We start from the raw sequence: 229,650 nt of genomic DNA, 5'->3' as shown, positions 1-229,650 counted from the left end.
GCTGCGCATTGACGGCCAGCTTGAGAATATGGATGATGAGATTGTGACTGGTCAGGATTGTGATGACTATGCCAGACTGCTGGATCCAAAGGGGTTTGATGGCATCAGCGGGATTGGTGAGAGTGATGGTGCCGTGCAGATTGATGGCAGCCGGATCAGAATCAATCTGTACCGGACGGATGGATCGATGTCACTGGCACTGCGCCTTCTGGCTGACCGTATTCCACAGCTGAAGGAGCTTGGACTGCCGCCGGCAGTAGACAGCTTTGCGTCCATGAAGAAGGGGCTGATTCTTGTGACTGGGGAAACCGGATCCGGCAAGTCTACAACGCTGGCCGCCATCCTGAATCAGATCAACCACACAAGGAAAGAACATATCATCACCCTGGAAGATCCGATCGAATATGTCTATGCACCGGATCAGTGCCTGATCTCACAGCGTGAGATTGGCAGGGATACGCAGTCATGGACAGATGGACTGAAATCGATTCTGCGTGAAGATCCTGATATTATCCTGATTGGTGAGATGCGGGATGCGGCCGCAATGGAAATTGCACTGACGGCAGCAGAAACAGGACATCTTGTCTTTTCTACCGTGCATACCAATGGTGCTGTGGATACGGTTGACCGTGTTGTTTCTGCTTTTCCGGCTGAGCGCCAGGAGGAAATACGCGTCCAGCTGGCTTCTGTCCTGAAAGCAGTACTGTCCCAGCAGCTGCTTGTCAGAAAGTCTGGACATGGCAGAGTGGCTGCCTGTGAGCTGATGATGGTAAATGCGGCAATCCGCAATCAGATCAGAGATGGAAATACCCCGCAGATGCAGTCTTCACTGCTGGCTTCACGCAGTATTGGCTCACTGTCCATGGACAACTGTCTGCTGGACCTTGTCAGAAAGGGCATGATCAGTGCTGAGACAGCTGTGGAGAATGCTGTGAATCAGGAATATGTACGCAAGAGTGCAGGCATGAGCATGTCCTTTGTGAAACAGACACAGATGGGAGGATTGCGATGATATCGTACAAATATACAGCCCAGTCAAGAGATGGCGCCAGGGTATCCGGCGTACTGGAAGCAGTGGATGAATACGCTGCTGTTGCCAGCATCAAGCAGGAATATCCGATTGTTCTTTCGATCTCAGAAGTAAAGCAGGGTGGACTGAGCGGCATCCTGAACAAGGAAATCAATACCAAGATTGACCACAAGGCACTGAGTGTCATGTGCTCCCAGTTTTCGATTATTCTGACCTCCGGGGTGGCTATTGACAGGGCAATCATGATGGTAGCGGAACAGACCAGGGACAAGAAGCTGAAGAAGATGCTGACAAGCTCAGCAAAGGATGTAGCCCAGGGATCAACCATGGCCGATGCCTTTGAGAAGAACTGTCCCCAGATGCCGGTATTGTTTATTGAAACAATACGGGCAGGTGAACTCTCCGGTACCATTGACCATGCCTTTGCGACCCTGCAGGATTACTATGAGAAAAGCTACAAGGTCACGCAGAAAATCAAACAGGCAATGTCCTATCCGATCTTTGTCATGGTCGTGGCCGTGATCGTCATTGCCATTGTCATGATCTTTGTCATGCCGACATTTATCTCCACCTTCCATGATCTGGGTGGTGAACTGCCAACCATGACCGTGGTCCTGATTCATATTTCCAACTTCTTCGCCAGATGGTGGCCCATCATCCTGGCGGTGATCCTGACAGCCATCGTTGGCTTCAAAATCGCAGTTTCAACCGAAAAAGGAAGGCTGTGGTGGGCAAAGCATAAGCTGAAATCTCCCATCGTGGGCAATATCAACACCCTTCAGGGCGCAACCCAGTTTGCAACGACGATGGCAGCCCTGACCCAGGCCGGTATGACCGTATCAGATTCTCTGCGCATTACAGCCAAGGTCATGGACAACTATGCCCTGCAGAGAGATGTAGCCCCCATGGCAGAACAGGTTGAAACCGGCCACACCCTTGGCGAAGTCATAAAAGAAAGCAAATACTTCCCACAGGTACTGGATGAAATGACCGCCGTTGGTGAAGATACCGGCGAACTGGGCAAGACACTGACAACCATTGGCGATTACTACACCAATGAGTACAACTATGCCGTCCAGAAAGCCATCAGTAAGATTGAACCGACCATGTTAATCATCATGGCCTTCATCGCCGGATTCATTGTCATCTCCCTCTATCTGCCAATGTTTACCATGTACAATTACATGTAAGACATTGTCTGATAATATTACAAAATACTCAAATTATCCATTATCTGTGATTGAACGTCACAAGTATAAATGCTAGCATTACAGTGAAGAATCTCTACTGCTACAGGAGGGATTCCACGAACAAAAACAAGGAGAGGATTATCATGAACAATTCAAGAAAGAAAAAGGGTTTCACACTCGCTGAGCTGCTGATTGTCGTAGCTATTATCGCCGTATTAGTTGCTATTTCTATTCCGATTTTCTCAGCACAGCTGGAGAAGAGCAGAGATGCTGTTACTCTGTCTAACATTAGAGCGGCTTATGCTGAAGCACAGTCAGCATATCTTACAGGATCTAACGATGGTGCTAATGTAGTATATACTCCTAAGAAAGCAGCTGAAGGAGGTAAACCTGCTTCTGATGCAACTGTAGTTGTTAAGGGTGTTGAATCCAAGGGTACAAAGACTGGACTCGATGGCTCCAATAATCTTCCAATTCCGAAAGATTCACAGGAAGCTCTTGCAAATGCAATGGGTGGTACTGCAGGCAAGTTTGATTTAACATTCACGTATAGTGATGATGGTTTATCCAAGGTTGAGGCCGCTACTTCAAAATCAAATTAAAAAGGTACTAAAATTTTCATTAAAAAGCTCATCTTCCTTAACCGGAGGATGAGCTTTTTCTATGTCTTCCTTCATTTTTATGAAAATGTTAGCTTCTATCAGAACATCCAGCCGGCTCTGATTTTGCTCGACTTTTGCCATAATGTGTTCCACGATTTAAAAATCCGCGCACACACTTTTATGAAAAGGTGTGATTTCAAAGGCCTATTAACGCGAAAAGGTGTGATGAACCAGTTTCCCTTGTCCACAGTATCCAAGGGGTGAAGGTCGGCATTGGGCGTATTAGTAGCCATCAGCATTCCGATTTTCACATCTCAGCTTGAGAAGGCAAGAGAGGCGACAGATATGGCTAATATCAGAGCAGCATATGCTGAGTGTTCAACAGCAGTGCTAACAGAAGATAGTACTGGTAAAGCAACATATGATTCTACAAAGAAGTCTGCATCTGAAGAGATTACTCTTACTCAGAAGAAAGCAGGATGGACAGGAACAAACGCAGAAACAAAGATCGCCGGGCAGGATATAGCAACTGTTCTTAGTCCAACAGGGACAAAGACAAGTGCTACTGTAACTGTTGATAGCGCCGGCAAGTTAACAGTAACTGAAAAGTAAGTTTTATACTAAGGCTCATCTTCCTTAACAGGAGGATGGGCTTTTTCTTTTTGCTATTTATTCCTGTACCCTGATCATTTGGCGTAAATGTACATTCAGCAAATAACCTTTTCACGGAAATGCACATTATTCCACTGAGTCACTTTGCACCCGAAAAAATGTGCCGGATTTGAACAGAATATTATGGCAAAAAGAGACAAACGAATGGCAAAAAGCAGTAGGGAAAGATTGTTGCCGGTCCTTAATCCAACAGTTATACTCAAATTATCTGAAGGTGATCATTGCATATGAAGATTAATCAAATAAGAAATTGGTCCGAAGTTGCTGAAGATAATATTGACCGGATCAAACTTACATCTGACCAGATTCACTTTATAACAAGTATGTTTTCAGAGAAAAGATATATAAGAATTGATGATGGAAACAATTGTCTGGATAATATTGAATCAGCATTGGATTGTTGGGCTGGATGCACTTATGTTGGAGAAAGAAAAGAGGCAGCATTGTCATCTGCTTTCCAAAACTTCTTTGATGTATTGTATGCATTCCTTATCATTGATAAGGATTATGCGCCGTTTCCAATAAAGGAATTTACGACCGGAGCTCTGTATAAAGGAACGCTATATCGGTACCTTGGACATGGAGAAGGATCATCTGATAAGGAAAGCGTTGTAAATCCAGAGTGTGATGGAGTATGGGTTTCCTGGAGTAAAAATAAGGATAATAGTTATTTTAACGGCAAGCTTTACGGACCGATGACACAGGTGGTTTGCAATACCGGAGACAAATATGGAATTGATCTTTCTGCGCTAAATATTTCACGTGGCGAAGAAGCAGAAGTGGTTTTCCCAACATTAAAAGAATGCATTATCAGTGTTCAGTATTTATGAAACTAATAAAAGAGCAGCAGATAGGCGGTGAAACCTATCTGCTGCTCCGATTCAATTAATCCTGATTGAAAAATTCGTCTGCCAGCTTTTTGATTTTCTTCAAATAACGATATGTGGTATTGATGTTGTAACCATGCTTTGCGGCGATCTTGGCTGCATCCAGGCCACAAATATTATCTTCGTAGATCGTGCGGAGCTTCTTCTGGTGATGAGCAAGGTACTCTTTAAACTCATCTTCCATCACATGTGCCATTGCCGTTCCGGATGTTGTATCGTCCGTTGAGGGTTCCCAGTTTGTATCTGTCATCATATCTTCGAGATATACGTCGTCTGCAGTGACGTTATTAAGATTGCCATAGCAAGTGCAGCGACCTTCCTCGTACGCTTTCCAGCAGCTGGTCTCTCTGCAGATAATTGGATATCCATTTTTTCCGGCAACCAGGCATTTTGATTTGCGCTCTTCACGTTTCTGTTCAGCTTTTTCATCCGCGATGAGTGCGTTGTATTCAATGTCTCTGACCGGCACAAGATAAGCCATTCTCGTCTTGCAACCTACCTTCCAAGGTCTGATAAGAGCAGGATCGAAGCCATAAGACTTATACATATTTGGCTCAATGCCATCAAGCTCCATTGGATACATTGTGTATCCATCTGCACAGATGAAACATGTGGTTCCATCAGCTTCTTCGATGATGGTTACAGTTGTTCTAATTGTCTGATGATCGTCCTCATAAAAATTAATTTGTCTCTGTTTTGCCATGATTGACGCCTCCACTTCGATGGACCGAAATGGAGATGCCAAGACAGAAAGAACGGCAGGGCGCACTAATCCTGTCCGACTTGGAACAATGCTCCATTTCGGGTAGTTAGTGGTCTTGCCGTTCACTGGCTTTTGACCTATGTCATATTCAGTTGTCACCTTTGCTATCGGCTATGAACACCCGTTTATGTACACTCGGGGAGTCGCAGTTCAGATGAGACGGTTTAAAGTCGATGTCCGGGACAATGAGACGAGATTTTTGTTTGCTAACAATAAGTTTGCAAACGCATATCTTTAGATTGCGACCAGTATTGTTAGCTGGTATTATTGATCTAAGTATTGATAGCCCTTACATTGGGCTGCTTGCCTGCCCCTCATCTCATGATTTCAGTATAAGAAATGCTGAACTTTCATGATTCGTGACAGGACAAGTTAGTACAAGGTTGTACAAGTTTAAGTGGGAGGGACACTGGGTGTCGGACTTAAAAACAGAATTTGCGGAGTTTGTAAGCAAATTGGCTCCTTACTATCAAAAAACGAAAGAGAAACCTGAGAGCTTCGCTAAGAGGCTTCTTTCATCCGTGTATTTAGAAGAGGATGATAATGATTCGAATGAGCTCCTCCCTCGGACTTATAAGAGTTACTACTATGGAGATAGCAACATAACAAAGCCTGCAAAAATCATTCTGAAGTCACCTGATTTCGCAAATTTTGAAAACTTCATTGAGACAGATAATGAAGATACTCAAGAATATCTTTGCCAGGTATTTGAAAAGGAATGCCCAGGAATAAATAAAGATAATTATCCTGTTAAGATCTCTAACTATTACAAAGCATTAGTTGAGCGAGCAGGAAAGGGACGCAGAGCAAAAAACCCTACTGCTGAATCCGTTACAAAAGAAGCGGATCTCAAAGAAAAATATGGTGCAACACTTGTTGCTGAAGAGAATGGTCATTGCCCGGTTAAAGGCTGTCCTAATAGTTTGTTCATTCATTCAGATGGCAATTCAATTGAAAATTATGAGGTTCTTGTTATAGATCCATCACTTTCAAAAAATAAGCAGCATAACTTGATTGCCTTGTGCCCGACCTGTTCACGAAAATATCTACTTCAAAGGTCAGCAGATCAAATTCTGCAGATGAAAGAATTAAAAAAAGAGATTCTGCAAAATGCTAAATTGCAAGAATCTCTCGCTGATGAAAAAATTGAGGACGAGATTTGTGCGGTTTTAGATGCCATTCCGAATTTAACTCAAGCAAAAGATGTTGACTTAAATTACACGCCAGTGGCATTAAAAGAAAAGATTGATTCTCAAAATGTAATGCTCTTAAATCGTGCAAAGGCACATGTGGATTTATATTTCACGCCATTAAATGAAAAGTTTAAAGAGCTTGAGGCAACGCGAAAATTTCATTATGAACGATTCTGCACGCAGGTCCGTTTCATGTATTTTAAATTTCGAGATCAAGGGATGGATCAATTGACTATTTACAACTCAATGGTTACATGGCTTAAGCAAGTGACTAACGGAGACGAATATTGCTGCGCGATAGTTATTTCTTATTTTATAAAGGATTGCGAGGTTTTCGATGCTCCTACCAAGTAAATTATTTTCATATCAGGAAAGCACATTATCCAAGCTACCGGTCATATTAAAGCAATTAAAGAAAAGGCCGATGGGAGTTAAAGAATTATATGGTGCTGTAAAAAAAGACATTCGAGACACAGATGAATTTTTGGAAATACTAGATTGCCTTTTCGTCTTGGATGCAATTGATTATGACGATGTGCGGAGGCAGCTGATTTATGTTATACAGAATTGAATGCGATAAATTTCAGATGAAGGTTGACGGCCATATGGTGCCACGAGGTCCAATTACATTTCACGATGGCTTAAATACTATAGTAGGTGGAAACCATGCTGATAATTCTATTGGTAAGTCTACATTGCTCCTTATTATAGATTTTTGTTTTGGCGGAAATGCATATGTGGATCCTAAAGTTAGCAATGCTAACGATCCAAAACATGTCGGAAATCATACAATCAAATTTACGATGAAGTTCGATGGCATTGAGGAGTATTACAGCCGTAACACTTTAAGACCAGACGAGATACTGGTTTGTGATTCAAATTATATGCCGATAAAGGATCCTATATCATTAGATGAATATACACAGCATCTTTACGAACAATACCATTTGGAAAATAGTGGAGATTCGTTTCGGGAGGTGGTTGGTCGTTATCAAAGAATTTATCTTCGTGGTAATACAAATGAAGTTAGACCACTTTCTTATGATTATGAGACAAGTGGAAGCGCAGCAGTTAAATCATTAGAGAAATTATTTCATGTTTACAAGTTCATAGAGGATTATGAGGCTGTTTACACCGAAAAGAAAAAGGAAAAAGACGCACATAAAGCTGCTTCAGATTACCATCTAACAGGAAATGTACCATCAGGAAAACGTGGTATTAAGGAAAATGAGGAAGAAATAGATAAACTGAAAACTGAATTGCAGAATCTTCAAAATAAAGAAGATGCAGACTTATCATCTCAGCAAAATGAACAGATCGACAAGGCGGCAGAAATAAAAGCCCGGCTGAAGACTATGCGCCGAAAAAGAACAATGCTTCGGACTCAGCAGGACGCTATTCGTGAAAATCTGAGTGGAGAAAATGTCCTTGATGAGAACGACATAGAAGATTTGATGGAATTCTTCCCGAACGTAAATCAGTGGAAAATCTTACAGGTTGATGAGTTTCATCAAAAGATGCAGAAGATACTGGCATCAGAGATGAAGGAAGATATACAAAACATCGAAGATATGATTTCAGCCTTGGAGAATGATATCAAGGTTGCGGAAGAAGAACTTCGGGCAACGGGTGTGCCGGTGAATATATCCCAGAAGTTTCTTCAACAGCATGCCGAGCTAACTAAGAAAATTGATGAGCTGGAAAGGGCTAATTCAGAACGTAAAAAATGGAACATTGTACGTGATGAAACAAAGGAAGCTTTGACAGCTCTTCAGGAAGCTAGAGAGGCGCAACTTAAGAAGATTGAAGAACAGCTGAACCAAGAACTGTATAGCGTTAATGAATATATATACAATGGCGAGAATTATGCTCCAACGATTTCATTTTCAAGCACGAGAACCGGTAAGCCTGACTACTATTACCATATTCCTGAGGATACTGGTACTGGAGCTAACTATCGTGGAATGATTATGCTTGATTTGGCCATGTTGCATATAACAGATTTGCCGTTTATTACACATGATTCTTTGATTTTTAAGAACGTAGAAGACCTTCCTATTGATGAAATTATGGAACTGTATGCAAAGAGTCCTAAGCAAATATTTATCGCTTTTGATAAGAAGGATGCTTACTCTCAGATTACAGGAGAAATCATTCAAAAGACTAAGGTCATTGAACTTCATCAAGACGGAGGGGAGTTGTTCGGATGGTCATGGGCAAAAAAGAAAAATAACCGTAACAATAATACTAATGAAGAATCATAATTAAAAAGGTGACATATGCGTATTAGTTATAATCCTTTGTGGAAAATACTAATTGATAAGGGCATGAATAAGAGACAGCTTCGTGAAAAAAGCGGAATTAGCACAGCCTCAATGGCGAAACTTGGTAAGGGTGAAAATATTACTACAGATGTCTTATTAAGGATATGCGAAGCCCTGGATTGCAATATAAATCAGATCATGGAGTCGGTGCCAGATTCAAATTCCATGAAAAATAAGGAGACTATGGATGACGGATGCAGAGCAGCGGGAAGCCGCTAGACAATTTGTAAATAAATGGAAAAATGGCGGAGATGAGATGAAGGACAGCCATAAATTCTGGTTGGAACTTCTTCACGATGTTCTTGGTGTAGATAAGGTTACTGACTACATTGATTTTGAAAAATCCGTTAAACTTCCAGAAGGGGATGGAAAAGTACATTCTCGCCGAATAGATGGATATATTCCATCTGTTAAGGTTCTGATCGAGCAGAAAGGTGACACGCATCCACTTGATGAAAAAGAATCACAGTCAGGTGGAGAAAGGCTTACGCCATATGAGCAAGGGAAAAGATATAACGATAACCTTCCGTATGAGGAAAAAGCCCGCTGGATTATTACATGCAATTTTAAAGAGCTCTGGATTTATGACATGAATGAAATTGTGCCTACTCCACAGAAGATTTCTGTCATTGATCTGCAGAATAAATATCCGTTGCTCGATTTTCTTGTGAAAAAGGATGTTAAGCAGCTTTCTCATGAGATGGAGGTATCCATCAAAGCGGGTGACATTGTAGGCAAAATCTATGATGCCTTTCTTAAGCAATATGGAATTCCAGAAACCACTCCAAAGGACGAAAGTGCTGAGGATAAAGCAAAGCGAGAACATAAACTCCGCAGTCTGAATGCATTATGTGTGCGTCTCGTATTCCTGTTTTATGCTGAGGATGCGGGTATCTTTGAACGGGAACAGTTTCATGATTATATGGAACAATTCTCTGTAAGGGATAGTAGACGGGCGCTGCTAGATTTGTTCCATGTACTAGATCAGAAGGAAGAAGATAGAGATGATTACCTGGAGGATGATCTAAAGGCATTCCCATATGTGAATGGTGGACTTTTTTCTGATGAATCAATTGAGGTGCCACAGTTTAACGATGAGATCAGAAATCTGATCTTAGTCCATGCATCTGAAGATTTTAACTGGCGAGATATTAGTCCGACTATCTTTGGAGCTGTTTTTGAAAGTACTTTAAATCCGGAAACCAGGCGCTCCGGGGGTATGCATTACACTTCAATAGAGAATATTCATAAGGTGATTGATCCACTATTTCTTGATGACCTTAAATCTGAATTTGAAGAAATTAAAAATATTTCTGTTCCGAGAAGCAAGAAGGCTAAGTTAAAGACTTTCCAGAAAAAGCTATCTTCACTGACATTCTTGGATCCAGCCTGTGGAAGTGGAAATTTCCTTACAGAATCTTATTTGAGCCTCCGCCGTTTAGAAAACCAGGTGATTAGAGAATTGGCGCATGGGCAGATGGCTATGGTTTCTGATGAATTTGATAATCCGATTCAGGTATCTATCCAGCAGTTCTATGGCATCGAAATAAATGATTTTGCGGCAACAGTTGCAAAGACAGCTTTATGGATTGCAGAAAGCCAGATGCTTGATGAAACAAAGAATATTCTTTATGGCTTCAATCAAGATTTCTTGCCGTTGAAAACATATGTGAATATTACAGAAGGGAATGCATTAAGACTTGATTGGAGACAGACCGTAGCAAATGGCAAAGTCTCATATATTATGGGAAATCCACCTTTTGTTGGTCAGGCAATGCGTTCAAAACAACAAGCAGCCGATCTTCAGAACGTGTTTGCACCTTCGAAGAGTTGGGGAAAGCTTGACTATGTTGCCGGGTGGTTTAAAAAGGCCGCAGATTTTATTGATGGATCTGATACAGAGGTTGCATTTGTATCTTCTAATTCTATCTGTCAGGGAGAATCTGTTAATCTGCTTTGGGAGCCATTGTTAACAGGCGGGATAAAAATCAACTTTGCATACCAAACGTTTAAGTGGACGAGTGAAGCCAAAGAACAAGCAGCCGTGATGTGTGTAATAATTGGTTTTTCTAGAAAAGATCGGAAAGAAAAACTCCTGTTTGTTGATAATGAATGCCGGAAAGTTAAGCATATCAACGGATACCTAAATGATGGGCCAGATGTTTTTATTAAAAATCGTAGTAAATCGATTAACAAAGGCTTAGCAAAGGTTGTACAGGGAAGCCCTCCAGCTGATAATGGTAGATTGATGCTTTCTACAGAAGAACGGCAGGAATTTATAGAAAAATATCCTATATTAGAAGACGTAATTCATCCATTCATTGGTAGCAGAGAGTTTTTGAACGATGTAACTTATTCGCGGTTCTGTTTCTGGTTTGTTGGAAAGAAAATATCAGATTATGCAAATATTCCAGAGTTGACTGCAAGATTGGACTATATTCGTGAATATCGTAAGGCTAGCCCAGTTGATAGAATTCAAAAGACAGCTGATACACCCAATGTCATTAAGATAAGCTCATGAAAGTGATATTGAGATTTTGACCTGCAGACGCCGGGACTTTGGACGCATAGATCCGGCATGAGATGGTACCGGCAGTGCGGAAATTGATGGACTCACTGAACCGGTTGTCATGGTACCGCCATAAAAGGGTGATCCCTTGTCGGTATTGGACAGGGGATCATTTGATTACTGTGTATTACTTCGTGAAGCTTGCTGCTGTGCAAGGGCGGCAGCTATATCGATATTTCTCATGCTGTCACCTTCGAGTGTTATTGTGTATGCCTTGGCAGTCAGACGGTTCATGATCGTATCTGCGATTGCGCCTCCTGCCTGTGAAAGCCGGTTATACATTTCTTCAGGCATTAGCTGTGAGCAGATCAGGAAAGAACGATGAATACTGGATCTGGGTTTCGATGAGATCAGTCGGTACAGGAAATCCGCATCTTCACTGGTTATCCTGGTAAGCATAAAGTCGTCAATGATCACCAGGTTCGTATTAACCAGCTTCCTGAGGAATTTCTCTCCTTTACCTTTGCTTTCCTGATTGTGGTAGGTGCTCATAAGGTCAGGCATGATGAAGTATCTGACTGTATACCCATGCTCACATGCTTCGTTGCCATAAGCACAGGCAAGGAACGTCTTTCCATAATGTAAAGCTTTACATTATGGAAATTATGCAAAGCAATTGATAATGTAAAGTAAATGCCGCAATCATCGGTGCTGATGCGGATAACTGCGGCAATTACTTTACATTATTTCTTTGTGAGATTTTGAAGCCATCGCATTAAATCGGCATCATCATTCCAATCATTTGTGTCTTCAGGTGTGATTTCCTCATATGCGTTTTCTAGAGCTTTTCTTTTGCTTTGCTGGGAAACTCTTGCATATATCTCAGTAGTTGTTACACTGGCGTGTCCAAGAAAATCACGAATATATATCAATGGAACACCAGCTTCAAGCATGTGAACTGCCTTGGAATGCCGGAGAATATGAGGATGTGTCTGAATGCTGAAGGCAACTCCGGATTTATCTTCTGCCATTGCTGCATACTTTTTCAGAATATATGCTACTCCTGCACGAGTAAGCTGATGACTCTGATTATTTGAGAAGAGGTATTCCTTTGTTGAATATTTCAGAGTATTCAGATTGTTTTCTTCGATATACTTCCGGAGAATTCCGGCTGTATTTCCCATGATAGGCACAAAGCGAGTCTTATTCCCTTTGCCTGTTATTCTGACAGTTTCCGGACTATTCAAGCGGATATCATCAACTTTCAAACTGCAGATCTCGCTAACCCTTGCACCAGTGTCATACATTACGGTCAATAAAACTTTATCTCTGCGACCTCTTGCAGTCTCTGTATCAGGCGCAGCGAGAATTGCCTTTACCTCTTCTACTGTTAGATACGGGATAACCCTTGACGTACTCTTCTTATTCTTGATGGCAAGGATTTTCTGATATTCTTCAAAATGATCAATATCTTCTACCTGCACATATCTGATAAAGGAATGAATTGCTGATAATCTGATGTTCCGTGATGATTTCTTGATTCCTCTGCTTGCTTCCAGCCAGTCAAGAAAATGCAGAATATTGTTCCTTGTCAGTTCGGACAGAGTTACTTTTTCTGGCGGAAGATTCATCTCATCTCGAAAGAAAATCAACAGCAGCTTGAAGGTATCCCTGTAGGAACTGATCGTATTAGTGCTTAGATTCCTTTCTCCCGTCAGATACTTTGTAAAGAAACTGGTGACGTAGTAATCAAAGTCTTTATTCTTCATTTTTGGTGCCTTCAAAGTATCTTTCACACTTTGCAACTATCTCCGGATACAGTTCTGCTGTCAGGCGCAGATAATATTCCGTGCACCGTGTATCTGAATGCCCCATGTAAGCACAAAGATATGGCATTAACGCATTGATATCCTGTCCTTCTTTGACCCAGTTGCGGAGACAATGAACACAGTAAGTGTGACGAAAATCATGAATTCTTGGACCTTTACTTCTGCCGCCATGGTGTATTCCTGCTTTCCATAGGCATCTTCGGAAATGGTGGTATACAGACGCATCGCTAAGACTTTTTCCTTTATTATTAGTGAAGATATATTCTTCCTCTGAAATGCCTGAACGATATTTTCTCTGATAATTCTGCAGATAATCTAAAGTTACCCGGTGAACAGGTATCATCCGATCTTTATTGTTCTTGGCCTGCCTGATAAAGAAGGTGCCGTCTTCAAAATTAATGTCTTTGAATTTTAAATGCATCAATTCGTTTACACGCATACCTGTGCTGTAGAGAACTCGGAAAATAACGGCATACCGCTGATTGCACTCATTTTCGATCCCTTCTTTATCCGCAGCTTGAAATATAGACGCAAGCTCTTGGTCAGTAAAAATGTGCGGGACATATTCTCTGGCGTAGCTTCCTGCAGGCAGAGGCGGACAAATATATGCTTCGTTTCCTGTTCTGGACATATAACTGGCTAATTCCCGAATGGCACCGACCCGATTATTGCGTGTTTGCTTTGTTTCATTTGGCCTTTTTGTGACATAAAGGTTTACAACTTCTTTCGTTAAAGCCGGATCCTTTATGCCAGCTCTGAAAAAGAATCCATCCATTTCATGATATCTGCGCTCTGCAGTCTCGTATTTGTAGCCGAGTTTTCGCTTTTCCTGAATCAAGTCTTCCATGAAAGGGCCGAAGACACTTTTGTATTCGAACTTCATGATTCAGACACCTCGTTCGGATTGATCATGCATGCTTTTAAACCGTTCATATCAATCTGTAAGTATATGCTGGTGGATTTCACACTCGTATGTCCGAGAATCTGACTGATCTGCGGCAGCGGAACCTGCTTTTCAAGCAGAACTCTGCCAAGAGTATGCCGCAAAGTATGCATTCCGCAGAAGCCTTCCCGCGGAATTGGAACACCAGATAGGGCCAGATATTTCCTGAAAATCGTGTTCAGCCCGGAGGATTCTGACAAACGCTTATACGGGGCGTTGGCAGTAATAAAAACTGCATTATCTGTTGTGACTGGTCTGCTATGCCGAATATAATCAATAAGAGCCCAGCCAATGTCAGTCAACAGCGGAAGATGAATGGTATTGCTTGTCTTTTGTTGTTTTATGATGATCTCTTTGGCTTCCCAATTGATATTCTCTAATTCCAGATTCCGGATATCTACCGATCGCAGCCCGTATTTGCAGGCAAGCATCAGAATTGCATAGTCTCTTTTTCCAACAGGACTATCTCGGTCAACAGAGCCGAGTATTTTTTTGACATCTTCCAGCTTCCAGCTGATAGGCAGATTTGCTCTATGAGGTGCGGCGACTTTCCTTACGAACCTGCTTTTATCCTCAGATGAATATCCGTTGCTGAAACAGTAACGAAAGAAAAAACTCATTTCTCCACAACGCGCTGTCACAGACTTTGGTGCTTCATCAATAAATAATGCAAGGATCTTCTCAACAATTTCCTGAGTGATTAAATTGCAGTCATGAATGCTGTGCGCGCAAAAGTATTCAATAATGAGTCGAATTGTTAGTTCCCGGTGCCTTATGGTAGATTTTCGAATGCCATGGTCTATCTGTTCCTGTAGGAATCCTTGATAAATTGGTTTCCAATAGTCATCGGTGATTTCGGAATGATATCTTGAAAACCTCGTAACAAATACCTGGCTGGAGCTGTATACACTTAGCATTTTTTGCGCACGCAGATGGCAAAGCTTTGAACTGTTATAGGACGAACTTACTTCAAGCGATTGAAGAAAGATTCCATAGTGCTCAGCTAAAAATTCCAAGCTGATCTGATCACTGAAATAAATGAAGTTATGTTTGCTGCAATACTTCTTAAATTGATTGTAATGATGAGTATAGATGTTGATAGTTCCGTTGCTGAAATTACGCTGCCGCATGATCTCAAGTATTTGAAATATGCACTGTTCAATTGTCAATCTGTTCTCCATTTTGAGAACTCCTTTCTATGGGTACTCCCATAGAAGAAGTATGCCCGGTAAAGAAGGAAACGAAAATAATGTAAAGTAATTGCCGCAGTTATCCGCATCAGCACCGATGATTGCGGCATTTACTTTACATTATCAATTGCTTTGCATAATTTCCGCCTCCTGTTGCCGATTGAATCATGATGTTCAGCTCACTGTCTATGAATTCACACGTTTTCAGCTGATCGATCAGAGGAATATTCAAATGTCTCTGAGGCAGATAGAGAAGGTTGTTAAAATCTGCAGATGGGAAAAACAGTTTAGCTGCTTTCTTATAACGGTCTGCTGTGCGATTGCCGTTCCCAATCAGCTGACAACTGATGAGCTGGTCAACTACCTGCAGTGCCGATTGATCAGCCAGTTCACCGCTTTCTGCCATTGCGTCAAAGAGATCAGCCATTTCTTTCATGCCAAGCTGCCTTATTTCTTTACTGACGGTTTTCGGCGTGATTTCATTTCTTCTTGTTCTTCTTGGCATAATACTCTGCTCCTCTGACAAATGACTTTTCCTGGGTGCCATCTGATTCAACTTCACCTGTATCAGGCTGTATTACAGCCATATCTTGTCCGGCATAAAGAATCGCTTTAATATTCTTGTAGACTGGTCTTTTGTAATGGTCCAGTGCTATCTGACAGGCATGTTCTACTCTTGGCCGAGGATATGTGTCTGTCAGTTTTAGTATTGAAAGTACGGTATTGTAATAACGCTGCTCTGCACCGCCGTTTCTGAAGAAGCGGTCAACGACTTCATAAGTGTATGGACCGATCTCCTTTGCCCATTTCAGGAATCTGTTACTGTTCCACTTGCCGAAGCTTGCACTGTTTGGCGGGCGGTGTTCGTCCCAGATGTCATACTTGCCAATACCAGCCTTAATCTTGTGCGTGCAGATAAAATCACCTTTCATAGTCCAGCATTCAATACGGTCACTGAAGATCCTGAGCCAAACTTCTTCACCAATGTGCTGATACGGAACAGAGTAAAAATTCTTGTTGTATTGGAAACAGATATTTGGATATATCTTTGCTTTTTTCCTGGTGAAATATTCGTATTGAATTGATGGTAATGGAGAGAGCCGATCCTTTTCGTAGTCGGTGTACAGGCTGAGTCTGCTGCCTTCCTTCTTCTGAAACGGCTTTGCATTGAATTCATCCAGTTCCTTACGAACATACTTGTTGTATTCCTCAATTGAGAAGCACTGGATGTTGCGCAGCCGACCAAGGATGGCGGATTCAAACTTGCCAACGACATTCTCTACATGCGCTTTATATCGTGGCGCCCGCACCTTGGCAGCTTCAAGAATGATGCCGTAATAGTTGGCAAACGCTTCATAATCAGCCTGATAGATAACATCACCGTTCTTTGGATGCCTGATAACACCAGTCTTGAGGTTGTCACAGATGATGACATGCGGACTGCCATGAAAGTATTCCAGCATATGCACATTTGCTTTAATCCAGTTTGGCAGCTTCATATCCGGGAAGACTTCAGCGTATGCATAGCCGCTGAATGGCAGAATTGCAGCGAACAGCCACGCTTTCTGAATTTCTCCCGTGTACGGATCTTTCCAGTATGCTGGATCTCCGGTCCAGTCAACTTCGATTTCTCTTCCAGGCTCATGCCTGATTACCTCAGAATAAGATTTCTTGGTCAAATGTTCTTCAAGATGAAGCTGGAACTGGGTTTTCTGCAAATGGGGCAGATTGGCTCTTTCACATGACTCTGCATATTCATCAAACAAGAGTTTCTTAGTGACACCAGGCTTGAGAAGCTCCTTACAAAGCTGGTCATAGTCTGGCTCAACATAGAGAACCTGCTTTGGTCCATCCGATTGAGGAATGTCACTTCTTCTGAAGATCTTATCAAGCTGACTCGAATCAAACTGATCAAGATCTTCCGGTATCCATTTGTTCTTTTCCATCACCTCCTTGATGATGGATACCTTGTTTTTTGATGTGTGGGTCATTCCCGCAATATCCCGCTGTGAGAATGATCCCGAAGATAGATACCGTGCGATGTCAATGTACTTTGACTTTTCCATGCTTAAAGCACCTCCTTTGACGTACGAAAAAGCTGCACGTTGCTTTCCGTACAGCTTCATCTTAGTCAGAAAAGAGACGCTTCGAAGTTTACGCTTCTTCGCCACAAAAAAAAGGCGGTACCGATAGATCCGGAAGACCGGGTCCAAAATTTCCGGTTCACTGGGTCCAACGTACCGCCGTTTGCATTTGACCCGTTAAGTTAAGAAGCTGGATGAAGAATAATAATGTTATTCTTCAGGACTCAGCTTCTTTTTTGATCAGCTCTTAGAGGACAATCCAGAGGTTCTCAAAAAGAAGGCATGACGAAAACATCTTTTGAGCAATCTGTCACTTTATCATTGAATCCAAAGGCTGACCTCGTATAATGAAGTTGCTTAGGCAGCTCTATAGAGTGACAGTCTTGCTGGTTGTGACTTTATATTGCGCTTGAACTTTCTTCCTGGTCGTACGGGACTCAGGAAGTTTTTTATTCTGTCTATGAATGCTTTTGTCGTAATAAGCTTCTTCAGGAATAATCGCGCATTCGTAACGGCAGGTTTAAAAGCAATCTGATACGTCCATTTTCTGCCATCCTTTTCTACCGGCACAGCATTGATCAGAAGCTGGGTGTAGTTGTACATGATGAGAGCGGCATAGATTTCCTGTCTTGCGTTTTTCTGCTTGACTGAATTGAAGTAAACCATGTTTGTATCGTATTTCAAGTGGCGGAATGCACCTTCAATCTCCCAGCGCATATGGTAAAGTTCCTTAAGCTCAGTGATGGAAAATTCATCTTTGGGCAGATTCGTAACCAGGCACTCATAAGTACCATCCGTGATTTTGAAACGGATGACACGGAAAGTCATATTGTAGAACGGATGATCAAAATCCAGATAACTGAAATTTACGTTTGATGGCAGGAATACGTATTTCTGCTTGTTTTGCTTGATCTCTTTCGTCTGGCTTCTTGTCAATATACGAGTGATATCTCGATCGAATTCTTCATCTGGCAGATCAATGGCAGATAAGATCCCGCTGCTGAATATATCCTTTATACGAATGGCGAAGTGAATGCTGTTTTCAAGCATATAGGCAAGCAGCTCATAGCTTTCGTAGCCGCGGTCAGCAGTAATAATCGTTTTGGCTGGCAGATCATGGGCTTTAAGCATATCAAGCAGAGCGCCTTTCTCATGAGACTTCTGTTTCGTATCTATCATAGCGTCTGTATATACGCGATTCAGAACGTCATACAGAGCATTGAGATGAAGCTGATTATAGCCCTGGCTGTTCTCATCATTCTTCAGAAATGTCTCTGGATCATCAGGGTTATAAGGGATACGTACATCTGATCCATCACAAGCGAATACACGATAGCCTTTGAAGAATCTGGTTCCAGGAATGTTTTCAGTCATTAAGTGCATTACTCTTTCAAGAGCTTCGGGATCGAGCTTTGAACGCTGCTGGCAGAAAGCTGAAGCAGACGGCGGGACTTTGGAAACAAAGAAATCAGAGAGTTCCTGGTTTAATGCCTTGGCCTGTTTCTGGATAAGGAAGCGAATCAGAATACCAGCGGGCAGTGCACGTATCCGAGTGAAGTCAACACCTGGCTGCGTACAATAGCAGCTTATATTTTGCTCGACCATATCAATGGCCTTGGCTAAAATGTCATCTACGCACTTAACAGAATCAATGGAAATCATAGTGAATTTTTCCTCCTACAATTTCCTTCGGATTGTGTAAAAAAGGCTGATTTTTGGCTGTCAAGTGTTTTTTAGAAAATCATCCAAAAAAATACGGCCCCTTTTGGCCATCAAAAAAAACGCCTTGTATTCTTACAAAATACAAAGCGTTTCAATCATCAAGCCCTAACTTAATGACATTGCTGATACACCTTGGCTTTTTACGCAAAATCGGCATCCAACAACAGACTATATTTTGATTCCAAGGCATTCTTCTGGTGAAAGAAGATATATCCCAATGGGGTTTATGTCTCCAAATATTATTTCAAGTGATGCGGTTGTTCTTGTGGATCATGCAACACTTTATGAATTTGGTATTTTATCATCAAATGTTCATAATGCATGGATGAGAACTGTTTGCGGTAGATTGAAGGCTGATTATAGATATGCTCCATCTGTTTACTATAATTTTCCGATGCCACCACAAACACAAGAGATGACTGAATTAATTTCAAAAACAGCTAAGGGAATTCTTGATGCTAGAAAACTTTATCCTGATAAAACACTGGCTGATATGTACGGAAAACAGATGTACTTGTATCCTGAATTAGTAAAGGCACATCAAAATAACGATCGTGCAGTTATGAATGCATACGGCTTTTCTGTTAAAGATACCTCAGAAGCAGACTGCGTTGCCGAGTTGATGAAGATGTATCAAAAGATGGTAGATACTGAGAAAGGAGGAAATACCAAATGATTAAGACTGTAGCGCATCCAACAGTTGCGGAGATATTTTCCATTAATGATTCAACGGTTTTTAGAATTCCAAAGTACCAAAGGGAATACACCTGGGGAACAGGAGAATGGGACGCTATCTTCAATGATGTTACAGATAATGATCTTGGTTATTTCCTTGGCTCATACATATGTGTGGATGATGGCTCAAAACCAAATGAACTCGAACTTATAGATGGTCAGCAACGGTTTACTACAATTATTCTTTTGCTAACTGCACTTTATGAAAAACTTTATCATCTTAAGGACCAGATGGACTTTGATGAGCTTACTGATCTTGTAAATCTGAAAAGTGAATTGGCCATTAAGAAGCAGATGTATTCTTCGGATGGTAAAAAGACAACAGAATATTTACAAAGGCTTATCCTGCAAAAACAGAATTCAAACGAGGAGGATTTCTCCTATCTGCTTTCCAATAAACAAATAATAAGCGCCCAGGTTGCTAAGCCTAACTATTTTGGATTGAGAAAAATTGCAAAAGCATACCGTCATTTTGGAAAGCTCATTGATGAAGAAGTAAATGAAATTAAGGAAGAAAAGCCTAGTGCGAGTGAAGTAGGTATCCTTTTCGGTATCGTTCGGAGATTTGAACATGCAGTCCTAGTGAAAATTGAAGTCGATACTAATCAGGATGCATACATGCTCTTTGAATCCTTAAATCATCGTGGTGTACCGCTTTCGGCACTTGATCTGATTAAAAACACATTGATTTCTCAGGCGGCCAATGAAGATGATGCAGACAATAGCTATGAAATTTGGAAACAGATTCTGAATAATGTAGGGCAGGATGATTATGCTGTTGAAGAAAGGTTTTTCCGCCAATATTACAATGCATTCAGAGAAGAATTGAACAAGCCATACGAGAGCTCTGATAAAAAATATTATTTAGGATACCTGGCTACTAGGACAACGCTTCTTGATATTTATGAGAAGATGATAAAAAGTGACTATAAAAGGCTGTTAAATGACCTATTGGATAAATCCAAGGTATACTCACTTATTACAAATAATGCTGATGAAACAAAGCTATATAGTCCAGCCCTTCAGGACCTTGAAAGGATTTCCGGAGCTCCATCATATATTTTGTTGCTGTATATAATTTCCAATCAGAAAGAGATGGGATTATCTGATGATAATATCAATGAGATTATTCACGTTTTAATTACTTTCTTTGTAAGACGTAATGTAACAGATGTGCCGAACACCCGTAAATTGACACAGCTTTTCATTGATACGATTGCAGACAGCAAGTCTTCTCAGGGCAAAGAAGTTGTGAACATAATACAGAATAAGCTGAAGTCTGTATCTGCGCCTGATGACTTGTTTGAAAGTAAGTTGCGTGGCTCCATTTATGATGAAAATCCGGAAGCAACAAGATTTCTGCTATGCAGCATTGAAGCGCAGCATCAAACAAAAGAAATATATTCTGACTTGTGGTCAAGAGATAATAGCAATAAGTATGTATGGACAATAGAACATATCTTCCCGGAAGGAGATAATATTCCGCAGGCATGGGTAGATATGATTGCCGATGGAGATAAAGAATTGGCAAAGCAGTATTTGCTCGACTATGTCCATACACTTGGAAATCTGACTATCACAGGATATAACCAGAATCTGTCTAATATGCCATTTGAGCAAAAAAGGGATAGGAAGTCAAAAGACAAAACAAAATATATTGGTTACAGAAATGGTTTATTCCTGAATCAGTCTGTTGTAAACGAAGACAAATGGACTGTTGATAAGATTAAAGATCGGACGGACATGTTAGTTAAGATTCTTCTTGATATGTACAAATGGTAAGTGAAATATATATATATATATATATATTGGCTTATGTGAAAACGGCAGCAGGCTCATCACCCACTGCTGTTTTCAGTCTTTCATATAGTATGAACACTCGTAGCCATCTGCGCGGAGTTGGATGTCTGGCATCCAATCTGGAGCACGGCCCATGGTGTCGCAGATCGGCTGCATCTTCATATCTTCTGGCACTTCGATGATCAGCTCATCGTGCACATGCCCGACAATATAAAAATCTTTCAAGTTCTTCATGCTGTTGCACAGGATATCGCGGGCAATCGCCTGCACCACATTTTCTACGATCTTCGGGCCATAGCTTTCAATCCTTGTCCATTTCTTCTGACCATTCAAACCCATGTAGGTGATGGACTCGCCACCGAATTTGTTTGCTTCAATCCTTGGCTTTACGTAGGAGAGCCGTCTTCCGGAAGGAAGATGGATGAACAGCATATTGTGGGACCAGAAGAATTCCACATTGCCGACATGAGTAGGAAGGTGATGGCGGATGGCGTCTTTGACTGCCTTATCGGTGTCCCACCAGTACTGCACGATGCCGCTGTTGGACTCGCGCCACGAGTTTACAATCGGCTGCAGTTCTTCTTCCTTAAGGCCCATCTCCAAGGCTCCCATTGCGGTCAGCGCACCGACTGAGCCTCCGTAGCCACAGGCTAATTCTGCGATCTTACCTTTCTGGCGGAGCTCGTCGTTGATTCCGTGCTTTACAACCGGAACGCCAAACATTCGGCTTGCAGTGGAGCAGTAGATATCTTCACCTCTGGCAAAGGCATCTGTTTTCCATGTCTCGCCAGCCAGGTAGGCAAGAACGCGGGCCTCGATGCTGCTGAAATCGGATACGACAAATTTGTATCCGGACTTTGGAACCAGTGCGGTTCGGATCAGCTGAGCCAGAACATCCGGAACATCATCATAAATAAGAGAGAGCCAGTCGTAGTCTCCAGATTTCACGATGTTTCTGGCAATGTCGAGATCCGGCATACTGTTTCGATAAAGGTTCTGTAACTGGATCAATCTCCCGGCCCAGCGGCCAGTGCGGTTGGCTCCATAGAATTGAAAGAGACCACGGCAGCGGCCATCCGGACACATGGAAGTGCGCATGGCTTCGTATTTCTTCACGCTGCTCTTGGCAAGCTGAAGCCGAAGCTTTAGCACTTCTTTGACGGTACCGGACGTGGTGCCAATCAGTGCCTTTACGTCCTTCTTTCCAAGAGAGTCGGTTTGTATGCTGTTAGCACACAGCCAGTCTTTTAACTGCTGGACGGAGTTAGGATTCTCAAGGCCAGTCAGTTCCTTCATCCGAGCGGTCAGAGATTCCTTGGTCAGTGCATCCATCTCAATTGCCTCTTTCACAAGTGTCTGATCGATCTGCACGCCACGGTCATTGATCTTCTGATCAATAAAATATTCATTCCACACAGAGTCCGGAACTGGATATTTCTTCAGACGCTCGTGGATCTGAAGCTGCACCTCAACATCCCGGATATTGTATTTTTTGAATTGCTCCCATTTGGCTGGATCATCCGTTGGAAGGTTTCTGGTCCGCATGCCATTCGTCTTGGTTGGCTTGCAGGGAGTAGAGAAGTAGCGGACCAGGTCTTTTCCTTCGGAGAGCTTCTGCTTTTCAAAGCCAAGGACTGATCCGACTCCGGCAAGAGAGAGAGGGAGGCCGTTGTATGCTGCCAGCACCATATCGCATCTCCAGCTGACCGGATCCAGATATCCATGAATCGAGTCCTTCGGATCTCCATAGGATTCAAACAAAACAGGATAGTGCTTTCTCAGATAGACGGATAAGCAGATGCGCTCAAAGGATGCGTTGAATGCATACTTGATCACGTCTTTGGATACCAGTGCTTCCAGCAGTTCATCCGGGATCTTCTCACCACATGCCACATCATAAGTTTTAACCGGATTCTCATCCACAGATACACCGAAGAGCAGAATCTGGAACGAGTTGTCTTCTGCATACCGGTACACACCAGTCTTGGCAAGATTGGCCTCACAGTATGTCTCGATGTCTATAGAGAGTGATTTCATAAATACCTCCATAAAGAAAGAAGGGCAGCAGGATCACCTGCCACCCTTACCGTTCATTTCATAAAGTTTCCGCTTCTGATGTATTTGATCAGTTTCTTGATCAGCCGCCATACGGAACGGATGAGAATGTACCAGCCGTAGCCAACTACCATCAGACAACATCCGCCGATACAGCCACAGATCAGAGCTTTCATCGCAGCATCAATGAAGTTCCAAAACATAGTGACCACCTCCCTTAATCGAGGAAGTCATCGTCACTGTCATCATCGTCAAGACCGGCGAATTCGGTCTCGGCATTGATGTGACCGCCCAGAGGTTCTCCATCTCTCAGCTTCTGCAGGGCATTCAGACCGCAGGCGATACCCTTGTTACCATTGGTATTGAAGGCGTAGAAGTTGATGGAAGCACGGCCATAGATGCCGGAGTAGAGCTCGGAAGTATCCATGATGATATTGTTGTTTGCATCCACGACACCCGGCTTGGTGGTGGAGTTTGCATTGATGAAGTAAGCATCCTTGTAGGCTTCATCGTCCGCTCTTTCCTTGTCGCCATCTCTCAACGGCTTTTTGATCACATCCAGGGACGGAGCAGACTTGCCGTTTCCACGCAGCTTGTTCTGACCTTCCTCATAGGCGGCCTTGATTGCCTTGTTGATCTTGGCAATTGTTACCTTGTCAGACTTCGGAATGATCAGACTGACGGAGAACTTCGGTGTTCCGCCATTGATAGCCTTCGGCTCATTGACATTGAGATAGCTGAAGCGAGTGTTTTTTCCAGTGATAACTTTTGTCGGTGTGTTCATGACTTATTCGTCCTCCTTAAAATCATTAACCTCGGTATGGAATTCCGGACGCTTGTCGCTGTCACGGACTAATACCGGTTTGCCCGGCGGCTTGTAGATAAGACCGCCTAATAGTTCGTTGAATCGTTTCTTTCCAAGCTCTGAGGTCATCGCTGTGATGCCTTTGAGCTTCTTGTCATATGGATCAAAGCCAGCTTCTTCCACGGTTTCCGCGACCTTCTCATCATTGGTGTACTTCCGTGTGGATCTGCCTTCGACCACTTTGAAGCCAGGGTAGTGCTTGCCAGCCAGTGCCTGACTTAATGCGTAATCCTTCACATCGCCAGCCCACGAGATCAGGCTGTCTGCCTGGCCCAGAATCTCCGCAACCTCATCGTCATCCAGAAGATCCGGCTGTTTGAATTCGTGCTCCGCAAGCTTCATGTTGAATTCTGCTCTGGCCCGGCACGTAGCCTTAACGGCACAGAACTGACAATGATCACCTGCCTGGAATTCTCCTTCACCCTTTATGGCAAGTTTCGCTGCAGGGGAGAGGACGTTGTCTGCCCAATCCAGAAGATCAGAGAGACTGGTTTCCCAGGTGTCAATGTGCTCCCGTCTTGGCTGGTAGATGGAAAGCTTGACCTTCTCGATGTCGTAGAGATCACCGAGTGCATCGTAAGCTCCCAAGGCATAGCAGCTCAGCTGGCTGTTGTGTTCTGCCGGTACCAGGATCCCGACTCCGTACTTGAAATCCACGATGTGCAGGATTCCATCTGCTACGATGACACAGTCACCTGTTCCAAATCCTTCTGGAACCCAGCGGGAGAAATCCAGCCGCTGCTCAACACCGATATAAGGATCAGAGCAGTGTTCTTTCACTTCTTCGATCTGTTCCATCACAAAGTCTCTGTATCCTTCGGCGCAGTTCTGCATTTCCTGATCGTAGAATTCCAGATCCTCGGTTGGATCCCGTGCCTGCCGATGCAGCGCCTTCAAGAGAAGGTACTCACATAAGCTGTGAGCATCGGTTCCCTGTCTAGCATACGGACTGGAAAGGTCACCGGCTTTTGCACAGAGTTTTGCGGATGGCGGACACCTGGTCCAGCGGGCAGAAGAGGAAGCGGAGAGATAAGCATGTACATCAGGCATGCAGAGCCTCCGTTTCCGCGACCACGGCTGCATACTCGGAAGGATCCAGCTTTGTTAAGTTGGTCGCTCCATGTGCATTGATGATTGCTTTGATCTGAGGACCGAAGCCTTTCTGCTTTACTTCCGTAAGCTTTGCCCGGACCTCTTCTAATGTGTATTCCTTCGGCTTTGGCTCAGCAGCTTCCTTCTTTGGTTCTTCCGCTTTTACGGGAGCTGACGTTATCGGCTCTTCCTTCTTCACCGGAGCCGCGGCCTTCTTTTCTTTGGCCTTCGGCTTATCTTCCGAATCGGATACTGCTTTGAGCTTCTTAGCCGCTTCAGCGAAGATCGTGGACATAGAATCCAGCGCCTCCGCTAAGATTTCATTTTTCTTATCCATGTTTGATTACCTCCATATTTGTCTGATGCTTGTCTGCCATAAAGGCTCGTTGTCATGGGATCTGCTCTTGGCTCATTCATATTGGCTTTCCTTTCTGTCACCTCTTAACCGACACAAGAGAGCTGTTTTTGTACGCTGGTAGGAAATTTTCCTGTCAGCGGCTTTTTTATGTCTGCTCATCTCCCGGCAACTGATATCCGACACAAAGGGGCTGATTTTGTATCCAGCCATCAAAAAAAATTTTCGGAGGCTCGATTCCTCTTTAGATAAGGAAAGCGTGCTCCAGAACATTTCTTAAAAATTATTCATAAGGAAGATACAAAACAGGCGGCTTCGTGTCGGTTACAAGGCAGAGGGCAGGAGAGATAAGCCTGCTCCAGGAAAGGAGATACGAATGTACGAAATCAAAAAGAAACAGGTCATGGTAAACCAGAGAGCCTTCAATGTTTATGAAAGAAGGGTAAAGGGAGATTGTTCTTCCATGGTTGTGACAGCCGGAACCACAGGATTCAAAGGCGGTGAGCGCCATAAGGGTGGCAGAGCCTTTGTCTGCATCCGTGACAGCCATAATTCCGATCTCTTTATTCGTCCGCTGAAGGATAAGCACGGAATGAATAAAGGAGTCGAGATTGCAGTCAGTGGCGATGATGGAATCATGAATCTGACTTCCGCACTGCTCTTTGCATCGAAGACACTCTGCGATGGCGCTGCGGAGGTGAACGAGTAATGAAAGTAGTTCTCTATGTATCAACGGTAACCGGAAACGAAAAGAACTGTCTCTATCCATACCGGGTGGAGACAGAGAATGCAGAGGATTTGAAGGACGCGGTCCGGTTCGATCATGTCTGTGCAGAGTATAAAGGCAATTACAGGAATAGTAAGAACTTCATCGCTTCGGAATGTGCAGTCATGGATTGTGACAATGATGAATCGGATAATCCAGAAGACTGGATCAGCCCGGAGATGCTGGCGGATGAACTGGAGGACGTAGCCTATGCAATTACGTTTTCCCGTCATCATATGAAGGAAAAGAATGGCAGAGCCGCAAGGCCGAAGTTCCATGTCTACTTTCCAATCCAGACAATTTATGATCCGGATGCCTATAAAGCATTAAAGGAGAAGATCCAGAACGAATATTCGTTCTTTGATCCCAATGCGCTGGATGCCGGACGCTTCATCTATGGAAGTGAAAGTCAGGATCCAATCTGGCATGAAGGCAGTATGACAATTGATCACTTCCTGTCTCTGCATAGTGCAGAACGGATAATCCATGAAGGGAGCCGGAATTCCACACTCAGCCGTTTCGCAGGAAGGGTGCTGATCCGCTATGGCGATACGGAAAAGGCCATGGAGGTGTTCCGGGAAGAAGCTGCCAAGTGTGATCCGCCTTTGGAAGAAGACGAGCTTCAGACGATCTGGCACAGCGCGAAGAAGTTTGCAGGCAAGGTGTCCAAGCAGCCTGGCTATATTCCGCCGGACAAATATAATCCGGAAAACTCTCTGAAGCCAGATGACTATTCCGATATTGGACAGGCCAAGGTATTAACTCGTGAATATGGCAATGAACTGATCTATACCAATGCTACTGACTTTCTCCGGTTTGATGGAAGAGTCTGGGTGGAGGATAAGCAGTTAGCCGTGGCGGCCACAGTCGAGTTTCTGGATTTGCAGCTGCATGATGCAATTGATCAAAGGTCGGCTGCCTTGGAGGCACTTGAGAAGGCGGGGGCCGATATCAATCTGATTAAGAAGGGCGGCAAGACAGCAGAAAAGGGAATTGATCAGGATGACAAGAACCAGGTGAAGCTCTTTATGCAGTTCGTGCAGGCCAATAACTACTATGCCTTTGTCATGAAGCGGAGAGACATGAAGTATATCAGTTCTGCGCTTTCTGTATCGAAAGCACTCCTGAATCGGGACATTAATGTGCTGGATCAGAATCCAAATCTTCTGAATACGCCAGAAGGAACCGTGGACTTGGAGAAAGGTGTCGCGGGCCTTAGGGAACACCGAGCAGAGGATCTCATCACCAAGATTACCGAGTGTTTTCCTGGAGATAAGGGTGTAGATATCTGGAACGACTCTCTGCAGCTTTTCTTCCAGAACGATCAGGAGCTGATTGATTACGTTCAGCTGGTAGTCGGTATGGCCGCAGTCGGAAAAGTCTACCAGGAAAGTCTCATCATTAGCGCCGGAAGTGGTGCAAATGGTAAATCGACCTTCTGGAACACGATAGCCAGAGTGCTTGGAACCTACAGTGGAAAGATCTCTGCAGAAGTACTGACAGTCGGTAATAAGCGGAATGCGAAGCCAGAGATGGCAGAACTGAAAGGCAAGCGTCTCATCATTGCTTCGGAAACAGAAGAAGGGATGCGGCTGAACACCTCTATGGTGAAACAGCTTTGTTCTACTGATCCGATTCAGGCCGAGAAGAAGTATGAAAAGCCGTTCGATTTCATACCGACTCATACGCTGGTCCTTTATACCAACCACCTGCCAAGAGTGGGTGCCAATGACGATGGCATCTGGAGAAGGCTGATCGTAATCCCGTTTAACGCTCATATTACCGGAAAGAGCGATATCAAGAACTACTCCGACTACCTGTATGAGCATGCAGGACCGGCCATCATGACCTGGATCATTGAGGGAGCGCAGAAGGCAATCGCAGACAACTTCAAATGGAAACTGCCAAAGGTCGTGCAGGATGCAATCGATGAGTACCGTCAATCCAATGACTGGCTGGGACAGTTCTTATCAGACTGCTGTGAAGTGGATCCAAGCTACATGGCACCATCCGGACAGTTCTATGACGAGTACAGAAATTACTGTCAGCATGTGGGTGAGTACACCAGAAACAGTGCCGACTTCTATTCAGCATTAGAGAAAGCTGGATTCAGAAAGAAGCGGACGAAGTCAGCCCGTTTCATTGTTGGAGTACAGTTGAAATCAGAATTTATGTAATACCACTTGTCATTAGTGACGCCTCTGACATCTCTTTAGTAAAAGTACCCTATAGGGGAAAATAGGACAAAAAAACCTATAAAGGGGTTTTACTGGAGAGGTGACAGTCCTGACACCAACACAATTATTGAGGGAAAAACAATGACCTATAAAAACTGGATGAAAAGAAAATATGCGGACCAGAATTCTCCAGAAGGGGACCTTGCCCGCGATGTATGGAATGATGAAATATTTCCGATAAACAGATGCTGCAAGTTCAAAGGATGGCATGATCTGATCAAATCATACCTGGATCGGAAGCAGGCCTGCACTGAGGCCATCGACCTGTTTGAAAAAACGTGGAAAGAGTACGAAGCATGCGAGAAGCAGAGATTGAGAAGAAATTAGTGGATGCCGTAAAGGATACTGGCGGTATCTGTCCGAAGTTTGTCTCACCAGGAACCAATGGAATGCCGGATCGTATTGTTCTGATGCCAGAAGGAAGAATGTGCTTTGTGGAAGTGAAAGCGACCGGCGAACATCCGAGAAGGATTCAGCTTCGGAGACATGCAAGACTCCGGGTGCTGGGATTCAAAGTGTATGTTCTGGATGATCCGGATCAGATCCCGGTAATCCTCGCAGCAGTGAGGGGAGAGAAATGATGGGGCGCATTCTGGTAACAAAAGACAATCAGAACCATCTTTTCTTTAACGAACAGGATCTCTTCCGGTTGGTGGAAGAGTATATGGGATCTGATTTCTCAGAACTGCTGGCAGATAAATTTCAGGAGACACAGGATGATCTGGATGCCTATGACGATGAAGTCAAAGAACTGAAGGTTGATCATAAAGAGATGGTGAAATCCATCGAGTCTGCCTTAAAGCAGATCAGTCATGAGCTGGAGAAAAAGAAGATTGACCTGTCAGAAATCGAAGAAGCTATGGATGAGATCAGTGATGCCATTCACGATGATCCTTGGAAATGGGAGTGCGGCGGGAATGATGCACTTTAAACCATATTTCTATCAGGAATATGCCATCCAGTTTATCAAGGACCATAAGGAAGCACTGTTGTTTCTGGATATGGGCCTTGGAAAGACGATCATTTCTCTCATGGCCATCAAGGATTTGATGTTTGATGAATTCTCTGTGCAGAAGGTTCTGGTGGTTGCACCACTCCGGGTAGCGAAGGTTACCTGGCCTAATGAAGTGAAAAAGTGGGAAGAGGTATCCGACCTTCGGATGTCGGTGATGGTTGGATCCAAGCAGAAAAGAATACAGGCATTTTGGAAAGATGCAGATATCTACGTCATTAACCGAGAGAATCTGAAAGGCTTAGTTGATTGGTTGGAAGAACGGAAAATGGACTGGCCGTTCGATATGGTGGTGATTGATGAACTGTCGTCTTTCAAGAACTATAAGAGCCAGCGCTTTAAGGCACTTCGGAAGATCCGTCCGTATGTAAAACGGATCGTAGGTCTGACCGGAACACCTGCCAGCAATGGTCTGATGGATCTCTGGGCCGAAGTCAATGCGATTGATCGCGGCGAGCGTCTTGGAAGATTCATCGGAAGATACCGGGAGGCCTACTTTAAGCCAGCTGGTTTCAATCCTTATACCGGAGTTGTCTATAACTACGAAATCCGACCAGGAGCCGAAGAGAAGATCTACGAGAAAATCAGTGACATTACGGTTTCCATGCGAGCCAAGGATTATCTCAAGATGCCGGATGCAGTGATCGTAAATCATGAAGTGGAAATGAGTCCGGCAGAACGGAAAGTCTATGACAAGATGAAGCACGATCTGGTTACGGATATAGATGGCGAAGAAGTGTCCGCCGCCAATGCAGCAGTGCTTTCTAACAAGCTCCTGCAGATGGCAGACGGAGCTTTGTATTCTGACGATGGTGCCGTCAAAGAAATCCACAGCAGAAAACTCGATATGCTGGTTGATCTTATGGAACAGGCCAATGGCCAGCCAGTCTTGATATCATACTGGTTCCGGCACGATCATGACCGGATTAGGAAGCATCTGAAAGATGAAGGATATGAAGTACGGGATCTCAAAACAGCAGAAGACTTCGCTGACTGGAATGCCGGAAAGATTCAAGCAGGTCTGATCTCACCAGCTTCTGCCGGACATGGACTCAATTTGCAGGATGGTGGTCATATCCTTGTGTGGTATTCGATGATCTGGTCCTTGGAACTTTATCTCCAGACCAATGGCCGACTGCACCGGCAGGGACAAAGGGAAGTGGTGACGATTCATCATATCGTCTGCAAGGATACTGTGGATGAGGATGTGATTGAAGCTCTGAAGAATAAGAATACAACGCAGCAGAGCTTAATTAATGCCGTGAAAGCACGGATCAAATGACAACAATATGACAATCAAAGCCAAAGCGGACATAGAAGAAACTCAGCGGAGGTGAAGATTATGAGTTCTATCATTTACAAATATCTGGATAAGCGTGCAGCGACCGTTTCAGCAATCAAGGATTTCACCAGCATGCAATTCATCATCAATAACACGGATGAAAAGATTCGGGAGGAACACAGGAAGATGACCTCCGTTGGTTCTCCTCGGTTTGATGGTATGCCGCACGTCCATAATCCCAATGCCAATGAAGAACGGATTCTGAAAGGCATAGATGAGATCAATGTTCTGAAAGAACGGTATCGGCAGGCTGTGGAATATATGGATTGGTTCATGCCGGCGTGGAATCAACTGTCAGAAGAAGAACGGGATGTTCTGAAAATATTCTATGGAAGTGAGATGGGAACGTATGGAGCGGTTTATGAGATCTGCGACCGGTACAGCATTGAGCGTTCCTCTGCCTACAATCGGAAAAACAGAGCGCTGACACATCTGCAGACATTGCTGTTTGGAAAAGACTGAGCTTTACTGATTTGGTTCCCTGATATAATGTTATGTTCGAAAGATGGAGCAAACGTCATGTCAGAGAACTTTTTTAGATGCAATTTCGGATATTCGGGTCGTGATGGGGATATCGGTTGTTGTAGTGATTCTTACGATTGTTTTGATTATTGAAAAAGTTGTCATAGGAGTTAGAAACAATAAAAGACACAACAGTGATTCGTGGAATAACAATCGATGGGATTAACAAAAACTTTGAATGTAAATTTTTCGGATTAAGATATACCTATGAATGGTTCAGATTTTTTATACAATGACTTTTATAGATCGGCCTTGATATTGATTTTAACCGTAATTTTGGTCATTCTGATCGTTATTATCATTCGTGAGATTCAGAAGATTCTTGCGTCGCCATTTAAGTATCCATATTATTACGTTCCGTTTGATGTGTCAGGAAAAAGAAATCCAGATATGTCAGATTATATTGATAAGTATCTGTGCAATACGGTGAACTGGAAAGCTATTTGCAGGCACGAAAAGGAAATTAATAAATGGAAGGCTGAGTGCAAAGAAGAGATTGAAGAATCAAAATTAAAGGATCGAAGGCGCAGGCAATATAAGGAAGCCTTAGATGATGACCATGCGTATCGTTTTGAAATGAAGCGACGCCAGACAAGATATCGTCAAAGAAATTATATGCGGTCATCTTATAATGTTTATACCAGTACCGATAGGAGAGCTTATAGCTTTGATCAACTAGCTGATCGAAGAAGGTTGCTTGCTGGAATAGGATTTGAAACAAGTCTTCGCAGATACAATGAAGCTGAGCAGAGAAAACTAATGACTCCGCAATTGCGTCAGTACATAATGCGACGAGATAATTACACTTGTCAGATTTGTGGAAAGTATATGCCAGATGGGGTTGGCCTTCAGATCGACCATATCATTCCAGTTTCAAAAGGCGGAAAAACAGTTCCTTCTAATCTTCGGGTTCTTTGCTCGAAGTGCAATGGAAGAAAAGGAAATAAACTGGATTAAGCCAATGAGTAATCCGCTAGACGCATTGCCTTGTTTACCCTGCTATATTGATATCGTAGAAAAGTGGCCGGAAGGGAAAGTGATTCTCTTTCGGTTTTCTTTTGCTTTGAAGGGAGTGAGAAGAAATGAAAGAACATAATCCACGTCGGATGGAAATTTGGTTTGCTTGTCTCGGCGAGCATCCGGCAACCAGTGTGCAGGAAGGTACAAGACCAGTGCTTGTTATCAGCAATGATATCTCCAACGAGCATGCCAATACCATCACGGTTCTGCCGATGACGTCAAAGATGAAGAAGCCTTGGCTTCCAAGTCATGTGTTTTTCAGCCAGAAGGAAATGGAAAAGGACAGTGGCTATCATGATTACTTTGCGCCATCGACGATTCTTGCTGAACAGATTACCACACTGGATAAGAAAGCTTTCCGTTCTCGTGTTGGCAGCGTTGCAGACAAAAGCAAGCGGTTGGAGATTGATAGCGCAGTATGGATGCAGTTAGGAGAAGTGCTCCCAGATGCCACATAAACCAATGTATCCATGCCGCCATCCCGGCTGCCCGAATCTTGTGCCAGTTGGCCAGAAGTATTGTGATCAGCATAAGGCATTGCATCCGGAAGAAGTAAGAACCGCATCGAAGCGCGGATACAATTCCAGATGGAGAAGGGCAAGCAGAATGTTTCTGGCGGCTCATCCTTTTTGTGAAGAATGTTTGAAACAGGGAAAGTATACCAAGGCAACGGTTGTGGATCATATTGTTCCTCATTGTGGTGATCCAAAGCTGTTCTGGGATGAGAATAACTGGCAGGCATTATGCAAGCCTTGCCATGATAAGAAGACAGGAAACTACGACAGTCATCCTGTTTACAAATACCGAAAGGAGTAATTATGCCGGATGAAAGTAGGATTGAGAAACAACTGAAAGAGATGAATGCAACGATAAACGGTTCTGGTGAAGTAATTGGAACAGAAGAACCGCAGAGCAGAATTGAAAAGCTGCTGGAAGAAATCAATGGGAACCTTGGAAAATCCTCTGGTGGAGGAGTGAAACCGGACTGGTCTGTTAATGATGAAAATGCAGATGGATATATTGCTTACAAACCTGCAATCAAATCAGGCACTGCTTATCTTTCAACTGTTGAAAATGCTGCATCTTCAGCAGGTGCTTCACGTTCTCATGCTGAAGGATCTGAGACTGTTACACGAGGTAAAAACTCACATGCAGAGGGAAGAAAAACATTGGCAGAAGGCGAAAATTCCCATGCTGAAGGGTGCCTATCCGTATCACATGGTGAATCATCTCATGCTGAAGGATATAGTACCATTGCTCAAGGACTATATCAGCACGTATCTGGAAGATATAACACTGAGGATACGGAAGACAAGTATGCTGAGATTGTTGGCAATGGGACATATGACATGTCTTCCCACACATCCAAAAGATCTAATGCTCGTACTCTTGACTGGTCTGGTAATGAATGGCTCGCAGGCAAACTGATCGTTGGAACTGATCCTGTTGATGACATGGATGTGGCTACAAAAAAGTATGTCGATGATCTGATTGCGGAACTGCAGAAGAAGATAGATGTATTGACACCTTCCGGTAGTTGATGGTGACCCGGGGCGGGTGTGAATCTCTACAAGGCTCAGCTCCGGGACCGGCGCCCCCTCTTGCGTGCAAAGCTGCGAAATCGCAGGGCCGGGGTCTATATAGCTATATAACAAAAGATACATATGTATTACGTGCCGTGAAAAGCCTATAAATTCGGGTGATTCATGGCTTTTTCATGTTCATTTCTTCTGGACTGCAAACAGAAACATTTCGTGGACAAATGATGGATAGGTTAGAGACTGGCTCAGGAATTTCGAGGACAGGTTATGAACGAAGAAGAAATGAATGATTTTATCAGCTCCTGCGCGAAACTGTTCTGCCTGGAATGTGGCAGGCCAGTCAGCTACAGCGGCAAGGGCAGACCACGCGTCTTCTGCTCAGACCGGTGCCGGTGGGCATATGACAAGCGAAGAAGACGCCAGAAATTGAAGGAGGAGAAGCTGAATGAAAACAGCAGAATTAAAAGTGATCCCAGTGAAGGATCTAAAACCAGCTGAATATAATCCGAGAAGGAAACTGAAGCCGGGCGATAAAGAATATGAGAAGATTAAGAATTCCATTCAGGAGTTTGGCTTTGCGGATCCTTTGGTGGTGAATGCGGACATGACAGTTATCGGCGGCCACCAGCGACTGACTGTTGCCAAGGAGCTCGGCTATACCGAAGTGCCATGTGCTGTCGTGGATGTGGATAAGACCAGAGAAAAGGCTTTGAACATTGCACTCAATAAGATCACGGGTGCATGGGATGAGAAGATGCTCGCTGAACTTCTGCAGGATATCCAGAATAGTGAATTGGATGTGATGGTGACCGGATTTGAGCCTCCGGAAATGGAGCAGCTCTTTAACAAGGTGGCCGATAAGGATATCGAAGAGGATGACTTCGATGTGGAAGCGGAATTGAAGAAGCCGACCGTTACAAAGCCAGGTGATCTCTGGTTCTTAGGACGACACAAGATCCTCTGTGGGGATTCCACGAAGGAAGAAACCTATCACACGCTCATGGGTGATGAGAAAGCAAATCTGGTTCTGACTGATCCGCCTTATAACGTGAACGTAGAAGAAACCGCTGGAAAGATCATGAATGACAACATGTCCGATGATGCCTTCTATCAGTTCCTTCTTTCTGCTTACAAATGTATGCACGAATTCTTAGCGGATGATGGATCCATCTATGTGTTCCATGCGGACACGCAGGGCCTTAACTTCCGTAAAGCATTTCAGGATGCTGGATTCTATCTTTCCGGCTGCTGCATCTGGAAGAAGAATTCTCTGGTCCTCGGTCGCTCGCCATATCAGTGGCAGCATGAGCCTTGTCTGTTTGGCTGGAAGAAGGACGGAAAGCACGAGTGGTATTCCGACCGCAAGCAGACAACGATCTGGGAGTATGACCGCCCGAAATCCTCGAAGGACCATCCGACCATGAAGCCGGTGCAGCTCATGGCTTATCCGATCCGTAATTCCAGTATGACCAATGGCATCGTTCTGGATCCATTCCTCGGTTCCGGTTCTACCATGATGGCTTGTGAGCAGACCGATCGGATCTGCAGAGGCATCGAGCTTGATCCGAAGTTTGTAGATGTCGAGGTGAAACGATTCCTGGAATTAAAAGAGAACAAGACAGATGGCGTCTATGTTCTTCGGAATGGTCAGAAGCTGACCTATGAAGAGGCCATCGCAGATATGGAGGGTGACGAACAATGATTCTGATTTGTGTATTGGCATCCGTGACAGTTGTGATCTCGCTTTTTAACTTGCTTCTGGTGTGCTGCTTCTCGGATGAAGACAAAGAATTAGAGGACCGCGAGCAGGAAGAATATCTCCGGAAATGGCGAGAAAAGCATCCGAAAAAATAATGCAAAAAACCTTTTATTTATGCGAAAACTTGCTTGCTATATGTGCCCTTCAGAGTGATCTATACAGTACCGAAAGAAAAGGAGGAACAACGCATGAAAGCAAGCTACACATTCAACATCGACAAGTCACAGAGAAAGGCACTGGCGCAGACCGCAGGTGAATTCTTCCAGATGAAGCCAGAGTACAAAATGCCGGGATGCCGGTTTGTACTGGAAGGAAAGGCTGAGATCCAGAGAGACGGAACCATGGACATGGACGAAAGCGTCAGCGAGGAGGAAGCCGAAGCGATGCTTTCCTACCTTGCAGACCATGGATTCACGAAAACGGATGATCCGGAAGAGAACAGCTTCACGGTTCTTACGGATGAAGAACCACAGGAAGAAGCGGAACCTGAGCCGGAGTCAGAAGACGAGGAGGAACCGATGGAGTTATCCCTTTCCCTGCCAGACGATCTGACGGATGAGGCTTACGATAGACTCCAGACGATCATTGAAACCAAGCAGGAGCTCTTAAAGCACGCATTTCAGTCGGATACCATCACCTTAAAAAGAGAAAACGGCCAGATCACCTTTGACGGATTCCCATCCATCGACAGCGATCATCATAAAGCCTTCGTGGACTTTGTAACGCTGGTCACCGAGTTTGCTAAGAATGCAACGCGGGTAAGCAAAGAGGAAAAGGAGATCACCAGCGAGAAGTATAGCTTCCGGAATTTCCTGCTCAGGCTTGGGATGAAGGGAGCGGAGTACAAGCTCACGAGAAAGATTCTTCTCGAAAACCTGACTGGATCTGCAGCATTCCCAACCGAAGAAAAGGCCAAGGCCCATGCGGCTAAATGGGCAGAGAAGCGGAAAGAAGCCAAAGAGGCAGAACAGGAGGCAAGCGATGATGCGGATGCCGAGTAAAGCACAGGTGGAACGGATTCGAGCTTCTTATCCGGCAGGCTGCCGGGTACGGCTGATCCAGATGGATGATGTTCAGGCGCCTCCTGTTGGAACCGAGGGTACGGTCATTGGAGTCGATGACATGGGATCGGTAATGATCCGATGGGATAACGGTTCAGGACTTAGCGCAGTGCTGGATGGCGGAGACGTGATCGAAAGATTGGAGGCTGACCATGACGGAAGAAATTAAACAGGAGATCTTAGCCATCCGGGATACGGGAAGAACGAACATGCTGGATGTTCCTACGGTTCAGAGAATCGCCTACGAATTGGAATACTTCGATCTTGTGATGTTCATTGAAGAACACCGAAAGGACTACATCCATTTCATCTTTACCGGAGAATGAAAAAAGCGCCGATCTGGCGCTGAAGGTAAGGCTACTGCCTTAGTAGCGGATTTCCGCCATAACCTCCCGGAGTTCATCAAAGCTGAGAGGTTCTGTGCGGCTTTCGCTGCTTTCCTTGTTCTCCCAGCTGAATGTCTGATTTGATGCATTCTTGTTGCTCTGCTGATTATCTTCCATGATGGCCTCCTGATTACCGGGAATTATCCTAACGCAAAAGAAAAGGAATCCAATCCTTGAAATTACCAGGTGCTCTCGTTCCACCTTTATCCATGCGGGAAAATCGAGTGCCACTTTTTTTGCTGAGGCCTTTAGTGTAACCGGAAGAAAAGATGCACTAAAACATCAAAAAAGTGCATAAATATGCGAAGAATTGACTTGCTATCATGCTCACACAGAGTGATGTATATACATGCCAAAAGGAAAGGCAAAGAGGCAAGGACCTCAGGAGAAAACGGACATGAAAACATTCAAGACAACAAAAGGCATCGAGATTCACGCAATCAGAAGAGAAGGCGAGAGCTGGACATGGAACGTCAAGGAGCTGATCCTTGGAAGAATCTATGAAGGCGGAAGCTTCGGAAAATGCATCCGGATCTACAACGATGAGAACGGAATCTTCCAGATGGAATTCTTAAAAGGCTGCGACATTGCTTACACCTTTCTACCAGAATGCACCGAGCTTCTGGACTTCATGAAGGAGGGCATTGTTGGATCAACACTTGGAATTATCGCGGATTACCTGATGAGAAATGGCTGGACAGAGATTACAAGAAAGTGAAGATGCAGACCATGGAAAAGAATACATACTTTGAAGAAATGAGAAAGACAGCGATTGCCTACAACGAGGCGGCTGCAAAGAGGAAAGAAGAACGGGATGCGATGATCAAAGCAGACGATTGGGATGGCGTCCGGGCCTTTGATGAGAGGGAGAAGAAGGAATTCCCATATCCTTTTACACCAGGTGAGAATGCTGCCTTGGTGCAATATGATCGCTCTCTCCAGAACGGTTCCGATGAATACGAAGTAGATGATCTTCCATGGGATGATCAGATGGCAGATTTTGTAAAGACACTGAGAGCTGCTAAGGTTCAGAAGATTGTAGTTACCGATCAGAGCACTGCATTAATGGATGGCATTTACGGGCTGACCAATCTTGGCTGCAAGATGACCGGCCTCTACACAATCACAAGAGAAAACGACCGTCGCTTTGGATCCAGAGAGCCGGAAAAGAAGGATGGAATCGCCTTTGAAATCAACTGATCAGAATGTGAGAAAAAGGCTTAAATAAAGCAAAAAACATGCGTTATTAACTTGCTATCATCTGCCTTCAGAGTGATATATGTACATGCCAAAGGAAAAGGAACGAAGCGAAGGCTTCAGGAGGACATGAACATGACAAAGGCAACAGAACTTAGAAACACATTCACATTTGAGGATTACAACACTGCATTAAGCAAAGCAGATTACGAGTGCTTCTTCACCAAGACCAAGGAAACGGTACGGTTTACCTTCAACGGCTGGGATGGCAAGAGCTACGATGGCGAGGCTAGAAACGCCAAGGTCATCCGCTGCAACAAGCCTGGCTACGAAGACATCCGCTTCATCAAGGTCGGAAAGCACCTCTGCAGCATCGATGAAGACTGGATGGTTATCGAGAAATCAACCGGCGAACAGCATCCGACAACCGACTGGTTTGCAGAAATCAAAAGAGCCTAAATAAAGCAAAAAATAGATGAGAATCAACTTGCTATCAAAGGCCGGTAGAGTGATATATGTACATGCCAAAGGAAAACATAGCAAAGGAGAACATACCATGTGGAACGAAGGAACATTACTCATTGAAGGAACGACAGTGAAATATTGGGTGAAGGCGCTGGATGAAAAGAGCGAGGCCTACGGAATCGAAGGAAGCCGGATCATCAAGATGACGCTGAAGATCAACGGCGAGTGGACACTGAACTACGACAGAGGCTGGGACATTGAGCCAGAGGATGAAGTAAGCCAGCTTGCTTACGCGGCCCTGCTGAAGAAATTCGGGTGAGGTAAAACGCTGGACACATTACCTGGATAAACCAGCTATTATAGTAATGTGAAAAATTGAGAGGGACAGAACATGCTGCCGATAGGCAGTGTCTCTCGTCACAGGAAACATCGCAGGGACCCGTTTAAAGGTCTTTTTATTTTGTAAAAAATCAGGAAAGGAGGTGCGATCTTATGGCAACAAGAGGAAGAAAACCAAAGCCGACAGCTTTAAAAGAGCTGGAAGGAAATCCGGGAAAGCGTGCGTTAAATGAAAGAGAGCCAAAGCCAGCTAAGAAAGCACCATCCTGTCCGAAGTGGCTGGAAAAAGAAGCGAAGAAAGAATGGCACAGGCTCGCTTCCAAGATGGAGCAGATGGGAATTCTTACCGAAGTTGATATGGCGGCCTTTGCCGGATATTGTCAGGCTTATGCCAGATGGAAGGAGAATGAGGAGTTTATCACCGAGCATGGTTCCTTAGTCCGGACACCATCCGGCTATTGGATGCAGGTGCCGCAGGTTTCTATCGCGCAGCAATATATGAAGCAGATGGAACGCTTTGCCGAGCAGTTCGGTTTAACGCCTGCTTCCCGTTCCCGGATCATTGCGGATGATGCAAGCAAAGGCACGAAGGATGAGATGGATGAGCTGCTGGGAGGTGACGAATGATGAAGCGACCAGCAGATTATCCAAAGCTTGAAAACTATAAGCCATGCAAATTCATGCTACCGACTTCTCACTACGATCAGAAGAAAGCAGACCGGGCCGTAAAGTTTATCGAGATGCTCCCACATACAAAAGGTGAATGGGAAGGAAAACCATTCTGGTTACTTCCATGGCAGGAGCAGATCGTTCGGGATATCTTTGGTATTGTAAAGGAAGATGGCTACCGGCAATTCCGGACAGCCTATATCGAGATTCCAAAGAAACAGGGAAAGTCAGAGCTCGCTGCGGCGATTGCACTTTACCTTCTGTATGCGGATAACGAGCCAAGTGCAGAAGTGTTCTCTGCTGCATCTGACCGTCAGCAGGCTTCCATCGTATTTGATGTTGCCAAGCGGATGGTGGAAATGACACCGGCCCTGAACCGCCGGTCCAAGATTATGACGGCCACAAAGCGAGTGGTGAATTATTCCAATGCCGGGTATTACCAGGTTGTCTCTGCCGATGTTGGTGGGAAGCATGGCTACTCCATTAGTGGACTCGTCTTTGATGAGCTCCATACCCAGCCGAATCGGAAGCTCTGGGACGTCCTGACAAAAGGGTCTGGTGATGCAAGACGTCAGCCTTTGCACCTGGCGATTACCACAGCCGGAACAGACCGGAACAGTATCTGCTTTGAACTGCATACCAGAGCCTTAGATCTGATTGCAGGAAAGGTAAAGGATCAAAGTTTCTATCCGGTAGTTTATAGCCTGCCGATTGATGCAGATTGGGAGGATGAAGAGAACTGGAAAAAGGTGAATCCTTCGCTTGGATATACGGTTCCAATGGAAAGAATGCGGGAAGCGTATCTCGAAGCCAAGGGCAATCCGGCAGAAGAATCCATCTTTAAAACTCTGCGGCTTTGTATCTGGTGTGGCAGCACGGTTCAGTGGATTCCCGATCACATTTACGATATGGGAAACCAGCCGATTGATATGAGGGCCTTGGAAGGACGTGAGTGCTATGGCGGTCTCGATCTTTCCAGTTCCGGCGATATCACAGCCTTTGTTCTGATGTTTCCACCAAGAACAGAGGATGAAAAATATATCATGCTGCCGTTCTTCTGGGTGCCGGAGGATACGATTCCTCTCCGGGTTCAGCGGTCCGGCATTCCGTATGATAACTGGGTGGCACAGGGATACATGAAAGCCACACCGGGAAACGTCATCGACTATCAGTACATTCAGAATACGATAGAAGAACTAAGCCATAAGTACCACATTCTGGAGATCGCATTCGATAGATGGGGTTCCAATATGCTGGTGGAACGTCTGACAGAACTTGGACTTACTGTGGTTCCATTCGGGCAGGGATATAAAGATATGTCTCCGCCAAGCCGGGAATTCTATGAGCAGTTAATGAAAGGCAATATGATCCATGGCAGCAATCCAATCATGAAATGGATGTGTGGGAATGTCGTGATCGAAAAGGATCCGGCTGGCAATATTAAGCCAACCAAAGCAAAATCGAAAGACAAGATTGATGGAGTGGTTGCAGCCATTATGGCACTGGACCGCTGCATCCGACACGAGCAGACCGAAAGCGTTTATGACAGCCGAGGCCTGCTTTTTATATGAGTGTGCTGTCAGCACACAGGAGAGATAAATGAAGGGACCATTTAATATCAAGCATAAAAGAGCATCACCGAAGAACAGTCTGGCCGGTGATTCCTATCAGTTTTATATGGGATTCTCCAGCTCCGGGAAAGTCGTGAACGAGCATTCTGCCATGCAGATCACAGCGGTTTATGCCTGTGTTCGTGTTCTCTCAGAAGCCATCGCCGGTCTGCCGCTTCATCTGTACCGGTATAAAGATACGGGTGGAAAAGAGAAAGCTGTGGATCATCCGCTGTACTTTCTCCTTCATGATGAGCCGAATCCGGAGATGACAAGTTTTATCTTCCGGGAGACAGCCATGACGCATTTGCTCCTGTGGGGAAACTTCTTCTGCCAGATTTTACGAAATGGAAGAGGGGAAGTGCTGGGCCTGTATCCTTTGATGCCTAACCGGATGGTTGTGGATCGGGATGAAAAAGGCAGACTTTATTACCAGTACACGCATCAGAGTGATGAAGCCGGAACGATGAAGAACGAAACGATCAATCTGACTCCGTACGATGTGCTGCATATACCAGGGCTGGGATTTGATGGCTTGATCGGCTACAGTCCGATTGCCATGGCTAAGAACGCACTGGGAACCAGCCTTGCCTGTGATGAGTATGCAAGCAAGTTCTTCTCCAATGGTGCAGCGCCTTCTGGTGTTTTGGAACATCCGGGAACGGTCAAGGATCCTGAGAAGCTAAGGGAGAGCTGGAATAATACCTTCGGTGGAAGCCGTAACGCTGGCAAGGTAGCTGTTCTGGAAGAAGGAATGAAGTATGAGCCGATTTCCATCAATCCGCAGGACAGTCAGTTCCTTGAGACCAGAAAGTTTCAGGTTGACGAGATAGCCCGTATTTTCAGAATCCCGCCGCATATGATTGGAGATCTGGAGCATGCGACCTTTTCCAACATTGAGGAACAGGGCCTGGAATTCGTTATGTATACCCTGCAGCCATGGATGATCCGGATTGAAACAGGACTGAATAAAGCATTGCTTTCACCAGAAGAAAAGAAGAAATATTTCTTTAAGATGAATGCGGATGGTTTGCTGAGAGGAAATTACGAAAGCCGGATGCAGGGATATGCAACTGGCATCAATAACGGATTCATGTCGGTGAACGATGTCCGGGAGCTTGAGAATATGGATCTTCTGTCTGATGAAGAAGGTGGCAACGTCCATATGGTAAACGGAACCATGCAGAAACTTTCTGAAGTAGGAGCCGCTTACCATCAGACTGCTACCGGAGATGAATCTGAGAAACAGATAAGTAATAAGAAAGCCAATCAGGCTGGAAAGGGGAAAAATTCTCGTGGATAAATTTTGGAGATGGGTGAAGAATAAAGCGCCTGATCCGGATAATCCGGATGCAGGTGAGAATACAGAGCGCACATTGTTCTTGGATGGAACGATTGCAAGTGAGAGCTGGTTTGACGATGATGTCACACCGGCTCTTTTTAAAGACGAGCTGAATAGTGGATCTGGCGACATTACCCTCTGGATCAATAGTCCGGGTGGTGACTGCTTTGCGGCAGCGAGCATTTACAACATGCTCCGGGACTACAAGGGAAAGGTTACGGTCAAGATTGATGGCCTCGCAGCTTCTGCTGCATCCGTCATTGCGATGGCTGGTGATGTCGTGGAGGCAAGTCCGGTGTCGATGATCATGATTCATAACCCGGCAACCATCGCATCCGGTGACCATAACGATATGCAGAAGGCTATCGAGATGCTGGATTCCGTGAAAGATTCCATCATCAATGCTTATGCCATTAAGACAGGTCTTTCCAGAAATAAGCTGGCAAGCCTTATGGAGAATGAGACCTGGATGGATGCAAGGATGGCTCTGAATCTGCACTTTGTAGATTCGATTATCGAGCGCGACCAGCTTTACGGCAACCAGCCGGAACCGGCGCAGAAAGGCCAACAGGCCGCCACAGAGGGCGGCACGGGCGCTGATCCCGCAAAGGACGAACGAATGCCAATGCTGTGGAGCGAGCGTCTGGCCGAACAGGCCGTTACCAACAAGGTAGTGAATCACTACCGGATGAAAGATAAAAAGCCAGAAGAGCCAACAGCTCCGAAGGGCTATAAGGTTGATGACTGCATGGCGCGTCTCGACCTCATTAAAAAACTCATGTAATTGAAGGAGGATAAGAAAATGACGATTCAGGAGTTGATTACAAAGAGAGCACAGGCGTGGGATGCAGCTAAGAAGTTTCTGGATTCCCACAGAAATGAAAACGGACTTCTGTCTGAAGAGGACAGCGAAGCCTATGACCGTATGGAGGCAGACATCACCGATTACACGAAGGAGATTGATCGTCTGAACCGCCAGAAGGCAATTGATGATGAACTGGCTAAGCCGGTGAGTGCACCGATTACGGCAAGACCTGGTATCGGGGATCCGGAGGAGCAGAAGACCGGAAGAGCATCCGATGCATACCGTAAGGCTGCACTGGCTGCTATGAGATCCGGATTCAGACAGGTATCCGATGTTCTGCAGGATGGCGTTGATACCGATGGCGGTTATCTCGTTCCGGCTGAATGGGACAGAAGACTGATTGATGTTCTGACAGAAGAGAATATCATGCGTTCCCTTGGAACCACGATCAAGACCTCTGGCGAACACAAGATCAATATCGCGGCAACAAAGCCTGCGGCTGCATGGATTGAAGAGGGAGGAGCGCTTCAGTTCTCTGATGCAACCTTCGGTCAGATCATTCTGGATGCTCACAAGCTTCATGTGGCAATCAAGATCACAGAGGAGCTGCTTTACGATAATGCCTTCGGTCTGGAGAACTACATCACTACCCAGTTCGGTAAGGCACTGGCCAATGCCGAAGAGGATGCGTTTCTCAATGGTGATGGCAAGGGTAAGCCGACCGGACTCTTTGATGCAACAAAGGGCGGCCAGATTGGAAAGACGCTGACTGGAACCAAGCTTACCAGTGATGATGTTCTTGATCTGATCTATGCATTGAAGAGACCGTATCGTAAGAAGGCAAGCTTCATCATGAATGATCAGACACTGGCAGAGCTGAGAAAGCTGAAGGATAACAACGGAGCCTACCTGTGGCAGCCATCCTATCAGGCTGGTGAGCCGGACAGACTTTGTGGATATACTGTCAGAACTTCTGCCTATGCACCGACTCTGGAAGCAGGCAAGCCGGTGATGGCCTTCGGTGATTTCTCCTACTACAACATCGGTGATCGTGGCACCCGTTCTTTCCAGCAGCTTCGTGAGCTCTTCGCAGGTAACGGCATGATTGGCTATGTTGCCAAGGAGAGAGTAGATGGCGTTCTGGTTCTGCCGGAAGCTGTCCAGATCCTGAAGGCTGGCGGCACTGCCAACGCAAAGTGAGGTGAGTCCTGATGCTGAAACTGGATGAGGTGAAACAGTATCTTCGGGTAGACACATCGGATGAAGATGATCTGATCAACAGTCTGATGAAAACGGCGGTTTCCCTCGTCCGGGATGTCAGCCGGAAGGATAAGATTGACGATACGAATTCCGTGGTGAAGACCGCTGAAATGTACGCAGTGGCTTACCTCTATGAACACAGGGAAGAAGCGGATCATACGGATCTGATGCTTACCCTGCGTTCTCTTTTGTTTGGAGTAAGGGAGGCAAAGTTCTGATGGATATTGCAGGATTGAATGTTCGGATTACATTTCAGCGGAACAGCACGGTCATTGATGATATCGGAAATCATAAATCCATCTGGGAGGATGTCTTTACCTGCTGGGCAACGGCATCGGATCAGACCGGAAACGAAGAGAATGATGCAGGTCAGACTTTGGAAGAGGACAAGATGGATTTCACGGTCCGCTATTCTTCTGAGACTGCAGCAGTCACCAGTAAAGGGTATCGAATCATTCTGAATGACCGCATTTATAACATCGACCATGTGGATGATATGGGATTCCATAAGCGAAGCCTGAAATTCCATGCAACGCTTGTGCGGAGGTGATTGGATGAGTGTTCGTATCAAACCGGATCAGCTTTCCAAGGTGGTCAGTGAAACGCTGGATGATTATAAAGAATCCTTATCTGAGAAGGTAAAGAAATCCGTGAAGGATGCGGCAATAGAAGCAGTAAAGGATCTGAAGGCAACGTCACCGAAGCTGACCGGCCGGTATGCCAAGAGCTGGAAACAGAAGAAGCTGAAAGAGACCTCTTCGGAAATGGATATCGTGGTCCATGCCGGAAGATATCAGCTGACGCATCTTCTGGAGAATGGTCATGCCAAACGAGGCGGCGGCAGAGTGCGGGCAATCCCGCATATCCGTCCAGTGGAGCAGAAAGTATCTGAGAAGCTGGAACGGGATATCAAGAAGGAGGCACAGGATGGATGAAGTGATTCAGATTTTGAAGAAGCTTGGCATTCCCTTTGCCTATGATCACTTTGCGGAAGGGGAAGGCCCTGATCCGCCGTTTATCTGTTATCTGACTCCGGAGAGCGATAACTTCGCGGCAGATGGAGAAACCTACTTTGATATAGATGTTGTGAATATCGAACTTTATACGGATGAAAAAGACCCGGCTCTTGAGAAGAAGCTGCAGAAGCTTCTGAAACAGGCCGGGATTTTCTATGAAAAGGATGAGACCTGGATTGAATCCGAAAACCTGTATGAAGTGATTTACGAATTTGAGGTGCCATCGGCACCAGATGATGAAGGAGGTGCTAAGGCACATGAGTAAGAAGAACAAGGTTAAATACAACCTTAAGAATGTTCATTATGCGATTGCAACCATCAATGATGATGGAACAGCTACCTATGCCGTTCCGGTTCCATGGCCGGGTGCAGTAAATCTGTCCTTGGAAGCACAGGGAGATCAGACGATCTTCTGGGCTGATGGAATCCAGTACTATGCCACGAATTCCAACTCCGGCTATAACGGAGACTTTGAATCTGCCATGGTTCCGGAGGATTTCAGACAGAATGTTCTGGGAGAAATTCTCGATTCCAATGGCGTGTTAATAGAAGACAGTGACGCGCAGCCAGTGCATTTCGCATTGCTGTTTGAGTTTGATGGAGACATCAATCAGATCCGCCACGTCATGTATAACTGCACGGCAAGTAGACCGAATGTAGAGTCCAAGACCAAGGAAGACAGCATTGAGGTTCAGACAGAAACACTGACCATCAACGCGACCAGTATCAAGAATGCAGCTCTTGATAAGAATATTATCAAGGCACGTTCCACATCCAATACCAGTGATGAAACGTATCAGAACTGGTACAAGGAGGTCTATGTCTCTACAGGAAAGGCTGCAGAGACCAGTGATTCCGGTAAGCAAACATCCGGAACTACACCGAGTGCAGCGAAAGGAGCAAAGTAAATCATGTATAAAGAGATTCAGCTGGATACCCAGGAAGGAAATAAGGTATTTCACTTTCTGGCTACTGGTACAACCGCCTATCGTTTCCGGCAGGTATTCCATCAGGATCTGATGGTGATGCTTAACAATATGGAAAAGGTAGATGACGGGAAAGCAGATACAAGCGTTGGCGATAAGTTGGCCTATATCATGAATATGCAGGCCGAAGGAAAGGATATGACAAAGCTGAGCTTTGATTCCTTTCTGGAATGGTGCGATCAGTTTGACGGTGCCGAGCTGTTCCTTCATATGCAGGATTTTGTGACGCTTTATCTTGGCTCCAGAGCAACAACCTCTGTACCAAAAAAAACAGTCGCCCGACCGACCGGGAAATAAACACTGCGGTTTATATTTTGCGGGCAAAACAAATCGGCCTTTCTCTGTCTGAACTGGATCAGATGGAGGAGGGTCAGATTTTGGATTTAATCATTGAGTCGGGCAATGACCTTTGTGATGAAGAATACAGCGAAGTAGCAACGCAGTCTGATTTTGATAGCTTCTGATTCAATTCTGCGAATCAAGGATATACTTTAATTGGGTGCCGGAAGTGAAAAATGATGCGATCACACACCTGTTGAAGAAGCAGGGCAAAAGGATACCCGGGAAAGCATCACCGGGCCGGTACCCTTTTACAACATATTAGATGATGAAGCATCGGCAGAGAAATCTGTCGGTGTTTTCTTTTGCACATTTTTAAGGAGGTGAGCAGATATGGCAGGCTCCAGAATCAAGGGCATAACGATTGAGCTGGATGGCGATACCACGAAGCTCACTGATGCCTTAAAGAAAGTTGATGCCCAGGTCCGGACAACACAGTCTCAGCTGAAGGATGTTAATAAACTTCTGAAGGAGGATCCCGGTAATAAGGATCTGCTGTCTCAGAAGTATAAGTATCTTGGCACTGAGATTGATGCAACCAAGAAGAAACTGGATACCTTAAAAGAAGCCCAGAAACAGATGGGTTCCGAGAAGGTTGGAACAGAACAGTACGAAGCTCTTCAAAGAGAAATCGAAGCGACAGAACAAAAGCTGAAAGGACTCACAAAAGAATATGAGAACTTCGGTTCTGTCTCTGCACAACAGATCGCAGCCGCAGGCGATAAGGTTCAGCAGGTAGGAGATAAGATCTCCAGTGCGGGAACAAAGATGACTGCCGGAGTGACGGTTCCGATTGTGGCTGGTGCGACTGCAGCCGTGAATGCTTATGGTGATGTGGATAAGCAGTTCAACCTGGTAAAACAGACCATGGGAACCACTGCCAACAGCGCTGCTGACTTCCAGAAACTCTGGGAACAGATGGGAACATCTGCCAAGAATTCCGTCTATGGTATGCAGGATGCCGCGGATGCACTTTTGAACTTCGCACGTCAGGGTTTTACTGCAAAGCAGGCAACGGATATGCTGACACCTGCCATGAGTTTGGCTGCTGGCACCGGAACGGATCTTTCTACGGTTACAGCCGGTCTTGGTAATGCATTGAAGATGTTCGGTGCCAATTCGGATGAAGCTGCCAACTACGCAGATGTTCTTGCCAAAGCACAGGCGCAGGCCAATACCGATACAACACAGCTTTTCGATGCTATGTCGGTTGCTGGTCCGATCTGTAAAACTGTCGGATGGAGCATGAAGGATCTTGCTGCCATCACGGATGTATTTGGTAATGCAGGTATTTCCGGTTCCGAGGGTGCAGATGCTCTGAAGACAGGCCTGGCAAGACTGGCTTCTCCAGCAAAGTCTGGCGCTGAAGCGATGGATGCATTAGGACTTTCCACAGGACAGACCTATGCCATCTTCAATGACAACGGAACATTGAAAGACATGCCGACCGTGCTCCAGAATCTGAATAGTGCTTTTTCTGGATTGTCTGATCAGGAGAAACTGGAAGCCGCAAGTAATATCTTCGGTAAGAACCAGATGGCCAAATGGCTGACATTAATTCAGACTTCTCCATCCGATATCAAGGGACTCCGTGATGCACTGGATGATGTATCCGGTTCTGCGGATGACATGGCAAATGCCTTGATGTCTGGTACGGGTGGTACGATTGAGCAGTTAAAATCCACCTTCGATGTTCTGACGGTTACGGTTGGTCAGTTGGTCGCTCCTGCATTTACGAAAGTGATGCAAGCAGTGATTGACTGCATGAATGCCATCATGAACATGAATCCGGCAGCACAGAAGCTGACTCTGATTCTTCTTGGAATTGCGGCGGCTATCGGCCCAATCTTGATTGTGATAGGCAAGATGGCAACGGGTGTCGGTGCTTTGATGAAACTGGCACCAGCATTTGCTAAGATTCCATCTGTTATCAGTACAGTCAAAGGAGCAGTCTCCGGACTATGGGGAGTGCTTTCTGCAAATCCTATTGTACTGGTCATCGCAGCCATCGCGGCTCTGGTGGCCGGTTTTGTTTATCTATGGAATACGAGTGAATCCTTCCGGAATTTCTGGATCGGACTCTGGGATGGGATCAAATCCATTGTTTCCGATGCAGTAGAAGCAGTGAAGGGATTCTTCAGTCAGATCGGTGATTTCTTCTCCTCGATGGGTGAAGCTATCTCAAATGTCTGGAATACGATCACAAATGTGGTTCAGACCGGAATCATGTTGCTGGGATCCATTCTGCAGGGAGCTGCACAGATCCTGATTCTTCCTTGGTCTTTTATCTGGGAGAACTTCGGTCCGATTCTGACGAAGGCATGGGAAGGCATCAAGAGCACAGTCAGCTCTGCATTGTCGGCGGTCGGCGGCTTTATTTCGAATGCCTGGACTTCCATCAGCAGTGTGATGAACAGTGTATGGTCTGCAATCAGCAGCTTCTTCAGTACGATCTGGAATACCATCAGCGGAGTATTCTCCTCCGTACTTGGCGTCATTCAGTCAGCTGTTTCTACAGCTTGGAATGCTGTCAGCAGTGTGACCAGCTCGGTATGGAACACCATCAGTTCTGTGATTTCCACAGTCTGGAATGCCATCAGTTCCAAGATCAGCAGTGTGCTTTCCAGTATCCAGAATGTGATGAGCACAGTTTGGAACGCGATTAAGAATATCGTGACCGGGGCTATCAATGCGGTAAAGGATACAATCTCAAATGGACTGAATGCGGCGAAGAACACTGCCGGGAATATTCTGGATGGAATCAAAGGCAAGTTCTCGTCTGTCATGGATGGGGCAAAGAGCATCGTCAAAGGTGCGCTGGACCGGATCAGCAGTTTCTTTTCCAACTGTAAGCTTCAGCTGCCACATATCAAGTTGCCGCACTTCAGTATCAGTGGAAAGCTGTCCATTGATCCGCCTTCGGTTCCGCATCTGTCGATTGACTGGTATAAGAAGGCCATGGACGATGCCTATCTTCTCAATAGTCCGACCATCTTCGGAGCTGCTAATGGCAGACTCCTTGGCGGAGGAGAAGCAGGGCAGGAAGCCGTTGTTGGAACCGATAAACTTGTCGATATTGTACAGACTGCACTTGCTGGAGTTGGTGGCGGCACGACAGTCATCCCGGTCTACATTGGCCAGGAACGGATTGATGAGATCGTTGTTCGGGCCAACCAGCGTGCAGCCTATCGCTCTGGAGGAAGGTGATGGATCGTGTTAAGTGACTATCCGATTTACTTTGATGATACAAAGCTCTTCACTCCAGAATCATGGCACGAGAGTTATGAAGTCGTTGAAAATACAAATCAGACAGAAGCAGGGACGGATCAGACCGTTGTCATTCGATATGACAAGCTGAGTGTCTCTGCTTCTTTCAATTGCTCAAGTAAATGGGCTGCGAAGTTTGCAGAATTCCGGGATCACGACAGCATCCAGGTAAAACTCTATGATCTGAAAACGCAGGACTATAAAACCCGGACGATGCGAATCCGGAATTTTAAGTCTGGTCCGGAGAAGAACTCGGAAAGGACGAAAAGGACCAATGGTCTGTATGTTGTGTCGTTTGATCTGAATGAATTCTGATTGATGGAAGGGAGGATGCCATGTATTCGGTAAGCGATGCGTATAAAGAAGCGATGAAAAAAGACGTGCAGAGCTATCGGATGCGCGGCTCTATCGGGAAGACAGAATTTGCCGATAAGAATATCCTCACTGGATCCTTTTCCATTACGAATCAGTGTTCCGATACGACACAGGTTCAGATAGGACAGGTCTATACGGCAGAACTCAAAGCAACCTTCCTTGGCTTGGAATCAGAACGATATGCTCTGAAGGATGCAGAGATTCGGCCTTCCTTTGGTATGAGGCTTGCAACTAGAGAATATGAGGATATTCCGCTGGGAATCTTTACAATCTCAGAAGCCAACTGGGGAGAAAGTGGAGTCGAGATTACGGCCTATGACAATATGTCCAAGCTCGATAAGTCATTCTCTGTTTCCAAGTTATCTGGCAAAGCATACCGGATTGCTTCTCTTGCCTGCCGGTCCTGCGGCTTGGAACTGGCAACCACACCGGAAGAATTCGAATCTTTCGCTAATGGTGATGTGACCTTCACACTATATCCGGATAACGAGATCGATACCTGGAGAGATCTGATTTCGTGGCTGGCGCAGTCGCTTGCCTGTAATGTATTTGCAGATCGGGAAGGAAAGATTGTATTCCGGAGTTATGGCACAACGGCAGTCGATCAGATTGATGCCAAGCATCGATTCACCGGCTGCAAGTTTGGCGATTATATCACCAGATATACCGGTCTTTCCTGTGTGGATATTGCAGATCAGATGACCAGATACTATGCCGCAGCGGTGGATGATGGCCTGACTTATAACCTTGGCATGAATCCGCTTCTCCAATCTGGTGACAGTGGTCATAGCTTGGAAATGATCCGGAGAAATATCCTGAATGCACTGAGCAGCGTTCAGTACGTCCCGTTCACAGCTTCGATGATTGGAAATCCCGCCTATGATCTGATGGACGTTTTCCATTTCACAGGTGGGTATGCAGATGATGACAAACTCTTCTGTATGACCAAGTATGTCTTTACCTACAACCAGAAATACGAAATGGAAGGCGTGGGAAAGAATCCAGCGCTGGAAACGGCAAACAGTAAGTCAGACAAAAATATCTCCGGCTTGATGGAGCAGGTGAATTCCATCACGGATTCCATCAATAACCTGCTTTATGACTACAACACCAGTGAAGTTCTGATTGGCCAGACAGAACGAATCGCCGGTTTGATAACCTACTACATCAAAGAAGAAGCAGATGTGGAAGGTCACTTTCTGATGCACTACCGGGCGGAGAAATCTACCCGGCTGATTATTCGCATTTATGATCTTGGTGTGGAAGAACTGTACTCGCCATTGATCTATGATTTGCCAGCAGGGGATGGAACGATAGGTATTCCTCATTCTTATTTGCATCGCGTGGTTGGAACACACACGGCAACGATCACTGCACAATGCACTGTCGGGACGATCCATGTTCCGACCAGAAGCATTTTCTATACGATCAATGCCGGGAACTTTGCAGAGGCTGTGGATGAAATCGGAATGGACATCCGGGATATCACGATGCGTCAGCTTCTGGAATCCAATGGACCGGATCAGATCTGGTGCGCCGGAATTGAAGATGGAAAGCTGCTTGTCAGCCGCAGAGAATACCAGGACGATGGCACTGCACCAATAAAGTGGGAAGGTGTCTATACACCGGGAGAAGCACTGGATGCAGCTATCGAGTTTGATGGCACCTGGGTGTTAAGGACTGGAGCCGAGAAGTTTACTATCGAAACTGATGATGAGCCATGGATCTTCTGGATTTCGGACACCTCCAAACATACTCTGTATGCCCAGCATGGCACCGATGAATTTACCCGCTTTGTGATGGAAGAAGGAGTAAATTCCGTCCATGCTTGCAAAGGCTATAGTTCTGAAATGTATCCGGAACAGGACCAGGGACTTGTGGTTGTTTATGTAAAGAATGATCAGACCGTCTGGTATCGGCAATATACGCTGAATACAGAAACAGGAAAGAAGGTCTGGTCCAATCCAATCAGAATCGCTAACAACGAGTCTTGGAGAGAAGCCAATGTGCATCGGCTGAACGATTACCGTCTGAGCTTTGAACTTTCCAATGAAAAGCACAATGTCTGGATGATCACAGGCCGGACCTATGTTGGTCAGTCTGTTTATCCGGAAAATGCGGGATTTAATGGTGACGCAGAACTTGGATTCAGTTTCTTCCGTAATGGAGATATCATTAACTTTGATGGCTATGCGGTTCAGTTTGATGATCCAACCGCACCAGAGAAAGAATTTCATATCCGCTATCCATATCCAGTACGGAATGTTGACAAGAATTTTTCGGACGAAGTAAAGGTTGTACTGAATGGAAAAGAACTGGCCCGTTCCAAGTATTCCTTGAAGCTGGATGGAACAGACCTTGTGATCACAACGAAAGACGAGATTGCTGCGACAAGAGCAGAGGAAGCGAAACTTGCAGTCACGATTCTTGGCTCTGACTGCCGTTTTTATCTTTCCAACGATAACAACGTCCATCGGATTCTTCTTTCGGACCAGGATTTCAACTGGACCGTGGAACGGCCGATCATCGTCATTAATATCGAAGTTGACGAGGAGGCGGCATTTATTGCTAACGCCTCAACAACAGAGAAAGTCAGACAGGTGAATAACTATCCGAAGACAGCAGAGGATTCTGGAACATTCCAGGCTTCCGCTGCCTTTTCTCTTGTGACCAAACAGGTAGGCAGAAAGAACATCGGTGTGGATGATGTCGGACAGTTTAATGCGATGGTCAATTGCACGATTACGACTTCCTATACCGGAGATGCACCAATTTAAGGAGAACTCATGAAAAGCAGATGTAAGATCAATTTCAAAAATGAATATACCGTCAGGGTGGAACAATTAGGACGGGTGAAAGAATATCACTTTGGCAATGTGGTCCTGAATAGCATCCTGAATCAGAACTTTGATTTTTCTGGTGTTCGTTTAGGTTCTGGAACAGGGACGCCAGCAAAGACGGATACCGATGTATTTACAAAGCTGTGGGATATCAGCTGCACAAAGACGGTAACCAAGGATGAAGAAAAGCAGGCTGCGATCCATACGCTGGTTGGTGAAATTCCGCCGGATACTGCTCATGTTGGAACCATCACAGAGCTTGGTATTCTGATTGGATCCACGATGGTAACGCATGCTCTGATTAAGGATGCTGAAGGCAACCCTATGACCATCGAAAAAGATGATTTGACCAGGGTGATCGTGACAGCACGAATCACCATGACATTGGGAGCTAATAGTCCTTGGCAGCCTGTGCCAATCAGGCATACGCAGATGTATATCAAACAGGCGAAAGATGATGAGGGTGAAGAGAAAAGGTATAAATGGGGCGGTCTTGGTACGCTGTTTTTAGAGCTTTGCACAAACAGTAATGCCGCCATTGGTGATGGAGAGATGCAGCAGCAATACTCTTACATTGGCACCAGCTATTATCCATATCTTGTCAGTGCTTCTTGTTATGGCTATGGCCATGCAGCAGCCAGCAATGAAGTGAAGGATGGAAAGAGAACGGCCAAGTTCGATTTCAGAGCACCGGCTACACTTCTCGATTACCCTGTGTATTTCAATACCATCATGATTGGAGGTATTTGCTATGCAGAACTTCCAAATGCTGAGCTGATTCCAAATTACGATGTAACGAACTATCCAGTTGGAACAGGGGATGGAAGTACAAAGGATTTCTTATGCCCATTCAGTTACTTTGTTAAGGATTCAGACTCCATTACCGTGGATGGAAAGACGCTGACAAGAGGCGTTGATTATACGGTTATCAATGACAATAACCATGAAATGCTGCAGGAGCTGACTCCATTCGCCAAAGCAAAAGCATCTGGTGGAAACCGGAACAGTAATCATTATGGCGTAGGCTTGTTTACCAGACCACTTTATCGATGGCCAGCAAATCAGGCAGAAGACTTTGGTAATACAAATGGAAATTATTATCATGCAAGGGACTCCGAGTTTGTTTCTCAGATCTATAAGAACAGCCCGGTAATCTTTGATCTTGGCGCAGAATACGAGCTGAATAAGTTTCATCTTCCGGCATCCTTTACCAATGCGACTTATACGCTGAGCGTTTCTTCCGATGGAGAAACTTATACTCAGGTGTTCAGTGAGGTGAAGGAGAATAAGAAAGACCTGTTAGTCGATTTTAAAGCGAAGGGCAGGTATTGGAAATTGGAGACAACTGTGAATACAAGCACTGTTGAATTTAGCGCCGATCCTAATGCCGTTCCTTTCCTTGGCAAAGTGCAGGATGGCTATATCCATTTCAAAGAAGCTCCGGCTAATGGAGCCGTGATTACGATGAGTGTAAAGATGGATCGGCCATTCAAGACTTCTGAAACTGTCATTGATTATTCCGGCAGTCTGGAAATCACCGTCTAGGAAGGAGGTCTTTATGGCTTTGAGTTTTGCAAAGACAATTGACTTGACAGCCTACGATAAGAATCCGGAACCGAAGATTGTCACGCAGCTTTCCATCATCCATGAAGCGCGGGATGGCGAGATTGTTCAGTATTATGTGCGACCAGACAACATGACGGAGGAGGACAAGAGCAGCCATGCTATCGGTGTATATGATAAGGATAAAGAGGCATGGTCCTATACCGATTATGATGAGCTGACTTGGAACGCTCCTGGTCAGAGAATTGCCGGGAACCGTCTCGAACGATTAGGTGTGAAGGCATTCCCGGATGTTGGAGCCATTGCCTTTTACAAACTTGCCTTTCGCGATATTTCCAGAATCCTAGCACCGGTCAATCCGGAAAGTGGAAAGATGGAAGCTCCGTCATTAAGCGTGGTAAAGAATAAGAATGGTTTGCTCACTTTTACGATTACACCGGCAGAGAATTCCAAGTATAGGTGTTATCGGATCATTATGCAGGATGGAGCATTCTCCACGGATCATATTACCTATGATCTGGTGACTACTGTGGATCCACCATTGGTCAATGGAAACTATGAATGCTTCTGCATTGGCTTTCCAGATGAAGGACAATACTGCTCCAGAGATAGCAACGTGGTCCATGTGCAGATCAGTGGCAAGACTGATGATTATGAATCTCCGTTCTATACCAAGGATGAAGTGACTGCCATGCAGCAGAGGATCGAGGACACCTATACTAAGGGTGAAGTGGATGGCATTCAGAATCGTGTGGAGGATACGTACACAAAGGAACAGATTGATCAGCAGATTGCAGAAGTCATGAGGAATTTCAATGATGGCGATGTAGGAGAGTATTGATGAAGAAATTATATACAGAAGCCAATATTCAAATGATCGCTGATGCCATCCGGGATAAGCTGGGGACGGATGCAAAGTACAAGGTTTCAGAAATGGCCTCTGCAATCCTCAGCATCCCAACAGATGGAACAGTTGGCGCTGGCGGGAAGAACTATGTTTTTATAACGGACGAGAATGAAACAGTGACAGCGACTATGCCGCATGATGTGAATACGGTCTGGCTGTTTTCCGATACGATCCTGTCTCCGGATATCACATTGGATGATATTGAATGTGATGCAGTAACAAGCGTACAGTTCGTCAATCGGCTGCTGCTCAAGCTGACACTGGACACCACAAAGATTCATGCCGGTGATACCTTTAAGATTCGAGTCAAGAAGAACGGCTATCTGCATCACAATGGTGGATCCATTCAGTGCAGGCTGCCGGTTTCCAATACGCTGGATTTATTTGATCAGACCAACCTTGGCAGGCAGATCATCACCAGCACGTATTCTGATCAGGGAACCTGTAATATCAGTCTTAAGAAATACTCGATTATTGGATTTGCAGATACGCTTTCAACTTTAAAGAAAAGCAGAGATGTATTTCAATCCTGCTCTGTGGATGGCAACTGCTGTTTTAAGGCGGGGAATATCACCTTGTATGTAAATGGCAGAGACAATGGTTATCAGATCATCAGCCTATATGAAATGCCGATGGATGATGTAGGATCCTTAATTCGAGTCACGTGGAATGGCTATATGCCTTATAGCCAGAGTGAAGCCAATCGAGGAATCTGGGATGTGTATTTCCTTGGAAATGGAGATTTCTATATTCGGATTACCAGCCTCGGTACGAATAGCAGTGGCACTTATCAGATAAATGGACAGAACTTCAGGAACCCAGGAGTGGGAGGATATGTTTCTGTCTATCGAAAGAATTATTACGGAACTGCTTTTGAGATCGTCTATGAGAAATACGATCCTTCCAGGCATGATGTCAGTGCAGATAGTCCGATTAAAAATCTTACACTCATTGAATTGACGAAGGATAAAAATGGATTGTCCTATTGCCTGAAGAACGATGTAGATGATTCTACCTACACCTATAGCAATGAACTGTTTCAGTGGCCATATGCTGGAAAAACGTACAGCTCATTATATGTGAGTACGAATTCATGGATTGGAGTAACGGGATCGTCAAATGAAGAGATCCGGATCAATCGGCAGGATGCGAAAGCTCATCTGTTTTCGCATGGCAACTACCACATTACGGATCTGGATATTGATTGTTATAAGTTCCGGTGGGAAGGATACTCCTATTACCGGGATGGTTCTGCGAATCAAATCTGGGAACTGTATCTGTTTGAAAACGGAGATGCAATGCTCCGCATGGAGAAAATGCAGGGCAATAAATCTGGAACGTTCTCATTCTTTGGAACTGTCTTTTCAATCAGTGAAGGAGAGTGTGTTTCGTTTTATCGGGTGGATGAATCCTCCGGTAAATTTACGGCAGTCAATGAAGTATATGACATCACAAAGCATGTCGCTTAAGGAGGTGGTTTCCAATGGTTGAGTTTATTGTCCGCTACTGGGTGGAGGAACTCTTCGCTGTGATCATTGCCATCATCGGATGGCTGATCAAACAGGTGAAGGCAAAGAAAAGTGAATATGAGATTCTTCGTGAAGGAATCGTGGCTCTGCTGCATGATCGATTGTATTCGGCCTGCAGCTTTTTTATTGCCCGCGGTTACTGCACATTGGAGGATCGGAATAATCTCGAATATCTGTACACGCCATATAAGCAGTTAGGCGGGAACGGTACAGGGACGAGATTGTATGAGAAATGTCTGGAACTGCCATATGAGGCAGAAGAGAAGAAGGGAGAATAACTATGGATTTTGGAATTGCAAGTGTAGCAGCGATCACGGTCATTGCCTATCTGGTAGGCACAGCCTGCAAGGCATCGAACTTCGTCAATGATGAGTGGATTCCGGTGATTTGCGGAACGGTCGGAGCAGTACTCGGTGTAGTCGGGTTGTATGTGATGCCGGACTTTCCAGTCAGTGATGTTGTGAATGCAATCGCAGTTGGTATTGTTAGTGGCTTTGCGGCAACAGGCGTTAATCAGGCTGTTAAGCAGCTTGGTAAAGCAAGCAAGGAGGATAACGAAAATGAGCATGAAGGGAATTGATGTCTCTAGGTGGCAGGGAACGATTAACTGGCCAGCAGTGAAAGCTGCTGGTATTAAGTTTGCCATCATCAAAGCAGGTGGATCTGATAAAGGATTCTATAAGGATCCTCAGTTTGAAGCCAACTATGCAGGAGCAAGGAATGCAGGCATCCATGTGGGTGCCTATTATTTTGTCGGCCCTGGCTGCAAATCCAGAGCAGATGGAGAAGCGGATGCCAGAAGGTTTCTCACCTTCCTGTCCGGAAAGCAGTTTGATATGCCAGTCTATATTGACTTCGAGGCGCCGAATGCAACGAATAAGAATGGCAACACTGAAGCCTGCATTGGCTTTTGTCGAGTGATGGAGCAGGCCGGATGCTTTGCCGGTGTTTATGCATCCGATCTGTCTGGATTCCATGACAGACTGAACAGAGATGCTCTGAAGCCGTTCACCTGGTGGGTTGCCCGCTATGGCAGCAAGTGCACCTGGGCCACAGCTAACCTTGGCATCTGGCAGTACTCCAGTTCTGGAGGAGTGAATGGTATCAACGGAAATGTGGATATGGATGAATGCTATATCGATTATCCGACCACGATACGGAATGGTGGTTTCAATGGCTATAAGGCTGGAACGAAACCAGCTGCACCTGCAGCAAAGCCAGCACCTGCTCCAGCACCAGTTTCTTCCGGCATTAAGGTTGGAGATAGAGTGAAGGTCATCAATCCGGTTACTTGGACTGGCCAGAGATTCAAACTCTGGTACAGCACCTATACCGTGATGGAGCTGAATGGCCAGCGTGCTGTCATTGGCGTGAATGGCACAGTCACTGCAGCAATCAGTGTTAAGAATCTGAGAAAGGCATAAGGAAAGCGGTCAGATGGGAGATTTAGTTCTCTTGTCTGGCCGCTATTTTTCTTTTCTGTATTCAACAGTCTCATCATCAATTTTTACTATGTGGGAGATTCCATCCTTATCGGTAATCCTTTTATAGCCCTCTGGAATTTCCACGACTTCTCCAATAGCAGGTGCTTCAAAGCCACTATGCTTAGAAAGTTTTTCTTTCTTATTCATGCTTTACCCTCTATACATAATATAAGATAATAACAGTAGCGATAGCAATTTTAATATCATTAAAATTGAGATGGCATTAATTAGGTGCCAATAGGAGGATATATGCTAAAGGATCCTAAGTTGTTTTCTGAAGTGGAGCACATGGATATCATACAGGATAGAATCAAGAACTTCGAAAAAGAGGAAGGCCCAATTAAGGGTAGAATGATGATCACTGATGCGATTATCCCACCTGAATTAGAATCACAGATCGATGTTAATAATCCAGATGTTCATGCTTTTGAAGGAACATTTGATTTTTATGACATGGCAATTGGAATTGCATTAAACACAAGAACACAGCAAATTGCTAGTGGAATTTGGATGACTCCACAAGTTGACGGCGCTGAAGAACCATCAAAGGATTGGATAGGTTTTTTTCTTGAAAAACTGATGAGTGCTTTTGACGAAGATGGTGGATACGGAATTCCAATTTATTCATTTGTGACAGATGAAAGCGATATGACGATTGGTCCTACAAAGCCATAAAACAAGGATAACAAAACATGCCTAAATATAACCGTTATGAAAATTTGAAATTTGATTCCATGAACTACGATCCAATGGATGTAGGAGCTATGTCCTCATTGCTGAGGCAAGGACCGGATGACGTGCGCAACAGAATCAAGGATGGAGAATGGACAATTGCTGATCTGGATAAGGCAATATCATATGTAGAAGATTGCGAGAGCTATCTTAAAAAGCATAATCCGGATTGGAAACCTCCATATGAAGGAAATATGAGAGAAATCTACAAGGATCTTTTATCACAATTGTAAAAACGAACTTGAAAGGGTGTCTTCCTGTTGGACAAGCAGGACGGCACCCATTTTTTAGTTGTTCTCTTTTGCAGGCATATGTAACCAATACTGGATTCTCTGCCATGGATCATATGGACAGGAATCGTCAATGCCATGGTTCAGCTGGCATTCTTTTCCATCAAGTGGGCAGATATCCTGATCATCGCAGATTTGATGGTTCACAAAATCATGGAAATCATCCGCTCCATTCAGATCGTAACCAATCTCTCCGGTAATCCCACTCAGGAAATGTGCCAGCTCCTCATCTGACATGTTTTTGATTCTTCCTTCATTTGTCATTGTGTTTTAACACTCCTTCTAATTCCTATACGGCAGTAAGTAATTAAATCGAAAAGCAGCTATAGTCAAACAACTCCTGGTTGGACGGAAAAACAAAATCAATTCCGGCTTTCACGAACAGAATTCAAGTTAAGAAAATTAACAACCTTTGTACAAAAACAGGGTCTTTGTGTCGGTTATCAGTCAGAAGGAGTGATGACCATGAATGAAGAAAAATCAGTAGAAATTAGATCCCTCAGACAAAACGGTATGAGCATGCGAAAGCTCGTGGAATATACAGGGGAAACGATAGCCACTATCAGAGCACAGTGTAAGGACATAAACCCTGTTCGTGAAAACAAGGATCTCCCTGATCAGATCGAGAAAAAAGAAGCGTGCGCTTATTGCGGCCGGATGATGGAACAGCCAAAGAAAGGCAGACCGAGACGCTTCTGCTCAGATGCCTGCAGACGCGCATATTGGAAAGCAAACCGTGATCTGATGAAACAGAATCCCGAAGCGGTCTATACAAAAGTCTGTGCATATTGCGGAAAGACCTTCACCTCATATGGAAATAAGAACCGCAAATACTGCTGTCATGAGCACTATGTCCTGGACTACTACGGGCATCAAAAAGCCCGTAAATACGCGGAAAATCGTTGATATAGTAGCCGTTTGGAGTGATAGATAGACTACCGAAAAGGGAAGGAGGAAAGCATGCAGATTACAACAAGAACCACAGACAGAAACGCACTGATTTCCTTCCTGCAGAAGGAAACAGGACAAAGGCCGAAGTACATGGGAGCGCCAACCTTCCAGTACATCGTAGGGCCATATACAGTGCTCAGAAATGCCAATATTGAAACCGATCCGGATGATGGAAACAGTCTTCTGGATAAGCTGAGGAAGAGCGGGTTTGCAGATGATGAAGAAGAATCCGGTATCAGCGTTCCGTTTGAAACAGAAACAGTCACGGCAAGAATGAATCTTCTCAATATGGTTCATGCCAGACAGGACATCATCAGTAAGGCAATCGGTAAGAACAGAGCCTTCCATATTAATGATTCATTTCTTAAGGAGATGCAGGATCGCAATCCTCAATCCTTACAAGAATTCAGAGAGTCGCTGCTTTACTGCAGCGCAGAAACAAGAATGAAAGGCATCCGTTTCTACGATGACAAAGTGGTGTTCACCGGGTGCCCGGAGGATGTGTCAAAGGACGAGCAGCAAGCAATGGAAGATCTTCTGTCAGCAATTGTTCGTACTTCCGAGAAACAGCGCTGGGCAAAACCATCTGCTAAGGAATCTGAGAACGAGAAATATTTCTTCCGGATCTGGATGATCTCGCTGGGCTTAAATGGCCGGAAGTATCAGAAGACCAGAAACATCCTTCTGGAAAGGCTGGATGGGGATGCGGCTTACCGGACCGAAGAGCAGAAACAGAAAGCTATCGAGAAACGAAAGAAAGCTAGAGCCAAGAAGGTAAAGGAGGACAAAGATCATGACGACTTTACGATCCTCTGATCAGGCTGATGTCATTGTCATTCCAAAGTTTCAGAAGCCGGAAGGCACAAAGATCAAGGCCGCTGTGTATTGCAGGGTTTCTACCAAGAGCGAAGGACAGGAGGATTCACTGGAAAACCAGATTGATCATTACAAGGATGTGGTTGGAAAGGATCCGCGCTATGAACTGACCAAGATCTATTACGACTTTGGAATCTCCGGCTTTAAGGAAAACCGGCCAGGATTCCAGAAGATGATGGCAGACAGTCGGAAAAGAAAGTTTGAACTTCTCATCACGAAATCCATCACCAGGTTTGCACGGAATACTGGTACGGTTCTCAAGGCTACCAGAGAATTAAAGGATCATGGCATCGGTGTTTACTTCGAACTGCAGCGCATCAATACGCTGGGTGAAGGAGGAGAGCTTCTGATGACGCTCTACGCGGCCTTTGGTCAGGCTGAAAGTGAAGCCAACAGAGTCAGTACGCAAATGACCATCCGCCGGAAGAAAGAGAAAAGGATACCGACAGCTCAATTGAGCAGGGTATTCGGTTACTGCCGGAACGATGCTGGAGAGATTGTGCCGGATGCAAATGCCAAATGGGTGATGGAGATTTTCGAGATGGCTGCAGATGGATTCACAGTCGGCCAGATCACAAACTATTTAAATAAGGAAGGCGTGAAGACACAAAACGGAGCCATCTTCTACCGGAGAACAGTTCAGCGGATTCTTTCAAATGAGGAATACAAAGGTGACTTTGTTCAGCAGAAGCATTACGTTGACGAGCATCGGAAGGAGCGCCTCAACACCGGCCAGCTGGATAAGATTTACTACAAGGAAAATCATCTGCCGATAGTTACCAATGAGTTGTGGGCAGATGCTCAGAAGGCTCTCAATGTCCGGAAGAGAAAGAAGCCAGACAAAGAAAAGCAGACAGATCTCAATAATGAAAACTACCCTTACCGGCACAAGCTCTTCTGTGCTAAGTGCGGTTATCCCCTGCAGCGGGTTTACATGGGCGGCAAATACAAATGGGCCTGCCAAGGAAAGCTGCGATTCACGAATAAGTTCTGCCCAAGCATCTCGGTTCCTGATGAAGAGGTTCGGACCTGGGGAGAGATTGATGAGAATACTTATGTTGCTGCCAAGATCGACCGAGGCAGAGTAGTAGGATTCGATCATGAGTCGGAAAATGAATGGAAGAAACACCATACCAAGAAACGGCATCATAGCAATGCGCCTGCACTGACCATAGAGAATTATCCATACAAAGACCGGATCTTCTGCAAATACTGCGGCAGCAGGCTGAGAAGAATCATCGCCAACAATGGGAGAGTCTGGTGGATTTGCGACAACTTCAGTCGGAACGGAAAAACCGCCTGCAAAGGCATCCGGGTGCCGGACGATAAGCTGCAGTCCTTAAGACATGATCCACAGATCGTTTACATCGGAAAGGAGATCATCAATGGCAAAGAATATTACGGTTATTCCAGCAAGCCAGATACAAAAAAGTAAAGCTACGGAGAAGAAGAAAATCCGGGTGGCGGCTTACTGCAGAGTTTCTACTGAGCATGAGGAGCAGGTCGGTTCCTTTAAGAACCAGGTGGAATACTATACGGAGCTCATCAATCGAAATCCTGACTGGGAGATGGCTGGCATCTTTGCGGACGAAGGTATCTCAGGCACTGGAACCAGAAAGCGTGCTGGGTTCAATGCAATGATCAAAGCCTGCCGAGATGGAAAGGTGGATCGGGTCATCACAAAATCCATCAGCCGGTTTGCTCGAAATACAGCGGATTGCCTTCGCTTCTCCAGAGAACTGAGAGACCGTGGCATTCCGATTTTTTTCGAGAAGGAGAACATAGACACAATGGCTGCTTCCGGAGAACTGCTCTTTACGATTCTTTCCAGCCTTGCTCAGGAAGAGAGCCGGAACATCAGTGAGAATACAGCATGGGGCATCCGGTCAAGATTCAAACAGGGTATTCCGCAGATTAACACAAATCACTTCATGGGGTACGACAAGGATAAGGATGGAAACCTCATCATCAATGAAGAGCAGGCAGCGGTAGTGAAACGGATCTACCGAGAATTTCTAGAAGGGTGGAACTTGGCCGAGATTGCCCGCCACTTGAATGATGAAGAGATTCCAGGTGTGACGGGAAAAGCCTGCTGGACATCGATCACAATCAAACGAATGCTGCAGAATGAGAAATACAAGGGAGATCTCCTGATGCAGAAGTATTACACGAAGGACTTCCTCACCAAGATGCGAGTCGAGAATGATGGAGCATTGGACCAGTACTACATCAAGCAGGCACACAAAGCCATTGTTACTGAAGAAGAATGGGAGGCGGCGCAGTATGAGCTGGAACGGCGGTACAACTTTAGAAAGAGCTATGGCCTTAAGGAAATCAGCTCACTGACCAAGACTGGCTTCTTTGCAAAGGTGTTCTGCGGTGATTGTGGCGGACGGTTTGCAAGGAAGGATTACAAGGGAATCAAAGAACCGTTCTGGAAATGCGTCAGTGCTGAAAAGCAAAGTGGGAAGACATGCTCGATGGGGAACGTGAAGGAATCAGATCTGAGGCACGCGTTTACAATTGCATGGAATGACATCGTTCAGCATAGAGAAAAGAACATGAGCAGATGGGATAAGCTGGAAGCCAGCGACAATGCACTTGACCGAATCCGTGGCCATCAAATGAAAGAGCTAACGGAACAGGGAGAATTGGAATTTGAGATTCCAGAGTTGACCAGAATGGTCCTGAAAGAGGTCATCGTAAAGGATCCGAAAACATTCACCATCAAGTTTCTGGATGGAGAGCTGAAAAACATCTGCTTATAAGAAACCTGCATCAGTAAAATGGTGCAGGTCTTTTTGTTGTCCTATTGACCTGTTCCCTGGGGAACAGATGATAATAGCTATATCTATATATTTAATCGAATGCTAGAATGATCTAAGAACTGTTTTGCTTCGATAATAAGTATCTCGATTCATATGAGTGGGGTGGTATGTAATGAGTAATGAAATAGATAAACCAAATTCATCACGCGATTTGGCTAATAGCGGAATAAATAATGTTTCAGACATCACCTATGAATTGCTGCAGGATGCGCAGGAACATTTACCGTCTGATCGAACTGTAAAAGTGCCGATTGCAGAACTTGATTCTTTAGGTGCGGGCATCACATCTATTTTGCCAAGTGTCAGAACAATATCCCAGACATCCACAGTAAATGCTGATGGCCTTTATCGGATTGCAAATGCTGCTGAAGGAGATGTTCTGAAAATTGCTAAAGATGGTAATGCGTGGGGAGCATTGAAAACAGCTGAAGGCAAATCAAAGATGGCCAAGCTGGCAGCCGCTGATCCTCTTACTGCTAAAGTGACCACTGTTGCTCCGATTAATCCGGCTACACTTATGATGGCTTGAGCTTTAATTGCCATAGACAAGAAGCTGGATGATATTTCAGAAACCACGAAAGAAATTCTTGATTTTTTGAATGTAGAAAAACACTCTGAGATTAAAGCAGATGTTGAAACATTAATGAATATGATTGAGCGTTATAAAACAAATTGGAATAACCCTCAATTCCGCAACAGCAATCATAAGGAAACCATCGATATTCAAAACAAGGCCTTGAAGAACATGAACTTTTATTCTGAGAAGGTAAAGAAGCTTTTGAATGAAAAACAGCTCATTGTCGGGCAGGCTATGGTAAGTCAGAAACTGAATGATTTTATAAAGGAATTCAAATACTATCGCCTGTCCTTATACGCATATTCTCTTGCATCAACACTTGAGGTTATGCTCAGTGGTAACTTCAGCGAGGAGAACCTAACAGAAAGAAAAAGAGAACTTGGTAAATATGCATATCAGTATAGAGAGTTATATGCAAAGGGATCTGAACATCTGGAAAGAATGACAAAGAAATCTGTAGAGACTAACTTCCTGAAGAATGTCGGCAATGCCAGCAATTCAGTTGGAAAATTTATCGGCAGCATTCCGTTAGTTAAAGATGGACCGGTTGATGAATTTCTGCAGGATAGTGGGCATAAGATAAAAAAGGATGCCAGAGGAATCGAAAACAAAACAATACATACCTTTGCAAAAATGAGTGATCCGAAAACCAGTATCTTTACAAATGGTTTAAACACCATGATACGAATCTATGATCATACTTCTGAAATATGCATGGACAAAGACAATGTTTATTTGATATCTGATTCTTCTTATTAAGCCGCACATGCATGGGTGATGGGCAACGATTAAACTTTTTCGCGAAAATGCACTTTTGCCAACAGGTTATTCCTTTTTGCGCAAAGGTGTTTCACACACTTTTTGGTTAAGCCGCGCACAGTCATTACCGCACACAGTTTTCAGTTAGAGCAACACACCATCGGCCGTATTGGTAGCAATTTCTATTCCGATTTTCACAAACCAGTTAGAGAAGGCTAGAGAAGCTACAGATATGGCAAATATCCGTGCAGCATATGCAGAAGTTGTAACTGCTCAGTTAACAGATGAAGAAGGTACATCAAAGACAGTTACTTTAACACAGCAGAAGAATGGATGGCAGTCAGTTGTAAAAATGCCTGAAAACCTTAAATCTACAGATGATGCAAAGCAGCCTACAGCAGGACAGACAGTTACTATTACTGCTACTGAAAGTGGGGCAACAATCGACATTCTCTGCCAGAAGCAGTAATAAAATTGTTGTTAATAAGCTCATCTTCTGTACCCTGAGGATGGGCTTTTTCTATGCCATCATATCTTTGCTACAGGTTCCACCAGTTCATCTTTTTCTTCCGGTTGTTACAATCTGCATCCAAATCTTTACGGTTTATGAATCATTCATGTTCGCTGAGCAGACACTCCTGTTTTGTCATCATTTTCCTTCATCTATTAACCGACACAAATGAAACGATTTTGTATTCTATCGTGAGAATTATATTTGTTTTAGCTAATGAAAAGAGTCAGCATTTCTGCTGACCCTCATTGATCAAAAGTATCAGGCAGGCGTCGCCGCTCCTGCATCTCTTTTAGCCCGATGGGCGCGTGGTTGCAACGAAATTTACCACCGCTGATGCCTTTGTCTTTGTACCTATATATTACTTATTTTGAGCCTTCTTGTAAAGAATCTGCTGATGCCGTATATAGTTCTTCTCAATTGCCAAACTTAACGCAATAGAACAGTTGCATTAAGTTTGGCAATTGAGAAACGGTTCATAATAGGAAATGTATTTATAGTATTAACAGTTATAGTCTGTTATATTTAAAAGTAATGAAAGCACCTAACTGCTTCATCATATTGGATGACGCGGGCGCTAACACATTATGTGATGCGCTCTTTGTCTGCATTCAAGATAATAAAATTGCTATGAAATCAAATAGATAAATTTCATCAAGAGGAGGGTTGAAATGAGTGAAGAAAAGAAAAAATCTAAGGTTGTAGGCTATGTAATTGGTAGCGTTGCTTTATGTGCAGCGACAGCAGTAGTAATTCCTAAGGTTTTACCTACGGTATCTGGCAAGATTAATAAGTTAATGACAAAGCGTAAAAATGCAGCTCATGATGAAGATGATTGGGGACCTGAAGTAGAAAAGAAAGATTCTGAAAAGGGTGCTGACAATGAAAATTGATACCGATCAAATGGCACAACAATGCATAGATGTCATTAATGAAAAAATCAAGAATTTAAAAACATTAAACATTATCGTTATTGGTAAATCTGGCGTTGGCAAGAGCACCCTTATTAATAGCTTGTTTAGAGGAAACTTTGCTCAGGCTGGATTGGGGAGACCAGTAACATCGGAAATCCGAAAAATTGTAAAAAAGGATTACCCATTGGCTATCTATGATACACCTGGTTTTGAGTTATCTTCTGGTCAACAGAAAAAGGTTAAAGATCAAGTCCTTGATATCATTCGGAAAGGATACGCCTCCAAGGATGTAAACGATGCAATACATTGTATTTGGTATTGTGTAAATGTCGGAGGAAATAGAACATTTGACAGTTCTGAACTCGAATGGCTTCATGAGTTTACAAAGGAAAATAAAGATACAAGAGTCCCAATTATTGTTGTCTTAACTCAGGCAGTTCCAAAGAGCAAAGCCGCAGAAATGAAAGCTAAGATTGAAAAGGAAAATCTTGATATCGTCAAAGTCGTACCATTACTTGCTCAGGACATGGATTTTGATGGGGAGTATGTTGCCCATTCTTATGGACTAGATACCTTGATTGATATTATGGGTGAAGTGCTTCCAGACGAATTGCAAAACACTTTGCAAAATGTTCAGAAGGCATCTTTAGATGCAAAAGTTAGGCAATCTCAAGCTATTGTAGCTGCTACGGTGGCGGGATCTTTTGGAGAAGGTTTTGTGCCGGTCCCTTTTTCAGACGCGGCGATGCTGGTTCCGACTCAAGTAGGAATGATCGCCGGAATAACAGTCGTTTTCGGAATGGACGTAAGTAAGAGTTTCTTAACATCATTTGTCTCAGCAACAATAGGCAGCGCAGGTGCAACTGTACTTGGAAAAACAATTGTTTCTAATTTGCTGAAGCTAATCCCTGGGGTTGGAAGTGTTGCTGGCGGCTTGATTTCTGGAACCACAGCTGGTCTCTTAACTACAGCTCTTGGAGCTGCATACATTGAAATCATGAAAATGGTTTTTAATGGCGAAATTAAGAAAGAAGACCTTCAATCAAAAGAAGTTCAAGAAACAATGAAAAGTCTGTTTAGAACACAGCTAAAGACAAAACGCTCATAGTATGGAGCTTTTTGAATGTTTTCGCGAAAATGCACTTTTGCCAACAGGTTATCGACTTTTGTGAAAAGATCTCACACTATGTCAGTGGCCAAGCCGCTCACAGCAACCAACTAACACAGTTAGCATTGCAACTCACACAGCACGGGCCGTACTGGTAGCAATTTCGATTCCGATCTTCACAGCACAGCTTGAGAAGGCTAGAGAAGCTACAGACCTGGCTAATATCAGAAGCGCATATGCTGAATGCTCTTCATCTGTTCTGACAGGTGAGAAGTCTTCTAATAACGTTACAATCGCCGATGATGGCAAATCTGCTTCCGAAGAAGTTACATTAACTCAGAAGACTGATGGTTGGACTGGTACAAATGCTGATGCAAAGATTGGAAATGTTGAGGTTAAGAGCCTTAAAAAGACAACTGGCACAGCTACAATTACAGTAAATGATGCTGGCCAGACAACAATCGAAGTAAAGTAATAAGCAATTAATAAAAATAAGTAAGCTCATCTTCCTTAATCGGAGGATGAGCTTTATTTATGCCTTCCTTCATTTTTATGAAAATGTTCACTCCAGCCGGAACTTCATGCCTGCTCTGATTCTGCTCGACTTTCGCCATAATGTGTTCCACGATTTCAAAATCCGCGCACACACTTTTATGAAAAGGTGTGATTTCAAATACCCATTAACGTGAAAAGGTGTGATGCATTGGTTTCCCTTGTCCACAGTATCCCAGAGGTGAAGGTCGGCATTGGGCGTATTAGTAGCGATCTCAATTCTGATTTTCACAGCTCAATTAAAGAAAGCAAGAATTGCTACTAATCAGGCAAATGCTAGAGCTGCGTATGCCGCTGCTACAGCTGATTATTTAACAGATGACACATATAGAGGTGGCACTTATACTACATCTGACGGCAAATTTGTTGGTGCTACAAAAGCACCAGAAACAACGATTACTGATACAAATATCGCAGATTGGGCCACAAATGTACCAGAGGGTGTTGATACTACCACATATACAAGCTGGACTGTCGCACTGGATGATTCTGGTACCGGAATGTCGGGGCGGTGGATGAAGTACGGCTGTTCCGGCGCCTTTGTGCGGTCAGCAGTATTCAGGTTGTCTCGGAGTGCATCTGGATGCTGGCCCATGTGCTGGTGCCGGAAATGCCGCGCGCTTTGTTATATCTCTCCTGTCTCGGGGATCTGGTCTGCACGGGATATATCGTCTGTTTCTGGTATATGTTCGTGGATATCAAGGTGACGCCAAGAAAAATACTGGAGAAGCGCTCGGCGGGAACGGATTTCCTGCGGGTGCTGCCAATTGTGATTCTGACAGGGCTGGGCATCTCCTCGCTTTGGAATCATCGGGTGTTTTATCTGGATGGGGCAGGGCAGTATGTGCGGGGTGATCTGTATCCGGTGCATTGTCTCTGCTGCTTTGTGTACTATGGCTATCTGATCCGTCTGATGTGGGTGAACCGCCGGCAGAAGCAGTTAAACAAGCGGGATGTCCATCTGTATGTGTTGTTTTCCACCCTGCTGGTTGCCGGCGGCATTCTGCAGGTAACGCTCAGCCGGGCGCCGTTTTCGATGTTGTTCTTTACGTTAGGCATGTTTCTGATCTTTTCCAGCCTGCAGAGTCAGCAGATTGATACGGATGCCCTGACGAAGCTAAACAATCATGGCCGGGGCATGGCCATTGTCCGCAACCGGTTAGCCAATGCACAGAAGGAGCCATTCTATCTGTTCATGGCGGATATCAACTGCTTCAAGAAGATCAACGATACCTATGGCCATATCCTCGGAGATGAAGCGCTGTTACTGACGGCAGATGCGCTGCGGAAACTGGCCTCAGATTATCATACAAGCTTCCTTTCCCGGTATGGCGGCGATGAATTCATGTTCGGCCTCAGCAGTCATGAGGCAAAGCCGCATGTGGTGATGGAACGCTTTTCGGAACTGCTTTCCGAAGTGCTGGAGGCTTCGGCTCTTTCCTTCCGCTTCACAGTCAGCACCGGTTATGCCATGGCCGACCGGGAAAACATGCAGGCAGAGGAGCTGATTGCGGAAGCGGATCATAAGCTCTACGTACAGAAACAGGCCTATTATGATACGCAGAAGAAATCGCCTGTCAGCAGTATCAGTAAGGTGATGACGCGCTTCCAGGCGCCTTCCAGTAAAGGCCTGCCGTTGAAGTTCGGAGAAGCGAAGAAGAGTGAGAATGCGGCCCAGGCGGCGTTGAGCAGTGAAGAGATGCGCACGTATATCATCAATCATCTCTCTGATGCATTGGAGAAAGGCTGGATCGTACCGTACCTCCAGCCGGTGGCCCGCACAATCACGGACCGTCTGGCCGGGGCGGAAGCACTGGCCCGCTGGGAGGATCCGGTCTATGGCACGATCATGCCTTCCGTGTTTGTGCCGGTACTGGAGAAAGCAGGCCTGATCTATCAGGTAGACTGCTATATCTACCGGCGCGTATGCGAGATTCAGAAGCAGCGTCAGGAGGCCGGTCTGCCGTTGCAGCCGGTTTCCGTGAACTTCTCCCGTCAGGATTTTGATAAGCGGGATATGGCCGCCTTTGTGGAAGATGAAGCCGATTACTTCGGCATTGACCGGAAGCTAATTGCCCTGGAGATCACCGAGAGCGTGTTTGTCCAGAACAAGGAAAAGATGACCGCAGTGGTCAAGCATCTGCGGGAAGCCGGCTTTGAAGTGTGGATGGATGACTTCGGCAGCGGCTATTCCTCGCTGATTTTCCTGAATGACTACACACTGGATGTGATCAAACTGGATATGGGCTTCCTGCGCTCTTTCTCCAAGGCTTCCAAGGAGATCATGAAGAGCGCCGTGGATATGGCCAAGCGTCTGGGCATCTGGACCCTGGCGGAAGGCGTGGAAACACCGGAACATGTCCGCTTCCTCAAGGAGATCGGCTGTGATCTGATGCAGGGATACTACTATTCCAGGCCATTACCGGAAGAAGAAATGGAGCAGTACATGACCCGGATGGAAACCCCGTTGGAAACAATTGCCTGGAAGAACTTCTATGATAAGGCAGATGCCTGCGTCATCAACGGCGACGTGCCGCGGGCAGTCATGGAATATGATGTGAAGCAGGATCGGGCGAGGTATCTCTTCATCAACCAGAAGGAAAAGGAACAGTTACAGGAACTGGGCCGCAAGAGTGAAGAAGAATCAGCCGGCGTTCTGAATGATCAGAACAATCCTCTCCATGCCCGGCTTCATACCTGTTATCTGCAGGCGGTGAACAGAGGCGAGCGGATGACGACCTATGTCGTGGATAATTTCAATGTATTGCGGGTATCGGTGAAGGTGATCGCTTCCAGGGATGATAAGAATATTCTCCTGGCTTCGATGACGAATGTGACCGCAGACCGGATCCAGCAGGCCGGCAGGATGGTGGACCGCTCCATCGCGGATATCACATTGCTGTTCGATGATGTACATGTTCTCAATCCACAGCGCAATATCGCCGAGAGCCTGGTCAATAACTTCGGCATCCAGAAGGGCTATGGCCGGGATACCCAGTTACGGAAGGGGCTGAAGTATTTCCAGACCCATCTGATCTATGCGGAAGACCAGGAGAGATACCGGCAGTTCGTAGATCCCGATACGATGTTACAACGTCTGCAGAACTCACCGGAGGGCATCCTGCGGTCCTTCTTCCGGGTATTACTTCCGGATCATAATGGCCGGTATGTCTATCAGTGGAAGGAGTTCAATCTTCTGCTTGTGCCGGGATCTGAGGAAAAGCGGGTGCTTTCCTGCATCAAGAGTATCGAACCGACCGCCAATGAGAGTGCCTTTGAGGATCTGGTAAAGCAGGTGCAGCTGAAGACAGCGGTGGCAGAGTCCTGATTGATATATACAGCGGAGTTTTCTCTGAGCAGAAGCTCCGTTTTTCTGTGTGAAAAAGCGCATAAAATAGAAAACAATTTGATTCGGAGTACAATAATAACGGGTATTTATGCCGATACCTCTTTTAAGCGTATGAAAAACACAGTGATGAAAAAACTGAATTCAAACCACGGCGTGTCGCTGAGTGTTGCCCTGCTGTATTTCCTTGTCTGTGCGGTACTTGCGTCCATGATCATTGCCGCAGCGACAGCTTCGACCGGCCGGATCGCCGCCCTGACGGAAACCCTGACGGAAACCAGGCAGGATGATTCTGCCGTGATGTCCGGCGCCCGTCTGATTGCGGATCAGCTGCAGAATGACGCTGTGATCATTGTGGAAACGGCCAATATTGATAAAGCCGGTACTGTCACATCAGTGAATACAGCATATTATGAATCGAACGATACTTCGGATATCGAAGGAAAAACCAGCCTGCGTGATTTTGCACCAACGAAAACGAAAGAAATCACAGATGCATCCTCCTCTGTACTGAAAGAGTCAATTCAGAGCCTCTACAGCAGTTATCTGAATACATTCGAAAATAACACCAATTCATTCAATAATGGAAGACTGGCTCTGACCGCCGGTAAAGAGACATTGCAGAAACAGACAAAGAACCTTCAGATCACCGTTGGGAACAATGACAATCTCAAAGCAGATGCCAAATTTACACTTGGTACAGATATGTCTGTCACATTCAAAGTGAAAAAGAATCAGACAGAATGCGATGTGAACTGTGTGCCGGATATTTCGACCGGTTTTGAATATACTGCGAAAGAACAGGGAAATCCGGATGCCGGACAGACGGCAGTGAAGACAACGATTGTATCGTTTGCGGAAGCGAGTGTGAGCAGACCATGAAAAAACTGAAAAGCAGACGTGGAGAAAGCGTTACGGAAGCTCTGGCAGCCGTGCTGATTGCAGCACTTGCCGGACTGATGGCCGCCGGCGCCGTCGGCGCAGCCAACCGCACGATGACAAGATCAGATGCAAAGATGAAGGCTTACTACGAACAGATGAATGCACTGGCAGAAGGCGGAGAAAGCACTTCAGCATCTGCCTCCATCACAGCGAACAACAGCGGTGCGTCCCTGACCGCTTACAGCGATAACATTCCTGTTACCGTATATTCGAATACAACCGATGACGCGATCATATCGGTATACAGCAAATAAGACGAGGGAAAATGATCAGAAGCAAGACTGGAAAAACGGAAGGATTCACATTAGGCGAGACACTGGCCGCCGTTTTAATCATGTCCTTGGCGGGTCTGATGATTATCGGCGGACTGGTGGCCTTTATGCGCTCCTGGCAGAAGATCACAGATAAGGCAAATGCGGAAATTTATGTATCCACGCTTGAAATCCGCATGCAGGATGAACTGGAATTCGCAGAGCAGGTGGATACAGACAGCAGCGGAAATGTGAAGTGGTTTGTGGATGAAAATTCCGGCTATGCCTCGAGATTCGTTCCGGGCACCAGTGACTCTCTTCCATTCGGAATCCAGAGAAGTGAAGATGCGAAAGATCTGAACAACGCGGTAAAAGAAACGTTTATTCCTGAGGCGATGGGCAATGGCAGAATGTATGTCACCTATGACTCACTGACCTATGACCAGAAAACGCATATATTTACAATCAAAAATCTGAAAGCTGAAAATACTGCCGGACAGATTCTGTATCAGGTTGACAGCGTGAAAATACGGAATCTGAATGACGCCGGGGCAGGTGAATGATATGAATAAAAAGAGATATACAGGTAATAAAGGATTCACATTAGGTGAAATGTTGATAACCGTGGCGATTGTCACCATACTGGTAGCCGTTACGATTGTGAATGTTGTTCCGTATGTATGGAATCTGCGTCTGAAGGATGCGGATCAGGCGGCACATGAGATCTATCTTGCGGCGCAGTACCATCTCAGCTCTGCCTCTTCAACAGGTGCTCTGAATGTTTATAATACGTCGCAGCTTGGTACGGAAGATAATCTGTATACAGGAACAAATTATCAGGCATCCAGCGGTGATCATGTCTACGATATTGTGGTCTCTCCTGATCAGAAGAAACCAGCAATCCTGGATGCCGTCCTGCCATATGGCTCTGTTGATGAAACTCTGCGCAGCAGCGGCAGCTACATCATCACCTATGATTACGATTCCGCTACGGTATTGGGCGTCTTCTTTTCATATGCCAATAAAAGCTATGGATATCTTTTCTCAATAACGGATCTCAGCGATAAGGCAGATGCGCTTCATAAAGCCATGGCTTCTGATAATGGCAATATCAGCAGTGAAGGGGCAAAGACGATCCGCCGTCATTTCCCGGATGGAAGTGCGAAGCATACCATTGGCTTCTATGGCGGTGAGGATACCGGTGCCTCTGCAAAGGTAAGCGATGCCCCGATTCTGTACGTTGATAACGGAGATACGCTGGATGCTCTGATTTCGCTGAATAAGGAACAGGTAAAACCCGGTTACTATCTGCAGCTCAGAGTTTATGGCACTGACTCACAGAAGACAGAAGTTAAAAATCTGCAACTGAGCGATCTTACGAAGAAAGACGATTCCTATGTCTATACTCTGGATGCCTTTCAGGATAAAACCGGCGGCGACTCACTGCAGTTTGCAAAGCAGTTTGATAAGCTGTATGCCGGTGAAAACATCACGGTTACTGCCAGAATTGTGAAGAGCACGAACAATACTTATACCAATGTTTCAAAGTTTTCGGATCCTGTGCATACCAATTCTCTGTTCGGCAGTCTGAACAATGGAAAAGCAATCATCAGCAGCATCCGCCACCTGGAAAATCTTGGAAAATTCAATGATTACGTGAAAGTCACGTCAGCATCACAGGTTTCCGACATCACTTTCTCTAACTATATTGTGAATCTGGAAAACCGCGTCGGCATCAAAACGGATAATGTAAAATATGAACCTGTAAACTTAAAACAGAGTCTCATTTACGACGGCAGTTATACATACACCGATTCTGATAATTCAAAGACTGCCCGTCAGCATCTTTTAAGCGGTACTGTCACAGAAACCGACAAGGATGGCGGTGTTTTCGGCACGCTCACAGGCAGTACTTCAGCGCTGAAAGTAACAGGCCTTGAAGTCATGGATATCAACGTCAAGGCTGATGGGCATGCCGGAGCTCTGCTTGGTCAGGCATCAGACGGAGCAACCTTCGAAACCGATAATGTACTTGTCTGGAGCAAATCTGCGGATCTTTCCATTCAGTCCACAGGCGGCGATGCCGGCGGTCTGATCGGCCGTGGTTCCGGCAATGTGACAATCAACAACAGTGCTGCATCGATTTATGTGAAGGGCAGTGGGAATGCCGGCGGCCTGGCCGGTTATGCATCAAATCTGACTGTTGATAAGAGCTATGCATCCGGACACACGTACCAGTCAAAGTATATTGATAGAACTGATATTTCCGATGAAAATGGAAATCAAAGATATAACATCATAGCCGGAAATGGTTATGCCGGCGGTCTGGCTGGTTCTGTTAATCACATTCAGAAAATCAGCAGCAGCTATACAACGGCTTCTGTTCATAGTGGAACCGAAGCCAATAGTGCTGCCTTCGTTGGAAACAACAGCAACTTTATCGGTGATGGCAGTTATGCTGTGACATCCCTGAATGGCAAAGCAGTGAAAGAACCATCGGATTTCACAGGAAATGCCGGCACCAAGACAAAGTATGTCAATGATGAAACCTTACTCGGAACGGAATCTGCAGTTACATATCCTTATTCGACTATTTCCGAATTAGCTGGTTCGAATCTTGATAATGCTACATGGTTTTTGAGCGCTCATGTGGGTGACTGGACGGCGGAAACACAATCTAAGGCAGAAACTTCATTTAATAACAAGGAGATTCTGCAGTTTATTACTACTGTTCCAGATGTTTCTGCGGATGATGAAATAGAAGTGCAGTTCTTTTATGGAAACACTTATAAAGATCAATATGGAAATACACAGAGAATGGGCGTGTATGGAATGTCGGATCTTTCACAGACCCCTGCACTGACCTTTACTTTTAAGAATGGGAAAATCTACAGCATAAATAACTATTACAATTATGCTAATTTGAAAACCTGGAATACAAAGACTCCTGATGACTGGCGCTCTAATCTTTGCAAGATTAAACCAGAAGGAAATCAGACAACCTTCACGATTAATCTAGATGACATAACTTATTATAAAAATGGTAACCTTGGCAGTTTTGCTAATGTACTTTCAAATGTGCTTGGAATAGCACCGGGTTATGATGTGACTGCCCGTGTGGTTGAAAACGGTACTGTCATTTCAGATCCAGTTGTGACAAATAGCCTTTACGGAGATCAGACAACAGCTGACACGATAGTAGTCAGCTGCGGCCGTCATCTGCAGAATCTGGATCCTAGTGTAAGTAATAATAAGTGGACAGATGCAAATATTTCAAAAATCAATTTGACATCTGATATTGCCTGGAATAGTACATCAGATTCTTTCTTTGACCGGGTGAATAACCTTCGTATCAATCCAAGTGATACAGTTGATGGCGTTTATGCAGGTAGTCAAATTGTAAGCAATAAGAAGTTCTTATCAATTAATGGCTATAATTTCAATAATAGTAATAATGCTGTTGTTTTCGAAGGCAACGGTCATACAATATCGGATATTAATTTTCATGTGAATGATGATGCCTCAGGCTTATTCTCTAAGATTCACGATTTCACCGTACAGGATCTGACAATTCTAAATGGACAGATTGAAGCTGAAAATAATGTCCAGGCTGCTGGTCTCTTGGCAGGGTATTATTCAAATGGTTCGGTGAAAAACTGCTATGCAGTAGGCGAAAATTCTGCTGTAAGAATAGGAAACAGCCAATATGCCGGTGGTCTGGTTGGCTATATGCAGTCAACAGATATGACGAACTGCGGTGCATCGGTTTATGTCCAGGGTAGCATTGCCGGAGGTCTTGTCGGAGACTTTAACAGCGGCAGTATTTCTAGAAGCTTCAGCGGTGGGCGTACAACTAATGGCAGTTATCTGGAAAATGCAAAAGTAAAAGGCTATTACAATGTAGAAGGTTATACTGATGCCGGTGGTCTTGTCGGTCAATCCGGCGGCACGATCACGCATTGCTATTCGACAAGTTCTGTCTATTCAGGAAACAATCAGTCAATTTTGCCGCATTGGGGTTACACCAGTGGAAACGGTCATGCTGGTGGTTTGATTGGAAAAACCGGGAATCAAAAAGCAGTTAATAACAGTTATGCAGTAGGTATGGTACTTGGGCCTCAGGGATCGGCCGGTGCTTTAATCGGTTATTACGATAACTACGGTTTTGATGACAGTGTGGTAAATAATTACTATCTTGAAGGAATCAATGTAGATGTTTCCACAATGAAAGAACTGCCTGCAGTTGGCGGTCCTAACCAGACAGTATATATCAATGGACAGACGCAATCATTAACAGAAGGCCATATGAGCTGTGTGAATTATTACAGTTCTGACTCAAATCCGATTGCGAGAGCAGATGATTCAAAAGTGCATTATTTCACGTACTCATATGATTCCACACTGCAGGGCTCATACCCATACGTTTCATGGACCAGACAGGCTGATAATGTCAGTACGCATTATGGCGGCTGGCAGATACCGATTAATAAGCCGACACTCTGCCATATTCTTCTTCTTGACAGCGACGGGACGACAAAAGTTGCTGAAACAAGTGTAAGCTACGGGACCGATTGGGCGTCGCAGTTCGAACAATATTCGGCGCAGTTATCATCCAAAAAAGTGGATGGAAAGTCATTTGTTGGTTGGGTTGACAGTAACGGCAATCCGGTAACAGAAAGTAGTTTTGCGTCCGTTATCACAGATATCACGGCTACTGCAAAGTATGCTTCTGAAGTTTCCTTCTATTATGAGGACCCGGAAACCGGAAATAATGAATTCATCAGTACGGCTGTTGTCAAAGATTCTGACATGAGTGTAAATGTGCCGTCTTATCCGTCATTCAATGGATATTCATTTGAAGGCTGGTTTATCGATAATAATAATACGGCCGTCGTAAAGAACAATAAGATTTACAATCCATCAGCGTCAAAATATACTGCAAAATATAAGAAACAGGTCATTTACACCTACAAAGTGCTGTTCTGCTATGAGGAGAAAAATGGTACTCCTGGTAACAGAATTACTTCTCTGAATACTCACACCTATGAACGCACCAATGATAATTATCAAAGTTTTAACCAGGAAATTTCGTTGATGGGAATTACAGCGCCATATGGTCAGCTTGACAAACTTTATGCTGTCAATGACGACACGGGTGATAAGATACTAGATCAGCCGCTTCATAGTGCAGATAATAAAGTGACGATTACAGGATATGCAGCTGATGTTACGTATTATGTTCTCTTTATATCAAAGCAGGTAACATACAATGTCGAACATATATTTAAGAATTCATCTGATCTTTATAAGCAGGCAAAGGTAGAGAATGGTTTACTTCAAAATGGTGATGAACTTGCTTATGATCCCTATTCACAAGTCACTTTGACTGAAACAAAACCAGGTAATGCCGGCAGTATGACAGCAGCAACCATCATAGAAAATCTGGGTGATGGCTAGGAGCTGGATGGCAATATCCAACAGCAAAGTCTGCCTGATGATAACACGACTGTCGTAAAAATTTATTACAGCCGTAAGAGTTATCAGGAAACCTTTAATACTGGCAAGGGTACTTATCTGAGTCCGCGCCTGATTCCATATGGTAAAAATGTGACGCTGCCTAATGCTGATGATGTGGTAAATACAGGTTATAAATTGAATGCCTGGAAGGTAGAATATGGCAGTGTTTCTGTAACATTAGATCCAGGCAGTTCTTTCGTGATGCCAGCAGAAAATGTGACAGTTACTGCTGTTTGGGAAGAATCAAAAACCGCTGACGTAACAATTCAGATCTGGCAGCAAAGACCGTTCACCAAGACAAAATACACCACATCAGATTATGACTATGCCGGCTCATATACAGTGACGGATCAGAAAGTTGGTGAGACTTACACAACGAGTGACCCTGCAGTGCGTAGGAATCTTGGCACGCAGGTATCATTTGATCATTTCCACTACAAGGGAGTGATTATCGGTGCAGGTGATGCAATCACAGATGGTGCTATTTCCTTAACTGTTAATGCAGATGGAAACAATGTTGTCAACCTGTACTATGATCGCGATCAGATCACGATTAATTTCTACTATCATGATCTTATTTACTATGATTACTATACTCATACTGGTTACTATACTTATCCAAAAACAAAGCCAGATTATTCATGGAAAGGATTGTATGGCGAAGAATTTGGGGATAAATATAAATGGAATACAGATTATGACTGGTATTCATCCCGTAACCCTGTGCAGGTGCGGAGAAAGTGGTATTATGAGCCTTCAGGTTCTCGGCTGACTTTTATCACCTATTTCCATGTGGAAGAAAATTATCGAGATAAGAACAATAAGAATACAATGAACCTTTATGGTTTCACTGCGTCTAAAGGCAACAGTTATATCAGACATTGGGTAGAGAATCTTGATGGAGATGGCTGGACACCTAAAAATGATTCAGAATCCGAATATTACACATCATTTACATTCTCCAATAAATACCCATATGGTTTTGAATTGGATCATTACAGTCATCCTGAAGATTGGTTTGGCTACATTGAAACAGGCAAAGCCAAAGAAAATCAAACAGAACTAGTAAAGAATGGATTGAATATTTACTATACACGTAAAAATATACAAATAACGTTATTGAATGCTGTTGTAAATAATGATGACAGTCAGGTGCCTTATCAGTTCCAGGAAAAATATGAAACCGGATATGATCGGATTGCCAAGGATTTAGAAAAACTGTCTATTTCAAAACCGGATAATGTTGATGGTGAAGAGTTTGTCGGCTGGTATCTTGATCCGAACTACACAAAGGAGTTCACTGGAGATGTGAATTCCAAACTGACGCAGAAACTGCAGTTGTTTGCGAAATGGAAGAAGTCCCAGTATCACATTTATTTCTATGATGAAGCAGGCAATCAGCTTGGTGAAAAGGATGTGGCAACTGGTGATCAGCTTTATAACAGTGATACAGGTGTCAATGATTTCCCTTCAGTCTCTGCACCGGATGGACATGAGGTGCGGTGGTATTACACAGACAGTAACGGCAAGGAACGGCAGTTCATCAAAGATCGGAAGATCATGAAGGACCTGTTAAGATCAGATGATGTCGGTACAGATGGGTATTACACCATTCATCTCAAGGCAAAGGTCATGGCGGCTGGTGAAGTGAATCTGACGTATCAGCTTGTAGACCAAAACGGAAATAAGATTACCTATAATGGTGAATCTACCTTTACAACGGCTGAGAAGTATACAATCGGCACGGAATTCAACATTGTTCCACCGGAGATAGATGGATATACATATATGTCTGGCGCAAATGGCGTAGCATACGATGGAACCGAAAAGAACCCGATCAAGCTGTATTACAATCTGAGTAAAGGCAGCTGGCAGTATGAGAAGCGGCTTTATGCTATATATCAGGACATTGACGACAGCACAAAGTCGGAGATCTCGGTTGAAATCCCTACGGATAATCCGGTCGTATCTACAGAAAAAGAAGAAACCGTGGAGAACTCACCGAGAGTGGATGGTTATACATTTGCTTCGTCTGCTGTTCTGAAGAAGGGTGAATCAAGCGCTGAAAGAACAACTTCTTCACAGCTGAGTCTTGAAAAGGATAATGGTTCGGGTCAGACGGCTGCGTTCTGGTATCACCCGAAGTGGACCGGAAAGCTGTCAGATACCACAGCTGTATATGACGGCAGTGAACATGGCGTGACATTCACGCCGGATCACATGCCGGTCATCGGAGACAATACAGTCGTTTACAAGTACACATATACACAAACGTTAGCGAAGACGTCGGAATCCACAGTGCAGTATGTATGGAATGATGCGAATGGCAGCCATACATCCGGCAAGGCACCGGTGAATGCGGGTGTTTATACTGTCAAAGTGGATGTGCTGCTGTATAACGGAACATCGCTGAGTGAAAATACATTGCTGAACAGCAGTGGTTCACTGCTTACGGTATATAGTCATGAGTTCGATGATGGTCTGAATATCAGCCCGGCAGATGTCGAAATTACTTCTGCAAATGGTTCCTGGGCATATGATGGTCAGCCGCATTCACTGAACAGCTGGTCTGTATCTGTGAATGGTACGTCAGTAACGCAGAATGAATCACCGGTAACGGTAAAATTCCTGCAGCCGTATTCCACCATTACCGAGCCGGGTATTAACGTCAATAGATTCACGTATGAGATAAAGGACGGTTATCTTGCGGACAACTACAAGGTAACTTCGAATCCAGGCAGTCTCAAGGTGGAATGGGAGTATAAGGTTCGTTATGTTCTCTCGCTGCCGGATTGTGTCTATGAAGCAAAGAGCGATGCTGACAAGAAGAAAGCGGAAGCGGCTGGAAAAGATGTAAAGCCGATTCAGATCACGATGTTTGAAAATACAGATGCATCGCCGCAGCCGGCTCCGACCTTCAATGACAGCAGCCAGGAAGCATTGGATCTGGAAGGGCTGAAGCGTACGGACAGCGGAAATCAGACAATCCGTTATACAGATAAGGACGCAGTAGTCACGTATACCTACACGCTGGATCTGGATGATGTGAAACTTAAGAAAGCGGATGACGGCAGTCTGCAGATCGTGATCAGTGATAAGGATGAAACGAAGCAGAAAGTTCTGGCAGCCCTTAAGCCGTATCTGCAGGCAGTCAAGAATACAGATTCTAAGGATGATGATTCAGAAACAGAGAAGACTCCTTATGAGACGTATCAGGATACGAAGAATAAGGATTATCGTATTGTCTATCGCTTTACATACACAGATGCAGCGAAGACGGATACTGCTGTCACGTATCTCGTGAATGAGGATGGTACGATGGTGACAGATAAACCTGTTTCGGGAAATGTGCCTTCAGCCGCGGGAGATTACAATGTATCTGGTGAAATCCTTGTTCAGCATCGGACGGAAACAACCGATGAAGAAGGAAATGTCACGGAAAGCTGGAATGACGGGAATATTCTCTGGCAGTCATCAACGCCGGAGAACATCACGATCAAATGATGTGATGATCGGAAACAGAGTATCGAAGTGATGAACAGAAGCCGCTGTGGAGAGAAAAATCTCTGCAGTGGCTTCTTTTATGATGGGCGGCAGGAAACTGAACAATAGCTGTTTGTAAAGTAAGCGAATAATAATCAGTACCTATGCAAAAAGCCATTTCCAGGTACACTAAGCAGTGTTGATCGGAATGGTTTTACATACCGGGTTTTTGATAGGCTTCCTGTGACCAGGGCATGAGGCTTTCTGGTATTTCTGTACTGCCTCCGTTAATGATTTTTGGGATTTCTTCCAGCAGATGCGTAAAGTATGGATACAGTTTCAATCCATTTGCTTTGGCTGTTTCGACGATGGAGTAAATGCCTGCGCTTGCCTCTGCTCCTTTTGGTGTATCAATTAGCACCCAGTTCTTCCGTCCTACTGTAAATGGACGGATGGCAATCTCTGCAGCGTTATTATCCAGTGGAATATTTGCGTCTTCCAGGAATACGCGCAGATATTTTTCCTGGTTCAGTGCATATTGAATCCCTTTGCCTGTCTCTTTTGCAGATGTTCTGCTGGCGGAAGCTCCTGGATCAGATGTTCTTCATGGTAGATTCTCTGAATTCTCTTTACCGCTTCTGAGGCAATTGGCTTTTGGTGCTCTTTGCCATTTGCTTTCACGATGGTGGAGAATTTTCTCTTTAAATGGATCTTATTCGAGAACTGGAATAAGATCCATTATCTTAGAAAAATGATTATTCAAGGTGTTTCAGATTATGGCGATCGTTTCACATATCGTTTCACATACTGTTAGTAACTTCTCGAATAACATTTTTTACACTTTTAAGAAGTCAGGTATTCTTTCAGATTCTTTATCTGTTTCGGCCATCCTAAATTGGCGTAAATATGACTTCCTTGTTTGTCATAGAACTGATACGTATAATGTCACTGACGATAGAAAGGAAAAAGCCTTGAAGTATCAATCTTGGCAGATCACTTCACCATTGCCCGTGGAAGCGATCTGTTCAAGAAGCCGGAGGTGAAGCAGAAAGCAGGCATTGAAGAAGAATACAAGAAGCTATTGGATGAAAACAAGCTGTTCTTCACCATGGATCTGGTAAAGGAACAGCTTGATAAAGCATACAAAGCAAATAGCGAAAGAGGCATGAAGATTCATATTAACCGGATCATACGCACCTGCAAAGCAACAGAGAACAAGCATTTCATATGGTTTGCCAAGCTGCTGGAGGAACACATGAAAGGAATTATCTCTCATGCAAGAGTCCATATCTCATCCGGCAAAGTTGAAGGAACCAACCAGATGATAAAAACATTGAGACGCAAAGGATACGGCTATCCAGATGATGAATATTTCTTCCTGAAGATCATTGATCAGTATTCCGATATTTAATGCGCAGCTTGAGAAAGCAAGAGAGGCAGCGGATCTCGCTAATCTGAGATCAGCATACGCTGCTGGATGTGCCAAGATCTTGACAGAAGAACAGGATAACAGCAGCAGTTCATTGAGCACTGTTGTCGGATATGTATATGAACCGGGATCCGGGAAATTTATAACAGGAGCTGAATGGAATGAAGCATATGTTGAATTTCCTTCAGATTATGAACCTGATTGTGTTGGCAAGGGCACTAAGACAGTTGGCAGTTCAAATAATGCGTATGGTGATATCACTGAAATCAATCAGATTACCAATGATATTTCAAAAAGCACCAGCAGTGAGCTCAGCAGCGGGATTGTTTACGATCCGAGCCAGGATGTGAGTGGTATGCCAATCGTAGTATATATTGACTGGAAGAACGGGAAGGTTCTGGCGTGCTTCTGGCCGCAGTGAATGCCGGAAGATTATTACATAAGAGAAGTATCAAAAAGAGGGCGGTACAGCATAGTGCTGTACCGCCCCTTTCGTTTGAATGCCTTCAGTACTGTTTTTAACAAGCTGGAGATGTTCCTCCAGCATACTGAAAAATCAAATCTCAATGATGCAATTCTGTTTTTATGTATTACTGCATGTTTTCCGTCAGAATCCTGATGATTCAGTCTGCTTCTGATTCAAGGACAGAGAGGTATCTTTCAGTCCTCTTTAAAAATTCTTCCAGGCTGAAGTATCCGGATTCTTTTAATAAAAGCTTTCCATCAATATACAGGCATATGGTTGGTGCAGATAGGATGTCGTGCTGTGCTGCGGCTTCGGGATAATCTTCTATTGAGATATAACGCATGATGACATCTGTATGTTCAAGGTTCCATTGATCCAGCTTGGCTTTGATTGCAATGCATGGTGTGCATTGGAATGTTCCAAACTGCAGAATGACGGCTTTATTATTGGTGATCAGGTGATCTATATCTTCATTTTTCAAAAGGTTCTGCATAGTATGTTTCTCCAATGATTTGGCTTGTCCTTTTAATTTATCATTATTTCAAATGAAAGACAGAATTATGCATTCCGTAATCATATTGGACATATATTTGTAATAATATTGTCTTCACTGCGATATTATTTTTGTATAAATCGGGGGATATATGTGGAAGTTAATCATAGCTGTCATTGTAGTCGCTTTGGCATGAGAGGTTTATGCAATTTATAAACCGAAGATTAAGGGGAAGACGGGAGAAGCTACTATTGGTATTCTGCTGAAGAAACTGCCTGCTGAAAAATATATAGTACTGCATAATGTGCTGCTGAAAACAGAAAAAGGAACTTCACAGATTGATTTTGTTGTGGTTTCTGTTTATGGAATTTTTGTAATCGAAGTGAAGAATTATGCGGGATGGATTACGGGAAGTGAGAATGGGAGTCAATGGACACAGACCATTTATCATTCTAAGCATCGTTTTATGAATCCGATTCATCAGAATTATGGACATGTTAAGGCGATTGAAGCATTGCTGGGAGATTCTTCTGTTCCGATCTTTCCGATTGTTACTTTTCCAGGCGACTGTACGATGAAAGTCAGTTTTCAGCATTCGAATGTTGTGAAATGGGGCGCATTGAAGAGTGAGATTGAAAAGCTTTCGACGGATGAAGCAATTACAGCTGGGCGAATGAAGGAACTCACTGACCTGATTACTTCCAGCAATGTGGATAGTAAGGAAATGCGCAAAGAACATCTTGAGAACATTCATAAAGAAAAAGAGACAATCGCAAATGGGTATTGTCCTCGCTGCGGTGGAAAGCTGATAGAGAAGCAGGAAAAGTATGGTAAGCTTCTTGCTTGTTCCAACTATCCTAAATGCAGGTATACGAAACATCTCGATTAAGAAATCATTTTCGTCTATTAGTTTTTTTGGTAAGCAAAATAATAGATGGTAGCCTGAACAGTACTGATATACTAGGAATGCCAGATAGTATAAAGTAATTTATATTTGGAGGAGTATTATGAACATTAAAGATTTCACATCAACAGAACAGAAACAAATCAACGCAGGTCTCTCCACCGCAGAGATCACCGACAAGGAAGCAGCGGATAAGATACTAGCTCTGGTTCCGCAGGAGTGGATTAAGAAGATACCGTTCTTTGTGAGAAAGCACGCGACGACGAAGACCATCGAGCGGATCGCAAATCAGTATCCTGATCTGTACGCTGTCGCAAAGAAGCCGGGAGAACTGCCGGAGAAGGAGCGCGAGGAGCTTCGCGGTATCATCACGGGGATTTTCAAAGAGAAGATGGATAAGCACAACATCAAGTGATGTATCCAGCGCGTCAGCTCTGGCACTTGTGGATATCGTGTTAATGTGTGCAGTGAGTGAACGGAGGAAACCATATGAAAAAGAATAGAAATGGCTTCACGCTGGCAGAGCTTCTCATTGTGGTCGCCATCATTGCTGTTCTTGTGGCAATATCCATACCGATTTTCATAAGTCAGTTGGAGAAATCACGTGAGGCGACGGATCAGTCATCTGTGAGCTATCGCAACGGAACATATTATCTGGATGTTGACCTAAAGCAGAAGAAGGCTGATTGGCAGACTGCAAACGTAAATATTGCAGGGGTCACATCTACTGATACATCACGTTGGATCGGGACACCTCAGCCCGATGGTCAGTGCAGAGTTTCCTATGATTCGGCAAATGGTGTTAAGTTTATATGGTCAGGTACGGCATCACTTACAAACCTTACTACAGAGGTAAACAGCAATAGCAAGTATTCGGCAGAGAGTCTGGTGGGTTATGGAAATGCCGCATATTTTACTAAGAATGTTAAGGTTAACGGGACAGATGTGTATGTAAGATCGTTTTATGCCGGGGAAGGATCTACATTTCAGAAAGCGGCGGAAGCGTTTGAGAAGAATCCTGTTGCAGAAAAGTTTACAGATAGCAGTTTTTACAAGATTGAAAAAGAGAATGATAAATATACATCTGATGTTCGGGCATTTGCATATTTTGATCTTGACGAAAACAACAATATTAAGAATTACACGCTTGTGATGCCTGATGCGGTTTATTTTTCTCCGGATGGCGGGAAAACGTGGAAGTTGAAATAAGGAATGGAATAGACGGCGGTGCTGGATGAATGCCTGCGCCGCTTTTTGCTGTCTTGGGAACCGTCCAGTTTTATAGGGGAAAAGCATTCGTTGTTAGAGCCGGGCGGAATGGGCCATTTTGCGCCGGGAAAAAATGGCCCATTCCGCCCGGCTCTAACAATATGAAAAAGGATACGAGGGGAGGTATTCATAATGAATGATCATGATAATGGGCTCAGGGATTCCAACCTGCCATTTACAGTTTATATACAGAGATCACAACTGTCTTCCGGGCTGTACATAGTTGCGTTTGGTTTCAATGATGATGGTTTCACTAACACGGCTGCACTGATAGAAACTCCATCTGCCTGGAAGAATATTGATCTCTCTGCACAATAATGATGACGCTGCAATATAGACAGGGGTGTCTTTCCCCGGTCAATGCATGCACATGATCTGAGATTGGTGGCGATGTTGGCTGCAGATCTCAGCCTTTTTTGATGTCATTCACAATCGTATCTGCCAATTTTACGGATTTGTTTACTCCTGTTCTTTTTTCTGTTTTGACAGTTGGGACTGGTGGTATATTGATTCATAGCATCTGGGTGTTTTATGGATGGAACGTGAATACGTGATTGATTTGCGTTGGTACTTTGTGTGCTGGCAGAATAGCATGGTCAGCTGCTGATTCATCAGAATACATGAGCGCCTGGTGATACATGGTGAAGAGGACCGGCTGAAGGGAGCGGTGAACCGTGATGGAGACGATGGATCAATTTCGCGGGGCAGATTCCCTGTTTTCCTCATGATGTTGTATTCTGGTATTGAAGTGTGTAATATGTCAGTTTATCTGAAAGCAGTAAAGCAGGAGGGAAGAAGAGAGAATGAAAGCCTATGCGTTTTCTGATGATACACGGGCATTTATCGAGAATGTGCCTATTCCGATTGCGGTGTATCAGTATATTGATGAGCAGATCAAGCCCCTCCTTGTTTCGAAGGCGTATCTTGCGCTTTTTGGATACAGCAGCAGTGAAGAAGCTATTTATGGTCTTGGCCGGGATCTTTACCGGAATGTATATCCGAATGATATTGCCAGGATGGAGAAGAGTGCTTATGACTTTGCAATGCATAAGCAGGACTATGATGTTGTGTTCAGAAACCGCCGGGAGGATCAGACGGAGTACCATCTGATTCATGGTACCGGCAGGCATATTACGATAGATGGTGCTGATATTGCGTTTATTACGTATACGGATGAGACTGCAGATCAGGGGAATGATCAGCTTGTCAAGGCGGTTCTGACATCACTGTCCGGCAAGTATTCTTCTGCGGAAAGTACGGAATATGCAAAGCATTATGACAGCCTGACCGGACTGCAGAATATGACGCATTTTCTTGATGATGCGATGGCTGGCATTGAGAAGATCCGGGCCGGGAAGCGGGTGCCGGTCATCATGTACTTTGATCTGAGCGGACTGAAGGAATATAACAGCAGGTATGGTTTTGAGGAAGGTGACCGCCAGATTAAAGCTCTTGCCGGTCTGATTACTTCCTGTTTTGGCAGGGACAGGGCTTCCCGCTTTGAAAGTGATCACTTTGCTGTCTATGCAGAAAATAATGAGATTGAAACGAAGCTGCATGCTTTGTTTGCAAAGATGGATCAGCTTGGTGACGGCAATAATCTGACCGTCAGAACAGGCATCTATCTGTATGACAATCCTGATATCAGACTGACAGATGCCTGTGACAAAGCCAGGCTGGCATGTGAGTCTCTTGCCCATACAGTCTCTTCTGCCTTTGCCTGGTTTGATGCCGGCATTCAGAAAAATAATGCCCTGAAATTCCATGTGATGCGGAATTTTGACAAGGCATTGGAAAATGGATGGATTCAGGTTTACTATCAGCCGATCATCCGTACCATGACCAGAACTGTGTGCAACTGTGAGGCACTGGCGAGGTGGATTGATCCTGTCTACGGCATGATATCTCCGGGACAGTTTGTGCCGATTCTGGAGGAAACCGGACAGATTTATCAGCTGGATCTGTTTGTGTTTGAGCAGGTTTGCAGCAACTATCAAAAGCGCATCAAAGAAGGAAGCATTCCGATTCCGGTATCCATTAACCTGTCCAGAAATGACTTTCTGCATGATGATCTGCCGGATGACATTGACCGGATTTCAAAGAAGTATGGCGTGCCGAGGGAGTTCACCAATCTCGAGATTACCGAAAGCTTTTTTATCAGGAATCTGGACAAGGTGAGTTCGTTCATTGAACGCTTCCATCAGATGGGATACAAAGTGTGGATGGATGACTTTGGTTCCGGATACTCTTCCCTTGGTGTTCTGAAAAAGTATTCCTTTGACAAGCTGAAGCTTGATATGTCTTTTCTGCGGGATTTTGACGAAAAGTCCCGGCAGATTATTACGGCTGTTGTGCGCATGGCAAAGAAGCTGGATATTTCTACTCTGGCCGAAGGTGTTGAAACAGAAGAGCAGTTTCTTTTTCTGAGAAAAATCGGATGTGAAAACATACAGGGTTATTTCTTTGCGCCGGCGGTGGCGATGGAAAAGCTGAATCCGTATCTGCAAGAGCATGGTCTAAAGCCGGAGCAGGCTATGTGGAGGGCGTATCTGACCAGTCTGAGCCGGATTGACTATCTCACTGACAAGACGCTGTGTGTGGTGGATGATGATGGTGTCACCCTGAAGGTTCTTTTTGCGAATGATGCCTATCAGGAGATCCTGGCGCAGGATAATGTGCCTGATCTGCAGAGCTGGGAGAACAGGATCAATGCGCCTGGTGATCCGATCCATATCTTCCACCGGCATTATGCTGATCAGCAGCTCAGGAAGAAAGAAGGACCGCAGACAACGTCTTATCCGTCTGGTGATCACTATATGCAGCTGACAGGATCGGTGGTGGCCAGACAGGACAGTCATTATCTATATGCCATTCATATCCAGTATATGAAGGTGAATGCTGCAGATTTCCAGCAGGTGACGCTGGGGGCGATGAGCGATCTGTATTATTTGTGCAATGATATCGCCATCTATGATCTTCAGAATGATACGGTTCAGGGCATCAAATCCTCTCTGGCAGATCAGCCGATGGGGACTGGCACCAGGCTCAGTAATTCCTTTTCGGTGGTCAATGCCTGGAAGATGAACTACTGCTATCTTCCGGATCAGGATCGTTTTGCGGATTTCATCGATCCTGCGACGATGAAATCCCGTCTGGAGAAGAGCGAGAATCATGCGCTGATGGATATTTTCCGAAGTATTACAGCATCGGGAGACTATCAGTGGTTTCTGCATATTCTGATTCCCATGCAGAGATCAGATTTCAATAAAGTGCTGCAGGTGACGATCAATGCCGGTCTGCCGGAAGAAGAAATCCGGAAGATCACGGCTGCGTATCACCAGGAGGCACATGAAGATATGTCCGGAAAGATGGATGGCAATATTCTCTGGACGAATCTGATGATGAATGCCAGAAGCATGTACTTCTGGAAGGATGACAGGCGCAGATTCGTCGGGGCAAGCAGGAGCTTTCTCGCATATTTCGGCTTCCGTTCGGAAAAAGAGATCATTGGCAGAACGGATGAGGAAATCGGCTGGCATATTCATCCGGAACCATTCAGAAGCGATGAAGAGGCAGTCCTCAAATCCGGCAAAAAGATATATCTGCGGCGCGGAGACTGCATTATCAATGGTGCGAACCGCAGTATCCTTGTCAGCAAGATTCCGGTATATCACGATGGCAGAATAATTGGCATTCTGGGTACAGCCGTCGATGCCGAGGAGGCACAGCAGATCTTTGAGGAAGGAAAGCGGTCTTCCTCCATTGATCCTGTGACGGGGCTGGCCAATGCCCGCGGTGTTTCGGATGGTGTGTATTCCTTCCTCATTGAGCGCTGGCGTACAGGCATGAATTTTGCGATGGTTGAGGTGTCTGTCCCCGAATACACGGAGGTCGTAAGGCTCTATGGAGACAGCTCAGGAGACCGTCTGCTGCAGAAAATCGGGAATATTCTGAAGGAATGCGGCGGCAAGGGCTGTCTGATCGGCAGGACCCGGGGAAGTTATTTCAGCCTGCTGATGAGATTCAGCAATAAGGAAGAGGTCAGAAATACGGCCCGCAAGATCCGTGCAGCCATCGAGGCTCTGCGGCAGGCCGGTCAATGGAGCGGCAACTGCAGTGTTGAGATCATGGCTTCCTATACAGATTCATCCAGCCGAAAGCCGAATGATTACCTGAGCGGGGTGTCCGGTCTGATCCTCAACAGCAGGGATACAGAGAAACTCTGAGAGTACTTTTGGCGATGGGCTGGCAGGAATGGGGATGTTGCGAATGAAGAAACAGGATATGAATCAGTATATTGTTTCACACTTGGATCAGGCACTGGAGGAAGGCTGGATCGTGCCTTATTTTCAGCCGATCATCCGTACGATCACGGGGCGCTTTGCCGCATCGGAAGCACTTGCCCGCTGGCAGGATCCTGTATACGGGACCCTGATGCCGGATACGTTTGTGCCGGTTCTGGAACAGCACAGACTGATTTATAAAGTGGACTGCTATATCCTGAAGAAAGTGGTTTTGCTGCAGAGGAGCAGAATTGATGCCGGTCTGCCCGTTGGACCGGTTTCTGTCAATCTGTCACGGCAGGACTTTGATGTCGTGGATATGGCTGCCTGTGTGAGAAAGACGGCTGATGCCGCGCAGATCCGTCATGATCTGATTCCGCTGGAACTGACCGAGAGTGTACTTGTCAAAGACAGGGAGAAGATGAAATCGGTTGTCCGGGCGCTGCGTGCAGAAGGTTTCAGGATCTGGATGGATGATTTTGGAAGCGGCTATTCTTCACTGAGTTTTCTGAATGACTATACCCTGGATCTCATCAAGCTGGATATGGGCTTTCTGAAGTCCTTTTCGCATGTTTCAATGGAAATCATGCAGAGTACGGTCAGTCTGGCAAAGAAGCTTGGCATACGGACCCTGGCTGAAGGTGTTGAAACCGAAGAACATGTACAGTTTCTGAAAGAGATCGGCTGTGATATGATGCAGGGCTATTATTATGCCAGGCCGATGGGCAGCCGGGATATGACGGCTTATCTGGATCGTATGAAACTGGCCGCAGAATCTGTGCGGTGGCAGGCCTTCTATGACAGTGCCGATGCCTGTGTAATCAGCAGTGATGTTCCAAGGGCCCTCATGGAATATGATGTGACGCATGACCATATTCGCTATCTGTTTATCAATCCGCAGGAGAAAGAACAGCTGCGCAGTATTGGCCGCCGCCAGAGTGCGGATTCTGAATTTGTCCTGAATGCCGGGAATACGTCTTTCCATGAAAAGCTGCTGGAGTTTTACAGTCATATCATGCAAGGGGATGAAAAGGCAGTCCTGTATATCTCAGATAATGCTTTTTTCGTACGCCTGGAGGGAAAGCTGGTCGCAAGACAGGATGACCGCTGTATTTTCCTGATATCGCTTGTTAATGTTACGCAGGAACGGACGCAGAAGATCAATGAAGTTCTCAGCAAATCTGCATCTGATATTCTACTGCTGTTTGATGATGTTCATGTTCTGGATCCCGGGAAGGATACTGCGGATAATCTGGTGAATAATTTTGGCATTGATGGCGGTCTGCAGAATCATGATCCGCTTCGCAGAGGACTGCAGTATTTCTGTACAGAAATGGTTTTCAGAGAGGATCAGAAACGCTATGCTGCTTTTGCGGATGCGGATACGATGATTGAACGCATCCGGCAGACACCGGATGGTGTTCTGCGTGATTATTTCCGGGTGCTGCGCAGTGCGGATGAAAACTATGTCTGGAAAGAGTTCAGTCTCTTTCTGGTGCCCGGATCCCGGGAAACAAAAGTGCTTTCCTGCATCAAGAGTGCAGAACCCTCGGCCGATGCGGACTTTCTGAAAAAATTGTGGGGGAAATGCGGGACAGAAGAGAAGGGAGGTTCATTGGAGAAAGATGAAAATGATACCACTCATATTTTCTGATCTGATCTGTGCTGCCATTATCGTCTATGTCTGGATACGCATGTATCTGAATCCAATGCTGGAAAAAAGGGCCGTCAGGCTGTTTCATCGCATTGGTACTGCCCTGCTTGCTGCGGTGGTTCTGGACCACATCTGGGAGTATCTTTTTGAAAATGCCAGTCCGTCCGCTCTGCCGCTCTCTCTTCTGAACGTCATCACCACCATTACGTTTTTCTGCGTGCCTCTTTCCTTCTTCTTCCTGCTGGTGTATCACCGGGCAAAGTGGGACTGGCTGGATACCATCATGCTGGCAGCGGATCTTTGTCTGATTGTACTTGGGTTTGTCAATCTCAGAATCCCGGTTCTTTATGATACGGATGCCTATGGCGATCTTGTCAATGCACAGGGCACGGCCATATGCTATCTTGGCTCACTGATCCTGTTTGGCTGCATCCTTATCCATGACTTTGTAACCGTGGAAAATCTGGATGTGGAGAATTGGGTGCTGATTCTGTTCAATCTGCTGATTGCCGGACTTGGCACAGCCGGACTTTACTTTGACGGTGATGTCATATCTGTCTGGGAATGCTATTCCATCTCCTTCCTGCTTCTGCATTCTGCCTTGGTGAGACTGTTTGCCAAGACAGACCAGGTGACTGGCCTGCCGAACCGGAATGCATTTACGGTGTCTTATTTCAGCAAAAAGAGAAGACCGGTTCCGGTGCTTGTCTCCTTCGATCTGAATCATCTGAAGCATTATAACGATTCCCAGGGGCATCACTCCGGTGATCTGTATCTGCGTGCCTTTGCCCAGACAGCGCGGAAGTATCTGCGCCCTTATGGCAGGCTGTACCGCACAGGCGGAGATGAGTTCTGCTTCACCTCGTATGCAGATCCCGCCCAGGTACAAAAAGCACTGGATGATCTGCAGAAGCTTGGTGTATGTGATCCGGCGTATGGCCGTTATCCGCTGGATTTTGCTTATGGCATGGTTGTCCGGCAGCCTGGTGAGACAAATGAAGCCCTGTATCAGCGTGCAGATGAGATGATGTACCAGAATAAGCGTGAGACGGAAAAGTAATGGGATATATGGCTGCAGGGAAAGGAATGTACCGGCAGCTTCTGCAGGTGTATAATCCCGTTCTGGACAGGGGGAGATCACAATGGAAAGACGAAAATCCGGTTTTACACTGGCTGAACTTCTGATTGTGACTGCCATCATTGCCTGATTCATTTCTGCTGCATCTGCGGATGAACAAAAGTGTCATATATAAGAAAAAGCGGTGTGGGAGTAAGATCCTGCACCGCTTTTATGCTGACATAAGCGTGACAAATTATGTTCAGACATTTGTGGTATACTGACCTAGATTATCCTTCATGGGGAAGGAAAAAACGCTGCCGAACGGTATCATTCCAGTGATATAGTAAACAGCGGTATGGCATGCATTTTTTGATGCGTGGCAGATAACTGCGTATTTTTAACACGTTGAATGAATCACGGTGATGGAAGGTTTTTCCTGCATTCAAATAGCGGTGAATGTTGTTAGGGGTGTGAATATGAGGGAAGCTGAAGAATATCAGATTGACAGCTTTACGGAAATACCGGTTCCGTATGCTGTGTTTGAGCTGATCTATAATGCGACAGGTGATCTGGTGACGGATACCAGGTATGTCTTTGTCAATGATAAGTACTGCAGGGCAGCTGGCAGACAGCGGGAAGATCTGGTGGGAAAAACGTATCTTCAGGTGTATCCTGATGCGGATAACCGCTGGTTTGACTATTGCCTGCGGGCTGTGAAAGAGAAAAAAGCGTTTCACAGCAGATTGTATGAACCGCATATTTCCCACTGGCTGGATTTTACCGTGGCACCGGTGAACAGAGCGGGATGCGTGTCGTTTGTATTTGCAGCAGTGGACCGTGAACAGGAACTGCTTAATATCAGAAAGCGTGAAAATCTGACTGCCCAGACGATTCTGCGCATGTCAGAGATTCTCAGCAGTGGTGAGAACTACCAGGACAGTATCAACCATGTTCTGCAGGAACTCTCCAATGTGATTCATCCTGACCGTCTGTATGTTCTGGAAACCGACCGCATCACGGCATCCAATACCTTTGAGTGGTGTGCGCCCGGGGTGACACCGGAAATTGATACGCTGCAGAATCTGGATTATCAGGATTATCTGCAGGGCTGGGAACAATTTGCGGCTGCCCATACCAGTGTCGTCTTCTCTGATATTGCCGTGCTGAAGGAGAAAGATCCGCTCAACTATGAGAATCTGAAGCGGCAGGGCATCAGAAGACTGATGGCGGTGCCGTTCTACCAGAATGATGAATTGATCGGCTATCTTGGTGCTGATAACTATGAAGAGAGTGACAAGATCAATACCCAGCGGCTGCTGGAGACGGTGTCCTTCTTTATCGGATCCCGCATCATCAATCATCGTCTGATTGAGAATCTGAAGAAGATGAGCCGGTATGATATGCTCACCAGAGTACATAACCGCAATGCCATGATTGAAGATGTCAAAGATATGAAAGCAGGCAGCGGCAGTGTCGGGGTGGTGTATGCTGATATTAACGGTCTTAAGAAACTCAATGATGAAAAGGGACACCATGCCGGTGACCGTGCCATCTGCTTTGTGGCCCGCATCCTGAGTGAAACGTATGGGGAAGACAGTGTTTATCGTGAAGGTGGGGATGAGTTTGTTGTCCTGCTGAAAGATATTACCCGGGAAGAATTTGCCAATAAAAACCGCCGGCTCAGAAGATTGCTGGATCAGCAGAAGATGTACCATATCGCTATTGGCACTGCCTGGGACGAAGATGTCAGAAAACTGGAGAAAACCATCCGGCGGGCAGATCGTTTCATGTATATGCATAAAGCAGACTACTACATTCATCATGACCGCCGTAGGAAAAAGATAAAAGAAACAGGCAGGCAATGAGGTGCCGGATGCCGGTCATACCCCTCTTTCTGGCGTTCGTGCCAGAATAACAGACGGTTTGGTGCGGTGAGTGCAGTATGAGTGTTCCTGGCTGACTCGTTTTAGACGTGTATGTAGGGATTATTGCTGTGATACTGCTGCAATGACGCTGACCAGACAGAATGCTTGCTGCTTTGCCGTATGACCAGAAAACAAATCTCAGGAAACACCCTGACTTCGGTGTTCCCTGAGATTTTTATCAGTTATTGCACAAATCTGCAGCTATTGTTCTGAATTGGATTTCAAATGTTCGTCCAGAAGCTGGATCTGGCGCTCAACCTTCCTCATGATCTTTGTGAGTCTTGTTCTTGCCTGCGCCAGAATTTCCTGCTCAGAGGCATTCTGGTTGAGAATAGCATCGATTTCCTTCAGCGTCAGTCCGCAGGTCTGATATGCCATGATGGTTTTCAGTTTGGCAATGTCAGAACTGCTGTACATCTTACCATGCTGTTTCCCATTCCGGTTTGTCGGTTTCAGCAGGCCGATCTTATCATAGTAAAACAGTGTTTTGCGGGTGATGCCTGTTTCTTTGCATACATCGTGTACTGTTTTCATGGGCTGACTGGTATCAGCGAGTGTACAACCGTTCCCCGGCAGACCAGTCAAGCGGTACGTCTGTGTTTGTGTATGATTTTGTTTCATGATCACGTCCTCCTGTCAGAGGACGTGATTTTTTCGCGGATGGGCAGGGGAACCTGGCCTGTCTTCTCTTCAGAAAACTACTTGACAGTTCCCCTGCAGGACAGATGTAGACTGCGGATAAAGAGGAATGGGAGGTTATATGAAAGCAGTTAAACGGATCATGATACTGGTGGGGCTGTCCTGCACGCTGACAGCCGGGTGTGGAAAAAAGGCAGATACAGCTGCCCTGGCATCACCTGCGGAAAACACACCGCTGGCGCAGATGACTGCCCAGCCTGCAGCGGTGACGCCTGCCAGTCAGAATGGGGAAGCAGTGAGCCCGGAACTGAAGGAATTTCTTGACTCATATGAAGCGTTTGTGGATGAGTATGTTGCATTTATGCAGCAGTACAATGAGAATCCCAGTGATGCAGCAATGGCAGAATCGTATGCGCAGTACATGCAGAAGTATGCAGAGTTTGCACAGAAAGCGAACACGTATGCAGATCAGGAGGGAGAAATGTCCACTGCGGATGAGAATTATTTGATTGAGGTGATGTCACGCATTTCCATCAAGCTGAATCAGGCTGCTGTGAATATAGACCAGACCAATGGATGAACAGGGGGATAAGACGGGATTTCTGCTTTTAGAGAAAAAAGCAGGAATCCTTTTTCTTGCCGGGAAAGGAAAGCTGGAAACACAGAACAGTTACTGCCGGCAGCACCAGATAAAGCGGTACATAATGCATGGTCATGGCAGGGGCGGACATGGTTTCTGCCGGATGACAGTACCGGTTTGCCGTCATTCCCGATGCTTTCCCACCTGGTCAGACCATTCAGGAAAACTGCAGGCTTGTCTTTCAGAGACTTCTGTCTGCAGGCCTGCCATATGTCTTCGTCCATCAGTACAATCATCTCCTGAGATCTGTTCCCGGTACCGCTTTCAATGGTGAAAAATGCCGGGTTTTACAGACCGCTGGTGTTTTTGGAGTATAGTATTGGTGTCCTCGACACATGTTTTTGTCGTGGCAAGGATATAGGATAAAAAATGAATCATGTCTGCAAGAAAAAACTGAGGTCGGAAAGTGGTGTATCACTAAGTGTTGCATTGTTGTTTTTCGTTGTCTGTGCGGCCCTGGCATCGATGATTCTTGCTGCTGCCTATGCTGCATCGGGCAGAGTGACCAGTCGCATGACTCTGAATCAGGATCATTATGCGGTAGATTCTGCTGCTTCTTTGATCAGTGATGAACTGAAGAATGATGTCATCGTGATCCAGGAAAAGGCGGATGCAAAGCAGAATGAGGATGGTTCTTATACAGTTATAGATGACAGTGGAATCGATACCTCGTATTATGAGGTGAATCACAGTGTTTCCTCCATTGAGGATGCGATGGCATTGGTGGATGCTTCTGATCCATCCGTGCGGAATGTGACAAAAAACAATCAGTCGCTGCTGGTGAAAGAATATACTGGTATGTACAGTGCATATCTTGGGCATTATACGGATGATACGGCAAAGTTTTTTCAGGCCAGGCTGGCAAGTGCACCGCTTGATGGTTTATTGAAAAGCAGTGAAAGCTCGTTTGGCGTTACGGCCGGCAGTGATGACAGGCTGCAGTGCAATGCGGCGATGACGCTGGCACCAGATCTGTCTCTGGACATTGTTGTGACAAGCAACAGTTCTTCGGTTCATGTGTATTGTGCACCGGATGTTACAACGACATATACGTATGCCGTCAGAGATGAGGGTGATGTCAATGGTGTGCAGACAGTGACAAAGACGACGATGATTTCGTTTACAGAAGCAAAGGTGACGCGTTCATGAAGAAACTGACAAGCCGCAGGGGTGAAAGTATTGCCGAGGCATTGGCCGCATTACTGGTAGCAGTTCTGGGTGGACTGATGGCTGCAGGTGCGGTGGCATCCGCCAATAAGTCCATGGAAAAGACAGATGCCCTGATGCGCTCCTATTATGAAAGAATTACTGCTTTGGCAGATCGCTCCTCTGCCCGGAAAAGCTCATCAACAGCAGTGCTGAAAACATCTAAGGGAACCTGGTTTACCTTTTCCAGTGAGGGAAAAGATGGAAAAGGTGCGCCGGTAATCGTATATACCGAGCAGCAGGATGATCCACTGACATTCTACGATCCTGATTCCGGAAAGTAATCAGTAAGGAGAAGATATGGCCATTGAGAAAAGATGGAAAAATCGGGAATTTACACTGTCAGAAACAATGGCAGCCATTTTGATCATGGGCCTGGCTGGTCTGATCATTGTCGGCGGGTTTTCTGCTTATATCCGTTCCTGGCGGAGCATTACCAGAAAAGCAAATGCCGAGCTGTTTATATCAACGCTTGAAGTCAGGATGCAGGAAGAGCTGGAATACGCAACTGAGGTGGCGGTGAATGACGGGAAGGAAGTTGCCTGGTTTGCGGATGATGGTACCGGCTATGCCACCATGTTTGTAAAAGGTGAAAATGGCCGTCTGCTTGGCATCAGTACGAGTGCCAATCCGGATAACCTTGCGTCTGTGCCGGCTTCGGCTCTTGTCTCTGACGGAACGTCGGACGGCATGTATGCAACATATGACAATATTACATATGATGAAACGAGTCATGTATTTACAATCAATGAATTGACGATCAAAAGAGAATCAGATAACAGAACGCTGTATCAGTTGGGGACTGTGAAGATACAGAATGTGAATGATGCTCCGGTTGTGAAATAGTAAGTGAGATAGAAATGCGCAGATACAGCAGTAAAAACAGAAAAGGTTTCACGCTTGGCGAGATGCTGATAACAGTGGCAGTCGTGGCGATTCTTTCGGCCGTTGCCATTATTTCTGTTGTCGGCTACCTTTGGAATGTGCGGTTGCTGGATGCTGATCAGGCTGTTTATCCGCACAGTGTGCCACATCGGTATCAATATGAAAACAACAATAGTACTGATACGCAGAATGCGCAGACATGGTATGGCGATTGGTATCAGCGTGGGACGACACAGTCTGCGATGAATTCGATTTACGGCCTGAATATATCCATTGATCCTGTCGAAAATGACGGAAAAGATAACAACGGAAATAATCCTTCCAATGGTGGTGGAAAAGAAAACACCGGGAATAATCCTGCGCCTGCAAAAATTTCTGAAATTTTTGCATCTAAGCCGAATGAAGTGAATCTGGCTTCCGGCACATTGCTGCAGGATGATCAGGGAAATTATGTTCTTCTTTACAGGTATAATCAGTGGTATCGACCGTGCGATGGGACAGCAGAGAATTTTGTTTCAATAAATTCTTCAAATGCAAAGGTAATAGATCAATCAACGGAAATACTTGAGACTCCGGAGCAAGGTTTCACCAGTGCTTTACCGGCAGGAACAATTGCCAGGGATGGAGATAACTACTATGTGCTGAACTATGATTGCCAGTATAATCAGTACTGGCATTTGAAACCAGATCAGGATATGGGTGCCTGGTCAGTCATCACAGGAAAATTGCCGACGTTTTAATGGCAAGGCTGCGGTCGCCTCGGGCAGTATTCCTGCTGTACCTGGCAGGTATGTGGTAAGCGGCAGAATTGTGCTGCAGCATCGTTCTGATGTGCTGGACAAAGATGGCAGAAAGACCGGTGATCAGTGGTCGGATGCCAATGTTGTGTATGCGTCTTCTGATAAGCAGAATGTGACGGTGACATTGAAATAAGACTAGAAAGGGAGGGGCAGATGAGAAGCAGAGAGGGCCGTATGAGTGGTTTGGAAATGGTGCTGGTGGTGGTGCTGTGTCTGGAGGGGTTGTTTCTGGCATGGTGCGGATATCGCTGGTATCAGCAGCGTCTTGCCCATGGCAATGATTCTCTGCGTGTGAATACGGCCCTTTCTGTTGCCCGCATCAATTCCAGCAATGGGGCTGACTGTCCTGTGGATGGTTCTTCTTCCCAAAACTGTGTGCATTGGAATGGCACGGAATACATTGGCTACTATGACGGGGTTGCCAACAAGATTGTTGGTGACAAACCAGATGGTTATAACCAGTCATCTGAAATGGATATTGACGGGAAAACCTATACCGGCAAGCCCGGTACGATGGTGATTCAGGTCGAAACCGGCAATGGTGAAGTTCATCTGTCCTGGGTTCTGGGGAGGGCTTCTTCATGAGTATCTATCTCTCCACAGGTCTTTGTGTTTATGTATGTGTGCTGGCCTTTGTGCTTGGTACGATCTTTGCCAGTTTTGTGACCTGTCAGGCAGACCGCATTGTGGCGCATGAGCCATGGTGGAAGGGACGCTCGCACTGTGATGTGTGCGGACATGTACTTGGTGCATCGGATCTGGTTCCGATTGTCAGCTGGCTTGTGCATCGTGGCAGATGTCAGTACTGCCATGCCAGGCTGTCTGCACGCTATGTGTGGATTGAACTGCTGAGCGGCATTGTATTTGTGGTGTATGTACTTGTACATGGCACCATCGATTTCATCCTGTTCCGTGATCTTGCCTTCCTGTGCTGTCTGTTAGGACTGTCACTGGTGGATCTGGCCATCCAGGAGATTCCGGATGGCTACCTGCTGTTTTCACTGGCGGTGTGGGCATTGGCTGGCATCGGGCATCTGTCCTACTATTGGAATGTGCTTGTCGGGCTTGTGATTGCAGGATCCTTACTGCTGCTGTCACTGCTGATGGATCACATTCTGAAGAAGGAAAGCATGGGCGGCGGTGACATCAAACTGTTCTTTGTAGTCGGGTGTTATCTTGGCTTTGGTTCTGGTCTTTTTGCCCTGATATTGTCGTGTATAGCAGGTTTGATCTTTGTGGTAGCATGGAAACGTGAAAAAATACCCTTTGGACCGTCTATTGCGATAGGCACACTGGCTGCTTTGCTGGTGGGACCGTGGGTTGTGCAGTGGTATCTTGGCCTGTTTGGCATGTAGAAAGAGGTGGATATGGCACGGGAAATACTTGGTGTGGATATTGGCAGCAAGCGTGTGAAGCTGTGTGTAGTGCGCAATGGTGAGATTGTGCAGACAGCTTTGCTGGATACACCGGAAAATGCGGTGAGGAATGATTCTCTGGCTGCTTATGAGGCAATGGGATCACTGCTTCGTGAGGGTATGAAGGAGAATGGTATCCATTGCCGCCGGGCAGCTCTTATTGTGCCGGATCCGGATGCGTATATGCGCCGGCTGCGCATGCCGCTGATGACAGAGAAGCAATTAGCAGTCAATCTGCCGTATGAGTTTCATGATGTGATCACGGATAACAAAGATCATTATCTGTATGACTATGCCATGATTGATACGCATGGCATAGATGCAAATGCCAGGGAGATGGAGCTGATGGCTGGTGCTGTCAGCAAGGAAAAGATTGCGGCATATCAGGAGATGTTCCATCATGCCGGCATGAAGCTGGTCATGGCAGCACCCCGCCAGATGGCACTTGTCAGTGTGCTGCGGGCCTTCGCGGATACATGCGGGCATGGGGATGTGGCCCTGGTGGATCTTGGTGATTCCTATACGCGTGTCGATCTGTTCCGGGATGGTACGTATGAGGCAACCCGTACGATTGATACCGGTGTGGCAGCGATTGCCGGTGCAGTAGGCGATGTGATGAATGTGGATCCGCATGTGGCCCGCGGTTATCTGCGCAATGATCAGGATCAGGTGCTGGAGAGTGAGGCACTTGCCAATGTGTACAATGTGATTGCGGTGGAGATCATGCGTGCCATTAATTACTACACATATGAGAATCAGAACAATACGCTGGAGAAGCTGTATGTGTATGGCGGCGGCAGTCATCTGAAGCAGCTGGTAGGTTCCATTGCGGACAGTCTGAGCAGTCTGCAGGTTGTGCCGGTGGATGCGATGGATCCAAATGCACCAAAAGAACTGGAAGATCAATTGACTTCCTTTGGCATTGCAAGGGAGGCGGCATAATGGCAGACAAGAGTATTCTCAAGAAAGAGATTCATCCGGTCAAAGTACATTATCCTTCAAAGAAAGTGATGAACTTTGTCCATGATGAACAGGCAAAGACAGATCGTCATGCCATCGTGGTCTTTATCATCTTCCTGCTGTTTCTGGCCGTGTTTACCAAGCTGTTTGTGATCAATCCGCTGAATAAGGTCAATCAGCTGGAATCCAATTACAACCAGATGGCAGCCCAGGTGCAGCAGTATCAGGAAACGTTAGGCAATTATGATTCTGTCAAGGCTGCATATGATGATAAGGCTGGCTCCTTCCTGACAGATGATGAGAAACAGGAATTGAACCGCACGGATATTCTGGATATGATCCAGGAAGATGTGGCGCCGTATGTGGGCATTTCCAGCATCAAGATTGCTGGGGCACAGGTATCTGTGTTTACGGATGATACAACGCTGGATACGGTTTCCGGCATCATTGCCAGACTGCAGGCAGATTCCCGCAATGGCTATGTCACGGTTACGACAACTTCCAGTTCTGATCAGAGTAATAATGATCTTGTGCAGGCGGATATTGAGATCACCTATGGCAGTGTGGCGGAAGGAGGCAATCAGTAATGTTTTCCTATAAGTTCTCTTTGCGTGAGAAGATTCTGTTATTGATCTGCCTGGTGATTGCTCTGGGCATCTTCTATTATGAAGTTGCTTTCAAAGGTTTCCAGAGTGCTGCGAAACAATATGATACAAGCGAGCTGCAGACGCAGCTGACCGTTCTGCAGAGCCAGGCGGCCAGGCAGAAACAGATGCAGAACTATCTTGACAGCAATGCATCGGTATCTGTTGGCACCGTAGCTGTGTATAACAATCTTGCTAATGAAGTTTCTGAACTTGGCAGCATTCTTTCGGATAAGGCTTCTCAGGTGTCCATTACCTGGAGTGAGCCGACTCTGACGGACAACATTGTGCGCCGTCAGGCAGCGATCAGTTTTCATACGGGCAGCTATGGGGATGCCCGCAGTCTGGTAGATGCCATTGCCCGGTGCAGATATCGCTGTCTGCTGGCTGATGTGTCAATGTCAGGCAGCGGTGATGAGGATCTGGCCTCCAGCAAGGATGTGGCTGTCAGTCTGAATGTGACGTTCTTTGAGACAACAGATGGTGCAGCCAGTACTTCTGGTCTGGTGCAGCAGCAGACGGATACAGACAGTGATAATGGAACGGTGAGTAGTGTCGAAAACCCGGAAGGCAACTGATAGGTATCTGACGGCTGAGAAGCCGGAGATATAAAAAATTGCGGCCAAGGCGCAATAAAAACAACTTTGGAACTCGTTCTTTCAAAACTGAATCTTCAATGCTTACAGCTCATCCTTTATCCAGGCATCAAGATGGATATTGATGCCGGCAAAGATTGCGAAGAAAGCATGCTTGGATCCATTACGGATTTTCATCTGGTGAAGATGATAGTCGTTCAGGATTCTGGTGTTCATTCTTTCTGTCGAAGTTCTGTTCCGGTAAATCTCTTTCCACTTTTCAGACCTGTATGGAACAGGTCCGAAGAGCCGGATGTCATCACCGTCATTGACGTATATCGTTCTTCCATAAGCGGAAGAACTGCACTCATTCGCAAATGGACAGGAGGAAATCTTATTCATCCTGAGTGGGCAGCGGAATTTTCTGCGCTTTCTCTGAATGTCGTAGCCATAGTCATACATCGGTGTTCCATTCGGACAAACAGGCACGCCATTCTCATTCAGCTTGAACTTATCAAAGGGATTGTCCCCAGCAGACCGTTGATTGCGGTCGATGATTGGAATAATATTCTTGTGACGGAAGAACTGAAAGATGGCAAGACTGTCAGAAGCTGCGTCAAAGCACATGTATCGCGGGTGGATATCGGGATTCATGTCAAACAGACGTGCTGAGGCAGATATGGTGGTCAAAGCATCGTGCCGTGAGGCTTTCTCAAGATCGATATAGATAGGCAAGTCTACTGATCTATGGGGATTGTGGTGCGAGATGTTGTAAAGAGTGTAGCCGAGATAGTAGGACTCAAGATCACTGTCCCATCCGATGTCAGCGTCAGGTGCAGAATAGCGGACGAGAGGATTTCCATCCTTATCCAATTTGACTTTGTGGCCAAATGGAGAGGCGTGGATGTGAAGCGAAGAACCATCTCCGGACAAGATGAGATTATTCGACTCAATGAATCCCATGTCGGAAGAAGGAATCACAGCCAGTGCATTGAAGAGAGACTGAAGTGTGTAGATCATCCGATCCCGATCCCATTCGGCGCCGTTTTTATATTTGTCAGCGAGAAATAAGGTTTCGGAATGTGAATAGTTAATCAGCTTGTCATGGTTCTTGGGTTTCTTTTGAGAAGGCTTCGTATAGTAACCCTGCTGCAGCAGATCAGAGAGATGTGGATCTGAGTGCGTTAAACGATTGATAAAGTCGTAATGAGAAGCAGGACCAGGCGGAGAGAAAGAGCCAATCAGCCATTGAAGCAGAGAATCAGAAGACAGATCTGCACACCAGTTATGAATGGACAAATACCCGAGGTGCTGCATGAGAATGAAGGACCGGATGAGCACAGCGGGGTCATGAGCCGGACGGCCGGTAACAGAGTAGAGAGGAAACAGAACATCTACGGCAAGATCGACGTCCAGCTTCCGAAGCTTATGCAAAGCAGAATGGAACTTAGAAGTATCCAGTCGTTTAAGCTGAGCATAACCAAGATGATCTTTTTCATCCCTAAGGAAAGCACGATATTCCAGGGACGAAGAGATATGTTTGAGCATTTCACTCACCTCCCACCTTTTCAAGAAAAGCGAGCGAAGCGAGCAGGGCACGCTTGAAATTTTGTCAAGAGTTGACAGCGAAAAAGTGGGGGGATTATGAAATGAGGAGCACAGAGAAAAGAGCGTTGCCTGTACTCCTAAGAGTTTTCGACAACGCTCACGGTATTTAAGGGGGATGCCACCTACAACTGATGTCTGAAGGACAAGGGGATGCAAATGCACAATCTGAGCAAAGAACAAAGAGAGATTTATGAGAGGATGCCCATTGCCATGGCCCTGTATGCAACAGATGAGCATGGCAGGACGGTATGTGTATGTGTTTCGGATGGTATGTGCGCGTTCTGCCAGCGGAAACGTGAGGATCTGGTTAGGCTGCTGGATGAGAGCATGTTTTCGCTTGTTCATCCTGAGGATGCCGGCCGGATGGAAAAGATCGGCAGGGATTTTGCACGTCATCTGTGTGAGTACAATGTGGTGTATCGCCTGAAAACCTGGGCCTCGGATGAGAATTACCGGTATGTGCATACCATTGGTGGCTGGCAGAAGATGCCGGATGGGCAGGAGCTTGCCATGCTTGTCTATAACAGTGTGGATGAGGCAGTATCGGTCAATTACAGCTTGATCAGGGAGTACCAGCAGCTGCAGAAGGATTATTTCTATACGGATATTCTGACAGAGCTGCCCAATGCAAATTTCATGCGGGTATTCGGCAATCAGAAGATCAATCAGTGTCTGCTGGAAGCGGGCAGTGCCGCCGCCTGGTATTTTGATGTCAGCGGCATGCATGCCTTTAACAGCCGCTATGGACTGCAGGAAGGTGACAGGCTGCTGACAGCGGCAGCACATGCGCTGCGCAATTCATTTACGGATGGTCTTGTCTGCCGGGGATCGGATGATCATTTTCTGGTGGTTTCACCTTTTGACAGGGCAAAGATCGATGTACTGATGCAGAAGATCAACGAAGAAGTCAGAGCATCGGTATCAGAGCCTGTATTGGGTCTGCGGGCAGGGATCTGTCAGGCAGACCAGCATATGCAGATTGTGGAAGCACTTGACAATGCGCATTCTGGCTTGAAAGAGATTGGCGCCAATCTGAATGTGATGTGGCGTCTTTATACGCCGGAGACAGAAAAGCGCAGCATGATGTCCCATCAGCTGCTCACGGGGTTTCAGGAGGCTTTGGAGCAGCACTGGATACAGCCGTATTTTCAGCCGATTGTAGATGGCAGAACAGGACAGATTGTGTTCTGTGAATCCCTTGCCAGATGGAAAGATCCTTCTTTAGGCGTGCTGCAGCCGGGAACGTTTATTCCGGTGCTGCGCAGGTTCCATCTGCTTTACAGGCTTGATCTGTATATTCTGCAGCAGGTGTGCAGGATGCTGCAGGAGTGCAGAGCAAAGCAGCAGAAAATTGTGCCGGTGTCCGTGAACTTCTCGCGTCAGGATTTTGATATGCCGGATCTGGCCGCCAGAATCGATGGAATCGTGACCGCCAGCCATCTGACGCCTGACAGCATCATGATTGAGATTACGGAGCAGGATATTTCAGATGCACCGGATCGGATGCGGGCTCAGATTGAAGAGATTCACAGGCGTGGCTATGCGTTGTGGATGGATGATTTTGGCTCCGGGTATTCATCGCTGAATGTGATGGATGAATTTCCGTTTGATCTGATCAAGTTTGATCAGAAGCTGCTGATGAACCGCAACAGCGGCCGCTGCGGCAACAGTTATATCCTGGCAGCGATGACATCCATTGCCGGCAAGCTTGGCATCAGAAGTCTGGCAGAAGGGGTGGAAAAGGAAGATGATCTGCGCTTTCTGCAGCAGATCGGCTGCCAGTATGCGCAGGGATTCCTGTTCTACAGGCCGATGGAGGCAGCCTCATTTGCTGCCCTGCTGGAAGAAAAGTAGGAATTATGCAGAAGATTGTGCTGCGTGCAGATGATATACGGGATCAGAAAGCACTGATTGCCAGTGTGCAGACATGGTTTGATACTGTGTGTGGCACATTGGCTCGTTTTGAGAGTGTGCTGAATGAATGGGGACAGGATGTGTGCTTCATTCTGACACCGGTGAATACAGACAAGATCTGTGCAGAGCGGTATGCATATCGGGTGCTGCTGGCGATTGGCAGGGCAGCCCAGGTGAATCCGCATGTGCAGGTGCGGTTTGCGCGTTAACCTTATTTATATAAGCAAAGTGATGTAAGCCATGAAAATTCAGGCGGCGGTGTCAATCCGGCATCGATTCCAGGCCTGTTTTTTCCGGCTTTTTCTTTTTGCGTAATTTTGCAAAAAACCTGAGAAAAAGGCTTGTCTTGGGGCTGATGAGGTGATACTATAGCATGGCACTCGCGTAGATATGGGAGATTGCCGGCACGCCAATGTCCGTGGACACGGTGTGACAACCGGGGAACTCTCATGGAGCGATCCCGTAAACGGGAGTGAATACAAGGAGGAAAAATTCATGGCAAAAAATTCTGTAAGAATTCGTCTGAAGGCTTACGAGAACAGAAGTCTGGATGCGGCTGCCGAGAAGATCGTGACAACTGCCAACGGACACGGCGCTAAGAAGATCGTCGGACCTGTTCCGCTGCCGACGGAGCGTGAGGTCGTTACGGTCCTGCGCTCTGTTCACAAGGACAAGGATTCCCGTGAGCAGTTTGAAATCCGTACACACAAGAGACTGATTGAGATTATTGGCCCGAGTGCTGAAACGATTGATGCGCTGAGCAGACTGGATCTGCCGTCTGGTGTGGATATTGAAATCAAGCTTTAAAGAAAGGAACCAGGTATAGAACATGAAGGGTATCTTAGGAAGAAAGCTGGGTATGACTCAGGTCTTCACCATCGATGGAACACTGATTCCTGTGACTGTCATCGATGTGAAGCCGAATGTTGTACTGCAGAAGAAGACAAAGGAAAATGACGGCTATGAGGCTGTTCAGCTTGGCTATGAGGATGTGAAAGAGCATCGTTCCAACAAGCCGGCAATCGGACATGCCAAGAAGGCCAATACAGCGCCGAAGCATTACATCAGAGAAGTAAGAGCTGATGAAATGATGAACCTTGAGGTTGGTGCTGAAGTAAAGGCAGATCTGTTCAAGACTGGTGATGTGGTTGATGTCCAGGGTGTTTCCAAGGGACACGGCTTCATGGGCACAATTGTGAGAAACAATGCGTCCAGAGGACCGATGAGCCATGGTTCCGGCCATCACAGACACATTGGTTCTCTTGCTACAAACGGCCGTAACAACGGTGTTGTCAACAAGGGCACTGTGATGCCTGGCCATGAGGGCTGCTACACAACAACCAATCAGAACCTGACTGTGATCAAGGCTGATGCAGATGAGGGCTATATCCTCGTCAAGGGCAATGTACCAGGACCGAAGCATGGTCTGGTACTGATCCACACAACTGTCAAGCCGGTTAAGGAAGTCAAGGTTCCTGAGCTGATCTCTTATGAGGGCGGTTCTGTTGAGGAAGAGCTCAACAAGGTTGAGAACACGATCAACGCGGAGCTGGCTGAGGAAGAGAAGGCCATCGAAGCTGCTGAGGCTGCCAAGAAGGCTGCTGCAAGCGCTGCCCGCAAGGGAAAGAAGTAAGGAGGAACAACAATGGCACAGATTGACGTATACAATCAGGAAGCTGCAGTTGTAAAGCAGGTTGAACTGAATGATGCTGTGTTCGGCATTGAGCCGAATCAGCAGGCCATCTATGACGCTGTCCTTGTCTACCTTGCAGGTTGCAGACAGGGCACACATTCCACACTGACAAGAGCATTTGTCTCCGGAACTGGCAAGAAGCCGTTCAAGCAGAAGGGTACAGGCCGTGCCCGTCAGGGTTCCACACGTGCTACCCAGTGGAGACATGGTGCAATTGCCTTCGGACCTCATCCGAGAAAGTACAATCTCAAGATGAACCGCAAGGTGAGAAGACTGGCTTACCGCTCTGCTCTGAGTGAGAAGCTGGCTGACAACAGCCTGACTGTTGTTGAGAATCTCAACTTTGATGAGATCAAGACAAAGAAGGCTGTGGCACTGATGAATGCATTCAAGTTCGACAGAAAGACACTGTTTGTTGCAGACGCTGCTGAGGACTTCGACAATGCATATGTCTCAATGAGAAATATTCCGAATGCAACACTGGTTACCGTACCGATGCTGAATGTCTATGACATTGCCAATGCGGACCGTGTTGTGTTTACGGAAGCTGCTGCTGCCAAGGCAGGGGAGGTATTCGCAGAATGAGCGCACGTGATATTATCGTCAGACCGATCGTTACCGAGAAGGCAACAAAGATGCAGGCCAATGGCAACTGGATTGAGTTCGAGGTTGCCCGCGACACCAACAAGTCTGCGGTAGCTCAGGCTGTTCAGGAGATCTACCACATCAAGCCGGTTGCGGTAAACATTGTCAACACCAAGCCGAAGGTCAGAAGAGTTGGCCGTTATTCCGGCAAGGTCAGAGCTGTCAAGAAGGCAATGGTCAAGCTGCCTGAGGGACAGACAATCGATATCTATCATTCCGAGGACTGAGGATATCAAACTATCGGAGGAACACGCTATCTCCGGATAAACTGCGAAAGGAAAGAAGAAAATGGCAATTATTAAATACAAGCCTACCAGCAACGGCCGCAGAAATATGTCTTCGCTGGACAATCGTGGCAGAATCACAAAGCACGAGCCAGAAAAGAGTCTGTTGGCGCCGAAGCACTCCAAGGGAGGCAGAAACAACAATGGCCGCATCACAACACGTCATCAGGGCGGTGGTGTGAAGCAGAAGTACAGAGTTATTGATTTCAGAAGAAACAAGGACAATGTTCCGGCTAAGGTTGCCGGCATTGAGTACGATCCGAACCGTACAGCTAATATCGCTCTGCTGCATTATGCAGATGGTGAGAAGAGATACATCCTGTGCCCGGCTGAGCTGAATGTCGGTGATACAGTTGTGTCCGGTCCGGCTGTGGATATCAAGCCGGGCAATGCCCTGGAGCTGAAGAACATCCCTGAAGGTACCATTGTTCATAACGTTGAGCTGGTTGCCGGCAAGGGTGGTCAGATGGCAAGAGCTGCAGGTTCCTATGCTCAGATTCTGGGCTTTGAAGGAAGCTTCTGCACGCTGCGTCTGATGTCTGGCGAGGTCAGAAAGGTTCATTCCAACTGCCGCGCTACCATTGGTACTGTTGGCAATGGCGACTGGAACCTGGTCAATCTTGGCAAGGCCGGCCGCAACAGATGGAGAGGTATTCGTCCTACCGTTCGTGGTTCTGCCATGAACCCGGTTGATCACCCGCATGGTGGTGGTGAAGGTAAGGCTCCGGTTGGCCGTAAGTCCCCGATGACACCTTGGGGCAAGAAGGCTATGGGCGTGAAGACACGTCAGCCGAAGAAGAAGAGCAATGCCTTGATCGTCAGAAGACGCAATGGGAAATAAGCTGAAAGGAGAATAAGAGATGTCAAGAAGCATTAAAAAGGGTCCTTTCTGTGATGCTTACCTTCTGAAGAAGGTCGAGGAACAGAACAAGGCCAACAAGCATGAAGTCATTAAGACATGGTCCCGCCGTTCAACGATTTTCCCGAGTTTCGTGGAACATACATTCGCTGTTTATAACGGCAAGGAACATGTTCCGGTCTATGTGACAGAAGATATGGTCGGCCATAAGCTCGGTGAGTTTGTTCCGACCAGAAAGTTTGGCGGACATGGTTCCGACAAGGCTGCGTAAGGGAGGATATCGGACATGGATGTAAGATCAACAGCTAAGACAGTTCGCGTCACTCCGCGCAAGGCCAGACTGGCTCTGGATATGATCCGCGGCAAGAGTGTTGAGGAAGCCCTCGCCATTCTGCAGTTCACACCGAACAATGCGGCTCATGAGGTATACAAGGTAGTCAAGAGTGCTGCTGCCAATGCAACACACAATCATCAGCTGAACGCTGATGCGCTGTATGTCAAGCAGTGCTATGCGGATGAAGGTATCGTCATGAAGAGATTCATGCCGCGTGCCAAGGGCAATGCCGCACAGATTCTGAAGAGAACGAGCCACATCACAGTTGTGGTTTCGGATGAGAGATAAGGGAGGAAGATCAAGAGTATGGGACAGAAAGTAAACCCGATCGGCCTGCGTGTCGGCGTCATTCGTGACTGGGAGTCCAGATGGTATGCCGATAAAGCAGAGTACGGCGATCTTCTGAACGAAGATGTCAAGATTCGTAATTATCTTGAGAAGAATCTGAAAGATGCCTATATTTCGCACATTGAGATTGAGCGCACAGGCAAGAAGAATGTCCGTGTGATCATCCGTTGTGCTCGTCCGGGTGCCATCGTTGGCAAGAGCGAGGACGGCAAGGCTGAGAAGATGGAAAAGACCAAGGCTGGTCTGAAGAAGATTGTTGGCGATAAGACACTGAAGATTGATGTTGTTGCAGTTGCCAACCCGGATCTGGATGCACGCCTGGTTGCCCGCAAGATCTGCGAGCAGCTGGAGAACAGACAGTCCTTCCGTATTACACAGAAGAAGGCAATCCAGTCCACAATGAGAGCTGGCGCCAAGGGAATCAAGACACTTTGCAAGGGCAGACTGGGCGGTGCTGAAATTGCCCGTCAGGAAGGCTATGCAAAGGGTGTTGTTCCGCTGCATACACTGCGTTCTGATATTGACTATGCCTGCGAGGAAGCTCACACAACGTATGGCAAGCTGGGCGTTAAGGTCTGGATCTGCCGTGGTGAGGTTCTGCCGGGAGAGATGGTCAAGGAACCGGAAGCTCCGGCCCGCAACCCGAGAGACCGCAGAAACGGCAGAAGAAACAATAACAACCGCCGTTTCAATAACCGCCGTCCGGCTGCTGGCAGAGATGCCAAGGCTGCTGCACCGGCTGCTGGGGCAGGTGCCCAGGGAGGTAACGACTAATGTTAATGCCTAAGAGAGTCAAGTGGAGAAGACCCCACCGTCTGTCTTATGAAGGCCACGCCAAGGGCGGCACAAAGCTTGCCTTCGGTGAGTATGGTCTGGTAGCAGACGAGGGAGCTTATGTCTCCAGTGCGCAGCTTGAGGCTGCCCGTGTTGCCATGACACGTTATATGAATCGTGGCGGTAAAGTCTGGATCAAGGTTTTCCCGCAGCTGGCGAAAACCAAGAAGCCTCTGGAAGTACGTATGGGATCTGGTAAGGGTGCTCCTGATCACTGGGTCGCAGTTGTCCAGAAGGGCAGAATTCTGTTTGAAGTCGGTGATGTTGATGAAGCTACTGCCAGAGAGGCGCTTCGTCTTGCCGCTAACAAACTGTGCGTAAAGACACGCTTTGTGAAGAAGGGCCAGGAGGGACGCTGAGATGAATGTCAAGGAAATCAGAGATCTGAGCAACGAGGAACTTTCTCAGGAAGTTGTTTCGCTCAAGGAAGAGCTCTACAATCTGCGCTTTGCTCAGGCTACCGGAACCATTGAGAATCCGGCCCGGATCAAGGATATCAGAAAGACAATTGCCCGCATTAAGACAGTTCTGACAGAACGTGAGAATGCGGAGAATAAATAAGGGAGGAAGCAGACATGGCAGAAGAGAGAAACGCACGTAAGGTTCTGCGCGGTACGGTTGTCTCCGACAAGATGGATAAGACAATCGTTGTCGAGATCAATACCACGAAGCGCCATCCTTTATACGGCAGACACGTTAAGTTCACAACCAAGTTCAAGGTTCATGATGAAAACAACGAAGCTCATGTTGGAGATGTAGTGGAAGTGATGGAAACACGTCCGCTGTCCAAGGACAAGCATTTCAGACTGGTGAAGGTTGTTGAGAAAGCAGTTGTTCTTTAAGCACAGGAGGTAGAAAGCAATGATTCAGAATGAAAGCAGATTGCATGTTGCCGATAATACCGGTGCCAGAGAGCTTCTGGTCATCAGATGCATGGGCGGTTCCCGCCGTAAGAGAGCAAATATCGGCGATATCGTTGTTTGTGCTGTCAAGAGCGCTGCTCCGAATGGCACAGTCAAGGATGGTCAGGTAGTCAAGGCTGTCATCGTTCGTACCGTTTACGGTATCAGACGTGAGAATGGCAGCTACATCAAGTTTGATGATAATGCTGCAGTCATTATCAAGGACGACAATACACCGGCAGGTACACGTATCTTTGGCCCGGTCGCACGTGAGATCCGTGACGCCGGTTTCATGAAGATCGTCTCCCTGGCACCGGAAGTATTATAAGGAGGAGCCCGAGATGAAAATCAAGACAGGTGATGAGGTCAAGGTAATCAGCGGACACTACAAGGGAACAGTTTCAACCGTTAAGGAAGTGTTCCCGAAGGAGAACAAGGTCATTGTTGAAGGTGTCAACATGGTCAAGAAGTCTCTGAAGCCATCTCAGGCAAATCCCGAGGGTGGTATCGTAGAGAAGGAAGCTAAGATTGATGCTTCCAATGTCATGCTGTATGACAAGAAGGCCAAGGCTGCCAGCCGTGTTGGCTGGAAGGTTGCTGAGGACGGCACAAAGACAAGATACTTCAAGAAGTCCGGCAATGAAGTGAAGGAGGCTAAGAAGTAATGAACCGTCTGGAACAGAAATATAACGAGACAGTAAAGCCTTCTTTGATGAAGGAATTCAATTACAAGTCCGTCATGGAGTGCCCGAAGCTTGAGAAGGTCGTTCTCAACATGGGTGTTGGTGATGCAATTGCCAATCCGAAGCTGCTGGAAGAGGCAGTTGAGGAAATGACCATGATTTCCGGTCAGAAGCCGGTTGTCACAAAGGCCAAGAAGTCCATCGCTAACTTCAAGCTCCGTGAGGGCATGAGCATTGGCTGCAAGGTGACACTGCGCGGTGAGAGAATGTACGAGTTCCTCGACAAGCTCTTCAATATCGATCTGCCGCGTGTCAGAGATTTCCATGGTGTCAGTGGTACAGCCTTTGATGGCCGCGGCAACTATACGCTGGGTGTCAAGGAACAGCTGATCTTCCCGGAAATCAATTTCGATAAGGTCAACAAGGTCAGAGGTCTGGATGTTGTCATTGTTACATCCGCCAAGACAAATAAAGAAGCATATCAGCTGCTGAGTGAACTCGGCATGCCGTTTGCCAAGTAATAAGGAGGAGAACAATGGCAAAGACATCACAGAAGGTAAGACAGGCACGTCCTGCCAAGTTCTCCACACGCGCCTATACGCGCTGCGAGAGATGCGGACGCCCGCATTCCGTTTTAAGAAAGTATAAAGTATGCCGTATCTGCTTCAGAGAGCTCGCTTACAAGGGTGAGATTCCTGGAGTTAAGAAGGCTAGTTGGTAAGGAGGCAGCCCATCATGAATATGACAGATCCGATTGCAGATATGCTCACTAGAATCCGCAATGGAGCCAGTGCACATCTGGATACAGTGGATGTTGCGCCATACTCCAGGGTCAAGGCAGAGATTGCCCGTATCCTGAAGTCTGAGGGCTACATTGCTAACTATTCCACACAGGGTGACGGTATCGAAAAGAAGCTCGTTGTTACCCTGAAATATGCTAATGGTGCAAGCGTCATCAGCGGCATCAAGAGAATTTCCAAGCCGGGCCTGAGGGTTTATGCCAAGGGCGAAGAAGTACCGAAGGTACTGAATGGTCTTGGCATTGCCATCATCTCCACATCCAATGGAATGATGACAGATAAGGAAGCACGCAAGCTTCACGTTGGCGGCGAAGTCGTTGCCTACGTCTGGTAATAAATAAGAAAGGATAAATTCATGTCACGTATCGGAAACAAGGCGATTACCATTCCGTCCAATTGTGAGATCACAGTGAATGACGGCAATGAGGTGACTGTTAAGGGCCCTAAGGGAACTTTGACAAGAACATTTTCGCCGCTCATGACAATTGAGCAGAACGACGGTGTTCTTACCGTCAAGCGTCCTAATGACGAAAAGCATACCAAGCAGCTGCATGGTACAACCCGCGCACTGCTTGCTTCCATGATCGAGGGTGTTGAGAAGGGATTCTCCAAGACCATGAAGGTTGTCGGTATTGGTTACCGTGCAGCCCTGGCTGGCAATAAGCTGACTCTGAATGTCGGCTTCTCCCATCCTGTAGACTTCACTGTACCGTCCAACCTGACGGTAACTGTTCCGGATGCCAACACAATCGTTGTTGCTGGTATCGACAAGCAGGAAGTCGGTCAGTTTGCAGCTGAGGTCAGAGCAACCAAGAAGCCTGAACCTTATGGCGGAAAGGGTATCCGCTATGTTGACGAGCATGTCCGCCGCAAGGAAGGTAAGACTGCTGCAGCCAAGAAGTAATGGGAAGGAGAGAGCAAAATGCTGAATAAGACAAAGAAGAATGAAGAGCGTATCCGCCGTCATAAGCGTGTGCGCAGAGTAGTCAGCGGAACTCCCGACTGCCCGAGACTGAACGTATTCCGTTCCAACACAAACATCTATGCACAGGTCATTGATGACACCAAGGGCAACACCCTGTGTGCAGTGAGTTCCCTGGATCTCAAGCTTGAAAATGGCGGCAATATTGAGGCTGCCAAGAAAGTCGGTGCTGCTATTGCTGAAAAGTGCAAGGCTGCCGGCATTGAGTCCGTCCGTTTTGACCGTGGCGGTTATGTATATCACGGAAGAGTCCAGGCTCTGGCAGATGCAGCCAGAGAGGCTGGCCTGAAGTTCTAAGGAGAGGAGAAGACAATGCCAACTGAAAATACAACAGAGCAGCGTCCGGCAGCAGCTGAGGCTGCTACAGCACGTCCTGAGAGGGGCCGCCGTGATAACAACAATGGACGCAGACAGTTCAGAAGACGTCAGGAACCGAAAGAGTTCGAAGATGTCGTAGTCTCCATCAACCGTGTAAGCAAGACCGTCAAGGGTGGACGCAGAATGCGTTTCGCAGCACTGGTTGTTGTTGGTGACAAGAAAGGCAGAATCGGCTTCGGTATGGGCAAGGCCGCCGAAGTTCCGGATGCGATCAAAAAGGCAAATGAGGCCGCTGTTAAGAATGTCTTCAGAGTAAATCTGGTAGACGATAACAGAACTGTTCCTCATACAAGCATTGGCAAGCATGGTGCCGCTTCCGTCATCCTGCTTCCGGCTGCACCTGGTACTGGCGTTATCGCTGGTGGTGCCGTACGCTCCATTCTGGAGCTGGCTGGTGTTTCCGATGTCCTGTCCAAGGTTCATGGATCCCGTACCAGTGTCAATGTTGTCTATGCAACTTTGAATGCTCTGCAGCAGATGCGGACTGTTGAAGAAGTTGCCAAGCTGCGCGACAAGAAAGTCGCTGAGATTCGATAAGGAGGGAAACCCGATGAAACTCAATGAAATGAAAGCAACGGACGGTGCCCGCTTTACCAGAAAGAGAATTGGCAGAGGCCTGGGTTCAGGTCTTGGCAAGACATCTGGCAAGGGCCAGAAGGGTCAGAACTCCAGAAGCGGCGGCGGTGTTGCCATCGGTTTTGAAGGCGGTCAGACACCGTACTTCAAGAGAATGCCGAAGAGAGGCTTCACCAACTACACCCGCAAGGAGTATGCAACAGTCAATGTTGAAGCTCTCAACAAATTTGAGGATGGCGTCACTGTTGACTATGAAGCCCTCAAGGCAGCCGGCCTTGTAAAGAAGCATCTTGATGGTGTCAAGGTGCTCGGCAATGGCAAGCTTGAGAAGAAGCTTACCGTAAAAGCTGAGAAGTTCTCCAAGACTGCTCAGAAAGCAATTGAAGAAGCAGGCGGAAAAGCAGAGGTGCTCTGATTATGATGCATACGTTCGCCAGCATGTTTAAGAACAAGGAGATCCGCAAAAAGATATTCTTTACTCTGGCAATGCTGCTGATCTATCGCATCGGGTCTTCCATTCCTGTTCCAGGCGTGGATTCCACCGCACTCTCTCAACAGATTTCCGACAATTCAATTCTGAACATGATGAACCTGCTGGGCGGCGGTGCCCTGGAGAAACTGTCAATCTTTGCAATGGGCGTTACTCCTTACATTACCGCCAGCATCATCGTGCAATTGCTCAGTATGGATGTCATTCCGGCTTTGACCGAATGGGCAAAGTCAGGACAGACTGGCCGTCAGAAGATGGAGAAAACAACAAGATACCTTGGTGTTGTGCTCGCCTTCGTCCAGGCCTTCTCGCTTGTCTATGGCTTTGACAAGCAGTATTCCGTACTTGAAAACAGTGCCCTTTCCACTTATCTGTATACAGCTACCATTCTGACCGCGGGCTCCATGTTCCTGGTCTGGCTTGGTGACCGTATCAGTATGAAAGGTATCGGCAACGGTATTTCCATCATCATCTTCGCCGGCATTGTTTCCAACATGCCGACACAGTTTGCACAGGTTTACAGCATTCTGGCCGGTGGAAATACAAACAGTGAAGTATTCAATGGCGTACTGCAGTTTGCACTGTACTGCGTCGTGTATCTTGCAATTGTCATCTTCGTCGTTGTGATGGAGACAGCAGTCAGAAAGATTCCGATTCAGTACACCAACAGCATCTCCATGGGCAGAACTGCCCGCAATGATGTGACATATCTGCCGCTGAAGATCAACAGCGCATCGGTGATTCCGGTCATCTTTGCATCCTCGATCATGACAGCACCGCAGATTGTCATCAGCTTCTTCAATGCTGATCTGTATCAGAAACTGCAGAATTATCTGAGTCTGAGCAAGCCGTTTGGACTCTGCCTCTATGCTGTGCTGACAATTCTGTTTACCTTCTTCTACACTGACCTGCAGGTTGATCCGGACAGTGTCGCGGATAATCTGCGCAAATCGGATGCTTACATCCCGGGTATCCGCCCGGGCAGTGATACAAAGCAGTACCTGCACAAGGTTCTGAACCGTATCACTGTACTCGGTGCTCTGGCACTGACACTGGTAGCTGTTGTTCCGTATCTGCTGCCGATGTTCACAAGCATTCCAACATCCAGTGCCATTGGCGGCACCGGTATCATCATCGTCGTCGGCGTTGCTATGGAGACGATGAAGCAGATCAAGGGTCAATTGACACAGAAGTCATATCATGGCTTCCTGAATTAAAGGGGAGAAGAAAATGAACGTTCTGATTATGGGACCTGCCGGAGCAGGCAAGGGTACGATGTCGGATCTGATCCTGAAGGAATATGATATTCCGCATATTTCGACAGGTGATATGCTGAGAGCCAATGTTGCCAATCATACAGATCTTGGCAACAAGGCCAAAGCATATATGGATGCTGGCAAGCTGGTGCCGGATGAAGTCATCAATGCGATGGTGGAAGACAGGCTTCAGCAGCCGGACTGCCAGAAGGGATATCTCCTGGATGGCTATCCTCGTACACTGGTTCAGGCGAAAGAATTTGAAAGAATTGCAGCAAAGATCGGCAAACCGGTTGAATGTGTGCTTGGTCTTGAGGTAGACTTTGAGGTGCTCAAGGACAGAATCACCGGAAGAAGAATCTGTCCGAAGTGCGGTGCTACGTATCATATTCACAATTTCCCGCCGAAGGTTGAAGGTGTGTGCGACAACTGCGGCGAAAAGCTTGTCCAGCGCAGCGACGATACTGTCGAGAAGCTGACCAAGCGGATGGAAGAGTATGAGAAGAGCACAAAGCCGGTCATCGACTTCTATGATCAGAAAGGGCTTGTCACGCATCTGGATGCGTCCGGTAAGCCTGAGGCGGTGTTCGGTGCCATCAAAGAGGCCTTAGGAAAGATTGCTTAAATGTGAATCGGGGCGGATCGATAGGCGGTCCGCGCCCTGATTCTGTTTATTGCGTAAGAAAGAGAGAGTACATGTCGAAACAGGATGTCATTGAAATCGAAGGTGTTGTAACGGACACACTTCCTAATGCCAACTTCAAGGTGAAACTCCAGAACGGACACGAGATCCGTGCTCACGTTGCTGGTAAAATCCGTATGAATTACATTCGCATTTTACCAGGCGATCGGGTCACTGTCGAAATTTCACCGTATGATTTAACACGTGGGCGTATCACATACAGACATAAATAATGTCTGGACCAGGAGGTTTGTAAAATGAAAGTAAGACCTAGCGTAAAACCAATTTGCGACAAGTGCAGAGTCATCAAGCGCAAGGGCGTTGTGATGGTAATCTGTGAGAACCCGAAGCATAAGCAGAGACAGGGTTAATTTGGAGGAAGAATAAGAATATGGCACGTTTTGCTGGTGTAGATATTCCGAACAACAAACAGGTCGGAACATCTCTTACCTATATTTATGGCATTGGCCCGACAACTGCAAAGAAGATCCTGGCTGCTGCCGGTGTTGATGAGACCATCCGCGTCAAGGATCTGACTGAAGCACAGGAGACTGCGATTCGTCAGCAGATTGATGGTATTAAGACTGAGGGCGATCTGCGCCGTCAGACAGCTCTTGATATCAAGAGACTGATGGAAATCGGCTCTTACAGAGGCCTGCGCCACAGAAGAAGTCTGCCGGTCAGAGGGCAGAGAACACGCACCAATGCGCGTACCCGCAAAGGACCGCGCCGTACGGTTGCGAACAAGAAGAAGTAATAGGAGGACATTGGAATGCCAACAAAGAAGAATAACACTGCGGCAAAGACTCGCAAGAAGAAGATCCGCAGAAATGTGGCGAAGGGTGTCGCTCACATTCATTCAACATTCAACAACACAATCGTTACCATTGCGGATGAGGCAGGTAATGTCATTTCCTGGAGCTCTGCCGGAGCACTGGGCTACAAGGGTTCCCGTAAGTCTACACCGTATGTTGCTCAGCTGTGTGCTGAGGCTGCCGGCAAATCTGCTGTGCAGCAGGGCATGAAGACGGTTGAAGTCAACGTTAAGGGCGTTGGTCCTGGACGTGAGGCTGCGGTTCGTTCCCTGCAGACGGCTGGTCTGGAGATCACAGCAATCAATGATGTGACTCCGATCCCGCATAACGGCTGCCGTCCGCCGAAGAGACCCCGCGGTTAATGAGCTGAAAGAGGAGGATATTGCATGCAAAAGTTTGAACGCGCCGATTTTGAAGTACAGGAATACGTTGAATCCGAGAATTACGGAAAATTTGTTCTTTCTCCGCTGGAGAGAGGATTTGGTACGACGATCGGAAACGCACTTCGCAGAGTTCTGCTGTCCTCCCTGCCGGGAGCTGCGGTATTCTCAATCAAGGTAGATGGTGTGTACCATGAGTTCACAACCATCCCTGGTGTCAGAGAAGATGTATCCATGATCATTCTGCAGCTGAAGCAACTGATCATGAAAATTGAAGATGATGAGGTTTATACACTGCAGATCTCTGCCAAGGGACCGTGCACTGTGACAGCAGGTGATATCATCTGCCCGTCACAGGTTGAGATTCTCAACAAGGATCTTGTCATTGCCCATCTGGAAGCTGGCACAAGCCTTGAGATGGAACTGAAGGCCAAGAATGGAAGAGGCTATGTAAGTGCCGACATCAACAAGCAGCTCAATGTCGGTTCTTCTCAGGGTATTGGAACTGTGTATACAGATTCCATTTATACACCAATTGAGAAGGTCGCCTATTCCGTTGATCCGGCCCGTGTTGGTCAGGATGTTAAATATGATGCTCTGACCATGGAAATCACAACCGATGGCTCAATCAATCCGCAGAAGGCACTTGCCATGGCTGCCAAGATCCTGATCGATCATCTGGATCTGATCGCTGGCATCAATGAAGATGTCATCTCCATGGAAGACGTTGTCAAGGAAGGCGGCCAGGAGTCGCCAAGCAAGGGCCAGCAGATGATGATCGAAGATCTGGATCTGTCTGTCCGTTCCTACAACTGCCTGAAGCGTGCCGGTATCCAGACCGTGGATGAGCTGACACAGAAGACCGAGGATGAAATGATGAGAGTCCGCAACCTCGGCAAGAAATCTTTGAAAGAGGTTAAGGATAAACTGGCTGAGCTCGGTCTTGGCTTCAAGTCCTTTGACTGATAGGAGGAATTTACAATGTGGAATCGTAAGTTTGGCCGTAATGCGGATCACCGCAAGGCTATGCTCAGAAATCTCGCAACTTCCGTGATCCTGTATGGCAAGGTCGAAACAACTGAAGCCAAGGCAAAGGATCTGCGCTCTGTTGTCGATGAGCTGATCACACTTGGCAAGAAGGGTGATCTGGCAGCCCGCAGAAGAGCTGCTTCCTATATCCGCGATGTTGTCGCAGATGAAAAGACAGGCAAGACTGTCCTGCAGAAGCTGTTTGATGAGGTAGCGCCGAAGTATGCTGACCGCAAGGGCGGCTATACACGTGTTGTCAAGACTGGCACACGCAAGGGCGATGCTGCTCCGATGGCTTATATTGAACTGATCTAAGTTACGTAATGCCTGAGAGGTCTGTGCAATGCACAGGCCTTTTTGTTTTGTGCTACACTTTGGTCATGGAAGAATACATCTCTGATTACAAGAACGGATTGCTGCAGGTTTCTGCATCACTTCACCATTATTATGGACTGACATGTGAATATCAGGATGATCCGGATGTCTCACATTGGCTTTCCTCACATGCATTTCGCTGTGTCATTGTTGTTCTTGTAGATGGCATGGGATCACGCCTTCTGCAGAAATATGGCTCTGATTTATCCATCACAAAGCAGATGAAAAAAGAATGCATGACTGTTTTTCCACCTACCACCAGTGCTGCTACAACAGCATTGCTAACAGGAAAAAGCCCTGCTGAAAACGGCTGGCTTGGCTGGAATCAGTACTTTTCAGAAGTAGATGACAATGTCATCCTGTTTCTGGATAAAGCACAGTATTCCAGCAGAAAGTATCCTGGTTTTACAGAGAAGACACTGCCGGTCACTACCATTCTGGATCAGCTTGCAAAGGCGCAGATCTGTGCCGATTCAATCTGGCCTATGTTCGGCCATAATCCCTGTGCTTCTTTGCATGAGCAGTGCCTGCTGGCTGCAAAACTTTCCCATCAGTCAGATCTGCGCTTCCTTTATGTGTACTGGGACGGCTTTGATTCCTGGCTGCATGAACACGGACCTTCCCATCCGGATACAGGGAGACAGTTGGCTATGATCAATGATGATATCCTGGTGCTGGAAAAGATGGTGGACGAAGATACTGGTGTGCTTGTGATTGCTGATCATGGCCAGATTGACTGTACAATATATGAAATGCAGAAAGACCCGGAACTCATGGCGATGTTCCGCCATATGCCAGCCCTTGAAGCAAGGGCTTGTGCTTTCTATATCAGACCAGGCCTGGAGAAGTCTTTTGAAGATCTGTTTCATACACGTTTTGGCGGGAAGTTCTTATTACTGCGTAAGGAGGAAATACTTTCCCGGGAAATTTTCGGTCCCGGCATTCCTCATCTCCGGCTGCCTGAATTTATCGGAGACTATCTTGCTATAGCCAGAACACCGCTTTGCCTTACGGCAAAAACAAGTCATTTCCATGGTCAGCACGCCGGTGCCATGGCAGATGAAGCAATGATTCCCGTGATTCTGTCCGGGGAAAGTGTATAATGTTACGGATGAATAAAAACAGACAAATGCTGGCAGGTATTCTCTGCCTGATGATGGTATTTACAGGATGTAAATCCAAATCCACTTCCGGTGCTTCCTCTGCTTCTCCTTCTGCCTCGTCTTCTTCTGTCAGGACAACGGCAATGAAAGGGGATGTGTACAGCAGCTTTACATCTTCGATCAGCAATCGCGTAACGACGGATAACTATACGGTCGCGGTTTCGAATACGTATCAGATGACATATTCGGATGATACGATGGACGCCTATGATATGGATGGTGTTCTGCAGATGGCAGGTGATACTGCTTCCATCAGCCAGAATATTGATTCCAATGGGCTGCGTTCTACGTTCTCAGGCAACTGGTATGGAAACCGTCTGTACAATTCATACAATGGCATTACGTACTACGAAGACATGGATGCAGATAAGCTCAAGACATCCCTGCTGGTGCCGCTGGATCCCCTTGCGCTGGATCAGAGCATGATTGACAAGATTACCGGTACGACAGATAAAGATGGCAATGTCAGTTATACGATTACGATTGCACAGGATTCGTTGTCTTCTTTGTTTGAGCAGCGGTATGACCAGTATGGACTGAATCAGTATGACGGTCTGGAAGTGAAAGATGGTACAATCACTGATACGTTTGATTCCCAGGGCCATTTTACGGGTGAAACCGTACAGTTTGATACCGTGGTGACGCTGTCAGGGCAGCAAGTTGATACGCTGTACAAGTCGCAGGTAACCTATTCCCAGTTTGATACAACTTCGGTAACGATCAGTGATGATCAGAAGGCTGCCGAAGCTCAGTATGTGTCCTATCAGAATATTGATACAGATAGTATCCAGACCCTGAGTGACGATGATGACAGCGCTGAAAGTACGGTGACAGCTACGTTCCAGAAACGCCTGACTGGCAGGTTGAACTATACGGTGGATGGCAGTAAATACACATCCACGTTCAATGATGATAACGAGAGCTACATGATCGACTTTGACCAGCACATCTTTGAATATTCCAACCGTACCATTCACTACATCTATAACTGGGTGAGCGATACGGAGACCATGGGCGCATGCACCGCAAATTTTACGGATAATACACAGTCCAGTGACTGCCAGGATTCTACCGTGGATACGATGAAACAGGTCAAGCAGTGGTTTGAGATGGAATTGTATTACTGTGGACTGACACTGGATGATCTGGTGGCAGAAAGCAAATAACAGGACAACAGGAGGATAAAATGAGAGCTGTCATTTCGGTTGTGGGAAAAGACCATCCCGGTATTCTTGCTTTTGTAGCACAGTACTGTGCAGACCGTGATATCAATATCACGGATGTAACCCAGAAGGTACTGCAGGATTTGTTTACGATGATCATGACGGTGGAAGTGCCATCAGATCAGGAAGGCAGATTTGATGAGCTTGTCAGTGATATTGAGGCAAAGGGTGAGGCACAGGGCCTGAAGATTCATCTGATGAATGAAGAAATCTTCCATGCCATGCATACGATCTGAGGTACAGGAAGATGAGTGAGCGCGGTGAGAAGATTTTAGAGACCATCCGCATGATTGATGAGGAATGTCTCGATATTCGTACTATTACCATGGGAATTTCTCTGCTGGATTGTGCTGACAGTGATATTGACCGCTCCTGTGAGCGTATCATTGCCAAGATTACCAGCAAAGCGAAAAATCTGAAGCAGACAGCAAAGGATATCAGTGCCCAGTATGGCATTCAGATCGTTAATACACGCATCAGCGTGACGCCCATTGCCCTGCTTGTGTCTGCCAGTGGTGGTGACCCGGTGAAATATGCAAAAGCATTGGACAAGGCTGGCAAAGAGGTCGGCGTTGACTTCATCGGCGGCTACAGTGCCCTTGTACAAAAGGGTATGACTCCGGGTGACAAGGCTCTGATTGAAAGTATTCCGGAAGCACTTGCTGCTACGGACATCGTCTGTTCCAGTGTCAATATCGGTTCTACCAAGGCCGGCATCAATATGGATGCCGTGGCACTCATGGGTAAAGTTGTGCGTGAATGCGCTGAAAAGACAGCAGACAACAACTGCTTCGGTGCTTCCAAACTTGTTGTTTTCTGCAATGCTGTAGAAGACAACCCTTTCATGGCCGGAGCCTTCCATGGTGTCAGTGAGCCTGACTGCGTGATCAATACCGGTGTTTCCGGCCCGGGTGTTGTCCGTATGGCCATCCGTAAAGCTGGCAAGGATGCCACCATGGATGAGATTGCCGAAGTGATCAAGAAGACGGCTTTCAAGATTACCAGAATGGGACAGCTGGTTGGCACGGTTGCTTCAAAGAGGCTGGGTGTGCCGTTTGGGATCGTCGACCTTTCGCTTGCCCCAACGCCTGCCGTTGGTGATTCCGTTGCCCAGATTCTGGAAGAGATCGGCCTGGAAACCTGCGGCGGCCCGGGAACCACAGCCTGCCTTGCCATGTTAAATGATGCGGTGAAAAAGGGCGGTGTCATGGCCTCCAGTTCGGTCGGCGGCCTGTCAGGTGCCTTTATCCCGGTATCGGAGGATCAGGGCATGATTGCCGCAGCTGAAAAGGGTGTACTTTCGATCGAAAAGCTGGAGGCGATGACAGCCGTCTGTTCAGTTGGTCTGGATATGATCATTGTCCCGGGAGATACAACGGCGGAGACCATCTCTGCCATCATTGCGGATGAAGCAGCCATTGGCATGATTAATAACAAGACAACAGCCTGCCGCCTGATACCTGCCATCGGGAAGAAAGCCGGTGAGACACTCAACTTCGGCGGGCTGATGGGCTATGGCCCGATCATGCCGGTCCGGACGGTAAAACCGGATGTCATGGTTCACCGCGGCGGCCGCATTCCTTCTCCGATCCATAGTTTGAAAAATTAATCAGGAGGCAGTATGAATATTGCAGCGTTCTTCGATATTGATGGCACGATCTACCGGGAAGCCTTGATTACAGAATTGTTCAAGAAGCTGATTACCCATGAAATCATTCACGGTTCGGCCTGGTATAACGATGTGCAGCCTGCTTTCAATGCATGGGACAGAAGACAGGGCGAATATGATGATTATCTTTCCAGAATGGTTGAGATCTTCAAGGAAGCTATTGTTGGTATTTCCCATGAGCATATTGATCTGATTGCAAAGCGTGTCATTGAGCAGAAGGGTGACCGTGTTTATCAGTTTACCCGCGGTGAGATTGAGCGCCATAAGAAAGAGGGCCACAAGGTCATTGCCATCTCGGGTTCTCCTTATGAGCTGGTGCGTGAAATGGCTGCCCGGCATGGCTTTGATGATTTCCGCGGCACAATTTATAAAACGGATGAACATGGTAAATATACCGGTGAAGTAGTGCCGATGTGGGATGGCGTTTCTAAAAAGAAAGCCATGCTGGAACTGGCAGAACAGTATGACCTGGATCTTTCACAGTGCTGGTCCTATGGCGATACCAATGGTGATCTGACCATGTTTGAAAATACCGGCTATCCTACGGCAATCAATCCAACCAGAGAATTACTGCTGCACATTCAGCAGGAAAAGGATCTTGCCGAAAAGATGCGAGTCATCGTCGAGCGCAAGGATGTCATCTACAACATCGATATCAAATCATTGCATCTTGCATAATAACAAAGCCATCTGATCACAATGCAGATGGCTTTTTGGAATTTCTAGAACAATGTTAACTGGCGGTTTATCCAGGATTTCTGATCCACGTCAATGATGATGTCATCCTGCTGATAATTCCCAATGAGGAACGGAGAATCCGGATCATGCCTGCTCATATTGGTTCTGACCGTATGATTATCAAAGTTTGCATAACAGTACAGACAGCCATGACCGCATGTATTGTACATGCCGATATCATCCCCCAGCAGACAGGCACACTGTGCCCTGGCGGCTGTTTTTGACTTCGGTACGATCAGCTGGCAGCCGGTGGCTTCCTCCAGAACCTGCTTTGTCATGCAGCCGTCCGTATTGATACCGTATTTCTGTAATGATGTACTTTCACAGCATGCTCGTACAGGGATGTCATGGGCAGCAGCGATGGAAGAGAGCTTCTGTGCAAAGAATGCCTGCTGTTCAGGTGTGACTTCCTTTACATCGGGAAAATTCCGTTTTGTCTTGGCATACAGGTCAATGAAGCTGATGACACAGAAACTGATATACCCCTGCAGGGCAGCACAGATGGTTTCAAAAGCATGCAGGTGGTATTCAACGGAGTACTTTTCCGTGATGAAGATAGGATCATAGCGCCATGATACTGCCTGTTTCCCGACGACATTTGATAATTCCCGGATCTCTTTGATGATCCGGTGCTTGTCAGGTACATTTGGTTCAATATCTCTGCCGTAAGGTGTCAGAGTGACACCCCAGAACTGACGATATGTATCAAGCTGGTGAATTCTGCTGAGCATAGGTTCCGGGTTCTTTGTGCAGAACGAAATGATATCGACTGTGTCCGGGCTGATTCTGTATCTTCTTACCTGCTGCGGATTGTAGGGATTGCGCGTGCATACAAATCCGGCTTCAATCCTGTGATAGAACCAGCTGCTGTAAAAAGCTGGAATATCTGTCCGGCTTCCGGTATTGAGAATCATTTTATTCCTGACGGTAAACTTTCAGGATCTCACCAATGTACATCGTATGGAAGTCTCGCTGCGGATAGTTTGTATCAATGAGCTCTTTGTCCGTGAAGCATTCTTCCTGCAGCGTCTGGGCATAGATTTTACGGCAGACAAAGACAAGATCTGCTTCCTTGAAGGTAACGGTGCCGTCAGTATAAACTGGTGTCAGGCCTGCATTGGCAAGCTTGTTTTCATTCCGCCCCGAATGGGAGCCGATATAGCCCAGGGCTTTGCGGTATGCGGCAGGAAAGTGGTTCAGAGTAAACAGGTCTTCTTTATCGACAAATTGTCTGGTGTAACGGGTGGGGCGGACATAGCAGATGGCAGTGGGCAGATACCCGGGATGGCCATTGCGCTTCCAGATGGAGCCAAACTGTCCCCAGGCAACGGGCATGGCATTACAGCCATCCGTTTCATTGCCGGCTGCCAGAGCAAGCCAGTCCTTGCCAACCAGATCAAACGGATTCAGTTTCATTTCGTGAATATCAATCTCTTTCATAGAGTCCTCCATGGAATGCATTTCTCCTGTATCTGCATCATAGCACTTTTCTCTGATCTTTCTGAATCCGGATTGCCGGCATTGTTTCTGACACGCTCAAACAGACTATAATGTGTCTGAAGGAAGGTGATGGCATGATTGTGGAAGGTTTTATGGTACCGCATCCGCCGATTGCTGTACCTGAGGTTGGACATGAGGAAACCAGTAAGTGCGCTCAGACAATCGAAGGCTATCGGAAGGTGGCTGAAAGGATCAGAGAGATTGCACCGGATCTGATTATTCTTTCGAGCCCGCATGCAGTACTCTACAGGGACTGGTTTAATGTATCAGGTGGTGAGCGGGCATATGGCGACCTGCACCGGTTTGGTGCCCATGTCGAAATGGAAGTATCATATGATACAGAATTTGTCCGGACACTGATGAGAGTGAAGGATCCGGATTTTCCGTGCGGCACAGAGTATGACCGTGACGTATTTCTGGATCATGGCACAATTGTGCCGCTGTATTACATCAATCAGAAGTATACCAATTACAAGCTTGTGCGTTTGTCCTTGTCCGGATTTTCTTTAGCCATGCATTATGAACTTGGCATGTACTTGGAAAGAGCAGCAGAGCTGCTTGGCCGCCGGGCAGTGTTTGTGGCCAGCGGGGATCTTTCTCACTGCATGCCGGGATCCAGCTATGGCTGCCATCCGGAAGGCAGCGTGTACGATGAACGGATCATGAAGACGATGTCTTCGGGAAACTTTGGCGAACTGCTTACCTATGATCCAAATTTCCTGGATGCAGCGATGGAATGCGGACACCGCAGCTTCACGATCATGGCCGGTGCCTTTGACGGCTATGATGTGGCCTGTGAGCAATGGTCGCATGAAGCACCGTTTGGCATAGGCTATGGTGTTGCGCATGTTAAAAGAGAAGGCATTGATGACAGCAGACATTTCCTGCGCCAGTATCTGCATGATCAGCAGGCAAAGGTAGAACAGGAAAAGGCAAAGGAAGATGCCTTTGTATCGCTTGCCAGAAAGACCATTGAGACGTATGTCAGGGATGGAAAGGTATGGAAAGTGTCTGCAGTACCGGATGCGATGCAGGGCAGAGCGGGTGTGTTTGTGTCTCTGCACAAGGATGGCATGTTACGTGGATGCATCGGCACGATTCTGCCGGCCAGAGAAAATATTGCTCAGGAGATTGTGCATAATGCGATTGAAGCTTGTTCCAGAGATCCAAGGTTTACACCTGTAGAGGAAGAGGAACTGCCGTATCTGAGCATCAGTGTAGATGTATTAAGTAAGCCGGAATCCTGTGAGATGCACGATCTGGATGTGAAGAAGTATGGTGTGATCTGTTCTACCCGGGATGGCAGAAGAGGTCTGCTGTTACCGGATCTGGATGGTGTGGACAGTGTGAAACAGCAGGTACAGATTGCCTGTAAGAAGGGCGGTATTGATCCGGACAGTGACCATGTACTGCTGCAGAGGTTCACGGTGAGACGCCATGTCTGAGATTGTATGTGACTATTGCATGCATCACTGCCACCTGATGGAAGGAAAGACAGGGTTCTGCCGGGCAAGAAGGAATGTGCAGGGAAAGAATGTGTGTGACAACTATGGCAGGCTGACAGCCATTGCCATGGACCCCATTGAGAAAAAGCCCTTTGCCCGCTATTATCCAGGTTCTTTGATTCTGTCTGTTGGCTCCTATGGCTGCAATCTTGCCTGTCCGTTCTGTCAGAACAGTACGATTTCGATGGTAGATGAAAACCATGTGGACTACAGGACTGTCAGGCCAGATCAGCTGGCACAGATTGTGATGGCCCATCCGGAGAGTATCGGCCTTGCCTTCACATACAATGAACCACTGATCAGCTGGGAATATATCCGTGACTGTGCAAAGATCCTGAAACCGCAGGGAAAAAAGATTGTGCTGGTGACAAATGGCTGCATTTCACACGAAGTAATGGAAACACTGATGCCATACGTCGATGCGATGAATATTGATCTCAAGGGTGATGCAGAATTTTATCAAATAGAACTGCACGGCAGTCTGGATCTGGTAAAACAGACCATTGCCTATGTATATGACAAGTGTCATCTGGAAGTTACAACCCTTGTAATTCCTGGCAAAAATGACAGTGAAGCATTCATTGACAAAGAGGCATCCTGGCTTGCATCTCTGTCAAAGGAAATTCCGCTGCATCTGAGTAGATACTTTCCAAGGTATCATTATCAGCTGCCTGCTACAGATGTAGATCACATGAAGAAACTGCAGAAATGTGCACAGAAATATCTTTCATGGGTATATCTTGGAAATGTGTGGTAATTCGTGCATATGATGATTTGAAATGACCTGGCTTTTTGCCAGGGCTTTTTTCTTATCTTTTACAGAAATCATACATACGTTAAACGATCGGGTGGTTAGAACATATTGGAAAATGCATGTTTTGTTTATCATTGTCCAATTGCTTTTCTGCTTTGTTGAATATTTATCAAAACAGAAGTAATCTTAAATCAGCAATCTGTAAAACTGACAGGGTACATAGGAGACGAATCATTTTGATGGGTGTTTTGTATCAGCGGCGTATTTTCCTGTCAGGACGCAGAATATTTGTCAGGGGGATAAATCATGGCATTTATTGATATAGTGCAGTGGGATCCGCAAAGCAATGATATTTTTGCATATAAGTTTCCCAGAACGAATCTGAGTACAGCAACGCAGCTGATTGTCAGGGAATCACAGCAGGCTGTTCTTTTCTCAAAAGGAAAGCTGATGGGAAAATTCGGACCTGGCAAGCATACGCTTACGACGGAAAATCTGCCTTTGCTGCGGAATCTGTATGGGATTCCATTTGGTGGTAAAAATCCGTTTACGGCAGAAGTCTGGTTTGTCAATTGTACAGCACCGCTGAATATTGACTGGAAGACTTCGGCCATGCGGTTCATGGATCCGGATTATGGCCAGATGGTTCCGTTAATTGCCAGAGGCAGATATGGCTTGAAGGTAGAAGATGCAGAGAAATTCCTTGTGCAATTGGTCGGCTCACTGACGTCATTTACAGCTGCTGAGCTGACGGATCATTTTCAGGGAATGCTGATTTCAAAGACCAACAGCTGCATTATGGGTTATATGAATACAAACAGGGTGGGCATCAATGAGATTTCTTCCCATCTTGATGAATTATCCATGTTTATCAAGCAGCCGATGAGTGAATTCTGGGCAGATTATGGCTTCAGACTGGCAGGCTTCTATGTGACCGAAGTTAACCTTGATACATCGACAAAAGAAGGCCAGATGATCTCGGAAGCGCTGTCACAGCGGTCTGCACAGGGAATTGCCGGTTATACATGGCAGCAGTCCAGAATGTTTGATGTTGCAGATAATGCAGCCCAGCAGGGATCCGGTATGGGCATTCTGGCAGCTGGCATCATGTCTGGTTCATTCGGAAATATGGCCGGCGGCAATAATCATTTACTGCAGCCGATGGGTCAGCCGCAAAGCCAGATGGGACAGCAGTCAAATACATATATGCGAAAAGAATGGTTCTGCTCTGTATGCGGAGCAAAGCATCCGATTACGGTTCAGTTCTGTGATAATTGCGGCCACCACTACAATCCATGTCCGATGTGCGGTACTGATAATCCGGATCATGCCAGACGCTGCATCAAATGCGGTTGTCAGCTTGACAGCGGGGAACAAGCCGTTGGTTCTTATTGCTGGAAATGCCATAAACCGATTGCACCGGGCAAAAAGTTCTGCCCGTACTGTGGTGCAAAACAGGAGGAACAGTAAATATGGATCGCAGATCATCTGATAACTTCCGGATTGCTCTGTTTATCTTCGGGGCAGTAATCATTATTCTTGCCAGCATTCTTGTTCCACTGCGGATGCTGCTGCTGACAACACGGATTTTTGTCTGGATTTCCGTGTTTGTGATGTATCTCGTTATTGCTACGCCGTTTATTGCACCGCTGCTGCATTCAGATAAACTCGATGCCCTGTTTACCGGCGGCATCATTTATGCAAGAGGGGCATGCGTATATCTGATTCTTTCCATTCTGATTCTGTTTGCAGCAATTACCGGCACATTCCGGATTGGCATTCTTTACCTTTTCCAATTGACAGCTCTGTTTGTTCTGATTCTGTATCTCTATCTGTCGCTTGGGGCAGCCTCTTTTACATCCGGAGTTCAAAAGTATGAGAAAGACAAGTCTGCAGATCTGGATAAGGTTAAATCCGAGGCAAAGATGCTCAGTACATCACTTTCCGGCATGGATCCGGATATCTGCACGAAAATGGGGAAAATTGCAGAGGATATCCGTTATATTTCTCCATCTGATGATGGTCGGGCGAGAAATCTGGAAGTACAGATGCTCGATCTCTTGGATGAGATGAATGACCGCAGAAATATGGAGCCTTTTGATAAGGCAGCCTTCAGAAAGTATCTGGATCAGCTTCAGGCGCTGACAGCACAGAGAAAGAATTACTATTCAGAATAAGTGAGGAATATGAAAGATGGGAACGGGGAAAATCTTTGGAGATTCGACAAATATTTATCAGGATCAGGCCAGAGTATTATTTGATTATTATAAAAAAGCAGCAGAGAAAATCGTCGCTTCTGAAAATGAGGTACAGCAGAAGATCCAGGATCTGACAGATCATAAGAATGAGATGGAGAAAAAGATCGGGAGCTATAAAATTCTTTATATTGTGGGATTTGTACTTGCTGGAGCAGGGCTGATTCTTGGCCTTTTTTATCCCGCTTTACTTATTGCGGTAATTGCCGGAGCCATCATCGGCATCAAGTATCTGTTGGACTATAAGAAAGCAGAGAGAGATATTGCATCCTATGCGTCCGATCTGGAAGCTGCCAATCAGGAATTCAAGAATATACGCCGGGATTATTCGGTGCAGAAAATCGGGGTAGCATATGTGCCTGTCGCAACGAAGGTTCCTTATGAGGGAAAGAGTTTTCTATTGGATCATACTGGTACAGCCGGCAATACGGAATTCCATCTGAATGTGCTGCACCAGCCCCGGGAGCTGAGCCAGTCCATCCAGAATCTTCAGGCTTCGATGAAGAAAATTCCCGTTGTAGAGGGAAACAATGAGGCAGAGGCGGTCGATTCTTCTGAGTATTCACCATCCATGCAGACGGTTACGCTGCATGATTATACGGGAAATATTGACCGGCAGGTGCGCAATGTTTCCTATCTTCTGGATGACAGTGAAAATATCAGTGTTGATCTGCCAGTGATTCAGCCCGGGAGCAAGGAGGCTGCCGCAATTGATTCCTATGCGACAAATGACCCGGGCTCACATCCGGTTGTGGATGTTTTTGGCAATGATAATGATTCGAAACTGAAGAGTTTTGAGAATCTGAATGCATTCAAGAACCAGCTGAATGTCGATGGGGATGCCAATGGTATAGAGACGATGACAAAGCTGATGAGCCAGCTGGCCAGATCTGTCTCGACGCTTTCGAAAGAGAAGAATTACAGTGAAAGCAGGCTGCTGGATTACTCGTCTGCAATCTTTGCCAATGTCCTGAAAGCCGGTTTCAATGAATATTCTCCTTCTCTGGAAGCTGAGGAGATTGAAAGAATCCGCAATACTGATTTTGACTATCAGGAAGCGGTGAATGACTATACGCCATTCCGTCTGAAGAAGAGTTCCCAGGTCAGACTGGACATTTTCTCGAATAACTGGGTGGCTGAGGATGGATCACGTACGTCCATGCCTTTCAGCATGCATCAGATTGATGAGGAAATCTTTGCACCGGTTGTTTCTGCGCTGATGGCAGAAAACAGGGTTGAACGGCTGAAGATTTATAACAATATTGATGATCAGAAGCGGGAATATCTGGATAAATGGAATAGTGAAGTCGGTAATTATTATCGTGATAACAGAAAATCTGCGGATGCTTTGATCACCCAGATGAGAGAAACCTATGCAGATTATATGAGTGCATATAACATGTATAAGTCCCTGCAGAATACAACGGATTCACTGAATGCAAATCGCGATGTCAGCGCATCGGAAGTAAAGGAAATTGATGCGGAGGCTGAAATGCTTGCCGGATTTGAGGCACAGACGAAAGAGTGCAATCAGCAGCAGGAAGAGTTTGCATCATTCATGGACCGTGTCCAGGATAATATCAACGATATTACGAAGAGATTTGCACATATCGAATACTATGAGGGATCGCTGCGGGATGAGGTTTCTCATGAAACAGCGGTTGCTATGGGTGAGGCGGCAAATCTGGACAGCCGCAGAAAGAGCCTTGTCAGGATTTCTCCGTATATTGCCAGGAATGCTGAGCTTCCGGCTGAGCCAAAGAAGACTGAGAATCTGATGAAAGCAGTGGATCTTGATCTTGAAGAACAGGCAAAGCAGCAGATGGCAGCGGATCAGCCACAGGAGGCATAGGGATGGCTAACATTGACTGTGTGCTTGATACATCACCGATGGCACAATCGATTGATACAGTATCGAAACATGTTGCAGCAACAACGGCTGCGGTGGCAGCCATGCAGACAGCTGTCATTGCGACTCAGAAGAAAACTTCTGATGAAATCTGTGAGAATGTTGACCGTGGTTTCTTCAATCTGATCCGCTCTCAGGTATCTTCCAAGAAAGCAAAGTATTTTTCTGAAATGAATGCATCTTTCACACTGCTGATGCAGTATTCCAGGTCTCTTTCTGCACTTGGAAACCGTATGGAGGCAGATGTGGCCAGACTGCAGAGACAGTATTATAAGGTGTTCCATGGACTCGATAAATCTCTTGAGAACCGGATTACGGAGCTGGATCGTGAGGCAATGAAGATTGGCAGGTGCCGCCGCACACTTTTCTGCGATCGTGCCATCAGGAAGATCCCTGATACGGTCTGTTCAGAAGAAGATTCTGCCGGGACAAACGGACTGATTCAGAGTGCCCGTCTGAAGCAGAGAACCAGTGGTGCTCTGGAGGCGATTCAGAATAATATTCAGACAACTCAGTCGTACAAGAATCATGTGGCCGAGCTCATGAGGAATGAGACAGTTAGTACGCAGACGGAAGTCTATCTGCCACTGATCTGTGCCAGAGAGGAAAGTCAGATAACACCGGATTCTGTTCTGGACGTTGTGTATTTTCCAGATTGTCTCGATACAGACACCAGGGGCAGGATGGAAAGCAAAGTGAATGAATCGCTTCCGCAACTGATGGATGCGGCTGATAATACGGTCAGGAATGATGCAGTCAGGACAGCATTTCAGAAACTGGTGGCACAAGCTGGTCTTGATGAACGGATTGGACAGACAATGATGTCTCTTTTTGATCAGGGAGGCACAGAATGAGTTATACCAGAACATTCACAAAGGCAATTCCTGTCAGTGGAACAGTGACTGTCAGTTATCCTGCTTCTTCACATGGTGGTGTAAAAACAGCATCATATTCTGAACTTGTACCGGTGACGGTGAAAGTATTTGTCAATACTGACGCGTTTGATCAAAGTGTTGACAAAGCAGCACTGTCAACGGACGGCCTGACTGGTGCCGTAACGGCGATGGATCTTGCCCAGCGTCAGGAAATTGAGCAGAGTGGAAAGAAAATAGCAAAGAAGCTGACAGATGGTTTCTATGGATTGATCAGCAATGACCTGACCATGCAGAAGGCTTCAGAAAAGACAGTTCTGCAGGCAAAGTTTGCTTTACTGATGAATCTTTCCAAAGATATGAAGCAGAAACATGAACGCATGAATGATGATCTGGCCAAGCTGCAAAGGCACTATGCGAAGATTTTCGACAACCTGAATGATGAGTTGAAGAAAAGACTCAGCAGATTGGATGACAAGGCCTTTTATCTGTCGGATCATATCAAGCAGGATGTTCTTGTCAATCCATATGTATCTTCTGCATCTGCCAACATGATTTCGGCTTCAGAGACAGCTGATCTGAATCATCTGATCATATTGGGGAGGACCCGTGACAGTATTCATAAGGTGATGAACCGCATTGGCGAAACAGTAGATATGACCAGAGATTTCAACGCTTCAATTGCGTCTGTATTATCGCCGGATTCTGTCGGAACAATTGGAAAAGAATACATTCCGGTAGTTTACTGCAGGGATTGTGATGTGTCCAGGGCGTATGTTTCTCAGGTGGATCATGAAGAAGAGATGGTTTCTGCTGTACAGAGTCATATGGATGCTGCAGAAGAGGAATCCTGGAAAACAATGGATGACGAAACAGCGGCGCGTATTGAACAGCCTTTGATGAAGATGATCGAAGATGATGCCGCCCACAGTGAAAACAGTCAGAGAGTTTATGAGCTGATGATGAAGATGTGGAATCATGACAAAGCTGTCATGAAGAATGTGTGAGGAGAAAATACATGATGGAAAACGTATCTGAAACCAATTTTGGCGGGAATGAAATCATTTTGAAAAATCAGCTTGTCAAGTCGGCCATTCTTCCACAGAGTTCTCGTGAACTTACCCGGAATATCACAATTCAGGGGGAGACGCAGATTGAAGGTGCTGTATATGCCGAGAAAATTGATGTGACAGGTGGAAATGTCACGTTCAAAGGACCTGTTTTTGGCAACAGTGAAGTTCATCTTGCCAATGATCTCAAGGCCCCGGTTGTTTTTCAGAAGGCAGTGGCATCAGCAGATACAATTGCTGCATTAAGCGTTTCTCAGCACATGATTTTTCAGTCTGATATCAATGCAAAAACAGTACGTCTGAAAAACTGTTATGTTGGCGGCAGTGTTTTTGCAGATACGGTTTATCTGGAAAATTGTGTTGTACTTGGCGGTGTTTTCGGGACAAAGGAAATTACAATTGCCAGCTGTATGATTGGTACATTTCATGCACCATCTGTTGAAATCTCCGGAACCAATTTTGATCTGTATCCTGCCTGTTTCTCGGTTGAACCAATTGATGCTCTTCCTGAGGCAGTGCTGTATAACCTTTCACTGGCTGATCTGGGATCTTTGTATAAGGGTGACAAGGAAAAAGAGAATACGGGGAAAATCAAAGTGGATTTCACAAATGACTGCCAGAAGATGATGCTTGTTGGTGACCATGATGAGACGACGGTGGTGCTCAGCTATTCGGTTTCATCCCGTGTGCTGGCAGCTGATATGGTAGATTTTAACAAGATGGAGAATCATTTCCTGATTGAAGCAGGTGCTCTCGGGCCCCAGATCCTGAAGGTGTATTCTCTGACGAAAGAAGATGGCACAAAATCACAGCCTCTGACAGTTGAGAATATTGCTTCATTCATGTTTGACATTCTTTGCGGGAAAATCCAGATATCTGAGATTGCAGGTGAGGTCAGCTTTGATGATCTTGCCAGGAACTTTCATGCATAAACAGGCAGACAAGAAGTCTGTATCGGCCTGACGTTGATCAGGCCTTTTTCTTATGGTTTGGTATAATCTTGTGTGCATGGTGCAAAGTTTCAGAGAAATACATGATCAGGCAAGGAAAGAACATGTGCCGGTGATGAAGGATGACGGCATGGCTTTTCTTCTGGCCTGGCTGCGTGATCACAGTCAGGTGCGGGATATTCTGGAAATTGGTACGGCGGTTGGTTTATCCGCAATGGAGATGGCCAGTGTAAGATGGGACATGACAGTGGATACGCTGGAAGTCAATCCGGTGATGTATGAGCAGGCTGTTCAGAATGTACAGGCAGCCGGCTTATCTTCGCGCGTGCATTGTTATCTGTGTGACGGGGCTGCGTTTTCAACAGAGAAAATCTATGATCTTGTGTTTGTGGATGCAGCCAAATCGCAATACCGGCGGTATCTGGAACATTTCTGGGTGAATACCCGTTCTGGTTCTTTCTTTGTATTTGATAATCTGAACTTTCATGGCATGGTGGATGATGAGAGCCTGACTCACAACCGCTCCACGGTGCAGATGGTGCATAAGATCGGGGCGTTCCGAAAACATCTTTTAGCAGATGAGCGCTTTGATACCACGTTTTATCAGGATGTTGGCGATGGCATTGCCGTTGCTATGCGGAGGCAGTAGATGGAACATTTCAAAATGGTGCGCGGGGCACGCATTATCATGCGGGACTGGGTGAAGGTACATCCCGGTGATAAGATCTGCCTGGTAACATCGGTAAAGCACTATGGGGAAGTGCGTCTTTTACAGAATGCGGCGGAGGATCTTGGCGGGGTTGTCAGTATCCTGTTTGTAGAGCAGGAAGGCATCCATGTCGGGGATTATTTCGATATGAACCCGCAGATCTTCCGTCCTTATGATGTGATTGTCGGGGCCAGTGATTATTCGATCATTACGACCAGAGCAGCTGAGATCGCGGTTTCTTCCGGCAAGAAGATGCTGTCACTGCCATTGTCGGTGAATAACGGGGAGTCCATGCTTGGCTTTGACTTTATTACCATGGACGTGGATGAAACAAGGGTGCTGGCTGAGACAGCCATGGGGATGATCGGACATCCTTCTGAGGTACATATCACCACGCCATTGGGAACGGATCTGACCTTTTCAATGGCAGGACGTGAGTTCACGTTTTTCAACGGCACATTCTGGCCGCATCACAACTTTTCCTCGGCATCTTTTGAAATCTGTATTCCGATTGTGGAAACTGCAACGGAAGGGACACTTGTGTGTGACGGCAGTTTTGGTTATATTGGCAAAGTAAAATCACCTGTGCACATTCATTTCTCTTCCGGCCGCATTGACTGGATTGACGAGAGTGCGGAAGGCAGAAGGCTTGCGGATTATATAGCATCCTATCATGATGATCGTATGCTGGTGGGTGGTGAGCTTGGGATTGGTCTCAATGACAAGAGCCGCTGTGCAGGTGAGTGCTATATCGAGGATGAAAGCACTTATGGCACGTTCCATATCGGCCTTGGCAGGAATATCGGCCTGGGTGGGAAACAGAATGCCAGCGGTCACTTTGACCTTGTGACATGGCATCCGTGCATTTCCTTTGATGGCCGCATGGTCATGAAGGATGGCAGTCTGCTCATGCCGGAATGAAGTAAGGAAGGAATTGATGCGATGCGAAATCAGACGAAAACGATGATCCGGAAAGCCCTGATGGACCGGCTGAATAAAGAACCTTTAAGCAAGATTACCGTCCGTGCCCTGTGTGAGGACTGCGGCATCAATCATAATACGTTTTATTACTACTATGCCGATATCTATGCCATCATTCAGGAATACTTTCAGGAAAATCTTGAGGATGTGATTGCAGCATATGATGAGACTGCTTCCTGGGAGAAGTCGTTTCTGGTGGCTTCGCGGCCGGCTCTGGAAAACAGGGTGGCGCTTGATCATGTGTATCATTCCATCCGCAAGGAAGATCTGGAGAACTATATCTACAATGTCAGCGGCGGGATTATGATCCGCTTTGTCAACAGTATTCATCCTGAGCTTGATGCGGATCAGAAGGACAGGAATCTGATTGCGCATTTCTTCCGGTGTGCACTGACGTCAATGGTACTGCACTGGATTGACGGGGGCATGAAGGAGAAGCCGGAATACATCATCAATCGGATCGGTTTTCTGATGGACGGCTCGATTGAAGAGGCGCTGCGGCGCTCTGCAGATGAGAAGAAGCAGAGAAATTTAGACAAATGATACGGAGTCTCTGATTTTCAGAGACTTCGTTTTTTGTGTCTGAAGGCATCTGAGGCTGAAACCGATATCATACAGGTACAAACGATATGCAAACAAGGAGGTCAAGATGGACTATCATATCAAATCAAAAGATCCAAGACTGCATTTCTATTCTGGTGATTATGATGCATTGATTCATACCCGCAAGCCGAAGGGCATTGATGACAAACGGGCATATCTGATTGGCACTGGTATTGGTGCACTGGCTTCAGGCTGCTTCCTGGTCCGTGATGCGCACATGGACGGCTCCAAGATCACATTTCTGGAACAGCTTGATCTGCCGGGCGGCTGCCTGGATGGCAAGGTCATGTCGAATATTGGTTATGTTGCCAGAGGCGGCCGTGAAATGGGCCATCACTTCGAAGTTCTGTGGGACCTGTTCCATTCTCTGCCATCTGTAGAGGATCCGAATGTGTCTGTGCTGGATCATCTCTATTACATCAACAAGGATGACCCGAACTTCTCCAACTGCCGTATTACGACAGACTGCGGCAAGCGCTATGACAATGGCAAGTTCAACCTTGGTCAGAAGAATGCCATGGAACTGGCTAACTTCCTGATGATGAGTGATGAATCGCTGCAGGACAAGTCCATTGAGGAAATCTTCTCGGATGATCTGCTGCATTCTGATTTCTGGTGCTACTGGCGGACGATGTTTGCCTTTGAAAACTGGCACAGTGCCCTTGAGATGAAGCTGTATATGAACCGCTTCATCCATCATGTCGGCGGTCTGGCTGATCTTTCTGCCCTGCAGTTCTGCCGCCGTGACCAGTTCACAGACTTTGTCACCCCGATGATCAATTATCTCAAGGCTGCCGGCTGCAACTTCAGGTATGGCGTGACAGTGACCAATGTGGAGTTTGAGATCACCGATACCAAGAAGGCTGCCCGCAGGATTGTTGCCCATGATAAGGATGGCAATGACTGCAGCATTGATCTGACTGACAATGATCTGTGCTTCATTACAAATGGTTCCATGACGGAGTCTTCTTCCTATGGTTCTACCGACAAGCCGGCACCGTGGGATCCGAAGCTGGGCGGCTGCTGGGAGATGTGGAAGAACATTGCCAGACAGTCTGATGAATTCGGCCATCCTGACAAGTTCTGCGGCAATCCCCAGAAGTCCAAGTGGGAGAGCTGCACGATCACCGTTTCTGATCCGCGCATTGTCAAGCTGGTTGAAAATATCACCAAGCGTTCTCCGTATGGCGGACATATCTGCACCGGCGGTATTGTGACGGCCAAGGATTCCGGCTGGCTGATGAGCTGGACGATCAACCGTCAGGAACAGTACTATGGCCAGCCTGAAAAGGATTTTGAGGTCTGGGTATATGGCCTGTTCGTTGATACGCCAGGCAACTACATCAAGAAGTCCATGCAGGAGAGTACCGGCCGTGAGATTACCGAAGAGTGGCTGTATCACATTGGTGCACCGGTGGATCAGATTCCAGAGCTGGCTGATACATGCCATGCGATTCCGGTCATGATGCCGTTCATCACCAGTATGTTCATGCCGCGTGCCTTTGGTGACAGACCGTATGTTGTTCCGAAGAATGCTGTGAACTTTGCCTTCCTTGGCCAGTTTGCCGAGACTCTGGATGAGCCGGGCCGTGATACCGTATTTACCATTGAGTATTCCGGACGTACAGCTATGGAAGCTGTCTACATTCTGACTGGTGTGGAAAGAGCTGTGCCGGAAGTCTTTGCCAGCCGCTATGACATCCGCTATCTGCTCAATGCAGCAAGTGAGATGCTGGATGGTGAAAAGCCTGAGATCAAGCTGCCGCTGCTTGTGAGAAAGCAGATTGAGAAGAAGATCAAGGGTACGGATATTGAGCTGATGCTCAAGGAATATCACATTATCTGAGTTATTTGGCGCCGGCTGCTGTATGAGAGCACTTTCATCTGCAGCCGGTGCTTTCTTGTGTTTATGAAGGAGAATGATCATGGAAAAACTGTCAGTGGTGGAACAGAGAAGACGGGCGTGCCTGCGCTCTGGTGATGAGGATCATACTGAGGTTGGCAAAGCCTATGCGGAGTATGTCCGCAGGAGTCAGAAACAGGCCGCCAACCGGCTGGATGAGATTGCGATGGAGCAGGCATATGAGCAGCTGCTGTTACAGATGGAACAGGAAAGCTCGCGCAGTTACAGTGTGAATGGCATCCGCCGTTCGACTGCGGCCAGCCGCCGGCATGCAGGCAGGCTTCTGGGCCTGCGGAAACAGGAAGAAGCGATGGCTGCCATTGATCCTGATGCCTTCTATGTACTGCATGCCCGCCAGATTCTGCAGGATATCAATGATGAACGGGATGGCCGCCTTGTAAAAGTGCCATACCTGCAGCGGGCCATGAAACAGATCTCAGATTCTCTGTCAGCGGGCATTCCGGTCTATCTTGTCGGACATCTTGGCAGCGGCAAGACCCAGCTTGCCCTGGAGGCAAGCCAGGAGCAGATGCAGCACCGTCTGCGGATGTCTTTGCTGCAGAAAAGCCTGCTTGCATGGCGTGATGCACATCCCGGTGCATCACGCAGCGATGAACTTGCCTGGTTCTGCCAGGTGTATCCTGACATTGAAAAGCAGGTGCAGAATACGCCATGCCATCCATACTTTATTTCCGGTTCTCACAATCTGACGGCCCAGGATATGTTTGCTGAGAAGACATTGAAGCTTGCCCATGCAGGCTCAACAGAATCGTATGGGGAGCAGCTCAATGGCCTGCTGAATGACTTTGAGCAGTTCCTGGAAGCGAACAAGGAACGGCTTGATGCGATGAATCCGCAGCAGCAGATGGAGCTGATGTTAGCAGGATGGAAGACGTATTCCAGCATGTATATCAATGAGAACAGCGGCTTTGGCACGGTTGTAGAGAAAGTCGAAAAAGAAGTACTGAAGGCATTGAAGGAAGGCAGGCCGATCATCATTGATGAGATCAATACGATTGCCATGCCGAATCTGATTGCTTTGAATGATATTCTGCAGCATCATGCCGGTCAGTCTGCCTATATTACCGGTATTGGCACGGTGAAGATTGCGGACGGGTTCTGTCTGATCGGGACGGGCAATCTGTCTACCGGCACCGTGTCCTATGAAGGCACCAATGTGCTCAATCCGGCCTTTCAGTCCCGCTTTACCACGATTGCCTATAACTATGTGCCGCAGAGTACGGAAGGTACATTGGCACAGCAGAAAGATCCAGGCCAGAATGAATTGTTCCGGCTGGTCATGGAACATCTGTGCAATGATGACGGCAGCCTGGATCTGCCGGTTCCTTCTCTCAGTATAGATGCCCTGTGGCGGTTTGCGCAGCTTGCACGCATGTCACAGCTGATCTTTGAGGGCAGAAGCTCTGTCAGTGAAAACGGGGATGTGCCGGTGCTCAACGAGGCAGTGCTGTCTATCCGCAGTATCATCCATGTTCTGGATACATGGAACTTTGGGGAAGAGATGGATCTGTCCATGGCACTCTGGTATGGCTTCCTTTCTTCGGTGACAAACAATGATGACCGCAATCTGCTGTTGTCTCTGGCGGTGCGCTATGGTTTCTTTGCGGACAATGACGGCTGGCATGTACCAGCCAGATCCAAGGGCGAAGCAGGATTGACGATGGAGGATATCCGTACGGCGGCATACAGCCACGAGATTGCACCGCTGGAACATCTGTCCCGCCAGGATGTCGTGACACTGCTGTTTGGCAAAGGACCGGCTAGGAAATCTTTGTCGGATGAATTTGCCGGAAAGATTGAGATTGATGAAGATGTTGACATGCAGGCAAAGGATCTGATGGCACAGGATGGAAAGATCCGCGATCTGGAACACGGCGCTGCGATTCTGGACAGTCTGGGAATGCAGAAATGACACCGCCGGAGCTGAAAAAACAGATTTCTGTATTGCGTAAGAAGCTGCATGCAGAGATGCGTACCGGCATGATGGATTCTTCTTTTGCAGAGCAGTTGGATACGCTGTGGAAAGAAGAGATGAAGATGCTGGAAGAGGCATTGCCGCAGTATCGGCAGAAGGCGTTGATGACAAAGGATCTTTGCGCAGCGAAAGAAGTGGTAGTGAAGGATCTTTCACATCTGAAGGAGTGTGATCTGGATTCATCTGTGTATGCGCTGTGTGAGAAACTGAAGGATACAGAACTGGAGGACATTGCGGATCCGCCGGCTGAGATTCCGGGTCGCAATGGCAATGTAATCATGACGCTGCAGAATGGGAAAGTGTGCTTTGTATTCACGGATGAGGGCAGTGTGTATCTGCAGGAAAAGAATCTTGGTACATGGACATGCCGCCCGGTGCCATTGTTTACTGACGTACTGTGTGACAATGGCATTCTGGAGAGTGATTCGTCGTGTTTGATCCGTGATCTGGATGGCGGTGTGCAGCGGCTGTCTTATGCAAGAATTGATACGGTTGAAAAGCTGATGAAGGTGAAACTGTATGGGTGAGATCACGAAGGAAACATGTGAGGCGCTGCTGGCCAAAGAGCAGCGGATGTTAACACTGTTTTCTGGTGATCAGCGGCTGATGTATGAAGTGTCTGATCAGCAGGAAACCTTTGTGCTGCTGCCTGATGAGCAGCGGGTCATTGTGCCGCTTGCCTTCTTTCAGGACAAAGGCCTGGATGAAAGTGAGCTGCTGTATCATCTGTACAGTACACTGGCACTCTATCCGGATGAGCAGAAGTATCCTTCCCTGTATCTGCACCGGACAGAGCAGTTTGAAAACGCATGTGAGAAGATCACGTCCTGCTATCTGCAGAAGGCGGCTTCTTTTGGCTTACAGGATGATCCTGGCTATGCGCCTTCGATTGTGTATGCCAGCGTGCAGAATGCGCTGTCTGCGTTTCTGGATGCCGTGGATATCTGGGTATCAGATCTGCTGGTGCAGATGAAGGCGCCGGTATATCGTGAGGCTGTCATGAAGCAGAAGATCGGGAAGATGCTGCTGTGGGAGGGCGGCTTTCCGCAGGAAAATGATGATGTACGCACGCATGAGGATCTTGGCGGTGCATTGTTGCAGGTGGAATACGATGGCCCGGACAGCATTTCCAATCCGCAGCTGAAGGACTTTCTGCAGGAAAGCGTGCTTGGCATGAGCCGCTATGATTTCCTGCGGCATTCTGTGCTGCAGGAAGTGCTGGATCAGCAGGGGATCAAGGAGCGGAATGATCTGTTTCAGACGTTTCTTGTACCGGGCTGGGTGATGCTGTTTGAGAGTGATATCAGCCGCATGAAGCTGGCGAAAACTGCATCACGCAGTGAACAGAGTGAGCCGCAGAAAAATGCGAAGAAGTCCCATGGTCCTGCTATGAGCGCAGATCATAAGAAAAACATGCTGCAGCAGCTGGAACAGAGCCAGATGAAGAAGGCAGTGGCAGCGAAAACCCATGGGCAGAAGGAACTTGAAGCATTTGGCGTACAGTCGGATGATCTTGCCCTGTTTACGCATTATGAGCATCAGGTACAGCCTGCAAGGCAGAAGATGAAACAGTTCTGGCAGAAGCTGTTTGGTGAGGCTGGCCGTCAGGTCAGCATCAGGCAGACCGGCCAGAGCAAGGGCTATCTGGATGTGGACGAGCTGATTGGGTCATGGTGTGACTTTGTGGAGGCACAGCAGAAACAGAATTACCGTGATCTGCATATCTTTGCGAATGATCTGCTTGTGTCTGTGCCGAAAGTTCTGCCGCAGTATCTGGATATTTCGTTTGTGATTGACAATTCAGGATCGATGCGTTCTGGGAAGCTGGAAAGTGCCCGGGAAGCACTGGCGATTGTGCTGCTGTCACTGCAGGATTTCCAGCAGTTTCTGGATGCGAATGCGGCTAGGACGCATCAGCAGACAAAGGTGCAGATTGAAACGTGGCTGTTTGGCTCGGGAAGCCATCGGGTGATGTCTTTTGATGATGCCGGGTTCAAGAAAAAAGCGGATACGATGCTTTCTGTTACCCGTCTGCGTGGGGATGGGGGTTCTACGGATGATGGTGCCTGCCTGCAGGAGGTGCTGAAACAGATTACGCCGATCCAGGAGCGTGAAATTGAAAGCGGCAAACGGATCCGGCTGCTGTTTGAAGTGACAGATGGTGCCTCTTCGTTTCCTGGTGCTGCCAGAAAGACCGTGGAGAAGTTAAAGAAGAAAGGTGTGGAGATTCAGGCAATTGAGATCGGTCCGGACGATCCGGAGGCACGCAGAATCTTTGACTTTATCTTCTCTGATCATGGTACGTTCCTTGGCACAAAGACGGATGATCTTCCATCTGTGCTGATGGCAGCAGTGGCCAGACAGATGGTATCCATCTTTCACCATTCAAAATAAAAAACCGTGCGGATGCACGGCTTAGAACTTGCCTGATGAGTGTGAGAAGCCAGAGCTGTTGACACTGGTGCCGCCATGGTCATCATTGCGGGGAATGTGTGTAACAGTCCGGGTAATATGGGTGAAGATATCCTGCCTTCTTGTCAGGTTCAGATGACCTGTGGCATAGGCATCGGCGGAAACGGCGATGCCTTTTGTTTTGTTGCGGGAAGCAATGGCCCACACAATCAATAATGCAAGAAGCGGCGGCACACCAAACAATAGAAACAGGTCGAAGCCGGAAAAGCCTGCAGATCTGCTGCCTGCATTCTGCTCAGACATGGGTGAATACATCTGCAGCTGATACTCTGTCTCCGATAACATTGCGTCCAGGCCATCATACCAGTCATCCTGGCGGAAGTAAGCAAGCATCTCATCTTCGATCTGATCCTTTGCATGGTCTGTAAAGATATCATTTGCCCTGCTGCCGTATGCAGCAAGATCATAGTCTCTCTGATCAAAGGACATCACCAGCAGCAGGCCGTCATGATCATTGCCGATACCAAGATCTTCACCTGTATAGATAGTTTCAGCATAGTCTTCAATCGATGCAGAACCATCCATATCCGGTTTCAGGCGGATATAGATGCCAACCTTACTGGTGTCTGTTATGGTCTGAATCTGGCTGTTCAGGGCATCTATTTCTTCCTGGGTGAGAACACCTGCATCATCTTTTACCCATTCTGTATTGTCTGCATGACCCGGAATGATGCTCAGAACACACAGCATTACTGCAATCAGGATTTTCTGCAGTTTCTTCATGCGGCACCTCCGATGGCACTGATCAGCAGGAACATGACCACCATCAGTGCGGCGGTAATGATCACAAAGGTGAGAATCACCTTTGTCCAGTCCAGGGGAAGGTCATCAGAGACCATTCTGCCATTCTGGCCGTTCATGGCAAACAGGTAGGGCTTGCCATGATACCGTGTGGCAAGCAGCCATACTGGCAGAAAGATGTAATCTGTACCAGTTCTGGCTGTCTGGGTATTTTCGTGGATAGGAATACATGTTTCATAACCGATGCATGATTCCTGACAGGCTCTGCAGGTGGAATGTTCCATGCGGGTTTTGGCCCGTGGAAAGTCCTTGTTTTCATCGACGTCATAGCGGTCCGCAAGATAGCCTGCCATGTAGGACATTTCAAATGGCCTGAGCTGCTGGAAGTCATAAGGTTCCAGGGCATCCATGAATTCATCCGGCATCTTGCTGGAAGCATCGGCTGGGACACGGGAAAACTGCATCGTGCCTTCCCGATCAAGATGGAAGTGGCTCGTTTCTGTGATCTGATCATCCCCTTGCACAAAGACTCTGGTGCGGGTGGCTTCATAGGCTGCCTGGATGGCAACTGTGCCGTTATACAGCCAGAAGGGAACATAGACACCTTTGATGTCTTCTATGTGGTTATCATTGCGGAATGCCTTGGGCAGGAACGGCTTGCCTTTGTAGAATGAAGCAAGCTTGTCTTCTGCATCTTTCTTGTTCAGCTGAAAAGGCAGAACAGAAGAGGGACGCAGACTGCCGGCAAACTGGGATGGTATCAGGGTGGGATTGTCACAATACGGACAGCTTGTGGCGGCTGTGTTTTCATCGCACATGATCTGCGCACCGCAGGAAGGACATGTATATGCTTTTAAGTGCTTGATTTCGTCCTTGCTGAAGGTGTCAGGGGCAGTGACATGAATTTCTGTGTCCGTCTGCGTGGGTGACTCTTTTTCTTTGAATGTATCCGGAGAAAAGGAAGAGCCGCAGTGGTCACAGACAAGTTTCTGTGACTTGCTGTCAAAATGCAGCGGCCCGCCGCAGTTGGGACATTTGTAATTGACAACGGATTCACTCATTGTCTGACTCACGCAGGTTTCTTTGTGCCGCAGTTAGAGCAGAAACTGCCAGTGTTTTCCTGGTGGCAGGTCGGACAGATCCACTTGCCGGATGGCCGTTTTGTTCCACACTTGGAACAGAAGTTGCCGGTATTTGTGGTGCCGCAGTTTGGACAGGTCCATGTATTGGCAGCTGTATTTGCAGTGTTATTTGCGGCTGCCTGCTGGTACAACTGGCTGGCACTGGTGCCGGAGCCTGCCATATTCATGCTCATGAAGCCCATAGCAGCGCCATTGCTGTTATTGGCTGCATCCTGCATTGCCTGTGCCTGGGCACCGACAAGCGTAGCTGCGGCCAGATTCTGATCGGTATAGGCCGCATTGCGCTGCATCTGCTTGAGCATCTTTTCATCTTCCGGATCTGCAGAGATGCTTGCAATGGCAACAGAATCAATGGCAATGCCGCGCTTTGCACTCCATGAATCCTTCAGTTGCTCTTTAACAGCATTGGTCAGTTCAACGGTCTTGCCAGGCAGCTGGGAATAGCGGATGCCTGTTTCAGAAATTTTTGCAAAGGCTGGCTGCAGGACATTCAGCAGCTCAGATTTCAGCTGGCCGGAGATTTCGTCCACTCTGTATTCATCCTTGAAGTTGCCGGCGTTGTTAGTATAGAAGCGGATCGGATCTGCAATCCGGATGGAATAGGAGCCAAAGCAGCGTACAGAGATATCGATGTCAATGCCCGCTCTGGCATCAATGACACGGAACGGAACCGGATTGGGTGTGCCGAACTTCTGGCCGGTCATTTCCTTCGTGTTGAAGCAGTAGATGCGCTGGTCAACAGCAGCCTGACCGCCATAGGTAAAGCGTTTGCCAAATTCATTGAAGGCGGCTTTGATGCCTTTGCCAAGATCACCGCACAGAATGGATGGTGCCACCGTATTGTCATAGGTGTAGATACCAGGCTCTGCGACAATATCAACAACCTGTCCCTGTTCCACAATGATCATGCACTGACCATCGGCAACGGCAACGGTAGAACCATTGGTAATGACATTGTCATTGCCATGGTTGAAGCCTCTGCCTTTCTTAGTGCACTTGACGGCAATGACATCATCTCCAAGTGCATCTACACTGAAATATTCCTTCCACTGATCACGCAGTACAGAACCTGCGGACATCGCTGCTGCAAGAATAAATCCCATGATCGTCTCCTTTGCCAGATAACTGGACTTTGTTTACCATTAGACTAGCAAAGCCGTCTTCTGAATTCAATCCCACTAGCGCCGCATGGCTTGCGGTGAACCTGGAGATTTATTAGAATACAGATGGAAAAGGACCGCCGATGACGGGTGACCCCTCCGATTAACTAGCAGGCCGCTAATCGCTCGGAATGATCATGCGGTCTTTTTTTTGAATCGTTATTTGATCCAAGTGATATGGCCTGTATCACTAACATGGCTGTCTGTATGACAACAATGATGATCTCATAAGGACTCATAGGCTCCGCCTCCTGATGCCTGGCATCGTGATAGAAGGGACATCACGCTTCTAACTTCATGTGCGTGCATTGGAGGGAACCAACCGCCACCGTACTGGTGATCCACAGTAGACAATAAACTGCCTGCCATTTTTATATGCTCTGGAAAGAACTGAGTTCCCTGCCTGAATTTGAAAAGATTTGAGAGGTGCTTGTAAAGTGGAAACGGCAATATGTGTTAGTTTTATGTAAAAATCTGCGCATCGGTGGAGCATAATGCGGCTGATTTGAAAAATGAAAAATATTTGTGATTTGAAAAATGAAAAATATTTGTTGCAAGATGGGTTGCAGTGCCGTATACTATTAACGCACGCCTTAATAGCTCAGTCGGCAGAGCACCTGGCTGTTAACCAGGGTGTCACAGGTTCGAGCCCTGTTTAAGGCGCCATCAAAGAGAATTGGCTGAAAATGCTGATTCTCTTTTTTGCGATGTAGGATGATTGGAACAGGAAAGAGCCAGATGCATGCCGGCAGGTACTTTGGGTGAAGTATACTAGTGGATATGGAAAATGATTTGAATGAAGAATATCGAATTCCATGGAACCGGCTGGATCATACCGGGATGTTTTTGTCAGCCAATCGATATATGACAACAGATGTGCTGGCACAGCTTGGGGTGGTGATTTCTCTTGTTTTGTCTGTTTTCCAGATATGGTTTCTTGCCTGCGCGGGCGGTTTCTTCCTGCTTTTTGTACTGGTGCGGCTGCTTGTGCATTTTGATCTGGGCAGTGTGGATGAGAGTGTTTCATCTGTTTTGCATGCCAGTGAGAAGATTTGGCTGGTGCAGGGAGAGAAACGCTATGAATGCCATATTGTTTCCCGGACACCGTTTCCTTTTGCGGGTGGAATGGTGCTGCGCTGTGGGAGCTTGACACTGATTCTTTCTGATCGGGAGGTTGTGGTGATGGAGAAACATCGCTGTGCCGGTATCCTGAAGGGCGATTTGTCTGTGCGGATGGATGCGGTCATGAAAAAAGAAGAGAACATGGTGGCAAAGGATGCACGCGTGATTACCGAAGGCGTTCATCCGGTCTGTCTGTATGGCCGGATCCGTCTTTCTTCTGTGCATTGCCAGCTTTCTCTTCTGTATTCTCATCTGGCGTGATGGTCTGGATATTTCTTTTTCATGGTGAAGCCGCGACCTTCTACCTGTGAAACACGGGAGACGATGACAAAGGCAGCCGGGTCCATGCGGCGAATAATTTTTTCGATGGCGGGCAGTTCGCGGTTGGAGATGATGGAGAGCAGCAGTTCCTGCTGTTCCTGTCCATAGCCGCCTTTGGCATCCAGCATGGTGACGCCGCGGTCCATTTCCTGCAGGATTGCCTGCCGGATTTCATCCGTCTTTTCGGAGATCACTTTCACTTCTGTTTTTGCGGTGCCGGATAACAGCAGCTTATCCAGTGTGAGGGTGTAGATCAGTACGATCAGGATGCCATAGAGCACTTCTTCCGGGGTGTGCAGGAAAGCCTGGAAGATCAGGATGGCAAAGTCAAAAGCATACATGGTGGCAGATACGGGCAGGTTAAAGAGCTTGTTGAGAATGAGCGGCGGGATATCCATGCCGCCGGTGGAGGCACCTTCACGGATGACCAGGCCAAGGGAGAGGCCGATGCCAAGGCCTGCAAAGATGGCATTTAAGATCGGTGTGGTGGTCAATACGGTGTTTTTCAGTGTCTGTTCAAACAGGGACAGGGATAACGGGTAGACAAAGGTGGAAAGAATGGTTGTCAGGGCGAATTTCTTTCCCAGTACAAGCCATCCCAGGATGAGCATGATGATATTGAAAATCAGAACAAACAGGGAGACGGAGAAACCGCTGATGGCATTGACAGCCAGAGCGATACCGGTGGTGCCGCCGGTCAGCAGGCCGGAGTGGACCAGGAACAGCTGGACGCTGAGGGCATAGAGCATATTGCCAAGAATAATAATCAGAATGGATTTGACTTGTTTCATAGAGCCTCCCGCAATCCAGCTTATTGTACTTTTGTTTCGAGGTTTGGCAAATGGGCAAAATGCTGGAAAGTCAATGCATATTTCTTTAGTGTGCTATGTGTACAGAATCGCTTTGTTTGTCCTGTAAGCCTATACATTTGCAAAGAAGTTGTGACAGGCGGTACAGATTTGACAAGTCGCGCAAAATGTAGATGCCATTTTGTGGACAATGTGACAAAATAATGAGCGATAACCTGTATATATGGCCTTGTCATACAGCCATATATGGATAGAGGGGAGAGAACGATATGGCATCAATGAAGGAAAATATCTCGCATGCAGCAGAGAGACAGGCTGTGTCTCTGGTTGCAGACCAGCTTGTAAAGAAGGTAAAGAATACAAAGGATTACCAGGAGCGTTCAGAAGTATATCTGAAGATTGTCGACATGGCTGAGAAGTTCTACAAGGACGCAAAGCCGGAGACATTTGAGAGAGTCCGGAAGTATGTTTCCAATCCTGATAACCGCTGGATGAAGATGATCAACAGCATGATTGATGATGCGGATCCGCATTATGCAAAGATGATGCTGCTGAATCTGGGCTATGAGTCTTTCTTCCGCGGCACGAAGATGATTCGTGAGAACCGTCAGAAGTATAACTGCAACATTCCCTGGCTCATCCTGTTTGATCCGACCAGTGCCTGCAATATGCACTGCATCGGCTGCTGGAGCGGCACCTACGGTCACAAGAGCTCTCTGACTTTTGATGAGATGGATAAGATCGTCACCGAAGGCAAGGAGCTTGGTCCGCATCTGTATATGATGACCGGCGGTGAGCCGATGGTAAAGTGGAAGGATATTGAGAAACTGGCTGAGAAGCACAATGACTGCTTCTTCGTCCTGTATTCCAACTCCACACTGATCAATGAGGATGTCTGCAAGAGAATTCAGCAGCTTGGCAATATCTCCTACATGCTTTCTATTGAAGGCTCTGAGAAGACAAATGATGAGCGCCGCGGCAATGGCCACTATGATGCTGTCATGAAGGCAATGGACCTGCTGCATAAGTATGGCATTATCTTCGGCACATCCATCTGCTATACAAAGGACAACATTGATGCAGTCACAAGTGATGACTTCTTCAATATGCTGGCTTCCAAGGGTGCCCACTATGGCTTCTATTTCCATCTGATGCCGGTTGGCAACAATGCTGTGCCTGAGCTGATGCCGACACCAGAGCAGAGAACTTACATGATCAAGAGAATCCGTGAGGTTCGTTCTGAGACATCCGACATCCAGTTCTTCCCGATGGACTTCCAGAACGATGGTGAGTTTGTCGGCGGATGCATTGCCGGCGGCAGAAACTACTTCCACATCAACTCCAATGGTGATGCGGAGCCGTGTGTCTTCATTCACTTCTCCAACACCAACATCAAGAACAACACGATCCTGGAGATGCTGCAGAGCCCGCTGTTCATGGCATACCATGAAGGCCAGCCGTTCAACCGCAACCATCTGAGACCGTGCCCGATGCTGGAAAACCCGGATCTGCTTGTTGAGATGGTTCACAAGACAGATGCCCATCAGACCAACATCGAGTCTCCGGAGAGTGTTGAGCATCTGTGCGACAAGTGCCGTCCGTATGCCGCTGCATGGAAGCCGGTAGCTGACAAGGAGTGGGCAGAAGAGAAGCATAAGAAGCCTGCTTATGAGAACTACACAGCTGAGAAGCGTGAACATCCGGAACTGGCTGCCTTTGAGCACGCTGATGGCACCAACCACATTGATATTGACATCAATGCACCGGAACAGAACAACCGCGCTTGATTGATGCATACGAAGAGAGTCCTGCGGGATTCTCTTTTTTTATCAGAGTGATGGATCTGTATTGCGGCGTGATGTTTCCAGTTGCGTTTGCTATGTTTCAAGGTTATAAAAAAGGGTACAGGAAACAGAATTGTATGAAAAAGAGAGTGGAGAAAAAACTGACAAGATATGAAAGAGCTGCCGTTCTGCACTATGTGATGGCACTGGTGTTCTTTGTGACAGTCTTCATGCAGGTGGTCTCCCTGTCATTTCGCGCTGCCATTCTGCCTTTGATCCTGGGTGCTGCCTCCCTGGTGATCGGCACCATTTATCTGTATTGTGATAAAAAGAAACTGGAAAAGAAATGCTGAGGAAGAGTTGATGGCTCTTCCTTTTTGAATGGGGCTATAATGAAATGCGGTCAGAAAGACAATGATCCAGATGGACATTGATCTTTGTTTTTGGCCATTTCTGTTTTGGTTCGCTGCATCCAGCAATGGAGCGGCAGGAGGTAAACATGACAAAAAACAAACAGAGAATTCAGCGGATGACGCTGGCAGCTTTCTTCGCGGGCATTGAGGTCCTGATGGCCTTTACGCCCATCGGCTACATTCCCATGGCAGGTCTTTCCATCACGACCATGCATCTGCCGGTTATTCTGGCAGGCATCCTGGGCGGTCCCGCCTTTGGTGCAGGGCTTGGCTTCGTCTTTGGCATGACATCATTGATCCGTGCCACCATGGAGCCGAGTGTGACATCCTTTGTCTTCTCTCCGTTTATTACCGTCGGCGGTGTTTCCGGCAACTTTGCTTCGCTGCTGATCTGCTTTGTGCCGAGAATCCTGCTTGGCGTGCTGTCCGGCTATCTGTACCGGCTGTTTCTGCGCCTGATGCATAAGAGTGTACCGGCAGCAGCTTTGAGTGCTGTGATCAATACCGTTCTGCATACGGCTGGCGTACTTGGCGGAATCTATATCTTCTTTGGCCCGCAGTATGCCAGTGCCCTTGGCACCGGCATGCAGGGGCTTGTTGTGCTTCTGCTTGGCGTTGTCTCCAGCAACATGGTTCTGGAGGCCATCCTGGCAGGTGTTGTGATTCCGGTGCTGGTCAGGGCACTGGCCCCCAGTGCGGTACGCATGGGACTCATGGAAAGAACTGCCTGAGCTGGCAGTATGAGGAGAAATGATGCACGGATACCTATTGGCGATTGATGCCGGCAATACACATGTACGCATTGGCTTGATGGATGAGGAAAAGATTATCTTTACGATACGGCTGAGCTCTCTGATGCCGCGTACGGCGGACGAATACTGGCTGGCGGTGCGGGATTTCCTGCAGGATGCCGGGATTGACAGAAAGCAGGTGGCCGGTGCCATCATTTCGTGTGTGGTGCCGGATGCACTACATGCCCTTGTCAGCTGTGTGAAGAAGTATTTTGATCTGGATGCGCTTGTGGTGGGACCGGGTATTCGTACCGGGATCTCGGTGCGCACTGACAACCCACGTGAGATTGGTGCTGATCGGATTGTCAATGCGGCCTATGGGCATGCCATGTACCCCCAGGGGGTAATTGTGGCAGACTTTGGCACAGCCGTAACCTATGACTATGTCTCTGCAGAGGGAATCTTTGCCTATACGCTGATTGCGCCTGGCCTTGATATCTGTGCACAGGCTTTGAAAAACAATACAGCCAAGCTGCCGGGCATTGCTCTGCAGATGCCATCCGGTATTCTCGCAAAGAATACGGTGTCAGGCATGCAGGCAGGCGTGATGTACAGCTATCTTGGCGGGGTTGAAAAAGTCATTGCGATGATGAAGCATGCCCTGCATACGGACTGTCCGGTGGTGGCTACCGGTGGTCTTGGCCGGATGATTGCATCAAATACGCATGCGATTGATACGTATGATCCGGATGTGGCATTCAAGGGGATGCGCATGATCTACAATCTGAATCAGAAGTAAAGATAGACAGAAATCAGGTGAATTCTGGTTTCTGTTTTTTAGTGCAAGCTTGTTGACAGATACCCTATGGGGGTATATAACAATTGCCGTGAAGGGAGATACCCCGGTGGGGTATAGGAGATATGGAAGGAATGGAGAAAGGATGTGCATGCAGTACGCGCAAGGTGCTGCGCAGTGAGCAGGAAAAGAAAGACCTGCTTGTGCGTCTGAAGCGTGTTGAGGGACAGATCCGCGGTATTGAGAAGATGGTTGAGAATGATATGTACTGTCCGGATATTCTCGTGCAGGTTTCGGCGGTGCAGAGTGCTTTGAACAGCTTCAACAAGGTGCTGCTGGCATGTCACATCAAGGGCTGTGTGGCGGATGATATCCGCGCCGGCAAGGATGAGGCAGTGGATGAACTGGTGACACTGCTGCAGAAGCTGATGAAATAGAAAGAGAGTCGTGTATGGAACAGTATATTGTAACGGGAATGTCATGTGCAGCATGCCAGAACCGTGTGGAAAAGGCAGTTGCCAAGGTGCCAGGCGTCAAGAGTGTCTCGGTGTCACTGCTGACCAACAGCATGGGTGTGGAAGGTACGGCAGATGATGCGTCAATTATCAAGGCAGTTGAGAATGCCGGTTATGGTGCGAAAAGGAAAGGCGCCGAGGCAAAGCAGTCTGCACAGAGTGAGATTGCGACTGAAGAGGATGCATTAAAGGACAGAACAACACCGGTATTGAAGAAGCGGCTGATCTGGTCGATCGTCTTCCTGGCAGCTTTGATGTATATCTCCATGGGTCATAACATGTGGAACTGGCCGCTGCCGGCATGGTTTGTGCATAATCACATGGCGCTGGCCATGACGCAGATGTATCTGGCGCTGATTGTGATGTATATCAACCGTAAGTTCTTTACTTCCGGTTTCAATTCGTTGATTCATGGCGCTCCGAACATGGATACCCTGGTGGCACTTGGTTCTTCGGTATCCTTCGGATGGTCATTGTTTGTGACGTATGAGATTGCCGGTATGTATGCACAGGGTGCAGATCCTGCCAGCATCATGAGCGTGTATCACAATGAGCTGTACTATGAAAGTGCCGCGATGATTCCGGCTTTGATTACGGTTGGCAAGCTGCTGGAATCTATCAGCAAGGGCCGTACGACCGATGCGTTAAAGAGTCTGTTGAAACTGGCGCCGAAGAAGGCTGTGCTGATGCGCAATGGCCAGGAAGTGGAAGTCGGCATTGAAGAAGTGCAGACCGGCGATGTGTTTGTGGTCAGGCCTGGTGAGAGCATCCCGGTGGATGGTGTGATTATTGAAGGCACCACTGCGGTGGATGAGTCTGCTTTGACGGGTGAGAGTATTCCGGTTGATAAGCAGGTCAATGATACCGTCAGTGCCGCAACGATCAATACGTCCGGCTTCATCAAGGCACGGGCTACCCGTGTTGGTGAAGATACAACATTGTCTCAGATTATTCACATGGTTTCTGATGCGGCTGCGACCAAGGCGCCGATTGCCCGTATTGCGGACAAGGTATCCGGCATCTTTGTGCCGGCGGTGATCATCATCGCTGCTCTGGTGCTTGTGGGCTGGCTGATAGCCGGACAGACACTGCCGTTTGCCCTGGCAAGAGCGATCTCTGTACTGGTCATTTCCTGCCCTTGTGCACTTGGTCTTGCAACACCGGTAGCGATCATGGTTGGCAATGGCATGGGTGCCAGGAATGGCATTCTCTTCAAGACAAGTGAGGCACTGGAGAATGCCGGCCGCACCCAGATCATTGCGCTGGATAAGACAGGTACGATCACAACCGGCAAGCCGGCAGTGACAGATGTTGTGGCAGCGGATGGTGTCAGTGAAGCAGATCTCTGGCAGACAGCCTATGCGCTGGAGAATCATTCAGAGCATCCGCTGGCAGCTGCCATTCGTGAAAAGGCAGAAGCGGATCATGTGAAACTGGCTGAAGTGCGTGACTTCAAGGCGCTCAGCGGCCATGGCTTACAGGCCGTGCTGGATGGCAAGCAGCTTTCTGGCGGCTCACAGAAGTATATTGGTACAGTCGCAGAGATTCCTTCTGCTTTGCGCAAGGCAAGTGAAGAGCTGGCTGGCCAGGGCAAGACACCGCTGTTCTTTGCCCGGGATGGCAAGCTGCTTGGTATGATTGCCGTGGCAGATACGATCAAGCCGGATTCTGCTCAGGCAGTCAATGAATTGAAGAATCTTGGCATTGAAGTTGTCATGATTACAGGTGATAACGAAAGAACTGCAAAAGCAATTGCCGCCAGGGCAAATGTGGATCATGTGATTGCGGGTGTCCTGCCGGATGGCAAGGAAGCTGAGATCCGTCGCCTGCAGAAGTATGGCAAGGTTGCAATGGTCGGTGATGGCATCAATGATGCCCCGGCATTGACAAGGGCAGATACCGGCATTGCGATTGGTGCGGGTACGGACGTGGCAATTGACAGTGCAGATGTGGTATTGATGAACAGCAAGCTGTCAGATGTGGCAGCGGCAGTCAGACTGTCGCGGGCAACATTGCGGAATATTCATGAGAATCTGTTCTGGGCATTCTTCTACAATGTGATCTGCATTCCGCTGGCAGCCGGCCTGTATGCATGGAAGATGAATCCGATGGTTGGTGCGGCAGCTATGTCGCTGTCCAGCTTTACGGTATGCATGAATGCCCTGCGCCTGAATCTGTTCAATATGCGCAGAACTGACAGGGATCATGCGATGAAGGATAAAGTGACACTGAATGATGAAGATTTCCATACGGAAAAGAAAGATACAGATCTTGGTACAGATAAGGAGGATAACAAGATGGAAAAGGTACTGCATGTGGATGGAATGATGTGTGAGCATTGCGAGGCGCGTGTGAAGAAGGCGCTGGAGTCTGTGGATGGTGTTGTCAGTGCAAAGGCAGACCGCAATGCCAAGACAGCGGTTGTTGAGCTGAGCAAGGATGTGGATAATGCTGCGCTCAAGAAGGCGGTCGAAGATCAGGACTACCAGGTCACAGGCATCGAATGAAGAAGATCCTGCAATTGCGGGGGATGATGTGTTCCTGTTGCGAGGTGCGGGTGGCCAACTGTCTGCGCAATGTGCCGGGGGTGAGTGATGCCGGGGCGGATTTTAATACGAATCAGGCCTGGATCATGTGTATTCCGGAGACAAGTGAAGCAGATCTGAAGGAGGCTGTGCGCCAGGCAGGGTATGAGCTGATTTCTATCAAAGATCCTGTATTTCATTGAGCAGTTTCACGGGAATGTCCAAATCAGTACTGGTAATTCGTACCTTCAAGGTGTATATTTGCACGGCGGGGAGTAAGGAATGCAATTAAATCTTGAAACTGATTATGGGATCCGGTGCATGCTGTTTCTGGCAGAGGCAAAGCGGTGCGTAACTTCGGTAGAAATGACCGAGAAGCTTGGTTTTCATACTGTTGAGCATACCCAGAAGATTCTGCGGAAACTGCGTGATGGGGGCCTTGTGAAGGTGAAACTTGGCAGCAATGGCGGGTATATGCTGGCCCGGGATGCCAGTGAGATATCTGTTCTGGAAGTGCTGAAGGCGATGGAGGAGACCATCTGCATCAACCGCTGTCTGGAGCCGGATGGCTACTGCAGCAGATATGCAACGTCGTACTGCCCGATGCACAAGTATTACAAGAAGGTGCAGCGGATGATGGAGTCAGTGTTTGCCGCTGCAACGATCCAGGACATTGTGGATGAAAACTTCCCGGAGGTGCCGGAGATCGTCACCCCGGTGAAAGTCAAGAACAAGGTAGATGCCTGAAGAGAATGTCAGAGTATAGCTGGCATTCTTTTTCTATAGCTTTTGGTAAATGTTAAGATTTTTTGAAAATGTCCCATCTTGTTATAAAACTTTGATGTATCACAATCATTTAGTTTTTTCTTCCGCCATCTCATTGAGAACTTTCTGAAGTTCTTTCTCGTTATTAACTGAATAGATTCTGTCGCGCTTCCGCTCCCCAACCTTCATGCATGTGTAATGCTTTCCATATCTTTCAATGTAGATCTCTTCAGTGATCGCATCTTCATAAACTGTAATACTCTGCTTCTGATTGAAGCGGACTACCTCTCCATCGCTTGTTACTGCTGTATACAGACTGTTTCCCATTGAGAATACGTTGTTCCTGATCTGCCTCGGATACTCAGCTCTGAAGATTTTTGAAGAGTTGAAGTCAGCGGGTATTGGACGGAACAGATCGTTCGGATCCTTCACCGGATATGAGAATTTCATATTCAGATAGAGCCGATATTTCCTGTTGAACCAGTCATTCAGAAGGTCATAGTTATGAGGAATCTTCCATCGAATCAAATCATTCGGGAGCCTCATCTGCGCGGTGCCGTTGTAGCGTTCCACACGTCCCTTTGCCTGGGAAGAATTGGCAAAGATCATCGTTACTCCCAGCTTATCCATCATTCTGGCAAACTGTGTCGGTGTACCTGCCTTAACGCTGCGAAACACTGAGAATTTATCCGAATACAGCGCTTCCGGAATACCGTAATTTTCCAGAACAAGCTTCATCATACGGGCATATCCGCGTGCACATTCTTCAGGCATGAAGTATCCTGCAAGCACTCTGGTACTGGCATCATCCACAGCAAGATGCAGTACATAGTCTCTTCCGTCATTGAACCAGTCGTAAGGAGTTCCATCAATCTGTACCAGTTCTCCCATATGTGCTCTTGGAGGCCTCGTTGAATGTGTGACGCGGGAGCCATCCATTCTGATCGGTTTATCTGCAGGGGACTTCCATCCTTCTCTGACAAACAGTTCACGGAACCAGGATTTGCTGCGTTCCTTCAGTCCATACTTCACCACGTCAGCTTCCATATGCTTGTTTCTGATGACGTCTTCCAGATAGATATCCCTGAATTGTGCTATGGTGATAGACGGATACGTCTTCTTAAGTCCCTCAAGGTACCTGATCTCTTGGTCGGAGGCAGTGGTTGCCGGCTTTCTTCCGGTATTGCCGTGAGTTAGGATAGCAGACGTATCCTTTTCCTTTCTTTCGGCAGACAATCGTTCAATCTGCTTCCTGCTGTAACCGCATTGATCAGCTATCCACTGGCATGTAATCTTTGGGTTTGAATCCCTCTGCTGCAGTAATTCCAGAGCCTTGACTTTGTCTTTGATCTTCTTCATCTGGATCACCTCCAGATGAATGCATTAGTTCGGAAGAAACATGAAATCAATGGGACATTTTCATTTGATCACGTGTGGGACATTTTCATTTAACTATGACAAATAGCTTTTGGTAAAATAAAAACAGCAGATATTTTGTCTGCTGTAAACAGGATCACCATACACGGTGGCGGTTGTCCCTCTTAAATCAAAGCATCCTTAGATGCCTCCCGGCAATGATGCCGGCAGGGTTTGTGAGGTACAGCCTATGAGCGATTATGAAATTGTTATGGTAATCATTGGATTGATTACCATGACTATCACAGCAGTTAAGCTGGGATTGAGCATCAGCTCACATAACGTATCAAAAAAATAACCGCCCACCCCGAAAAAGTTAGCGATTATTTTGCTAAATAAGGGGACAACCGTCATCGGTGATCCTTTTACAATATTATATTAATCGAATTCATAAATTTTGCAAAGCTGTCTGGTTCTTGTTTGACCCTTGTTTGAAAAGGTTCACTTCACTTTGTTCACCCGCCTTCACTGCAGAAGACTCTCTTTTTGTGTCTGGTTTTGCCAAATATGTGAAAAGATGCGGAATATTAACAGAATTCTCTTCGTTTTCTACATCATTTTTCGGGCTGTGTCGCAATAATTGCGGATGTGGTCTTGTTGGATGACAGCGTTTTCAACTACAATGTCTGAAGAGAATTGTGAGGAAATTAACTTGTCGATTGATGTATTGGAATTGAAGGAGAGTGTCCAGGAGGACAATGCTGCGTGGGCAAAGAAGGTGGAGGACCTTCTGCGCGCGCATCATGTGTTTCTGGTGAATGTGATGTCGACGCCTGGAGCGGGTAAGACAAGTACGCTTGTGCGGACGATTGAAATGCTCAAAGGGCAGTACCGCATCGGTGTGCTGGAAGCAGATGTGGATGCTGTGGTGGATGCGGATACGGTAGAAAAAGCCGGAGCGAAGGCACTGCAGATACATACCGGTGGATCCTGCCACATGGACGCAAAGATGACATACGAAGGTCTTGTAAAACTTGGCCTGGATGATGTAGATCTTGTGTTTCTGGAGAATGTAGGCAATCTGGTGTGCCCGGCGGAATTTGATGTCGGTGCCCAGTTGAAGGCGATGATCCTGTCTGTGCCGGAAGGTGATGACAAACCGCTGAAATATCCGCTGATGTTTCAGGTGTCTGATGTCATGCTCATCAACAAGATTGATGTGATGCCGGTATTTGACTTTGATGTGGAAAAGGCAAAGAAGCGTGTAAAAGAGCTGAACCCGGATATGGAAGTCTTTGAGATATCCGCAAAGACAGGGGCGGGCTTTGATGCCTGGGTCAATGATCTTCAAAGGCGGGTGATGGCAGAATGAAAGTGATTGAGCTGCATGAATCCGTGACGGCATCGAATGACCATGATGCAGATGTGCTGCGCGAGAAGATGAAGATGGATGGCACACTGCTGATCAATCTGATGAGTTCGCCTGGCTCTGGGAAGACAACCTTGTTAAAGGGAACCGTAAAAGCAATGCCGGATGTGCATATTGCGGTGATGGAAGCAGATATTGCCAGTGATGTGGATGCGGTGACAATGGCACAAAACGGTGCCGAGAGCATTCAGGTGCATACCGATGGGATGTGCCATATGGATGCCGGCATGACGGCTGAGGGATTGCGGCATATGAACCTGCAGGACATCGACCTTGTGTTTCTGGAAAATGTGGGCAATCTGATCTGTCCGGCCGAGTTTGATACCGGGGCAGGAAAGAATGTGATGATTCTGTCTGTGCCGGAGGGGGATGACAAGCCGCTGAAGTATCCGCTGATGTTTTCAAAGGCGGATGCGCTTGTGATCAGCAAGATGGATACGGCAGCGTACTTTGATTTTTCATTGGAGAAATGCATGGAACGCGTGAAGCGGCTGAATCCGGATATTGAGGTGTTTCCGCTTTCGGCGAAAACTGGTGAAGGAATGGACGCATGGTGCGGCTGGCTGAAGGACCAGGTGCAGGCATGGAAAAAGGGAGAACAGAAATGAAAGAGCAGAAGAATCGAATGACCAATGAGAGAGACTGGCAGCCGGGGCCTGCGGATCGGATTACAGATCCGGAGAAGAAACGCCTGCTGATCAAGCTTGCCGGAATGATCACGGACCGCTATGTGGCAAAATATACCCATACGATCAAAGAGGATGATCCTGAGGTATGGTGCTTGAATGAGGTGCTGAGCAAGCAGGAAGTCAAAGTGATGCTCAGCTTCCGCAAGACAAGGGTGAATCTGGATCTGGAGGAGATTGCCCGCCGCAATCATCTGAGCATGAAGGATACCAGGGATATCGTGGATCATTTGATGTGGATTGGCTGTCTTGAGACAAACCGTGAGAATGAGGATCATCATCTGCAGTATGATGTGCCGATCTTTGTGCCGGGTATTGCCGAGTTCATGATGATGAATGAAGAGCTTCTCAAGGAACATCCGAATATTGCGACGTTCTTCAATCTGATGACGCAGATGCCGCTGGAGGGCATTACGCCGATGGTGCCGTTAGGCGGTGCCGGTGTTGGCATGCATGTCATTCCGGTTGAGAAGGCAATTGAATCGGAAAGCTCTTCTGTTCCGGTGGAGCATATTTCCCACTGGCTGGAAAAGTATGATGGAAAACTGTCTGTGGGTGCATGTACATGCCGCCGGCAGCAGAGGATGCGCGGTGAAGGCGATGGCGAGATTGAGCAGGACTGCTGCATTGGCTTGGGCGATCTGGCGGAGTGGTGCGTCAATACAGGCCGCGGCCATTACATTACCAAGGAAGAAGCACTGGAGATCATTGAACGCAGTGAGCGTCATGGCTTTGTGCATCAGACAACCAATATTGATGGCGAGGACAAGATTGTCGGTCTGTGCAATTGTGCTCCGGGTGTGTGCAATGCGATCCGTACAAGCCAGCTGTACAATACGCCGAATATGAGCCGGAGTGCGTACCGTGCCCATGTGGATCATGACAAGTGTGTTGCCTGCGGCAAGTGCGTAGAGGTGTGTCCGGTAGGCGCTGCCAAGCTTGGCCAGAAGCTGTGCCACAAGGATGGCAGTCCGTTTGTGTATCCAAAGACATTGCTGCCGGATGAGACAAAGTGGACGGCTGACAACTGGAATCCGCATTATCGTGAGGATGCCAAGATCAACTGCTATACAACCGGAACGGCGCCATGCAAGACCGCATGCCCGGCCCATCTGGCTGTGCAGGGCTATGTGCATATGGCAGGTGAAGGCAGATATCTGGACGCTTTGAAGCTGATCAAGCAGGATAATCCATTACCGGCTGTGTGCGGCTATATCTGCAACAAGCGCTGTGAGCAGGAGTGCACCAGAGGTACGATTGACCGTGCTGTTTCAATTGATGAGATCAAGAAGTTCATTGCCATGCAGGAACTTGACGCGGATAAGCGTTATGTACCGCTTTGTGAAACAGATCATGGCGGCTTCTGGGGACCGGACTATAAGATGGCTGTCATCGGTGCCGGTCCGGCGGGTATTTCCTGTGCGTACTATCTGCGGGAAAGAGGCTATGATGTCACCGTCTTTGACAAAGAAGAAAAACCAGGCGGCATGCTTGCCTATGGTATTCCTTCCTTTGTGCTGGAAAAGAACATTCTGGCTGCTGAGATTGATGTCCTGAAGCAGATGGGTGTGGAATTCCGCATGGGATGCGAAGTTGGCAAAGATGTGACAATTGATCAGCTGCGCAAAGACGGCTACAAGGCTTTCTATCTTGCAATTGGTCTCTGGGGCGGCAGAAAGACGAATGTACCGGGTGAAGACAGTGAGGGCGTGGAGTCTGCTGTTTCCTTCCTGCACCGTACCAATGTTGGCCATCACATCAGTCTTGATGGTGATGTGGTGATTGTCGGCGGCGGCAATGTTGCCATTGATGCGGCCAGAACGGCTGCCCGCCTGACCAAGGGCAAAGTAACGATGCTGTGCCTGGAGGGTGAGCATGAAATGCCGGCTGCGGATGATGAAGTCGCTGCGGCAAAGGCAGATGGCGTTGAGATTCACAATGGCTGGGGTCCGAAGGAAATCCTGGCAAAGGATGGCAAGGTCACTGGCATTGTGTTTAAGAAGTGCCTGCGTGTGAAGGATGAAGCAGGACGCTTCAATCCGCAGTATGATGAGAATGATACGCTGGAGATTGCCTGCAGCCATGTCGTTGAGGCTATTGGCCAGGCACCGGTATGGAAGGATCTTCTCAAGGGTACGAAGGTTGAGCTTGCCCGCAATGGCTGTGTGAAGGCAGATCCAGTGACGTATCAGACTGGTGAGGAAGATATCTTCGTTGGTGGTGATATTTATCATGGTGCCAGATTTGCAATTGATGCCATTGCCGAAGGTAAGAAGGCATCAGAGTCCATGCATAGATTCGTCCATGAGGGACAGTCTTTGACCATTGCACGTGATCTGCGTGAGTTCATTGCCCTGGACAAGGATGATATTGAGATTGAATCGTATGACAATGCCAAGCGGCAGATGCCGGCAATGCGGAAAGTGGACGATCCGTTTGAAAATCCGGTCACAACATTGACAGAAGAACAGGTGTCCACAGAGGCAAAGAGATGCCTTGGCTGTGGTGCAACAACGGTGGATGTCAACCGGTGCATTGGCTGTGGTCTGTGTACAACCAGATGCGAGTTTGATGCGATTCATCTGGAGCGTGATCTGCCGGATGCCTCGAGAATGATCAGGGCAGAGGACAAGATGAAGCTGATTGCGCCATATGCAGCAAAGCGTGAGATGAAGATTCTGTTCAACCACAAGAAGAAAGCAGACAACAATGCATGAGATGGGCATTGTCTTCCATCTTGCCAAAACACTGGATGACATGGCAGCGCAGCAGCATATTACAAAATATGGTTCAGTGACGCTGCAGGTGGGTGAGGTTTCCGGTATCATGACGGATTACTTCACAGACTGCTGGAACTATTTCCGCAAGAAACATCCGCTGTTAACAGAATGCGAGCTGAAGATTGAAGAGATTCCGGCCGTAACGATGTGCGGAGACTGCGGCAAGACGTATCCAACTGTCAGATATGCCAAGATCTGTCCCTATTGCCATAGTGAGAATACGTGGCTTGTGACAGGCAATGAATGCATCATCAAGGAAGTAGAGGCAGAGACGGACACAGAGCAGGAAGACAAGAGCGTAGAAGCTGAGAATCTGCAGTAAAAGAGGAAGTGAAGGCTTCCTCTTTTTGTTTATGCGTAGGAGCGCTGTTGAGCACCGAAGAGGTGCGAAACAGAAAACCTCCCGCTATGCGGGAGGAAGGCCGGTGCTTCTTATAGAAAGAAGCACCCCATCTATCTAGAATGGTGATTGTCCAAGTCACGATTCTAGAAAGATGAGGTGCCAAATACGGCTAACAAATATGATTCATTAGCTCACACGAAATATTACTGCGTATATCATGTCGTGTTCACTCCGAAGTATAGAAGAAAAGTAATTTATAATCAACTGCGCCCAGATATCCGGGATATCATAAAACTGCTGTGCAAATACAAAGGAGTGGAGATTCTGGAAGGGCATCTGATGCCCGACCACGTACATCTTCTTTTGAGTATCCCTCCAAAGTACTCTGTATCACAGATCATGGGATACATCAAAGGAAAGTCCTCGCTTGAAATATTTGATAAGCATGCGAACCTGAAATACAAATATGGGAACAGACATTTTTGGGCGGAAGGATACTATGTGAGCACAGTAGGGATCAATGAATCCACAATACGCAAATATATCCGTGAACAGGAAAGCGCAGATATCGCAAAAGATAAGTTAAGCGTAAAGGAATATGAAGATCCATTCGGAGAGGATAAAGAAAACAGAAAGCCGAATCCGAATCGGAAGACAACAGCGAAGTCATGAGTAAAAGAGCCCGTTTAACGGGCATGCGAGAGAGTTAAACTGCAATCGTGGCTTGAACATTGAAGATGTGAAAGCCAGCGCCTTAAGACGCTGGCTAGTAATAAAGCCTTATAGGCTTAGGACAAACCGCCCGTTTTACGGGCGGTCATGATTGAAATATAGTTTCAGCATTTGAATTACCGTCTTATGGTGAAATGCATAGAATATGGATTGGGCTGTAATAAAAGCCATAGTGGATTGGAGGTTTTGCATATGAAGATTGTTGTAGCACCGGATGCACAGCATGTTGCTGAGGCTGCTTTCAAGGTGATGAAGAATACGGTGAGTGAGAAGAAGGATGCAGTACTGGGACTGGCTACGGGCAGTTCTCCTGAGGGTCTGTATGCATTGATGGCAAAGGATCATTCTGAAAACGTGACATCGTATCAGGATGTGGTGACATATAATCTGGATGAGTATGTGGGTCTGCCACAGAATCATCCGCAGAGTTACTACACATTCATGCATGAAAAGCTGTTCCGGTATATCGATGTGAAGGAAGAGAATATTCATATTCCGTGTGGCTGTGCCCAGGATGAAGAAAAGGCATGCCATGATTATGAGAACATGCTTGCAAAGGTAAGAATTGATCTGCAGGTACTGGGCATTGGCTCGGATGGCCACATTGCTTTCAATGAACCTGGCACGCCATTTGATTCCCTGGTGCATCTTGTTCATCTGAAACAGCAGACGATTCATGATAACGCTCGTTTCTTTGATCATGATGAATCCAAGGTGCCGACCATGGCAATCACCACAGGTCTTGCGGATATCATGCGCTGCCGGAAGATTATCTTGATTGCGACGGGTGCTAACAAGGCACAGGCAGTGCATGACATGGTCAAGGAACCTGTCAGCACATCCTGCCCGGCAAGCATTCTGCAGAGACATCCGGACACAGTGGTATTCCTGGATGAAGCTGCTGCTTCAAAGCTTTAATCATCGATTGAAAAGTATAAAAGCATATGAGAAAAGGGGGCTGCTGTTATTTGACAGCAGCCTCTTTGTCAGTCTTTTTCATCCTGATGCTCTTTTTTGATATGCGTCTTCTTCAACTCTGCCATGGCATAGTCATATTCACTGTTGGCATAGGCGGTATACAGAATATCAATGATATTGAGCTGGGAGATCCGGCTGCTCATGGAGCCGGAGCGGAACAGTGATTCATTGGCAGTTGTATACAGGTGCATGTCTGCCATCTTTGCAATGGAAGAGGCGACACATCTGCTGATGGTCATGATCGGCGTGCCGTTCTTCTTCAGTTCCTGAGCACAGGTGATCATTTCCTCTGTTTCGCCTGAATAAGAGATGATGATGCCAAGATCATCGGGTGTACTGTTGCGGGCACAGATCAGCTGGGCATGCCAGTCTTCGTTGATGATACAGTTCTTGTTGATGCGAAGAAACTTGAGGTAGGCATCTTTGGCAACAATCAGGGAGGCTCCCAGCCCGAACAGCTTGACCTGTTTTGCCTTGTGCATTGCTTTAATACACTTGTCAAGTTCATCAGGATCCATCAGGCGCAGCGTATCATACAGCGACTGGATGTTTTTCTGCGTGACTTTATGGATGATATCGCTGAGGGTATCTCCCTTCTGGATATCTTCCTGACTCAGTGAAAAAGTCACGCTCTGGGAGGCAAGATCTGCGGTTAAAGCAGTCTTGAATTCCTTGAAGCCTTTGAAGCCAAGGGATTTGCACATACGGACAACGGCAGCGGGAGAGACAAAAGCATTGGCAGCAATCTGCTGAACAGACTGGCTGGACGCACTGGATGGGTTTTTCAGAATATACTCAGCGGCGGCTTTTTCGGCCGGGTTGAGATAATCAGCATTTTCGCGCAATAAGATGGTAACGTTTTTCATATTTGGACAATATGTAGTTTACTACAGAACAATTGTACAATCTCTGAAACTTTATTGCATAGTGAATTTAATCTATTGAAAATATAAGACACGGTTTTAAGAAGTATGCCGAGAATTCCCCCTTACTTGTAGGGGAGATGAATCGGCCTTTTTAAACTATGTGTACTATACATATTTGCTTGATAATAATACAAATATTCGAATTATATATACTATACTATATGTATGAAAGATGACAGATATATACATGCGCGTACCTGCGTATACAACATTCACTATCACATTGTCTGGTGCGTCAAATACAGGCGTAAAGTGCTGACACCTGATATTGAAAAGTCACTGCAGCAGATCGTACACGATGTGGCCGCGGAGAATGGCTTCTCACTTGACCAGTGCGAGGTTGGTGAAGCAGACCATGTACATTGCTTTGTGACCGCCCCTCCAAAGCTGTCAATTACATTTATTGTCAAGCACCTGAAAGGAACATCAGGTCTGCGCCTGTTCAAATTGTATCCAGAGCTCAGAAACCAATTATGGAGAGGACAGTTGTGGAATGGCTCTTATTTCATTGAAACGATAGGATCTACAAGCGAAGAAAATGTAAAACGCTATATCGCTCATCAGCAGAATGTTCAACGCTAACTGGAAAGGAGCGGCAGGTATGTCGAATAGCACAAATGCAAAGAAAAGAAAACCGGGACAGTGTGCCTCTGCAGAGGTTGATCGCATTGCATTGCGCTTTTGCGGCATGCCGACATCTGCGCAAATGGAGACGTTAAACCAGACGCTTGGCGCCTGCAGATGGTTGTATAATCGCATGCTGCATGATCGGTCTGCATGTTATAAGCAGACAGGTGAGTCATTAAATCTGACGCCCGCATGGTACAAACATCTGTCATGCTGTCAATGGCTGAAAGAGGTTGATTCGCTTGCGCTTGCAAACGTGCAGCTGCACCTTAATAGAGCGTTCGGCAACTTCTTCAATGGCAAATCTGCCTATCCGAAGTATAAAAGAAAAGCTGATCATTATGATTCATACACAACAAATATTGCCTCCAAAGGCGCAGCCAATCTGCGTTTTCGGATGGGCAAAAGAAAAACAGGATTTCTCAAACTCCCTAAGATTGATGGAGAAATCAGGGTCAAAGCACATCGTACGGTGCCAGCACACGGCGTACTGAAGTCTGTTACTGTCACCCATGAGCCTGATGGCAAATACTATTTTTCACTCCTGTACGAAGTGCCGCATGAAGAGATATGCCATGACATCGATCCGGACAATGCAATCGGGCTGGATATGTCTATGCATAACTTTTGTGTCGATTCCAACGGTAAGCATATCGATTATGGCAAACCATATCATGCTATGCAGAACAGAATTGCCAGAGAGCAGAGAAAACTGTCTCATATGGAGAAAGGATCTTCCAACTATCGTAAGCAGCGGGTAAAAATCGCAAAGTTGAGTGCGAAAGCCAAGCATCAGCGCAGCGATGCCTTACACAAGCTGTCACGACAGTTAGTGGATACCTACGACATGATCGGAATAGAGGATCTGAATATGAGGGCAATGTCACAGTCTTTGCACTTCGGAAAGTCTGTCGGTGACAAGGGATGGGGCATGTTTACCAGCATGCTTGCTTATAAAGCACATAGGGCTGGAAAGCGCGTCATCAAAGTTGGGAAGTTCTTTCCCAGCAGTCAGATGTGCCATGCATGCGGGAGATTGCACAAACTCACCAAAGATTTGGCTGTGCGTGAGTGGACATGCCCTGACTGCGGACATCATCATGATCGTGATGAAAACGCAGCACTGAATATCAGAGACGAAGCAGTGCGGATCTACTGCACATGCTGAAATAAAGCAACAACAACCGCTGGGACGGCGGGGATAGCCTGAAACCACTGTATGGAGAATGCAAGACCATGCAGAATACCTACAGCAGAATGCATCGCGCCTCATGGGAAACTGTGAGATACGTACACATTCCTGACAGTCTGGAAACACAGGAAAAAAGAAAAGTGGCCTGTGCCACTTTGAAGCTCGGTTACTTGTAGCCGAGTAGTTCACACTGAGGTTATCAGGTAAGAAAGGGGTTGGTTCTGGTGGGATTGGAATTGAAAAAGCTGACAACGGAGCAGCGCAATCCGCATACGATGGATCTGGACAACTGGGATACGCTGGCGATTGTGACAGAGATGAACAGGGAGGATGCAGCGATTCCTGCGGCGATTGCACCGGCGCTGCCGGCTATTGCAAGAGCTGCGGCGTGTGCGGGTGATGCGGTGTCAGGCGGACATCGGGTGTTTTATGTGGGGGCTGGAACCAGCGGCCGTCTTGGCGTACTGGACGCTGCCGAATGTCCGCCGACTTTCGGTGTGAAGAATGATGTGGTCATTGGGCTGATTGCCGGTGGGCAGCAGGCAATGTTTCATGCCGTGGAAGGTGCGGAGGATTCACTGGAACTGGGAGAGAAGGATCTTGCAGCGCATCATCTGGTGAAAGAGGATTTTGTGATTGGTATTGCGGCCAGTGGCAGAACGCCCTATGTCATCGGCGCTTTGCGCTATGCGAACTCGCTTGGCTGCCATACGGCGTCAATTGCATGCAACAAGGATTCTTTGATTGGCAAAGAGGCACAGATCGTCATTGAGGCGGTAAGCGGGCCGGAGGTGCTGACTGGGTCGACGCGGTTAAAGGCAGGTACTGCGCAGAAGATGATTCTGAATATGATTTCAACTGCGGCCATGGTACGGGCTGGCAAGGCATATCAGAATCTGATGGTGGATGTGGTGCAGTCCAATGAGAAACTGCAGGTACGGGCCAGAAATATTGTCATGGAAGCAGCGGCCGTGGATGCAGTGACGGCAGAAAAGACGCTGCAGGAGGCTGACGGCAGCTGCAAGACGGCGATTGTCATGATTTTGTCTTCCTGTACGAAAGAAGAAGCTTTACAGCGTCTTGATCGCAGCCACGGGCATGTGCGTGAAGCTATCATGGCGAAGTGACAGAAGTTGAGCGAAATGTCTGAGAAGGCTGGAAGTGATGGCTTCCGGCTTTTTTTATTATGGTGAGAGATAAGCCGCCAAACCCTGATGCCTGTGCTATCATTTTACGTATTCTTAATAAATGGGGGAAAGTGGATATGAAGAAGAGCATGACCAGTGGGAATGCCTTGAAACTGATTCTGAGTTTCAGTATTCCGCTGCTGCTGGGAAATCTGTTTCAGCAGTTTTATAACATGATGGATGCGGCGATTGTCGGTCAGACGCTTGGCTCCAAGGCGCTGGCATCCGTTGGTGCTACTTCCAGTGTCCAGTTCCTTGTGCTTGGTTTCTGCATGGGCATCTGTCAGGGCTTTGCCATTCCCGTGGCTACCCGGTTTGGGGCCGGTGATGAACGTGATATGCGGCGGTATGAGTTTGGCGGTGCTGTGTGGACGGCCATTCTGGGTGTGTTCATTACCCTGGCCGCAGTGCTGTTATGTCCGGCGATTCTGCATCTATTGCAGGTCAATGATGAAATCTACACCAATGCCTACTGGTATCTGGTCATCATCTTCGGCGGCATTCCGTTTACCCTTTTGTATAACTATCTCAGTGCCATTCTGCGGGCCATCGGCGATTCAAAGACGCCGTTTTATTTCCTGACCTTTTCTGCCATTTTGAACATCGGCCTGGATTTCTTCTGTATTCTTGTGCTGCACTGGGGCTGTGCCGGGGCGGCCATTGCGACCATCTTCTCACAGGCGGTCAGTGGTGTTCTGTGCCTGTTATTGATACACAGACGGTTTGCTCTTCTGCATCTGCACAGGGAAGATATGGTCATGGATGGCATGCATTCCAAGTCACTGCTTGGCATGGGACTGCCGATGGGCCTGCAGTTTTCGATCACTGCCATTGGCTCTATGGTCATGCAGTCGGGAAATAACTCTCTTGGCACTGTGTATGTGTCTGGTTTTACGGCAGGCCTGCGCATCAAGCAGCTGATGATGTGCCCGTTTGATGCGATTGGCTCTGCTGTCAGTACGTTTGTCTCGCAGAACAATGGTGCCCATGATATCAAGCGTATTCATGAAGGCTACCGGGATGGTCTTCTGACAGCAGTGATTTATGGCATGTTTGCATGTGTGGTCATGGTGTTCTTCGGCCGTGCGATGAGTATGCTGTTTGTATCCGCAAAGGAAGCAGCTGTGCTGGATGCCAGTGCGAAGTATCTGCGCAGGATGGGTTTCTTCTATCCGGTGCTTGGCATTCTGATTACATCCAGAATGATGGTGCAGGGTCTTGGCTTTTCTTCACTGGCGATGTTTGCCGGCCTGATTGAGATGGCAGCCCGCATTACAGTGACGGTTGGCTTTGTCGGCCGCTTTGGCTATGATGCCATCACCTGGGCAGACCAGACAGCCTGGACAACAGCATCTTTGTTTCTGATTCCGTTAAGCATCCACTGCATGAACGTGACAGACAGAAAGATCAAAGAGGCCCAGGCACTGGCAAGACTGCAGTAAAAAAAGGAATGCTGCGCATTCCTTAGAAATCGGCTTCATCCGGATTGATATTTTCCGGACCGTAGTTTTTCATGACATCCATGTATTTGACATCATCAGGATTGAGCTGGAAGTTGTAGGCATTGAAGCAGCTTTCCAGCTCTTTTTGATCTTCGCCATAGAGCAGGGCAATACACCCTTTTTCAAACAGGTAACGCACAAAGATCTGCAATGGCGTCACTTTGTACTTTTCCGCAAAGATGCCAAGCTCTCTGGACTGCAGGACAGCCTGGTAGTTTTCAGGCAGGAACCCTTCGGTCTGGATGCGGTGTTCATTGGCACAGTACAGGTTGTCTGTAAACGGAAAGCCTGGATAAATGCGTGCTTCATTAACCATCGGGGCAATTTCAGAATGCTCGAGGCAGAATTCAATGTGTCTGGCTTCATAGTTGGCAACGCCGATGGCTCTGGCAGCACCGCTCTTATAAGCCGTTTCCAGTGCTTTCCATGTCTCGATGGCCATTTGTTCATAGTTATCGCGGTACATCTTTGGATTCGGCCAGTCGATCATCAGCAGGTCGGCATAGTCTGTCTGTAATCTTGTCAAAGAGTTGCGGAATGCATGAATGGCGCGCTCATAGCCATGATCTTCATTGGCGATGCGCACCGTTAAAAACAGTTCCTCACGGGGCACATTTGTTTTTGATGCTGCTTTGGCAAATGCCTTTTCCACATCAGGATGGCTTGATATATCAAAGTGCCGGATGCCGGCAGACAGAGCAGTCAGAACATTGTTGACAGTATTGGCATGGCCGGGAATGACACGGTAGCCAAGCGTCGGTACACGGACGCCATTATGCAGGTTTGTAACAGTTTCATTGATTGCGTGCATGATAGTCCTCCGGTACCTATTATATACCGGGGAAAGTTATGGCTGGATGGAAAGCAGGTGAAAACAAACAGGGAGACACAATTGTATTCCGTTCAGCTCTATTCTGCCTGCAGTGCAGTTTCAGGCAGATATATGCCAGAGTGCTATAATGAAACACAATTCAAGAGGATGACTATGGAAAAAGGAATGTATTATCTGAATCAGAATGAGCATCCGGAGATTGAATATCTGACGGATGTGCAGGGGAAAAGTGATCCTGCTTTCTATGAACATGGTTCGATCAAGGAGGCTGGATGCGGCCTTTGCAGTGCAGGCATGATGCTGTATGACTTTTTCGGCATCAGGGTGCCGCTGGAAGAGCTTGTGCAGCTGTCATATGATGCACAGGCCAATCTTTCACCTGGCACAGATATGAAGCGCTTTGGACAGGCTTTGTGTGATAAGTACAGTCTGACAATGTCTTTCAGCAACGATCTTTCGGATGTGATTTCCTGTCTTGATCGCGGCGGTCTTTGCATTGCCAATGTCGGCGGTGACCGTGAAGGACATATCGGAACGTATTCTCATGGCGGCCACTATATTTATGTCTTTGATTATGATGACAATAGCAGGGAGTTTCTGATTCTGGATCCCAGCTATTATCCGCACAAGTATGAAGAAAAGGGCAGAGAGGGCCTGGTGAAGAAAAACGGAAATGTATGCCGTTCTGTTGGTCAGGTACTGCTGGATGATACGGCTAACCGGGATCCTGGGTTTTATCTGTTTGTGAAGAATGGGAAGGTGACTGTATGAAACCGTTGATTGGAATTGCCGGTGATTCGTTTATGAATAAGCCGGGGAGGTTTGTCAGTGCTGAAAAGGAGTACTGCAATGCGGATTATATTCATGCGGTGCTGGTCAATGGCGGTGTGCCTGTTGTCCTGCCGCATGAGGTGCTGATGGAAGATGCTGGTGCTGTGATGAGCCGTCTGGATGGCATTCTGTTTCCGGGCGGTGAAGATGTGGATCCGCATCTGTATGGGGAGGAACCCCTGCCGGTGTGCGGTGAATTCCGTCCGGAAATTGACGCGGCATGGAAGAATGCGTTTGCGTATGCAAGAAGTACGGGCATGCCGATGCTGGGTATCTGCCGGGGCATTCAGTTTATCAATGTGATGATGGGCGGTACTTTGTGGCAGGATCTTGATGAGATGTCAAAGAAACATTTTATGCACCTGCAGGCGGGCAGAAGAAGTTATCTGACCCATCATGTGGAGATTACACCTGGCAGTTATCTGGAACATCTGTTCGGGCAGAGTGTGGTGATGACCAATTCCATGCATCATCAGGCTGTCAAGGAAGCGGCCCCGGGTTTGTCGGTGAGCGGCCGGGCAAGGGATGGCGTCATTGAAGCACTGGAGGACAAAGAGGGAACGATTGTGGCTGTGCAGTGGCATCCCGAAGGTCTTCTGGAGAGCAATCCGCTGATGAACAGGCTGTTTGCAGACCTTGTTGAGCGCAGTACTGCCTATGGTGCATCAAAATGAATGCCAGAGATCTGACTGACAGCTATTATCCTGCCGGACCTAAGGATCTGATCACCGATGTGCCGGGGGTTCTTGTTGGGCAGTATACGCATGAACAGAAAGATCATCATACGGGCATTACGGTGATTCTGCCGCAGAAGGAAGATGTATTCCCTTCGGTGTTTGAAAGCAAGTATACGGCTGCCTGCCATGTGCAGAATGGCTTTGGCAAAAGCATGGGACTGATGCAGATGGATGAGCTTGGCACGCTGGAAACACCGATTGTATTGACCAATACATTGAATGTGGGAAAGATGGCGGATGCTTTGGTGGGACATATGATTGCTTTGGAAAAGCAGCGCGGTGTTACGGTATCTTCAATCAATCCGGTGGTTGGTGAGTGCAATGATTCTTTGTGCAATGTGATTCAGGACAGGATCCTGGGCGAAAAAGAGCTGGAGGCGGCATTTGCCAGTGCTTCGGATATGTTCTCGCTTGGATCTGTGGGCGCCGGCAGCGGAACAGTGTGCTTTGGACTGAAGGGAGGCATTGGTTCTGCTTCCCGTGTGGTCAGCCTGAAAAAGCAGACATATACATTTGGTCTTCTGGTGCAGGCAAATTTTGGCAGAACGCGCTGTCTTCGTGTTCATGGCCGAAATGTGGGCGCAGAGATTGCCAGAAAGATTGAAGAAACGAAGGATGACAAGGGATCGATCATGATGATTCTGGCAACGGACTGTCCTTTGTCTGCCCGTCAGTTGAAACGGGTGCTGCGCCGGATTCCCAATGGGCTTGCCCGACTGGGCGGCTATACGGGCAATGGCTCTGGTGAGGTGGTGATTGGCTTTACAACTGCTGGCCGCTGGAAGCCTGTTAATAAGATGCAGAGCTTTTCAGCCTATCCGGATCAGATGCTGGATCCGGTATTTGAGGCGGTCAGTGAGATGTGTGAGGAGGCTGTGCTCAGTGCACTCCTGCATGCGGAACCCTGTACTGGCCTGAATGGGAAGGTGTATCACAGTCTTCGGGAATTTGAAGATCTGTTATGAAAAGACAGCCAGATCATTTTCCTCTGATGATCCTGCTGTCTTTTTTGTATGCATACATTTTTTCATCAGCCTGTCTGATGGCATCCTGCAGCGTGCGGGTTTTGTCAACGGTGCTGATGCCATAGCTGAAGCTGCAGGGGTAAGGTGTATCGTTTGTCTGCCGGAATCCTGACAGTGTCTTCTCCATGATCCTGGCTGCAATATCTTCACGACATCCAAGCAGAATGGCTACGAATTCATCGCCGCCCATGCGGATGATGAGATCGGATGTACGGAAGGAACTCTTCAGGTGATTCACTGCCTTTTTCAGGTAGGCATCACCGGCATTGTGGCCGTAGGTGTCATTGATGTATTTCAGGTGGTCCAGATCGATATAGATGACACTGCTGTCTGGAAGCTGCTCTTTATTCCGCAGAATGCTTTCATAGTATTTGCGGCTGTAAATGCCGGTGAGGGAATCATGATACAGCTGGGTTTCCATGGCAGAGCTGCGCCGCATTGCTCTGGCGGCCAGCCAATAACGGTGCAGGGTGATGATGACCATGCCGGCAAGGGCAAGAAAGCTGATGATTTCAAAGCAGTTCAGCGTGTGTACGAGCTGCTGCGAATAGTCCTGGGCAAGTCCGACGGTCGTATCACACAGCTGATAGTAGTCTTCGCTCATATCCAGCAGTGTGGTGCGGGATTCATCATCATTCTGGCTTCTCAGCAGTGTGATCTGTGCTTTGATGTCCTGCCACTGGCTGTTCTGGCTGGCAAGGCTGTCCTGATACGCCTGATCTTTGAGCCTGGTCAGATGGAAGCGGGATCCGCCTTCTTCCAGGCCATCCATGATGTCGTCCACGTACTGGATCAGATCATCTGCGTTTTCTCCTGCCATTTCCAGCTTGATGATGCGCTGGGAACAGCCGCGGACAATACCTGCATAATTGATGACTTTGGAGGTGCTGCCAAACTGGTGAAAGAAGGAGAGAAAGATGCAGAGGCTGCCGATCAGTATGGCCAGCAGAAATGCCTGAACCACCTGTTCCAGGTAATGAAGGGAATGCTTTTTGAAAATTTTGGTTTTCATTGCGTGTACTAGCTTACAACAATTTACATGAAAATAGTATGCGCTTTTCTGAAACATTCCGGATGCAGATGTCTTATTCCTGCATACATGCTTTGACTCTGCCAATGAAGCGCTTTGTGCTTAACCCGGTGCGTTCTGCATGTGATCATGCCCTGGCAGCAGCACAGATAGCGGATGGCAGCTTTGAGGTATGAGATGCCACTCTGGGCACCTTCGTTTCTGCTCTGACAGCACGCATGGGGATAGACAAAGTTTTCTTTTGTCAATTCTGTAAGAAAAGAAAAAACCAATGCCTGATGGACATTGGCGATATGTTTGTCAGAAGGTGATGGTTACAGGGCTCTCAGTGAAGCTGCAGATCTCTGCCAAGGCATTTTTAAGCCAGAAGACGGCGGTATTGCCATCACCTGCTTTGTACATTTTCTTTAAGCTTGGGTTGGCATCGAGCATGGCCTGCTGGGCTTCAATGCGCTCGTCATAGATGGCATCCGCAGTAAGACGGATCCATTTGCCTTGATACATGCCGGTGATGGCAATGCGCGGATGAGCGAGCATCTGTTTTGCGACTTTCTTTTTGAGACCCGTCTGAATGTACAGTTTTCCTTCAAAGATGTTCTGGGCGCCGAAAGGACGCACCTGTGGATTTCCTTCTTCATCGACGGTTGCCAGATACCATGTGCCTGCATTTTTGAGAAATTCGTATACTTCTTCCATTTTTTCCTCCTTTTGTTCTGTGATTTCAGTTTTCTTCCGGATGAAAGACAAAACCGGTCATTGCCATGGAGCCAAGATTACATACATTATTGAAGACTTCCACCTGGTCCTGCCTCGCTGCGCCAAGGCAGTACAGCAGGGGCAGATAGTGGTCTGGTGTTGGTACGGCGTAGGATGCGTCCGGCAGGTCTTCGTAGTGGATGACTGTCTGATGATCATGGCCGATAACGGCATTTGTGATGGCATCATTGAAGCGGTATGTCATTGGTGTGCCGCCTTCATTGTCCCATTCCACCCGCATCAGATTGTGGACAATATTGCCGCTGCCAAAGATCAGATAACCCTGCTTTCTTAATGCAGTCAGCTTTTCACCGATGGCATAGTGCTCTTTGGGTGACAAATTGCCATTGACAGAAAGCTGTACCACTGGGATGTCTGCTTTGGGAAACATGTGAACCAGAACGGTCCAGGTGCCATGGTCAATGCCCCAGCTGTCATTGATGGTGACATCTGCGCCAAGAAGCTTCAATACTTCATTGGTGAGATCGTTATCGCCTCTGACCGGATATTTGACTTCATACAGTTCCGGCGGGAAGCCGTACATATCATAGATTTGTTTTGGTGTTCCGGCACTTTGGATATAGGTGCCGTCAGTATACCAATGGGCTGAAATGGCAAGAATTGCCTTTGGCTTTCCGCAGGTACGGAGGATATCTTCCCCAACTTTACGCATTCCTCCGGTGATCTGGTTATGTTCCAGCGCAATCATGGGACTGCCGTGGCCAGAGAAGACAATGGGCATAATTTTTTCTGTCATATGCTTACTCCAATACAGTCAGTGTTCCCTTGTGCAGCAGCTCAGCGCGGTGTCCTCTTGCCTTTTCATCAGGCCATGTCATGAAGGCATAGACTCTGCCATTGGCAAAATCGGCAATCTGGGAAACGACCAGACCGGACTCCTCGATCCAGTTGACCATGAATCTGCCATCTCCCAGATCATAGGAAGAATAGGGCTCTGACTCATGATCAGGTGCGCCATCGGCGGTCTTGGCCAGAGCTGTCCACTTTAATTCCGTCTCACTAAGATATTCAATCACAAAGTGATAGCCGGTCTCGTAATTCACATCTACTTTCTTTCCTTTGCATTTTTCGTAAATTGACATTTGTTTTTCCTCACTCTTTTTTATAGTTCACTGATATAAACTGTTCATATCATAATGCCTTCGGCAGATTATCGTAACTGTTATGCGCGTAAATTCGTTTTTTATGCGACACGAGGTCTGTTTTGGATGACTAAGACATTTTCTCTTTTCCAACATTTGAGACATGATCATGGAATAAACACATGAGAAATAGAATACGAGCTATTAATATTGACAATTATGTTGATTACAATTATTGAATAATTGTAATTCAGTTCATTATGGACCAAGCATATCTAACCTTATGTTACAGGAGGCGTATATGTTGAGCGATAGCCCTATGCGATACAAAAATGGAGATTGGTCTTATTAAATGGTGCAGTCTCATGATATTGTTTATGGCATTTCATTAATCCATTTTTGCCCTTCTGCATCATTTTATTCTTTCCAATTACTTTTAATGATCAAAGAATGATCATTCAACATGGGGGATATTATTATGAAAAAAGCCATCATTTTAAAAGTCACGGGAATCATACTTATTGGAGTTTCTCCATTTACTATCTGCATCTCAAAGTATTTTGCGACTCATTTTCCCGGCAATCAGTATTATTTGGGAAATATTTCATGGGATGCGTTTGTGATTCCTCTATTTGCAATTGGTATCTTACTTTTTATTGACGGTTTGGTTCGCTCATCACGCCCATAATGATTGAATATTCCTGCGAAGAATACTGTTGCATGATCACTTTTGCTTACAGTCTGTTTGTCGGTCTTAAGATGCACACCAGTCTACGCTTCAGACAGTGAGGCTATTCCATCTTCCTATGATGATCCAACGATTGTTATTAGTGAATCGATGGCATATGAGGAAATGGCTGAACACTTCGCACAGGAAAACGATGTTGAATACAGCACTGCTTTTAGAACACTCCCTCAATAAATATGAAATGTCCATACTGTAATCATGAAATGCGGCCTGGATTTATCAATACAGGAAGAACCCGCATGCTTTTCAGCACAAAAGACAGATGGGATACCATGAAAAAATCAGATGATATTGTTCTAAGAAAACAATGGCACAAAACCGGTTCGTCATTTTACTGTAAAAATTGCAACATAATTATTACTAAACTTAAAGTTTGAGACCTATATTGTATCTGGATTTTAACATTTCACAGTACTGTTAGAATTTCTACATGATACCGAAAAAGGAGAGGATTACCGTCCAATGGCATTAAGTTAGGGCTGTAAAAAGGTCTGATAGCTGGTGCAGCATGCACTCTTAGCCACACTAATGATCAAGAAGATCATCGGTGTGGCTTTTCTTACGGATCGTGTGTTCAAAGCTGGTACATTTTTCCATGATGAAAATGACAGTGCGGCTGCCTATTTTGAAAAATAATTGTTGCAATGTTCTTTGCCTGCGTTATAATAAATGAGCGCTGAAAAGCACTGACTCCTTAGCTCAGCTGGTAGAGCAACTGACTCTTAATCAGTGGGTCGAGGGTTCGAATCCCTCAGGAGTCACTGATGACCGGGAAACCGGTTCCTTTTTTTTATCTTTATGCATACGAAAAGGGCAGTCCTTTGCAGAACTGCTCTTTTCTGGGTATGGATGGTGTAGTCAGCGGTTATCCTGATTAAACGGAATCAGGTTCGCTACGGCATCTTTGACACTCATCAGGGCATTGCCATGATCCAGGTCAATCAGGATGTAGCGGTTGTTGCCCATGCCAAGTTCCTTCATGTAATAGAGCTGTCTGAGGCCGTGCCGGGATTCCATGCGTTCTACCAGGGCATGGTGTTCTTCTTCCTTCATGGCATAGACGATATCAACGCAGGCCTGATCAATGGCCAGAATATCGGTGGATGCCAGAATGCCGACATTCGGGGTGACAACCGGCTCGGCTGCGGTGCCTTCGCAGTCGCAGGAGACGGACATGTTGCGCATGACATTGACGTATGTCACGTGTTTTCCGAAGTGGTCAATTGTTGCCTTGGTGGATTCGGTGATGCGCTCCATGAAGTCTTCTTTCCTGATGGACCACTGATCCTGGCCTTCATAGGTGTGGATCATCTTCTTGCCGATGCGGCCGTCGGCACAGCCGATGCCGATGTTCTTGTTGGAGCCGCCAAAGCCGCCCTGGACATGGCCCTTGAAGTGGGTCAGAGTGACCAGGGAATCATAGTTGAGCATATGGCTTCCAACACTCATGTGGTCAAAGTGGTGTCCGCCCATCACAGGCAGATTTGCTGTGCCTTCTTCATCCATGATATCCACCGGGCAGAATGTCCATCCGTTGATCTCGAGGGTCTTGCGGTGCTGCTGGGTCGTGTAGCGGTCACCGTCATAATACGTGTTTGTTTCAACAATGCTGGAATCCTTGAGCTCGGGCTCTGCTTCTCTGAGCTCTTTCACCCAGCTTCTTGGAATGATGTTTGGTCCATGCGGCTCACCGGTATGCAGTTTCAATCCGACTTTGCCGGTGATATTGCCGTTGACCTGTTCATAGGCTTTCTGCAGGCCTTTTGCGGAAAGATCACGTGTGAAGTAGACAATGGATTCATTGCCGCTTCTGGCTTCATAGGGAACGTATTGAGAACCATCTTTAGGATTATACTGTGTCATTGTGTTATCCTCCTGCTGCTATTGTAGAATGATTGAAGGATCAGAGGACATGAAAATGCATTTGTGGCTATGCAAAAACAGAATGGAAGGTGCCATTCTGCTTTCGTGATCAGTTGGATGATGTTGTGATTTTAGCAACCCGGACAACCAGGTTGTGGCCATAGTGGAATGGATTTGTCTTGATTGTGGTGATGCCATCTTTTTGTGTAAATGGCAGCGGGTCATTGCAGTCAAGCCAGCGGACTGTCCTGATGGCCGGCTTGAATGGGAACTTGTCTTCATACAGGGCGGACTGCAGTTCACCGACGTTTGGGTCTACCAGCATGGGCAGATGGTGGCAGAACAGGTAATAGTCACTGCCATTTTGCAGGATGAAGTCATCGGGCTTGTCCTTGATGGTGATTTTTGTGGGATATGGTTCATGGAGGGCTTCGTCAAAGTATGCCGTCCACTGTCCGACGATGCCGAATATGGCTTCATCGATGGGTTTTATGGTGCCGTCTCCTCTGGGCCCGATATTGAGCAGGAAGTTGGAGCGGTACCGCCGGCATGCGGCCAGTTCTTCAATGATTCTGCCGGTGGGCTTGTAGTCCAGGTCATCCTTTGCATAGCCCCAGTGGTCACAGAGCACTTCATTCATCTCGGAGGCGATGTACTTGGGACTGTCTGCCATATTGATGGGCTGGGGCTTACCGCGTTCAAAGGTAACGGAATCCAGCTCGATATTGCCAAGCTCACCCCGGTGGCTGAGACCGGTGTTATTAATGATCATCGCTTCAGGCTGGTATATGCGGATCAGATGATACAACTTGTCTTCTTCCCAGTCCGCATCACGCTTGTCCCACATGCCGTCAAACCAGATGCCGCCGATCTTACCGTAGTTTGTGCACAGCAGCTTGACGGATGCACGCAGGTATTCCAGATACCTGGGAAAGTTTGCGCCGTAATCGGGATGTTTCCAGTCGAGCAGGGTATGGTAGAACACTGGCATCAGGCCGTATGCATGGCAGGCATTGACGAATTCTTGGACCAGGTCTCTGCCGCAGGCGTGCATGGCATCGTAGTCATTGAGGCCTTTGGTGTCATACAGGCTGAAACCGTCATGATGCCGTGTTGTTAAGGTGATGTAGCGGCAGCCAGCGTTTTTTGCGACGGCAGCGATATGATTCGCCCAGTCTGGATCTGGGTTGAACTTGTGATAGAGCTGATCATATTGTTCATGGGGCATTGTGCCCAGTTTGCGTGCCCACTCGCCCTGGCCGATCAGGCTGTAGACACCGAAGTGAACAAACATGCCAAAGCCAAGCTTTTCAAATTCCTTGATGTATGGCTTGATGATCATCTCAAAGGATCTCCAGTGGTGTCTTTGTGCCGTCACGGCAGGCAATGGCACCCTGGAAGCAGCCTTCTACCATGGCTTTGACAGAAGCTTCGGTGTAGAACGCAGTATGTGGCAGCAATGTGACATTCGGGAAAGAACGCAGCAGCGCCATATCTTTGTTATCAATGACATCGCCGGTGCGGTTGTAGTAGTACAGGCCGTTTTCATTCTCCAGCACATCCAGGACGGCACCGCCGACCTTGCCGGAGGTGATGGCCTTGACAAGGGCATCGGTATCAATGAGCAGGCCGCGGGATGTATTGACGATTAAGACGCCGTCCTTCATCTTATGGAATGCGTCATCGTTTAACAGATGCGTGTTTTCTTTGGTGACATTGGCATGCAGTGTAATAGCATCTGCTTCTTTTAACAGGGTATCCAGATCTGTGTAGGTGGCGTACTGGCTGGCTGTCTTGTTGGGATACGGGTCATAGCAGAGAATCCGGCAGCCAAAGCCGGACAGATGGCGGATCAAAGTGGTGCCGATTCTGCCGGTGCCGATAACACCGACTGTCAGAAAGGAAATTTCTCTGCCGATCTTGCCTTTGAGGCTGTAATCCTGTGCTTCTGAGCGTTTCAGAATATGGGAAGCTTTGCGCAGGCCCATGAGCAGGCACATGATGGCATAGTCAGCGACGGATTCAGGCGGATAGGCAACGTTGGAGACACGGATGCCTTTCTTTCTGCATTCTTCCAGATCGACATGGTTATAGCCAATGGAACGGCAGGCAATCCACTTGATGCCAAGGTCTGCCAGTTTATCAATGACAGGTGCACTCATATCACAGGGAATGCAGCTGAAGACATCGCTGCCTCTGCACAGTTCCATATTGTCTTTGTTCGGGTAGTCGGCTGTCCAGCCGTATTCAATTCCGGTTTCTTTGGAAAATTGTTCGACGTAGGGCAGCTCATCATAGGGCCGCAGAGCATAAAAGAATATTTTCATGATGCTTTCTCCTTTGTGCCTATTATAGCGGCCTATATGAAAAAATCACGCTGACTATTGCAGCGTGACATTCAGCAGCAGAGGATTATGATCACTGTTTTGAAACTGCAGATCCTGGGTGCCAAAGGAATTGATGGTGATATTGCTGGAAACCAGGAAGCCGTCGATGACATAGTACTGGAACGCAGATGGATCTTTGCTTTCTGCTGTATCCAATGGCTGATCCAGAGAGCGGCAGGAAGGTACGGCATTGTCCATCAGGGTCTGGTAGCTGTCAGACAGTGATGAAACATCGATGATGCCGGGCTGCCATTTACCGGACAGGGTGGGATAGGCGGATGTATCGACGTTGTTGAAGGTCTGGTTGAAATCACCGCCGGCAATGACATAATTGCCTGCCTGTGCTTCCTGTTCCAGAATTTCAAACAGTTTCTTTGTCTGTGCTTCTTTGCCGGAGCCGTCATCGTAGGCTTCCAGATGCAGGTTGATCGCAACCAGTTCTTTATCGCTGCCGGATACCGGGATTCTGGTGACAAGCAGACAGCGCTTGAGGTTGGCAGTGCGCTTTGGCCAGGTGAAGGGATTGGGCAGTGCGATTCTGATGGCAGAATTGACAGATGTATCTGTCAGAGTCATCAAGCCGGAGTCAACTCTGCCGATCGGCGGCCATGGATATGGCACAAAGCCAACCTTGAAGTTGGGTGCATATGCGGTGCGGTAATCGTTCAGTCTCTGCTGGAGGTATGCCGTTTGATCCATATCATAGGTGCGCTTTGAATCATGATCGACTTCCTGCAGGAAGATGATTTGAGGCTTGGCGGCAATGAGCTGATCTGAGATCGCGGTCAGATTCCGGGTTATCTGTTCTTTGGTGGAAGGGGTGACATGTCTGCCGCCATCCATGAAAAAGTCGGTGTCACTGCCAAGGGAGCCATAGCCGATATTCCAGGAAAGCACGGAGAATGGCGTGCCTGGTGTGATTGGTGTGGATGTGCTGCTGTGGGTGACATTGACGGCTTCCTGGGGTAAGGGCTTGTATTCGGTGATGGTCAGAAAGCCAAGCATGGAGCCGGTCACCAGAATTGCTGCGATAACAAGGGCCAGTAAAAGCTTTAGTAAAGGTTTGATGATATACATATGAATGAATTCCTATCTAAGAGGAATCATACCAATTCTGGTGTGATCTGCCAAGGCGCAAAACCATTGCAATGTCTGGCCGCGTGCAATAAAATGTCAAAGTTTTCAAAGGAGGCAGAGAGATGGCATTGAATCAGTTGTCCCGTACTGAGCTGGTTATGGGTTCCGGGGCTTTGGCAAAGATTGCCCACAGCCGGGTAGCAGTATTTGGCATTGGCGGCGTTGGCGGCTATGTGGTGGAGGCGCTGGCCCGCAGCGGCATTGGTACATTGGATCTGATTGATGATGACCGCATCTGTCTGACCAATATCAACCGGCAGATTCTGGCGACCAGAAAGACGGTCGGCCAGTATAAGGTGGATGCCGCGGCTGAGCGCGTTCATGTGATCTGTCCGGATATTGCGGTTAACACGTATAAGTGTTTCTATCTGCCTGCTGAGCGTGAAAAGTTTGATTTTACGCAGTTTGACTATATCGTGGATGCGATTGATACAGTGACGGCCAAGCTGGATATCATTGAGGAAGCAAAGCGGTGCCATGTGCCGGTCATTTCGGCGATGGGCTGCGGCAATCGGGTGGATCCGACAAAGCTGTGTGTTTCAGATGTGTTTGATACCAAGGGGGATCCGCTGGCAAAGGTAATGCGCCATGAGCTGCGCAAACGGCATATTGACCATCTCAAGGTTGTCTATTCCACAGAGAAGCCGATCAAGCCGATGGATGATGAGGCTAATTCATGCCGGTATCACTGCATCTGTCCGCCGGGAACCAAGCGCAAATGCACGGACCGCCGGGATATTCCGGGTTCTACGGCTTTTGTGCCTGGGGCAGCCGGACTGATCATTGCCAGTGAAGTTGTGCGGGATCTGTGTGATTTTGATCCGGATCACCGAACTACAGCAGAACCGGTTCATACGTTTGCGGATCTTGTGAAAGCAGAGTCAGGGGAAAACTGATTCTGCTTTTTTGTTTTGGCGCGATACAATAGGCACATCAGGAGGAAGAAGATGAAGGCAATTACGGAAGAAATGCTGGATGGTTTCCGGCAGGCATATGAAAGTGACAGCCACAGTGTGACCATGCATGCGGCCTGTGCGCGTACAGAATTGAAGGATCTGGTGTTTGATCCGGATCAGGCGGCGCGCTTGAAGGGCGGCTATACGTATGAGGTGAAGACGCATGGCATCACGGCACAGAAAAAGAGCGGCCGCTGCTGGGCCTTTGCGGCATTGAACATGATGCGGGAAAGAGTCATCAAGAAGTGCGGTCTGGACGATTTCCAGCTGAGTGGGAATTATCTGGCTTTCTATGACAAGCTGGAAAAAGCCAATAACTTCCTGGATCTGGTTGTGGAGAATGCGGATAAGCCGCTGGATGACCGGATGATGGAATATGTGCTCAAGGGTTTCCATGATGGGGGCTATTGGGACATGGACGTGGATCTGGTGAAGAAGTATGGCATTGTGCCCAAGAGTGCCATGCCGGAGACATACCAGTCTGAGCATACGGAACTGTTCATGCGGATGCTGAACAGAGTACTGCGCAAGGATGCGTGCATTCTGCGCAATATGATCAAAGATGGCAAAGATGTGGAAGAAACACGCAAGAACATGCTTGCAGAGGTGTATCGCATGGAGTGCATCGTCTTTGGTGAACCGGTGAAGCAGTTTGACTTTTCCTGGCAGGATCAGGATGGCATGTGCCATGATGACTTTGGCATCACACCAAAGGAATTCTTTGCAAAATATGTGGATCTGGATCTGGATGCGTTTGTGACACTGACATGTGAGCCGACAACGTTCAAGCCGCTGGATACGTATTATACGTTCCACTATATTGGCTCGATGGCAGAGAGTGATGTGAAGTGTCTGAATGTATCGGCAGACGTGATGGAAGAGATGTGTGTGCGCATGCTCAAAGCTGGCAAGCCGGTGTGGTTTGGCTGTGATGCGGATGCGTATGGCGACCGTCAGGAAGGTGTCTGGGATCCTGAGAGCTTTGACTGGAGCGGCCTGTTTGGCGGTGTGGACTTTGACATGGACCGTCAGGACTGGCTGGATTATAAGAATGGCTACTGTTCGCATGCGATGTTATTGGTTGGCGTGCATCTGGACGAAAATGGAAAGCCTGACAGATGGAAGATTGAGAATTCCTGGGGCGATGAAGTTGGCGATAAAGGCTACTTTGTATGTTCCCATGAATATTTCCAGAGATATGTGTATGAGGCAGTGATTGACTGGCAGTATCTGGATGAGAAGCAGAAGGAACTGCTGCAGAAGGAACCGCTGCGTCTGGAGCCCTGGATCGGTGGCAACTAAAGCAGTCTTCTTTGACTTTGATGGCACTTTGTACTCTCATTCTCTGCACCAGGTGCCGGAAAGTACGGTCAGAGCCATTGCCCAATTGCAGAGAAACGGCATTTTATGTGCAGCTGCTACCGGCCGCCATACCAGTGAGCTGGACCGGTTTGCTATTCCTGTGAAGCTGGATGCCTGGATTACGCTGAACGGGCAGTTATGCTTTGAGGGTGATCATTACTTCCGCAAACGTGAGTTAAAGAACGTGTCATCCCTGCAGAGGCAGCTTGATGTTATGCATGTACCGCTGATGATTGTGGAAGAAAAACGGATGTATATCAGTTTCGTCAATGATCAGGTAAGGCTGGCTCACAGAGCGATTTCCACACCATTGCCGGATGTGGACAGATGGCAGGGGGCACCGGTGTATATGGCCCTTGCCTACATGAATGCAGAACAGCAGAAATCGATTTCTCTTTCTGGCTTCAAGGTGACCCGCTGGCATGAATATGCGGTGGATATTGTGCCGCCGGATGCTTCCAAGGTGGCGGGCATTCAGGCATTCTGTGATCTGCATCATATTCATCAGGAAGAAACCATGGCCTTTGGCGATGGGGAAAATGACATGGAGATGCTGCAATGGGCCGGTACTGGCATTGCCATGGGACAGGCGGATGAAGCTGTGAAACAGTGTGCAGATGATGTGTGTGAGGAGATTGACCGGGATGGGATCCTGCATGCATTGCAAAGATGTGGTTTATGCGGGGAGTGATCCCTGCTTTTTTGATCCTTTGTTTTTAGGCGAATGGTTCATGGTAGAATAAAGGCACAAGAGGTATTGATCTATGAAGCTTGCAATGGCGCAGATTTCGATGCGCAATAATATGAATGAGAATTATAAGAAGACCCAGGAATACATCGAAAAGGCTGTGGGCAGTGATGTGCTGTTCTTTCCGCAACTGCAATTGACGCCTTATTTTCCACAGATGCCGGGTTTGAATGCATCCCGTGCATTGAGCCGGATGTCTGATGCAAGACTGAAGGGCATGGCGTATCAGGCACAGAAGAATCATATGTTTATTTCGCCGAATGTGTATCTGGAACAGGATGGCAGAATGTATGATGCGTCTTTGTGGTTTGACAGAGATGGCCAGATGGGGGAAACTGCCAAGATGGTGCACGTTATGAATGAAGCGGGCAGCTATGACAAGGACTATTTTCAGCCAGGTGCCGGTTTTGTGGTGCATGAAACATCCATGGGAAAGATTGGCATTGTGATCGGGACAGACCGCCATTTTCCGGAAAGTATGCGCTGCTGTGCACTGCTTGGGGCAAGGCTTGTGATTGTGCCGGCTGCGGTTTCAGATCATGACGATCTGGAAATGGCAGTGGCCCAGATGCGGGTGGCAGCGTACGACAATGGCTTGTTTATTGCCATGTGCAGCCGTACTGGCAAAGAAGGCAGACTGGACTTTGTGGGGCATTCAGTGGTGATTGGGCCGGATGGCAAAGTCATCAAAGAAGCAGATGGCAGTGAGCAGCTGGTGAGCGTGGATCTTGATCTTTCCAAAGTGGAAGATGTCCGCAAAGAAAGGCCTTATCTTTCCAACCGCCGTCCGGATGTGTATGGCCTTTTAACCAGACTTACTGAGGAATAAGCGGCATCAGGTGCAGAAAATCAAGGAAACTGTATGCATGCCTCTTTGACAGAGCTGCCTGCAGTTTCCTTTTTGCTTATTGGGATATCAGAGATATTCTGGCGTAAAAAAGACAGGCATGATGCGTGCCTGTTCTTTGTGATTGCAGATATGGTTACTTCTCGTCTTCTTCCTCGACGATTTCTTTGTTTTCAGCCTTTTTCTTCTTTACGTTCTTTGTCTTTTTTTTCGGCTTTTCTGCTTTTGCCTTTTTCTCTGCCGGCTTGTCTTCTTTCTTATCAGCTTTTCTGCCCTTCTTTTTGCCTTTTTCTTCAGGCTGGATTACCTGGTAGGCAAGCCAGAGCGGTTCTCCTTCCAGGAGTTTTTTGATTTCCTTGAAGTCTTTGGTCAGGAAATCGGCACCGGATTCTTTCATAGGCAGGGTGCGGCTGCCAGTGGAGACAATACCGATCGTGAAGCAGCCGGCACTGGAGGCAGCTCTGACATTGTGGGAACTGTCGGTGATGAAGATACATGTATCGGCATCCATGAGTTTGCATGCGGTCAGGATGCTGTCAGCTCTGTCTTCGAGATTGCCTGCACTGCCGATGATGACATCAAACATGGTGACAAGATCGGTATGCCTGAGCAGTTCGACCACGGAGCTTCTTTCTCTGGCTGAGACGATGCCGACCTTATAGTTGTTTTTCTTCAGCCAGATCAGGAAATCACGCACCCCGTGCATCGGCTGGATGAGATCGATGAGGTGATTTTGTTCATAGCTGTCATATTCAGCTGCACATCTGCGGGGATCTTCTTCCGGCAGATACTTCTTCATGACATCCATGATCGGGGCACGCTGGATTTCTTCCTGGTTGTCCGGTGTCAGGATGTCTTTGCCGTGGACGGCAAACACATGACGGTATGTTGCCAGAATGGCGGGTTCGGTGTCCATGACGGCACCGTCGAAGGAAAACAGAATAGCTGGCTTTTTGGCATTGCGTTCTGCTTTTTTGAGCTTCTTGTCTTTTTTTGCATCATTATGATTGGACATGATAACCTCCCGGGGCTTTGTTTAAGCTTATTTTAGCATTTTCGCTTCGCTGTTTTACATGATATATTATACAGGCATAAATTCGTGAAGCAGTAGTTGGAGGTAATATGAGCAATTTTGAAGCTGAGATCAGAGCAGCTGTTGCCAAGGCAGTCAGGGATGTTTATGATCTTGCGCCTGATGAGAAGATTCTGAGCGTGGAGACACCGCGTGATCCCAGGATGGGCGACTATTCAACCAGTGTGGCAATGCGTCTTGCCCGTACCCTGCATAAGGCGCCAATGGACATTGCGATGCCGCTGGTGGAGAATCTGAGGGCAAATTATGATGGTGCCGACAGTGTGGAGGCAGTCAAGCCTGGTTTTATCAATTTCCGCATGAAGGCCAGTGCTTTGTCTTCTGTGATTAATACGGTGCTTGCCCAGGGAAATGACTGGGGAAAGAACAATGCCGGCAATGGTAAGAAAGTGCTGGTGGAGTATGTGTCTGCCAATCCGACAGGTGATCTGCACTGCGGCCATGCGCGCGGTGCTGCCTGGGGCGATGCTTTGACCCGGGTCATGAAGGCCAGCGGCTATGATGTGCTGCGTGAGTACTATGTCAATGATGCCGGCCATCAGATCGACATGCTGGCAGAGAGTATTCTGTCCCGCTATTATGAGCTGTTTGGACAGTCTTATCCGCTGCCGGAAGAGGGTTATCATGCCCAGGATATTGTTGAGGTGGCAAAGAAGATCAAGGAGAAGGATGGGGACAAGTGGCTCCATGAGGATGGTGAGAAGCGTCTTGATTACTTCAAGGATGAAGGCATTGAGATGAAGCTGGATGCCATCCGCAGGGATCTGGATCTGTTCCGTGTGCATTTTGATTCTTGGATGCATGAGCGTTTCTTCTATGAGAATCACGCTGCCCGTATTCAGAAGGTGCTGGATACAATGACACAGAAGGGCCTGACATATGAGAAGGATGATGCTCTGTGGTTCAGGAGCAGTGAGTTCGGGGATGATAAGGACAGAGTACTGCGCAAGAGCACGGGTCTTTTGACCTATCTGACACCGGATATTGCCAACCATGTGTATAAGTATGAAAGAGGTTATGATACGCTGGTGGATCTGTGGGGTGCGGATCATCACAGTTATGTGACACGTATGAAGTGTGCGCTGCAGGCACTTGGCTATAATCCGGATTCTTTGATCGTGGATCTGATCCAGATGGTACGTATGGTTGACAATGGTGTTGAGGTCAAGATGAGCAAGCGTACCGGCAATGCCATTACGATTCGTGAGCTGTGTGAGGATGTCGGTGTGGATGCCGCAAGATGGTTCTTTGTGTCCAAGGATGTCAGCACGCAGATGGACTTTGATATGAATCTGGCTCGTAAGAAGGACAACGATAATCCGGTGTACTATGCCCAGTATGCTTACAGCCGGATGAATTCGATTGTGACACGTGAGGATGTGCCTGCCTTCCATCAGGAGGCTGCGTATGACCGTCTGCAGGATGAGAAGGAACTGCAGCTGTTAAAGATGATCAGTGAGTTCCCGCAGGAAGTTGCCAATGCAGCAAAGACCCGCAAACCGAACCGGATTGCGGACTATATCCTGTCCTTTGTGCGGGTGTTCCATAGTTATTACAATGCGTCCCGTGTCTATAATCCGGACGATCTGGAACTGACGAATCAGCGTCTCGGCCTGATTCATGCGTCGATGATTACGCTGAAGAATGCGCTGGATCTGATTGGTGTTTCGGCTCCGGAAAAGATGTGAAAGCGCTTGACAAGGATGGGGTTTCCGCTCTAACATATGGAAAAGCGCTGAGGAAGAAGGAAATCCGGAAGTTTATCAATAAGAGAGCCTGTGTATGGTGAAAACAGGTGATAAAGCATGGATGGAGTCGCTTCTGAGCTGGCAGGATGAATTACAGTAGTTCTGTCCGTGGGGATACGTTAACGTCCTAAGGCTTGTTGGAGCTGGAAAGAGTGGTATGTGTATACATACAAGATGAGTGGTACCGCGGTGTCAATGCATGCATCGTCTCATAGGAGACGATGCATTTTTGTTTGAGAGGAACGCTGTATGAAGAAAACACTAAACAAACGCAGTATTATTCTGGTCGGTATCACGCTGTTCTCTATGTTCTTTGGCTCGGGCAATCTGATCTTTCCGCCGTATCTTGGCTTTCAGGCCGGTGGAAAGGCATGGTTTGGCCTGCTTGGCTTTGCCCTTACCGCCATCATCTGTCCGGTGCTGGCAGTGATTGCCATTGCCCGCTTTGATGATCTGCCCCATCTGGCTGGCAAAGCCGGAAAGAAGTTTGCCATCATCTTTACCATTCTGGCTTTCCTGTCCATCGGGCCGTGTCTTGCCATCCCGAGAAATGCGGCAGTGTCTTTTGAGATGGCAGTGGTTCCGTTTGTCAAAACGCCGACGCTTGCATTGCGCCTCATCTATTCTCTGATCTTCTTTGGCATTTCCTATCTGCTATGCGTGCATCCGGAATCTCTGACCGATACCCTTGGCAAAATCCTGGGACCGGTTCTGCTGGGGCTGATGCTGTTTGTGGCAGTGCTGTGCATGATCCGGATTCCGTATGTTTCATTGGAGCCAACCGGTGCCTATGCGGATCATCAGGTGCTGCAGGGATTTCTGGATGGCTATCAGACGATGGATACGATTGCAGCATTGAACTTTGGCAATATCATTGCTCTGAATATTATCCATATGGGCATCAAGGATAAGAAAGAAGTGGTTTCCGGAACAATGAAGGCTGGCATCATTGCCGGTATTCTGCTGTTTGTAGTGTATGCAGCGATGATGCAGGTGGGGGTGCTTTCCGGTACCGTGAGCCAGAATGCCACCAATGGCGCCAATGTGCTGACTAATATAGTAGGCAGTCTGCTTGGCAATAAGGGTATCATCCTGCTTGGCGTGATCTATGTGCTGGCATGTCTGACCACATGCGTCGGCCTGCTTTGTTCCTGTGCAGAATATTTCGCATCGATTTCAAAGATGAGCTATAAGAAGTGGATCATTCTGTTTACGGTTTCTTCTTTTGCCATGTCTATTGTGGGTCTGGATCAGATTCTGAAGATCTCTGTGCCGATTCTCAATGCCATTTATCCAGTGGCGATGGTGCTGGTGCTGTTAGGACAGTTTAAAAAGCATCTTGAGAAGCATCCGATGGTCTTTCCATTAGCGATTCTGCTGACTGGCATTGTGTCCGTTATTTATGCTCTTTCTTCAGCGGGAATCCGGATTCCTTATGTGACGGGGCTGATTCTGTCCATTCCTCCGACGGCGGATCTCTGCTGGCTGATTCCGGCTGCTGCGGGCATTGTGATCGGCTGGGTGCTGCCTGCCGGCAGGCTGGGGGATTCGTGTTCTCTTTCTGCAGACAGGGAAGCTTCGTAAGAACATAGCTGTCATTGCAGGCAGAAGTGCCTGCTTTTTTTGACCTGTAGAAAATAGCTTTTTTTCTTCAGCTTGATTGTAATCAAGGAAATGCGGACGGCATCCTGCCAGAATACTGGTGTTGGAGAACAGAGGATGACAGTTGGAAGGATACATTCTGTTGAGACATTTGGTTCGGTGGATGGGCCGGGTGTGCGCTTTGTGGTATTTGTGCAGGGATGCAATATGCGCTGCCGGTTCTGCCACAATGCGGATACGTGGGCGCTTGATCAGGGTGAATTGAGATCGGTGGATGATGTTTTGAAGCAGGCACTGCGCTATCGCAGCTACTGGGGCTCTGAGGGCGGCATTACGGTGAGCGGTGGTGAGCCGCTGTTGCAGATGGATTTTGTCAAAGAGCTGTTTGTGAAGGCAAAAGCGCTTGGCATTGCTACCTGTATCGATACGGCACTGCAGCCATTTTCAAGGGATCCTGCCTGGCTGGCTTCATTTGATGCGCTGCTGGATGTGACAGATTTGCTGTTATGCGACATCAAGCAGATGGATCCTGTCGGACATCGGTCTTTGACCGGCCGTGACAATGCCAATATCCTTGATGGGTTTTCGTACTTGTGTGAAAAAGGGAAGCCGATCTGGGTGCGGTATGTGCTGGTGCCGGGGGTCAATGATGCGGATGAGGATCTGAGGGCTGCTGGTGCGTTCTTGAAGCCGATGTCAAATGTGAAGCGGATTGAGGTGCTGCCCTATCATGCGATGGGTGCATATAAGTGGAAGAAGCTTGGTTATGCCTACACGCTGGATGGTGTAGAAACACCAGGCAGAGAAAAGTGTGAGCATGCACAGAGGCTGCTGGAAGGAGAAGAGTGAGATGACAGTGAGAAGTGACTATGCGCAATGGGAAGGGTTTGCCGGAACCCATTGGAAGCAGGACATCAATGTCCGTGATTTTATTCAGAATAATTATGAGCCGTATGACGGGGATGAGCGTTTTCTGGCTGGTCCTACGGATGCGACGAATGTGCTGTGGGGTAAGGTGCAGGAATTACAGAAGGAAGAGCGTAAACGGGGCGGCGTGCTGGATTGTGAGACTGAGGTTGTGTCTGGCCTGACGGCATATGGGCCTGGCTATATTGATGAGAAGCTGAAGGATCTTGAGAAGGTCGTTGGTCTGCAGACAGACAAGCCGCTGAAGCGTGCGTTCATGCCGTATGGCGGCATCAAGATGGCCCAGCAGGCTGCTGAGAATTATGGCTATCACATCAATGACAAGTATGATCAGATTTTCAATGAGTATCATAAGACGCATAATCAGGCTGTGTTTGATGCGTACACGGATGAGATGAAGGCTGCCCGCCACTCGCATATCGTGACTGGTCTGCCGGATACGTATGGCCGTGGACGCATTGTGGGTGATTACCGCCGGGTTGCTCTGTATGGCATTGATCACCTGATCAAAGCAAAGAAGGAAGATCTGAAGAACTGCGGTGATGGCACGATGATGGATGATGTCATCCGCCAGCGTGAGGAGATTGCCGATCAGATCCGTGCCCTGGAAGGCATGAAGAAGATGGCTGCCCTGTATGGGTATGATATTTCTGCACCTGCAAAGGATGCCCATGAAGCAGTACAGTGGCTGTACTTTGGCTATCTGGCAGCCATCAAGACACAGAATGGTGCTGCCATGTCGGTTGGCAGAATCTCTACATTCCTGGATATTTATATTTCCCGGGATATGAAGGCAGGAAAACTCAGTGAGTCCGAGGCTCAGGAGCTGATTGATCATCTGGTGCTGAAGTTCCGCATGGTCAAGTTTGCCCGTATTCCTTCCTACAACCAGCTGTTCTCCGGTGATCCGGTATGGGCTACCCTGGAGATGGCAGGCCTTGGTCAGGATGGCCGCCACATGGTCACAAAGAATGACTATCGTTTCCTGCATACGCTGGAGAATATGGGACCTTCCCCGGAGCCGAATCTGACGGTGCTGTATTCAGCCCGCTTGCCGCTGAACTTCCGGCGCTATGCGGCTCGCATCTCGATCAAGACATCTTCGATCCAGTATGAAAACGATGATGTCATGCGGCCAATCTGGTCGGATGATTACAGCATCTGCTGCTGCGTTTCAGCTACTCAGACCGGCAAAGAGATGCAGTTCTTCGGGGCCCGTGCCAATCTTGCCAAGGCCTTGCTTTATGCCATCAATGGCGGCAAGGATGAAAAGTTCCTGGACAAGGGTGGCAATCATATGCAGGTTGGTCCGGAGCTGGCTCCCATCACTTCTGAATACCTGGACTATGATGAAGTCATGCACAAGTATGATCTGATGCTGGACTGGCTGGCAGGCCTGTATGTGAATATTCTGAATCTGATTCAGTATATGCATGACAAGTACTACTATGAGGCAGCTGAGATGGCTCTGATTGATACGGATGTGCGCCGCACGTTTGCAACGGGCATTGCCGGTTTCTCACACGTGGTGGATTCTTTGTCTGCGATCAAATATGCAAAGGTGAAGACCGTGCGTGATCAGAGCGGTCTGGTTGTGGATTACAAGGTGGAAGGTGACTTCCCGCGCTATGGCAATGATGATGACCGTGCTGATGAGATTGCCGTATGGCTGCTTCGTACCTTCATCACCAAGATCAAGAAACATCATACATACCGCAATTCTGAGGCGACAACATCGATCCTGACAATCACTTCCAATGTGGTCTATGGCAAGGCAACCGGTGCCCTGCCGGATGGCAGAGAGGCTTACAAGCCGTTTGCGCCTGGTGCCAATCCTGCCTATGGCGCAGAGAAGAACGGTCTGCTGGCATCCTTGAATTCGGTTGCCAAGCTGCCGTATGAATATGCGCTGGATGGCATCTCCAACACCCAGACGATCAATCCGGGTGCCCTTGGCCACAGTGAGGACGAGCGTGTCAATAATCTTGTGCATGTGCTGGATGGTTATTTCCACCAGGGTGCTCACCATCTCAATGTCAATGTGTTCGGTGTTGAGAAGCTGAAAGATGCTATGGAACATCCGGAGAAGCCGGAGTATGCCAACTTCACAATCCGTGTTTCCGGCTATGCGGTGAAGTTCATTGATCTGACCCGTGAACAGCAGGAAGATGTGATTGCCCGTACCTGCCATGATCATATGTGATACAATCACATGGCATGGAAAAGAAGAAATACTATACACAGAATCCGGGCTATACAGGTACGGAGAAAAAACTGATCCGCAATTTCCGGAAGTGTTCCCGCAAACAGCAGGAAATTCTGGCAGTGCTTGTGGAAAAGACCGCAAACCATATGACCAATCTGGAAGAGCTGGATCATGTACTGAAAAGGAACGGTGAATAGCCGTTCTTTTTTGGTGCCTGTGGTTTGACGGCTGGCATTTACGCATGTAGACTAGGCTGTATGGATGAAAAAATGAGTGAGGCAGAGACCCGGATTGCCGAGTGGGTATGGGCAAATCCGGGAATCGGCTCGATGAAGCTTGTCAAGATGTGTGAAGCCAATTATGGCTGGAAGCAGTCGACGGTGTATACGCTGCTTGCCAGGATGCGCCGCAAGGGTGTGCTGGTCAATGAGCATGCCACACTGCATATGGCAATTGACCGGACAGCCTATTACCAGCAGTATGCCAGAGTCCTGCTGGATCAATACTGGCAGGGTTCGCTGTATGCATTTGTGGCCAGCTGTACGGCAGATGGCATTGATGTGGAACAGGCGGGCAGACTGATTCATCTGATCCGCATGAAGACGAAGGGAGGCATTCGATGAAAAATCAGAAGGCGGCATATGAAGGCCTGGCAGTGATACTGGTGATTGCCGGCGTTGTGATGCTTGTGATGGCAGGGATTGAAAGTCTCTGGTCGTTTGTATATGTTCTGTGCATTGTATGCGGCTGGTATGTCTGGAAGGAAGGCAGTGACATGATCCAGGTGGAGATGGGACAGCGCAGTGTGGATGCTTACCGCAATGGCCGCAATTTCCGCTCAATTGTCATGGCAGCCGTATTGTTTGTGTATGCCAATATCAGAAGTCTGGTTCTGGCTGGAAACAGTTATTTGTATGCGGCGGGTCAGCTGAAGTGGCCGGTTGTGGGCATTATTGCGGCATGCGGCATTTATGCGGTGATGGATGAAGATGGCCATAAGAAGCCTGTGAAGGTGCCGGAAACGGTCTATTACAATAAGGAGAAGCGGCGCTATACGATGCTGGTCGAGCAGTCCAGCCTGCATGAGACAGCATCCCTGATGGGCACGGTACATGGCTTGATGAAGGCAGGCGATGAAGTGGATGTGCTGCTGGCAGGGCGCTCACCGGTGCATGTGCGTGTGATTGGCCTGAAAGTGAATGGTGCTTCTGTGCAGCAGGCAAAAGACTGTCATGTGGAAGTGAAGCTGGACGCGGCCATTGCGGTGGAACAGTTCAGTGTGCTTAGTTCTCTGCAGGCGGAAAACCGTCCGCTGGCAAAGCTGGAGAATCCGCTGCTGCGGGGGATGTGCTATGAGTATGGGCGCTATATCAAGGATCACCAGTTCATGAGTCTGTTTCTCAATGCCCTTGTGCATTCCAGCTTTGTGGTGCCGGTGATGATGGATCATCTGCCTCAGCTTGTCAATGGCCGCATGCAGTTTGTGGAGAATACACGTCTGGGCTTCATGGGTGTCAGCCGCAAAGATGGCGGCGGGGCAGAGTCCTTTGCCATCTTTACGGATGAGGATGCATTGACCCGCTGGAAGCAGCTGTATCTGGCTGGCAATCAGCCAAAGACGCTGCGGGTGACCTTCCAGGATGCTGTCAGTATCATGTGGAAAGGCCATCAGAGCATGGTCATCAATCCCTTTGGACCGGTGTATGTATTCCTGACTGGCGAGCTGGTGGATGCCATTACCAGACAGGATTCTTACATCAAAGAGTTTGGTGCACCGGGTGAGCACGGCCTTAGTTTTGTCAATCAGGAGGATGAACATGAACACAAATGAAGTGAATCAGGAACTGCTGTCATTTCTTTCGAAAGGCGTAACCGCGTTTCATGCGATTGCGGCAGTGAAAGAAAAGCTGGATCGGGAAGGCTTTCAGGAACTTGCAGAAAGTGAGCCGTGGTCTTTGGAAGATGGCTGCAGGTACTATGTGGTGCGCAACCAGTCGGCGCTGATTGCTTTCCGCTATCATCATGACTATCAGGGATACATGATGGGTGCTGCCCATTGTGATTCGCCTTCTTTCAAGATCAAGGTTAATCCGGAGATGAAGGAAAACGGGTACGTGAAGCTGAATGTGGAGATGTATGGCGGTGCTCTGATCTATCCATGGCTTGACCGGCCGCTGTCTGTGGCAGGCAGAATTGTTGTCAGACAGGGTGATTCACTTGTGACAAAGCTTGTCAAAGTGGACAAAGATCTTCTGATGATTCCGTCTCTAGCCATCCATATGGACAGAAGTGCCAATGAAGGCCATTCGTGGAATGTGCAGACGGAAATCTGTCCGCTGCTGGGACAGGAGGGCTGCGGCTCTTTGCTGGATGTGGTTGCAAAAGAGGCAGGTGTGAAGGCCGAAGATATTCTTGGCCATGATCTGTATCTGTATGTGCGTACACCGGGAACGGTGTGGGGTGCTGCGGATGAGTTTGTCAGTGCACCGCATCTGGATGATCTGCAGTGTGTGTTTGGCATCCTGAATGGGTTCCTGCAGGCTAAGGACAGTGCTTCTTTGCCATTGTGCTGCATCTTTGATAATGAGGAGACAGGTTCATTGACCAAGCAGGGGGCAGACAGTACATTCCTGGCAGATGTGATTGAGAGAATCGGCATTGCCAGCGGCAAGAGCGCAGATGAACAGATGGCCTGTGCAGCCAATGCATTCCTTGTGTCGGGCGACAATGCCCATGCGGTGCATCCGACTCACAGTGAGATGGCGGATCCGGTGAACAAGCCGAAGATGAATGGCGGCATCGTCATCAAGTACCATGCCAACCAGCAGTATACAAGCGATGCTGTGTCTTCGGCATATTTCCAGGTTATCTGCAAAGAAGCAGGCGTGCCGGTGCAGTCGTTTGTCAACCGTTCTGACAAGCGCGGCGGCAGCACATTGGGCAATCTTTCCAACCGGCACTTCTCACAGAATGCGGTGGATATCGGTCTGCCTCAGCTGGCAATGCATTCCTGCTATGAAACAGCCGGCACAAAGGATACGGCATATCTGATTGTGGCGATGAAGTGCTTCTATGGGCACAGTTTTGTCAGTGATGGAAATGGAAAGTTTTCCATCTGAATGTAAACATATTCAGATCGTGAAAGAAATAGTACAATAAGGGAAATGACAGGAGGAATCACAATGAGTGAGTATGTCGAGCGTGTGATTGCAGAGACCGCAAAGCGCAATCCGGATCAGCCGGAGTTTCTGCAGACAGTAACAGAGGTTCTGCACAGTATTGCCCCGGTGGTGGATGCCCATCCGGAGTATGAGAAGGCAGCTTTGCTGGAGAGGCTTGTGGAACCGGAGAGACAGATTATGTTCCGGGTAACCTGGACAGATGATGAAGGCAAGGTACATGTCAACCGTGGCTACCGGATTCAGTTCAATGGTGCTCTTGGCCCGTACAAGGGAGGCCTGCGTTTCCATCCGAGCGTCAATCTTTCGATTCTGAAGTTCCTTGGCTTTGAGCAGGTGTTCAAGAATTCTCTGACAACACTGCCGATTGGCGGCGGCAAGGGCGGCAGTGACTTTGATCCGCATGGCCGCAGTGATGGTGAGATCATGCGTTTCTGCCAGGCATTCATGACCGAGCTGCAGAGGCATATCGGCCTGCATACAGATGTGCCGGCTGGTGATATTGGTGTCGGCGGCCGTGAGATCGGCTATCTGTTTGGACAGTACAGAAGAATTCGTGATGCCTATGACAATGGCGTTCTGACAGGCAAGGGACTGTCTTATGGCGGCTCCTTGATCCGTCCGGAAGCAACCGGCTATGGTGTGCTGTACTATGCTGAAAGAGTTCTGGAACATCTTGGTGACAGCATCAAGGGCAAGACGGTGGCTGTATCCGGCTATGGCAATGTGGCCTGGGGTGTCTGTGAAAAGGTCAGAGAGCTTGGCGGCAAGGTTGTGACACTGTCTGGACACAATGGCTATGTGTATGATCCGGATGGTGTGGTCACAGATGAGAAGATTAATTATCTGCTGGAGATGAGAGCCAGCCGCAATGCGAATATCCGCATGTATGCTGAGAAGTTCGGCCTGCCGTTCCATGAAGGTGAAAAGCCGTGGAGTGTGAAGGCTGATATCTGCATTCCGTGTGCAACGCAGAATGAGGTTGGCATGAAAGAGGCAGAAGAGATTGTGGCAAATGGCACGAAGTATTACTTCGAGGGTGCCAATATGCCGGCTTCCAATGAGGCAATTGCATATCTGCAGGAACATGGTGTTGTGGTTGGACCTGCCAAGGCTGCCAATGCCGGCGGTGTTGCTGTGAGTGCTCTGGAGATGAGTCAGAACAGTGAGCGTCTGTCCTGGACAAGTGAAGAAGTTGATGCCCGTCTGAAGGGAATCATGCGGTCGATCGTGGATTCTTCTCTGGCTGCCGCAAAGAAGTACGGTCATGAGGGTGATCTTGTGATCGGTGCCAATATTGCGGGCTTTGAGAAGGTTGCAGATGCGATGATGGCCCAGGGCCTGTTCTAAGCGTGTAGCTGCAGTGGCCGGTGTTCCGGCCATTTTTATGTAAAGGGGAAGAAGTATGAATCACGGAAATTTTACTGAGGGAAAGATCTTTTTGCCGCTGCTGGAATTTGCGCTGCCGGTGCTGCTGGCCTTGTTTCTGCAGTCATTGTATGGGGCAGTGGACCTGCTGGTGGTCGGCCAGTTTGCGACCAGTGCAGATGTTTCGGCAGTTGCCACAGGTTCACAGATCATGTTTACAGTGACCAATGTGGTTGCCTCGCTGGCTATGGGAACAACCGTACTGATCGGTCAGCAGATGGGGGCCGGCCATCATGAGGATGCTGGCAGAACAATGGGAACATCCATTGTGTTTTTTACCGTTCTGGCCTTGATTCTTGGTGCAGCTATGGTGGCAGGCACAAAACCGATTGCCCATATCATGAATGCACCGGATGAGGCATTTGACATGACATGTGACTATATGCGGATCTGTTCCTTTGGCATGGTTTTTATCGCTGGCTATAACCTGATTGGTTCTTTGTTCCGGGGACTGGGCAATTCAAAGCTGCCTCTGTTAACAGTGGCTATTGCGGCCGTAATCAATATCTTCGGTGATCTGTTCTGTGTGTGCGTGCTGCATATGGGCGCCGCCGGTGCAGCGGCTGCTACGGTGGCGTCCCAGGCATTCTCTCTGTTGATTTCGTATCTTCTGATCCGGCGCATGGAACTGCCGTTTCCCTTCAGTAAGAAACAGGTGAGATGGAATGGTGATCTCATCAAACGAGTGACCGGACTGGGCTTTCCGATTGCGCTGTCTGACTTTCTTGTTGGTCTTTCCTTCCTGGTGATTGTGGCCATTGTCAATGTGTTTGGCGTTACCGCCAGTGCCGGGGTCGGTGTGGCTGAGAAGGTATGCGGCTTTATCATGCTGGTGCCAAGTGCGTTCGGTCAGTCCATGGCTGCCTTTGCGGCGCAGAATTATGGCGCCGGCAAACTGGAGAGGGCCAGAAAGGGACTGCTGTATGGGCTGGCAGTATCCTGGGGCATTGGTGCCATCATGGCGTATCTGTCTTTCTTCCATGGCGATCTTTTATGCGGCATCTTTGCCAGGGAACCGGATGTCATTGCGGCTGGATGGCAGTATCTGAAGGCATATGGCATTGACTGTCTGCTCACGCCGATCTTCTTCAATCTGGCCGGTTATTTCAATGGCTGCGGCAGAACACGGTTTGTCATGGCAGAAAATCTGATCGGCGGCATCGGGATCCGTCTGCCGGTTTCCTATCTGATGAGCAAGGTCAGGCCGGTATCGCTGTTCAGGATCGGACTGGCAACACCGATGGCCTCCTTTGTACAGAATGTGCTTTGCGTGGTGTATTTTGTGATGCTGGAAAAACAGCAGAAGCGGGTGCAGGGTGTACAATCATGATGTATGGAATTTCATGTGATTATTAATCCGGCTGCGGCGGCTGGCAGAACACTGAAGCTGTGGCGGAAGATCAAACCATTATTTGACAGAGTCACGTGTACAGTGCATTTTTCGTCGCTGGATCATGATATCCGCACGATCTGTGCCCAGCTGACAGCCCACCTGCAGGAGAATATCGGCATCATTCTGATTGGCGGGGATGGCTCCATGAATGATGCGGTCAATGGCATCCAGGATTTCGTGCATACCTGTGTCGGTCTGATCCCATGTGGATCTGGCAATGATATGGTCCGTGATATGGATCTGGACAAAGATGTGACAAAGCTTGTGCAGATCATGCTGGAAGGCAGAGTCAGAAGAAGAATGGACATCGGCGAGACTGCGATTTTTCATCCGGCATGTTTCATGGACCATCAGACAAAGCAGATTTCGGATGGCGGTCCGGATCCGTTTGTGCAGAAATTTCTGGTATCCAGCGGCTTTGGCTATGATGCTGCGATCTGCCAGCAGGTATTCCTGTCTTCTGCCAAGGCAAAGCTGAACAGGATTCATCTTGGCTCCTTGATTTATGTGCTGATTGCCTTGAAGCTGATTCTGAAACAGAAAAACGCACCTGTTGTACTGACACTGGATGGAAAGCAGGAAATGGTCGATCGGGCGACCTTCCTGTCTGTACATAATCACTGTTATGAAGGCGGTGGATTCAAGTTCTGCCCGTATGCGGATGCTGAAGACGGCATGCTGGATGTGTGTGAGGCATTTGGCTTTCATCTGCTTTCCTTTATCCGTGTTTTCCTGCATGCCTACAATGGTTCGCAGGTAAAGTATACGGATCATGTCGGACAAAGAAGAGCAAAGGTGATTCGCATGCACAGTGATGTGCCTCTGTGGGTGCATTGTGATGGGGAAGTTTATTGCAAGACGCGTGATGTACAGATGCGTGTATTGGATGAAAAGCTGCAGTTTCTGCTTTAAGGGGCAAGTATGATCTATACAGTCACATTGAATCCTGCATTGGATGATGTCATGCAGGTGGCACATTTCAGAAAGGGACAGTTGAACAGGGCAGAGAGCTCACAGTTGTTTCCTGGCGGTAAAGGCATCAATGTGTCACTGGTTCTGCAGCAGCTTGGCATCAGGAGTACTGCCTTGGGCTTTGCGGCAGGAGATACCGGCGATATGCTGGAAAACATGCTGGCAAAAACGGGTGTCCACTGTAATTTGATCCATGTGGCAGAAGGCAGCACGCGCATCAATATCAAGATTCATGACGATGATGATACGGAGATCAATGGACCAGGGCCGCTGGTGACAGAGTCTGATCTGCAGGCGCTGTTGAAGCAGATTTCTGCCTTGCACAGGCAGGATATCCTGGTGTTATCCGGCAGTGCTGCGCCAGGGCTTGATGATGATGTGTATGCCAGGATGATGCAGGCTGCACCGAAGGGCATGAAAGTCATTGTGGATGCAGAGAAGAAGCTGCTGGAGCCAGCTTTGTCCTGTAAACCTTTTCTGATCAAGCCAAATAAGCCGGAAATGGAATCATTGCTTGGCCATTCGATTGCCTCACGTGAGGATCTGCTGGAAGGGGCAGCATCTCTGCAGGATAAGGGTGCTGTCAATGTACTGGTGTCGCTTGGCAAAGATGGTGCCTTCCTGATGGATGAAAATGGCATGCCCCATGAACGCAAGGCGGCTTCTGGCAAAGTGTTGAATCCCACTGGTGCTGGTGACAGTATGGTGGCAGGCTTTCTGGCTGGATATCTGCAGCAGAATGATTATGGTGCAGCGTTGACGCTGGGAACTGCCTGCGGTGGGGCAACGGCCTTTAGCAGCGGTCTTTGCACAGCAGAAAAGATCAATGATGTACTGGCACAGATAGCAGTGCAGGAAGCAGAAGGATAGACATCGCACTTTCCTTTTGGTATGGTTTTGCACGGCAAAAGGAGGGGAATATCGATATGAATATTGTGACAAAGATTCTGGCAGTACTGACGGCACTGGAGTTTCTGTATATTTTCTATCTGGAAACTCTGGCAACGGACTCGGCAAAGACGTCCAGTGTATTTGGAATGACGCAGGAAGAACTGCGTCAGAAGAATGTGAATGTCCTGTTTAAGAATCAGGGTGTGTATAACGGACTGATTGCGGTGATGATCTTTCTGGCCGTGTTTGCCTTTGACAGCCTGAAAGGCGTGATCTGTCTGATGTGCTATATCATTGGCGTGGCAGCCTATGGCAGCATCACCAGCAATCCAAAGATTATCCTGATGCAGGGCGGTCTGGCCATCCTGACATTGATATCAGCGCTGTTCTAATGATGGTAAGCCGGCGGATGCCGGCTTTTTTGATTGATGCGCCGCGCATACCCTGTCTATAGCCAAAGCCTCAATGTTTGCACAAAGTGGCGTAGGCTTAGGCGGGGAGCTTCACCCTACCCGAACAGAATATTCAAATTTCCCACCAAGAGTCTCGAAGACTCTCTTCATTCGAAGAAATCAATTCATTTTCAAAATGTAAATTATATTTGACATTTGCTGGTTAGCTATTATGATAAAGATGTCAAATATATATGACATTTTGGAGGACTGTATGAATTCTATTTTTGATATCCTATTTCCACTTGTTGTCCTTATGCTTCTGGTTTATTTTATGCGCGGGAAAACGCCAGTACAGTATGATGAGCGTCAGATTGCCTTGCGCGGTGCAGCCTATCGGCTTGCGCTTATCGTTGGTGTTTTCAGCGGATATATTGAAGCATTCTTATTAAAACGAAACCTTCTTCCAATGGATGGCAGTCTTGCACTCATGACCTCAAGTTTTCTGATGATTACCGTTTATGTCGTATATTCAATCAGCAAAGATGTATATTTCGGCATCTCGGGTAACTGGAAGAAATGGACCCTGGTTATTTTCGTTGTTGGTATCATTAACCTGGTCACTGGAATTCTGCAGATTCGTACGCAGGGCCTTCCTGCAGGTATCCTTACCAGCAGTAACATGGACATCATAATGGGAATCATGTTTCTGGTGATATCCATCGCCGCAGTCATCAAAAATGCAAGGGGAAAAAGCGAAGAAGAATGAAAAACCTGAAATTAAAGTCTGCGCGCGCAGCCAAGAATCTGTCCCAGCAGCAATTGGCAGACCTCACAGGCGTATCCCGACAAACGATCAATGCAATCGAAAAAGGTGACTATAATCCTACGATTCGGCTCTGTATTTCCATATGCAAAGTGCTGGGCAAAACCCTCGACGATCTTTTTTGGGATTGGGAGGATAACAGATAGGAACCCGCAATGAGAAGGCATGTCTCCTTTCTCAAAGCAGGTTGCTGAACACCGTGATAACAAACAAATTGATGAAATCCGCAAACAGGCGTCTCAATGACAGCCTGAAAGGCGTGATCTGTCTGATGTGCTATATCATTGGCGTGGCAGCCTATGGCAGCATCACCAGCAATCCAAAGATTATCCTGATGCAGGGTGGTCTGGCCATCCTGACAGTGATTTCCACATTTTTTTGAGTGATTCACTGCAATTGGTGCTTGAAACGCATGTATGGCAGCGTATTCTGCTGAACATGCGTTTTTTACATTTTGGAGCAGATGATACGAAGCTCTGAAATACTGGAATTGTCAGAAATCAAAGCAAAACTATAACCGATAAGGTATAAAATCACATATATTCTAGCAAATTATACCTAATAGGGTATAATATGCGCAAATATTAATGAATATATACCTGATATGGTATAATTATGACATGAATGAAATTGCAGAATATGTAAAGAAAGCACGGCGTGAGGCTGGACTGACCCAGAAGGAGTTTGCACTGCGGTCTGGGCTTGGTCTTCGGTTTGTGCGCGATCTGGAGCAGGGAAAAGAGACAGTCCGCATGGATAAGGTGAATCAGGCACTGGCGATGTTCGGTATGACAGCGGTGCCGGGGAGAATGAAGCATGAGTGATCGCATACTGCGTAGGGGAAATGTTTTTGTGCAGAATCATTTGTGCGGGAAGATTCAGGAAACAGATATGGGGTATGTTTTCTTCTATCTTGATCAATGGCTGAACGATCCGGATTCTGTGGCTGTCAGTCTCACGCTTCCGTTGCGAAGTGAACCGTATGTTTCGAATATTCTTTTCCCGTTCTTTGACGGTCTGATTCCAGAGGGATGGCTGCTGGATCTTGTCAGCAGGAACTGGAGGATCAGCCGTCAGGATCGGTTTGGGTTGTTACTGGCGGCGTGCCGGGACTGCATAGGTGATGTCAGAGTGGAGGAAGAAGTATGAAACGGTGTCTTTGCTGTGGAAAACCGCTGACAGCGCAGGAAGAATCTGCAGGCTGGCACAGGCGCTGTATCACAAAGTTCTTTGGTACGGAAACCCTGCCGCTGCTGCAGATCAATGATAATGAAATGAGAAAGCTGGCAGATTTATCGGTTGAACATCATCAGACGGTTGCCGGGATTCAGAAGAAACTGTCTCTGCATCTTTCCAAATTGAGTAACAGCCGTCTGACACTGGTAGATTATCCTACTGGCTACATTCTGAAACCCCCTTCTGATGAGTATGCGTTTCTGCCGGAAGCAGAGCAGCTTGTCATGACGATGGCAGACAGGATTGGCATCCCAACCGTACCACATGGCTTGATTCAGCTGGAAAATATGCAGCTCGGATATATTACAAAGCGGATTGACCGCCGCAATACAGCCGATCCCAACAGCTTTGCAATGTATGCGATGGAAGATTTCTGTCAATTAATGCAGAGACAGACTGCAGATAAATACAACAGTTCCTATGAGCAGTGCGGTCATGTGATTCAGAAGTATTCCAGCCAGTCCGGTGTTGATCTTGCGGATTTTTTCATGCGTATTCTTTTCTGTTTTGTTACCTTGAATTCAGATATGCATCTCAAGAATTTTTCTTTGATTGAAAAAGAACCGGGAAATCGAATATTCAAGCTTTCCTGTGCATATGATCTTCTTCCGGTGAATCTTGTTGTACCAGCAGATCAAGAACAGACTGCCCTGACTTTGAATGGAAAGAAAAAGAATTTGCATCGCAAAGATTTTCTGATTCTTGCAGAACATTGCCGCATCAATGCCAAAGCTGCTGTAAATATGACAAATGAAATCATATCTAAAGAAAAGATCTTGATGGATACTGTTGATCAGAGTCTTTTGCCAGACGGCATCAAGGAAAAGATGAAATTGATGATGAAAGAAAGATTCAAAGCTCTTTCTGCAGGAAAATAAAGCCTGAAAACGTGCTTTTCATTCATCAGTGGTGCCGTGAGCACTGGCGATGTTCGGTATGACAGCAGTGCCGGGCCGGATGGACAGCCATGAATAGCAGGAAGTTTATTTAGACAGAGCCAATTCTTTTCAGCTGGCTTGGTTTCTGGTTTGTCTGGCTGTGTCATGCGCAGATGGCAAGTCTTTTGCGTGCAGCATTTTTTTACTGTGTTTCTTTGTGCGAGGATGTATACTAACAGCGTTATTTGAATGGAAAGATGAGGGATGCGCATGATCCACGAGGAATGCGGTGTATTTGGTATCTATGACCAGGATGGCAGGACAGATGTTGCCGGCAATACGTATTATGGTTTGTTTTCTCTGCAGCATCGTGGACAGGAGTCCTGCGGCATTGCGGTCAATGACCGTGGTGTGATTACATGTGAGAAGGATGTTGGCCTGGTGCGTGATGTGTTTACACGTGAAAAGCTGATGTCGCTTGGACGGGGACAGATGGCAATCGGCCATACACGGTATTCAACCTTTGGCACGGTGAATCAGACCAATGCCCAGCCGCTGGTTGTGCGCCATATCAAGGGCCAGCTTGCCCTTGTGCATAATGGCAATCTGACCAATGCGCCACAGCTGCGCCGCAAGCTGGAGATGCATGGTGCCATCTTCCATACGACCAATGATACTGAGATTATTGCGTATATGATCATCAAGGAACGGCTGAGTGCGCCTTCGATTGAGGAAGCAATCAACCGTGCCATGTACAACCTGGAAGGTGCGTATTCACTTGTGATCATGTCACCGGAGAAGCTGATTGCCGTGCGTGATATGACAGGATTCCGTCCGTTATGCATGGGCCAGATGAAAGACGGCCAGATTATCTTTGCCTCTGAGACATGTGCTTTGGATTCACTGGGTGCTAAATTCATCCGCAATCTGGATGCCGGTGAGATTGTTGTCGTGGACAAGTCTGGCATTCGTTCGATCCGTGAACATGTCAATCCCGTCAAGCATATGTGTGCTTTTGAATATATTTACTTTGCCCGTCCGGACAGTGTGATGGAAGGATTAAGTATTCATCAGGCCCGTATCAATGCTGGCCACATTCTTGCAAAGGAACATCCGGTGGATGCGGATGTGGTCATTGGTGTGCCGGACTCCGGCCTGGATGCAGCGATTGGCTATGCCCAGGCATCCGGTATTCCGTATGAGATGGGCTTTACCAAGAACCGCTATATTGCCAGAACGTTCATTCAGCCGACCCAGGATCAGCGTGAGAATGCGGTGCGGATGAAGCTGAATGTGATTGCCTCGGTTGTCAAAGGCAAGCGTGTGATCATGGTGGATGACTCGATTGTCCGTGGTACAACATCTGCCAGAATTGTGGCCCTGCTCAGAGATGCCGGTGCCAGGGAAATTCATGTGCGGATCTCGGCACCGCCGTTTATCTCACCGTGTTACTATGGCACGGATATTGATTCGAAGAAGAATCTGATCGCCTGTAAGATGAGTCTGGATGAGATCTGCAAGTATATTGGGGCAGATTCGCTTGGCTATCTGAGTGTGGATGGGGTAAGGCAGATGTGTGCAGATGCCAATTGTGATCTGTGCCTTGGCTGCTTTACGGAGCATTATCCGGCACCGACGCCGAAAGAGAGTGAAAAGTCAAAGTTTGAACAGAAGATCGGCTTTGATGGGGAAGAGAATGACACCCGTGAAAGAGTGCACGGGGATGCCAAGGAACTGTAAGAGTTTGACAAAGAGAAGCGATGAAAATGGGCGGATCCAGTGTGGATCTGCCCGTTTTGTACATCCGGGATGATAAGATAGTAGAACAGCTGAGAAAGCAGGAGGTATTTCATGAAGTTTGCACATCTGGCAGATCTGCACCTTGGCATGATTGTCAATCATGTATCGATGGCAGAGGAGCAGAAACATATTCTGAAAGAAATTGTAGAAATTCTGGTGAAAGAAAAACCAGATGCACTGCTGATTGCGGGTGATGTGTATGACAAGGCAGTGCCTTCTGTGGAAGCGGTCAATCTGCTGGATGATTTCCTGACGGATCTTGCCGGGCATCACATCCGGACATACCTGATTGCAGGCAATCATGACCAGGGTGACAGACTTGCCTATGGCGGACACCTGCTGGCTGGCCAGGGAATTCATATTTGTGGAAATTTCATGGGAAAGATGGACCACGATATACTGACGGATGATTTCGGGGAAGTGCATGTGTGGCTGCTGCCGTATATCCGGCCAAGCTATGTCAACCGTTATCTGGATGAAGATGACAGAGTGGGCAGCTATCAGCAGGCTGTGGCCAGGGCCATTGCCATGTCGGATGTGGACTTTTCCAAACGAAATGTCATTGTCTCACATCAGTTTGTGACCGGGGCAAAGGTTGATCCGCTTGGCTCCGAACAGTTGATTGTCGGCGGTCTCGATCAGATTTCTGCTTCTGTCTATGATGGCTTTGATTATGCGGCATTAGGCCATATTCATCATCGCCAGCAGCTTGGCAAAAATGTGTTTTATGCCGGTACACCGCTTGCGTATTCCTTTGCAGAGGAAAACCAGCAGAAAGCGCTTGGCTTTGCTGAGCTGAAGGAAAAGGGCATGGTGCGTGTCTATACACGCTTGTTAACGCCGCTGCATCATATGCGGACCATCGAAGGGTATTACAAGGAGATTCTTTCGGCTGCCAGTGAGGATGAAAACAAGGAGGACTATGTCCGCTTTGTACTGCATGACAATCAGGAACAGCCGGATGCGATACGCTATCTGAGAGAGCTGTATCCCAATGCCATGCGGCTGGACTATGACAATGAGCGGACCCGGGCTGAAATGATTCTGCCTGTGAATACGATGCAGACGATGTCTCCTTCTGATCTGTTTGCCCGGTTTTACAAAGAGCGCAATGGCATTGAGATGTCTGAAGAACAGATTTCCTATCTGAAAGATCAGATTGATGAGATCTGGAATGGAGGTGAGCAGGCATGAGGCCGCTGCGCTTGGAAATGTGTGCTTTTGGTCCGTATGCAAGGCCAACCGTGTTGGATTTTTCTCTGCTTGGTGATTCCGGTCTGTACCTGATCACCGGTGATACAGGTGCTGGCAAGACAACGATCTTTGATGCGATCACCTATGCGCTGTACGGGCGGACATCAGGCGATAACCGGAACGTAAAAACGCTGCGGTCCCAGTATGTGGATGACAGTGTGAAGACCTATGTGAAGCTGGATTTTTCCTATGGCGGCAAAACATACCACGTCCTGCGCAAACTGCGCTATCAGAAGGAAAAGGATCTGCTGACACAGGATGCAGAACTGACCATGCCGGATGGTTCCATCACTGCTAAAAGCACCCAGGTCACAAAGAAGATCGAAGAAATCCTGAAGATTGACTGTGATCAGTTTGCACAGATTGTCATGATTGCCCAGGGCAGTTTCCGCCAGTTGCTGACAGCGGATACGAAACAGCGGGTCAAGCTGTTTCAGGACCTGTTCCATACAGGCAATTATCAGAAACTGATGTTAAAGCTGGAAGATGAGCGCAGAACTGCTGCAGACAAGGTCAATACAGAAATGACCGCACTGCAGAGTGCCATCGGTTTTCTGCAGGGCAATGATGCCTGTGACCTGTCTCATTGGAACAGTGACAATCCGTTCCTGCAGCCGGAACAGTTTTCTGCAGAAGTGCAGAAGGCAATCGACTTTGACAAAGCTGAAAAAGAAAAGCTGGAAAAGCAGGTGCAGGAAAGAACAGATGCCAATGCGATTCTTTCCAGAACCATTGGCCAGAAGGAAGAAACAGCCGGCCGCTATGCAAAACTGCATGCGGTCGAGAAAAAGATACCGGCGGCAGAAGAAGCCCTGCGTACAAAGCAGAATATTCTGCATGTAAAGCAGGAAGCACAGGAAGATGAAGCCATCGCTACGCTGCAGGTGCAGCTTGCCAGGGAAAAAGAGCAGCTGCCAAAGTATGACATGCTGGAGCAGGCAGGAATGGACCTGGAAAACAGTAAGAAGAAGCTGGCAGATCTGCAGAAACAGATCGGGTTGAATCAAAAAAGGCTGGAAACGGCAGAAAGCACCCTTGCCAAAGATCAGCAGAAACAGCAGGCATGGAAGGATGTGCCTGCAAAGAAGATCCAGATGGAAAGTGAACTGCAGATCAGGCAGAACCGCCTTAGCCAGCTGCATGCGATCGTATTGCTGGAACAGGCGATTCATAAGACACAGATTGACGAAGCAAGAGTGAAACAGCTTGTGGAAACGACATTGTGTGCTTATGAAAATGCCAATCATGTGTACATGGAAAACCGTTCGGTATTCTTCCGGGAACAGGCCGGCCTGCTGGCATCTGGTCTGCAGGAAGGAGAGCCCTGCCCGGTATGCGGGTCCGTTCATCATCCTTCCCTTGCCCATCTTGCCAAGGGTGCCCCGGATCAGAAAACGGTGGAGGAACTGGAGAGAAAGAGCCTGCAGGCCAAGAAGGACAGTGATGCGGCGCATCAGAAACTGTCCGGTGTGATGGCGAAGCTGCAGGAACAGCAGAAAAATCTGGGAAATGCACTTGCCCAGGCAGGTGTTTCAGATCCTGCGGTATTAAACGATGCCATTGCAAAGATCAGCAGGGAAATCACATCTGATCAGCAGAATATTGATGTGCTTTTGAAACAGGAAAAAGAGCTCCATCAGATTGAAACGGAGATTGATGCGCTTTCGAAAGAGACAGATATGATGCGCACACAGCTGCAGGAAGTGACGCTGCAGGAGTCAAAGCAGCAGGGAGAGATTCTGCAGGCAAAGCAGAAGATTGAGATCCTGCAGAAAGATCTTGCGTATGCGGATGCAGCAAGTGCAAGGCGGGCAATCAAGGCTTTGACGCAGCAGGTGGCAGAACGGCAGAAGATCTGGCAGCAGGTACAGCAGGATGTAATTGATGCACAGCAGATCCTGCGCGATCTTGAAATGGAGAAAAAGACATATGAAGCTTCACTGCCAGCTGGTGATGAAGCGGGTTTCCGCAGGAATTTAGCTAAGGATCAGGCAAGGCTTGTACAGAGCCAGGATACATTGTCTGCGCTGCAGCGTTCTTTGAGTGTCATCAGCCATCGTCTGGAGAATAATGAAGATACATTTACAAAGGTAAATACCGGGATGAAGAAACTGGCCAGGCAGCAGAAACACTATGATCTGGTGCGTTCTCTGGCTGACACGGCGGATTCACATCTGAGCGGCAAAGAGAAACTGACATTGGAAGAGTATGTGCAGATGCATTACTTTGATGAGATTCTGTACTATGCCAACCGGCGCTACAGGCAGATGTCATCAGGTCAGTATGAGCTTGTTCGCCATCAGGATCATCTTGGCCGCCAGTCCCATGCAGCACTGGCTCTGGATGTCATTGATCATTACAACGATACGGTGCGGCCTGTGGATTCTCTTTCAGGCGGCGAGTCTTTCCTGGCATCGATGTCGCTGGCACTAGGACTGTCGGATGCTACGCAGGACCATGCCCATGTGCAGATGGATGCGATGTTCATCGATGAAGGTTTTGGCTCCCTGGATGAAGAATCTCTTGCCCAGGCAGTGGATACATTAAGCTCCATCTCAGAGGCAGACCGCTTGATCGGTATCATTTCCCATGTGTCTCAGCTGGAAGAAAGAATCAGCCGGAAGATTGTGGTGAAAAAGAATCTGCAGGAAGATGGCGGCAGTACAGCGAAGATTGTGATTGACTAGCAGAAAAGCTGAATTTGAAAGCTTGATGCCATTGTCTTGCTGGAAGACAACGGCTATCAGCTGAGAGAATCCTATTCAAAAGCGTTATTACAAATGGATTTATCAGGAAATTTCAAAAGACACCATGGGCAGAAATTGAGAAAGCAAAGAAGTATCGAAATGACGATCTTTCAAGAAAGGAAAACGAATGAGCAATAACAGTTTTGATGATTTTCTTCAGGAACAGCTTCAGCCTGAACATGCAGTGATTCAGGCGCTGATTGATGCAAGACACCAATCCGGGCTGACACAGAAGGAACTTGCGAGAAAAACAGGAATTGCACAACCTGATATCAGTAAACTGGAACATGGCAATGCAAATCCTTCTGTACGGACACTGCTGCGGCTTGCAAAGGGAATGGGAATGCAGCTGAAGATTGAATTTATACCTGTAAAACAGCCGGTGGTCAAATGAGAGTACAGGAATTAAATCGTAATAAAGTATTGTATATGCTGTTAGGCTTGTGCCTGTATGGCCTGCAGGCAGCGGCTCTGTATGGTGTGGCATCGCTGTTTTCTTCATTGTTTGCCACATCCGGTACTTTCTACATGATGGTATTTTCTCTGATGATTGTCAGCGGTACGGCAGTGATCTGTCGTCTTGGCTATGGCTGGCTGCAGGAAAATCTGGATGAAACAGAACTGCGGTACTGTCAGATGGCGGCCTGCTTTGTGTTTCTTGCTGTACTGCAGTGGCAGACTGCTCTGTTATGGGCAACTGCCTGTGCTGTGTATCTTGTCTGCAAAAAGAAACAGATTTACTGGCTGTCTGCGGCCGGCATGCTTGTGATCTATGGGCTGTATGCAATGATGCTGATCTTCATGTGGCGCCGGTTCCTGCTGGATTCAGTCACTGCCTACAATATGCTCAGCATGTTGTTTGTCGGCTGGTACAGCCATCTATGCTTTGATGGTTCGCCTGTTGGTGAAGCTGGTCTGGCACTGCTGTTTGTGCCGTTTATGAACCTGTATCTTGTCAAACTTGGACTTGCCGTAAGTGTTCGTGTAAGGATGTTTGTACTGCTTGGGGCAGCTGTGCTTCTGGTGTATGAATTGTTATCACGCTGGCTGGATATCGTCAGGGATTATCTTTCGATCGCGTACTGCATGGCATGGATCATCATCCTGTTTGTGATGAATCCGGTGCTCGGCTTACTTGGGCTGCTGGATGGCATCATCCTTGCATGCGTGGTGCCCTGGCTTGCCCATATGTTTGCCCATAGTTTTTCCGGTATCTTTCAGGGAATGCGGATTCTCTGCCTGCTTGTATTTGCGGCCTCCCTGTGTGGTCTGTATATGAGAGGCGTGATGACGTATAAGACAGGAATGATCAGTATGCTTGTATGGATGCTGTTATGTTTCTCTGACAGTATCGCTTCACTTTCAGGGGCAGTTTGTCATCTGCTGCAAAGCAAAGAAGAACAGGAAAACCAGGATCATCACGATCAGATTTCTGCATAACAAAACAGGAATGCCATCCGGCATTCCTGTTTTGTATTTATGAAGGTTGTTAATCCAGCAGGGAGAGCAGTTCTTCTCTGGTAAATCCTGCTCTGGACATCTCTTTGCCATCCAGCATTCTGCCAGCCAGATCGGCTTTATCCTCCTGGAGTTTAAGGATGCGCTCCTCAATGGTATCTTTCAAGATCAGGCGGTATACAGAGACGATATTCTTCTGACCGATGCGGTGGGCACGGTCGCTGGCCTGGTTCTGGACTGCTGTGTTCCACCATGGATCGTAGTGGATGACAATATCGGCTGCGGTCAGGTTCAGGCCGGTGCCGCCTGCTTTGAGCGAGATGGCAAAGACCGGTACATCATCCTTCTGGAAGGCATCTACCATTTCAGCACGCTCTTTGGCATTGGTAGCACCGGTGAGCAGATGGTAGGCAATGTTTTCTTCCTTTAGGCGCTTTGTCAGAATTGCCAGCATGGATGTGAACTGGGAGAACAGCAGAACTTTATGGCCGGCTTCGGCGGCATTCTTGATCAGATCCAGGCATAGCTCTTCCTTGGCGGAACCGCCGGTGTAGTTGTCATAGAGAAGGGCAGGATCACAGCAGATTTCCCGCAGATGAGTCAGCTCTGACAGGATCTCGATATGCTGGTGGCGGAACTGTTCATCCGTCGTATTCTTCAGGGCATAGCGTATCTGCTGTACACGGGCATCATAGAGCTGCTTCTGCTCGGTATCGGCATTGGCATAATACACTTCTTCCATCTTGTCCGGCAGGTCCTTGAGCACATCTTTCTTCAGACGGCGCAGGACAAACGGGCGGATCATCTTCTGCAGCATGACTTCGGCATACGTATCCTTGTCCCGGATGATTGGAAGCTCGAAGGTGGAGCGGAACCGGTGATAGGAGAAGAAGAATCCCGGCATGATGAAGTCAAAGATGGACCAGAGCTCGCTGAGCCTGTTTTCAATCGGCGTGCCTGTCAAAGCGATGCGGAACTTTGCATTGATATCCTTGACGGCCTTGGATGCCATTGTGCCGGCATTCTTGATGTATTGTGCTTCATCGATGATTTCTACCGTAAAAGTTTTATCCTGATAGAATTCCATATCCTTTTTCAGCAGGTTGTAGGATGTGATCAGGATATCGGCTTGATCTGCCTGTTTCATGGCATCTTCGCGTTCTGCGGCAGCACCGATGATGGTGACGGCTTTGAGGTCCGGAGCGAACTTCTGTACTTCCTGATACCAGTTGTATACAAGGGAGGCAGGGCAGACAACCAGGGTCTTGCCAAAGCCTTTGTTCGCATCAAGAAAGGAGAGTACCTGCAAGGTTTTGCCAAGGCCCATTTCATCGGCAAGCAGGGCACCAAAGCCATTGTGGTACAGGGCGCTGAGCCAGCGGAATCCTTCCTTCTGGTAATCACGCATGATGCTTTCCAGCCTTTTCGGCGGCTCGTAGTCATCGATGTCGGTGCTTTTGATGTTGGCGATCAGACTGCGGAATTTGGCGTCCCGGTCAATTTCGAGACTTGTTTCCCGGCTTTCTTCTTCCAGGTACATTGCTCTGTACTTGCCAACCTCAACGCTGCCACTTTCAATTTCACTCTTTTTCAGCTGCAGGGAATTGGCAAGATTGGCAAATTCATCAAACTGGCCGCCATCATCCAGGTCAATGAATTCTCCGCTTTTAAGCCGGAAGAATTTCTTCTTGCGGTCATAATGGGACAGGATCTCAGCGATCTCTTCTGGTTTCATGGTAGCCGAGCCAATGTTCAGCTGCAGCAGATCATCGCTGTCATTGACCGAAACGCCGACGGTGATCTTGCCGACCTTTCTGATTGTCAGCTTCTTCAAAGTGTCTGATACAAATACTTTTGCCTTTTCCTGCATGGCATGGATGCCTTCCTGCAGCAGTTCATACAGTTTTTCTTCATCATTGGCAAGCGTCATCTGCTTGTGAATGGGATCATAGGCATTGAACCACTGAGAGACAAACGCATCCATCTGCTTTTCATCCGCAATGGACCGTCTGCCCTGGGCCTGAATGCCGGCGAATACGTTGTATCGATTGCTGGGATAGATGGCATACAGCTCGGCTGTGATGACATCTTTGTCCGGGGCATCCAGATAGATTTCAAAGTCAGGCTTGTCCGGGAGATATTTTGCGGGATCAAAGCCATTTGCGGTAAAGGCAGTATGGCTTTCCAGCAGCGGATAGAGGTCTCTGGCAAAGGCAGGCAGATCACTGGAAGAGATGTACTGGGCATTTTTGCCGGCGGCCTGCATGTAGTCCAGCAGTGCAACAAGTTTTTCTGAGGTGCGCTGGGAGACGTAGTAGACTGGCTTGGTGCCGTCGAAGATATAGAGCTGCTGGCTGCCTTTGAACATACGCAGAGAGCTGGATGACAGCAGCCATCCGCCGTCTGTCTGTTTCATGGACGCATGCAGGTCGGGCAGTCCTTCCTTTTTATGATAGATGATGTCACCGGCATAGCCGTATTCTTCTGCATGCATGACATGCAGGTCGAGCTGTTGTGCAGCTTCCATGAAGGCATCAAGATATCTGCCCCGCAGGCACAGGGATCTGCCGATTTCATAGTCATTGCCATAATAGCCGGGAAAGGCAGATATGCTGCGGAACGTGTCTTCTTTGTTTACCAGGGAACGTAAAAAGACAACGAGACGGCGGCATGTCCTGTGGAAAGCAGACAGGTCATGGATGAATTCGAGTTCACGGCCATAGCGGTGGTAGCCGTGTGTGTTGATGAGATTGATGAAGGCTGTGATGTTGGGCAGAACATACATTTTGTTTTCACTGCGGCCGATGCGGAATTCACAATGCAGTGCTTCGGGATCCCGCTGGTCTGCAGAGACATACGGCACCAGCATGACATTGGTGGCAGAGCGCAGGTCAACCGGCGCCTGTTCAATTCTTTCCAGCAGATGCACAATGGTTTCATCACTGCCTCTTTCTTTGTCAGGCGCTTCTTCTTCCTTTGCGCTTTCTTTCAGATACTGCAGCAGAACCGCAGCAATATGGGGGCATTCAGAGCCAAGGGTGCATGTGCAGTCGGTATCAAAGATGAAGCCAAGGGTTTCATTGATGCAGACATAGACATGATAGCTGCGTCTGCCCACGGTGACATCGGCTTCAATATCGACCAGACCGGATGTCTGATCGCGGGATACAGTCAGATCTTTGACAGCACCTTGTTCACAAAGTGTTTCTGCCTGATGAAAGACTGGTTCACTGCATGTCCGTTTGATGTTTTCCAATGTGAGCATATGCCCTGGCCCCCTTATCCTTCCTGCTATTTTAGCATGGAACAAGCGTGAGGAAAGGCTTCCGTTTCAGGTGGAATCGTGGGATGATAGGATGTTCACATGGTTTTCAGAGCATATGCAGACGAAAAGCCGGAAGTCGTGATAAACTATGCTGGTATCAAAGGATAGAATCACAGACCTCGGGGGAGCAGGGATATCAGATGAATAAGAAGAAAGTGATTTGGATCAGTGCATTGTCTGCCGTTGGCGTTCTGGCGGCTGCGTATGGCATTGGCTGCGGGTTCTACAGCAGCCACCTGATGCCGCATACCAGTATTAACGGGACAGCCGTTGGCAATGATAGTGCTTCTAAAGCGGCCAGTGCCCTTGCCAGCAGTCAGGGCAAGGTGATTACGCTGGCAGAACGTGATGACAAGACAGAGACGATCTCGCTGGATGATATTGCATACCAGGCGGATGTGTCTGACGATGATGTGAAAAAGGTGATTGCCAGCCAGAGTGCCTGGAAGTGGCCTGCCTATTTGTTTAAGACAAGTGAGGAGACTGTGGATCTGGATGTCAGTTATGATGAGACAAAGCTGGAAGAGGCTTTGAGTGCGTTGAGCTGCATTTCCGGATCTGATGTCGTAGCGCCGGTCAATGCCCATGTGGAACGGGGAACCAATGGGTATGAGATCGTGGCAGAGACAGAAGGCAATACGCTGGATAAAGACAAGACACTTGCGGCGATCAAGACAGCATTGTCACAGGGTGAAAGTGAAGTGGATCTGGAGGCAGAGGGCTGCTATGAAGAGCCCACGATCAAGTCGGATGATGAAGCTTTGTCCAAGGAACTCGCACTGCTGAAGTCAATTGAGAATGAAGTGATTACGATTGATCTGTCCGGGGCAACGGAGACGTTGTCTGGTGATGCATTGGTGGATCTTTTGAATATCAATATTGATGATGCAACCATTACGGCCAATGATGAAAAGATGACTGCCTATGTGGATTCCCTGGCAGAAAAGTACAATACGATTTATACACAGCGTACCTTTACTGCGCATGATGGCTCAGCGGTGACCGTGGGCGGAGGCTCAACGGATACCTATGGCTGGATGATGAATGAGGATTCTACCAAGGATGCCATTGCGGCTGCGGCAGTTTCGGGTCAGTCTCAGACAGTCAGTGCGTTCTGGGATGTGACAGCGTATGGCGGCCGCAACGGTACCAATGGTGATATTGGCAATACGTATATTGAAGTATCCATCTCTGCCCAGCATCTGTGGTATTACAAGAATGGATCACTGGTGCTGGAGGCAGATGTGATTACCGGCAAGCCGGAACATGGCCAGGATACACCGACCGGTGTGTTCCGGATCTGGAAGAAGGAACAGAATGCCACTCTGAAAGGCACAGCCTGGGATGGTTCGAAATGGAGTTCTCCGGTTGCGTACTGGATGCCGATTACCTGGACAGGTGTTGGTCTGCATGATGCAACATGGCAGTCTGCCTTTGGCGGTACACTGTATTATACGAGAGGATCTCATGGCTGTATCAACCTGTCTTACAGTGTTGCCCAGTCCATCTTCAATACGGTGGATGTCAATACACCGGTTGTGATCTATTGATGAAAGTTCAGAGGTCAGAGCGTCGTGCCTGGCTTCTTTTTTTCAGGAAAGCGGCAGGAAGGATGGGATGAACGTAGTCAGATTGTCATAGACGCGCTGGAAGTCAGAGCGTCTTTCCAGCTTTTCTTCTACTTTTCTGGCATTGACCGGCTGATCCGTGATGATGCCGTCAATGTCAGATTTCAGGAATTTTTCAATCTGCTTTGTGCTGTTGACACTCCATACATAGATCTTTTTGCCCTTTGCCTGGATGGCATAGATGGCCGGGGAGGTGGCAGCTTCGCTTGCGACAATGAAGCAGTCACAGTTGAGATCCGGCGTATCGCCAATGGCCATGTTATAGATATAGCCTGTTTCCAATTGCGGGTATGTTGTTTCCATGTAGTCAACCAGGCTGTATTTCAAAGAAATGAACGTGCAGCTGTCTGTCATGTTTTTCTCCTGGGCAAGTCTGGCAAGATCATCTGCCATCTGTTTGTCGGCGGTATAGCCCTTGAGTTCCACAAACAAGTGCATATTCCAGGCCTTTGCCGAATCAAGAAACTGATCAATTGTTGAAACGGTGACGCTTGGCTGTCCCTGCCGGAGCGGGAGGATGTTGATCTGGGTCTGGATTTCTTCCAGGGTCATATCCCATACATAGCGTTTGTCATTGGCAGTACGCCAGAACGTATTGTCGTGGGTGACGACATAATAGCCGTCTTTGGTGCGCTGCACATCAATTTCGCCTGCTGTGATGCCCTGTTCGTGGGCGCGTTCAAGATCATACAGGGTGTTTTCAGCACCAAGGGCGCCGCCTGCCCGGTGGGCGATGATCAGGGCATCTGATTTGGCTGGGAACCATTCATCAAAATAGCCTGCTGCAACAAAGCCAAAGGCAAGTGAAAAGGCCAGTGATGCCAGCAGAAAACGGCGGATAAATCTGCCTCCTGGCTTTCTGACGGGTATTTCTGTTTCTTTCTGCATCCAGTGCCAGATGCTGGTCAGTTCCAGAAGCAGGGCGCTGCTTGCAAGCATGCGGATGATGGTGCAGACAAGCAGACAGAACATGGTTGCAGTGCCAAGCAGTACTCTTTCTTGTACAGTATGCTGTGTCAGAAATGTATTCAGCAGATGGGATGGTATGCGGATGGTCAGGATGCCGGCAAGCCAGATGGAAAGGAAGATCGTGATGATCGCACTGGCTGTTTCCGTGATGCATTCCTTCTGATGTGTTTTGAACATTCTCCATGAGGTGCGCACGGCCTTCCACGGCTTTTGCTTGTGCAGGATGGCTGCGTGCAGGGTATAGATGCTTAAAAAGCTCAGGATGAAAATGGTTCCTTCGACGCTGCCATAGAGCAGGTAGAAGAGAGGCGTGCGTTTGTATCCGGCAAGGATCCATTCTGGCCAGCGCAGTGATGAGGTCCATGTGGTTGTGGTGCCAAGGCCTGCCAGCGGGATGATGATGCCAATCCAGAACATGATGAGAATGCCGGCGGGTGTCAGAAAATGGGGCAGTGTCTTCAAGCCTTCCTTTGCGCATTGGAAAAAGGATGGTTTCCGGTTTCCGCTGAGTACCTGCTGGCAGTAGAGGATGCGGGCATTGATTTCCGTGCATGCACACAGCATTAACAGCAGCATTGCACTGATCAGGATGGTCCAGCCCTGCCAGCTGGTGAAGATCCAGCCAAGATTGCCTGAGGTCAAAGAGACAAGACCGCCGGCATCCAGCAGGAACTGTACGATCCAGCCATAGAAGACAATCACCAGGGCCAGAAAGACAGTCAGGCAGATATGGAACAGCAGAAGTCTGGGCAGTGCATCTCTGCTTTTAATCAGGTGCAGCAGGATTTTCACAGGTTCTTTACGTTTGTTCATGTTTCTTCATTGTACATTCGTTTTGCCTTTTGTGAGATCGTGATATCATCAAAGCCATGGAAACAGTAAGAATGATGGCAGGATGGCTGCTGGTGATCAATGTGGTATCCTTTGCTTTGTTTGGTATTGATAAGCATAAGGCAGTTGTGCATGCCTGGCGGATTCCTGAACGTGTGCTGATGGCAAGTGCTGCCATGGGCGGCGCTGCCGGTGCACTGGCTGGCATGTATGTGTTTCACCATAAGACAAAACATACAAAGTTTACAGTCGGGGTTCCGGCTCTGCTTGTGCTGTGGATCATTCTGTTATTTCAGATAAGAGGGTAAGGATGAATATCTTTGAAATTATCGGACCGGTGATGGTGGGACCATCAAGTTCCCATACGGCCGGTGCTGCCCGGATTGGTCTTGTATCAAGAAGACTGCTGGGGGAAAAAGTTGTGGATGCAGTGATTCTTCTGCATGGCTCGTTTGCCGCAACAGGTGTCGGCCATGGTACGGACCGTGCTTTGATTGCGGGTCTTCTGGGTATGGCATGTGATGATGCGCGCATTCCGGATGCGTTTGAAGAAGCGCGCAAAGCAGGAATGAAGGTGACGCTTGGCACCGTGGATCTGGGTGAGGAAGCCCATCCTAACAGTGTGCGTCTGTTCTTGAAGGGTGAATATGGCAAGAAGCTGGAGATCGTGGCTGCTTCCATTGGCGGCGGTCAGATCCAGATCCGTGAGATTGACGGTCTGAAGACAGTGTTCTCGGGTGATTATCCGACATTGATCGTGGAGAATGATGACCGGCCGGGTGAAGTGTCTGCGATAACGGGCATGCTGTATGAGCATCATATCAATATTGCCACGGTCCAGCTGGACCGTGACAGCCGGGGCGGCCATGCAGTGACCGTGATTGAGTGTGATCAGGAAGTGCCGTCTGCTGCTCTGGAACAATTGCGGAATCATCCGGGCATTCTGAAGATCACATATCTGCCTGTGAAGGAGGAAACATGTACAGTTCATTAGAGAGAATTCTGGAAGAGTCCGGCAAGAGCGGCCAGCCGTTCTGGAAGGTTGTGCAGGCAGAGGACTGCCATGAGGAAAATATTTCGGAAGAAGCTTCATTTGCCAGAATGGCAGGTATGTATGCCTCGATGAAGGCATCCGCGGCCGGCTATGAAAATGGCATGTCATCGGCCTCCGGCCTGGTTGGCAAAGAGGCTGGCATTCTGCATCGGCGCATTGAAAAGAAGAAAATGCTGGCGGGTGATTTTGTGTCCTCGGTGATGGAGAAGGCATTGAAGGTAGCGGCCTGCAATGCCTGTATGCGCCGTATTGTGGCAGCACCGACCGCAGGCAGCTGTGGTGTACTGCCGGCAGTGTTGATTTCCTATCAGGAAAAAACAAATTGTTCTGACGATAAGATGGTAGAAGGCCTGTATGTGGCAGCAGGGATCGGCGGTGTGATTGGCCAGCGTGCTTCTCTGTCTGGTGCCCAGGGCGGCTGTCAGGCGGAGATTGGCTCTGCCAGTGCCATGGCAGCCGGTGCTCTTGCCTATCTTGATGGCGGCGGCAACATGGAGATTGTCAATGCCTGTGCACTGGCACTGAAGGGATTATTAGGATTGGCCTGTGATCCGGTGGCAGGCCTTGTGGAAGTGCCGTGCGTGAAGCGGAATGTGATTGGGGCTGTCAATGCCGTGACAAGCTGTGATATGGCCAGGGCCGGCATTGTGTCAAAGATTCCGGCAGATGAAGTGATTGATGCTATGCATACGATTGGTGCAAAGATGCCTGTGGAAATACGGGAAACAGGAATTGGCGGTCTTGCCGGCACAAAGACGGGTCAGAAGATTGCCCAGGCAATGAAGGATAACCGTCCGCAGGGGCTGTGATTTATCACAGCTTTTTTATATGAAAAAGGCACCGGAGTTGACCGGTGCCAGTCAGAAGCGGCGTATCAGATCCATGAAGGGAACTACGATGCAGTGGGGAATGACCTTTGCTACAATGCGCTGGGCAGTTGTGACAATGCCCGGCGTACATACCCACAGGTTTGCCTTGGATGCGGCAAGTGACAGGCGGACAACGCTTTTGGAGACAGATGCCAGCGGGGTGTGGCGGAAACTGTTTCCGGTTGTTCTGGCTTTGGGGATGAATTCGGTATCTTTGACCCAATACGGGCAGACACATGTGACTTTGATATGTCTTGGCAGCAGTTCATGGTGGAGTGCTTTGGTATAGCTCATTAAGAATGCCTTGGATGCGGCATAAACGTTGAAGCCGGGCATTGGCTGGAAGGCCGCAATGGACGCAATCTCCAGAATTCGGGCACCTTTGTGCATGTACGGAAGGCAAAGGCGCGTGACGGCAGCGGCTGCCCGGCAGTTCAGATCGATCATACGGTTTGTTTCTGCAACGCTGAGCTCTTCAGTTTTACCAATGGAGCCAAGGCCTGCTGCGGCAACAAGTACGGTAATATCCGGCTTTTCAGCCTGCAGTTTCTCTGCCAGAATATCGAAGCTGTGTGGATCGCACAGATCCAAAGGAATGGCAATAACGGGCTTGCTTGTGAACTTCTGCAGTTCAAGAAGACGTTCTTTGCGTCTGGCAATGACCCAGAATTGTGCAATGGCAGGATCATCAGCCAGCTGGCGGACAAACTCTTTGCCAAGGCCGCTGGAAGCACCTGTAATCAATGCTGTTTTCATGGCAATACCTCACTTTTTGCGGAAACGGGATTCGATGGATGTGACATACCACGCAGTGCCGATGCTGTAGATGACAACAGCAAGTACGACGCATACAATGCCAACGGTCCTTGATGGGAACAGATACAGAATCATGCCGTCGGCGGCAATGGCAAGACCGGTGATCATCCAGAGTTTACCAACAGCTTTGTTGTAGGTGCTGACATCCTTGACAGGAAACGGGGCATGGAGACTGCCAAAGCCCCATGGCTTTCTGGATCTGGAAATGGATTCAAAGACACCGATCAGGACACCGGCAGCACCGGTGATCAGAACGATGATGGCTGCATATGTATAGTTTCTCATGGGAAATCCTGCTTTCTTTTGTCATAACCTTATCACAAACAAAACCTGGCTGCGATATAATCGACTCCATGAAACAAAGTGTAAAAGGCGCATTGTTAACAGCAGGCGGCGGTGTCTGCTGGGGATTGAGCGGCTCTATGGGCCAGTATCTGTTCACGAAGCAGGGGATGGATGCCCACTGGCTTGTGCCGATCCGGTTGTTTCTTGCCGGTGTGATTCTGTTTATGTACTGCCGGATCAGAATGGGAAAGTATGTATATTCGCCATGGAAGACAAAGCGGGATGCCAGAGATCTGCTGGTCTATGGCCTGCTTGGCATTTCATTGTGTCAGTATCTGTATTTCCGCACCATTCAGTTATCAACGGCTGGTGCTGCCACCATTCTGCAGGATCTTTCACCGGTCATGATCCTGATCGTGGAATGCATTCACCGGCATGAAAAGCCCGGAATATTCGATGTGTTCTCTATTATTCTGGCTCTGGTTGGCGTGACGTTAATCACAACGCACGGCCGCATGGAACTGGGCATTCCTGCGGGTGCACTGCTGTGCGGTGTTCTGTGTGCAGGCTGTGTTACCGTCTATAACTGCTATCCAAGACATCTCTTGGCTCACTTTCCGGTGGTTGTCCTGCAGGCATGGTCATTCCTGATGGGCGGCCTGCTGTTTGCCTTTGTCTTTAAGATCTGGCAGTACAATTATGTCCCTAATGTGATGGGCATCATTGGCATTGCCTTCGTCGTTGTCGTTGGCAATGTGCTGGCCTTTACGATGTATATGCAGGGCGTCAAAGAAATCGGACCGGAAAAAGGCATTCTGTATGGCTTTGCGGAGCCTGTCACCGCAGCGATTGTGACCGGCATCATGGGTACACCATTTACAGTGGGAGACTTCATCGGCTTTGTATGTGTCTTTGCCATGCTGGTAATGATCTCACTGTCCAAGCAGAAACAGCAGGCTTGAAAGCATTTTCTCAGTCAGACATGAAATACATTGTCAAAGGATCACGAATGAAGGAGGATCCTCTTCTTTATGGTAACTGCTCAGCTCTGATAGTTCTGGCGGTTGCTTTTTTGCATTCTTATTTCAACCTGTTTCATACGGTATCATGAGCCTGCTTCATTCTGCCTTGTAAAGATTCTGGTATGAAGCTGACTGGATGCCAAAATAAAACTCTCCCGAAGGAGAGCCCTCACACCATGTGAGATCGCTATGCGCGATAATTTCGCTAAAAGCTTATTTGGACCTACTATGTATTTCTGTGTAAGACAATTACATATATAATAACTATCAGAAGAGTTGTCAATAACAAAGGGGAGATTATGAAACATAACGGCAATAATTTTTCTGCAGGCGATTGGTATCTGGGCCTGGATGTTGGTACAGAGTCTGCTGGGTGGGCAGCAACGGATCCAACATATCATTTGTTGAAATACCATGGTAAGGAAATGTGGGGTGCACGTTTGTTTGCAGAAGCTGAGGCCCGTCTTTAGAGCATAGCACCATGAATCTTTAGGAGTCCTTATTAGTCAAATCATTCATTCAGCCCTATTTCATGGGATTTTTTTGATGCGTGAAAATTTGACAAATTTATTTTTTAACTATTCTATATATGGTGTTATGGTGCTATAATATAAGAGGGTGCTTTATGGCCTACTTTCTTAAGAAATCTAACCTGAAAAAAGGTGTCTATCTGCAGATCTACGAGTCTTTCTACAACCCGGAAAGGAGACAGACCTGCCATCGTTCTTACAAGGCTTTGGGCTATGTAAATGATTTGAAGACTGATGAAATTCCGGATCCTGTCACTCACTACAAACAAGTTGTTGAAGAGATGAATCAGGAACGCAAGAAAGAGAAAGTCAAACGCATCTCTACTTCTTCTCCGATGCGCTCTTTAGGCTACTTTCCCCTGCATGCAATTCTCGAAAAGCTGCAGGTGAAAAGATTTATCGATCTGTATCAGCTTACTAATGACTTTCAGTTCAAGATTACGGATGTTCTCTTTTCGTTGATCTATGCGCGTGCTATCAATCCATGCAGTAAATTACGCACTTTCCACGAGGTGCTGCCATTCCTGTTTCAGGAATATGATTACTCCTATAATCAGATGCTCAAAGGAATAGAGTTTCTTGGAAGTAATTATGAAAAAATTGTTGAATTATTTACTGCTCAGGTTTCCGAAAAGTACAGTCTTTCCACTTCGACAACATATTTTGACTGCACAAACTTCTATTTTGAAATTGACCGTGAAGACGATTTCAGAAGAAAAGGGCCAAGTAAGGAAAACAGGAAAGATCCTATCATTGGGCTTGGCCTTCTGCTGGATGCCAACCAGATTCCGATTGGGATGAGAATGTATCCAGGGAACGAATCCGAGAAACCAGTTCTCAGGGATATTATTGCCTCTATGAAAAACAGACAAGGCATTAAAGGGAAAACCATACAGGTAGCTGACAAGGGACTCAACTGCTCTGAAAATATCATTAACGCGGTAAGCAATGGTGATGGCTATCTCTTTTCTAAATCTGTAAAGACACTTCCTGAAAAGGAAAAAGTATGGGTTCTTCTGGAAAACGGATATCAGAATGTTACGAACCCAGATGGAAGCCTTAAATACAAATGGAAGGCATGTGTCGACAAATTCCCATATACCTATACAGACAAAGACGGCAAAAAGCATACAGTCAATTTAAAAGAAAAACGGGTTGTAACATACAATCCGCAGCTGGCTAAAAAGAAGAAATTTGAAATCATGAAAATGGTTGATAAAGCCACCAGATTATCTCAGTCTATGGCCAAGAAAAATGAATATGGTGAATCTTCAAAATACGTCACATTCAAGTCAACCAGTAAAGGCGAAAAGACAGATGACAAGGTGGTTACAGAGATAAATGAAGCGCAAATCGAGAAAGACCTTAAGCTGGCAGGTTATAACCTGCTGGTAACTTCAGAAGTTAATATGGCTCCCAAAGACATCTACAGCACCTATCACAATCTCTGGCGTATTGAAGAATCCTTCCGGATCATGAAATCCGACCTGGATGCACGCCCTGTATTCTTGCAGAAAGAGGACACAATCAAAGGACATTTTCTGGTCTGTTATCTGACAGTTCTTCTGGGCAGGATCCTTCAATTTAAGATTTTGGAAAATAAATACTCTTCATCAGAAATATTCAATTTCATGAAGGAATTCAATGTAGTAGAAGCAGATGGAAAATACATCAATCTGGCAACCAACAGTCCCTTTATAAAGGAGTTTGCAGAGATGACAAAGCTGCCTCTGGATCACTATATATTGAACTCCAGAAAAATAGAAAAAGTGCTGAACTTCCGATTTTGATATCGGAGGTTTAGCACCATTTTTTAACGTTAACTTCTAAAGTCAGGTTACATATATAATAACTATCAGAAGAGTTGTCAATAACAAAGGGGAGATTATGAAACATAACGGCAATAATTTTTCTGCAGGCGATTGGTATCTGGGCCTGGATGTTGGTACAGAGTCTGCTGGGTGGGCAGCAACGGATCCAACATATCATTTGTTGAAATACCATGGTAAGGAAATGTGGGGTGCACGTTTGTTTGCAGAAGCTGAGGATGCTTCTGGCCGCAGAACTGCACGTACAAATAGAAGGAGGCTTGCCAGACGCAAGTGGAGACTGCAACTTCTGGAAGAACTGTTTGCCCCGGAAATCCTGAAGATTGATCCAGGTTTCTTTATCCGTCTTCATGATTCAAATCTTTATCCGGAAGATAAGCATGATAAAGCATGCAAGTATTCTCTTTTCTGTGATAAAGATTATACAGATAAGGATTATCTTAGAGAGTATCCAAATATTTACTACCTGCGCAGTGAATTGATTCACAGCTCTGAGCCGCATGATGCAAGACTGGTATTCCTTGCACTTCATCATATTATGAAGAGCAGAGGACATTTTCTCTATGAGTTTTCAGATTCTGATACTGGGGTGAGCTTATCAGATGCACTTCAGCAGTTCAAAAATACGCTTGCTGATTTTGGTGTTTCTTTTTCTGCTGCTGATCAGCAGTCATTCTTGAATGCTCTGCAGGAAAAGACCGGCATCTCTCAAAAAGCAAAGAATCTTCAGAAAGCATATGGGAAGATTGAAAGCTCTGAAGAACCTTCTGGTGTTTCTGTTGCGGTGCTTCTTGAGCTACTTGCCGGGAAGAAAGTAAATCTGTGCAAACTTTTCAATGATGAAAAATTAAAAGAGGCAGAGCTAGCTGTTGTTGCCAAATCATAATGACTGGAAAATGCTAATTAAAATGTCTCATTATTGCTTGATATAATGTCTCTGCAGTTAGAAAGGAAAAACCGCAGAGACTATTTGATTTTCGACCCAAGTATCTCCACGGCTGGCATAAAACCATGCTTATTATAGCAGGTGCAGAAT

At 47.2% G+C, this 229,650-nt stretch carries 244 protein-coding genes, 2 tRNA genes, 2 pseudogenes and 1 other annotated feature (1 of these 249 only partly in view); of the genes and pseudogenes, 204 read left to right on the top strand and 44 right to left on the bottom strand.

Annotated elements, in window-relative coordinates; translation table 11 throughout:
• The 3 genes from DHU66_RS09050 to DHU66_RS09040 all read left to right on the top strand — a co-directional run.
• On the top strand, window positions 1-1,012 hold the 3' portion of the coding sequence (locus DHU66_RS09050; protein ID WP_108775627.1) for a type IV pilus twitching motility protein PilT. Its footprint begins 83 nt before the window's first position; only the last 1,012 of its 1,095 coding nucleotides appear in the window; its start codon lies beyond the left edge, outside the window; the stop codon is at window positions 1,010-1,012.
• On the top strand, window positions 1,009-2,220 hold the full coding sequence (locus DHU66_RS09045) for a type II secretion system F family protein (RefSeq protein ID WP_108775626.1): 1,212 nt from the start codon (window positions 1,009-1,011) through the stop codon (window positions 2,218-2,220). The genes DHU66_RS09050 and DHU66_RS09045 overlap by 4 nt, the downstream gene beginning before the upstream one ends.
• A 143-nt stretch (window positions 2,221-2,363) precedes the next feature.
• A complete protein-coding gene (locus DHU66_RS09040; RefSeq protein WP_108775625.1) occupies window positions 2,364-2,822 on the top strand; it encodes a type II secretion system protein in 459 nt (152 codons plus the stop codon).
• Here the strand turns inward: DHU66_RS09040 and DHU66_RS12250 are convergent.
• On the bottom strand, window positions 2,814-2,963 hold the full coding sequence (locus tag DHU66_RS12250) for a hypothetical protein (RefSeq protein ID WP_167836345.1): 150 nt from the start codon (window positions 2,961-2,963) through the stop codon (window positions 2,814-2,816). The two genes, DHU66_RS09040 and DHU66_RS12250, sit on opposite strands and share 9 nt — an antisense overlap.
• A gap of 204 nt (window positions 2,964-3,167) precedes the next feature.
• On the opposite strand from DHU66_RS12250, the gene DHU66_RS09035 reads away from it, so the two are divergent.
• Both DHU66_RS09035 and DHU66_RS09030 read left to right on the top strand, forming a co-directional pair.
• Window positions 3,168-3,434, top strand: a complete 267-nt coding sequence (locus tag DHU66_RS09035; protein ID WP_108775624.1) for a hypothetical protein — start codon at window positions 3,168-3,170, stop codon at window positions 3,432-3,434.
• Window positions 3,435-3,721: 287 nt separating this feature from the next.
• Window positions 3,722-4,324, top strand: coding sequence for a hypothetical protein (locus tag DHU66_RS09030; RefSeq protein WP_108775623.1), 603 nt, complete (start codon window positions 3,722-3,724; stop codon window positions 4,322-4,324).
• A 55-nt stretch (window positions 4,325-4,379) separates the two neighbouring features.
• Here DHU66_RS09030 and DHU66_RS09025 read toward each other — a convergent pair whose 3' ends face one another.
• Window positions 4,380-5,243 carry a hypothetical protein gene (locus DHU66_RS09025; RefSeq protein WP_135358351.1) on the bottom strand — a complete coding sequence of 288 codons (864 nt, stop codon included), beginning with the start codon at window positions 5,241-5,243 and terminating at the stop codon, window positions 4,380-4,382.
• A 314-nt stretch (window positions 5,244-5,557) separates the two neighbouring features.
• Between DHU66_RS09025 and DHU66_RS09020 the strand changes: the two genes are divergently transcribed.
• The 5 genes from DHU66_RS09020 to DHU66_RS09000 are packed head-to-tail and all read left to right on the top strand — an operon-like array spanning window position 5,558 to window position 11,182.
• Entirely contained in the window at window positions 5,558-6,691 is a 1,134-nt protein-coding gene (locus DHU66_RS09020; protein WP_108775621.1) for an ABC-three component system protein, read from the top strand.
• The gene (locus tag DHU66_RS12690; protein WP_108775620.1) at window positions 6,675-6,908 is read left to right on the top strand and encodes an ABC-three component system middle component 7; all 234 of its coding nucleotides are present in this window, start codon (window positions 6,675-6,677) and stop codon (window positions 6,906-6,908) included. The genes DHU66_RS09020 and DHU66_RS12690 overlap by 17 nt, the downstream gene beginning before the upstream one ends.
• A gap of 16 nt (window positions 6,909-6,924) precedes the next feature.
• Window positions 6,925-8,601 (top strand): DUF2326 domain-containing protein, encoded by a 1,677-nt coding sequence (locus DHU66_RS09010; RefSeq protein ID WP_167836344.1) that lies wholly within the window; start codon window positions 6,925-6,927, stop codon window positions 8,599-8,601.
• A 15-nt stretch (window positions 8,602-8,616) separates the two neighbouring features.
• A complete protein-coding gene (locus DHU66_RS09005; RefSeq protein WP_108775618.1) occupies window positions 8,617-8,880 on the top strand; it encodes a helix-turn-helix domain-containing protein in 264 nt (87 codons plus the stop codon).
• Window positions 8,849-11,182: a DNA methyltransferase gene (locus DHU66_RS09000; RefSeq protein WP_108775617.1), complete on the top strand. Its 2,334-nt coding sequence runs from the start codon at window positions 8,849-8,851 to the stop codon at window positions 11,180-11,182. Before DHU66_RS09005 ends, DHU66_RS09000 begins: the two co-directional genes overlap by 32 nt.
• Before the next feature lie 165 nt (window positions 11,183-11,347).
• Here the strand turns inward: DHU66_RS09000 and DHU66_RS08995 are convergent.
• The 7 genes and pseudogenes from DHU66_RS08995 to DHU66_RS08965 form a co-directional block, all read right to left on the bottom strand.
• Window positions 11,348-11,794, bottom strand: a pseudogene (locus DHU66_RS08995) (ATP-binding protein); the annotation flags it as partial.
• A gap of 119 nt (window positions 11,795-11,913) precedes the next feature.
• A complete protein-coding gene (locus tag DHU66_RS08990; RefSeq protein ID WP_108775615.1) occupies window positions 11,914-12,939 on the bottom strand; it encodes a tyrosine-type recombinase/integrase in 1,026 nt (341 codons plus the stop codon).
• Window positions 12,929-13,882, bottom strand: coding sequence for a tyrosine-type recombinase/integrase (locus tag DHU66_RS08985; protein WP_108775614.1), 954 nt, complete (start codon window positions 13,880-13,882; stop codon window positions 12,929-12,931). The genes DHU66_RS08990 and DHU66_RS08985 overlap by 11 nt, the downstream gene beginning before the upstream one ends.
• Entirely contained in the window at window positions 13,879-15,123 is a 1,245-nt protein-coding gene (locus DHU66_RS08980) for a site-specific integrase (RefSeq protein ID WP_108775613.1), read from the bottom strand. The genes DHU66_RS08985 and DHU66_RS08980 overlap by 4 nt, the downstream gene beginning before the upstream one ends.
• A gap of 124 nt (window positions 15,124-15,247) precedes the next feature.
• Entirely contained in the window at window positions 15,248-15,637 is a 390-nt protein-coding gene (locus DHU66_RS08975) for an ATP-binding protein (protein ID WP_108775612.1), read from the bottom strand.
• A complete protein-coding gene (istA, locus tag DHU66_RS08970) occupies window positions 15,612-17,198 on the bottom strand; it encodes an IS21 family transposase (protein ID WP_167836256.1) in 1,587 nt (528 codons plus the stop codon). The genes DHU66_RS08975 and istA overlap by 26 nt, the downstream gene beginning before the upstream one ends.
• A 375-nt stretch (window positions 17,199-17,573) precedes the next feature.
• A complete protein-coding gene (locus DHU66_RS08965; protein WP_108775611.1) occupies window positions 17,574-18,878 on the bottom strand; it encodes an IS4 family transposase in 1,305 nt (434 codons plus the stop codon).
• 178 nt (window positions 18,879-19,056) lie between these two features.
• Here DHU66_RS08965 and DHU66_RS08960 point away from each other — a divergent pair, with 178 nt between their 5' ends.
• Both DHU66_RS08960 and DHU66_RS08955 read left to right on the top strand, forming a co-directional pair.
• Window positions 19,057-19,614: a type IIL restriction-modification enzyme MmeI gene (locus DHU66_RS08960; RefSeq protein ID WP_342587733.1), complete on the top strand. Its 558-nt coding sequence runs from the start codon at window positions 19,057-19,059 to the stop codon at window positions 19,612-19,614.
• On the top strand, window positions 19,611-21,455 hold the full coding sequence (locus tag DHU66_RS08955; RefSeq protein WP_108775609.1) for a DUF262 domain-containing protein: 1,845 nt from the start codon (window positions 19,611-19,613) through the stop codon (window positions 21,453-21,455). The genes DHU66_RS08960 and DHU66_RS08955 overlap by 4 nt, the downstream gene beginning before the upstream one ends.
• A gap of 72 nt (window positions 21,456-21,527) precedes the next feature.
• On the opposite strand, the gene DHU66_RS08950 is transcribed toward DHU66_RS08955, so the two are convergent.
• The 5 genes from DHU66_RS08950 to DHU66_RS08935 are packed head-to-tail and all read right to left on the bottom strand — an operon-like array spanning window position 21,528 to window position 25,822.
• Window positions 21,528-23,522 (bottom strand): DNA polymerase, encoded by a 1,995-nt coding sequence (locus DHU66_RS08950; protein ID WP_245309489.1) that lies wholly within the window; start codon window positions 23,520-23,522, stop codon window positions 21,528-21,530.
• Window positions 23,523-23,563: 41 nt separating this feature from the next.
• A complete protein-coding gene (locus tag DHU66_RS12245; protein WP_167836343.1) occupies window positions 23,564-23,731 on the bottom strand; it encodes a hypothetical protein in 168 nt (55 codons plus the stop codon).
• Window positions 23,732-23,745: 14 nt separating this feature from the next.
• Window positions 23,746-24,312 carry a DUF2815 family protein gene (locus DHU66_RS08945; protein ID WP_108775607.1) on the bottom strand — a complete coding sequence of 189 codons (567 nt, stop codon included), beginning with the start codon at window positions 24,310-24,312 and terminating at the stop codon, window positions 23,746-23,748.
• Window positions 24,313-24,315: 3 nt separating this feature from the next.
• Window positions 24,316-25,443: a DUF2800 domain-containing protein gene (locus DHU66_RS08940; RefSeq protein WP_108775606.1), complete on the bottom strand. Its 1,128-nt coding sequence runs from the start codon at window positions 25,441-25,443 to the stop codon at window positions 24,316-24,318.
• On the bottom strand, window positions 25,436-25,822 hold the full coding sequence (locus tag DHU66_RS08935) for a DNA ligase (RefSeq protein ID WP_108775605.1): 387 nt from the start codon (window positions 25,820-25,822) through the stop codon (window positions 25,436-25,438). The genes DHU66_RS08940 and DHU66_RS08935 overlap by 8 nt, the downstream gene beginning before the upstream one ends.
• A 394-nt stretch (window positions 25,823-26,216) precedes the next feature.
• Between DHU66_RS08935 and DHU66_RS08930 the strand changes: the two genes are divergently transcribed.
• The 17 genes from DHU66_RS08930 (at window position 26,217) to DHU66_RS08855 (ending at window position 37,426) form a co-directional block, all read left to right on the top strand.
• Window positions 26,217-26,549 (top strand): hypothetical protein, encoded by a 333-nt coding sequence (locus DHU66_RS08930; protein WP_108775604.1) that lies wholly within the window; start codon window positions 26,217-26,219, stop codon window positions 26,547-26,549.
• The gene (locus DHU66_RS08925) at window positions 26,549-28,783 is read left to right on the top strand and encodes a phage/plasmid primase, P4 family (protein ID WP_108775603.1); all 2,235 of its coding nucleotides are present in this window, start codon (window positions 26,549-26,551) and stop codon (window positions 28,781-28,783) included. The genes DHU66_RS08930 and DHU66_RS08925 overlap by 1 nt, the downstream gene beginning before the upstream one ends.
• Window positions 28,784-28,924: 141 nt before the next feature.
• Window positions 28,925-29,170, top strand: a complete 246-nt coding sequence (locus tag DHU66_RS12685) for a YozE family protein (RefSeq protein ID WP_108775602.1) — start codon at window positions 28,925-28,927, stop codon at window positions 29,168-29,170.
• On the top strand, window positions 29,140-29,424 hold the full coding sequence (locus DHU66_RS08915) for a VRR-NUC domain-containing protein (protein WP_108775601.1): 285 nt from the start codon (window positions 29,140-29,142) through the stop codon (window positions 29,422-29,424). Before DHU66_RS12685 ends, DHU66_RS08915 begins: the two co-directional genes overlap by 31 nt.
• On the top strand, window positions 29,421-29,774 hold the full coding sequence (locus tag DHU66_RS08910; RefSeq protein ID WP_135358349.1) for an ATP synthase subunit B family protein: 354 nt from the start codon (window positions 29,421-29,423) through the stop codon (window positions 29,772-29,774). The genes DHU66_RS08915 and DHU66_RS08910 overlap by 4 nt, the downstream gene beginning before the upstream one ends.
• A complete protein-coding gene (locus DHU66_RS08905; protein WP_280952636.1) occupies window positions 29,761-31,137 on the top strand; it encodes a DEAD/DEAH box helicase in 1,377 nt (458 codons plus the stop codon). Before DHU66_RS08910 ends, DHU66_RS08905 begins: the two co-directional genes overlap by 14 nt.
• A gap of 60 nt (window positions 31,138-31,197) precedes the next feature.
• Window positions 31,198-31,659 carry a hypothetical protein gene (locus DHU66_RS08900; protein WP_108775599.1) on the top strand — a complete coding sequence of 154 codons (462 nt, stop codon included), beginning with the start codon at window positions 31,198-31,200 and terminating at the stop codon, window positions 31,657-31,659.
• A gap of 267 nt (window positions 31,660-31,926) precedes the next feature.
• Complete coding sequence (locus DHU66_RS08895) at window positions 31,927-32,676, top strand: HNH endonuclease (RefSeq protein ID WP_108775598.1); 750 nt, start codon at window positions 31,927-31,929, stop codon at window positions 32,674-32,676.
• Between the two features lie 125 nt (window positions 32,677-32,801).
• Window positions 32,802-33,197 carry a type II toxin-antitoxin system PemK/MazF family toxin gene (locus DHU66_RS08890; protein WP_108775597.1) on the top strand — a complete coding sequence of 132 codons (396 nt, stop codon included), beginning with the start codon at window positions 32,802-32,804 and terminating at the stop codon, window positions 33,195-33,197.
• Window positions 33,187-33,555, top strand: a complete 369-nt coding sequence (locus DHU66_RS08885; protein ID WP_108775596.1) for an HNH endonuclease — start codon at window positions 33,187-33,189, stop codon at window positions 33,553-33,555. The genes DHU66_RS08890 and DHU66_RS08885 overlap by 11 nt, the downstream gene beginning before the upstream one ends.
• Window positions 33,556-33,557: 2 nt before the next feature.
• Window positions 33,558-34,280 (top strand): hypothetical protein, encoded by a 723-nt coding sequence (locus tag DHU66_RS08880; RefSeq protein WP_108775595.1) that lies wholly within the window; start codon window positions 33,558-33,560, stop codon window positions 34,278-34,280.
• 267 nt (window positions 34,281-34,547) lie between these two features.
• Window positions 34,548-34,778 (top strand): DNA gyrase inhibitor YacG, encoded by a 231-nt coding sequence (locus DHU66_RS12240; protein WP_108775594.1) that lies wholly within the window; start codon window positions 34,548-34,550, stop codon window positions 34,776-34,778.
• Entirely contained in the window at window positions 34,726-35,982 is a 1,257-nt protein-coding gene (locus DHU66_RS08870; RefSeq protein WP_108775593.1) for a site-specific DNA-methyltransferase, read from the top strand. Before DHU66_RS12240 ends, DHU66_RS08870 begins: the two co-directional genes overlap by 53 nt.
• The gene (locus DHU66_RS12235; RefSeq protein WP_167836342.1) at window positions 35,979-36,134 is read left to right on the top strand and encodes a hypothetical protein; all 156 of its coding nucleotides are present in this window, start codon (window positions 35,979-35,981) and stop codon (window positions 36,132-36,134) included. Before DHU66_RS08870 ends, DHU66_RS12235 begins: the two co-directional genes overlap by 4 nt.
• Window positions 36,135-36,227: 93 nt before the next feature.
• Window positions 36,228-37,040: a hypothetical protein gene (locus DHU66_RS08865; protein WP_108775592.1), complete on the top strand. Its 813-nt coding sequence runs from the start codon at window positions 36,228-36,230 to the stop codon at window positions 37,038-37,040.
• The gene (locus tag DHU66_RS08860; protein WP_425349075.1) at window positions 37,021-37,269 is read left to right on the top strand and encodes a DUF4314 domain-containing protein; all 249 of its coding nucleotides are present in this window, start codon (window positions 37,021-37,023) and stop codon (window positions 37,267-37,269) included. The genes DHU66_RS08865 and DHU66_RS08860 overlap by 20 nt, the downstream gene beginning before the upstream one ends.
• Entirely contained in the window at window positions 37,253-37,426 is a 174-nt protein-coding gene (locus DHU66_RS08855) for a DUF5049 domain-containing protein (protein ID WP_108775591.1), read from the top strand. Before DHU66_RS08860 ends, DHU66_RS08855 begins: the two co-directional genes overlap by 17 nt.
• 39 nt (window positions 37,427-37,465) lie before the next feature.
• Here the strand turns inward: DHU66_RS08855 and DHU66_RS12230 are convergent, their stop codons facing one another.
• Window positions 37,466-37,603, bottom strand: coding sequence for a hypothetical protein (locus tag DHU66_RS12230; RefSeq protein ID WP_167836341.1), 138 nt, complete (start codon window positions 37,601-37,603; stop codon window positions 37,466-37,468).
• A gap of 280 nt (window positions 37,604-37,883) precedes the next feature.
• On the opposite strand from DHU66_RS12230, the gene DHU66_RS08850 reads away from it, so the two are divergent.
• The 24 genes from DHU66_RS08850 to DHU66_RS08735 all read left to right on the top strand — a co-directional run bounded on the left by DHU66_RS08850 (window position 37,884) and on the right by DHU66_RS08735 (window position 59,419).
• A complete protein-coding gene (locus DHU66_RS08850) occupies window positions 37,884-38,204 on the top strand; it encodes a hypothetical protein (RefSeq protein WP_108775590.1) in 321 nt (106 codons plus the stop codon).
• 11 nt (window positions 38,205-38,215) lie between these two features.
• Window positions 38,216-38,686, top strand: coding sequence for a DUF7698 family protein (locus DHU66_RS08845; protein WP_135358348.1), 471 nt, complete (start codon window positions 38,216-38,218; stop codon window positions 38,684-38,686).
• Window positions 38,687-38,818: 132 nt separating this feature from the next.
• Window positions 38,819-39,142 carry a hypothetical protein gene (locus DHU66_RS08840; protein ID WP_108775588.1) on the top strand — a complete coding sequence of 108 codons (324 nt, stop codon included), beginning with the start codon at window positions 38,819-38,821 and terminating at the stop codon, window positions 39,140-39,142.
• Window positions 39,143-39,239: 97 nt separating this feature from the next.
• Window positions 39,240-39,467 carry a DUF7678 domain-containing protein gene (locus tag DHU66_RS08835; RefSeq protein WP_108775587.1) on the top strand — a complete coding sequence of 76 codons (228 nt, stop codon included), beginning with the start codon at window positions 39,240-39,242 and terminating at the stop codon, window positions 39,465-39,467.
• Between the two features lie 173 nt (window positions 39,468-39,640).
• On the top strand, window positions 39,641-40,114 hold the full coding sequence (locus DHU66_RS08830; RefSeq protein ID WP_108775586.1) for a phage terminase small subunit P27 family: 474 nt from the start codon (window positions 39,641-39,643) through the stop codon (window positions 40,112-40,114).
• The gene (locus DHU66_RS08825) at window positions 40,111-41,727 is read left to right on the top strand and encodes a terminase large subunit (protein WP_108775585.1); all 1,617 of its coding nucleotides are present in this window, start codon (window positions 40,111-40,113) and stop codon (window positions 41,725-41,727) included. Before DHU66_RS08830 ends, DHU66_RS08825 begins: the two co-directional genes overlap by 4 nt.
• Window positions 41,728-41,755: 28 nt before the next feature.
• Window positions 41,756-43,069 carry a phage portal protein gene (locus DHU66_RS08820; protein WP_108775584.1) on the top strand — a complete coding sequence of 438 codons (1,314 nt, stop codon included), beginning with the start codon at window positions 41,756-41,758 and terminating at the stop codon, window positions 43,067-43,069.
• Window positions 43,070-43,082: 13 nt separating this feature from the next.
• Window positions 43,083-43,892: a head maturation protease, ClpP-related gene (locus DHU66_RS08815; RefSeq protein ID WP_209451794.1), complete on the top strand. Its 810-nt coding sequence runs from the start codon at window positions 43,083-43,085 to the stop codon at window positions 43,890-43,892.
• An 18-nt stretch (window positions 43,893-43,910) separates the two neighbouring features.
• Window positions 43,911-45,113 (top strand): phage major capsid protein, encoded by a 1,203-nt coding sequence (locus DHU66_RS08810; RefSeq protein WP_108775582.1) that lies wholly within the window; start codon window positions 43,911-43,913, stop codon window positions 45,111-45,113.
• A gap of 11 nt (window positions 45,114-45,124) precedes the next feature.
• Window positions 45,125-45,391 carry a head-tail connector protein gene (locus DHU66_RS08805; RefSeq protein WP_209451793.1) on the top strand — a complete coding sequence of 89 codons (267 nt, stop codon included), beginning with the start codon at window positions 45,125-45,127 and terminating at the stop codon, window positions 45,389-45,391.
• On the top strand, window positions 45,391-45,723 hold the full coding sequence (locus tag DHU66_RS08800; RefSeq protein WP_108775580.1) for a phage head closure protein: 333 nt from the start codon (window positions 45,391-45,393) through the stop codon (window positions 45,721-45,723). The genes DHU66_RS08805 and DHU66_RS08800 overlap by 1 nt, the downstream gene beginning before the upstream one ends.
• Before the next feature lie 4 nt (window positions 45,724-45,727).
• Window positions 45,728-46,108: an HK97 gp10 family phage protein gene (locus tag DHU66_RS08795; protein ID WP_108775579.1), complete on the top strand. Its 381-nt coding sequence runs from the start codon at window positions 45,728-45,730 to the stop codon at window positions 46,106-46,108.
• Window positions 46,101-46,454: a hypothetical protein gene (locus DHU66_RS08790; RefSeq protein WP_108775578.1), complete on the top strand. Its 354-nt coding sequence runs from the start codon at window positions 46,101-46,103 to the stop codon at window positions 46,452-46,454. Before DHU66_RS08795 ends, DHU66_RS08790 begins: the two co-directional genes overlap by 8 nt.
• Window positions 46,447-47,097 carry a major tail protein gene (locus DHU66_RS08785; RefSeq protein WP_108775577.1) on the top strand — a complete coding sequence of 217 codons (651 nt, stop codon included), beginning with the start codon at window positions 46,447-46,449 and terminating at the stop codon, window positions 47,095-47,097. The genes DHU66_RS08790 and DHU66_RS08785 overlap by 8 nt, the downstream gene beginning before the upstream one ends.
• A gap of 3 nt (window positions 47,098-47,100) precedes the next feature.
• Complete coding sequence (locus DHU66_RS08780; RefSeq protein WP_108775576.1) at window positions 47,101-47,472, top strand: hypothetical protein; 372 nt, start codon at window positions 47,101-47,103, stop codon at window positions 47,470-47,472.
• Window positions 47,473-47,847: 375 nt separating this feature from the next.
• Window positions 47,848-50,721 (top strand): phage tail tape measure protein, encoded by a 2,874-nt coding sequence (locus tag DHU66_RS08775; protein ID WP_108775575.1) that lies wholly within the window; start codon window positions 47,848-47,850, stop codon window positions 50,719-50,721.
• A 6-nt stretch (window positions 50,722-50,727) separates the two neighbouring features.
• Window positions 50,728-51,096 carry a hypothetical protein gene (locus tag DHU66_RS08770; protein WP_108775574.1) on the top strand — a complete coding sequence of 123 codons (369 nt, stop codon included), beginning with the start codon at window positions 50,728-50,730 and terminating at the stop codon, window positions 51,094-51,096.
• Between the two features lie 20 nt (window positions 51,097-51,116).
• Complete coding sequence (locus tag DHU66_RS08765; RefSeq protein ID WP_108775573.1) at window positions 51,117-53,933, top strand: hypothetical protein; 2,817 nt, start codon at window positions 51,117-51,119, stop codon at window positions 53,931-53,933.
• A gap of 9 nt (window positions 53,934-53,942) precedes the next feature.
• Complete coding sequence (locus DHU66_RS08760) at window positions 53,943-55,541, top strand: hypothetical protein (protein WP_108775572.1); 1,599 nt, start codon at window positions 53,943-53,945, stop codon at window positions 55,539-55,541.
• Between the two features lie 13 nt (window positions 55,542-55,554).
• Entirely contained in the window at window positions 55,555-56,400 is an 846-nt protein-coding gene (locus DHU66_RS08755; RefSeq protein ID WP_108775571.1) for a hypothetical protein, read from the top strand.
• Window positions 56,400-57,935 carry a hypothetical protein gene (locus DHU66_RS08750; RefSeq protein WP_108775570.1) on the top strand — a complete coding sequence of 512 codons (1,536 nt, stop codon included), beginning with the start codon at window positions 56,400-56,402 and terminating at the stop codon, window positions 57,933-57,935. Before DHU66_RS08755 ends, DHU66_RS08750 begins: the two co-directional genes overlap by 1 nt.
• A gap of 14 nt (window positions 57,936-57,949) precedes the next feature.
• Window positions 57,950-58,273 carry a hypothetical protein gene (locus tag DHU66_RS08745; RefSeq protein WP_108775569.1) on the top strand — a complete coding sequence of 108 codons (324 nt, stop codon included), beginning with the start codon at window positions 57,950-57,952 and terminating at the stop codon, window positions 58,271-58,273.
• A 2-nt stretch (window positions 58,274-58,275) separates the two neighbouring features.
• Window positions 58,276-58,575 (top strand): phage holin family protein, encoded by a 300-nt coding sequence (locus DHU66_RS08740; protein WP_108775568.1) that lies wholly within the window; start codon window positions 58,276-58,278, stop codon window positions 58,573-58,575.
• Window positions 58,556-59,419, top strand: a complete 864-nt coding sequence (locus DHU66_RS08735) for a glycoside hydrolase family 25 protein (protein ID WP_108775567.1) — start codon at window positions 58,556-58,558, stop codon at window positions 59,417-59,419. The genes DHU66_RS08740 and DHU66_RS08735 overlap by 20 nt, the downstream gene beginning before the upstream one ends.
• 42 nt (window positions 59,420-59,461) lie before the next feature.
• On the opposite strand, the gene DHU66_RS12225 is transcribed toward DHU66_RS08735, so the two are convergent.
• A complete protein-coding gene (locus DHU66_RS12225) occupies window positions 59,462-59,626 on the bottom strand; it encodes a hypothetical protein (RefSeq protein ID WP_167836340.1) in 165 nt (54 codons plus the stop codon).
• 102 nt (window positions 59,627-59,728) lie between these two features.
• Here DHU66_RS12225 and DHU66_RS08730 point away from each other — a divergent pair, with 102 nt between their 5' ends.
• Window positions 59,729-60,154 (top strand): hypothetical protein, encoded by a 426-nt coding sequence (locus DHU66_RS08730; RefSeq protein ID WP_108775566.1) that lies wholly within the window; start codon window positions 59,729-59,731, stop codon window positions 60,152-60,154.
• A 17-nt stretch (window positions 60,155-60,171) separates the two neighbouring features.
• Window positions 60,172-60,444, top strand: coding sequence for a hypothetical protein (locus tag DHU66_RS08725; protein WP_108775565.1), 273 nt, complete (start codon window positions 60,172-60,174; stop codon window positions 60,442-60,444).
• A gap of 54 nt (window positions 60,445-60,498) precedes the next feature.
• On the opposite strand, the gene DHU66_RS08720 is transcribed toward DHU66_RS08725, so the two are convergent.
• Entirely contained in the window at window positions 60,499-60,765 is a 267-nt protein-coding gene (locus DHU66_RS08720; RefSeq protein ID WP_108775564.1) for a hypothetical protein, read from the bottom strand.
• A 201-nt stretch (window positions 60,766-60,966) separates the two neighbouring features.
• Between DHU66_RS08720 and DHU66_RS08715 the strand changes: the two genes are divergently transcribed.
• The 15 genes from DHU66_RS08715 to DHU66_RS08645 all read left to right on the top strand — a co-directional run bounded on the left by DHU66_RS08715 (window position 60,967) and on the right by DHU66_RS08645 (window position 83,137).
• Window positions 60,967-61,407: an RNA polymerase subunit sigma-70 gene (locus tag DHU66_RS08715; protein ID WP_108775563.1), complete on the top strand. Its 441-nt coding sequence runs from the start codon at window positions 60,967-60,969 to the stop codon at window positions 61,405-61,407.
• A gap of 54 nt (window positions 61,408-61,461) precedes the next feature.
• Window positions 61,462-62,268: a hypothetical protein gene (locus DHU66_RS08710; RefSeq protein WP_108775562.1), complete on the top strand. Its 807-nt coding sequence runs from the start codon at window positions 61,462-61,464 to the stop codon at window positions 62,266-62,268.
• Entirely contained in the window at window positions 62,246-63,763 is a 1,518-nt protein-coding gene (locus DHU66_RS08705) for a recombinase family protein (RefSeq protein WP_108775561.1), read from the top strand. The genes DHU66_RS08710 and DHU66_RS08705 overlap by 23 nt, the downstream gene beginning before the upstream one ends.
• Complete coding sequence (locus tag DHU66_RS08700; RefSeq protein ID WP_108775560.1) at window positions 63,714-65,096, top strand: recombinase family protein; 1,383 nt, start codon at window positions 63,714-63,716, stop codon at window positions 65,094-65,096. Before DHU66_RS08705 ends, DHU66_RS08700 begins: the two co-directional genes overlap by 50 nt.
• A 172-nt stretch (window positions 65,097-65,268) precedes the next feature.
• Entirely contained in the window at window positions 65,269-65,685 is a 417-nt protein-coding gene (locus DHU66_RS08695) for a hypothetical protein (protein WP_135358347.1), read from the top strand.
• Window positions 65,686-65,799: 114 nt separating this feature from the next.
• Window positions 65,800-66,492 carry a hypothetical protein gene (locus tag DHU66_RS08690; RefSeq protein WP_108775558.1) on the top strand — a complete coding sequence of 231 codons (693 nt, stop codon included), beginning with the start codon at window positions 65,800-65,802 and terminating at the stop codon, window positions 66,490-66,492.
• Window positions 66,493-66,661: 169 nt separating this feature from the next.
• On the top strand, window positions 66,662-66,961 hold the full coding sequence (locus tag DHU66_RS08685; protein WP_135358346.1) for a hypothetical protein: 300 nt from the start codon (window positions 66,662-66,664) through the stop codon (window positions 66,959-66,961).
• 713 nt (window positions 66,962-67,674) lie between these two features.
• The gene (locus DHU66_RS08680) at window positions 67,675-67,896 is read left to right on the top strand and encodes a hypothetical protein (protein ID WP_108775556.1); all 222 of its coding nucleotides are present in this window, start codon (window positions 67,675-67,677) and stop codon (window positions 67,894-67,896) included.
• Entirely contained in the window at window positions 67,886-69,025 is a 1,140-nt protein-coding gene (locus DHU66_RS08675; protein ID WP_108775555.1) for a YcjF family protein, read from the top strand. Before DHU66_RS08680 ends, DHU66_RS08675 begins: the two co-directional genes overlap by 11 nt.
• Before the next feature lie 1,063 nt (window positions 69,026-70,088).
• The gene (locus DHU66_RS08670) at window positions 70,089-72,905 is read left to right on the top strand and encodes a putative bifunctional diguanylate cyclase/phosphodiesterase (protein WP_135358345.1); all 2,817 of its coding nucleotides are present in this window, start codon (window positions 70,089-70,091) and stop codon (window positions 72,903-72,905) included.
• A 147-nt stretch (window positions 72,906-73,052) separates the two neighbouring features.
• Complete coding sequence (locus DHU66_RS08665) at window positions 73,053-73,805, top strand: hypothetical protein (protein ID WP_108775553.1); 753 nt, start codon at window positions 73,053-73,055, stop codon at window positions 73,803-73,805.
• Window positions 73,802-74,119, top strand: a complete 318-nt coding sequence (locus DHU66_RS08660; RefSeq protein WP_108775552.1) for a hypothetical protein — start codon at window positions 73,802-73,804, stop codon at window positions 74,117-74,119. Before DHU66_RS08665 ends, DHU66_RS08660 begins: the two co-directional genes overlap by 4 nt.
• Before the next feature lie 11 nt (window positions 74,120-74,130).
• Window positions 74,131-74,679 carry a PulJ/GspJ family protein gene (locus DHU66_RS08655; RefSeq protein ID WP_108775551.1) on the top strand — a complete coding sequence of 183 codons (549 nt, stop codon included), beginning with the start codon at window positions 74,131-74,133 and terminating at the stop codon, window positions 74,677-74,679.
• A 1-nt stretch (window position 74,680) separates the two neighbouring features.
• Window positions 74,681-79,573: a type II secretion system protein gene (locus DHU66_RS08650; protein ID WP_167836339.1), complete on the top strand. Its 4,893-nt coding sequence runs from the start codon at window positions 74,681-74,683 to the stop codon at window positions 79,571-79,573.
• 3 nt (window positions 79,574-79,576) lie between these two features.
• The gene (locus DHU66_RS08645) at window positions 79,577-83,137 is read left to right on the top strand and encodes an InlB B-repeat-containing protein (protein ID WP_342587732.1); all 3,561 of its coding nucleotides are present in this window, start codon (window positions 79,577-79,579) and stop codon (window positions 83,135-83,137) included.
• Window positions 83,138-83,330: 193 nt separating this feature from the next.
• On the opposite strand, the gene DHU66_RS12590 is transcribed toward DHU66_RS08645, so the two are convergent.
• Window positions 83,331-83,537 carry a transposase domain-containing protein gene (locus tag DHU66_RS12590; protein ID WP_135358343.1) on the bottom strand — a complete coding sequence of 69 codons (207 nt, stop codon included), beginning with the start codon at window positions 83,535-83,537 and terminating at the stop codon, window positions 83,331-83,333.
• Window positions 83,520-83,678 (bottom strand): annotated as a pseudogene (locus DHU66_RS12725) (IS66 family transposase); the annotation flags it as partial. The pseudogene DHU66_RS12725 and the gene DHU66_RS12590, both read right to left, overlap by 18 nt.
• A 423-nt stretch (window positions 83,679-84,101) precedes the next feature.
• Here DHU66_RS12725 and DHU66_RS08630 point away from each other — a divergent pair.
• Entirely contained in the window at window positions 84,102-84,527 is a 426-nt protein-coding gene (locus DHU66_RS08630) for a transposase (protein ID WP_108775546.1), read from the top strand.
• A 79-nt stretch (window positions 84,528-84,606) separates the two neighbouring features.
• Entirely contained in the window at window positions 84,607-84,966 is a 360-nt protein-coding gene (locus tag DHU66_RS08625) for a hypothetical protein (RefSeq protein ID WP_135358342.1), read from the top strand.
• Window positions 84,967-85,168: 202 nt separating this feature from the next.
• Here DHU66_RS08625 and DHU66_RS08620 read toward each other — a convergent pair whose 3' ends face one another.
• Complete coding sequence (locus tag DHU66_RS08620) at window positions 85,169-85,492, bottom strand: thioredoxin family protein (RefSeq protein ID WP_209451792.1); 324 nt, start codon at window positions 85,490-85,492, stop codon at window positions 85,169-85,171.
• Between the two features lie 220 nt (window positions 85,493-85,712).
• On the opposite strand from DHU66_RS08620, the gene DHU66_RS12365 reads away from it, so the two are divergent.
• The 9 genes from DHU66_RS12365 (at window position 85,713) to DHU66_RS08575 (ending at window position 96,539) form a co-directional block, all read left to right on the top strand.
• A complete protein-coding gene (locus DHU66_RS12365) occupies window positions 85,713-86,393 on the top strand; it encodes an NERD domain-containing protein (protein WP_135358352.1) in 681 nt (226 codons plus the stop codon).
• A gap of 118 nt (window positions 86,394-86,511) precedes the next feature.
• Complete coding sequence (locus DHU66_RS08610; protein ID WP_108775542.1) at window positions 86,512-86,823, top strand: hypothetical protein; 312 nt, start codon at window positions 86,512-86,514, stop codon at window positions 86,821-86,823.
• A gap of 74 nt (window positions 86,824-86,897) precedes the next feature.
• Window positions 86,898-87,617, top strand: a complete 720-nt coding sequence (locus tag DHU66_RS08605; protein ID WP_108775541.1) for a type IV pilin protein — start codon at window positions 86,898-86,900, stop codon at window positions 87,615-87,617.
• 192 nt (window positions 87,618-87,809) lie between these two features.
• A complete protein-coding gene (locus tag DHU66_RS08600; protein WP_108775540.1) occupies window positions 87,810-87,995 on the top strand; it encodes a hypothetical protein in 186 nt (61 codons plus the stop codon).
• A 485-nt stretch (window positions 87,996-88,480) separates the two neighbouring features.
• Window positions 88,481-91,903, top strand: a complete 3,423-nt coding sequence (locus tag DHU66_RS08595) for an EAL domain-containing protein (protein ID WP_108775539.1) — start codon at window positions 88,481-88,483, stop codon at window positions 91,901-91,903.
• Between the two features lie 43 nt (window positions 91,904-91,946).
• Window positions 91,947-93,614, top strand: a complete 1,668-nt coding sequence (locus DHU66_RS08590) for an EAL domain-containing protein (protein ID WP_167836338.1) — start codon at window positions 91,947-91,949, stop codon at window positions 93,612-93,614.
• Entirely contained in the window at window positions 93,592-94,674 is a 1,083-nt protein-coding gene (locus DHU66_RS08585) for a GGDEF domain-containing protein (protein WP_167836337.1), read from the top strand. Before DHU66_RS08590 ends, DHU66_RS08585 begins: the two co-directional genes overlap by 23 nt.
• An 82-nt stretch (window positions 94,675-94,756) precedes the next feature.
• On the top strand, window positions 94,757-94,822 hold the full coding sequence (locus tag DHU66_RS12680) for a prepilin-type N-terminal cleavage/methylation domain-containing protein (RefSeq protein WP_108775684.1): 66 nt from the start codon (window positions 94,757-94,759) through the stop codon (window positions 94,820-94,822).
• Window positions 94,823-95,150: 328 nt separating this feature from the next.
• The gene (locus DHU66_RS08575; protein WP_167836336.1) at window positions 95,151-96,539 is read left to right on the top strand and encodes a sensor domain-containing diguanylate cyclase; all 1,389 of its coding nucleotides are present in this window, start codon (window positions 95,151-95,153) and stop codon (window positions 96,537-96,539) included.
• Window positions 96,540-96,800: 261 nt separating this feature from the next.
• On the opposite strand, the gene DHU66_RS08570 is transcribed toward DHU66_RS08575, so the two are convergent.
• Window positions 96,801-97,220, bottom strand: coding sequence for a MerR family transcriptional regulator (locus DHU66_RS08570; protein ID WP_108775535.1), 420 nt, complete (start codon window positions 97,218-97,220; stop codon window positions 96,801-96,803).
• Between the two features lie 139 nt (window positions 97,221-97,359).
• Here DHU66_RS08570 and DHU66_RS08565 point away from each other — a divergent pair, with 139 nt between their 5' ends.
• From DHU66_RS08565 to DHU66_RS08520, 11 genes are all read left to right on the top strand, one after another.
• A complete protein-coding gene (locus DHU66_RS08565) occupies window positions 97,360-97,818 on the top strand; it encodes a DUF6591 domain-containing protein (RefSeq protein WP_108775534.1) in 459 nt (152 codons plus the stop codon).
• Window positions 97,819-98,247: 429 nt separating this feature from the next.
• Window positions 98,248-99,027 (top strand): hypothetical protein, encoded by a 780-nt coding sequence (locus tag DHU66_RS08560; RefSeq protein ID WP_108775533.1) that lies wholly within the window; start codon window positions 98,248-98,250, stop codon window positions 99,025-99,027.
• Window positions 99,024-99,368, top strand: a complete 345-nt coding sequence (locus DHU66_RS08555; protein ID WP_108775532.1) for a hypothetical protein — start codon at window positions 99,024-99,026, stop codon at window positions 99,366-99,368. Before DHU66_RS08560 ends, DHU66_RS08555 begins: the two co-directional genes overlap by 4 nt.
• A gap of 16 nt (window positions 99,369-99,384) precedes the next feature.
• Window positions 99,385-99,930, top strand: coding sequence for a PulJ/GspJ family protein (locus DHU66_RS08550; RefSeq protein WP_108775531.1), 546 nt, complete (start codon window positions 99,385-99,387; stop codon window positions 99,928-99,930).
• A 14-nt stretch (window positions 99,931-99,944) separates the two neighbouring features.
• Window positions 99,945-100,709: a prepilin-type N-terminal cleavage/methylation domain-containing protein gene (locus DHU66_RS08545; protein ID WP_108775530.1), complete on the top strand. Its 765-nt coding sequence runs from the start codon at window positions 99,945-99,947 to the stop codon at window positions 100,707-100,709.
• 52 nt (window positions 100,710-100,761) lie between these two features.
• Window positions 100,762-100,902, top strand: coding sequence for a hypothetical protein (locus DHU66_RS12220; protein WP_167836335.1), 141 nt, complete (start codon window positions 100,762-100,764; stop codon window positions 100,900-100,902).
• 20 nt (window positions 100,903-100,922) lie between these two features.
• Window positions 100,923-101,354, top strand: a complete 432-nt coding sequence (locus DHU66_RS08540; RefSeq protein ID WP_108775529.1) for a hypothetical protein — start codon at window positions 100,923-100,925, stop codon at window positions 101,352-101,354.
• Entirely contained in the window at window positions 101,351-102,124 is a 774-nt protein-coding gene (locus DHU66_RS08535) for a prepilin peptidase (protein WP_108775528.1), read from the top strand. The genes DHU66_RS08540 and DHU66_RS08535 overlap by 4 nt, the downstream gene beginning before the upstream one ends.
• A 12-nt stretch (window positions 102,125-102,136) precedes the next feature.
• On the top strand, window positions 102,137-103,126 hold the full coding sequence (gene pilM / locus DHU66_RS08530) for a pilus assembly protein PilM (RefSeq protein WP_108775527.1): 990 nt from the start codon (window positions 102,137-102,139) through the stop codon (window positions 103,124-103,126).
• Window positions 103,126-103,731: a hypothetical protein gene (locus DHU66_RS08525; protein ID WP_108775526.1), complete on the top strand. Its 606-nt coding sequence runs from the start codon at window positions 103,126-103,128 to the stop codon at window positions 103,729-103,731. Before pilM ends, DHU66_RS08525 begins: the two co-directional genes overlap by 1 nt.
• Window positions 103,731-104,366, top strand: coding sequence for a hypothetical protein (locus tag DHU66_RS08520; protein ID WP_108775525.1), 636 nt, complete (start codon window positions 103,731-103,733; stop codon window positions 104,364-104,366). The genes DHU66_RS08525 and DHU66_RS08520 overlap by 1 nt, the downstream gene beginning before the upstream one ends.
• A gap of 102 nt (window positions 104,367-104,468) precedes the next feature.
• On the opposite strand, the gene DHU66_RS12060 is transcribed toward DHU66_RS08520, so the two are convergent.
• Window positions 104,469-105,911, bottom strand: a complete 1,443-nt coding sequence (locus DHU66_RS12060; protein ID WP_167836334.1) for a transposase — start codon at window positions 105,909-105,911, stop codon at window positions 104,469-104,471.
• A 216-nt stretch (window positions 105,912-106,127) separates the two neighbouring features.
• Between DHU66_RS12060 and DHU66_RS08505 the strand changes: the two genes are divergently transcribed.
• The 35 genes from DHU66_RS08505 (at window position 106,128) to DHU66_RS08335 (ending at window position 126,963) form a co-directional block, all read left to right on the top strand.
• Complete coding sequence (locus DHU66_RS08505) at window positions 106,128-107,825, top strand: EAL domain-containing protein (RefSeq protein ID WP_167836333.1); 1,698 nt, start codon at window positions 106,128-106,130, stop codon at window positions 107,823-107,825.
• A gap of 5 nt (window positions 107,826-107,830) precedes the next feature.
• Entirely contained in the window at window positions 107,831-108,094 is a 264-nt protein-coding gene (locus DHU66_RS08500) for a hypothetical protein (RefSeq protein WP_108775523.1), read from the top strand.
• A 286-nt stretch (window positions 108,095-108,380) separates the two neighbouring features.
• Entirely contained in the window at window positions 108,381-108,692 is a 312-nt protein-coding gene (gene rpsJ, locus DHU66_RS08495; RefSeq protein ID WP_108775522.1) for a 30S ribosomal protein S10, read from the top strand.
• Between the two features lie 22 nt (window positions 108,693-108,714).
• Window positions 108,715-109,518, top strand: a complete 804-nt coding sequence (gene rplC / locus DHU66_RS08490) for a 50S ribosomal protein L3 (RefSeq protein ID WP_108775521.1) — start codon at window positions 108,715-108,717, stop codon at window positions 109,516-109,518.
• A gap of 12 nt (window positions 109,519-109,530) precedes the next feature.
• On the top strand, window positions 109,531-110,163 hold the full coding sequence (rplD, locus tag DHU66_RS08485; RefSeq protein ID WP_108775520.1) for a 50S ribosomal protein L4: 633 nt from the start codon (window positions 109,531-109,533) through the stop codon (window positions 110,161-110,163).
• Window positions 110,160-110,450, top strand: a complete 291-nt coding sequence (rplW, locus tag DHU66_RS08480; RefSeq protein ID WP_108775519.1) for a 50S ribosomal protein L23 — start codon at window positions 110,160-110,162, stop codon at window positions 110,448-110,450. The genes rplD and rplW overlap by 4 nt, the downstream gene beginning before the upstream one ends.
• Window positions 110,451-110,511: 61 nt before the next feature.
• Complete coding sequence (rplB, locus tag DHU66_RS08475) at window positions 110,512-111,348, top strand: 50S ribosomal protein L2 (RefSeq protein ID WP_108775518.1); 837 nt, start codon at window positions 110,512-110,514, stop codon at window positions 111,346-111,348.
• A gap of 19 nt (window positions 111,349-111,367) precedes the next feature.
• Window positions 111,368-111,637 (top strand): 30S ribosomal protein S19, encoded by a 270-nt coding sequence (gene rpsS, locus DHU66_RS08470; RefSeq protein ID WP_108775517.1) that lies wholly within the window; start codon window positions 111,368-111,370, stop codon window positions 111,635-111,637.
• A 15-nt stretch (window positions 111,638-111,652) separates the two neighbouring features.
• Entirely contained in the window at window positions 111,653-111,988 is a 336-nt protein-coding gene (gene rplV / locus DHU66_RS08465) for a 50S ribosomal protein L22 (RefSeq protein ID WP_108775516.1), read from the top strand.
• Between the two features lie 18 nt (window positions 111,989-112,006).
• The gene (rpsC, locus tag DHU66_RS08460) at window positions 112,007-112,822 is read left to right on the top strand and encodes a 30S ribosomal protein S3 (RefSeq protein ID WP_108775515.1); all 816 of its coding nucleotides are present in this window, start codon (window positions 112,007-112,009) and stop codon (window positions 112,820-112,822) included.
• Entirely contained in the window at window positions 112,822-113,241 is a 420-nt protein-coding gene (rplP, locus tag DHU66_RS08455; RefSeq protein ID WP_108775514.1) for a 50S ribosomal protein L16, read from the top strand. The genes rpsC and rplP overlap by 1 nt, the downstream gene beginning before the upstream one ends.
• A 1-nt stretch (window position 113,242) precedes the next feature.
• Window positions 113,243-113,443 (top strand): 50S ribosomal protein L29, encoded by a 201-nt coding sequence (rpmC, locus tag DHU66_RS08450; protein WP_108775513.1) that lies wholly within the window; start codon window positions 113,243-113,245, stop codon window positions 113,441-113,443.
• A 14-nt stretch (window positions 113,444-113,457) separates the two neighbouring features.
• Window positions 113,458-113,724 (top strand): 30S ribosomal protein S17, encoded by a 267-nt coding sequence (rpsQ, locus tag DHU66_RS08445; RefSeq protein ID WP_108775512.1) that lies wholly within the window; start codon window positions 113,458-113,460, stop codon window positions 113,722-113,724.
• A gap of 19 nt (window positions 113,725-113,743) precedes the next feature.
• Window positions 113,744-114,112 carry a 50S ribosomal protein L14 gene (rplN, locus tag DHU66_RS08440; protein ID WP_108775511.1) on the top strand — a complete coding sequence of 123 codons (369 nt, stop codon included), beginning with the start codon at window positions 113,744-113,746 and terminating at the stop codon, window positions 114,110-114,112.
• Window positions 114,113-114,125: 13 nt separating this feature from the next.
• The gene (rplX, locus tag DHU66_RS08435; protein ID WP_108775510.1) at window positions 114,126-114,449 is read left to right on the top strand and encodes a 50S ribosomal protein L24; all 324 of its coding nucleotides are present in this window, start codon (window positions 114,126-114,128) and stop codon (window positions 114,447-114,449) included.
• Window positions 114,449-114,988, top strand: coding sequence for a 50S ribosomal protein L5 (rplE, locus tag DHU66_RS08430; RefSeq protein ID WP_108775509.1), 540 nt, complete (start codon window positions 114,449-114,451; stop codon window positions 114,986-114,988). The genes rplX and rplE overlap by 1 nt, the downstream gene beginning before the upstream one ends.
• A 14-nt stretch (window positions 114,989-115,002) precedes the next feature.
• Entirely contained in the window at window positions 115,003-115,188 is a 186-nt protein-coding gene (locus tag DHU66_RS08425; RefSeq protein ID WP_108775508.1) for a type Z 30S ribosomal protein S14, read from the top strand.
• 14 nt (window positions 115,189-115,202) lie between these two features.
• Window positions 115,203-115,601, top strand: a complete 399-nt coding sequence (gene rpsH / locus DHU66_RS08420; RefSeq protein WP_108775507.1) for a 30S ribosomal protein S8 — start codon at window positions 115,203-115,205, stop codon at window positions 115,599-115,601.
• Window positions 115,602-115,622: 21 nt separating this feature from the next.
• Window positions 115,623-116,171, top strand: a complete 549-nt coding sequence (gene rplF / locus DHU66_RS08415; RefSeq protein ID WP_108775506.1) for a 50S ribosomal protein L6 — start codon at window positions 115,623-115,625, stop codon at window positions 116,169-116,171.
• An 18-nt stretch (window positions 116,172-116,189) separates the two neighbouring features.
• Complete coding sequence (rplR, locus tag DHU66_RS08410) at window positions 116,190-116,546, top strand: 50S ribosomal protein L18 (RefSeq protein ID WP_108775505.1); 357 nt, start codon at window positions 116,190-116,192, stop codon at window positions 116,544-116,546.
• 15 nt (window positions 116,547-116,561) lie between these two features.
• Window positions 116,562-117,164, top strand: a complete 603-nt coding sequence (gene rpsE, locus DHU66_RS08405) for a 30S ribosomal protein S5 (protein WP_108775504.1) — start codon at window positions 116,562-116,564, stop codon at window positions 117,162-117,164.
• 13 nt (window positions 117,165-117,177) lie between these two features.
• Window positions 117,178-117,618: a 50S ribosomal protein L15 gene (rplO, locus tag DHU66_RS08400; RefSeq protein WP_108775503.1), complete on the top strand. Its 441-nt coding sequence runs from the start codon at window positions 117,178-117,180 to the stop codon at window positions 117,616-117,618.
• 2 nt (window positions 117,619-117,620) lie between these two features.
• Complete coding sequence (secY, locus tag DHU66_RS08395) at window positions 117,621-118,910, top strand: preprotein translocase subunit SecY (protein ID WP_108775502.1); 1,290 nt, start codon at window positions 117,621-117,623, stop codon at window positions 118,908-118,910.
• A gap of 13 nt (window positions 118,911-118,923) precedes the next feature.
• Window positions 118,924-119,574 carry an adenylate kinase gene (locus DHU66_RS08390; RefSeq protein WP_108775501.1) on the top strand — a complete coding sequence of 217 codons (651 nt, stop codon included), beginning with the start codon at window positions 118,924-118,926 and terminating at the stop codon, window positions 119,572-119,574.
• A gap of 71 nt (window positions 119,575-119,645) precedes the next feature.
• On the top strand, window positions 119,646-119,864 hold the full coding sequence (gene infA / locus DHU66_RS08385) for a translation initiation factor IF-1 (protein ID WP_108775500.1): 219 nt from the start codon (window positions 119,646-119,648) through the stop codon (window positions 119,862-119,864).
• A gap of 24 nt (window positions 119,865-119,888) precedes the next feature.
• A complete protein-coding gene (rpmJ, locus tag DHU66_RS08380; RefSeq protein ID WP_006525027.1) occupies window positions 119,889-120,002 on the top strand; it encodes a 50S ribosomal protein L36 in 114 nt (37 codons plus the stop codon).
• A 20-nt stretch (window positions 120,003-120,022) separates the two neighbouring features.
• Window positions 120,023-120,388, top strand: a complete 366-nt coding sequence (gene rpsM / locus DHU66_RS08375; RefSeq protein WP_108775499.1) for a 30S ribosomal protein S13 — start codon at window positions 120,023-120,025, stop codon at window positions 120,386-120,388.
• Window positions 120,389-120,403: 15 nt separating this feature from the next.
• Window positions 120,404-120,808: a 30S ribosomal protein S11 gene (gene rpsK, locus DHU66_RS08370; RefSeq protein WP_108775498.1), complete on the top strand. Its 405-nt coding sequence runs from the start codon at window positions 120,404-120,406 to the stop codon at window positions 120,806-120,808.
• Between the two features lie 24 nt (window positions 120,809-120,832).
• Complete coding sequence (locus DHU66_RS08365; protein WP_108775497.1) at window positions 120,833-121,792, top strand: DNA-directed RNA polymerase subunit alpha; 960 nt, start codon at window positions 120,833-120,835, stop codon at window positions 121,790-121,792.
• Between the two features lie 15 nt (window positions 121,793-121,807).
• Window positions 121,808-122,170, top strand: coding sequence for a 50S ribosomal protein L17 (gene rplQ, locus DHU66_RS08360; RefSeq protein WP_108775496.1), 363 nt, complete (start codon window positions 121,808-121,810; stop codon window positions 122,168-122,170).
• Between the two features lie 65 nt (window positions 122,171-122,235).
• The gene (locus DHU66_RS08355; RefSeq protein ID WP_167836332.1) at window positions 122,236-123,333 is read left to right on the top strand and encodes an alkaline phosphatase family protein; all 1,098 of its coding nucleotides are present in this window, start codon (window positions 122,236-122,238) and stop codon (window positions 123,331-123,333) included.
• An 8-nt stretch (window positions 123,334-123,341) separates the two neighbouring features.
• Window positions 123,342-124,559 carry a hypothetical protein gene (locus DHU66_RS08350; RefSeq protein WP_135358339.1) on the top strand — a complete coding sequence of 406 codons (1,218 nt, stop codon included), beginning with the start codon at window positions 123,342-123,344 and terminating at the stop codon, window positions 124,557-124,559.
• Window positions 124,560-124,579: 20 nt separating this feature from the next.
• Window positions 124,580-124,852: an ACT domain-containing protein gene (locus DHU66_RS08345; RefSeq protein ID WP_108775493.1), complete on the top strand. Its 273-nt coding sequence runs from the start codon at window positions 124,580-124,582 to the stop codon at window positions 124,850-124,852.
• Window positions 124,853-124,863: 11 nt separating this feature from the next.
• The gene (locus DHU66_RS08340; protein ID WP_108775492.1) at window positions 124,864-126,225 is read left to right on the top strand and encodes a PFL family protein; all 1,362 of its coding nucleotides are present in this window, start codon (window positions 124,864-124,866) and stop codon (window positions 126,223-126,225) included.
• Between the two features lie 12 nt (window positions 126,226-126,237).
• Window positions 126,238-126,963, top strand: coding sequence for an HAD family hydrolase (locus DHU66_RS08335; RefSeq protein WP_108775491.1), 726 nt, complete (start codon window positions 126,238-126,240; stop codon window positions 126,961-126,963).
• Window positions 126,964-127,007: 44 nt separating this feature from the next.
• Here the strand turns inward: DHU66_RS08335 and DHU66_RS08330 are convergent, their stop codons facing one another.
• Window positions 127,008-127,937 (bottom strand): DUF1848 domain-containing protein, encoded by a 930-nt coding sequence (locus DHU66_RS08330; RefSeq protein ID WP_108775490.1) that lies wholly within the window; start codon window positions 127,935-127,937, stop codon window positions 127,008-127,010.
• 1 nt (window position 127,938) lies between these two features.
• A complete protein-coding gene (locus tag DHU66_RS08325; protein ID WP_108775489.1) occupies window positions 127,939-128,463 on the bottom strand; it encodes a flavin reductase family protein in 525 nt (174 codons plus the stop codon).
• 110 nt (window positions 128,464-128,573) lie between these two features.
• Here DHU66_RS08325 and amrA point away from each other — a divergent pair, with 110 nt between their 5' ends.
• From amrA to DHU66_RS08250, 15 genes are all read left to right on the top strand, one after another.
• On the top strand, window positions 128,574-129,968 hold the full coding sequence (gene amrA, locus DHU66_RS08320) for an AmmeMemoRadiSam system protein A (protein ID WP_209451790.1): 1,395 nt from the start codon (window positions 128,574-128,576) through the stop codon (window positions 129,966-129,968).
• Complete coding sequence (gene amrS, locus DHU66_RS08315) at window positions 129,961-130,785, top strand: AmmeMemoRadiSam system radical SAM enzyme (RefSeq protein WP_108775488.1); 825 nt, start codon at window positions 129,961-129,963, stop codon at window positions 130,783-130,785. The genes amrA and amrS overlap by 8 nt, the downstream gene beginning before the upstream one ends.
• 303 nt (window positions 130,786-131,088) lie before the next feature.
• Entirely contained in the window at window positions 131,089-132,252 is a 1,164-nt protein-coding gene (locus DHU66_RS08310) for an SPFH domain-containing protein (protein ID WP_108775487.1), read from the top strand.
• Window positions 132,253-132,254: 2 nt separating this feature from the next.
• Window positions 132,255-132,959 carry an MFS transporter gene (locus DHU66_RS08305; RefSeq protein WP_108775486.1) on the top strand — a complete coding sequence of 235 codons (705 nt, stop codon included), beginning with the start codon at window positions 132,255-132,257 and terminating at the stop codon, window positions 132,957-132,959.
• A 16-nt stretch (window positions 132,960-132,975) separates the two neighbouring features.
• Window positions 132,976-134,889 (top strand): hypothetical protein, encoded by a 1,914-nt coding sequence (locus tag DHU66_RS08300; protein ID WP_108775485.1) that lies wholly within the window; start codon window positions 132,976-132,978, stop codon window positions 134,887-134,889.
• A gap of 2 nt (window positions 134,890-134,891) precedes the next feature.
• A complete protein-coding gene (locus DHU66_RS08295; protein ID WP_108775484.1) occupies window positions 134,892-135,800 on the top strand; it encodes a hypothetical protein in 909 nt (302 codons plus the stop codon).
• Entirely contained in the window at window positions 135,797-136,825 is a 1,029-nt protein-coding gene (locus DHU66_RS08290) for a hypothetical protein (protein ID WP_108775483.1), read from the top strand. Before DHU66_RS08295 ends, DHU66_RS08290 begins: the two co-directional genes overlap by 4 nt.
• Window positions 136,826-136,836: 11 nt before the next feature.
• A complete protein-coding gene (locus tag DHU66_RS08285; RefSeq protein WP_108775482.1) occupies window positions 136,837-137,820 on the top strand; it encodes a hypothetical protein in 984 nt (327 codons plus the stop codon).
• A gap of 76 nt (window positions 137,821-137,896) precedes the next feature.
• Window positions 137,897-138,487 carry an O-methyltransferase gene (locus DHU66_RS08280; RefSeq protein WP_108775681.1) on the top strand — a complete coding sequence of 197 codons (591 nt, stop codon included), beginning with the start codon at window positions 137,897-137,899 and terminating at the stop codon, window positions 138,485-138,487.
• Entirely contained in the window at window positions 138,488-139,468 is a 981-nt protein-coding gene (locus DHU66_RS08275) for a 2,5-dihydroxypyridine 5,6-dioxygenase NicX family protein (protein WP_209451789.1), read from the top strand.
• Between the two features lie 21 nt (window positions 139,469-139,489).
• The gene (locus tag DHU66_RS08270) at window positions 139,490-140,071 is read left to right on the top strand and encodes a TetR-like C-terminal domain-containing protein (protein ID WP_209451788.1); all 582 of its coding nucleotides are present in this window, start codon (window positions 139,490-139,492) and stop codon (window positions 140,069-140,071) included.
• Window positions 140,072-140,177: 106 nt separating this feature from the next.
• Window positions 140,178-141,977, top strand: a complete 1,800-nt coding sequence (locus DHU66_RS08265; protein ID WP_108775481.1) for an oleate hydratase — start codon at window positions 140,178-140,180, stop codon at window positions 141,975-141,977.
• 79 nt (window positions 141,978-142,056) lie between these two features.
• Window positions 142,057-143,967, top strand: a complete 1,911-nt coding sequence (locus DHU66_RS08260) for a P-loop NTPase family protein (protein ID WP_108775480.1) — start codon at window positions 142,057-142,059, stop codon at window positions 143,965-143,967.
• Window positions 143,964-144,557 carry a hypothetical protein gene (locus tag DHU66_RS08255; RefSeq protein ID WP_108775479.1) on the top strand — a complete coding sequence of 198 codons (594 nt, stop codon included), beginning with the start codon at window positions 143,964-143,966 and terminating at the stop codon, window positions 144,555-144,557. The genes DHU66_RS08260 and DHU66_RS08255 overlap by 4 nt, the downstream gene beginning before the upstream one ends.
• Window positions 144,550-146,424 (top strand): vWA domain-containing protein, encoded by a 1,875-nt coding sequence (locus tag DHU66_RS08250; protein ID WP_108775478.1) that lies wholly within the window; start codon window positions 144,550-144,552, stop codon window positions 146,422-146,424. The genes DHU66_RS08255 and DHU66_RS08250 overlap by 8 nt, the downstream gene beginning before the upstream one ends.
• Before the next feature lie 21 nt (window positions 146,425-146,445).
• On the opposite strand, the gene DHU66_RS08245 is transcribed toward DHU66_RS08250, so the two are convergent.
• From DHU66_RS08245 to DHU66_RS08235, 3 genes are read right to left on the bottom strand one after another with little or no spacing between them, the layout of a single operon-like run.
• Window positions 146,446-147,225, bottom strand: a complete 780-nt coding sequence (locus DHU66_RS08245) for a TPM domain-containing protein (RefSeq protein ID WP_108775477.1) — start codon at window positions 147,223-147,225, stop codon at window positions 146,446-146,448.
• Window positions 147,222-148,304, bottom strand: a complete 1,083-nt coding sequence (locus DHU66_RS08240; protein ID WP_108775476.1) for a TFIIB-type zinc ribbon-containing protein — start codon at window positions 148,302-148,304, stop codon at window positions 147,222-147,224. Before DHU66_RS08240 ends, DHU66_RS08245 begins: the two co-directional genes overlap by 4 nt.
• A gap of 8 nt (window positions 148,305-148,312) precedes the next feature.
• Window positions 148,313-149,488 carry an SPFH domain-containing protein gene (locus DHU66_RS08235; protein ID WP_108775475.1) on the bottom strand — a complete coding sequence of 392 codons (1,176 nt, stop codon included), beginning with the start codon at window positions 149,486-149,488 and terminating at the stop codon, window positions 148,313-148,315.
• Between the two features lie 647 nt (window positions 149,489-150,135).
• Here DHU66_RS08235 and DHU66_RS08230 point away from each other — a divergent pair.
• Window positions 150,136-150,211 (top strand) — tRNA-Asn (locus tag DHU66_RS08230).
• A 114-nt stretch (window positions 150,212-150,325) separates the two neighbouring features.
• Window positions 150,326-150,928, top strand: a complete 603-nt coding sequence (locus DHU66_RS08225; protein WP_108775474.1) for a hypothetical protein — start codon at window positions 150,326-150,328, stop codon at window positions 150,926-150,928.
• On the opposite strand, the gene DHU66_RS08220 is transcribed toward DHU66_RS08225, so the two are convergent.
• Window positions 150,916-151,779 (bottom strand): YitT family protein, encoded by an 864-nt coding sequence (locus DHU66_RS08220; protein ID WP_108775473.1) that lies wholly within the window; start codon window positions 151,777-151,779, stop codon window positions 150,916-150,918. The two genes, DHU66_RS08225 and DHU66_RS08220, sit on opposite strands and share 13 nt — an antisense overlap.
• A gap of 287 nt (window positions 151,780-152,066) precedes the next feature.
• Here DHU66_RS08220 and DHU66_RS08215 point away from each other — a divergent pair, with 287 nt between their 5' ends.
• The 8 genes from DHU66_RS08215 to DHU66_RS08180 all read left to right on the top strand — a co-directional run bounded on the left by DHU66_RS08215 (window position 152,067) and on the right by DHU66_RS08180 (window position 159,308).
• Window positions 152,067-153,584, top strand: coding sequence for a radical SAM/SPASM domain-containing protein (locus DHU66_RS08215; protein WP_108775472.1), 1,518 nt, complete (start codon window positions 152,067-152,069; stop codon window positions 153,582-153,584).
• Window positions 153,585-153,718: 134 nt separating this feature from the next.
• A complete protein-coding gene (locus tag DHU66_RS08210; RefSeq protein WP_108775471.1) occupies window positions 153,719-153,934 on the top strand; it encodes a hypothetical protein in 216 nt (71 codons plus the stop codon).
• Window positions 153,935-154,080: 146 nt separating this feature from the next.
• Window positions 154,081-154,725, top strand: coding sequence for an ECF transporter S component (locus DHU66_RS08205; protein ID WP_108775470.1), 645 nt, complete (start codon window positions 154,081-154,083; stop codon window positions 154,723-154,725).
• Between the two features lie 19 nt (window positions 154,726-154,744).
• Window positions 154,745-155,524 carry a type III pantothenate kinase gene (locus tag DHU66_RS08200; RefSeq protein WP_108775469.1) on the top strand — a complete coding sequence of 260 codons (780 nt, stop codon included), beginning with the start codon at window positions 154,745-154,747 and terminating at the stop codon, window positions 155,522-155,524.
• Window positions 155,525-155,655: 131 nt separating this feature from the next.
• Window positions 155,656-155,958 (top strand): metal-sensing transcriptional repressor, encoded by a 303-nt coding sequence (locus DHU66_RS08195; RefSeq protein ID WP_209451787.1) that lies wholly within the window; start codon window positions 155,656-155,658, stop codon window positions 155,956-155,958.
• 14 nt (window positions 155,959-155,972) lie between these two features.
• The gene (locus DHU66_RS08190; protein WP_108775467.1) at window positions 155,973-158,543 is read left to right on the top strand and encodes a heavy metal translocating P-type ATPase; all 2,571 of its coding nucleotides are present in this window, start codon (window positions 155,973-155,975) and stop codon (window positions 158,541-158,543) included.
• Window positions 158,540-158,764: a heavy-metal-associated domain-containing protein gene (locus DHU66_RS08185; RefSeq protein WP_108775466.1), complete on the top strand. Its 225-nt coding sequence runs from the start codon at window positions 158,540-158,542 to the stop codon at window positions 158,762-158,764. The genes DHU66_RS08190 and DHU66_RS08185 overlap by 4 nt, the downstream gene beginning before the upstream one ends.
• Before the next feature lie 79 nt (window positions 158,765-158,843).
• Window positions 158,844-159,308: an RrF2 family transcriptional regulator gene (locus tag DHU66_RS08180; RefSeq protein ID WP_108775465.1), complete on the top strand. Its 465-nt coding sequence runs from the start codon at window positions 158,844-158,846 to the stop codon at window positions 159,306-159,308.
• Between the two features lie 105 nt (window positions 159,309-159,413).
• Here DHU66_RS08180 and DHU66_RS08175 read toward each other — a convergent pair whose 3' ends face one another.
• The gene (locus tag DHU66_RS08175; RefSeq protein ID WP_108775464.1) at window positions 159,414-160,685 is read right to left on the bottom strand and encodes a DDE-type integrase/transposase/recombinase; all 1,272 of its coding nucleotides are present in this window, start codon (window positions 160,683-160,685) and stop codon (window positions 159,414-159,416) included.
• 679 nt (window positions 160,686-161,364) lie between these two features.
• Between DHU66_RS08175 and hypB (DHU66_RS08170) the strand changes: the two genes are divergently transcribed.
• From hypB (DHU66_RS08170) to nagB, 6 genes are all read left to right on the top strand, one after another.
• On the top strand, window positions 161,365-162,054 hold the full coding sequence (hypB, locus tag DHU66_RS08170; RefSeq protein WP_108775463.1) for a hydrogenase nickel incorporation protein HypB: 690 nt from the start codon (window positions 161,365-161,367) through the stop codon (window positions 162,052-162,054).
• The gene (gene hypB, locus DHU66_RS08165; protein ID WP_108775462.1) at window positions 162,051-162,719 is read left to right on the top strand and encodes a hydrogenase nickel incorporation protein HypB; all 669 of its coding nucleotides are present in this window, start codon (window positions 162,051-162,053) and stop codon (window positions 162,717-162,719) included. The genes hypB (DHU66_RS08170) and hypB (DHU66_RS08165) overlap by 4 nt, the downstream gene beginning before the upstream one ends.
• Window positions 162,716-165,514 carry an FAD-dependent oxidoreductase gene (locus DHU66_RS08160; RefSeq protein ID WP_245309487.1) on the top strand — a complete coding sequence of 933 codons (2,799 nt, stop codon included), beginning with the start codon at window positions 162,716-162,718 and terminating at the stop codon, window positions 165,512-165,514. Before hypB (DHU66_RS08165) ends, DHU66_RS08160 begins: the two co-directional genes overlap by 4 nt.
• Window positions 165,507-165,899, top strand: coding sequence for a hydrogenase maturation nickel metallochaperone HypA (locus tag DHU66_RS08155; protein WP_108775461.1), 393 nt, complete (start codon window positions 165,507-165,509; stop codon window positions 165,897-165,899). The genes DHU66_RS08160 and DHU66_RS08155 overlap by 8 nt, the downstream gene beginning before the upstream one ends.
• 177 nt (window positions 165,900-166,076) lie before the next feature.
• Window positions 166,077-166,592, top strand: a complete 516-nt coding sequence (gene tnpA, locus DHU66_RS08150) for an IS200/IS605 family transposase (RefSeq protein WP_108775460.1) — start codon at window positions 166,077-166,079, stop codon at window positions 166,590-166,592.
• A gap of 252 nt (window positions 166,593-166,844) precedes the next feature.
• A complete protein-coding gene (nagB, locus tag DHU66_RS08145) occupies window positions 166,845-167,570 on the top strand; it encodes a glucosamine-6-phosphate deaminase (protein WP_108775459.1) in 726 nt (241 codons plus the stop codon).
• Window positions 167,571-167,638: 68 nt separating this feature from the next.
• Here nagB and DHU66_RS08140 read toward each other — a convergent pair whose 3' ends face one another.
• Complete coding sequence (locus tag DHU66_RS08140) at window positions 167,639-168,496, bottom strand: MurR/RpiR family transcriptional regulator (RefSeq protein WP_108775458.1); 858 nt, start codon at window positions 168,494-168,496, stop codon at window positions 167,639-167,641.
• A 225-nt stretch (window positions 168,497-168,721) separates the two neighbouring features.
• Here DHU66_RS08140 and tnpA (DHU66_RS08135) point away from each other — a divergent pair, with 225 nt between their 5' ends.
• The 4 genes from tnpA (DHU66_RS08135) to DHU66_RS08120 all read left to right on the top strand — a co-directional run bounded on the left by tnpA (DHU66_RS08135) (window position 168,722) and on the right by DHU66_RS08120 (window position 173,004).
• A complete protein-coding gene (tnpA, locus tag DHU66_RS08135) occupies window positions 168,722-169,138 on the top strand; it encodes an IS200/IS605 family transposase (protein ID WP_108775457.1) in 417 nt (138 codons plus the stop codon).
• Between the two features lie 19 nt (window positions 169,139-169,157).
• Entirely contained in the window at window positions 169,158-170,351 is a 1,194-nt protein-coding gene (locus DHU66_RS08130) for an RNA-guided endonuclease TnpB family protein (RefSeq protein ID WP_167836331.1), read from the top strand.
• Between the two features lie 260 nt (window positions 170,352-170,611).
• Window positions 170,612-171,502: an N-acetylmuramic acid 6-phosphate etherase gene (gene murQ, locus DHU66_RS08125; protein WP_245309485.1), complete on the top strand. Its 891-nt coding sequence runs from the start codon at window positions 170,612-170,614 to the stop codon at window positions 171,500-171,502.
• 131 nt (window positions 171,503-171,633) lie between these two features.
• A complete protein-coding gene (locus DHU66_RS08120; protein WP_280952633.1) occupies window positions 171,634-173,004 on the top strand; it encodes an MATE family efflux transporter in 1,371 nt (456 codons plus the stop codon).
• 22 nt (window positions 173,005-173,026) lie between these two features.
• Here the strand turns inward: DHU66_RS08120 and DHU66_RS08115 are convergent, their stop codons facing one another.
• Window positions 173,027-173,875, bottom strand: coding sequence for an aldo/keto reductase family protein (locus DHU66_RS08115; protein WP_108775453.1), 849 nt, complete (start codon window positions 173,873-173,875; stop codon window positions 173,027-173,029).
• 174 nt (window positions 173,876-174,049) lie between these two features.
• On the opposite strand from DHU66_RS08115, the gene DHU66_RS08110 reads away from it, so the two are divergent.
• From DHU66_RS08110 to DHU66_RS08100, 3 genes are read left to right on the top strand one after another with little or no spacing between them, the layout of a single operon-like run.
• A complete protein-coding gene (locus tag DHU66_RS08110) occupies window positions 174,050-174,667 on the top strand; it encodes a C39 family peptidase (protein WP_167836330.1) in 618 nt (205 codons plus the stop codon).
• Window positions 174,664-175,401, top strand: coding sequence for a gamma-glutamyl-gamma-aminobutyrate hydrolase family protein (locus tag DHU66_RS08105; protein WP_108775451.1), 738 nt, complete (start codon window positions 174,664-174,666; stop codon window positions 175,399-175,401). The genes DHU66_RS08110 and DHU66_RS08105 overlap by 4 nt, the downstream gene beginning before the upstream one ends.
• On the top strand, window positions 175,398-176,429 hold the full coding sequence (locus DHU66_RS08100; RefSeq protein ID WP_108775450.1) for a P1 family peptidase: 1,032 nt from the start codon (window positions 175,398-175,400) through the stop codon (window positions 176,427-176,429). The genes DHU66_RS08105 and DHU66_RS08100 overlap by 4 nt, the downstream gene beginning before the upstream one ends.
• A gap of 13 nt (window positions 176,430-176,442) precedes the next feature.
• Here the strand turns inward: DHU66_RS08100 and DHU66_RS08095 are convergent, their stop codons facing one another.
• The 4 genes from DHU66_RS08095 to DHU66_RS08080 all read right to left on the bottom strand — a co-directional run bounded on the left by DHU66_RS08095 (window position 176,443) and on the right by DHU66_RS08080 (window position 179,378).
• Window positions 176,443-177,501, bottom strand: a complete 1,059-nt coding sequence (locus DHU66_RS08095; RefSeq protein ID WP_167836329.1) for a GGDEF domain-containing protein — start codon at window positions 177,499-177,501, stop codon at window positions 176,443-176,445.
• Window positions 177,502-177,819: 318 nt separating this feature from the next.
• A complete protein-coding gene (locus DHU66_RS08090; RefSeq protein ID WP_108775448.1) occupies window positions 177,820-178,215 on the bottom strand; it encodes a pyridoxamine 5'-phosphate oxidase family protein in 396 nt (131 codons plus the stop codon).
• 25 nt (window positions 178,216-178,240) lie between these two features.
• The gene (gene ygiD / locus DHU66_RS08085; protein ID WP_108775447.1) at window positions 178,241-179,032 is read right to left on the bottom strand and encodes a 4,5-DOPA-extradiol-dioxygenase; all 792 of its coding nucleotides are present in this window, start codon (window positions 179,030-179,032) and stop codon (window positions 178,241-178,243) included.
• A gap of 4 nt (window positions 179,033-179,036) precedes the next feature.
• Window positions 179,037-179,378 carry a MoaF-related domain-containing protein gene (locus DHU66_RS08080; protein ID WP_108775446.1) on the bottom strand — a complete coding sequence of 114 codons (342 nt, stop codon included), beginning with the start codon at window positions 179,376-179,378 and terminating at the stop codon, window positions 179,037-179,039.
• A 478-nt stretch (window positions 179,379-179,856) separates the two neighbouring features.
• Between DHU66_RS08080 and DHU66_RS12055 the strand changes: the two genes are divergently transcribed.
• The 3 genes from DHU66_RS12055 to DHU66_RS08075 all read left to right on the top strand — a co-directional run bounded on the left by DHU66_RS12055 (window position 179,857) and on the right by DHU66_RS08075 (window position 180,887).
• On the top strand, window positions 179,857-180,066 hold the full coding sequence (locus DHU66_RS12055; protein ID WP_135358338.1) for a hypothetical protein: 210 nt from the start codon (window positions 179,857-179,859) through the stop codon (window positions 180,064-180,066).
• Between the two features lie 236 nt (window positions 180,067-180,302).
• Entirely contained in the window at window positions 180,303-180,503 is a 201-nt protein-coding gene (locus tag DHU66_RS12675; protein WP_425349074.1) for a PF20097 family protein, read from the top strand.
• 311 nt (window positions 180,504-180,814) lie between these two features.
• Window positions 180,815-180,887: transfer RNA gene (locus DHU66_RS08075), tRNA-Lys, on the top strand.
• 97 nt (window positions 180,888-180,984) lie between these two features.
• On the opposite strand, the gene DHU66_RS08070 is transcribed toward DHU66_RS08075, so the two are convergent.
• The 4 genes from DHU66_RS08070 to DHU66_RS08055 form a co-directional block, all read right to left on the bottom strand.
• Window positions 180,985-181,989 carry a DUF362 domain-containing protein gene (locus DHU66_RS08070; protein WP_108775445.1) on the bottom strand — a complete coding sequence of 335 codons (1,005 nt, stop codon included), beginning with the start codon at window positions 181,987-181,989 and terminating at the stop codon, window positions 180,985-180,987.
• Window positions 181,990-182,098: 109 nt separating this feature from the next.
• Window positions 182,099-183,331, bottom strand: coding sequence for an alpha-L-fucosidase (locus DHU66_RS08065; RefSeq protein ID WP_108775444.1), 1,233 nt, complete (start codon window positions 183,329-183,331; stop codon window positions 182,099-182,101).
• Between the two features lies 1 nt (window position 183,332).
• Window positions 183,333-184,316, bottom strand: coding sequence for a D-isomer specific 2-hydroxyacid dehydrogenase family protein (locus DHU66_RS08060; protein WP_108775443.1), 984 nt, complete (start codon window positions 184,314-184,316; stop codon window positions 183,333-183,335).
• A 54-nt stretch (window positions 184,317-184,370) separates the two neighbouring features.
• Window positions 184,371-185,453 carry an endonuclease/exonuclease/phosphatase family protein gene (locus DHU66_RS08055; RefSeq protein ID WP_108775442.1) on the bottom strand — a complete coding sequence of 361 codons (1,083 nt, stop codon included), beginning with the start codon at window positions 185,451-185,453 and terminating at the stop codon, window positions 184,371-184,373.
• A 122-nt stretch (window positions 185,454-185,575) separates the two neighbouring features.
• On the opposite strand from DHU66_RS08055, the gene DHU66_RS08050 reads away from it, so the two are divergent.
• From DHU66_RS08050 to DHU66_RS08035, 4 genes are all read left to right on the top strand, one after another.
• Window positions 185,576-186,409, top strand: a complete 834-nt coding sequence (locus DHU66_RS08050) for a tRNA threonylcarbamoyladenosine dehydratase (protein ID WP_108775441.1) — start codon at window positions 185,576-185,578, stop codon at window positions 186,407-186,409.
• Between the two features lie 51 nt (window positions 186,410-186,460).
• Window positions 186,461-187,771, top strand: a complete 1,311-nt coding sequence (locus tag DHU66_RS08045; RefSeq protein WP_108775440.1) for a C1 family peptidase — start codon at window positions 186,461-186,463, stop codon at window positions 187,769-187,771.
• Complete coding sequence (locus DHU66_RS08040; protein ID WP_167836328.1) at window positions 187,761-188,522, top strand: Cof-type HAD-IIB family hydrolase; 762 nt, start codon at window positions 187,761-187,763, stop codon at window positions 188,520-188,522. Before DHU66_RS08045 ends, DHU66_RS08040 begins: the two co-directional genes overlap by 11 nt.
• 73 nt (window positions 188,523-188,595) lie before the next feature.
• Window positions 188,596-189,408: a carbon-nitrogen hydrolase family protein gene (locus DHU66_RS08035; protein ID WP_108775438.1), complete on the top strand. Its 813-nt coding sequence runs from the start codon at window positions 188,596-188,598 to the stop codon at window positions 189,406-189,408.
• A 154-nt stretch (window positions 189,409-189,562) separates the two neighbouring features.
• Here DHU66_RS08035 and DHU66_RS08030 read toward each other — a convergent pair whose 3' ends face one another.
• Window positions 189,563-190,441 (bottom strand): HAD family hydrolase, encoded by an 879-nt coding sequence (locus tag DHU66_RS08030; RefSeq protein WP_108775437.1) that lies wholly within the window; start codon window positions 190,439-190,441, stop codon window positions 189,563-189,565.
• A 107-nt stretch (window positions 190,442-190,548) separates the two neighbouring features.
• Between DHU66_RS08030 and argS the strand changes: the two genes are divergently transcribed.
• The 24 genes from argS to DHU66_RS07905 all read left to right on the top strand — a co-directional run bounded on the left by argS (window position 190,549) and on the right by DHU66_RS07905 (window position 215,438).
• Complete coding sequence (gene argS / locus DHU66_RS08025; RefSeq protein ID WP_108775436.1) at window positions 190,549-192,207, top strand: arginine--tRNA ligase; 1,659 nt, start codon at window positions 190,549-190,551, stop codon at window positions 192,205-192,207.
• Window positions 192,208-192,245: 38 nt separating this feature from the next.
• Window positions 192,246-192,482 (top strand) — a binding site (T-box leader).
• Between the two features lie 34 nt (window positions 192,483-192,516).
• Entirely contained in the window at window positions 192,517-193,851 is a 1,335-nt protein-coding gene (gene brnQ / locus DHU66_RS08020; RefSeq protein WP_108775435.1) for a branched-chain amino acid transport system II carrier protein, read from the top strand.
• Window positions 193,852-193,986: 135 nt separating this feature from the next.
• Window positions 193,987-194,718, top strand: a complete 732-nt coding sequence (gene pflA, locus DHU66_RS08015) for a pyruvate formate-lyase-activating protein (protein WP_108775434.1) — start codon at window positions 193,987-193,989, stop codon at window positions 194,716-194,718.
• A 1-nt stretch (window position 194,719) separates the two neighbouring features.
• On the top strand, window positions 194,720-196,999 hold the full coding sequence (gene pflB, locus DHU66_RS08010) for a formate C-acetyltransferase (protein WP_108775433.1): 2,280 nt from the start codon (window positions 194,720-194,722) through the stop codon (window positions 196,997-196,999).
• 14 nt (window positions 197,000-197,013) lie between these two features.
• Window positions 197,014-197,199 carry a hypothetical protein gene (locus DHU66_RS08005; protein ID WP_135358337.1) on the top strand — a complete coding sequence of 62 codons (186 nt, stop codon included), beginning with the start codon at window positions 197,014-197,016 and terminating at the stop codon, window positions 197,197-197,199.
• Window positions 197,200-197,271: 72 nt separating this feature from the next.
• Window positions 197,272-197,625, top strand: a complete 354-nt coding sequence (locus DHU66_RS08000) for a BlaI/MecI/CopY family transcriptional regulator (protein ID WP_167836327.1) — start codon at window positions 197,272-197,274, stop codon at window positions 197,623-197,625.
• Window positions 197,622-198,833, top strand: coding sequence for an SseB family protein (locus DHU66_RS07995; protein WP_108775430.1), 1,212 nt, complete (start codon window positions 197,622-197,624; stop codon window positions 198,831-198,833). Before DHU66_RS08000 ends, DHU66_RS07995 begins: the two co-directional genes overlap by 4 nt.
• Window positions 198,820-200,121, top strand: a complete 1,302-nt coding sequence (locus DHU66_RS07990) for a M18 family aminopeptidase (RefSeq protein WP_209451785.1) — start codon at window positions 198,820-198,822, stop codon at window positions 200,119-200,121. The genes DHU66_RS07995 and DHU66_RS07990 overlap by 14 nt, the downstream gene beginning before the upstream one ends.
• A gap of 63 nt (window positions 200,122-200,184) precedes the next feature.
• Window positions 200,185-201,531: an NADP-specific glutamate dehydrogenase gene (gene gdhA / locus DHU66_RS07985; protein ID WP_108775428.1), complete on the top strand. Its 1,347-nt coding sequence runs from the start codon at window positions 200,185-200,187 to the stop codon at window positions 201,529-201,531.
• A 55-nt stretch (window positions 201,532-201,586) separates the two neighbouring features.
• The gene (locus tag DHU66_RS07980; protein ID WP_108775364.1) at window positions 201,587-202,939 is read left to right on the top strand and encodes an MATE family efflux transporter; all 1,353 of its coding nucleotides are present in this window, start codon (window positions 201,587-201,589) and stop codon (window positions 202,937-202,939) included.
• A 3-nt stretch (window positions 202,940-202,942) separates the two neighbouring features.
• Window positions 202,943-203,914 carry a diacylglycerol/lipid kinase family protein gene (locus DHU66_RS07975; RefSeq protein WP_108775362.1) on the top strand — a complete coding sequence of 324 codons (972 nt, stop codon included), beginning with the start codon at window positions 202,943-202,945 and terminating at the stop codon, window positions 203,912-203,914.
• Window positions 203,915-203,923: 9 nt separating this feature from the next.
• Entirely contained in the window at window positions 203,924-204,844 is a 921-nt protein-coding gene (gene pfkB, locus DHU66_RS07970; RefSeq protein ID WP_108775360.1) for a 1-phosphofructokinase, read from the top strand.
• Between the two features lie 56 nt (window positions 204,845-204,900).
• Window positions 204,901-205,257 carry a DUF1304 domain-containing protein gene (locus DHU66_RS07965; RefSeq protein WP_108775358.1) on the top strand — a complete coding sequence of 119 codons (357 nt, stop codon included), beginning with the start codon at window positions 204,901-204,903 and terminating at the stop codon, window positions 205,255-205,257.
• Window positions 205,258-205,531: 274 nt separating this feature from the next.
• Window positions 205,532-206,026 (top strand): hypothetical protein, encoded by a 495-nt coding sequence (locus tag DHU66_RS07960; RefSeq protein WP_108775357.1) that lies wholly within the window; start codon window positions 205,532-205,534, stop codon window positions 206,024-206,026.
• On the top strand, window positions 206,023-206,229 hold the full coding sequence (locus DHU66_RS07955; protein ID WP_108775355.1) for a helix-turn-helix transcriptional regulator: 207 nt from the start codon (window positions 206,023-206,025) through the stop codon (window positions 206,227-206,229). The genes DHU66_RS07960 and DHU66_RS07955 overlap by 4 nt, the downstream gene beginning before the upstream one ends.
• 53 nt (window positions 206,230-206,282) lie before the next feature.
• The gene (locus DHU66_RS07950; RefSeq protein WP_245309483.1) at window positions 206,283-206,465 is read left to right on the top strand and encodes a DUF1304 family protein; all 183 of its coding nucleotides are present in this window, start codon (window positions 206,283-206,285) and stop codon (window positions 206,463-206,465) included.
• Window positions 206,466-206,703: 238 nt separating this feature from the next.
• Window positions 206,704-206,907, top strand: a complete 204-nt coding sequence (locus DHU66_RS07945; RefSeq protein ID WP_108775677.1) for a type II toxin-antitoxin system Y4mF family antitoxin — start codon at window positions 206,704-206,706, stop codon at window positions 206,905-206,907.
• Window positions 206,900-207,232 (top strand): HipA N-terminal domain-containing protein, encoded by a 333-nt coding sequence (locus DHU66_RS07940; RefSeq protein ID WP_108775353.1) that lies wholly within the window; start codon window positions 206,900-206,902, stop codon window positions 207,230-207,232. The genes DHU66_RS07945 and DHU66_RS07940 overlap by 8 nt, the downstream gene beginning before the upstream one ends.
• Window positions 207,229-208,197: a HipA domain-containing protein gene (locus DHU66_RS07935; RefSeq protein WP_108775351.1), complete on the top strand. Its 969-nt coding sequence runs from the start codon at window positions 207,229-207,231 to the stop codon at window positions 208,195-208,197. Before DHU66_RS07940 ends, DHU66_RS07935 begins: the two co-directional genes overlap by 4 nt.
• 270 nt (window positions 208,198-208,467) lie before the next feature.
• Window positions 208,468-209,937: an amidophosphoribosyltransferase gene (gene purF / locus DHU66_RS07930; RefSeq protein WP_245309481.1), complete on the top strand. Its 1,470-nt coding sequence runs from the start codon at window positions 208,468-208,470 to the stop codon at window positions 209,935-209,937.
• Window positions 209,938-210,048: 111 nt separating this feature from the next.
• Window positions 210,049-211,191, top strand: a complete 1,143-nt coding sequence (locus DHU66_RS07925; RefSeq protein WP_108775347.1) for an exonuclease SbcCD subunit D — start codon at window positions 210,049-210,051, stop codon at window positions 211,189-211,191.
• The gene (locus tag DHU66_RS07920) at window positions 211,188-213,938 is read left to right on the top strand and encodes an AAA family ATPase (protein ID WP_108775345.1); all 2,751 of its coding nucleotides are present in this window, start codon (window positions 211,188-211,190) and stop codon (window positions 213,936-213,938) included. The genes DHU66_RS07925 and DHU66_RS07920 overlap by 4 nt, the downstream gene beginning before the upstream one ends.
• 187 nt (window positions 213,939-214,125) lie before the next feature.
• Complete coding sequence (locus DHU66_RS07910) at window positions 214,126-214,392, top strand: helix-turn-helix domain-containing protein (RefSeq protein WP_108775343.1); 267 nt, start codon at window positions 214,126-214,128, stop codon at window positions 214,390-214,392.
• Window positions 214,389-215,438: a hypothetical protein gene (locus tag DHU66_RS07905; RefSeq protein WP_135358336.1), complete on the top strand. Its 1,050-nt coding sequence runs from the start codon at window positions 214,389-214,391 to the stop codon at window positions 215,436-215,438. Before DHU66_RS07910 ends, DHU66_RS07905 begins: the two co-directional genes overlap by 4 nt.
• 49 nt (window positions 215,439-215,487) lie before the next feature.
• Here the strand turns inward: DHU66_RS07905 and DHU66_RS07900 are convergent, their stop codons facing one another.
• Window positions 215,488-218,721 carry a DEAD/DEAH box helicase gene (locus DHU66_RS07900; protein ID WP_108775339.1) on the bottom strand — a complete coding sequence of 1,078 codons (3,234 nt, stop codon included), beginning with the start codon at window positions 218,719-218,721 and terminating at the stop codon, window positions 215,488-215,490.
• Window positions 218,722-218,921: 200 nt separating this feature from the next.
• On the opposite strand from DHU66_RS07900, the gene DHU66_RS07895 reads away from it, so the two are divergent.
• Window positions 218,922-220,331 (top strand): L,D-transpeptidase family protein, encoded by a 1,410-nt coding sequence (locus DHU66_RS07895; protein ID WP_167836326.1) that lies wholly within the window; start codon window positions 218,922-218,924, stop codon window positions 220,329-220,331.
• Window positions 220,332-220,373: 42 nt separating this feature from the next.
• On the opposite strand, the gene DHU66_RS07890 is transcribed toward DHU66_RS07895, so the two are convergent.
• On the bottom strand, window positions 220,374-222,191 hold the full coding sequence (locus DHU66_RS07890; protein WP_108775335.1) for a glycerophosphoryl diester phosphodiesterase membrane domain-containing protein: 1,818 nt from the start codon (window positions 222,189-222,191) through the stop codon (window positions 220,374-220,376).
• A 56-nt stretch (window positions 222,192-222,247) separates the two neighbouring features.
• Between DHU66_RS07890 and DHU66_RS07885 the strand changes: the two genes are divergently transcribed.
• The 3 genes from DHU66_RS07885 to sdaAA are packed head-to-tail and all read left to right on the top strand — an operon-like array spanning window position 222,248 to window position 224,072.
• Window positions 222,248-222,517: a DUF1294 domain-containing protein gene (locus DHU66_RS07885; protein WP_209451784.1), complete on the top strand. Its 270-nt coding sequence runs from the start codon at window positions 222,248-222,250 to the stop codon at window positions 222,515-222,517.
• Window positions 222,518-222,519: 2 nt separating this feature from the next.
• On the top strand, window positions 222,520-223,203 hold the full coding sequence (sdaAB, locus tag DHU66_RS07880) for an L-serine ammonia-lyase, iron-sulfur-dependent subunit beta (protein WP_108775333.1): 684 nt from the start codon (window positions 222,520-222,522) through the stop codon (window positions 223,201-223,203).
• Entirely contained in the window at window positions 223,188-224,072 is an 885-nt protein-coding gene (sdaAA, locus tag DHU66_RS07875) for an L-serine ammonia-lyase, iron-sulfur-dependent, subunit alpha (RefSeq protein ID WP_108775331.1), read from the top strand. Before sdaAB ends, sdaAA begins: the two co-directional genes overlap by 16 nt.
• Window positions 224,073-224,123: 51 nt before the next feature.
• Here the strand turns inward: sdaAA and DHU66_RS07870 are convergent, their stop codons facing one another.
• Together DHU66_RS07870 and DHU66_RS12050 are read right to left on the bottom strand one after the other, a co-directional pair.
• Window positions 224,124-224,888, bottom strand: coding sequence for an SDR family NAD(P)-dependent oxidoreductase (locus DHU66_RS07870; protein ID WP_108775329.1), 765 nt, complete (start codon window positions 224,886-224,888; stop codon window positions 224,124-224,126).
• A gap of 9 nt (window positions 224,889-224,897) precedes the next feature.
• On the bottom strand, window positions 224,898-225,233 hold the full coding sequence (locus DHU66_RS12050) for a hypothetical protein (RefSeq protein WP_135358335.1): 336 nt from the start codon (window positions 225,231-225,233) through the stop codon (window positions 224,898-224,900).
• A 68-nt stretch (window positions 225,234-225,301) separates the two neighbouring features.
• Between DHU66_RS12050 and DHU66_RS07865 the strand changes: the two genes are divergently transcribed.
• The 4 genes from DHU66_RS07865 (at window position 225,302) to cas9 (ending at window position 229,500) form a co-directional block, all read left to right on the top strand.
• Window positions 225,302-226,195 carry a DMT family transporter gene (locus DHU66_RS07865; protein WP_167836325.1) on the top strand — a complete coding sequence of 298 codons (894 nt, stop codon included), beginning with the start codon at window positions 225,302-225,304 and terminating at the stop codon, window positions 226,193-226,195.
• Window positions 226,196-226,554: 359 nt separating this feature from the next.
• Window positions 226,555-226,725 carry a hypothetical protein gene (locus DHU66_RS12215; RefSeq protein WP_167836324.1) on the top strand — a complete coding sequence of 57 codons (171 nt, stop codon included), beginning with the start codon at window positions 226,555-226,557 and terminating at the stop codon, window positions 226,723-226,725.
• A 155-nt stretch (window positions 226,726-226,880) separates the two neighbouring features.
• Window positions 226,881-228,575, top strand: coding sequence for an IS1634 family transposase (locus tag DHU66_RS07860; RefSeq protein WP_108774719.1), 1,695 nt, complete (start codon window positions 226,881-226,883; stop codon window positions 228,573-228,575).
• A 97-nt stretch (window positions 228,576-228,672) separates the two neighbouring features.
• Window positions 228,673-229,500, top strand: a complete 828-nt coding sequence (gene cas9, locus DHU66_RS07855) for a type II CRISPR RNA-guided endonuclease Cas9 (RefSeq protein WP_108775325.1) — start codon at window positions 228,673-228,675, stop codon at window positions 229,498-229,500.
• Window positions 229,501-229,650 lie beyond the last annotated feature (150 nt).

Source organism: Lactimicrobium massiliense, assembly GCF_900343155.1.
Taxonomy (GTDB): domain Bacteria; phylum Bacillota_I; class Bacilli_A; order Erysipelotrichales; family Erysipelotrichaceae; genus Bulleidia; species Bulleidia massiliensis.
This window is presented reverse-complemented; position numbering and strand designations above follow the sequence as displayed.

Bases quoted from the DNA above. Each gene is read 5' to 3' on its own strand.
- DHU66_RS09045 (WP_108775626.1), top strand. From the start codon at position 1,009: ATGATATCGTACAAATATACAGCCCAGTCAAGAGATGGCGCCAGGGTA.
- DHU66_RS09040 (WP_108775625.1), top strand. From the start codon at position 2,364: ATGAACAATTCAAGAAAGAAAAAGGGTTTCACACTCGCTGAGCTGCTG.
- DHU66_RS12250 (WP_167836345.1), bottom strand. From the start codon at position 2,963: ATGGCAAAAGTCGAGCAAAATCAGAGCCGGCTGGATGTTCTGATAGAA.
- DHU66_RS09035 (WP_108775624.1), top strand. From the start codon at position 3,168: ATGGCTAATATCAGAGCAGCATATGCTGAGTGTTCAACAGCAGTGCTA.
- DHU66_RS09030 (WP_108775623.1), top strand. From the start codon at position 3,722: ATGAAGATTAATCAAATAAGAAATTGGTCCGAAGTTGCTGAAGATAAT.
- DHU66_RS12690 (WP_108775620.1), top strand. From the start codon at position 6,675: ATGCTCCTACCAAGTAAATTATTTTCATATCAGGAAAGCACATTATCC.
- DHU66_RS09010 (WP_167836344.1), top strand. From the start codon at position 6,925: ATGAAGGTTGACGGCCATATGGTGCCACGAGGTCCAATTACATTTCAC.
- DHU66_RS09005 (WP_108775618.1), top strand. From the start codon at position 8,617: ATGCGTATTAGTTATAATCCTTTGTGGAAAATACTAATTGATAAGGGC.
- DHU66_RS09000 (WP_108775617.1), top strand. From the start codon at position 8,849: ATGACGGATGCAGAGCAGCGGGAAGCCGCTAGACAATTTGTAAATAAA.
- DHU66_RS08990 (WP_108775615.1), bottom strand. From the start codon at position 12,939: ATGAAGAATAAAGACTTTGATTACTACGTCACCAGTTTCTTTACAAAG.
- DHU66_RS08985 (WP_108775614.1), bottom strand. From the start codon at position 13,882: ATGAAGTTCGAATACAAAAGTGTCTTCGGCCCTTTCATGGAAGACTTG.
- DHU66_RS08980 (WP_108775613.1), bottom strand. From the start codon at position 15,123: ATGGAGAACAGATTGACAATTGAACAGTGCATATTTCAAATACTTGAG.
- DHU66_RS08975 (WP_108775612.1), bottom strand. From the start codon at position 15,637: ATGCCAAGAAGAACAAGAAGAAATGAAATCACGCCGAAAACCGTCAGT.
- istA (WP_167836256.1), bottom strand. From the start codon at position 17,198: ATGGAAAAGTCAAAGTACATTGACATCGCACGGTATCTATCTTCGGGA.
- DHU66_RS08965 (WP_108775611.1), bottom strand. From the start codon at position 18,878: ATGATTTCCATTGATTCTGTTAAGTGCGTAGATGACATTTTAGCCAAG.
- DHU66_RS08955 (WP_108775609.1), top strand. From the start codon at position 19,611: ATGATTAAGACTGTAGCGCATCCAACAGTTGCGGAGATATTTTCCATT.
- DHU66_RS08950 (WP_245309489.1), bottom strand. From the start codon at position 23,522: ATGGAGGTATTTATGAAATCACTCTCTATAGACATCGAGACATACTGT.
- DHU66_RS12245 (WP_167836343.1), bottom strand. From the start codon at position 23,731: ATGTTTTGGAACTTCATTGATGCTGCGATGAAAGCTCTGATCTGTGGC.
- DHU66_RS08945 (WP_108775607.1), bottom strand. From the start codon at position 24,312: ATGAACACACCGACAAAAGTTATCACTGGAAAAAACACTCGCTTCAGC.
- DHU66_RS08940 (WP_108775606.1), bottom strand. From the start codon at position 25,443: ATGCCTGATGTACATGCTTATCTCTCCGCTTCCTCTTCTGCCCGCTGG.
- DHU66_RS08935 (WP_108775605.1), bottom strand. From the start codon at position 25,822: ATGGATAAGAAAAATGAAATCTTAGCGGAGGCGCTGGATTCTATGTCC.
- DHU66_RS08930 (WP_108775604.1), top strand. From the start codon at position 26,217: ATGTACGAAATCAAAAAGAAACAGGTCATGGTAAACCAGAGAGCCTTC.
- DHU66_RS08925 (WP_108775603.1), top strand. From the start codon at position 26,549: ATGAAAGTAGTTCTCTATGTATCAACGGTAACCGGAAACGAAAAGAAC.
- DHU66_RS12685 (WP_108775602.1), top strand. From the start codon at position 28,925: ATGACCTATAAAAACTGGATGAAAAGAAAATATGCGGACCAGAATTCT.
- DHU66_RS08915 (WP_108775601.1), top strand. From the start codon at position 29,140: ATGCGAGAAGCAGAGATTGAGAAGAAATTAGTGGATGCCGTAAAGGAT.
- DHU66_RS08910 (WP_135358349.1), top strand. From the start codon at position 29,421: ATGATGGGGCGCATTCTGGTAACAAAAGACAATCAGAACCATCTTTTC.
- DHU66_RS08905 (WP_280952636.1), top strand. From the start codon at position 29,761: ATGATGCACTTTAAACCATATTTCTATCAGGAATATGCCATCCAGTTT.
- DHU66_RS08900 (WP_108775599.1), top strand. From the start codon at position 31,198: ATGAGTTCTATCATTTACAAATATCTGGATAAGCGTGCAGCGACCGTT.
- DHU66_RS08895 (WP_108775598.1), top strand. From the start codon at position 31,927: ATGAATGGTTCAGATTTTTTATACAATGACTTTTATAGATCGGCCTTG.
- DHU66_RS08890 (WP_108775597.1), top strand. From the start codon at position 32,802: ATGAAAGAACATAATCCACGTCGGATGGAAATTTGGTTTGCTTGTCTC.
- DHU66_RS08885 (WP_108775596.1), top strand. From the start codon at position 33,187: ATGCCACATAAACCAATGTATCCATGCCGCCATCCCGGCTGCCCGAAT.
- DHU66_RS08880 (WP_108775595.1), top strand. From the start codon at position 33,558: ATGCCGGATGAAAGTAGGATTGAGAAACAACTGAAAGAGATGAATGCA.
- DHU66_RS12240 (WP_108775594.1), top strand. From the start codon at position 34,548: ATGAACGAAGAAGAAATGAATGATTTTATCAGCTCCTGCGCGAAACTG.
- DHU66_RS08870 (WP_108775593.1), top strand. From the start codon at position 34,726: ATGAAAACAGCAGAATTAAAAGTGATCCCAGTGAAGGATCTAAAACCA.
- DHU66_RS12235 (WP_167836342.1), top strand. From the start codon at position 35,979: ATGATTCTGATTTGTGTATTGGCATCCGTGACAGTTGTGATCTCGCTT.
- DHU66_RS08865 (WP_108775592.1), top strand. From the start codon at position 36,228: ATGAAAGCAAGCTACACATTCAACATCGACAAGTCACAGAGAAAGGCA.
- DHU66_RS08860 (WP_425349075.1), top strand. From the start codon at position 37,021: ATGATGCGGATGCCGAGTAAAGCACAGGTGGAACGGATTCGAGCTTCT.
- DHU66_RS08855 (WP_108775591.1), top strand. From the start codon at position 37,253: ATGACGGAAGAAATTAAACAGGAGATCTTAGCCATCCGGGATACGGGA.
- DHU66_RS12230 (WP_167836341.1), bottom strand. From the start codon at position 37,603: ATGGAAGATAATCAGCAGAGCAACAAGAATGCATCAAATCAGACATTC.
- DHU66_RS08850 (WP_108775590.1), top strand. From the start codon at position 37,884: ATGAAAACATTCAAGACAACAAAAGGCATCGAGATTCACGCAATCAGA.
- DHU66_RS08845 (WP_135358348.1), top strand. From the start codon at position 38,216: ATGGAAAAGAATACATACTTTGAAGAAATGAGAAAGACAGCGATTGCC.
- DHU66_RS08840 (WP_108775588.1), top strand. From the start codon at position 38,819: ATGACAAAGGCAACAGAACTTAGAAACACATTCACATTTGAGGATTAC.
- DHU66_RS08835 (WP_108775587.1), top strand. From the start codon at position 39,240: ATGTGGAACGAAGGAACATTACTCATTGAAGGAACGACAGTGAAATAT.
- DHU66_RS08830 (WP_108775586.1), top strand. From the start codon at position 39,641: ATGGCAACAAGAGGAAGAAAACCAAAGCCGACAGCTTTAAAAGAGCTG.
- DHU66_RS08825 (WP_108775585.1), top strand. From the start codon at position 40,111: ATGATGAAGCGACCAGCAGATTATCCAAAGCTTGAAAACTATAAGCCA.
- DHU66_RS08820 (WP_108775584.1), top strand. From the start codon at position 41,756: ATGAAGGGACCATTTAATATCAAGCATAAAAGAGCATCACCGAAGAAC.
- DHU66_RS08810 (WP_108775582.1), top strand. From the start codon at position 43,911: ATGACGATTCAGGAGTTGATTACAAAGAGAGCACAGGCGTGGGATGCA.
- DHU66_RS08805 (WP_209451793.1), top strand. From the start codon at position 45,125: ATGCTGAAACTGGATGAGGTGAAACAGTATCTTCGGGTAGACACATCG.
- DHU66_RS08800 (WP_108775580.1), top strand. From the start codon at position 45,391: ATGGATATTGCAGGATTGAATGTTCGGATTACATTTCAGCGGAACAGC.
- DHU66_RS08795 (WP_108775579.1), top strand. From the start codon at position 45,728: ATGAGTGTTCGTATCAAACCGGATCAGCTTTCCAAGGTGGTCAGTGAA.
- DHU66_RS08790 (WP_108775578.1), top strand. From the start codon at position 46,101: ATGGATGAAGTGATTCAGATTTTGAAGAAGCTTGGCATTCCCTTTGCC.
- DHU66_RS08785 (WP_108775577.1), top strand. From the start codon at position 46,447: ATGAGTAAGAAGAACAAGGTTAAATACAACCTTAAGAATGTTCATTAT.
- DHU66_RS08780 (WP_108775576.1), top strand. From the start codon at position 47,101: ATGTATAAAGAGATTCAGCTGGATACCCAGGAAGGAAATAAGGTATTT.
- DHU66_RS08775 (WP_108775575.1), top strand. From the start codon at position 47,848: ATGGCAGGCTCCAGAATCAAGGGCATAACGATTGAGCTGGATGGCGAT.
- DHU66_RS08765 (WP_108775573.1), top strand. From the start codon at position 51,117: ATGTATTCGGTAAGCGATGCGTATAAAGAAGCGATGAAAAAAGACGTG.
- DHU66_RS08760 (WP_108775572.1), top strand. From the start codon at position 53,943: ATGAAAAGCAGATGTAAGATCAATTTCAAAAATGAATATACCGTCAGG.
- DHU66_RS08755 (WP_108775571.1), top strand. From the start codon at position 55,555: ATGGCTTTGAGTTTTGCAAAGACAATTGACTTGACAGCCTACGATAAG.
- DHU66_RS08750 (WP_108775570.1), top strand. From the start codon at position 56,400: ATGAAGAAATTATATACAGAAGCCAATATTCAAATGATCGCTGATGCC.
- DHU66_RS08745 (WP_108775569.1), top strand. From the start codon at position 57,950: ATGGTTGAGTTTATTGTCCGCTACTGGGTGGAGGAACTCTTCGCTGTG.
- DHU66_RS08740 (WP_108775568.1), top strand. From the start codon at position 58,276: ATGGATTTTGGAATTGCAAGTGTAGCAGCGATCACGGTCATTGCCTAT.
- DHU66_RS08735 (WP_108775567.1), top strand. From the start codon at position 58,556: ATGAGCATGAAGGGAATTGATGTCTCTAGGTGGCAGGGAACGATTAAC.
- DHU66_RS12225 (WP_167836340.1), bottom strand. From the start codon at position 59,626: ATGAATAAGAAAGAAAAACTTTCTAAGCATAGTGGCTTTGAAGCACCT.
- DHU66_RS08730 (WP_108775566.1), top strand. From the start codon at position 59,729: ATGCTAAAGGATCCTAAGTTGTTTTCTGAAGTGGAGCACATGGATATC.
- DHU66_RS08725 (WP_108775565.1), top strand. From the start codon at position 60,172: ATGCCTAAATATAACCGTTATGAAAATTTGAAATTTGATTCCATGAAC.
- DHU66_RS08720 (WP_108775564.1), bottom strand. From the start codon at position 60,765: ATGACAAATGAAGGAAGAATCAAAAACATGTCAGATGAGGAGCTGGCA.
- DHU66_RS08715 (WP_108775563.1), top strand. From the start codon at position 60,967: ATGAATGAAGAAAAATCAGTAGAAATTAGATCCCTCAGACAAAACGGT.
- DHU66_RS08710 (WP_108775562.1), top strand. From the start codon at position 61,462: ATGCAGATTACAACAAGAACCACAGACAGAAACGCACTGATTTCCTTC.
- DHU66_RS08705 (WP_108775561.1), top strand. From the start codon at position 62,246: ATGACGACTTTACGATCCTCTGATCAGGCTGATGTCATTGTCATTCCA.
- DHU66_RS08700 (WP_108775560.1), top strand. From the start codon at position 63,714: ATGGCAAAGAATATTACGGTTATTCCAGCAAGCCAGATACAAAAAAGT.
- DHU66_RS08695 (WP_135358347.1), top strand. From the start codon at position 65,269: ATGAGTAATGAAATAGATAAACCAAATTCATCACGCGATTTGGCTAAT.
- DHU66_RS08690 (WP_108775558.1), top strand. From the start codon at position 65,800: ATGAATATGATTGAGCGTTATAAAACAAATTGGAATAACCCTCAATTC.
- DHU66_RS08680 (WP_108775556.1), top strand. From the start codon at position 67,675: ATGAGTGAAGAAAAGAAAAAATCTAAGGTTGTAGGCTATGTAATTGGT.
- DHU66_RS08675 (WP_108775555.1), top strand. From the start codon at position 67,886: ATGAAAATTGATACCGATCAAATGGCACAACAATGCATAGATGTCATT.
- DHU66_RS08665 (WP_108775553.1), top strand. From the start codon at position 73,053: ATGAAAAAACTGAATTCAAACCACGGCGTGTCGCTGAGTGTTGCCCTG.
- DHU66_RS08660 (WP_108775552.1), top strand. From the start codon at position 73,802: ATGAAAAAACTGAAAAGCAGACGTGGAGAAAGCGTTACGGAAGCTCTG.
- DHU66_RS08655 (WP_108775551.1), top strand. From the start codon at position 74,131: ATGATCAGAAGCAAGACTGGAAAAACGGAAGGATTCACATTAGGCGAG.
- DHU66_RS08650 (WP_167836339.1), top strand. From the start codon at position 74,681: ATGAATAAAAAGAGATATACAGGTAATAAAGGATTCACATTAGGTGAA.
- DHU66_RS08610 (WP_108775542.1), top strand. From the start codon at position 86,512: ATGAACATTAAAGATTTCACATCAACAGAACAGAAACAAATCAACGCA.
- DHU66_RS08605 (WP_108775541.1), top strand. From the start codon at position 86,898: ATGAAAAAGAATAGAAATGGCTTCACGCTGGCAGAGCTTCTCATTGTG.
- DHU66_RS08600 (WP_108775540.1), top strand. From the start codon at position 87,810: ATGAATGATCATGATAATGGGCTCAGGGATTCCAACCTGCCATTTACA.
- DHU66_RS08595 (WP_108775539.1), top strand. From the start codon at position 88,481: ATGAAAGCCTATGCGTTTTCTGATGATACACGGGCATTTATCGAGAAT.
- DHU66_RS08590 (WP_167836338.1), top strand. From the start codon at position 91,947: ATGAAGAAACAGGATATGAATCAGTATATTGTTTCACACTTGGATCAG.
- DHU66_RS08585 (WP_167836337.1), top strand. From the start codon at position 93,592: ATGATACCACTCATATTTTCTGATCTGATCTGTGCTGCCATTATCGTC.
- DHU66_RS08575 (WP_167836336.1), top strand. From the start codon at position 95,151: ATGAGGGAAGCTGAAGAATATCAGATTGACAGCTTTACGGAAATACCG.
- DHU66_RS08570 (WP_108775535.1), bottom strand. From the start codon at position 97,220: ATGAAACAAAATCATACACAAACACAGACGTACCGCTTGACTGGTCTG.
- DHU66_RS08565 (WP_108775534.1), top strand. From the start codon at position 97,360: ATGAAAGCAGTTAAACGGATCATGATACTGGTGGGGCTGTCCTGCACG.
- DHU66_RS08560 (WP_108775533.1), top strand. From the start codon at position 98,248: ATGAATCATGTCTGCAAGAAAAAACTGAGGTCGGAAAGTGGTGTATCA.
- DHU66_RS08555 (WP_108775532.1), top strand. From the start codon at position 99,024: ATGAAGAAACTGACAAGCCGCAGGGGTGAAAGTATTGCCGAGGCATTG.
- DHU66_RS08550 (WP_108775531.1), top strand. From the start codon at position 99,385: ATGGCCATTGAGAAAAGATGGAAAAATCGGGAATTTACACTGTCAGAA.
- DHU66_RS08545 (WP_108775530.1), top strand. From the start codon at position 99,945: ATGCGCAGATACAGCAGTAAAAACAGAAAAGGTTTCACGCTTGGCGAG.
- DHU66_RS08540 (WP_108775529.1), top strand. From the start codon at position 100,923: ATGAGAAGCAGAGAGGGCCGTATGAGTGGTTTGGAAATGGTGCTGGTG.
- DHU66_RS08535 (WP_108775528.1), top strand. From the start codon at position 101,351: ATGAGTATCTATCTCTCCACAGGTCTTTGTGTTTATGTATGTGTGCTG.
- pilM (WP_108775527.1), top strand. From the start codon at position 102,137: ATGGCACGGGAAATACTTGGTGTGGATATTGGCAGCAAGCGTGTGAAG.
- DHU66_RS08525 (WP_108775526.1), top strand. From the start codon at position 103,126: ATGGCAGACAAGAGTATTCTCAAGAAAGAGATTCATCCGGTCAAAGTA.
- DHU66_RS08520 (WP_108775525.1), top strand. From the start codon at position 103,731: ATGTTTTCCTATAAGTTCTCTTTGCGTGAGAAGATTCTGTTATTGATC.
- DHU66_RS12060 (WP_167836334.1), bottom strand. From the start codon at position 105,911: ATGCTCAAACATATCTCTTCGTCCCTGGAATATCGTGCTTTCCTTAGG.
- DHU66_RS08505 (WP_167836333.1), top strand. From the start codon at position 106,128: ATGCACAATCTGAGCAAAGAACAAAGAGAGATTTATGAGAGGATGCCC.
- DHU66_RS08500 (WP_108775523.1), top strand. From the start codon at position 107,831: ATGCAGAAGATTGTGCTGCGTGCAGATGATATACGGGATCAGAAAGCA.
- rpsJ (WP_108775522.1), top strand. From the start codon at position 108,381: ATGGCAAAAAATTCTGTAAGAATTCGTCTGAAGGCTTACGAGAACAGA.
- rplC (WP_108775521.1), top strand. From the start codon at position 108,715: ATGAAGGGTATCTTAGGAAGAAAGCTGGGTATGACTCAGGTCTTCACC.
- rplD (WP_108775520.1), top strand. From the start codon at position 109,531: ATGGCACAGATTGACGTATACAATCAGGAAGCTGCAGTTGTAAAGCAG.
- rplW (WP_108775519.1), top strand. From the start codon at position 110,160: ATGAGCGCACGTGATATTATCGTCAGACCGATCGTTACCGAGAAGGCA.
- rplB (WP_108775518.1), top strand. From the start codon at position 110,512: ATGGCAATTATTAAATACAAGCCTACCAGCAACGGCCGCAGAAATATG.
- rpsS (WP_108775517.1), top strand. From the start codon at position 111,368: ATGTCAAGAAGCATTAAAAAGGGTCCTTTCTGTGATGCTTACCTTCTG.
- rplV (WP_108775516.1), top strand. From the start codon at position 111,653: ATGGATGTAAGATCAACAGCTAAGACAGTTCGCGTCACTCCGCGCAAG.
- rpsC (WP_108775515.1), top strand. From the start codon at position 112,007: ATGGGACAGAAAGTAAACCCGATCGGCCTGCGTGTCGGCGTCATTCGT.
- rplP (WP_108775514.1), top strand. From the start codon at position 112,822: ATGTTAATGCCTAAGAGAGTCAAGTGGAGAAGACCCCACCGTCTGTCT.
- rpmC (WP_108775513.1), top strand. From the start codon at position 113,243: ATGAATGTCAAGGAAATCAGAGATCTGAGCAACGAGGAACTTTCTCAG.
- rpsQ (WP_108775512.1), top strand. From the start codon at position 113,458: ATGGCAGAAGAGAGAAACGCACGTAAGGTTCTGCGCGGTACGGTTGTC.
- rplN (WP_108775511.1), top strand. From the start codon at position 113,744: ATGATTCAGAATGAAAGCAGATTGCATGTTGCCGATAATACCGGTGCC.
- rplX (WP_108775510.1), top strand. From the start codon at position 114,126: ATGAAAATCAAGACAGGTGATGAGGTCAAGGTAATCAGCGGACACTAC.
- rplE (WP_108775509.1), top strand. From the start codon at position 114,449: ATGAACCGTCTGGAACAGAAATATAACGAGACAGTAAAGCCTTCTTTG.
- DHU66_RS08425 (WP_108775508.1), top strand. From the start codon at position 115,003: ATGGCAAAGACATCACAGAAGGTAAGACAGGCACGTCCTGCCAAGTTC.
- rpsH (WP_108775507.1), top strand. From the start codon at position 115,203: ATGAATATGACAGATCCGATTGCAGATATGCTCACTAGAATCCGCAAT.
- rplF (WP_108775506.1), top strand. From the start codon at position 115,623: ATGTCACGTATCGGAAACAAGGCGATTACCATTCCGTCCAATTGTGAG.
- rplR (WP_108775505.1), top strand. From the start codon at position 116,190: ATGCTGAATAAGACAAAGAAGAATGAAGAGCGTATCCGCCGTCATAAG.
- rpsE (WP_108775504.1), top strand. From the start codon at position 116,562: ATGCCAACTGAAAATACAACAGAGCAGCGTCCGGCAGCAGCTGAGGCT.
- rplO (WP_108775503.1), top strand. From the start codon at position 117,178: ATGAAACTCAATGAAATGAAAGCAACGGACGGTGCCCGCTTTACCAGA.
- secY (WP_108775502.1), top strand. From the start codon at position 117,621: ATGATGCATACGTTCGCCAGCATGTTTAAGAACAAGGAGATCCGCAAA.
- DHU66_RS08390 (WP_108775501.1), top strand. From the start codon at position 118,924: ATGAACGTTCTGATTATGGGACCTGCCGGAGCAGGCAAGGGTACGATG.
- infA (WP_108775500.1), top strand. From the start codon at position 119,646: ATGTCGAAACAGGATGTCATTGAAATCGAAGGTGTTGTAACGGACACA.
- rpmJ (WP_006525027.1), top strand. From the start codon at position 119,889: ATGAAAGTAAGACCTAGCGTAAAACCAATTTGCGACAAGTGCAGAGTC.
- rpsM (WP_108775499.1), top strand. From the start codon at position 120,023: ATGGCACGTTTTGCTGGTGTAGATATTCCGAACAACAAACAGGTCGGA.
- rpsK (WP_108775498.1), top strand. From the start codon at position 120,404: ATGCCAACAAAGAAGAATAACACTGCGGCAAAGACTCGCAAGAAGAAG.
- DHU66_RS08365 (WP_108775497.1), top strand. From the start codon at position 120,833: ATGCAAAAGTTTGAACGCGCCGATTTTGAAGTACAGGAATACGTTGAA.
- rplQ (WP_108775496.1), top strand. From the start codon at position 121,808: ATGTGGAATCGTAAGTTTGGCCGTAATGCGGATCACCGCAAGGCTATG.
- DHU66_RS08355 (WP_167836332.1), top strand. From the start codon at position 122,236: ATGGAAGAATACATCTCTGATTACAAGAACGGATTGCTGCAGGTTTCT.
- DHU66_RS08350 (WP_135358339.1), top strand. From the start codon at position 123,342: ATGAATAAAAACAGACAAATGCTGGCAGGTATTCTCTGCCTGATGATG.
- DHU66_RS08345 (WP_108775493.1), top strand. From the start codon at position 124,580: ATGAGAGCTGTCATTTCGGTTGTGGGAAAAGACCATCCCGGTATTCTT.
- DHU66_RS08340 (WP_108775492.1), top strand. From the start codon at position 124,864: ATGAGTGAGCGCGGTGAGAAGATTTTAGAGACCATCCGCATGATTGAT.
- DHU66_RS08335 (WP_108775491.1), top strand. From the start codon at position 126,238: ATGAATATTGCAGCGTTCTTCGATATTGATGGCACGATCTACCGGGAA.
- DHU66_RS08330 (WP_108775490.1), bottom strand. From the start codon at position 127,937: ATGATTCTCAATACCGGAAGCCGGACAGATATTCCAGCTTTTTACAGC.
- DHU66_RS08325 (WP_108775489.1), bottom strand. From the start codon at position 128,463: ATGAAAGAGATTGATATTCACGAAATGAAACTGAATCCGTTTGATCTG.
- amrA (WP_209451790.1), top strand. From the start codon at position 128,574: ATGTGTCTGAAGGAAGGTGATGGCATGATTGTGGAAGGTTTTATGGTA.
- amrS (WP_108775488.1), top strand. From the start codon at position 129,961: ATGTCTGAGATTGTATGTGACTATTGCATGCATCACTGCCACCTGATG.
- DHU66_RS08310 (WP_108775487.1), top strand. From the start codon at position 131,089: ATGGCATTTATTGATATAGTGCAGTGGGATCCGCAAAGCAATGATATT.
- DHU66_RS08305 (WP_108775486.1), top strand. From the start codon at position 132,255: ATGGATCGCAGATCATCTGATAACTTCCGGATTGCTCTGTTTATCTTC.
- DHU66_RS08300 (WP_108775485.1), top strand. From the start codon at position 132,976: ATGGGAACGGGGAAAATCTTTGGAGATTCGACAAATATTTATCAGGAT.
- DHU66_RS08295 (WP_108775484.1), top strand. From the start codon at position 134,892: ATGGCTAACATTGACTGTGTGCTTGATACATCACCGATGGCACAATCG.
- DHU66_RS08290 (WP_108775483.1), top strand. From the start codon at position 135,797: ATGAGTTATACCAGAACATTCACAAAGGCAATTCCTGTCAGTGGAACA.
- DHU66_RS08285 (WP_108775482.1), top strand. From the start codon at position 136,837: ATGATGGAAAACGTATCTGAAACCAATTTTGGCGGGAATGAAATCATT.
- DHU66_RS08280 (WP_108775681.1), top strand. From the start codon at position 137,897: ATGGTGCAAAGTTTCAGAGAAATACATGATCAGGCAAGGAAAGAACAT.
- DHU66_RS08275 (WP_209451789.1), top strand. From the start codon at position 138,488: ATGGAACATTTCAAAATGGTGCGCGGGGCACGCATTATCATGCGGGAC.
- DHU66_RS08270 (WP_209451788.1), top strand. From the start codon at position 139,490: ATGCGAAATCAGACGAAAACGATGATCCGGAAAGCCCTGATGGACCGG.
- DHU66_RS08265 (WP_108775481.1), top strand. From the start codon at position 140,178: ATGGACTATCATATCAAATCAAAAGATCCAAGACTGCATTTCTATTCT.
- DHU66_RS08260 (WP_108775480.1), top strand. From the start codon at position 142,057: ATGGAAAAACTGTCAGTGGTGGAACAGAGAAGACGGGCGTGCCTGCGC.
- DHU66_RS08255 (WP_108775479.1), top strand. From the start codon at position 143,964: ATGACACCGCCGGAGCTGAAAAAACAGATTTCTGTATTGCGTAAGAAG.
- DHU66_RS08250 (WP_108775478.1), top strand. From the start codon at position 144,550: ATGGGTGAGATCACGAAGGAAACATGTGAGGCGCTGCTGGCCAAAGAG.
- DHU66_RS08245 (WP_108775477.1), bottom strand. From the start codon at position 147,225: ATGAAGAAACTGCAGAAAATCCTGATTGCAGTAATGCTGTGTGTTCTG.
- DHU66_RS08240 (WP_108775476.1), bottom strand. From the start codon at position 148,304: ATGAGTGAATCCGTTGTCAATTACAAATGTCCCAACTGCGGCGGGCCG.
- DHU66_RS08235 (WP_108775475.1), bottom strand. From the start codon at position 149,488: ATGGGATTTATTCTTGCAGCAGCGATGTCCGCAGGTTCTGTACTGCGT.
- DHU66_RS08225 (WP_108775474.1), top strand. From the start codon at position 150,326: ATGGAAAATGATTTGAATGAAGAATATCGAATTCCATGGAACCGGCTG.
- DHU66_RS08220 (WP_108775473.1), bottom strand. From the start codon at position 151,779: ATGAAACAAGTCAAATCCATTCTGATTATTATTCTTGGCAATATGCTC.
- DHU66_RS08215 (WP_108775472.1), top strand. From the start codon at position 152,067: ATGGCATCAATGAAGGAAAATATCTCGCATGCAGCAGAGAGACAGGCT.
- DHU66_RS08210 (WP_108775471.1), top strand. From the start codon at position 153,719: ATGAAAAAGAGAGTGGAGAAAAAACTGACAAGATATGAAAGAGCTGCC.
- DHU66_RS08205 (WP_108775470.1), top strand. From the start codon at position 154,081: ATGACAAAAAACAAACAGAGAATTCAGCGGATGACGCTGGCAGCTTTC.
- DHU66_RS08200 (WP_108775469.1), top strand. From the start codon at position 154,745: ATGATGCACGGATACCTATTGGCGATTGATGCCGGCAATACACATGTA.
- DHU66_RS08195 (WP_209451787.1), top strand. From the start codon at position 155,656: ATGGAGAAAGGATGTGCATGCAGTACGCGCAAGGTGCTGCGCAGTGAG.
- DHU66_RS08190 (WP_108775467.1), top strand. From the start codon at position 155,973: ATGGAACAGTATATTGTAACGGGAATGTCATGTGCAGCATGCCAGAAC.
- DHU66_RS08185 (WP_108775466.1), top strand. From the start codon at position 158,540: ATGAAGAAGATCCTGCAATTGCGGGGGATGATGTGTTCCTGTTGCGAG.
- DHU66_RS08180 (WP_108775465.1), top strand. From the start codon at position 158,844: ATGCAATTAAATCTTGAAACTGATTATGGGATCCGGTGCATGCTGTTT.
- DHU66_RS08175 (WP_108775464.1), bottom strand. From the start codon at position 160,685: ATGAAGAAGATCAAAGACAAAGTCAAGGCTCTGGAATTACTGCAGCAG.
- hypB (WP_108775463.1), top strand. From the start codon at position 161,365: ATGTCTGAAGAGAATTGTGAGGAAATTAACTTGTCGATTGATGTATTG.
- hypB (WP_108775462.1), top strand. From the start codon at position 162,051: ATGAAAGTGATTGAGCTGCATGAATCCGTGACGGCATCGAATGACCAT.
- DHU66_RS08160 (WP_245309487.1), top strand. From the start codon at position 162,716: ATGAAAGAGCAGAAGAATCGAATGACCAATGAGAGAGACTGGCAGCCG.
- DHU66_RS08155 (WP_108775461.1), top strand. From the start codon at position 165,507: ATGCATGAGATGGGCATTGTCTTCCATCTTGCCAAAACACTGGATGAC.
- nagB (WP_108775459.1), top strand. From the start codon at position 166,845: ATGAAGATTGTTGTAGCACCGGATGCACAGCATGTTGCTGAGGCTGCT.
- DHU66_RS08140 (WP_108775458.1), bottom strand. From the start codon at position 168,496: ATGAAAAACGTTACCATCTTATTGCGCGAAAATGCTGATTATCTCAAC.
- tnpA (WP_108775457.1), top strand. From the start codon at position 168,722: ATGAAAGATGACAGATATATACATGCGCGTACCTGCGTATACAACATT.
- DHU66_RS08130 (WP_167836331.1), top strand. From the start codon at position 169,158: ATGTCGAATAGCACAAATGCAAAGAAAAGAAAACCGGGACAGTGTGCC.
- DHU66_RS08115 (WP_108775453.1), bottom strand. From the start codon at position 173,875: ATGCACGCAATCAATGAAACTGTTACAAACCTGCATAATGGCGTCCGT.
- DHU66_RS08110 (WP_167836330.1), top strand. From the start codon at position 174,050: ATGGAAAAAGGAATGTATTATCTGAATCAGAATGAGCATCCGGAGATT.
- DHU66_RS08105 (WP_108775451.1), top strand. From the start codon at position 174,664: ATGAAACCGTTGATTGGAATTGCCGGTGATTCGTTTATGAATAAGCCG.
- DHU66_RS08100 (WP_108775450.1), top strand. From the start codon at position 175,398: ATGAATGCCAGAGATCTGACTGACAGCTATTATCCTGCCGGACCTAAG.
- DHU66_RS08095 (WP_167836329.1), bottom strand. From the start codon at position 177,501: ATGAAAACCAAAATTTTCAAAAAGCATTCCCTTCATTACCTGGAACAG.
- DHU66_RS08090 (WP_108775448.1), bottom strand. From the start codon at position 178,215: ATGGAAGAAGTATACGAATTTCTCAAAAATGCAGGCACATGGTATCTG.
- ygiD (WP_108775447.1), bottom strand. From the start codon at position 179,032: ATGACAGAAAAAATTATGCCCATTGTCTTCTCTGGCCACGGCAGTCCC.
- DHU66_RS08080 (WP_108775446.1), bottom strand. From the start codon at position 179,378: ATGTCAATTTACGAAAAATGCAAAGGAAAGAAAGTAGATGTGAATTAC.
- DHU66_RS12055 (WP_135358338.1), top strand. From the start codon at position 179,857: ATGAAAAAAGCCATCATTTTAAAAGTCACGGGAATCATACTTATTGGA.
- DHU66_RS12675 (WP_425349074.1), top strand. From the start codon at position 180,303: ATGAAATGTCCATACTGTAATCATGAAATGCGGCCTGGATTTATCAAT.
- DHU66_RS08070 (WP_108775445.1), bottom strand. From the start codon at position 181,989: ATGACACAGTATAATCCTAAAGATGGTTCTCAATACGTTCCCTATGAA.
- DHU66_RS08065 (WP_108775444.1), bottom strand. From the start codon at position 183,331: ATGATCATCAAGCCATACATCAAGGAATTTGAAAAGCTTGGCTTTGGC.
- DHU66_RS08060 (WP_108775443.1), bottom strand. From the start codon at position 184,316: ATGAAAATATTCTTTTATGCTCTGCGGCCCTATGATGAGCTGCCCTAC.
- DHU66_RS08055 (WP_108775442.1), bottom strand. From the start codon at position 185,453: ATGTATATCATCAAACCTTTACTAAAGCTTTTACTGGCCCTTGTTATC.
- DHU66_RS08050 (WP_108775441.1), top strand. From the start codon at position 185,576: ATGGCATTGAATCAGTTGTCCCGTACTGAGCTGGTTATGGGTTCCGGG.
- DHU66_RS08045 (WP_108775440.1), top strand. From the start codon at position 186,461: ATGAAGGCAATTACGGAAGAAATGCTGGATGGTTTCCGGCAGGCATAT.
- DHU66_RS08035 (WP_108775438.1), top strand. From the start codon at position 188,596: ATGAAGCTTGCAATGGCGCAGATTTCGATGCGCAATAATATGAATGAG.
- DHU66_RS08030 (WP_108775437.1), bottom strand. From the start codon at position 190,441: ATGTCCAATCATAATGATGCAAAAAAAGACAAGAAGCTCAAAAAAGCA.
- argS (WP_108775436.1), top strand. From the start codon at position 190,549: ATGAGCAATTTTGAAGCTGAGATCAGAGCAGCTGTTGCCAAGGCAGTC.
- brnQ (WP_108775435.1), top strand. From the start codon at position 192,517: ATGAAGAAAACACTAAACAAACGCAGTATTATTCTGGTCGGTATCACG.
- pflA (WP_108775434.1), top strand. From the start codon at position 193,987: ATGACAGTTGGAAGGATACATTCTGTTGAGACATTTGGTTCGGTGGAT.
- pflB (WP_108775433.1), top strand. From the start codon at position 194,720: ATGACAGTGAGAAGTGACTATGCGCAATGGGAAGGGTTTGCCGGAACC.
- DHU66_RS08005 (WP_135358337.1), top strand. From the start codon at position 197,014: ATGGAAAAGAAGAAATACTATACACAGAATCCGGGCTATACAGGTACG.
- DHU66_RS08000 (WP_167836327.1), top strand. From the start codon at position 197,272: ATGAGTGAGGCAGAGACCCGGATTGCCGAGTGGGTATGGGCAAATCCG.
- DHU66_RS07995 (WP_108775430.1), top strand. From the start codon at position 197,622: ATGAAAAATCAGAAGGCGGCATATGAAGGCCTGGCAGTGATACTGGTG.
- DHU66_RS07990 (WP_209451785.1), top strand. From the start codon at position 198,820: ATGAACACAAATGAAGTGAATCAGGAACTGCTGTCATTTCTTTCGAAA.
- gdhA (WP_108775428.1), top strand. From the start codon at position 200,185: ATGAGTGAGTATGTCGAGCGTGTGATTGCAGAGACCGCAAAGCGCAAT.
- DHU66_RS07980 (WP_108775364.1), top strand. From the start codon at position 201,587: ATGAATCACGGAAATTTTACTGAGGGAAAGATCTTTTTGCCGCTGCTG.
- DHU66_RS07975 (WP_108775362.1), top strand. From the start codon at position 202,943: ATGGAATTTCATGTGATTATTAATCCGGCTGCGGCGGCTGGCAGAACA.
- pfkB (WP_108775360.1), top strand. From the start codon at position 203,924: ATGATCTATACAGTCACATTGAATCCTGCATTGGATGATGTCATGCAG.
- DHU66_RS07965 (WP_108775358.1), top strand. From the start codon at position 204,901: ATGAATATTGTGACAAAGATTCTGGCAGTACTGACGGCACTGGAGTTT.
- DHU66_RS07960 (WP_108775357.1), top strand. From the start codon at position 205,532: ATGAATTCTATTTTTGATATCCTATTTCCACTTGTTGTCCTTATGCTT.
- DHU66_RS07955 (WP_108775355.1), top strand. From the start codon at position 206,023: ATGAAAAACCTGAAATTAAAGTCTGCGCGCGCAGCCAAGAATCTGTCC.
- DHU66_RS07945 (WP_108775677.1), top strand. From the start codon at position 206,704: ATGAATGAAATTGCAGAATATGTAAAGAAAGCACGGCGTGAGGCTGGA.
- DHU66_RS07940 (WP_108775353.1), top strand. From the start codon at position 206,900: ATGAGTGATCGCATACTGCGTAGGGGAAATGTTTTTGTGCAGAATCAT.
- DHU66_RS07935 (WP_108775351.1), top strand. From the start codon at position 207,229: ATGAAACGGTGTCTTTGCTGTGGAAAACCGCTGACAGCGCAGGAAGAA.
- purF (WP_245309481.1), top strand. From the start codon at position 208,468: ATGATCCACGAGGAATGCGGTGTATTTGGTATCTATGACCAGGATGGC.
- DHU66_RS07925 (WP_108775347.1), top strand. From the start codon at position 210,049: ATGAAGTTTGCACATCTGGCAGATCTGCACCTTGGCATGATTGTCAAT.
- DHU66_RS07920 (WP_108775345.1), top strand. From the start codon at position 211,188: ATGAGGCCGCTGCGCTTGGAAATGTGTGCTTTTGGTCCGTATGCAAGG.
- DHU66_RS07910 (WP_108775343.1), top strand. From the start codon at position 214,126: ATGAGCAATAACAGTTTTGATGATTTTCTTCAGGAACAGCTTCAGCCT.
- DHU66_RS07905 (WP_135358336.1), top strand. From the start codon at position 214,389: ATGAGAGTACAGGAATTAAATCGTAATAAAGTATTGTATATGCTGTTA.
- DHU66_RS07900 (WP_108775339.1), bottom strand. From the start codon at position 218,721: ATGCTCACATTGGAAAACATCAAACGGACATGCAGTGAACCAGTCTTT.
- DHU66_RS07895 (WP_167836326.1), top strand. From the start codon at position 218,922: ATGAATAAGAAGAAAGTGATTTGGATCAGTGCATTGTCTGCCGTTGGC.
- DHU66_RS07890 (WP_108775335.1), bottom strand. From the start codon at position 222,191: ATGAACAAACGTAAAGAACCTGTGAAAATCCTGCTGCACCTGATTAAA.
- DHU66_RS07885 (WP_209451784.1), top strand. From the start codon at position 222,248: ATGGAAACAGTAAGAATGATGGCAGGATGGCTGCTGGTGATCAATGTG.
- sdaAB (WP_108775333.1), top strand. From the start codon at position 222,520: ATGAATATCTTTGAAATTATCGGACCGGTGATGGTGGGACCATCAAGT.
- sdaAA (WP_108775331.1), top strand. From the start codon at position 223,188: ATGTACAGTTCATTAGAGAGAATTCTGGAAGAGTCCGGCAAGAGCGGC.
- DHU66_RS07870 (WP_108775329.1), bottom strand. From the start codon at position 224,888: ATGAAAACAGCATTGATTACAGGTGCTTCCAGCGGCCTTGGCAAAGAG.
- DHU66_RS12050 (WP_135358335.1), bottom strand. From the start codon at position 225,233: ATGAGAAACTATACATATGCAGCCATCATCGTTCTGATCACCGGTGCT.
- DHU66_RS07865 (WP_167836325.1), top strand. From the start codon at position 225,302: ATGAAACAAAGTGTAAAAGGCGCATTGTTAACAGCAGGCGGCGGTGTC.
- DHU66_RS12215 (WP_167836324.1), top strand. From the start codon at position 226,555: ATGAAACATAACGGCAATAATTTTTCTGCAGGCGATTGGTATCTGGGC.
- DHU66_RS07860 (WP_108774719.1), top strand. From the start codon at position 226,881: ATGGCCTACTTTCTTAAGAAATCTAACCTGAAAAAAGGTGTCTATCTG.
- cas9 (WP_108775325.1), top strand. From the start codon at position 228,673: ATGAAACATAACGGCAATAATTTTTCTGCAGGCGATTGGTATCTGGGC.